The sequence below is a fragment of the Leifsonia sp. NPDC080035 genome, assembly GCF_040050925.1.
GTDB lineage: Bacteria > Actinomycetota > Actinomycetes > Actinomycetales > Microbacteriaceae > Leifsonia.
Genome location: NZ_CP157390.1, coordinates 3,763,329 through 3,989,014, shown reverse-complemented (window position 1 = coordinate 3,989,014; position 225,686 = coordinate 3,763,329). Strand labels below are relative to the sequence as shown.

Annotated in this window: 214 protein-coding genes, 4 tRNA genes and 1 other RNA gene (2 of these 219 cut by a window edge); 141 read left to right on the top strand and 78 right to left on the bottom strand. The window is 70.7% G+C overall.

What is annotated here, in order from left to right; all coding sequences use genetic code 11:
• A protein-coding gene (locus AAME72_RS19330; RefSeq protein ID WP_348788146.1) for a methyltransferase crosses the window boundary here: on the bottom strand, window positions 1-249 show its 5' end (the start). 363 nt of this gene lie to the left of the window's left edge; only the first 249 of its 612 coding nucleotides appear in the window; it begins with the start codon at window positions 247-249; the stop codon falls past the left edge of the window.
• Window positions 250-313: 64 nt separating this feature from the next.
• Between AAME72_RS19330 and hflX the strand changes: the two genes are divergently transcribed.
• From hflX to AAME72_RS19310, 4 genes are all read left to right on the top strand, one after another.
• Window positions 314-1,840: a GTPase HflX gene (gene hflX, locus AAME72_RS19325; RefSeq protein WP_348788145.1), complete on the top strand. Its 1,527-nt coding sequence runs from the start codon at window positions 314-316 to the stop codon at window positions 1,838-1,840.
• Window positions 1,841-2,059: 219 nt separating this feature from the next.
• On the top strand, window positions 2,060-3,025 hold the full coding sequence (locus AAME72_RS19320) for a methylenetetrahydrofolate reductase (protein WP_348788144.1): 966 nt from the start codon (window positions 2,060-2,062) through the stop codon (window positions 3,023-3,025).
• Window positions 3,022-5,373, top strand: coding sequence for a 5-methyltetrahydropteroyltriglutamate--homocysteine S-methyltransferase (metE, locus tag AAME72_RS19315; protein ID WP_348788143.1), 2,352 nt, complete (start codon window positions 3,022-3,024; stop codon window positions 5,371-5,373). Before AAME72_RS19320 ends, metE begins: the two co-directional genes overlap by 4 nt.
• Before the next feature lie 53 nt (window positions 5,374-5,426).
• Window positions 5,427-5,777: a metallopeptidase family protein gene (locus AAME72_RS19310; protein ID WP_348788142.1), complete on the top strand. Its 351-nt coding sequence runs from the start codon at window positions 5,427-5,429 to the stop codon at window positions 5,775-5,777.
• Between the two features lie 75 nt (window positions 5,778-5,852).
• On the opposite strand, the gene lexA is transcribed toward AAME72_RS19310, so the two are convergent.
• On the bottom strand, window positions 5,853-6,527 hold the full coding sequence (gene lexA / locus AAME72_RS19305) for a transcriptional repressor LexA (RefSeq protein WP_348788141.1): 675 nt from the start codon (window positions 6,525-6,527) through the stop codon (window positions 5,853-5,855).
• Window positions 6,528-6,762: 235 nt separating this feature from the next.
• Here lexA and AAME72_RS19300 point away from each other — a divergent pair, with 235 nt between their 5' ends.
• The 6 genes from AAME72_RS19300 (at window position 6,763) to AAME72_RS19275 (ending at window position 11,248) form a co-directional block, all read left to right on the top strand.
• The gene (locus tag AAME72_RS19300; protein ID WP_348788140.1) at window positions 6,763-7,104 is read left to right on the top strand and encodes a LysM peptidoglycan-binding domain-containing protein; all 342 of its coding nucleotides are present in this window, start codon (window positions 6,763-6,765) and stop codon (window positions 7,102-7,104) included.
• 79 nt (window positions 7,105-7,183) lie between these two features.
• Window positions 7,184-8,326, top strand: a complete 1,143-nt coding sequence (locus AAME72_RS19295) for a histidinol-phosphate transaminase (RefSeq protein WP_348788139.1) — start codon at window positions 7,184-7,186, stop codon at window positions 8,324-8,326.
• Window positions 8,323-8,925, top strand: a complete 603-nt coding sequence (gene hisB / locus AAME72_RS19290) for an imidazoleglycerol-phosphate dehydratase HisB (protein WP_348788138.1) — start codon at window positions 8,323-8,325, stop codon at window positions 8,923-8,925. The genes AAME72_RS19295 and hisB overlap by 4 nt, the downstream gene beginning before the upstream one ends.
• Window positions 8,922-9,554 (top strand): imidazole glycerol phosphate synthase subunit HisH, encoded by a 633-nt coding sequence (gene hisH / locus AAME72_RS19285; protein ID WP_348788137.1) that lies wholly within the window; start codon window positions 8,922-8,924, stop codon window positions 9,552-9,554. The genes hisB and hisH overlap by 4 nt, the downstream gene beginning before the upstream one ends.
• 49 nt (window positions 9,555-9,603) lie before the next feature.
• Window positions 9,604-10,350: a bifunctional 1-(5-phosphoribosyl)-5-((5-phosphoribosylamino)methylideneamino)imidazole-4-carboxamide isomerase/phosphoribosylanthranilate isomerase PriA gene (gene priA, locus AAME72_RS19280; RefSeq protein WP_348788136.1), complete on the top strand. Its 747-nt coding sequence runs from the start codon at window positions 9,604-9,606 to the stop codon at window positions 10,348-10,350.
• Window positions 10,334-11,248, top strand: a complete 915-nt coding sequence (locus AAME72_RS19275; RefSeq protein WP_348788135.1) for an SseB family protein — start codon at window positions 10,334-10,336, stop codon at window positions 11,246-11,248. Before priA ends, AAME72_RS19275 begins: the two co-directional genes overlap by 17 nt.
• 39 nt (window positions 11,249-11,287) lie before the next feature.
• Here the strand turns inward: AAME72_RS19275 and AAME72_RS19270 are convergent, their stop codons facing one another.
• Window positions 11,288-12,523, bottom strand: coding sequence for an MFS transporter (locus AAME72_RS19270; protein ID WP_348788134.1), 1,236 nt, complete (start codon window positions 12,521-12,523; stop codon window positions 11,288-11,290).
• Window positions 12,524-12,602: 79 nt separating this feature from the next.
• Here AAME72_RS19270 and AAME72_RS19265 point away from each other — a divergent pair, with 79 nt between their 5' ends.
• The 7 genes from AAME72_RS19265 to AAME72_RS19235 all read left to right on the top strand — a co-directional run bounded on the left by AAME72_RS19265 (window position 12,603) and on the right by AAME72_RS19235 (window position 19,906).
• Window positions 12,603-13,502: a LysR family transcriptional regulator gene (locus tag AAME72_RS19265; protein ID WP_348788133.1), complete on the top strand. Its 900-nt coding sequence runs from the start codon at window positions 12,603-12,605 to the stop codon at window positions 13,500-13,502.
• Window positions 13,499-13,714: a hypothetical protein gene (locus AAME72_RS19260; RefSeq protein WP_348788132.1), complete on the top strand. Its 216-nt coding sequence runs from the start codon at window positions 13,499-13,501 to the stop codon at window positions 13,712-13,714. Before AAME72_RS19265 ends, AAME72_RS19260 begins: the two co-directional genes overlap by 4 nt.
• Window positions 13,715-13,735: 21 nt before the next feature.
• The gene (locus AAME72_RS19255) at window positions 13,736-14,299 is read left to right on the top strand and encodes an HhH-GPD-type base excision DNA repair protein (RefSeq protein ID WP_348788131.1); all 564 of its coding nucleotides are present in this window, start codon (window positions 13,736-13,738) and stop codon (window positions 14,297-14,299) included.
• A gap of 156 nt (window positions 14,300-14,455) precedes the next feature.
• Window positions 14,456-17,911 (top strand): TM0106 family RecB-like putative nuclease, encoded by a 3,456-nt coding sequence (locus AAME72_RS19250; RefSeq protein WP_348788130.1) that lies wholly within the window; start codon window positions 14,456-14,458, stop codon window positions 17,909-17,911.
• Between the two features lie 19 nt (window positions 17,912-17,930).
• On the top strand, window positions 17,931-18,344 hold the full coding sequence (locus AAME72_RS19245; protein ID WP_348788129.1) for a helix-turn-helix transcriptional regulator: 414 nt from the start codon (window positions 17,931-17,933) through the stop codon (window positions 18,342-18,344).
• Window positions 18,345-18,418: 74 nt separating this feature from the next.
• Window positions 18,419-18,841: a VOC family protein gene (locus tag AAME72_RS19240; RefSeq protein ID WP_348788128.1), complete on the top strand. Its 423-nt coding sequence runs from the start codon at window positions 18,419-18,421 to the stop codon at window positions 18,839-18,841.
• 114 nt (window positions 18,842-18,955) lie between these two features.
• Window positions 18,956-19,906 carry an endonuclease/exonuclease/phosphatase family protein gene (locus tag AAME72_RS19235; protein ID WP_348788127.1) on the top strand — a complete coding sequence of 317 codons (951 nt, stop codon included), beginning with the start codon at window positions 18,956-18,958 and terminating at the stop codon, window positions 19,904-19,906.
• Window positions 19,907-19,909: 3 nt separating this feature from the next.
• Here the strand turns inward: AAME72_RS19235 and AAME72_RS19230 are convergent, their stop codons facing one another.
• From AAME72_RS19230 to AAME72_RS19220, 3 genes are read right to left on the bottom strand one after another with little or no spacing between them, the layout of a single operon-like run.
• Complete coding sequence (locus tag AAME72_RS19230) at window positions 19,910-20,809, bottom strand: sucrase ferredoxin (RefSeq protein ID WP_348788126.1); 900 nt, start codon at window positions 20,807-20,809, stop codon at window positions 19,910-19,912.
• The gene (locus AAME72_RS19225) at window positions 20,806-22,059 is read right to left on the bottom strand and encodes a cupin domain-containing protein (RefSeq protein WP_348788125.1); all 1,254 of its coding nucleotides are present in this window, start codon (window positions 22,057-22,059) and stop codon (window positions 20,806-20,808) included. Before AAME72_RS19225 ends, AAME72_RS19230 begins: the two co-directional genes overlap by 4 nt.
• Complete coding sequence (locus AAME72_RS19220) at window positions 22,059-22,325, bottom strand: hypothetical protein (protein WP_348788124.1); 267 nt, start codon at window positions 22,323-22,325, stop codon at window positions 22,059-22,061. Before AAME72_RS19220 ends, AAME72_RS19225 begins: the two co-directional genes overlap by 1 nt.
• Before the next feature lie 150 nt (window positions 22,326-22,475).
• Here AAME72_RS19220 and AAME72_RS19215 point away from each other — a divergent pair, with 150 nt between their 5' ends.
• From AAME72_RS19215 to AAME72_RS19205, 3 genes are read left to right on the top strand one after another with little or no spacing between them, the layout of a single operon-like run.
• On the top strand, window positions 22,476-23,429 hold the full coding sequence (locus AAME72_RS19215; protein ID WP_348788123.1) for a MetQ/NlpA family ABC transporter substrate-binding protein: 954 nt from the start codon (window positions 22,476-22,478) through the stop codon (window positions 23,427-23,429).
• A gap of 4 nt (window positions 23,430-23,433) precedes the next feature.
• Window positions 23,434-24,459: a methionine ABC transporter ATP-binding protein gene (locus AAME72_RS19210; protein WP_348788122.1), complete on the top strand. Its 1,026-nt coding sequence runs from the start codon at window positions 23,434-23,436 to the stop codon at window positions 24,457-24,459.
• Window positions 24,456-25,115 carry a methionine ABC transporter permease gene (locus AAME72_RS19205; RefSeq protein ID WP_348788121.1) on the top strand — a complete coding sequence of 220 codons (660 nt, stop codon included), beginning with the start codon at window positions 24,456-24,458 and terminating at the stop codon, window positions 25,113-25,115. The genes AAME72_RS19210 and AAME72_RS19205 overlap by 4 nt, the downstream gene beginning before the upstream one ends.
• Before the next feature lie 99 nt (window positions 25,116-25,214).
• Here AAME72_RS19205 and AAME72_RS19200 read toward each other — a convergent pair whose 3' ends face one another.
• Window positions 25,215-26,426, bottom strand: coding sequence for a citrate synthase (locus AAME72_RS19200; RefSeq protein ID WP_348788120.1), 1,212 nt, complete (start codon window positions 26,424-26,426; stop codon window positions 25,215-25,217).
• A gap of 51 nt (window positions 26,427-26,477) precedes the next feature.
• Here AAME72_RS19200 and AAME72_RS19195 point away from each other — a divergent pair, with 51 nt between their 5' ends.
• Window positions 26,478-27,632 carry a citrate/2-methylcitrate synthase gene (locus AAME72_RS19195; RefSeq protein WP_348788119.1) on the top strand — a complete coding sequence of 385 codons (1,155 nt, stop codon included), beginning with the start codon at window positions 26,478-26,480 and terminating at the stop codon, window positions 27,630-27,632.
• Window position 27,633: 1 nt separating this feature from the next.
• On the opposite strand, the gene AAME72_RS19190 is transcribed toward AAME72_RS19195, so the two are convergent.
• On the bottom strand, window positions 27,634-28,104 hold the full coding sequence (locus AAME72_RS19190) for an anthrone oxygenase family protein (protein ID WP_348788118.1): 471 nt from the start codon (window positions 28,102-28,104) through the stop codon (window positions 27,634-27,636).
• A 44-nt stretch (window positions 28,105-28,148) separates the two neighbouring features.
• Here AAME72_RS19190 and AAME72_RS19185 point away from each other — a divergent pair, with 44 nt between their 5' ends.
• Together AAME72_RS19185 and AAME72_RS19180 are read left to right on the top strand one after the other, a co-directional pair.
• Entirely contained in the window at window positions 28,149-28,661 is a 513-nt protein-coding gene (locus AAME72_RS19185; RefSeq protein WP_348788117.1) for a DUF664 domain-containing protein, read from the top strand.
• A gap of 5 nt (window positions 28,662-28,666) precedes the next feature.
• Window positions 28,667-29,302, top strand: coding sequence for a putative glycolipid-binding domain-containing protein (locus tag AAME72_RS19180; protein WP_348788116.1), 636 nt, complete (start codon window positions 28,667-28,669; stop codon window positions 29,300-29,302).
• Between the two features lie 69 nt (window positions 29,303-29,371).
• Here AAME72_RS19180 and AAME72_RS19175 read toward each other — a convergent pair whose 3' ends face one another.
• Both AAME72_RS19175 and AAME72_RS19170 read right to left on the bottom strand, forming a co-directional pair.
• Window positions 29,372-30,673, bottom strand: a complete 1,302-nt coding sequence (locus tag AAME72_RS19175) for an MFS transporter (RefSeq protein WP_348790177.1) — start codon at window positions 30,671-30,673, stop codon at window positions 29,372-29,374.
• 44 nt (window positions 30,674-30,717) lie between these two features.
• Complete coding sequence (locus tag AAME72_RS19170; RefSeq protein WP_348788115.1) at window positions 30,718-31,161, bottom strand: hypothetical protein; 444 nt, start codon at window positions 31,159-31,161, stop codon at window positions 30,718-30,720.
• An 81-nt stretch (window positions 31,162-31,242) separates the two neighbouring features.
• On the opposite strand from AAME72_RS19170, the gene AAME72_RS19165 reads away from it, so the two are divergent.
• On the top strand, window positions 31,243-32,766 hold the full coding sequence (locus AAME72_RS19165; protein ID WP_348788114.1) for a phosphatase PAP2 family protein: 1,524 nt from the start codon (window positions 31,243-31,245) through the stop codon (window positions 32,764-32,766).
• A 16-nt stretch (window positions 32,767-32,782) separates the two neighbouring features.
• Here AAME72_RS19165 and AAME72_RS19160 read toward each other — a convergent pair whose 3' ends face one another.
• Window positions 32,783-35,272: an ATP-dependent DNA ligase gene (locus AAME72_RS19160; RefSeq protein ID WP_348788113.1), complete on the bottom strand. Its 2,490-nt coding sequence runs from the start codon at window positions 35,270-35,272 to the stop codon at window positions 32,783-32,785.
• Window positions 35,273-35,347: 75 nt separating this feature from the next.
• Here AAME72_RS19160 and AAME72_RS19155 point away from each other — a divergent pair, with 75 nt between their 5' ends.
• Window positions 35,348-36,289 (top strand): Ku protein, encoded by a 942-nt coding sequence (locus AAME72_RS19155; RefSeq protein WP_348788112.1) that lies wholly within the window; start codon window positions 35,348-35,350, stop codon window positions 36,287-36,289.
• On the top strand, window positions 36,286-37,257 hold the full coding sequence (locus tag AAME72_RS19150) for a DNA topoisomerase IB (RefSeq protein ID WP_348788111.1): 972 nt from the start codon (window positions 36,286-36,288) through the stop codon (window positions 37,255-37,257). The genes AAME72_RS19155 and AAME72_RS19150 overlap by 4 nt, the downstream gene beginning before the upstream one ends.
• A gap of 86 nt (window positions 37,258-37,343) precedes the next feature.
• Here AAME72_RS19150 and AAME72_RS19145 read toward each other — a convergent pair whose 3' ends face one another.
• Window positions 37,344-38,747, bottom strand: a complete 1,404-nt coding sequence (locus AAME72_RS19145) for an MFS transporter (RefSeq protein ID WP_348790176.1) — start codon at window positions 38,745-38,747, stop codon at window positions 37,344-37,346.
• Between the two features lie 287 nt (window positions 38,748-39,034).
• On the opposite strand from AAME72_RS19145, the gene AAME72_RS19140 reads away from it, so the two are divergent.
• Complete coding sequence (locus tag AAME72_RS19140; protein WP_314146350.1) at window positions 39,035-39,946, top strand: sigma-70 family RNA polymerase sigma factor; 912 nt, start codon at window positions 39,035-39,037, stop codon at window positions 39,944-39,946.
• Between the two features lie 89 nt (window positions 39,947-40,035).
• Here the strand turns inward: AAME72_RS19140 and AAME72_RS19135 are convergent, their stop codons facing one another.
• Window positions 40,036-40,377 carry an ATP-dependent DNA ligase gene (locus AAME72_RS19135; RefSeq protein ID WP_348788110.1) on the bottom strand — a complete coding sequence of 114 codons (342 nt, stop codon included), beginning with the start codon at window positions 40,375-40,377 and terminating at the stop codon, window positions 40,036-40,038.
• Window positions 40,378-40,451: 74 nt separating this feature from the next.
• On the opposite strand from AAME72_RS19135, the gene AAME72_RS19130 reads away from it, so the two are divergent.
• The gene (locus AAME72_RS19130; RefSeq protein WP_348788109.1) at window positions 40,452-41,957 is read left to right on the top strand and encodes an SDR family oxidoreductase; all 1,506 of its coding nucleotides are present in this window, start codon (window positions 40,452-40,454) and stop codon (window positions 41,955-41,957) included.
• On the opposite strand, the gene AAME72_RS19125 is transcribed toward AAME72_RS19130, so the two are convergent.
• The gene (locus AAME72_RS19125) at window positions 41,935-42,495 is read right to left on the bottom strand and encodes a MarR family transcriptional regulator (RefSeq protein ID WP_348788108.1); all 561 of its coding nucleotides are present in this window, start codon (window positions 42,493-42,495) and stop codon (window positions 41,935-41,937) included. The two genes, AAME72_RS19130 and AAME72_RS19125, sit on opposite strands and share 23 nt — an antisense overlap.
• Window positions 42,496-42,573: 78 nt before the next feature.
• Between AAME72_RS19125 and AAME72_RS19120 the strand changes: the two genes are divergently transcribed.
• The 6 genes from AAME72_RS19120 to AAME72_RS19095 are packed head-to-tail and all read left to right on the top strand — an operon-like array spanning window position 42,574 to window position 47,731.
• Window positions 42,574-43,701 (top strand): polyprenyl synthetase family protein, encoded by a 1,128-nt coding sequence (locus AAME72_RS19120; protein ID WP_348788107.1) that lies wholly within the window; start codon window positions 42,574-42,576, stop codon window positions 43,699-43,701.
• Complete coding sequence (locus AAME72_RS19115; protein ID WP_348788106.1) at window positions 43,698-44,597, top strand: phytoene/squalene synthase family protein; 900 nt, start codon at window positions 43,698-43,700, stop codon at window positions 44,595-44,597. The genes AAME72_RS19120 and AAME72_RS19115 overlap by 4 nt, the downstream gene beginning before the upstream one ends.
• A complete protein-coding gene (crtI, locus tag AAME72_RS19110) occupies window positions 44,594-46,195 on the top strand; it encodes a phytoene desaturase family protein (protein ID WP_348788105.1) in 1,602 nt (533 codons plus the stop codon). Before AAME72_RS19115 ends, crtI begins: the two co-directional genes overlap by 4 nt.
• Complete coding sequence (locus tag AAME72_RS19105) at window positions 46,192-46,515, top strand: lycopene cyclase domain-containing protein (RefSeq protein ID WP_348788104.1); 324 nt, start codon at window positions 46,192-46,194, stop codon at window positions 46,513-46,515. Before crtI ends, AAME72_RS19105 begins: the two co-directional genes overlap by 4 nt.
• Window positions 46,512-46,856, top strand: a complete 345-nt coding sequence (locus AAME72_RS19100) for a lycopene cyclase domain-containing protein (RefSeq protein ID WP_348788103.1) — start codon at window positions 46,512-46,514, stop codon at window positions 46,854-46,856. Before AAME72_RS19105 ends, AAME72_RS19100 begins: the two co-directional genes overlap by 4 nt.
• Window positions 46,853-47,731: a prenyltransferase gene (locus AAME72_RS19095; RefSeq protein WP_348788102.1), complete on the top strand. Its 879-nt coding sequence runs from the start codon at window positions 46,853-46,855 to the stop codon at window positions 47,729-47,731. The genes AAME72_RS19100 and AAME72_RS19095 overlap by 4 nt, the downstream gene beginning before the upstream one ends.
• A gap of 123 nt (window positions 47,732-47,854) precedes the next feature.
• Here AAME72_RS19095 and AAME72_RS19090 read toward each other — a convergent pair whose 3' ends face one another.
• A complete protein-coding gene (locus tag AAME72_RS19090) occupies window positions 47,855-48,241 on the bottom strand; it encodes a glyoxalase superfamily protein (RefSeq protein ID WP_348788101.1) in 387 nt (128 codons plus the stop codon).
• Between the two features lie 126 nt (window positions 48,242-48,367).
• Here AAME72_RS19090 and AAME72_RS19085 point away from each other — a divergent pair, with 126 nt between their 5' ends.
• The 4 genes from AAME72_RS19085 (at window position 48,368) to AAME72_RS19070 (ending at window position 51,041) form a co-directional block, all read left to right on the top strand.
• The gene (locus AAME72_RS19085; protein WP_348788100.1) at window positions 48,368-49,318 is read left to right on the top strand and encodes a DnaJ domain-containing protein; all 951 of its coding nucleotides are present in this window, start codon (window positions 48,368-48,370) and stop codon (window positions 49,316-49,318) included.
• A gap of 85 nt (window positions 49,319-49,403) precedes the next feature.
• The gene (locus AAME72_RS19080; RefSeq protein WP_348788099.1) at window positions 49,404-49,856 is read left to right on the top strand and encodes a hypothetical protein; all 453 of its coding nucleotides are present in this window, start codon (window positions 49,404-49,406) and stop codon (window positions 49,854-49,856) included.
• 1 nt (window position 49,857) lies between these two features.
• The gene (locus tag AAME72_RS19075) at window positions 49,858-50,229 is read left to right on the top strand and encodes a S4 domain-containing protein (RefSeq protein WP_348788098.1); all 372 of its coding nucleotides are present in this window, start codon (window positions 49,858-49,860) and stop codon (window positions 50,227-50,229) included.
• Entirely contained in the window at window positions 50,229-51,041 is an 813-nt protein-coding gene (locus tag AAME72_RS19070) for a DUF72 domain-containing protein (RefSeq protein WP_348788097.1), read from the top strand. The genes AAME72_RS19075 and AAME72_RS19070 overlap by 1 nt, the downstream gene beginning before the upstream one ends.
• Before the next feature lie 19 nt (window positions 51,042-51,060).
• Here AAME72_RS19070 and AAME72_RS19065 read toward each other — a convergent pair whose 3' ends face one another.
• A complete protein-coding gene (locus tag AAME72_RS19065) occupies window positions 51,061-51,450 on the bottom strand; it encodes a VOC family protein (RefSeq protein ID WP_348788096.1) in 390 nt (129 codons plus the stop codon).
• 70 nt (window positions 51,451-51,520) lie between these two features.
• Here AAME72_RS19065 and AAME72_RS19060 point away from each other — a divergent pair, with 70 nt between their 5' ends.
• A complete protein-coding gene (locus AAME72_RS19060) occupies window positions 51,521-52,027 on the top strand; it encodes a hypothetical protein (protein WP_348788095.1) in 507 nt (168 codons plus the stop codon).
• On the opposite strand, the gene AAME72_RS19055 is transcribed toward AAME72_RS19060, so the two are convergent.
• The gene (locus tag AAME72_RS19055; RefSeq protein ID WP_348788094.1) at window positions 51,949-52,788 is read right to left on the bottom strand and encodes a DUF1295 domain-containing protein; all 840 of its coding nucleotides are present in this window, start codon (window positions 52,786-52,788) and stop codon (window positions 51,949-51,951) included. The genes AAME72_RS19060 and AAME72_RS19055 overlap by 79 nt on opposite strands.
• A 54-nt stretch (window positions 52,789-52,842) precedes the next feature.
• Between AAME72_RS19055 and AAME72_RS19050 the strand changes: the two genes are divergently transcribed.
• The 4 genes from AAME72_RS19050 to AAME72_RS19035 all read left to right on the top strand — a co-directional run bounded on the left by AAME72_RS19050 (window position 52,843) and on the right by AAME72_RS19035 (window position 55,371).
• Complete coding sequence (locus AAME72_RS19050) at window positions 52,843-53,472, top strand: CDP-alcohol phosphatidyltransferase family protein (protein ID WP_348788093.1); 630 nt, start codon at window positions 52,843-52,845, stop codon at window positions 53,470-53,472.
• On the top strand, window positions 53,465-53,992 hold the full coding sequence (locus tag AAME72_RS19045; RefSeq protein WP_348788092.1) for an FHA domain-containing protein: 528 nt from the start codon (window positions 53,465-53,467) through the stop codon (window positions 53,990-53,992). Before AAME72_RS19050 ends, AAME72_RS19045 begins: the two co-directional genes overlap by 8 nt.
• Before the next feature lie 3 nt (window positions 53,993-53,995).
• Window positions 53,996-54,688 (top strand): MerR family transcriptional regulator, encoded by a 693-nt coding sequence (locus tag AAME72_RS19040; protein ID WP_348788091.1) that lies wholly within the window; start codon window positions 53,996-53,998, stop codon window positions 54,686-54,688.
• Between the two features lie 131 nt (window positions 54,689-54,819).
• Complete coding sequence (locus tag AAME72_RS19035) at window positions 54,820-55,371, top strand: MerR family transcriptional regulator (protein WP_314146377.1); 552 nt, start codon at window positions 54,820-54,822, stop codon at window positions 55,369-55,371.
• Window positions 55,372-55,464: 93 nt separating this feature from the next.
• Here the strand turns inward: AAME72_RS19035 and AAME72_RS19030 are convergent, their stop codons facing one another.
• A complete protein-coding gene (locus AAME72_RS19030) occupies window positions 55,465-56,283 on the bottom strand; it encodes a ParA family protein (RefSeq protein WP_348788090.1) in 819 nt (272 codons plus the stop codon).
• Between the two features lie 70 nt (window positions 56,284-56,353).
• Between AAME72_RS19030 and AAME72_RS19025 the strand changes: the two genes are divergently transcribed.
• The 5 genes from AAME72_RS19025 (at window position 56,354) to AAME72_RS19005 (ending at window position 63,571) form a co-directional block, all read left to right on the top strand.
• On the top strand, window positions 56,354-59,758 hold the full coding sequence (locus tag AAME72_RS19025; RefSeq protein ID WP_348788089.1) for a pyruvate carboxylase: 3,405 nt from the start codon (window positions 56,354-56,356) through the stop codon (window positions 59,756-59,758).
• Window positions 59,759-59,823: 65 nt separating this feature from the next.
• Window positions 59,824-61,113 (top strand): MinD/ParA family protein, encoded by a 1,290-nt coding sequence (locus AAME72_RS19020; protein ID WP_348788088.1) that lies wholly within the window; start codon window positions 59,824-59,826, stop codon window positions 61,111-61,113.
• Between the two features lie 35 nt (window positions 61,114-61,148).
• Window positions 61,149-61,640: a peptide deformylase gene (def, locus tag AAME72_RS19015; RefSeq protein ID WP_348788087.1), complete on the top strand. Its 492-nt coding sequence runs from the start codon at window positions 61,149-61,151 to the stop codon at window positions 61,638-61,640.
• 17 nt (window positions 61,641-61,657) lie between these two features.
• A complete protein-coding gene (locus AAME72_RS19010) occupies window positions 61,658-62,503 on the top strand; it encodes an NAD(P)-dependent oxidoreductase (protein WP_348788086.1) in 846 nt (281 codons plus the stop codon).
• 231 nt (window positions 62,504-62,734) lie between these two features.
• On the top strand, window positions 62,735-63,571 hold the full coding sequence (locus AAME72_RS19005; RefSeq protein WP_348788085.1) for a hypothetical protein: 837 nt from the start codon (window positions 62,735-62,737) through the stop codon (window positions 63,569-63,571).
• A gap of 24 nt (window positions 63,572-63,595) precedes the next feature.
• Here AAME72_RS19005 and AAME72_RS19000 read toward each other — a convergent pair whose 3' ends face one another.
• Complete coding sequence (locus AAME72_RS19000; protein WP_348788084.1) at window positions 63,596-65,425, bottom strand: AMP-dependent synthetase/ligase; 1,830 nt, start codon at window positions 65,423-65,425, stop codon at window positions 63,596-63,598.
• 159 nt (window positions 65,426-65,584) lie between these two features.
• Here AAME72_RS19000 and AAME72_RS18995 point away from each other — a divergent pair, with 159 nt between their 5' ends.
• The 3 genes from AAME72_RS18995 to AAME72_RS18985 all read left to right on the top strand — a co-directional run bounded on the left by AAME72_RS18995 (window position 65,585) and on the right by AAME72_RS18985 (window position 68,662).
• Complete coding sequence (locus AAME72_RS18995; protein WP_348788083.1) at window positions 65,585-66,535, top strand: ROK family glucokinase; 951 nt, start codon at window positions 65,585-65,587, stop codon at window positions 66,533-66,535.
• A gap of 27 nt (window positions 66,536-66,562) precedes the next feature.
• Complete coding sequence (locus tag AAME72_RS18990) at window positions 66,563-67,252, top strand: lysophospholipid acyltransferase family protein (RefSeq protein WP_348788082.1); 690 nt, start codon at window positions 66,563-66,565, stop codon at window positions 67,250-67,252.
• Between the two features lie 81 nt (window positions 67,253-67,333).
• The gene (locus AAME72_RS18985; RefSeq protein ID WP_348790175.1) at window positions 67,334-68,662 is read left to right on the top strand and encodes a 3-deoxy-7-phosphoheptulonate synthase class II; all 1,329 of its coding nucleotides are present in this window, start codon (window positions 67,334-67,336) and stop codon (window positions 68,660-68,662) included.
• A gap of 60 nt (window positions 68,663-68,722) precedes the next feature.
• Here the strand turns inward: AAME72_RS18985 and pknB are convergent, their stop codons facing one another.
• Window positions 68,723-70,624, bottom strand: coding sequence for a Stk1 family PASTA domain-containing Ser/Thr kinase (gene pknB, locus AAME72_RS18980; protein ID WP_348788081.1), 1,902 nt, complete (start codon window positions 70,622-70,624; stop codon window positions 68,723-68,725).
• A 107-nt stretch (window positions 70,625-70,731) separates the two neighbouring features.
• Window positions 70,732-71,841 (bottom strand): LysM peptidoglycan-binding domain-containing protein, encoded by a 1,110-nt coding sequence (locus AAME72_RS18975; RefSeq protein WP_348788080.1) that lies wholly within the window; start codon window positions 71,839-71,841, stop codon window positions 70,732-70,734.
• A gap of 151 nt (window positions 71,842-71,992) precedes the next feature.
• Here AAME72_RS18975 and AAME72_RS18970 point away from each other — a divergent pair, with 151 nt between their 5' ends.
• A complete protein-coding gene (locus AAME72_RS18970; RefSeq protein ID WP_348788079.1) occupies window positions 71,993-72,334 on the top strand; it encodes an Rv2175c family DNA-binding protein in 342 nt (113 codons plus the stop codon).
• A 37-nt stretch (window positions 72,335-72,371) separates the two neighbouring features.
• Here the strand turns inward: AAME72_RS18970 and AAME72_RS18965 are convergent, their stop codons facing one another.
• On the bottom strand, window positions 72,372-73,490 hold the full coding sequence (locus tag AAME72_RS18965; RefSeq protein WP_348788078.1) for a polyprenyl synthetase family protein: 1,119 nt from the start codon (window positions 73,488-73,490) through the stop codon (window positions 72,372-72,374).
• 78 nt (window positions 73,491-73,568) lie between these two features.
• Between AAME72_RS18965 and AAME72_RS18960 the strand changes: the two genes are divergently transcribed.
• From AAME72_RS18960 to dnaE, 21 genes are all read left to right on the top strand, one after another.
• The gene (locus AAME72_RS18960) at window positions 73,569-73,949 is read left to right on the top strand and encodes a DUF3040 domain-containing protein (protein ID WP_348788077.1); all 381 of its coding nucleotides are present in this window, start codon (window positions 73,569-73,571) and stop codon (window positions 73,947-73,949) included.
• Window positions 73,950-74,197: 248 nt separating this feature from the next.
• Complete coding sequence (gene mraZ, locus AAME72_RS18955; RefSeq protein ID WP_348788076.1) at window positions 74,198-74,629, top strand: division/cell wall cluster transcriptional repressor MraZ; 432 nt, start codon at window positions 74,198-74,200, stop codon at window positions 74,627-74,629.
• Window positions 74,630-74,729: 100 nt separating this feature from the next.
• Window positions 74,730-75,692, top strand: coding sequence for a 16S rRNA (cytosine(1402)-N(4))-methyltransferase RsmH (gene rsmH / locus AAME72_RS18950; protein WP_348788075.1), 963 nt, complete (start codon window positions 74,730-74,732; stop codon window positions 75,690-75,692).
• Window positions 75,689-76,396, top strand: coding sequence for a hypothetical protein (locus AAME72_RS18945; protein WP_348788074.1), 708 nt, complete (start codon window positions 75,689-75,691; stop codon window positions 76,394-76,396). The genes rsmH and AAME72_RS18945 overlap by 4 nt, the downstream gene beginning before the upstream one ends.
• 16 nt (window positions 76,397-76,412) lie before the next feature.
• Window positions 76,413-78,164, top strand: a complete 1,752-nt coding sequence (locus AAME72_RS18940) for a penicillin-binding protein 2 (RefSeq protein ID WP_348788073.1) — start codon at window positions 76,413-76,415, stop codon at window positions 78,162-78,164.
• Window positions 78,165-78,191: 27 nt separating this feature from the next.
• The gene (locus AAME72_RS18935; protein WP_348788072.1) at window positions 78,192-79,736 is read left to right on the top strand and encodes a UDP-N-acetylmuramoyl-L-alanyl-D-glutamate--2,6-diaminopimelate ligase; all 1,545 of its coding nucleotides are present in this window, start codon (window positions 78,192-78,194) and stop codon (window positions 79,734-79,736) included.
• Entirely contained in the window at window positions 79,737-81,149 is a 1,413-nt protein-coding gene (murF, locus tag AAME72_RS18930; RefSeq protein ID WP_348788071.1) for a UDP-N-acetylmuramoyl-tripeptide--D-alanyl-D-alanine ligase, read from the top strand.
• A complete protein-coding gene (mraY, locus tag AAME72_RS18925; RefSeq protein WP_348788070.1) occupies window positions 81,146-82,261 on the top strand; it encodes a phospho-N-acetylmuramoyl-pentapeptide-transferase in 1,116 nt (371 codons plus the stop codon). Before murF ends, mraY begins: the two co-directional genes overlap by 4 nt.
• Window positions 82,246-83,790 carry a UDP-N-acetylmuramoyl-L-alanine--D-glutamate ligase gene (gene murD / locus AAME72_RS18920; protein ID WP_348788069.1) on the top strand — a complete coding sequence of 515 codons (1,545 nt, stop codon included), beginning with the start codon at window positions 82,246-82,248 and terminating at the stop codon, window positions 83,788-83,790. The genes mraY and murD overlap by 16 nt, the downstream gene beginning before the upstream one ends.
• On the top strand, window positions 83,753-84,973 hold the full coding sequence (gene ftsW, locus AAME72_RS18915; RefSeq protein WP_348788068.1) for a putative lipid II flippase FtsW: 1,221 nt from the start codon (window positions 83,753-83,755) through the stop codon (window positions 84,971-84,973). The genes murD and ftsW overlap by 38 nt, the downstream gene beginning before the upstream one ends.
• Window positions 84,970-86,046, top strand: coding sequence for a UDP-N-acetylglucosamine--N-acetylmuramyl-(pentapeptide) pyrophosphoryl-undecaprenol N-acetylglucosamine transferase (locus AAME72_RS18910; RefSeq protein ID WP_348788067.1), 1,077 nt, complete (start codon window positions 84,970-84,972; stop codon window positions 86,044-86,046). Before ftsW ends, AAME72_RS18910 begins: the two co-directional genes overlap by 4 nt.
• A gap of 54 nt (window positions 86,047-86,100) precedes the next feature.
• Window positions 86,101-87,513, top strand: coding sequence for a UDP-N-acetylmuramate--L-alanine ligase (gene murC / locus AAME72_RS18905; RefSeq protein WP_348788066.1), 1,413 nt, complete (start codon window positions 86,101-86,103; stop codon window positions 87,511-87,513).
• Between the two features lie 3 nt (window positions 87,514-87,516).
• Window positions 87,517-88,542, top strand: coding sequence for an FtsQ-type POTRA domain-containing protein (locus AAME72_RS18900; RefSeq protein ID WP_348788065.1), 1,026 nt, complete (start codon window positions 87,517-87,519; stop codon window positions 88,540-88,542).
• Window positions 88,543-88,685: 143 nt separating this feature from the next.
• Window positions 88,686-89,858 carry a cell division protein FtsZ gene (ftsZ, locus tag AAME72_RS18895; protein WP_348788064.1) on the top strand — a complete coding sequence of 391 codons (1,173 nt, stop codon included), beginning with the start codon at window positions 88,686-88,688 and terminating at the stop codon, window positions 89,856-89,858.
• On the top strand, window positions 89,824-90,525 hold the full coding sequence (locus AAME72_RS18890) for a YggS family pyridoxal phosphate-dependent enzyme (RefSeq protein WP_348788063.1): 702 nt from the start codon (window positions 89,824-89,826) through the stop codon (window positions 90,523-90,525). Before ftsZ ends, AAME72_RS18890 begins: the two co-directional genes overlap by 35 nt.
• A 70-nt stretch (window positions 90,526-90,595) precedes the next feature.
• Window positions 90,596-91,114 carry a cell division protein SepF gene (gene sepF / locus AAME72_RS18885; RefSeq protein ID WP_314146409.1) on the top strand — a complete coding sequence of 173 codons (519 nt, stop codon included), beginning with the start codon at window positions 90,596-90,598 and terminating at the stop codon, window positions 91,112-91,114.
• 79 nt (window positions 91,115-91,193) lie between these two features.
• A complete protein-coding gene (locus AAME72_RS18880) occupies window positions 91,194-91,490 on the top strand; it encodes a YggT family protein (protein ID WP_314146410.1) in 297 nt (98 codons plus the stop codon).
• 148 nt (window positions 91,491-91,638) lie between these two features.
• Entirely contained in the window at window positions 91,639-92,484 is an 846-nt protein-coding gene (locus AAME72_RS18875; RefSeq protein ID WP_348788062.1) for a DivIVA domain-containing protein, read from the top strand.
• Window positions 92,485-92,515: 31 nt separating this feature from the next.
• Window positions 92,516-93,067 (top strand): signal peptidase II, encoded by a 552-nt coding sequence (gene lspA / locus AAME72_RS18870; RefSeq protein WP_348788061.1) that lies wholly within the window; start codon window positions 92,516-92,518, stop codon window positions 93,065-93,067.
• Complete coding sequence (locus tag AAME72_RS18865; protein WP_348788060.1) at window positions 93,067-93,987, top strand: RluA family pseudouridine synthase; 921 nt, start codon at window positions 93,067-93,069, stop codon at window positions 93,985-93,987. The genes lspA and AAME72_RS18865 overlap by 1 nt, the downstream gene beginning before the upstream one ends.
• 23 nt (window positions 93,988-94,010) lie before the next feature.
• Window positions 94,011-97,526: a DNA polymerase III subunit alpha gene (dnaE, locus tag AAME72_RS18860; protein WP_348788059.1), complete on the top strand. Its 3,516-nt coding sequence runs from the start codon at window positions 94,011-94,013 to the stop codon at window positions 97,524-97,526.
• A 10-nt stretch (window positions 97,527-97,536) separates the two neighbouring features.
• On the opposite strand, the gene AAME72_RS18855 is transcribed toward dnaE, so the two are convergent.
• Window positions 97,537-98,079: a flavin reductase family protein gene (locus AAME72_RS18855; protein ID WP_348788058.1), complete on the bottom strand. Its 543-nt coding sequence runs from the start codon at window positions 98,077-98,079 to the stop codon at window positions 97,537-97,539.
• 81 nt (window positions 98,080-98,160) lie between these two features.
• On the opposite strand from AAME72_RS18855, the gene hisD reads away from it, so the two are divergent.
• Genes hisD through AAME72_RS18840 form a run of 3 tightly spaced genes read left to right on the top strand, consistent with a single transcriptional unit; the run spans window position 98,161 to window position 101,049 of the window.
• A complete protein-coding gene (gene hisD, locus AAME72_RS18850) occupies window positions 98,161-99,468 on the top strand; it encodes a histidinol dehydrogenase (RefSeq protein ID WP_348788057.1) in 1,308 nt (435 codons plus the stop codon).
• A gap of 20 nt (window positions 99,469-99,488) precedes the next feature.
• The gene (gene nrdR / locus AAME72_RS18845) at window positions 99,489-99,962 is read left to right on the top strand and encodes a transcriptional regulator NrdR (RefSeq protein ID WP_314146417.1); all 474 of its coding nucleotides are present in this window, start codon (window positions 99,489-99,491) and stop codon (window positions 99,960-99,962) included.
• A 40-nt stretch (window positions 99,963-100,002) separates the two neighbouring features.
• Window positions 100,003-101,049: a quinone-dependent dihydroorotate dehydrogenase gene (locus AAME72_RS18840; RefSeq protein ID WP_348788056.1), complete on the top strand. Its 1,047-nt coding sequence runs from the start codon at window positions 100,003-100,005 to the stop codon at window positions 101,047-101,049.
• Here AAME72_RS18840 and AAME72_RS18835 read toward each other — a convergent pair.
• Window positions 101,017-101,946, bottom strand: coding sequence for a ribonuclease HI family protein (locus AAME72_RS18835; protein ID WP_348788055.1), 930 nt, complete (start codon window positions 101,944-101,946; stop codon window positions 101,017-101,019). The genes AAME72_RS18840 and AAME72_RS18835 overlap by 33 nt on opposite strands.
• Before the next feature lies 1 nt (window position 101,947).
• Complete coding sequence (locus tag AAME72_RS18830; RefSeq protein ID WP_348788054.1) at window positions 101,948-102,544, bottom strand: DUF3043 domain-containing protein; 597 nt, start codon at window positions 102,542-102,544, stop codon at window positions 101,948-101,950.
• 42 nt (window positions 102,545-102,586) lie between these two features.
• On the opposite strand from AAME72_RS18830, the gene AAME72_RS18825 reads away from it, so the two are divergent.
• From AAME72_RS18825 to AAME72_RS18805, 5 genes are all read left to right on the top strand, one after another.
• Window positions 102,587-104,008, top strand: a complete 1,422-nt coding sequence (locus AAME72_RS18825) for a dipeptidase (RefSeq protein ID WP_348788053.1) — start codon at window positions 102,587-102,589, stop codon at window positions 104,006-104,008.
• A 69-nt stretch (window positions 104,009-104,077) separates the two neighbouring features.
• The gene (erpA, locus tag AAME72_RS18820) at window positions 104,078-104,434 is read left to right on the top strand and encodes an iron-sulfur cluster insertion protein ErpA (RefSeq protein WP_348788052.1); all 357 of its coding nucleotides are present in this window, start codon (window positions 104,078-104,080) and stop codon (window positions 104,432-104,434) included.
• 146 nt (window positions 104,435-104,580) lie between these two features.
• Window positions 104,581-105,468 carry a cytochrome c oxidase subunit II gene (gene coxB, locus AAME72_RS18815; protein WP_348788051.1) on the top strand — a complete coding sequence of 296 codons (888 nt, stop codon included), beginning with the start codon at window positions 104,581-104,583 and terminating at the stop codon, window positions 105,466-105,468.
• A gap of 9 nt (window positions 105,469-105,477) precedes the next feature.
• Complete coding sequence (gene ctaD / locus AAME72_RS18810) at window positions 105,478-107,226, top strand: cytochrome c oxidase subunit I (protein ID WP_348788050.1); 1,749 nt, start codon at window positions 105,478-105,480, stop codon at window positions 107,224-107,226.
• A 4-nt stretch (window positions 107,227-107,230) separates the two neighbouring features.
• A complete protein-coding gene (locus AAME72_RS18805; protein WP_348788049.1) occupies window positions 107,231-107,653 on the top strand; it encodes a cytochrome c oxidase subunit 4 in 423 nt (140 codons plus the stop codon).
• A 168-nt stretch (window positions 107,654-107,821) separates the two neighbouring features.
• Here AAME72_RS18805 and AAME72_RS18800 read toward each other — a convergent pair whose 3' ends face one another.
• From AAME72_RS18800 to AAME72_RS18780, 5 genes are all read right to left on the bottom strand, one after another.
• On the bottom strand, window positions 107,822-108,670 hold the full coding sequence (locus AAME72_RS18800; protein ID WP_348788048.1) for a methyltransferase domain-containing protein: 849 nt from the start codon (window positions 108,668-108,670) through the stop codon (window positions 107,822-107,824).
• 73 nt (window positions 108,671-108,743) lie between these two features.
• Window positions 108,744-110,363, bottom strand: coding sequence for a ubiquinol-cytochrome c reductase cytochrome b subunit (locus tag AAME72_RS18795; protein ID WP_348788047.1), 1,620 nt, complete (start codon window positions 110,361-110,363; stop codon window positions 108,744-108,746).
• Window positions 110,360-111,433: a Rieske 2Fe-2S domain-containing protein gene (locus AAME72_RS18790; protein ID WP_348788046.1), complete on the bottom strand. Its 1,074-nt coding sequence runs from the start codon at window positions 111,431-111,433 to the stop codon at window positions 110,360-110,362. Before AAME72_RS18790 ends, AAME72_RS18795 begins: the two co-directional genes overlap by 4 nt.
• 59 nt (window positions 111,434-111,492) lie before the next feature.
• Window positions 111,493-112,338 (bottom strand): c-type cytochrome, encoded by an 846-nt coding sequence (locus AAME72_RS18785; protein ID WP_348788045.1) that lies wholly within the window; start codon window positions 112,336-112,338, stop codon window positions 111,493-111,495.
• 22 nt (window positions 112,339-112,360) lie between these two features.
• On the bottom strand, window positions 112,361-113,005 hold the full coding sequence (locus AAME72_RS18780; protein ID WP_348788044.1) for a heme-copper oxidase subunit III: 645 nt from the start codon (window positions 113,003-113,005) through the stop codon (window positions 112,361-112,363).
• 131 nt (window positions 113,006-113,136) lie between these two features.
• Here AAME72_RS18780 and trpD point away from each other — a divergent pair, with 131 nt between their 5' ends.
• Genes trpD through dhaM form a run of 4 tightly spaced genes read left to right on the top strand, consistent with a single transcriptional unit; the run spans window position 113,137 to window position 116,613 of the window.
• The gene (gene trpD / locus AAME72_RS18775) at window positions 113,137-114,186 is read left to right on the top strand and encodes an anthranilate phosphoribosyltransferase (RefSeq protein WP_348788043.1); all 1,050 of its coding nucleotides are present in this window, start codon (window positions 113,137-113,139) and stop codon (window positions 114,184-114,186) included.
• A gap of 23 nt (window positions 114,187-114,209) precedes the next feature.
• Window positions 114,210-115,211 carry a dihydroxyacetone kinase subunit DhaK gene (gene dhaK, locus AAME72_RS18770; protein WP_348788042.1) on the top strand — a complete coding sequence of 334 codons (1,002 nt, stop codon included), beginning with the start codon at window positions 114,210-114,212 and terminating at the stop codon, window positions 115,209-115,211.
• A 16-nt stretch (window positions 115,212-115,227) separates the two neighbouring features.
• Window positions 115,228-115,860 (top strand): dihydroxyacetone kinase subunit DhaL, encoded by a 633-nt coding sequence (gene dhaL, locus AAME72_RS18765; protein ID WP_348788041.1) that lies wholly within the window; start codon window positions 115,228-115,230, stop codon window positions 115,858-115,860.
• Window positions 115,861-115,869: 9 nt separating this feature from the next.
• Window positions 115,870-116,613 (top strand): dihydroxyacetone kinase phosphoryl donor subunit DhaM, encoded by a 744-nt coding sequence (gene dhaM, locus AAME72_RS18760; RefSeq protein ID WP_348788040.1) that lies wholly within the window; start codon window positions 115,870-115,872, stop codon window positions 116,611-116,613.
• A gap of 8 nt (window positions 116,614-116,621) precedes the next feature.
• Here dhaM and AAME72_RS18755 read toward each other — a convergent pair whose 3' ends face one another.
• Both AAME72_RS18755 and AAME72_RS18750 read right to left on the bottom strand, forming a co-directional pair.
• Window positions 116,622-117,122, bottom strand: coding sequence for a GNAT family N-acetyltransferase (locus AAME72_RS18755; protein ID WP_348788039.1), 501 nt, complete (start codon window positions 117,120-117,122; stop codon window positions 116,622-116,624).
• Window position 117,123: 1 nt separating this feature from the next.
• Window positions 117,124-118,413 (bottom strand): aminotransferase class I/II-fold pyridoxal phosphate-dependent enzyme, encoded by a 1,290-nt coding sequence (locus tag AAME72_RS18750; RefSeq protein WP_348788038.1) that lies wholly within the window; start codon window positions 118,411-118,413, stop codon window positions 117,124-117,126.
• Window positions 118,414-118,474: 61 nt separating this feature from the next.
• Between AAME72_RS18750 and AAME72_RS18745 the strand changes: the two genes are divergently transcribed.
• A complete protein-coding gene (locus tag AAME72_RS18745) occupies window positions 118,475-119,119 on the top strand; it encodes a DUF1345 domain-containing protein (protein ID WP_348788037.1) in 645 nt (214 codons plus the stop codon).
• Here the strand turns inward: AAME72_RS18745 and AAME72_RS18740 are convergent.
• On the bottom strand, window positions 119,112-119,591 hold the full coding sequence (locus tag AAME72_RS18740) for a dihydrofolate reductase (RefSeq protein ID WP_348788036.1): 480 nt from the start codon (window positions 119,589-119,591) through the stop codon (window positions 119,112-119,114). The two genes, AAME72_RS18745 and AAME72_RS18740, sit on opposite strands and share 8 nt — an antisense overlap.
• Window positions 119,588-120,397: a thymidylate synthase gene (locus tag AAME72_RS18735; RefSeq protein ID WP_348788035.1), complete on the bottom strand. Its 810-nt coding sequence runs from the start codon at window positions 120,395-120,397 to the stop codon at window positions 119,588-119,590. The genes AAME72_RS18740 and AAME72_RS18735 overlap by 4 nt, the downstream gene beginning before the upstream one ends.
• 74 nt (window positions 120,398-120,471) lie before the next feature.
• On the opposite strand from AAME72_RS18735, the gene AAME72_RS18730 reads away from it, so the two are divergent.
• The 5 genes from AAME72_RS18730 to AAME72_RS18710 all read left to right on the top strand — a co-directional run bounded on the left by AAME72_RS18730 (window position 120,472) and on the right by AAME72_RS18710 (window position 125,291).
• Window positions 120,472-122,727 carry a cytosine permease gene (locus AAME72_RS18730; protein ID WP_348788034.1) on the top strand — a complete coding sequence of 752 codons (2,256 nt, stop codon included), beginning with the start codon at window positions 120,472-120,474 and terminating at the stop codon, window positions 122,725-122,727.
• 125 nt (window positions 122,728-122,852) lie between these two features.
• A complete protein-coding gene (locus AAME72_RS18725) occupies window positions 122,853-123,671 on the top strand; it encodes a Nif3-like dinuclear metal center hexameric protein (protein WP_348788033.1) in 819 nt (272 codons plus the stop codon).
• A gap of 28 nt (window positions 123,672-123,699) precedes the next feature.
• Complete coding sequence (locus AAME72_RS18720) at window positions 123,700-124,434, top strand: hypothetical protein (protein ID WP_348788032.1); 735 nt, start codon at window positions 123,700-123,702, stop codon at window positions 124,432-124,434.
• 61 nt (window positions 124,435-124,495) lie between these two features.
• An RNA gene (gene rnpB / locus AAME72_RS18715) (RNase P RNA component class A) lies at window positions 124,496-124,865 on the top strand.
• A 48-nt stretch (window positions 124,866-124,913) separates the two neighbouring features.
• Window positions 124,914-125,291 carry a hypothetical protein gene (locus AAME72_RS18710; protein WP_348788031.1) on the top strand — a complete coding sequence of 126 codons (378 nt, stop codon included), beginning with the start codon at window positions 124,914-124,916 and terminating at the stop codon, window positions 125,289-125,291.
• Here AAME72_RS18710 and AAME72_RS18705 read toward each other — a convergent pair.
• The 8 genes from AAME72_RS18705 to AAME72_RS18670 all read right to left on the bottom strand — a co-directional run bounded on the left by AAME72_RS18705 (window position 125,228) and on the right by AAME72_RS18670 (window position 134,620).
• Window positions 125,228-125,956, bottom strand: a complete 729-nt coding sequence (locus AAME72_RS18705) for a response regulator (RefSeq protein WP_348788030.1) — start codon at window positions 125,954-125,956, stop codon at window positions 125,228-125,230. The two genes, AAME72_RS18710 and AAME72_RS18705, sit on opposite strands and share 64 nt — an antisense overlap.
• A complete protein-coding gene (locus tag AAME72_RS18700) occupies window positions 125,953-128,469 on the bottom strand; it encodes a DUF4118 domain-containing protein (protein ID WP_348788029.1) in 2,517 nt (838 codons plus the stop codon). Before AAME72_RS18700 ends, AAME72_RS18705 begins: the two co-directional genes overlap by 4 nt.
• A 48-nt stretch (window positions 128,470-128,517) precedes the next feature.
• The gene (gene kdpC, locus AAME72_RS18695; protein WP_348788028.1) at window positions 128,518-129,126 is read right to left on the bottom strand and encodes a potassium-transporting ATPase subunit KdpC; all 609 of its coding nucleotides are present in this window, start codon (window positions 129,124-129,126) and stop codon (window positions 128,518-128,520) included.
• A gap of 20 nt (window positions 129,127-129,146) precedes the next feature.
• A complete protein-coding gene (kdpB, locus tag AAME72_RS18690) occupies window positions 129,147-131,276 on the bottom strand; it encodes a potassium-transporting ATPase subunit KdpB (protein WP_348788027.1) in 2,130 nt (709 codons plus the stop codon).
• 2 nt (window positions 131,277-131,278) lie between these two features.
• Window positions 131,279-132,925, bottom strand: a complete 1,647-nt coding sequence (kdpA, locus tag AAME72_RS18685; protein WP_348788026.1) for a potassium-transporting ATPase subunit KdpA — start codon at window positions 132,923-132,925, stop codon at window positions 131,279-131,281.
• A 1-nt stretch (window position 132,926) separates the two neighbouring features.
• A complete protein-coding gene (locus AAME72_RS18680; RefSeq protein WP_314149026.1) occupies window positions 132,927-133,016 on the bottom strand; it encodes a potassium-transporting ATPase subunit F in 90 nt (29 codons plus the stop codon).
• A 223-nt stretch (window positions 133,017-133,239) separates the two neighbouring features.
• On the bottom strand, window positions 133,240-133,995 hold the full coding sequence (ppgK, locus tag AAME72_RS18675) for a polyphosphate--glucose phosphotransferase (protein ID WP_348788025.1): 756 nt from the start codon (window positions 133,993-133,995) through the stop codon (window positions 133,240-133,242).
• A 10-nt stretch (window positions 133,996-134,005) separates the two neighbouring features.
• Window positions 134,006-134,620, bottom strand: a complete 615-nt coding sequence (locus AAME72_RS18670) for a TetR/AcrR family transcriptional regulator (protein WP_348788024.1) — start codon at window positions 134,618-134,620, stop codon at window positions 134,006-134,008.
• Between the two features lie 70 nt (window positions 134,621-134,690).
• Between AAME72_RS18670 and AAME72_RS18665 the strand changes: the two genes are divergently transcribed.
• Window positions 134,691-136,157 carry an MDR family MFS transporter gene (locus AAME72_RS18665; protein ID WP_348788023.1) on the top strand — a complete coding sequence of 489 codons (1,467 nt, stop codon included), beginning with the start codon at window positions 134,691-134,693 and terminating at the stop codon, window positions 136,155-136,157.
• Here AAME72_RS18665 and map read toward each other — a convergent pair.
• Complete coding sequence (gene map / locus AAME72_RS18660) at window positions 136,120-136,986, bottom strand: type I methionyl aminopeptidase (protein ID WP_348788022.1); 867 nt, start codon at window positions 136,984-136,986, stop codon at window positions 136,120-136,122. The genes AAME72_RS18665 and map overlap by 38 nt on opposite strands.
• A gap of 12 nt (window positions 136,987-136,998) precedes the next feature.
• On the opposite strand from map, the gene AAME72_RS18655 reads away from it, so the two are divergent.
• Window positions 136,999-137,208, top strand: coding sequence for an SPOR domain-containing protein (locus AAME72_RS18655; protein ID WP_348788021.1), 210 nt, complete (start codon window positions 136,999-137,001; stop codon window positions 137,206-137,208).
• A gap of 100 nt (window positions 137,209-137,308) precedes the next feature.
• Here AAME72_RS18655 and panB read toward each other — a convergent pair whose 3' ends face one another.
• Window positions 137,309-138,160 (bottom strand): 3-methyl-2-oxobutanoate hydroxymethyltransferase, encoded by an 852-nt coding sequence (gene panB / locus AAME72_RS18650; protein ID WP_348788020.1) that lies wholly within the window; start codon window positions 138,158-138,160, stop codon window positions 137,309-137,311.
• An 81-nt stretch (window positions 138,161-138,241) separates the two neighbouring features.
• Here panB and glnA (AAME72_RS18645) point away from each other — a divergent pair, with 81 nt between their 5' ends.
• Together glnA (AAME72_RS18645) and AAME72_RS18640 are read left to right on the top strand one after the other, a co-directional pair.
• Complete coding sequence (gene glnA, locus AAME72_RS18645) at window positions 138,242-139,579, top strand: type I glutamate--ammonia ligase (RefSeq protein WP_348788019.1); 1,338 nt, start codon at window positions 138,242-138,244, stop codon at window positions 139,577-139,579.
• A gap of 7 nt (window positions 139,580-139,586) precedes the next feature.
• Complete coding sequence (locus tag AAME72_RS18640; RefSeq protein WP_348788018.1) at window positions 139,587-142,592, top strand: bifunctional [glutamine synthetase] adenylyltransferase/[glutamine synthetase]-adenylyl-L-tyrosine phosphorylase; 3,006 nt, start codon at window positions 139,587-139,589, stop codon at window positions 142,590-142,592.
• Between the two features lie 63 nt (window positions 142,593-142,655).
• On the opposite strand, the gene AAME72_RS18635 is transcribed toward AAME72_RS18640, so the two are convergent.
• The 3 genes from AAME72_RS18635 to AAME72_RS18625 are packed head-to-tail and all read right to left on the bottom strand — an operon-like array spanning window position 142,656 to window position 145,931.
• Window positions 142,656-144,146 (bottom strand): dicarboxylate/amino acid:cation symporter, encoded by a 1,491-nt coding sequence (locus AAME72_RS18635; RefSeq protein ID WP_348788017.1) that lies wholly within the window; start codon window positions 144,144-144,146, stop codon window positions 142,656-142,658.
• Between the two features lie 42 nt (window positions 144,147-144,188).
• Window positions 144,189-145,466, bottom strand: a complete 1,278-nt coding sequence (locus AAME72_RS18630) for an RNA polymerase sigma factor (RefSeq protein WP_348788016.1) — start codon at window positions 145,464-145,466, stop codon at window positions 144,189-144,191.
• 36 nt (window positions 145,467-145,502) lie between these two features.
• Entirely contained in the window at window positions 145,503-145,931 is a 429-nt protein-coding gene (locus AAME72_RS18625) for a YciI family protein (RefSeq protein ID WP_348788015.1), read from the bottom strand.
• Between the two features lie 176 nt (window positions 145,932-146,107).
• Between AAME72_RS18625 and AAME72_RS18620 the strand changes: the two genes are divergently transcribed.
• Together AAME72_RS18620 and AAME72_RS18615 are read left to right on the top strand one after the other, a co-directional pair.
• The gene (locus tag AAME72_RS18620) at window positions 146,108-146,437 is read left to right on the top strand and encodes a hypothetical protein (RefSeq protein ID WP_348788014.1); all 330 of its coding nucleotides are present in this window, start codon (window positions 146,108-146,110) and stop codon (window positions 146,435-146,437) included.
• Between the two features lie 27 nt (window positions 146,438-146,464).
• A complete protein-coding gene (locus AAME72_RS18615) occupies window positions 146,465-146,686 on the top strand; it encodes a hypothetical protein (protein ID WP_348788013.1) in 222 nt (73 codons plus the stop codon).
• Between the two features lie 78 nt (window positions 146,687-146,764).
• Here the strand turns inward: AAME72_RS18615 and glnA (AAME72_RS18610) are convergent, their stop codons facing one another.
• A complete protein-coding gene (glnA, locus tag AAME72_RS18610; protein ID WP_348788012.1) occupies window positions 146,765-148,189 on the bottom strand; it encodes a type I glutamate--ammonia ligase in 1,425 nt (474 codons plus the stop codon).
• A gap of 140 nt (window positions 148,190-148,329) precedes the next feature.
• Here glnA (AAME72_RS18610) and AAME72_RS18605 point away from each other — a divergent pair, with 140 nt between their 5' ends.
• Together AAME72_RS18605 and AAME72_RS18600 are read left to right on the top strand one after the other, a co-directional pair.
• Complete coding sequence (locus tag AAME72_RS18605; protein ID WP_348788011.1) at window positions 148,330-148,752, top strand: RDD family protein; 423 nt, start codon at window positions 148,330-148,332, stop codon at window positions 148,750-148,752.
• Between the two features lies 1 nt (window position 148,753).
• Window positions 148,754-149,206: a GNAT family N-acetyltransferase gene (locus tag AAME72_RS18600; protein WP_348788010.1), complete on the top strand. Its 453-nt coding sequence runs from the start codon at window positions 148,754-148,756 to the stop codon at window positions 149,204-149,206.
• A gap of 36 nt (window positions 149,207-149,242) precedes the next feature.
• Here the strand turns inward: AAME72_RS18600 and AAME72_RS18595 are convergent, their stop codons facing one another.
• Genes AAME72_RS18595 through lipB form a run of 3 tightly spaced genes read right to left on the bottom strand, consistent with a single transcriptional unit; the run spans window position 149,243 to window position 151,680 of the window.
• Window positions 149,243-149,941, bottom strand: coding sequence for a DUF4191 domain-containing protein (locus AAME72_RS18595; RefSeq protein WP_348788009.1), 699 nt, complete (start codon window positions 149,939-149,941; stop codon window positions 149,243-149,245).
• A 60-nt stretch (window positions 149,942-150,001) separates the two neighbouring features.
• Window positions 150,002-150,991 (bottom strand): lipoyl synthase, encoded by a 990-nt coding sequence (gene lipA, locus AAME72_RS18590; RefSeq protein ID WP_348788008.1) that lies wholly within the window; start codon window positions 150,989-150,991, stop codon window positions 150,002-150,004.
• Window positions 150,988-151,680, bottom strand: coding sequence for a lipoyl(octanoyl) transferase LipB (gene lipB, locus AAME72_RS18585; RefSeq protein ID WP_348788007.1), 693 nt, complete (start codon window positions 151,678-151,680; stop codon window positions 150,988-150,990). Before lipB ends, lipA begins: the two co-directional genes overlap by 4 nt.
• Before the next feature lie 128 nt (window positions 151,681-151,808).
• Here lipB and AAME72_RS18580 point away from each other — a divergent pair, with 128 nt between their 5' ends.
• Window positions 151,809-152,813, top strand: a complete 1,005-nt coding sequence (locus tag AAME72_RS18580) for a hypothetical protein (protein WP_348788006.1) — start codon at window positions 151,809-151,811, stop codon at window positions 152,811-152,813.
• Between the two features lie 67 nt (window positions 152,814-152,880).
• Here the strand turns inward: AAME72_RS18580 and sucB are convergent, their stop codons facing one another.
• From sucB to AAME72_RS18565, 3 genes are all read right to left on the bottom strand, one after another.
• Window positions 152,881-154,407, bottom strand: coding sequence for a 2-oxoglutarate dehydrogenase, E2 component, dihydrolipoamide succinyltransferase (gene sucB / locus AAME72_RS18575; RefSeq protein WP_348788005.1), 1,527 nt, complete (start codon window positions 154,405-154,407; stop codon window positions 152,881-152,883).
• Between the two features lie 62 nt (window positions 154,408-154,469).
• Window positions 154,470-155,843, bottom strand: a complete 1,374-nt coding sequence (lpdA, locus tag AAME72_RS18570; RefSeq protein WP_348788004.1) for a dihydrolipoyl dehydrogenase — start codon at window positions 155,841-155,843, stop codon at window positions 154,470-154,472.
• Between the two features lie 104 nt (window positions 155,844-155,947).
• On the bottom strand, window positions 155,948-157,429 hold the full coding sequence (locus AAME72_RS18565; RefSeq protein WP_348788003.1) for a leucyl aminopeptidase: 1,482 nt from the start codon (window positions 157,427-157,429) through the stop codon (window positions 155,948-155,950).
• A 115-nt stretch (window positions 157,430-157,544) separates the two neighbouring features.
• Here AAME72_RS18565 and AAME72_RS18560 point away from each other — a divergent pair, with 115 nt between their 5' ends.
• From AAME72_RS18560 to AAME72_RS18540, 5 genes are all read left to right on the top strand, one after another.
• Complete coding sequence (locus AAME72_RS18560) at window positions 157,545-158,474, top strand: PAC2 family protein (RefSeq protein ID WP_348788002.1); 930 nt, start codon at window positions 157,545-157,547, stop codon at window positions 158,472-158,474.
• A gap of 83 nt (window positions 158,475-158,557) precedes the next feature.
• Window positions 158,558-159,877 (top strand): MFS transporter, encoded by a 1,320-nt coding sequence (locus tag AAME72_RS18555; RefSeq protein ID WP_348788001.1) that lies wholly within the window; start codon window positions 158,558-158,560, stop codon window positions 159,875-159,877.
• Window positions 159,878-160,114: 237 nt separating this feature from the next.
• The gene (locus AAME72_RS18550) at window positions 160,115-161,488 is read left to right on the top strand and encodes an RNA polymerase sigma factor (protein WP_348788000.1); all 1,374 of its coding nucleotides are present in this window, start codon (window positions 160,115-160,117) and stop codon (window positions 161,486-161,488) included.
• 4 nt (window positions 161,489-161,492) lie between these two features.
• Window positions 161,493-162,767 (top strand): MurT ligase domain-containing protein, encoded by a 1,275-nt coding sequence (locus tag AAME72_RS18545; RefSeq protein ID WP_348787999.1) that lies wholly within the window; start codon window positions 161,493-161,495, stop codon window positions 162,765-162,767.
• Window positions 162,764-163,480, top strand: a complete 717-nt coding sequence (locus AAME72_RS18540) for a cobyric acid synthase (RefSeq protein ID WP_348787998.1) — start codon at window positions 162,764-162,766, stop codon at window positions 163,478-163,480. Before AAME72_RS18545 ends, AAME72_RS18540 begins: the two co-directional genes overlap by 4 nt.
• A 17-nt stretch (window positions 163,481-163,497) precedes the next feature.
• Here the strand turns inward: AAME72_RS18540 and alr are convergent, their stop codons facing one another.
• Genes alr through AAME72_RS18525 form a run of 3 tightly spaced genes read right to left on the bottom strand, consistent with a single transcriptional unit; the run spans window position 163,498 to window position 165,565 of the window.
• Window positions 163,498-164,574: an alanine racemase gene (gene alr / locus AAME72_RS18535; protein ID WP_348787997.1), complete on the bottom strand. Its 1,077-nt coding sequence runs from the start codon at window positions 164,572-164,574 to the stop codon at window positions 163,498-163,500.
• The gene (locus tag AAME72_RS18530; RefSeq protein WP_348787996.1) at window positions 164,571-165,269 is read right to left on the bottom strand and encodes an alanine racemase C-terminal domain-containing protein; all 699 of its coding nucleotides are present in this window, start codon (window positions 165,267-165,269) and stop codon (window positions 164,571-164,573) included. The genes alr and AAME72_RS18530 overlap by 4 nt, the downstream gene beginning before the upstream one ends.
• A gap of 59 nt (window positions 165,270-165,328) precedes the next feature.
• On the bottom strand, window positions 165,329-165,565 hold the full coding sequence (locus tag AAME72_RS18525; protein WP_314147916.1) for a hypothetical protein: 237 nt from the start codon (window positions 165,563-165,565) through the stop codon (window positions 165,329-165,331).
• A 212-nt stretch (window positions 165,566-165,777) separates the two neighbouring features.
• Between AAME72_RS18525 and AAME72_RS18520 the strand changes: the two genes are divergently transcribed.
• Window positions 165,778-167,862, top strand: a complete 2,085-nt coding sequence (locus AAME72_RS18520) for a DNA topoisomerase IV subunit B (protein WP_348787995.1) — start codon at window positions 165,778-165,780, stop codon at window positions 167,860-167,862.
• A gap of 273 nt (window positions 167,863-168,135) precedes the next feature.
• Here the strand turns inward: AAME72_RS18520 and AAME72_RS18515 are convergent, their stop codons facing one another.
• The gene (locus AAME72_RS18515; protein ID WP_348787994.1) at window positions 168,136-170,601 is read right to left on the bottom strand and encodes a DNA topoisomerase IV subunit A; all 2,466 of its coding nucleotides are present in this window, start codon (window positions 170,599-170,601) and stop codon (window positions 168,136-168,138) included.
• Window positions 170,602-170,677: 76 nt separating this feature from the next.
• Here AAME72_RS18515 and AAME72_RS18510 point away from each other — a divergent pair, with 76 nt between their 5' ends.
• Window positions 170,678-171,799: an alkaline phosphatase family protein gene (locus AAME72_RS18510; RefSeq protein WP_348790174.1), complete on the top strand. Its 1,122-nt coding sequence runs from the start codon at window positions 170,678-170,680 to the stop codon at window positions 171,797-171,799.
• 78 nt (window positions 171,800-171,877) lie between these two features.
• Here AAME72_RS18510 and sepH read toward each other — a convergent pair whose 3' ends face one another.
• Window positions 171,878-173,044, bottom strand: a complete 1,167-nt coding sequence (gene sepH, locus AAME72_RS18505; protein WP_348787993.1) for a septation protein SepH — start codon at window positions 173,042-173,044, stop codon at window positions 171,878-171,880.
• 207 nt (window positions 173,045-173,251) lie between these two features.
• Between sepH and AAME72_RS18500 the strand changes: the two genes are divergently transcribed.
• Window positions 173,252-173,545 carry a DUF4193 domain-containing protein gene (locus tag AAME72_RS18500; RefSeq protein ID WP_026307201.1) on the top strand — a complete coding sequence of 98 codons (294 nt, stop codon included), beginning with the start codon at window positions 173,252-173,254 and terminating at the stop codon, window positions 173,543-173,545.
• A 14-nt stretch (window positions 173,546-173,559) separates the two neighbouring features.
• Here the strand turns inward: AAME72_RS18500 and AAME72_RS18495 are convergent, their stop codons facing one another.
• Window positions 173,560-174,024 (bottom strand): DUF3093 domain-containing protein, encoded by a 465-nt coding sequence (locus AAME72_RS18495; protein WP_348787992.1) that lies wholly within the window; start codon window positions 174,022-174,024, stop codon window positions 173,560-173,562.
• A gap of 39 nt (window positions 174,025-174,063) precedes the next feature.
• Between AAME72_RS18495 and dut the strand changes: the two genes are divergently transcribed.
• From dut to dxs, 6 genes are all read left to right on the top strand, one after another.
• Entirely contained in the window at window positions 174,064-174,522 is a 459-nt protein-coding gene (gene dut, locus AAME72_RS18490) for a dUTP diphosphatase (RefSeq protein WP_348787991.1), read from the top strand.
• Window positions 174,519-175,163 (top strand): DUF3710 domain-containing protein, encoded by a 645-nt coding sequence (locus tag AAME72_RS18485; protein WP_348787990.1) that lies wholly within the window; start codon window positions 174,519-174,521, stop codon window positions 175,161-175,163. The genes dut and AAME72_RS18485 overlap by 4 nt, the downstream gene beginning before the upstream one ends.
• An 8-nt stretch (window positions 175,164-175,171) precedes the next feature.
• Window positions 175,172-175,918: a DUF3159 domain-containing protein gene (locus tag AAME72_RS18480; RefSeq protein WP_348787989.1), complete on the top strand. Its 747-nt coding sequence runs from the start codon at window positions 175,172-175,174 to the stop codon at window positions 175,916-175,918.
• A gap of 22 nt (window positions 175,919-175,940) precedes the next feature.
• Window positions 175,941-178,316: an HAD-IC family P-type ATPase gene (locus AAME72_RS18475; protein ID WP_348787988.1), complete on the top strand. Its 2,376-nt coding sequence runs from the start codon at window positions 175,941-175,943 to the stop codon at window positions 178,314-178,316.
• 97 nt (window positions 178,317-178,413) lie between these two features.
• Window positions 178,414-181,272 (top strand): aconitate hydratase AcnA, encoded by a 2,859-nt coding sequence (gene acnA / locus AAME72_RS18470; RefSeq protein WP_348787987.1) that lies wholly within the window; start codon window positions 178,414-178,416, stop codon window positions 181,270-181,272.
• Between the two features lie 79 nt (window positions 181,273-181,351).
• Window positions 181,352-183,310, top strand: a complete 1,959-nt coding sequence (dxs, locus tag AAME72_RS18465; RefSeq protein ID WP_348787986.1) for a 1-deoxy-D-xylulose-5-phosphate synthase — start codon at window positions 181,352-181,354, stop codon at window positions 183,308-183,310.
• Between the two features lie 26 nt (window positions 183,311-183,336).
• On the opposite strand, the gene AAME72_RS18460 is transcribed toward dxs, so the two are convergent.
• Window positions 183,337-183,873, bottom strand: coding sequence for a dihydrofolate reductase family protein (locus tag AAME72_RS18460; protein WP_348787985.1), 537 nt, complete (start codon window positions 183,871-183,873; stop codon window positions 183,337-183,339).
• A 70-nt stretch (window positions 183,874-183,943) separates the two neighbouring features.
• On the opposite strand from AAME72_RS18460, the gene AAME72_RS18455 reads away from it, so the two are divergent.
• Window positions 183,944-184,330: a MerR family transcriptional regulator gene (locus tag AAME72_RS18455; protein ID WP_348787984.1), complete on the top strand. Its 387-nt coding sequence runs from the start codon at window positions 183,944-183,946 to the stop codon at window positions 184,328-184,330.
• Window positions 184,327-185,307: an aldo/keto reductase gene (locus AAME72_RS18450; RefSeq protein WP_348787983.1), complete on the top strand. Its 981-nt coding sequence runs from the start codon at window positions 184,327-184,329 to the stop codon at window positions 185,305-185,307. The genes AAME72_RS18455 and AAME72_RS18450 overlap by 4 nt, the downstream gene beginning before the upstream one ends.
• Before the next feature lie 49 nt (window positions 185,308-185,356).
• Here the strand turns inward: AAME72_RS18450 and AAME72_RS18445 are convergent, their stop codons facing one another.
• From AAME72_RS18445 to AAME72_RS18430, 4 genes are read right to left on the bottom strand one after another with little or no spacing between them, the layout of a single operon-like run.
• Complete coding sequence (locus tag AAME72_RS18445; protein ID WP_348787982.1) at window positions 185,357-188,311, bottom strand: glycoside hydrolase family 2 TIM barrel-domain containing protein; 2,955 nt, start codon at window positions 188,309-188,311, stop codon at window positions 185,357-185,359.
• The gene (locus AAME72_RS18440; RefSeq protein ID WP_348787981.1) at window positions 188,311-189,228 is read right to left on the bottom strand and encodes a carbohydrate ABC transporter permease; all 918 of its coding nucleotides are present in this window, start codon (window positions 189,226-189,228) and stop codon (window positions 188,311-188,313) included. Before AAME72_RS18440 ends, AAME72_RS18445 begins: the two co-directional genes overlap by 1 nt.
• Window positions 189,225-190,121 (bottom strand): sugar ABC transporter permease, encoded by an 897-nt coding sequence (locus AAME72_RS18435; RefSeq protein WP_348787980.1) that lies wholly within the window; start codon window positions 190,119-190,121, stop codon window positions 189,225-189,227. The genes AAME72_RS18440 and AAME72_RS18435 overlap by 4 nt, the downstream gene beginning before the upstream one ends.
• Window positions 190,118-191,458, bottom strand: a complete 1,341-nt coding sequence (locus tag AAME72_RS18430) for an extracellular solute-binding protein (protein WP_348787979.1) — start codon at window positions 191,456-191,458, stop codon at window positions 190,118-190,120. Before AAME72_RS18430 ends, AAME72_RS18435 begins: the two co-directional genes overlap by 4 nt.
• A gap of 85 nt (window positions 191,459-191,543) precedes the next feature.
• Between AAME72_RS18430 and AAME72_RS18425 the strand changes: the two genes are divergently transcribed.
• Window positions 191,544-192,164, top strand: a complete 621-nt coding sequence (locus AAME72_RS18425; protein ID WP_348787978.1) for a helix-turn-helix domain-containing protein — start codon at window positions 191,544-191,546, stop codon at window positions 192,162-192,164.
• A gap of 19 nt (window positions 192,165-192,183) precedes the next feature.
• On the top strand, window positions 192,184-193,080 hold the full coding sequence (locus AAME72_RS18420) for a formylglycine-generating enzyme family protein (RefSeq protein WP_348790173.1): 897 nt from the start codon (window positions 192,184-192,186) through the stop codon (window positions 193,078-193,080).
• Window positions 193,081-193,177: 97 nt separating this feature from the next.
• On the opposite strand, the gene AAME72_RS18415 is transcribed toward AAME72_RS18420, so the two are convergent.
• The 4 genes from AAME72_RS18415 to AAME72_RS18400 form a co-directional block, all read right to left on the bottom strand.
• Window positions 193,178-195,316: a 3-hydroxyacyl-CoA dehydrogenase NAD-binding domain-containing protein gene (locus AAME72_RS18415; protein WP_348787977.1), complete on the bottom strand. Its 2,139-nt coding sequence runs from the start codon at window positions 195,314-195,316 to the stop codon at window positions 193,178-193,180.
• A gap of 7 nt (window positions 195,317-195,323) precedes the next feature.
• On the bottom strand, window positions 195,324-196,532 hold the full coding sequence (locus tag AAME72_RS18410) for a thiolase family protein (RefSeq protein WP_348787976.1): 1,209 nt from the start codon (window positions 196,530-196,532) through the stop codon (window positions 195,324-195,326).
• Window positions 196,533-196,603: 71 nt separating this feature from the next.
• Complete coding sequence (locus tag AAME72_RS18405) at window positions 196,604-197,800, bottom strand: HRDC domain-containing protein (RefSeq protein WP_348787975.1); 1,197 nt, start codon at window positions 197,798-197,800, stop codon at window positions 196,604-196,606.
• Window positions 197,793-198,389: a DUF3000 domain-containing protein gene (locus AAME72_RS18400; RefSeq protein ID WP_348787974.1), complete on the bottom strand. Its 597-nt coding sequence runs from the start codon at window positions 198,387-198,389 to the stop codon at window positions 197,793-197,795. The genes AAME72_RS18405 and AAME72_RS18400 overlap by 8 nt, the downstream gene beginning before the upstream one ends.
• Before the next feature lie 101 nt (window positions 198,390-198,490).
• On the opposite strand from AAME72_RS18400, the gene AAME72_RS18395 reads away from it, so the two are divergent.
• Window positions 198,491-199,687 (top strand): alpha/beta fold hydrolase, encoded by a 1,197-nt coding sequence (locus AAME72_RS18395; RefSeq protein WP_348787973.1) that lies wholly within the window; start codon window positions 198,491-198,493, stop codon window positions 199,685-199,687.
• 22 nt (window positions 199,688-199,709) lie between these two features.
• Here AAME72_RS18395 and AAME72_RS18390 read toward each other — a convergent pair whose 3' ends face one another.
• Together AAME72_RS18390 and AAME72_RS18385 are read right to left on the bottom strand one after the other, a co-directional pair.
• Window positions 199,710-200,144, bottom strand: a complete 435-nt coding sequence (locus AAME72_RS18390) for a SufE family protein (RefSeq protein WP_348787972.1) — start codon at window positions 200,142-200,144, stop codon at window positions 199,710-199,712.
• 25 nt (window positions 200,145-200,169) lie between these two features.
• Entirely contained in the window at window positions 200,170-201,096 is a 927-nt protein-coding gene (locus tag AAME72_RS18385) for a sulfurtransferase (protein ID WP_348787971.1), read from the bottom strand.
• Between the two features lie 126 nt (window positions 201,097-201,222).
• Between AAME72_RS18385 and zapE the strand changes: the two genes are divergently transcribed.
• From zapE to AAME72_RS18360, 5 genes are all read left to right on the top strand, one after another.
• The gene (zapE, locus tag AAME72_RS18380) at window positions 201,223-202,278 is read left to right on the top strand and encodes a cell division protein ZapE (protein WP_348787970.1); all 1,056 of its coding nucleotides are present in this window, start codon (window positions 201,223-201,225) and stop codon (window positions 202,276-202,278) included.
• A 215-nt stretch (window positions 202,279-202,493) separates the two neighbouring features.
• On the top strand, window positions 202,494-203,756 hold the full coding sequence (locus tag AAME72_RS18375; protein WP_348787969.1) for an ammonium transporter: 1,263 nt from the start codon (window positions 202,494-202,496) through the stop codon (window positions 203,754-203,756).
• 133 nt (window positions 203,757-203,889) lie between these two features.
• Window positions 203,890-205,095, top strand: coding sequence for an ammonium transporter (locus tag AAME72_RS18370; RefSeq protein WP_348787968.1), 1,206 nt, complete (start codon window positions 203,890-203,892; stop codon window positions 205,093-205,095).
• Window positions 205,025-205,528, top strand: a complete 504-nt coding sequence (locus AAME72_RS18365; protein ID WP_348787967.1) for a type II toxin-antitoxin system PemK/MazF family toxin — start codon at window positions 205,025-205,027, stop codon at window positions 205,526-205,528. The genes AAME72_RS18370 and AAME72_RS18365 overlap by 71 nt, the downstream gene beginning before the upstream one ends.
• A gap of 89 nt (window positions 205,529-205,617) precedes the next feature.
• Window positions 205,618-206,916, top strand: a complete 1,299-nt coding sequence (locus tag AAME72_RS18360) for an aminotransferase class V-fold PLP-dependent enzyme (protein ID WP_348787966.1) — start codon at window positions 205,618-205,620, stop codon at window positions 206,914-206,916.
• 26 nt (window positions 206,917-206,942) lie between these two features.
• Here AAME72_RS18360 and AAME72_RS18355 read toward each other — a convergent pair whose 3' ends face one another.
• Together AAME72_RS18355 and AAME72_RS18350 are read right to left on the bottom strand one after the other, a co-directional pair.
• Complete coding sequence (locus AAME72_RS18355) at window positions 206,943-208,130, bottom strand: aminotransferase class I/II-fold pyridoxal phosphate-dependent enzyme (protein WP_348787965.1); 1,188 nt, start codon at window positions 208,128-208,130, stop codon at window positions 206,943-206,945.
• Window positions 208,131-208,256: 126 nt separating this feature from the next.
• A tRNA-Val gene (locus AAME72_RS18350) sits at window positions 208,257-208,332 on the bottom strand.
• 188 nt (window positions 208,333-208,520) lie between these two features.
• Here AAME72_RS18350 and AAME72_RS18345 point away from each other — a divergent pair.
• The 3 genes from AAME72_RS18345 to AAME72_RS18335 all read left to right on the top strand — a co-directional run bounded on the left by AAME72_RS18345 (window position 208,521) and on the right by AAME72_RS18335 (window position 208,818).
• Window positions 208,521-208,593, top strand: a tRNA-Gly gene (locus AAME72_RS18345).
• A 58-nt stretch (window positions 208,594-208,651) separates the two neighbouring features.
• Window positions 208,652-208,722 (top strand) — tRNA-Cys (locus AAME72_RS18340).
• 21 nt (window positions 208,723-208,743) lie between these two features.
• A tRNA-Val gene (locus AAME72_RS18335) sits at window positions 208,744-208,818 on the top strand.
• Window positions 208,819-209,551: 733 nt separating this feature from the next.
• Here AAME72_RS18335 and AAME72_RS18330 read toward each other — a convergent pair.
• The 3 genes from AAME72_RS18330 to AAME72_RS18320 are packed head-to-tail and all read right to left on the bottom strand — an operon-like array spanning window position 209,552 to window position 211,311.
• A complete protein-coding gene (locus AAME72_RS18330) occupies window positions 209,552-209,917 on the bottom strand; it encodes a hypothetical protein (RefSeq protein ID WP_348787964.1) in 366 nt (121 codons plus the stop codon).
• A 34-nt stretch (window positions 209,918-209,951) separates the two neighbouring features.
• Window positions 209,952-210,851, bottom strand: a complete 900-nt coding sequence (locus AAME72_RS18325; RefSeq protein WP_348787963.1) for a hypothetical protein — start codon at window positions 210,849-210,851, stop codon at window positions 209,952-209,954.
• Window positions 210,852-210,873: 22 nt separating this feature from the next.
• Window positions 210,874-211,311, bottom strand: coding sequence for a hypothetical protein (locus tag AAME72_RS18320; protein ID WP_348787962.1), 438 nt, complete (start codon window positions 211,309-211,311; stop codon window positions 210,874-210,876).
• Window positions 211,312-211,422: 111 nt separating this feature from the next.
• Here AAME72_RS18320 and thrS point away from each other — a divergent pair, with 111 nt between their 5' ends.
• The gene (gene thrS, locus AAME72_RS18315; protein ID WP_348787961.1) at window positions 211,423-213,390 is read left to right on the top strand and encodes a threonine--tRNA ligase; all 1,968 of its coding nucleotides are present in this window, start codon (window positions 211,423-211,425) and stop codon (window positions 213,388-213,390) included.
• On the top strand, window positions 213,378-213,962 hold the full coding sequence (locus AAME72_RS18310) for an HIT domain-containing protein (RefSeq protein ID WP_348787960.1): 585 nt from the start codon (window positions 213,378-213,380) through the stop codon (window positions 213,960-213,962). Before thrS ends, AAME72_RS18310 begins: the two co-directional genes overlap by 13 nt.
• 100 nt (window positions 213,963-214,062) lie before the next feature.
• Here AAME72_RS18310 and pdxY read toward each other — a convergent pair whose 3' ends face one another.
• Window positions 214,063-214,914, bottom strand: coding sequence for a pyridoxal kinase PdxY (pdxY, locus tag AAME72_RS18305; protein WP_348787959.1), 852 nt, complete (start codon window positions 214,912-214,914; stop codon window positions 214,063-214,065).
• The gene (locus tag AAME72_RS18300) at window positions 214,911-216,278 is read right to left on the bottom strand and encodes an aminotransferase class I/II-fold pyridoxal phosphate-dependent enzyme (RefSeq protein ID WP_348787958.1); all 1,368 of its coding nucleotides are present in this window, start codon (window positions 216,276-216,278) and stop codon (window positions 214,911-214,913) included. The genes pdxY and AAME72_RS18300 overlap by 4 nt, the downstream gene beginning before the upstream one ends.
• 93 nt (window positions 216,279-216,371) lie before the next feature.
• Between AAME72_RS18300 and pdxS the strand changes: the two genes are divergently transcribed.
• The 12 genes from pdxS to AAME72_RS18240 all read left to right on the top strand — a co-directional run.
• Complete coding sequence (gene pdxS / locus AAME72_RS18295; RefSeq protein ID WP_348787957.1) at window positions 216,372-217,274, top strand: pyridoxal 5'-phosphate synthase lyase subunit PdxS; 903 nt, start codon at window positions 216,372-216,374, stop codon at window positions 217,272-217,274.
• Between the two features lie 6 nt (window positions 217,275-217,280).
• Window positions 217,281-217,874 carry a pyridoxal 5'-phosphate synthase glutaminase subunit PdxT gene (gene pdxT, locus AAME72_RS18290; RefSeq protein WP_348787956.1) on the top strand — a complete coding sequence of 198 codons (594 nt, stop codon included), beginning with the start codon at window positions 217,281-217,283 and terminating at the stop codon, window positions 217,872-217,874.
• Window positions 217,871-218,491: a hypothetical protein gene (locus AAME72_RS18285; RefSeq protein ID WP_348787955.1), complete on the top strand. Its 621-nt coding sequence runs from the start codon at window positions 217,871-217,873 to the stop codon at window positions 218,489-218,491. The genes pdxT and AAME72_RS18285 overlap by 4 nt, the downstream gene beginning before the upstream one ends.
• Before the next feature lie 126 nt (window positions 218,492-218,617).
• Window positions 218,618-219,382: a YebC/PmpR family DNA-binding transcriptional regulator gene (locus AAME72_RS18280; protein WP_348787954.1), complete on the top strand. Its 765-nt coding sequence runs from the start codon at window positions 218,618-218,620 to the stop codon at window positions 219,380-219,382.
• Window positions 219,383-219,391: 9 nt separating this feature from the next.
• Window positions 219,392-219,991 (top strand): crossover junction endodeoxyribonuclease RuvC, encoded by a 600-nt coding sequence (gene ruvC, locus AAME72_RS18275; RefSeq protein WP_348787953.1) that lies wholly within the window; start codon window positions 219,392-219,394, stop codon window positions 219,989-219,991.
• Entirely contained in the window at window positions 219,988-220,611 is a 624-nt protein-coding gene (gene ruvA / locus AAME72_RS18270; protein ID WP_348787952.1) for a Holliday junction branch migration protein RuvA, read from the top strand. Before ruvC ends, ruvA begins: the two co-directional genes overlap by 4 nt.
• Complete coding sequence (gene ruvB, locus AAME72_RS18265) at window positions 220,608-221,645, top strand: Holliday junction branch migration DNA helicase RuvB (protein WP_348787951.1); 1,038 nt, start codon at window positions 220,608-220,610, stop codon at window positions 221,643-221,645. Before ruvA ends, ruvB begins: the two co-directional genes overlap by 4 nt.
• Before the next feature lie 56 nt (window positions 221,646-221,701).
• Entirely contained in the window at window positions 221,702-222,118 is a 417-nt protein-coding gene (gene yajC / locus AAME72_RS18260; protein WP_348787950.1) for a preprotein translocase subunit YajC, read from the top strand.
• 68 nt (window positions 222,119-222,186) lie between these two features.
• On the top strand, window positions 222,187-223,923 hold the full coding sequence (secD, locus tag AAME72_RS18255) for a protein translocase subunit SecD (protein WP_348787949.1): 1,737 nt from the start codon (window positions 222,187-222,189) through the stop codon (window positions 223,921-223,923).
• The gene (gene secF, locus AAME72_RS18250; protein WP_348787948.1) at window positions 223,923-224,939 is read left to right on the top strand and encodes a protein translocase subunit SecF; all 1,017 of its coding nucleotides are present in this window, start codon (window positions 223,923-223,925) and stop codon (window positions 224,937-224,939) included. Before secD ends, secF begins: the two co-directional genes overlap by 1 nt.
• A gap of 57 nt (window positions 224,940-224,996) precedes the next feature.
• Window positions 224,997-225,320: a rhodanese-like domain-containing protein gene (locus AAME72_RS18245; protein WP_348787947.1), complete on the top strand. Its 324-nt coding sequence runs from the start codon at window positions 224,997-224,999 to the stop codon at window positions 225,318-225,320.
• Window positions 225,321-225,392: 72 nt separating this feature from the next.
• A protein-coding gene (locus AAME72_RS18240) for a bifunctional (p)ppGpp synthetase/guanosine-3',5'-bis(diphosphate) 3'-pyrophosphohydrolase (protein WP_348787946.1) crosses the window boundary here: on the top strand, window positions 225,393-225,686 show its start. It continues 1,956 nt past the right edge of the window; 294 of the gene's 2,250 nt are visible here — the first part of the coding sequence; the start codon lies at window positions 225,393-225,395; its stop codon lies beyond the right edge, outside the window.

Genomic DNA, 225,686 nt, shown 5'->3' with positions numbered 1-225,686 from the left:
AGGGGATTCGAGAGCCAGTGTGAGAGCCAGAGGCCCCCAGCCGCAGCCGATGTCGAGGAACTGACCACCGGGCGGCGGGGAGGGCACATGGTCGAGGAGCACTCGCGTACCCGTATCGATGCGCTCGGGGCTGAAGATCCCGCTGGCCGTCACCAACTCGTACGTCTGGCCCGCCAGGCGCGCGGTGAAGGGCCGCAGATTCAGTTCGCTTCCGGGCGCGGGGGAAAAGTAGTGATCTCCCGAAGCCATAAGAGGACCGTACAGGACAGACACGAACAGGCAAACTAGGGTTGACCCGGATCGGGGACGATATATGACCGAACGAACGAACATCGAAGAACACACCGCGGACGACGTCGTCGCGCGAGTTCTCGCGACCGACGACAGCCGGGCGGCGGTGACGCTGTTCGGCGCAGACACGCAGGGCAGGAGGGCTCAGGCGCTGCAGGCGCAGGAGACCGACGGCGGCCTCCACGACGGCGACCAGTTCGACAGGGAGGAGCGCGCGGCGCTCCGCCGTGTCTCCGGTCTCTCGACCGAGCTCGAGGACGTCACCGAGGTCGAGTACCGGCAGCTGCGGCTGGAGAACGTCGTGCTCATCGGCGTCTACTCGCAGGGCTCGCTGCAGGACGCGGAGAACTCGCTCCGCGAACTCGCGGCGCTCGCCGAGACGGCGGGCGCGGCGGTGCTCGACGGCCTGCTGCAGCGCCGACCGCATCCCGACCCGAGCACCTACCTCGGCCGGGGCAAGGCGCAGGAGCTGGCCGGGATCGTGGCGTCGCTCGGCGCCGACACCGTGATCGCCGACACCGAGCTCGCCCCCAGCCAGCGCCGTGCGCTGGAGGACGTGGTGCGGGTGAAGGTCATCGACCGCACCGCCGTGATCCTGGACATCTTCAGCCAGCACGCGAAGAGCCGCGAGGGCAAGGCGCAGGTCGAGCTCGCGCAGCTGGAGTACCTGCTCCCTCGCCTGCGCGGCTGGGGCGAGTCGATGTCCCGGCAGGCCGGTGGCCAGGTCGGCGGCGCGGGAGCCGGAATGGGCTCGCGCGGTCCCGGTGAGACGAAGATCGAGCTGGATCGTCGCCGCATCCACTCGCGGATGGCGAAGCTGCGCAAGCAGATCGCCGGGTTCAAGCCCGCCCGCGAGGCCAAGCGTGCGAACCGTAACCGCAACTCGGTGCCCTCGGTGGCCATCGCCGGCTACACCAACGCCGGCAAGTCCAGCCTGCTGAACCGCGTGACGAAGGCCGGCGTGCTGGTCGAGAACGCGCTGTTCGCGACGCTGGACGCCACCGTGCGCCGCTCGGTGACCGCCGACGGCAGGCTCTACACGCTCGCCGACACGGTCGGCTTCGTGCGGAACCTGCCGCACCAGCTGGTGGAGGCGTTCCGCTCGACGCTGGAGGAGGTGGCCGACAGCGATGTGATCCTGCACGTCGTCGACGGCTCGCATCCCGACCCGGCGTCGCAGCTGGCGACCGTGCGCGATGTGATCGGAGAGGTGGGGGCGCGGGACATCCCGGAGATCGTCGTCTTCAACAAGGCGGACCTGATCCCCGAGGACGACCGCCTCGTGCTCCGCGGGCTCGAGCCGGGGGCGATCTTCGCCTCGGCGCGCACCGGCGAGGGCATCGACGAGGTGCTCGCGGCGATCGCGCGGCTGCTGCCGGACCCGTCGGTCGAGGTGGAGCTCGTGGTGCCGTACGACCGCGGCGACCTCATCTCCGCGCTGCACGAGCGCGGGCGGGTGCTGGAGACGGCGTACGTCGAGGAGGGGACGCGCGTGAAGGCGCGCATCCTGCCCGAGTACCAGGCGGCGTTCGAGCCGTTCGCCGTGTAGCAGAGCGTCGAGCTCGGGCCGGGTGGACCCAACGTGTCGGAACATGACACGAGGGGTTTCCGCCCGGCCTTTCGCGTTGCTAGGGTGCCGTATCAACGTCAAGCGGGCGACCGCCGACGTGGTGCGACAGCCGAGCCCGGCACCCGCCCGTGAACCCCTCACCGTCCGATCGGACGCCCGGGGGAGTCCGTGCCGCTGATCGACCACCCTGAGGACGCCATGAGCTCTACCGCCGCGCGGTTCTCGTTCGAGCTCTACCCGCCGCGCTCGGAGCGCGCCGCCGCCGCGCTGCCAGCGACGATCGACAGGCTCGCCGCCGCCGGTCCCGACTTCATCTCGGTGACGTACGGCGCGAACGGCTCGTCGCGCGGCTCCTCGCTCGACGTGCTCCGCTACATCCTCGACCACACCGACGTGAGCCCGATGGCGCACCTCACCTGCGTCGGCTCCTCGCACGAGGAGACCAACCGGCTGATCCGGGAGTTCCTGGATGCGGGCATCCGCCGATTCCTCGCGGTCCGCGGCGACCCGCCCGCCGACGTCGAGCCCGGCGGGGACGGCCTGGGTGACATCCGCAGCTCCGCGGAGCTGGTGCAGCTGATCCACCGCGTGCAGGCCGAGCGCGTCCCGTACGGCGAGCTCCCGGTTCCCGGGCTGCCGGCACGGACGGTGCTCGAGCACCGTGAGCACGTGCAGATCGCCGTCGCGGCGTTCCCGAACGGGCACCCGTCATCGCACTCCGTGTCCCAGGACATCGACGCGCTGCTCGCGAAGCAGGCCGCAGGCGCGAACCTCGGCATCACCCAGCTCTTCTTCCACGCCGAGGACTACCTGCACTTCGCGCAGCGGGCGAAGGAGGCGGGCGTGAGGTTCCCGATCCTGCCCGGCATCATGCCGGTGACCTCGCCCGCGCGCCTGAAGAGGATGCTCGAGCTGAGCGGCGAGGACCTGCCGAGCGACCTCGCCATCCAACTCGAGGTCGAACCGACCGACGAGGGGCGGCATGAGATCGGCATCGCCTGGGCGGCCGGTCTGGCGCAGCGGCTGCTCGACGGCGGCGCTCCGGGCATCCACCTCTACACGTTCAACCAGCACGCCGCCGTGCTGTCCGTCCTGGAGCGCGTCGGCCTCGGGCCCGTCGCGTCCGCCACATCCACCCTCCCAACCGAAAGCGAACCAGCATGACCGACACCTCCACCCGCACCGCGTTCCCGGTCGGGACGATCATCGGATACCCGCGCATCGGCCGCCGCCGCGAGCTCAAGAAGGCCGTCGAGAGCTTCTGGGCGGGGAGCATCGACGCGGACCAGCTCGAGGCGACCGCGGCGTCCCTGCGCGCGGAGACCCGCGAGCGGCTCGCGGCACTCGGCCTCGGCCGGGACGACGCCGCTATCCCGGAGACCTTCAGCTACTACGACCAGGTGCTCGACGCGGCCGTGACGGTCGGCGCGGTGCCGAGCCGGTTCGCGGGGCTCGTCGGCCCGAACGGCGCCGTCGACTTGGCCGGCTACTTCACGATCGCCCGCGGCGAGGGGGACAACCCGCCGCTGGAGATGACCAAGTGGTTCGACTCCAACTACCACTACCTCGTGCCGGAGATCGGCCCGGAGACCCGCTTCCGGCTCGCGTCCGACCGCATCGTGCGACAGTTCGAGGAGGCGCGCGACGCCGGCTTCGTCACCCGCCCGGTGATCGTCGGCCCCGTGACGTTCCTGCTGCTGAGCAAGGCCTCCGACGAAGCGCCGGATGGATTCCGTCCGCTCTCGCGGCTTGCCGACCTGCTCCCGGTGTACCGCGAGCTGCTGGCCCGCCTTGCCGCGGCCGGTGCGCCGTGGGTGCAGCTGGATGAGCCGGCGCTGGTCAGCGAGAGCATCGAGGACGAGCGCGCGGACGTGCTGGAGGCGACGCGGCGCGCGTACGCGGAACTCGGCTCGGCCGCCGAGCGGCCCGCGCTGTTCGTCGCGGCGCCGTACGGGAGCCTGGACGATGCGCTCCCGGTGCTCGCCGCGTCACGCATCGAGGCGATCGCGCTCGACCTGGTGCGCGGAAGCATCCCGACCGGCCTGGACGCGGCGACCGCCGAGGCGCTCGCGACCAGAACCCTGGTCGGCGGCGTGATCGATGGGCACAACATCTGGCGCGGCGACCTGGAGCGGGCGTTCGGCGCGCTGACCGAGCTGCTGTCCCTGAGCCCGGACGTCGCGGTGTCCACCTCCACGTCGCTGCTGCACGTCCCGCACGACGTGGACGACGAGCCGGACCTCGACCCGCGCCTGAAGAGCTGGCTCGCGTTCGCCGATCAGAAGGTGGCCCAGGTCGCGACGCTCGCGCGCGGGCTCGTCGACGGGCACGAAGCCATCCAGGCGGAGCTGAGCGCCGCGACCGCGGCACTCGCCGACCGCGCGGGCGCCCCCGGCGTGCGGGTGCCGGCGGTCCGCGAACGGGAGGCGGCGCTCACCCGCGCGGACTTCCGTCGCGGACACTACGAAGACCGGCTGGCGGCCCAGGAGGCGGCCCTCGGCCTGCCGTTCCTGCCGACGACGACCATCGGCTCGTTCCCGCAGACCTCCGACATCCGCCGTGCCAGGGCGCAGCTCGCGGCAGGCGCCCTGACCGAGGCCGAGTACCTCGCGCGGATGCAGGCCGAGATCAAGCGCGTCGTCGACCTCCAGGAGGAGATCGGGATCGACGTCATCGTGCACGGCGAGCCGGAACGCAACGACATGGTGCAGTACTTCGCGGAGAATCTCGACGGCTTCGCGGTGACGAAGAACGGCTGGGTGCAGTCGTACGGGTCGCGCTGTACGCGGCCGTCGATCCTGTGGGGGGACGTCTCACGGCCGAAGCCGATCACGGTCGACTGGTCGACGTACACGCAGTCGCTCACGTCCAAGCCGGTCAAGGGGATGCTGACCGGGCCGGTGACGATCCTCGCCTGGTCGTTCGTGCGCGACGACCAGCCGCTCGGCGAGACCGCGCGGCAGGTCGCGCTCGCGCTGCGCGACGAGATCGCGGACCTGGAGGCGGCGGGCATCCGCGTCGTGCAGGTGGACGAGCCGGCACTGCGAGAGCTGCTGCCGCTGAAGCGCGCGGCCCAGGCGGACTACCTGGAGTGGTCGGTCGGCTCGTTCCGGCTGGCGACCTCCGGTGTGGCGGACGCCACGCAGATCCACACCCACCTCTGTTACTCGGAGTTCGGCGTCGTCATCGACGCGATCCGGAACCTGGACGCGGACGTGACCAGCATCGAGGCGGCGCGCAGCCGCATGGAGGTGGTGCACGACATCCAGCGCTCCGGCTTCGAGCACGGGATCGGCCCTGGCGTCTACGACATCCACTCGCCGCGGGTGCCGTCTGTCGCGGAGGTGACCGAGCTGCTGCAGACGGCGCTCGGCGCGATCCCGGGACGCCAGCTCTGGGTCAACCCGGACTGCGGGCTGAAGACGCGCGGCTACGACGAGACGGTCGCGTCGCTGCGGAACATCGTGGAGGCAACGCGCGGCGTCCGGGCGTCGGCGGCAGCGCGGCTCTGATCGCTGTGCGCTGAATCGGCGCCGTGATCCGCGCCGTGCGACAGGATGGTCGCATGGTGCGGATCACGGACGCGGAGTTCGAGGCGCTGGTGGGCGAGGTGTTCGACGCGCTGCCGGAGGACATGGTCCGGCCGCTCGAGAACGTCGCCATCCTCATCCAGGACCAGCCGCCCGGCGCGCGGCCGAGGCTGTTCGGGCTGTACAGCGGGCACCCGCTGACGCGGCGCGGCGTCTACGGGTTCGGCGAGCTGCCGGACCGCATCACGCTGTTCCGCAACAACCTCGAGGCGAGCTGCTCGAGTATCGAAGAGCTGCGCGCGCGGGTGCGCGTGACCGTCGTCCACGAGATCGGCCACTACTTCGGACTGACGGACGACCGCCTCCGCGAGCTCGGCTGGGCGTAGCCCCGCTCGCGATTTGCCCCAAATCGTGGGAAAGATCGCGCCGAAGCCACGATTTGGGGCAAATGTGCGGGCGGGTCAGACGGCGCGGAGCACCGCCACGACCTTGCCGAGCACCTGTGAGTAGTCGCCGAGGATCGGCTCGAAATTCGAGTTGCGCGGCAGCAGCCAGGTGTGGCCGTCGCGCTGGCGGAAGACCTTGACCGTTGCCTCCTCGTCGAGCATGGCCGCGACGATGTCGCCGTTCTCCGCCGTGTTCTGCGCGCGGACGACGACCCAGTCGCCGTCGCAGATGGCCGCGTCGATCATCGACTCGCCGACCACCTTGAGCATGAACAGCTCACCGTTGCCGACGAGCTGACGGGGGAGCGGGAAGACCTCGTCCACCTGCTGCTCAGCGGTGATCGGGACGCCGGCGGCGATCCGGCCGACGAGCGGGACCATGGCGGCGTCGCCCACCGGGGTCTGGTTCTCGAAGTCGGGGGCGGCGGCGGACGGCAGGTCGATCAGGATCTCGAGGGCGCGGGGACGGTTCGGGTCGCGCCGGAGGTAGCCGCTCAGCTCGAGCTGGTTCAGCTGGTGGGTGACGGAGGAGAGCGAGGAGAGGCCGACGGCGTCGCCGATCTCGCGCATGCTCGGCGGATAGCCGCGCTGGCTGACGGAGCGCTGGATCACGTCGAGGATGGCGAGCTGCTTCTCGCTGAGGTTCTTACGCCTCCTGGTGCCCCTCGGAGCCGGATTCTCGTTCGACACGCTCGTCCCTTCGTGACCGTCGCCGCACCCGGCGGACCCGAATGTCGGTGGTGCCTGGTTACCTGATCTCCAGACAATCGAAACTGTATCCACGATGCAGCGGCAGAACAAACATGTGTTCGAGCGTGTCTCGGATTTCATGCGGAATTCGTCCCCGGCGTCGCTCTTGCGGTTTCGAACATTCGAAGATACATTCGGAACACAGCTTCGCAAGAGGCCTGAGGAGGTCACGACCATGAGCACCACTGCACTGCCTACCGGCGTTCGGGTGCGGCTGCGTCTCACCCGCCGCGGTCGCGCCGTCGTCACCGCGCTCGTCGCGCTGCCGATCGTCGTCGGCGCCTTCGTCTTCGCCCTCAACGGTGGTGGCGCCGCCGCCTCCGGCGAGCAGACCCACGTCTCCTTCCAGCACGTCACGGTCGACTCGGGGGAGTCGCTGTGGAGCATCGCCGAGCGCATCGCGCCGAATGCCGACCCGCGCGACGTGATCGCCCAGCTGGTCACCCTGAACGGACTCGACTCGGCCGTCGTGTCTCCGGGCCAGGACCTCGCCATCCCGGTGCAGTACGCGCGCTGAGCGTGCTGCAGCTGCGCTGCGGGCTTTCAGGCGGCGTCGCCGTGCGGCGTAACGTCCGGGCGGCGCTGACTACCATGGAATGGTGACTTCCCTCGACGATCTCCCGATTCGTGACGACCTGCGCGGCCGCACCCCATACGGTGCACCGCAGAAGGTCGTGCCCGTCGCGCTGAACGTGAACGAGAACACGCATCCGGTGCCCGAGGACGTGGCGGCCGACATCGTCGCGCGGGTCGCCGCCGCGGTCGGCGGCGTCAACCGCTACCCGGACCGGGAGTTCACCGAGCTGCGGGAGGCGTTCGCCGGCTACCTCGGTCACGGCCTCACCGCCGAGAACATCTGGGCGGCCAACGGTTCGAACGAGGTGCTGCAGCACATCCTGCAGGCCTTCGGAGGTCCCGGGCGCAGCCTGCTGGGGTTCGCCCCGACCTACTCGATGTACCCGCTGCTCGCCTCCGGCACCGGCACCGGCTGGATCCCCGCCCATCGTGACGCCGAGTTCGAGCTGTCCCCGGAGACGGCGGCGGAGGAGATCGCCCGCCACGACCCGGACATCGTCATCCTCTGCTCGCCGAACAATCCGACGGGCACGCCGCTCTCCCTCGCCACGATCGAGGCGGCCTACGATGCCTCTCGCGGCATCGTGATCGTGGACGAGGCGTACGCCGAGTTCATGCCGCAGGGCGAGCCGTCCGCGCTCACCCTGCTGTCCGGCCGTCCGCGGCTGCTGATCTCCCGGACCATGAGCAAGGCGTTCGCGTTCGCCGGGGCCCGCGTCGGCTACCTCGCTGCGGACCCCGCCGTCGTCGACGCGCTGCGGCTCGTGCGGCTGCCGTACCACCTCTCGGCCATCACGCAGGCGGCCGCCCTCGGTGCGCTCGCGCACGCGGACGAGATGCTGGCGATGGTCGGCGAGATCCGCTCCCAGCGCGACCGCCTGGTCTCCGAGCTCGCGCGGCTCGGCTACACGCCGCACCGCAGCGGGAGCAACTTCGTGCTGTTCGGGAACGTCGCCGACCCGCACGCGGTGTTCGAGGCGCTCCTGGAGCGCGGCATCCTCATCCGGGACGTCGGCATCCCGAACCACCTGCGCGTGACCGCGGGCACCGAGGCCGAGACCACGGCGTTCCTCGAGGGCCTCGCCGCGCTCGGTCGCCCCGAGCCCGTGCCCGTGAACGCGGAGCGGACGCCCGACCCGGCCCCAGTAAACTCGCAGTCATGACGAATCGCACCGCCACGCTGCAGCGGGAGACCAGCGAGTCGAGCATCGAGCTGAGCCTCGACCTCGACGGGACCGGCTCCTCCGACATCTCCACGTCGGTGCCGTTCTACGACCACCTGCTCACGGCGTTCGCGAAGCACTCGCTCACCGACCTGCGTGTGCGTGCGCACGGGGACACCGACATCGACGTGCACCACACGGTCGAGGACGTCGGCATCGTGCTCGGTCAGGCGATCCGGCAGGCGCTCGGCGACAAGGCAGGGATCTCCCGCTACGGGGATGCGCTGGTCCCGCTCGACGAAGCGCTCGTGCAGGCCGTCGTCGACATCTCCGGCCGTCCCTACCTGGTGCACAGCGGCGAGCCCGCCGGGTTCGAGCTGCACCTGATCGGTGGGCACTTCACGGGGTCGATGGTCCGCCACGTCTTCGAGGCGATCTCCTTCAACGCCGCCATCACCACGCACGTCACCGTCGTCGGCGGGCGCGACCCGCACCACATCGCCGAGGCGGAGTTCAAGGCGTTCGCCCGCGCGTTCCGGCAGGCGAAGGCGCTGGACCCGCTGGTCTCGGGCATCCCCTCGACGAAGGGCGCGCTGTGAGCGCCCCCGACGTCGTCGTCTTCGACTACGGCACCGGCAACGTCCACTCGGCCGTCAAGGCGCTGGAGGAGGCCGGAGCGAACGTCGAGCTGACCGGCAACCGGCGTCGCGCCCAGGAGGCCGACGGCCTGCTGGTGCCGGGCGTCGGCGCGTTCACCGCGGTGATCGACGCGCTCCGTGCCTCCCATGGCGACGAGGTCATCGACCGCCGGCTCGCGGGCGGTCGCCCGGTGCTCGGCATCTGCGTCGGGATGCAGGTGCTCTTCGAGCGCGGCGTCGAGCACGGCATCGAGACCGAAGGTCTGGGGGAGTGGCCGGGCACGGTCGACCTGCTGAAGGCGGACGTCGTGCCGCACATGGGCTGGAACACGGTCGAAGCCCCGGAGGACTCGGTGCTGTTCGAGGGCATCCGCGACGAGCGCTTCTACTTCGTGCACTCCTACGCGGCGCAGGACTGGACGCTGGAGGCGACCGGTCCCTTCCCGAAGCCTCGCGTGACGTGGGCCGAGCACGGCTCGCGCTTCGTGGCGGCGGTGGAGAACGGCCCGCTGACCGCGACCCAGTTCCACCCGGAGAAGTCCGGCCAGGCGGGTCTCCGCCTGCTGCGCAACTGGATCGGCTCCCTGTAGCCGTCTCACGCCCCACCCGTCCGCCCCGCGGACACGAGCGAGGAAACACATGAGCGAATTCAACAACACGCCCCGGCTCGTCCTGCTGCCGGCGGTCGATGTCGCCGACGGGAAGGCCGTGCGCCTGACCCAGGGCGAGGCCGGCAGCGAGACCAGCTACGGCGACCCCGTCGACGCGGCCGCCGAGTGGGCGGACGCCGGAGCGGAGTGGATCCACCTGGTCGACCTGGACGCGGCGTTCGGTCGCGGAAGCAACCGGGCGCTGCTGAAGAAGGTCATCCGCCAGACCAAGGGCGTGAACATCGAGCTCTCCGGGGGGATCCGCGACGACGAGTCGCTGGAGCAGGCGCTCGAGATCGGCGCGACGCGCGTGAACCTCGGCACCGCCGCGCTGGAGAACCCGGAGTGGGCGGCCAACGCGATCGGCCGCTACGGCGAGGCGATCGCCGTCGGCCTGGATGTGCGCGGCACGACGCTCGCCGCCCGCGGCTGGACCCGTGAGGGCGGTGACCTGTGGGAGGTGCTCGAGCGTCTTGAGGAGGCCGGCTGCGCCCGCTACGTGGTGACCGACGTCACGAAGGACGGCACCCTGAAGGGCCCGAACATCGACCTGCTGCGCCAGGTGATGGACCGCACCGAGCGTCCGGTCGTCGCCTCCGGCGGCATCTCGAGCCTGGACGACATCGCCGCGCTGCGCGAGCTGGTCCCGCTGGGCCTCGAGGGTGCGATCGTCGGCAAGGCGCTGTACTCCGGCGCGTTCACCCTGCCCGAGGCGCTGGATGTCGCCGGCGACTGATCCTGCCGATCCGTCGGGTCCGGACGGTTCGGCGGGCGGCCGCGGTCCGAACGAACGGCCGGGGCACACGGGTGGTGCGTCCCCCGCGTCCGGTCACGGCGTCCCCACCGAGACCGGAGCGGGCCGCCTCGCCGGTTTCGCGGCGTCGCTCGCCGACTCCGCCGGGCAGCCCTGGGATGGCCGCGAGTTCGACGACAACCCGTTCGGCGACGACGACGGGTCGGCACCGCTGCCGCTGCTCGGCGCGCTGGCCGCGTTCCGCGCCGGCGAGACCGGTCCTGAGGCCGTCGTCGACGCCATCCGCGGTTCGCGCCTCCTGATCCCTCTGGTCGCCGAGCTGGGCGACGAGGGCGTCAGCGACACCGGACTGACCGTCGACAAGACCCAGGAACTCTCGATCGTGACAGTCGCGGCCCCCGACGGCCGCACCGTGCTCCCGGTGTTCTCCTCCGTCACGGCGATGCAGACCTGGAACCCGCAGGCGCGTCCGGTGCCCGCCGCCGGGCCGCGGGCCGCGCTCGCCGCGGCGTCGGAGGGCACGGAGCTGCTGGTGCTCGACCCGACCTCCGAGACGGAGTTCGTGCTGCGAAGGCCGGCCGTCTGGGCGCTCGCCCAGGGCCTCCCGTGGCTGCCGAGCGACCGCGACCCGGAGGTGCTGGCGGCGTTCCGCGCGTCGCTCGGGTCCGAGCTCGGCGTGCTGGACGTGGAGCTGGCCGCCGGGGATCCCGCGAGCAGGCTCAGGGGCGAGGAGCTCGTCGTGCGCCTGGTGCTGTCGAGCGGGCTGACCCGGGACGAGCTGGACGCCATCCTGTCGCGGCTCGCGCAGCGCTGGGCGGCGGACGACGTCATCGCCACGCGCGTCGACTCGCTGCGCGTGCAGCTCGTGGCCGCCGAGTAGCGGGGCACCGCTCCAGCCCGCGGCGCCCGACGACGGGTGTCAGGCGGCCGAGCGCAGCATCCGGAGCCCCGCCAGCAGCGAGAGCACCGCGATCACCGCGACGAACACCACCAGCACCGGCACCAGCGGCCAGAGGATGAGCGCGACACCGAGGAGCAGCACCGGCAACGCGAGGCCGACGTAGGCGACGAGGAAGATCGCCGCGAGGACCTCGCCGCGGCGCTCCGGCTCCGCGAGGGATGCAGCGACGCCGACGGCCGACCGGAACAACAGCCCGACGGCCGCACCGGCCAGCACGCCGCTGACGATGAAGACCGCGAGAGAACCGCCCAGCACCCCGGCGGCCAGGCCGCCCAGCCCGACGACGACAAGCACCAGCGCGAGGACGAGCTGCGCGCGCATCCCCAGCCGGGCGAAGACGATCTGCGAGACGGCGGAGGCGGCGAACACCGCGAACGGCACGACGCCGGCGACCAGGTGCGACTGCACGTGGTACGTGCCGGCGAGGACGCTCGGCGCGAGGGAGGTGAACAGGCCGAAGACGGCGAACCCGGCGAAGGCGGCGACGGCGGCGGCCGAGAACGCGCCGCGCGCCGACGCGGGGAGCGACACCCGCTGCGGGCGGTATGCGGGGCGCTCCTCCGCGCGTTCCACGGTCTCCGGCACGAGCGCGACGGCGAGGGCGGCGACCGCGAGCAGCACCAGGAACACGGCGTACGGCAGCAGCAGCGGCAGCGGGAGGAACTGGGCGAACAGGCCGCCGATCAGCGGGCCGAGCGCGAGGCCGCCGGTGTTCACGACGGTGGAGACGGTTCCGGCCAGCCGCGGGCCCTCCCCGGGGCGAGCGATGGCGCGGAGCTCGCTGAGGTGGGCGGTCGCGCTCGCGGTCAGCGCGCCGACGCCGACGCCGGAGATCAGCCGCGCGACGATGAGACCGCTGACGTCGTTCCAGACCAGGAACAGGGCCGCCGCGACGATCTCGAGCAGGATGGCGACGAGCACCATCCTGCGCCGCCCCGCCCAGTCGCTGAGGTGTCCGATCAGGAACAGGCTGGCGATGACGCCGACCGCGTAGGCGGCGAAGATGACCGTGACCACCCAGGTCGGGAAACCGTCCCGCGCCTGGTACAGCGCGTAGAGCGGGGTCGGGATCGTGGAGAACGCCATCACCGCAAGGAACGCGGCGGCGATCACCCAGAACCCTCCGCCGTGGCGCAGCTCCCAGGGGCGTCGTGCGGTGGGGGAGGCCAGGTCGCGGTCCAGTGTGCTCGTCATGGTCATCATCATGAACGCGTGCGGTGATCGAGTCCAACGGATACTCTCGATGCCGACAATCGATGGATACGATCGTCACGTGGACACCAGACAGCTCGAGTACTTCGTCGCGGTCGCCGACGAGCGCAACTTCACCCGTGCCGCCGAGCGGGTCTTCGCCGCGCAGTCGACCGTCTCGGCGGGCATCGGCGCCCTGGAGCGCGAGCTCGGCGTCCGGCTGTTCGAGCGCGATCCGCACGGCGTGCGCCTCACCGACGCGGGTCGTGCCGCAGTGGAGGAGGCGCGCGCGAGCCTGCAGGCGATCGAGCGGATGCGGGATGCCGCGGCCGGCGACGGCGCGCTGCGCGGGACCGTCAGGGTCGGCATCTTCACCAACCTGACGACGATCGACCTCCCGGGGATCATGGGCGAGTTCCACCGCAGGCACCCCCTGGTCGACCTCCGCCTCGGGCCGTCGCCCAGCGGGTCCACCGGGCTCGCGGAAGACGTGCGCCAGGGCAGGGTGGACGTCGCGTTCCTCGGCCTGCCCGACCGCGTGCCCGGCGTGCTGACGCTGCCGCTCGCGGACTCCCCGTTCGTCGCGATCCTGCCGGTCGGGCATCCGCTCGCAGGCGCGGGCTCGGTGTCGCTCGCGCAGCTGGCGGGGGAGCCGTGGGTGGATGCGCGCGAGGGCTTCGGCAACCGGGTCCGGCTCGACCGCGCGTTCGCGGCGGAGGGGCTCGTCCGGCAGGTGCCGACGGAGCTGGCCGACCTCGGCGAGATCCCGCGCTTCGTCGCGGCGGGCCTCGGCGTCGCGGCGCTGCCCGAGCTGACGGTGCTGCCGGCGGAGGGCGCCGTGAGCGTGCCCCTCGCGCCCGAGGTGCTGTGGCCGCTCAGCGTGATCGCGCGGCCGCGCCCCAGCGCCGCCGCGCAGGCGCTGCTCGACCTGCTGGCCGAGCGGTTCGGCATCCCGCCGTCGCCTACGCTGGAAGGACCATGAGCATCTTCGCCGCGATCGTCCTGTTCCTCAACGCGCTGTTCAACGTCTTCGCGTGGCCGCGGTTCTTCGCCAGGGTCAGGAACGACGCCCGTGCGCGGGATGCGGCGGGCAAGGCGACGCCGTTCCTCGTCGTGCACGGCGTGCTGCTCGGCGTCGCGCTGCTGCTCGCCGCGCTGTCTGCGGTCGCCGGAGTGCTGTTGCTCGTCGTCTGACACCGATGGCAGCATGAGGGCATGGCTCTGAACATCACCGGCGATCCCGAGGCGGACGCCCTGCTCGACCAGTCCCCGTTCGCCCTGCTCGTCGGCATGCTGCTCGATCAGCAGGTGGCGATGGAGACCGCCTTCGCCGGACCGGCGAAGCTGCGCGACAGGCTCGGCTCGCTCGACCCGGCGGGGGTGGCCGCGATCGATCCGGACCGGCTCGCCGAGGTGATGAAGCAGTCTCCCGCCGTGCACCGCTTCCCCGGGTCGATGGCGGGCCGCGTGCAGGCGCTCGCCGCGGCGATCGTGACCGACTGGGACGGCGATACGTCGGCGATCTGGACGCGCGGGGAGCCGGACGGCGCGGAGGTGCTGAAGCGGCTCAAGGCGCTCCCCGGCTTCGGCGAGCAGAAGGCGAAGATCTTCCTCGCGCTGCTGGGCAAGCAGAGGGGCCTCGCGGCGCCGGGCTGGCGCGAGGCGGCGGGCGACTACGGTGCGGAGGGCTACCGATCGGTCGCCGACATCGTCGACGCGGACTCCCTCGCGAAGGTGCGCGAGCACAAGCGCGCGGTCAAGGCGGCCGCGAAGGGCTGAGCGCGGTGACTGCCCCTTCCTGGAACGATTGCCGGTGCTCGCGCAGGGGCAATCGTTCCAGGAAGGGGCAGTCGCGCGGGCGGCTGATCGCCGTGTCGGTGGTGGCCGGTAGCGTTGCAGGAGCGCCCGGCCGGTGGCGCGGGAAGGGAGCGCCGCGTGTTCCTGCTGGACGGTGTCATCGTCACGAGCGCGAGCGACCTGACCGAGGCCTCGAAGTGCGAGTTCGCGTTCCTGCGCACGCTCGACGTCAAGCTCGGGAGGCTCGAGAAGACCGACGAGGTCGAGGACCCGATGTACGTGCGGTCCTCGCGGCTCGGCGACGAGCACGAGCACCACATCCTGGAGCGCTACCGTGAGCGGTTCGGCTCGGGCGTGGCTGAGATCCCGCGCCCGGAGCAGTTGACGGCGGACGGCCTGGCCGGCGCCGTGCGGCAGACCGCGGACGCGTTCGAGCGCGCGGCGGAGGTCGTCTTCCAGGCGACGTTCTTCGATGGCGCGTTCGTCGGCTTCGCCGACTTCGTGGTGCGGCTGCCGGACGGCCGCTACCGCGTGCAGGACTCCAAGCTCGCGCGCAGCGCCAGGGTCACCGCCCTGCTGCAGCTGGCGGCATACGCCGAGCAGCTCCGCCGGGTCGGGGTCGAGGTCGACGACACCGTCGAACTGCTCCTCGGCGACGGGTCGGTGAGCGAGCACCGGCTCCGCGACATCGAGCCGGTCTACCGGAAGCGGCGGGCGCGCCTGCTGGACATCATCGACGAGCACGTCGCCGATGAGGGCCCGGTCGCGTGGGGCGATCCGCGCTTCACGGTCTGCGGCCGCTGCGACACCTGCGACGCCGAGATCCAGGCCGCGCGCGACGTGCTGCTGGTCGCCGGGATGCGCGTCACGCAGCGCGAGCACCTGTTCGCGGCGGGCATCGCCACCATCGACGCGCTCGCCGCCTCCACCGGCCCGGTCGACGGCATCCCCGAGGGGACGCTCGACGGCCTCCGCGAGCAGGCGCGGCTGCAGCTGCAGGCGCAGCCCGGGTCGCCGCCGCCGGTGCGGGTGTTCAACGCGCCCGTGCTCGCCGTACTGCCGGAGCCCGACGCCGGCGACATCTTCTTCGACTTCGAGGGCGACCCGCTGTACACCGAGGGCGCGGGGGAGCGCTGGGGGCTCGACTACCTGTTCGGGATCGTCGACCGGGATGCGCGGTTCACCGCGTTCTGGGCGCACGACTTCGCGGCCGAGCGCGTTGCGCTGGAGGAGTTCCTCGCCTGGGTGCGCGAGCGCCGAGCCCGTTTCCCGCGCATGCACATCTACCACTACGCCGCCTACGAGCAGACGCACCTGCTGGCGCTCGCCGCCCGGCACGGCGTCGGCGAGGAGGAGGTGGACGGGCTGCTGCGCGACAACGTGATGGTCGACCTCTACCCGCTCGTGCGCAAGTCGGTGCGGGTGGGCTCGCGCTCGTACTCGATCAAGAAGCTCGAACCGCTGTACATGGGCGACGAACTGCGCGAGAGCTCGGTGACCAACGGGGCGGACTCGATCACGGAGTACGCGAACGCCCGCGACCTGCTGGCCCTGGGCCGTCCGGAGGAGGCGCAGCCGATCCTCGACGCGATCGGCGACTACAACCGCTACGACTGCGTCTCGACGCTGCGGCTGCGGGACTGGCTGCTCGCGAGCGCGGCCGAGAACGGCATCCCGATCGGCGCGGCGCCCGCGGAGGAGCCGGAGGTCGCCCCGGAGGAGTCGCCGCTTCGTGCCGGCCTGCTCGGCTTCGCGGGCGACCCCCTCGACCCGCACCGCACCCCCGACCGCGAGGCGATGGCGCTCGCCGCCGCCGCGATCGACTTCCACCGTCGCGAGCAGAAGAGCTTCTGGCAGTCGCACTTCGCCCGGCTCATCCAGCCGATCGAGGAGTGGGCGGACACCAGGGACGTGCTGGTCGTGGAGACGGCGACCGTCGTCCGCGACTGGTACCTCGACGAGGGCCAGCGCGTCGAGCGGCGGGAACTGCTGCTCACCGGACAATGGGGCGCGGGCAGCGCCGTGCGGGTGAGCGAGAGCTCCGGCCCGTTCCTGCTCTACGAGTACCCGGGACCGTTCCGGATGCTGCGCTCGCAGCCCGGCTCGCGCACGGTGCGCTCGGTCGCGGTCGTCGCGGTCACCGACGACGGGTCCGTGCTTGTGCGGGAGACGCTGCCGGAGGACGTGCCCGCCTACCGGCACCTGCCCACAGCGCTCACGCCGGCGCCGCCGCCGAACACCCGGCCGCTCGCCGAGGCCATCCGGGAATGGGGCTCGACGCTGCTCGACGCACGCCGCGGCGGGGGATGGCCGACGAACGCCACCGTCGACCTGCTGCGCCGCACGCCGCCGCGCACGCGGTCCGGCCGTCTCGCGCCGGAGGGCGCGGAAGACGGCAGCGGCCGGATCGCGGCCGTGACGGCCAGCCTGCTCGATCTTGACTCCTCGTACCTCGCGGTGCAGGGCCCGCCCGGCACGGGCAAGTCCTACCTCGGCGCGCACGTCATCGCGCAGCTGGTCGCCGAGCACGGCTGGCGCGTCGGCGTCGTGGCTCAGTCGCACGCCGTGGTCGAGAACCTGCTCGACCGCGTGGTGAACACCGGCCTGGATGCGGCGCTGGTCGGCAAGGTGCCGAGCGGCGCCGCCGACGGTGTGCGGTTCACCGCGCTGCGCAGGAACGGCCATCTCGAGTTCGCCGGCGAGCGCGAGGCGAGCGGCTACGTCCTCGGCGGGACGGCCTGGGACTTCGCGAACCCGGCGAGGGTGCCGCGGGAGAGCCTCGACCTGCTGGTGATCGACGAGGCCGGCCAGTTCTCCCTCGCCTCCACGATCGCGGTCGGGGTCGCGGCGCGCAACCTGCTCCTGCTCGGCGATCCGCAGCAGTTGCCGCAGGTGAGCCAGGGCCGGCATCCCGAGCCGGTGGACGGTTCCGCCCTCGGCTGGGTCAGCGACGGCCACGACGTGCTGCCACCGGAGCTCGGTTACTTCCTCGCCGAGACCAGGCGGATGCATCCCGCGCTCGCGGCCGCGGTCTCGACGCTCTCCTATGAGGGCCGGCTGCGCGCGCACGCGTGCGCCGCGGAGCGGGAGCTCGGCGGCGTGCAGCCGGGGCTGCATCCCGTGCCCGTCGCGCACGCGGGCAACGCGACCGCCTCCCCGGAGGAGGCGGCGGTCGTCGTCGAGCTCGTGCGCGGGCTGATCGGCCGCTCCTGGACGGACACCGAAGCGGGCCGCGACGACGATCCGCTGCGCGGCGAGGACGTGATCGTCGTGACGCCGTATAACGCGCAGCTCGCCGAGGTGCGCGCGGCGCTGGACGAGGCCGGGTTCGGGGACGTGCGCGTCGGCACGGTGGACAAGTTCCAGGGGCAGGAGGCCGCGGTCGCCATCGTCAGCCTGGCCGCGTCCTCCTCCGCGGACGTGCCGCGTGGGATGTCGTTCCTGCTGATGAAGAACCGGCTCAACGTTGCGGTGTCCCGGGCGAAGTGGGCGGCGTACCTCGTCCACTCGCCGTTGCTCACGGAGTTCCTGCCCACCACCCCGGACGGGGTCGGCGAGCTCAGCGCCTTCATCCGTCTGGTCGAGCCCGCCTGAACCGGGATACGGTGGAGGCGTGTCACCGGAGGAGATCGCGGAGCTGACGACGCTGCGCCGCGCGCGGGACTTCATGGACCGCGAGTACGCGCAGCCGCTCGACGTGCCGACGCTCGCCGCGGGCGCCTTCATGTCGCCCTCGCACTTCTCCCGCCGGTTCCGCGCCGCCTACGGCGAGACGCCGTACAGCTACCTGATGACGCGCCGGATCGAGCGCGCGATGGCCCTGCTGCGCGAGGGGATGAGCGTGACCGACGCGTGCATGGCGGTCGGCTGTACCTCGCTCGGCTCGTTCAGCTCCAAGTTCGCCGAGGTGGTCGGCGAGAGCCCGACCAGCTATCGGGCGCGCGAGCATCGGGCGGAGGAGGCGATGCCGAACTGCATCGCGAAGCAGCGCACGCGGCCGGTGCGCTCCCGTCCCGTCGCGCCGTGAAGCGGGCCGCGAGCGCCGCGAACTCGAGCAGTTTTGGAGAAGCGCGCACGGCGTCCGCTTCCTAGGCTGAGGCCATGACCCTTTCGCTTCAGTACTCGCACATCACGGTGACCGACCCCGAGGCGGCGCTCGCGTTCTACCGCGACGCGCTCGGCCTGGACGTCCTCAACGACGTCGCGTCCGGCGGCCACCACTGGATCACCCTCGGCGGTGCCGACGGCGGCACGCAGATCGTGCTCTCCGACCCGTACGCCGGCCGGTCCCAGTCGGACGGCGACGCCATCCAGGAGCTCGTCACCAAGGGCGTGCTCACCAACGTCGTCTTCAACACCGAGGACGACCTGGACGAGGTGTTCGAGCGCGTGCGCTCGACCGGCGCCGAGGTCCTCCAGGAGCCGAAGGATCAGCCGTGGGGTCCCCGCGACTGCGCCTTCCGCGACCCGTCCGGGAACATGGTCCGCATCCTGCAGTCGGCGGACCAGCCGCAGAACGCCTGAGGCCGACGCCCGTGCCGGTGCGAATCCGTGCCGGCACGGATGCCGCCCTCGCGAGCGCGGCGCACACTGTCGCCGTCGGCGCCGGCCGGGCGCCGCGAAGCGAGGAGGCGCATCGTGCTCACTGTCGCAACCTGGAATCTCGAGAACTTCTTTCCGGCAGGCACCCCGTTCGGACCGGGCTCCCAGGCGGTCTTCGACCACAAGGTCCAGCTGCTGGCGGCCACCATCCACGGGTCGGGCGCGGATGTGGTCGCGACCCAGGAGGTCGGCGACCCGGCGGCCTTCGACGCGCTGCTGACGGCGCTCGGCCCCGACTGGACCGGTGAGCTGTCGACGCACTTCGAGGCCTCGCATCCGATCCGGGTCGGCTTCGCCACCCGGCTGCCGGTGGTCGAGACGCAGCAGTACTTCGACATCCCCGCGCAGCTGCACGGCGTCCCCACCAGTGACGACGGCGCCCCGCTCGCCTCGATGGGGCGCGGCGCGCTGCGGCTGCGGGTGACCACCGGCGCGGGCGAGGCGGACCTGGTGTCCGTCCACCTCAAGTCGAAGCTGCTCAGCTTCCCCGGCGGCGGCTTCCAGCCGCACGACGAGGACGAGCGCGCCCGGTACGCGGCCTACGCGCTGTTGCGCAGGGCCGCGGAGGCGGCGGCCGTCCGCACGTTCGCGGACGCGCTGCTCGCCGGTAAGGGCACGGAACGTCGGCTGTTCGTGATGGGGGACTTCAACGACGGCGTCGAGGCCGCGACGACGCAGATCGTGAATGGCCCTCCTGGGAGCGAGATCGGCACGGCCGGGGAAAAGCAGCCGGACAGCGGCGACGGCTGGCGGCTGCTCAACCTCGCCCCGCTCATCCCGCCCGAGAAGCGGTTCAGCCGGATCTACCGGGGCACGGGCGAGCTGATCGACCACCTCTTCGTCTCGACGGCGCTGCGGAAGGCCGTGCAGTCGGTGACGACGATCCCCGGCGCGGCAAGCCTGCCCTCCATCACGGAGAACGCGACCGCGCGGAAGGACGCACCCGTGTCCGACCACGCGATGGTGGCAGCCGTGCTCGACCTCTGAGGACTAGCGCACAGCGACGGGGACGAACTCCCGGACCGGGTGCGCGAGCGTTGCAGCGCACGTGCTGAGCAACGGCTCGGAGAGCCGCTCGCCCACCTCCACCACGACCCGGCGACCGCAATGCTCCAGCACGACCGTCCAGCCGTGGGGATGCGGGTGCTCGGCGAGCACCCGGTAGGCGTCGATCCCGGTGTCTCCGGAGGCGTCGCGCGCGAATGCCTCCGCGGCCTGGGCGACAGTGCTGAGCGAGGTGCGGCCGCGCAGGTAGCGCGGGTCGACGCGCCCGTCGGCGTAGTCCGCGACGATGGCGTCCGCCTCCGCCGCGGGCACCGCGCCGTACAGCAGCCCGTGCGGGAACAGGATCATGGTGGCCGCGAACCGGTCGCCGCCGAGGTGCGAGCACTCCCAGGTCTCCTCGGGATGGCTGCGCGCCAGCGCCTCCACCACCGGCCGGCCGCGCACCGCGCAGCACTGGTCGTGCCTGGCGTGGGCGCAGACCGCGAACGCCGGCCGGTCGGACGGCGTGCCCGCGCTGCCGTCCAGCGGGAGGCCGAGGAGGTCCGCGGGATCGGACACGACGCCCCAGCGGATCGCGGCGCGGCCGGGACGCGCATCCACGAGGGCCCAGCGCCAGCGGGTCTGCGCCCGGCGCTCGTCGGCGCGCAACCGCGTGCGCCGGATCGCGAGCGGCCGGATGCCTGCCGATTCGGCGCGCGCCACGATGGCCGCACCGAGCGCCGGATCGAGGGCCGAGTCGAAGAACGCGTGCCGGCCCCACGCGCTCTCCAGCTCTACGAGCAGCCAGCGGTCGCCGCGCCCCGCGGTCCCGGGGAGCGGGTCGCCGCGCTCGCGGGCGCGGTCGCTGCACGGGAGCCAGGCAGTGCCGGGAGGGACGGTGGTCACGGCGTCGCGACCACCACGATCCCCTCGCGCAGCAGCCGCCGGGCGACGACGATGGCCGAGGACGCGTCCAGCTCCGGGAGGTCGGCGATGCGCACCGGGCTGCCGTCGAGCAGCCGGTCGACCGCGGCCGCCGCGGCGACGGGCAGGGTCGCGGTCTTCGCGGGCAGCCGGACGGCGACCGTGTCGGCGTCCACCTCCTGCACGGGGCGGAGACCCTCCCGCAGCACCAGGGCGGTGTCCGCGGTGAGATCGCCCGCCTGGGCGATCGTCGCCAGCGGGCGAACCGGCTCCGGCCGGATGTCGGAGGCCCTGCGGCGGGCGAGGCCCGCCGCCACGGTCTCCAGCACGCTCGCGCGGGTCGCCGGGTCGTCGAGGGCGGCGCGCAGTGTGGCGAGGGCGTCGTCGACGATCGGGGCCAGCGCAGCCGTGTCGTCCGGGTCGAAGCCGAGAGGGAGGGAGGCGCGCAGCGCCGCCGTGTCCGCCGCCCGCGCGACCGCAGCCCGCACGACCTCGTCGCGGGTGTACGCGGCGACGCCGATGGTCAGGTGCACCGAGACGCCGCCGAGCGCCTCCGCCGAGTGGATCCAGCCGCGCGGCAGGTAGAGCGCGTCGCCGGGCCGGAACACCTCGTCGATGGCCGGCGTCTCCTGCGCGCGGGCGGCGACCGCCGCGCGGTGGTCGCTCCACGGCTGGTCACGCAGCGGGTCCGGATGCACGGGCTCGTGGATGCGCCAGTGCTTCTCACCGGCGATCTGCAGCACGAAGACATCGTGTACGTCGTAGTGCGGATCGAAGCCGCGCGACGACGCCGGGGTGATGTAGGCGTTCACCTGGCAGGGATGCCCGAGCTCCTCGGCAAGCCGGCGCGAGAACTCCGCGATCGGCGGCCAGGTGCGGTGCAGGCCCTGCAGCACGAGGGTCGCGCCGGCACCGAACTCCGCGAGCACCTTGTCGGCGTCCAGCTGGTCGGCGATCTCCGCTCCGAATCCGCCCGGGCCGGTGAAGCGGCCGGGGGAGAGGACGTCGCCCTCCTTCGCCATGCGCACGAACGGGGTGCGCAGCGCGCGCGAGGCGACCAGTTCATCCACATCGGCGGTACTGAACAGGTCCGAGAAGTCCTGGTCGAGGGCGGCCGCGGGAGTGAAGAGCGGGCGGCGTCCCCAGTGCTCGCGGGCGAACGTCCCGGCATCGAGCGTCGTGCAGCGCGAAAGCGCGGGCCGGTCGCCCGGCCCGCGCTCGTCCGTCGCCATCAAGCGGACCCGTCGGCTCCGCCGTCGTGGCCGCCGGGGTTGGCTCCGCCGTCGGCCGGGCCCTCGCCGCCGCCTCCGGCCGAGCCGTCGGCTCCGCCGTCGTGGCCACCGGGGTTGGCTCCGCCGTCGGCCGGGCCCTCGCCGCCGCCTCCGGCCGAGCCGTCGGCTCCGCCGTCGTGGCCACCCGGATTCGCTCCGCCATCGGCGGGGCCTTCGCCACCGCCGGGCATGCTCGTGCTGATGTCGTCGTCGTCGATCGCGCCCATCTCATCTCCCTTTCGCTGCCGGATGCGCCTCACAGTACGCGCGAGCGTCACATTTCGGAACGCACTTTGACGGGCGGCGGCGCGCTTGCGAGGCTCGAATGGCCGCCAACCGTCCGCCGGCATCTCCCACCCTTCACGAGAGGCACAGCCATGTCCGACGCCACCCCACCCGTCCCCTCGCTCCCCGAGAAGCCGAAGAAGTCGAAGACCGGCTGGATCGTCGGCGTCGCCGTCGCGCTGGTCGTCGTGATCGTCGCCGTGGTGCTGGTGGCCGTGAACCTGAACGGCGCCGGTTCGTCCGAGGCTGCGGGCAAGCGCGTCACCGTCACGATCGGCACCACCGAGCAGGCGGCCCCGTACTGGCCGATCCTGAAGCAGGAGGCCGCGAAGGAGGGCATCGACATCCAGGTGGTCGGCTTCCGCGACTACACGCAGGCCAACCCCGCGCTCGCCGACGGCCAGCTCGACCTGAACTTGTTCCAGCACCTGCAGTTCCTCGCGAACTACGACGTTCAGGCCAAGCAGGATCTCGTCCCGATCGCCTCCACGCTGGTCGTCCCGCTGCCGCTGTACTCGAAGAAGTACACCTCGCTCGAGTCGATCCCGAAGGGCGCGCAGGTCGCGATCCCGAACGACCCCACCAACCAGGCGCGTGCCCTTCTCGTTCTGCAGAAGGCCGGTCTCCTGACACTGAAGGACGGCGGCAACACGCTCGCCACGCCCGCCGACATCGACGCGTCCGCATCGAAGGTCACCGTCATCGCGGTCGACGCCGCGCAGACCGCGCCCGCCCTGGACTCGGCCGCCGCCGCGATCGTGAACAACAACTTCGCGCTGACCGCCGGGCTCGACCCGAAGTCGGCCCTCTTCCAGGACGACCCGAAGTCGGCCACCGCCGAGCCGTACATCAACGCGTTCGTCGCCCGCGAGAAGGACAAGGACGACAAGACCTACCTGAAGATCGCGGAGCTGTACCACACCAAGGCGGTCGAGGACGCGGTCCTTGCCGACTCCAAGAACACCGCGGTGATCGTCGAGAAGTCGCAGTCCGACCTGATCGGCATCCTCGACGGCCTCAAGAAGACGATCGAGGCGGCGAAGTAGGCGCGTGGCACCGCACATCGAGTTCCGCGGCGTCACCAAGAGCTTCCGCTCCGGTGACGCCGCGGTCGCGGCCGTCGAGGGCGTGGACCTCAGCATCGAACGCGGCGAGATCTTCGGGATCATCGGCTACTCCGGCGCCGGCAAGAGCACGCTGCTGCGGCTGATCAACGCGCTGGAGCATCCCACCTCGGGCGCCGTCGTGGTGGACGGTCGCGACCTCACCCGGATGCGCGAGCGCGAGCTGCGAGGCGTCCGCGCCGGCATCGGCATGATCTTCCAGCAGTTCAACCTGTTCCGCTCGCGCACGGTGTTCGGCAACATCGCCTATCCGCTGAAGGTGGCCGGCTGGCCGGCGGAGAAGCGCAAGCAGCGGGTGGCGGAGCTGCTCGCGTTCGTCGGGCTGACGGACAAGGCCTGGGCGTACCCCGACCAGCTCTCCGGCGGCCAGAAGCAGCGCGTCGGCATCGCCAGGGCGCTCGCGACGAACCCGTCCATCCTGCTGGCGGACGAGGCGACCAGCGCGCTCGACCCCGAGACGACGGCCGACGTGCTCTCCCTGCTGAAGCGCGTGAACGCCGAGCTCGGCGTGACGATCGTCGTCATCACGCACGAGATGGAGGTCGTCCGCTCGATCGCCGACCGGGTCGCCGTGCTCGACGCGGGACGGGTGATCGAGACCGGCTCCGTGTTCGAGGTGTTCTCCAACCCGCAGACCCCGACCGCTCGGCGCTTCGTCGGCACCGTGCTCCGCAACCAGCCGGGCGCGGCCGACATCGAGCGGCTGCGCGGGAAGCACGCGGGCCGGATCGTGTCCGCGCGCATCCACGACGACGGCAGGCTCGGCTCCGTGCTGTCGGACGCCGTCGGCCGTCACGACGTCCGGTTCGAGATCGTCTACGGCGGCATCTCGGCGCTCCAAGGGCGGTCGTTCGGCAGCCTCACGCTGGAGCTCGTCGGCGAGCCCGCCAACGTGGATGCCCTGATCGCCGAGCTCCGCGCCGTCACCGAGGTCGAGGAGGTGGCCGCGTGACCGACTGGTCGACACTGTGGCCGGTGTACTGGACGTCCATCGGGCAGACGCTGTGGATGGTGCTGGCGACGCTGGTGCTCGGCGGCATCCTTGGCCTCGCGCTCGGCGTCCTGCTGTACACGACGCGCTCGGGCGGCCTGCTCGAGAACCGCCCGCTCTCGGCGGTGCTGAACGTGATCGTGAACTTCATCCGCCCGATCCCGTTCATCATCTTCATGACGGCGGTCGCGCCGCTCACGCAGTTCGTGCTGGGGACGTTCCTCGGCACGCCGGCGGCGATCTTCCCGATGACGATCGCGGCGACGTTCGGGCTGTCCCGGATCGTGGAGCAGAACCTCGTCACGATCGATCCCGGCGTGATCGAGGCGGCGCGGGCGATGGGGTCGAGCCCCTGGCGCATCATCGTCACGCTGCTCATCCCGGAGGCGCTCGGGCCGCTGATCCTCGGCTACACCTTCGTGTTCGTCGCGATCGTGGACCTGTCGGCCGTTGCCGGCAGCCTCGGCGGCGGAGGCCTCGGCGACTTCGCGATCTCGTACGGCTACCAGCGCTACAACTGGGTGGTGACCTGGGTCGCGGTGCTCACGATCGTGGTCCTCGTGCAGGCGGCCCAGTTCCTCGGCAACTTCCTGGCCCGCAAGGCCCTCCGCCGCTAGGGTTCACTCAGGCTGCCGAGCACAGGGAAAAGGCTGCGAATCCGCACGATTCGCGACCTTTTCCCTGTGCTCGGCGGCCTCGTGGGTCGGCGCGGCGGGTCAGGCGGAGGGACCGGCGTAGCGGCCGACCGGGCGGAGGCGCAGCGGGCGCTCCGCGTACTCGGCGATGGCGTGCACGATCCAGCCGACGGAGCGCGCGGTCGCGAAGACGACCTCCCCGGCGTCGTCGCGCATCCCGCCCGCCAGCGACAGGGCGGCCAGTGCGAGGTCGACGTTCGGCTCGGCGCCGGTGCGATCGCGCAGCACCGCAGACACCCGCTCCACGGCGTCGACCACGGGCGCGGCATCGGGATCCTCGGAGAGCATCCCGAGCAGGATGCGCGCCCGAGGATCGCCGGACGGGTACAGCGGCTGGCCGAAGCCGGGCAGCGGTCCGCGGCCGTCGACGACCGCGTCGGCGACCGCCCGCGCGGGTTCGTCCCCGCCGATGACGCGGGACAGCAGACGGTGCGCCGCTCGGCTGGCGTTGCCGTGCAGCGGCGAGTCGAGCGCGCCGAGCCCGGTGACCACGACCGCGTACGGTGTCGCCCGTGCCGACGCCGCCGCGCGCGCCGCGAGGGTGGACACGGCGAGGTCGTGATCGAGCAGCAGCACCAGCGCCGCGTTGAGCGTGCGGACGCTGCCCGCACGCGCGGGCTGCGGCGAGAGCCGCGACCACAGGGCGCTCGCGAGAGACGTCCCGGCCGGGTCCGCCGCTCCGGACGGGAGCACGGCGACCATCCCGGCGACCAGCCGTTCGGCGGCTCCGGCCACGTCGGCCGGGTCGAGGGAGGTGCGCAGCGGATCCGCAGCGGCCAGCGCCGTGACCGCGACGAGCTGGCGGTCGCGGTCCCCGGCGCCCGGCGGGAGCGCGGCCGCCGCCGCGCGGGCCGCATCCAGCCCGGCGCCGGGGGAGAACCGTGCGTCCGCCTCCCAGCGTCCGGTGAGCGCCCAGCGCGCGACCGTCTCGAACGGTTCGTCGGCGAGCTCGGTGGCGGCACGGCCGCGGTAGTAGAGCTCGCCGTCCTCGATGAGCGCGAAGTCCGTTTCGATCACCATGAGCGGCCGGCCCTCGCCATGGCGCGCGCCGGGGGCGGGGCTGCGCCGGCGTGAGGACGCGAAGCGCTCCACCTCCAGGGCGTCGAAGGTGGAGCCGTCCGCCGTCCGCTCCCGAGACAGCCGACCGCGCGCGACGTAGGCGTACAGCGTCTCGAGCTTGACACCGAGGCGCTCGGCGGTCTGCTCGGCGGTCAGCCGGGGGAGGGATTGCATATTGATCCAATCAACGTTGACGCAGGCTCGATCCACGTTGAGACTACCGTCATGGACCGCATGAACGACACCCTGATCGACGTCCCGCGCGGACTGACGAACGTCGTCGCCGCCAGCACCCGGCTCGGCGACGTGCGCGGGCACGAGGGCTTCTACCATTACCGCCAGTACTCGGCGATCGACCTCGCGACCGGGCGCACGTTCGAGGAGGCGTGGTACCTGCTGCTGTTCGGCGAGCTGCCGGACGCGGTGCAGCTGACCGCGTTCCGCGAGCGGGTCGCCGCCGCGCGCCGGATCCCGGACGCGGTGCGCGACCTGCTCCCCGCCATCGCCGGACTGGCCGGGGACGACGCCCTCGCGGGACTTCGGATGGCCCTCGCCGCCGTGTCGGCAGCGGACGGCGCCCGGCCCGTCTACGACGAGGACGAGGCGGCCCGCCTGGAGGACGCCGTGCGCGTCGCAGCCGTCTCGCCCGTGCTGCTGGCGGCGCTGCACGCGCTCGCGAACGGCGCGGACCCACGGGAACCGCGCGACGACCTCGGCCATGTCGCGAACTACCTCTACCAGCTCACCGGCGCGGTGCCGGACGCGGCGCACGAGCACGCGCTGAGCGCTTACATGACCGCGGCGATCGACCACGGCTTCAACGCCTCCACCTTCACGGCGCGGGTCATCGCCTCCACCGGCGCCGACGTCGCCTCCGCGGTCGGCGGCGCGCTCGGCGCGCTCGCGGGCCCGCTCCACGGAGGCGCGCCCAGCCGGGCGCTCGAGACGCTGGACGCGATCGGGACGCCCGAGCGCATCGACGCATGGGTGACGCGCGCCGTCACCTCCGGCGGCCGCGTCATGGGCTTCGGCCACGCCGTGTATCGCACGGAGGACCCGCGCTCACGCATGCTGCGCGAGGTCGCCGAGGGCTTCGGCGGGGAGCGCGTGGACTTCGCGGTCACCGTCGAGCGCCGGGTGCAGGAGTTGCTCGCGGAGCTGAAACCCGGCCGCGAGCTGCACACCAACGTCGAGTTCTACGCGGGTGTGGTGATGGAGCTGTGCGGGGTCGACCGCTCGATGTTCACGGCCACCTTCGCCGCGGCCCGGGTGGTCGGCTGGAGCGCGCACATCCTGGAGCAGGCCGCGGACGGCAAGATCGTGCGGCCGTCCGCGCGTTACGTTGGACCGGCGGCGCCCGTGCCGCTTCCGGCCGCCTGACTCAGACGGCGATGGCGGCGACGAGCGAGGCGGCGCCGAGAAGTGAGGCCGCGCCGCGCGCCGCGTTCGCCCGGCGCCACGGCCCCTCGAACGCGGCGAACGCCGCCGCGTCGTCTCCGGCGGCGGCGAGCCGGTTGTTCAGCGGGACGTTCACGCCGGCCGTGATCAGGAAGCCGGCGACGCCGAGCAGCGCCCCGGCGAGGGCGAGGACCGCGTCGAGGGCGGGCAGTCGGCCCAGCACGAGCACGCCGGAGGCGAGGCAGGCGAGCGCCGAGCCGAGGAAGGCGAGCATGAACGAGGAGCGCGGCGCACGCACGTTGATGCGGTTCATCGTCGCGGCCGACGCGGCGGACGCGTCGCGCGAACGGGCGAGTGCCGGCATCACCATGGCACTGAATCCGAGGTAGACGCCGCCGGCCGCGGCGGTCGTCAGGGCGGCGATGGCGATCACGATGGTCGTCGCTGTCTGCATGGCGTGAGCGTATCGTTTCGGGCAGAAGACCGCAGGGAGGACTCGTGACCGCTGCCACCGATCTGCTGACGGACGCCTTCGGGCGCATCGCCGCGACCGTCCGGCACACCGTGCGCGGGCTGGGCGCCGAGACGCTCGCCGCCCGACTGGACCCGGACGCCAACTCCATCGCCTGGCTCGTCTGGCACCTGACCCGTATCCAGGACGACCACGTCTCCGACGTCGCCGGCCGCGAGCAGGCGTGGACCGAGGAGGGCTGGGCGGACCGCTTCGGCCTGCCGTTCGACACCGCCGACACGGGCTACGGGCACGACTCCTCCGACGTGGCCGCGCTCGCCGCGGTGAGCGCCGGCGATCTGGCCGGATACCACGCCGCGGTGCACGCGCGAACCGCGGAGTTCCTCGCCGGCCTGACCGACGACGGCCTCGCTCGCGTCGTCGACCGGTCCTGGGACCCGCCCGTGACCCTCGCGGTGCGGCTGGTCAGCGTGATCTCGGACGACCTGCAGCACATCGGGCAGGCCGCATACGTGCGCGGCGTGCTGGAGCGGAGGTGAGCGGGATGCGCGGAGCGGTGCGGCACGTCGAGTGGCGCGGCGACGAAGACCCCGAACGGCTGGAGGCGGCCGTCGTCACGCTCGCGCCCGACCGGCTCGACGCGCTCGGGACGTCGCGGACCACCGACTACGTCACGAGCTGGGCGCTCGAGACGGGGGCGGACTGGGTGACGTCGCGTCTCTCCGTATCGGTCGCCGGCCGCGGCTTCACCCGCTGGCTCGTGCTCGAGCGGGACGGCCACGGCCGCTGGACGACCGAGACGTACGCGCACGGGGAGGCCGACTACCACGGCGAGCGGATGCCGGATCCGGGAGCCGCGCATCCCGCGTCGCTGGACGACGCGCTCGACTGCGACCTCGCCCTCTGCCCGGTGACCAACACGATGCCGATCCTGCGGCTGGACGCCCGCAGCGGGCTGCCGGAGACCGAGCTGACGATGGCGTGGGTGGACCTGCCGTCGCTCGCGGTCACCGCCAGCAGGCAGGCCTACAGCGCAGCCGATCCGTTCGATCCCGCCTCCGGACGCAGCGTCGTGCGCTACCGGAGCGTCGGGTCCGGCTTCGCCGCCGACCTGACGGTGGACGAGGACGGCCTGGTCGTCGACTACCCGCGACTCGCCCGCCGCATCCACCCGCGCTGAGGCGTCCGCCTGCCGCCGCCCAGGCTCACGGGGCGGTGCGCCCCGGACGCGCGGAATACGGCGCGCGGACTACGGCGTGGGGGCGAGGGCGTCGTAGCGACGGAAGGCGCCCTGCACGCGCACGATCGTCGCGACGAGCACCACGATCACGAGGCCGCCGAGCAGCGGCGGGAACCAGAGCGCGCCGGTGAGGGCGAGCAGACCCACGTAGAGGTCGCCGAGCCGCGGACCGCCGGTGACGACCACGGTGAAGACGCCCTGCAACCGTCCGCGCATCACGTCGGGGGCGGAGGCCTGCAGGATCGTCATCCGGAAGATCGAGCTGACGTTGTCCGCCGCTCCGGACGCCGCGAGCAGCAGCGTGGCGAGGATGAGCGCGGGCAGGTTCGCCTGGGCGATGGAGGTGCCGCCGCCGGTCGTGCCGGTGGACGCGACGACGGCGAGCACGATCCCGAAGCCGAGGATCGCGGCGCCGTAGACGATGATCGCCCGCTCGACGGCGCGGCCCTGCCAGCGCACGTGGCCGAGGCGCCCGGAGAAGACGCTGGAGAGCAGCGTCCCGACGGCGCCGGCCGCGGTCAGGATGCCGACGGTGACCGGGCCGCCGCCGATCAGCAGCGCGCCGACCGCGGGGAACAGCGCGCGCGGCTGACCGAAGGTCATGGCGATCACGTCGAGCACGAAGGTCATGCTGAGGTTCGGCGCCGTGCGCAGGAAGCGCAGACCCTCCAGCACCGAGGAGAGCCCGGCGCTCTGCCGCTCGCCCTCCGGCACGATCGAGGGCAGCGTGAAGATGCCGAGGAAAGCGGCGGTGAAGAGCAGGACGTCGATCGTGTACGTCCACGGGATACCGACGCTGGCGACCAGGAGGCCGGCGAGCGCGGGCCCGACGGTGACCATCACGCCCATCCCGATGCCGCCGAGCGCGCTCGCCGCCGGCAGCAGGCGGGCCGGGAGCAGCCGCGGGGTGATCGCCTGTCGGGTGCCGCCGATCATCACGGTGGCGACCGCGTTGATCGTCGTCAGCACGTAGAGCGGCCAGACCACCTGCACGTCGAACCAGGCGAACAGCGCGATCCCTGCGGTGGAGACCCAGGCGACGATCGCCGTGACGAGCGCGACCGTCCTGCGGTCGAACGCGTCGGCGAGCACACCGCCGTACAGGCCGAACACGATCATCGGCGCGAGCGCGAACAGCGCGACGAAGGAGACGGCGAGCGTGGAGTGCGTCAGGTCGTAGATGTGCAGCCCGACCGCGACCACGGTCATCTGGCCGCCGATGCCGGAGATCGCGCCGCCGAGCCAGAGCCGCGCGAACGCGGGGGACTCCCTCAGCGGGCTGAGGTCGACGAAGTGGCGCCGGCGCGCCAGCGTCGTATCGTCGGGCTCCTTGGTGTCCGGCGTCTGCTCGGGACTCAGAAGCGGGGCTTCTTGCTGAGCGCGACCGCGGCGGTGGAGAACACGACGCCGGCGAGCATGAGCGTGACGGTCAGCGACTGCAGCAGCACCTGCCAGAACGGCTGGAACGGGGTGACGGACACCCAGAGCCAGAGGATGGCGCCGATCAGCGTGATCACGTAGCTGAAGGTGCGGCGCGCGTAGATCGCGTTGAGGCTCACGACCGTGCCGGCGACGACCATCTGGAAGAACGGCAGCGCGGAGCCGGGGTTGCCGCTCCACGTGGCGACGAGGCTCCAGATGCCGAGCACGATCGTGACCAGCACCACGACGGTGGCGATCAGGTTGCCGAGCGCCGTCGGAAGGGTGGCGCTGAGGCTGCGGACGAGGCCGCCGTTCTCGTCGTCGACGACGGTCTGATCGGCTGCGGTCGTGTTCTCTGCGGTCAGGTGCGTGCTCACGACGACGATCCTACCGCCGCCGCGCCCGCTCCCGCGAACCTCCAACGGCGGCCGCGAACGGGGCGGGGCTACGGTGGGGGCATGCCCGCATCCCGCCGCCGCCCGCCGCTCCCGCGCCGCATCGCCCGCATCGACGAGGCCGTCGCCCGTCGCATCAACGCCCGCCGTACCGGCCCGGCAGCGGACGCGTTCTGGCGGCTGTTCACCGGCGCCGCGGACCACGGCAAGCTCTGGTTCGCCGCCGCCGGGGTCCTGGTCGCCCTCGGCAAGCCGAAGGCCGCGGCCCGCGGGCTCGCCTCGCTTGGCCTCGCCAGCCTGGTCGCGAACGTCGTCGGGAAGCGGCTGCTGGGCGGTCAGCGCCCTGCGCTCACCTCCATCCCTGTCTCGCGCCGGCTGGATCGCTCGCCGACCTCGCCGTCGTTCCCCTCCGGCCACACGGCCAGCGCGGTCGCCTTCACCACCGGCGTCGCGCTCGGCTCCCCGGCCGCGGGGGCAGCGCTCGCGCCGCTCGCGGCGGGCGTCGGCTACTCGCGGCTGCACACCGGTGCGCACTGGTTCTCCGACGTCGTCGGCGGCGCCGCGATCGGCGCGGGGGCGGCGCTCGCGATCAAGGCGGTCACCTCCGCACGGCCGCTCGTGCCGACCCCGGCGCCGACGGCGGGGACGGTCGACCTGCCCGTGCTCGCCGACGGCGCCGGGCTGTTCATCCTGGTGAACCCCGGGTCGGGCAAGGGCCTCGGTCGGCCGGACCCGGCGCCGCTGCTCGCGAAGCGGCTCCCGGCGGCCGACGTCCACGTGCTCCAGGACGGCGACGACATCGCGGCGCTCATCCGCGACCGCCTCGCCGCAGCCACCCCGCCCGCCGCGCTCGGCATCGTGGGAGGCGACGGATCGGTCGGCGCCGTCGCGCACGAGGCGCGCCTCGCCGACCTCCCGCTCCTCGTGCTGCCCGGCGGCACCTTCAACCACTTCGCGAAGGCCGCCGGGCTGGAGACGTTCGACACCGCCCTCGATGCCTTCGCCGCCGGGACGGGCCGCGCGGTGGACGCCGCCGAGCTGGCCTTCCCGACGGGCGAGCGGCGGACGGTGCTGAACACCGCATCCATCGGCGTCTATCCCGCGTTCGTCGCCGAGCGCGAGCGCCACGAGGGCCGCTGGGGCAAGCCGCTCGCCGCGCTGATCGCCGCGGTGCGGGTGCTGCGGCGCAGCGAGCCGTTCGAGGTGGAGGTGGACGGCCGGGCGCGCACGATCTGGTCGGTGTTCGTCGGCGTCGACCGGTACTACCCGGTCACCGTCGCGCCCATCGAGCGCCGCAGGCTCGACGACGGCCTGCTGGATGTGCGCATCCTGGAGGCGGGCGGAAAGCCGAAGACGCGCGGTGCCGTTGCGCTCGCGTTCGGCGGACGCGCCGACACGCTCGTCGCTCGGCTGCCGTTCCTGCAGGGGCCGCCCGTCATCGACGGCTTCACCGCGCAGGAGCTGACCATCGCCTCCCGCGGAGAGGACCCCGGCTACGCCCACGACGGCGAGGCGGCCACCGACACCCCGGGCGAACGGCTCCGGCTCACACTGCTCCCCGGCGCCCTCCGCGTCTACGCCCCATAGCGCGGCAGCGGCCGGCTCAGCCCTCGCGCACCACCTGGTCGACGCGCTTGTCCGGGCGCAGGCCGCGCCACGACGGCTGCCGGAGGCGGTCGGTCCCGGTCCACTCGGCGAACTCGACCTCGCCGACGTACTCGGGCCGCACCCAGTGCGCGCCGCGCGCGTCGGCGGAGGGCACGCCATCGAGGGGGGACGTCTTCCGCTCGTGCGCGCCGAGCTTCGCGGTCAGGTCGTCCAACATTGTGTCCGTGAAGCCCGTGCCCACCTTGCCGACGTAGCGCAGGCCGTCGCCGTCCGGGATGCCGAGCAGCAGCGCGCCGATCGTGTTCGCCCTGCGCCCGTTGCCCGGCGTCCAGCCGCCGATCACGACCTCCTGGGTGCGGTGGTGCTTGATCTTGATCCAGCTGCGCGAGCGCCGCCCGGTCGAGTATGTGCTGTCCCGCAGCTTCGCGACGACGCCCTCGAGCCCCAGCTCCTTGCTCGAGGCGACGGCGTGCGCCAGGTCGCCGTCGAACGCCGGCGGCACCTGCACCGGATCGCTCTTCGGCGGCCGGACCGCCTCCCGCAGCGCCATGCGCCTGTCGTCGTACGGCTGCTTCCGTAGGTCGTCGCCGTCGCGCTCCAGGATGTCGAAGACCATGTAGTGCGCGGGCGCGCGCTTCGCGGCGGCCTCCACCTCGGCGGGCCTGGTGAGGCCCATCCTGGTCTGCAGCAGCCCGAAGTCGGGTCGGCCCTGCCGGGTCAACGTGACGATCTCGCCGTCGAGCACGAGGTCGTGGCCGTCGGCGATGTCGACCAGCCCGCCGAGGTCCGGGTAGGTGCGGGTCACGTCGTTGCCGTTGCGCGTCGTCAGCCGCAGCACGCCGCCGCGGATCTCGGCGATCGCGCGGATCCCGTCCCACTTCATCTCGAACGCCCAGTCGTCCTCATCGTGGATCTCGCCCGGCGAGCCGAGGGTGGCGAGCATGGGGGAGACCGGCTTGCCGGTGATGGGCTCTCCGGCCGGCGTGCCGCCGGTGGCCGCGGTCTTCCGGCCGGCCGGTGCCGCGTCCTTCTTCCTGCCCCGGGACCCGGTGTTCGCCGGCGGGGTCGCCGCATCCTTCATCAGGTGGATCAGCCAGTTCTTCTCGTCGCCGCCCTGCTTCGTCGCGATCAGCGCGAACTTCCGCGGCTCGCCGCCGAGGCCGCCGTCGGGCTGGCCGTGCAGCGTCGCGATCACCTCGTCGTCCCGCCACTTCTCCAGCTCGTACTCGCCGTGGTCCCAGATGTCGACGTGACCGGCGCCGTACTCGCCGTGCGGGATGTCGCCCGCGAACGTCCCGTACTCCAGCGGGTGGTCCTCCACATGCACGGCGAGGTGGTTCTGCTTCGGGTCGGTCGGCGGTCCCTTCGGCAGCGCCCAGCTCACCAGCACGCCGTCGTGCTGCAGCCGGAAGTCCCAGTGCAGGCGCCGGGCGTGGTGCTCCTGGATGACGAACGAGCGTCCGTCCGCCGCGTCCGGGCTCACCTCGAGCGGCACCGGCTCCGGCGTCTTCTCCGCGTCGCGCATCGACCGGTAGGTGGTCAGCCGGTCGCCGCCGGCCGCCGCTCCCACGGAACCCGCGGCGCTCGCGGACCCCGCCGACAGGTCCGCGAGCGGGTCACCCCGCCGCTTCACCCGCTGCAGCACCTCGGTGTAGTCGAGGTGGCGCAGGTCCTTCGAGGCGAGCTCACGCCAGGTCCGCGGCGCGGCGACGGTCGGGTGGAAGCGACCGCGCAGCGAGTAGGGGGCGATCGTGGTCTTCGCTCCGTTGTTCTGGCTCCAGTCGACGAGCACCTTGCCCACGCGCAGCGTCTTCTTCATGTCGCTGACCACGAGGTCGGGGTGGTCGGCCTCCAGCGCCCGCGCCAGCTCGTGCGCGACGGCGGACACCTGGTCGCTGGTCTGCGAGCCGTCGAGCGCGGCGTACAGGTGGATGCCCTTCGACCCGCTCGTGACCGGCATCGGGTCGAGCCCCATGTCGTCCAGGATGGCCTTCGCCCAGCGGGCGACCTCGGCGCAGTCGGCGAGCGTCACCCCATCGCCGGGGTCGAGGTCCAGCACCAGCCGGTCCGGGTTGCGGCGCTCGCCGCCCTTCCCGACGCGCCACTGCGGCACGTGGATCTCCAGCGACGCGATCTGCGCCAGCCAGATCAGGGTCGCCTCGTCGTTGACGAGCGGGTAGCTGTTGGTGCTCGTCTTGTGCGTGACCGTGCTCTGGACGACCCAGTCCGGGGTGGACGCAGGGTCGAGGTTCTTCTGGAAGAACACCTGCCCGGGATGTTCGGGGGTGCCGACGCCGTGCACCCACCGTTTGCGGGTCGCGATCCGGTCGCGCACGTGCGGGATCATCACGTCGGCGATCGCGCTGTAGTAGGCGATCACGTCCGCCTTCGTCGTGCCGGTCTCCGGATACAGCACCTTGTCGAGGTTGGTCAGCCTCAGCCGGTGCCCCCCGATCGAGACCGTCTCGGTGTCCTCAGCAGCCATGCGAGTACCGTACGCCAGGGACCTCGTGCACGATCACCTGTTGATAAACATGCATTCCGCGGACACGATGGTGCCATGAGGGCCATTTGGACGGGTGCGATCACCTTCGGTCTGGTCAACGTGCCGGTGAAGGTCTACAGCGCCACGGAGGACCACGACGTCGCGCTGCACCAGGTGCACGACGCGGACGGCGGGCGGATCCGCTACAAGCGCGTGTGCGAGATCGACGGCAAGACCATCCCGTACGAGCACATCGCGAAGGCGTACGACGACGGCGAGCGGACGGTCATCCTGACCCCGGAGGATCTGGAGTCGCTGCCGGCCGAGCGCAGCCGGGAGATCGACGTGGTGGAGTTCGTGCCGAACGACCAGCTCGACCCGCTGATGTTCGACCGCAGCTACTACCTGGAGCCGGACTCCAAGTCGCTGAAGGCGTACGCGCTGCTGCGCAAGACGCTGGAGGACGAGGACCGCACCGCCATCGTGAACTTCGCCCTGCGCCAGAAGACACGCCTCGGCGCGCTCCGGGTGCGCGGCAACGTGCTGGTGCTGCAGACGATGCTCTGGCACGACGAGATCCGCGAGGCCGACTTCCCATCGCTCGAGTCCAGCCCGCGCATCACCGACCGCGAATTGTCGCTCTCCGCCGCGCTCATGGAGAGCTTCGCCGGCGACTTCGAGCCGGAGAAGTTCTCCGACGAGTACCAGGAGGAGCTGCGCAAGCTGATCGACGCCAAGCTCGAGCAGGGCGAGAGCGTGGACACGGCGGCGACCTTCGGCGAGGAGGAGACCGAGAAGAAGGGCGGCGGCGAGGTCATCGACCTGATGGAGGCGCTGCAGCGCAGCGTGGAGCGCAGCCGCTCGGGCAAGGAGAGCGGCACGGGCGGCGCCACGAAGGCGAGTGCCTCGAAGACCGGCGCCGCGAAGAGCACTGCGAAGAAGTCCACCGCCAGGAAGGCCACGGCCAAGACGACCGCCGAGAAGGCGCCCGCGAAGAAGGCCAAGAAGCCCGCGTGACCCGGCTGCGACGAAGCGACCCCTCCGGTCCGGGATACGCGCGCCGGTCGACGGCGAAGGGGCCCGTGTACGAGGACGAGGCCGGTAACCCGATCGTCGACGAGCGCGAGCTGGAGCGCATCCGCTCGCTGGTCATCCCGCCGGCCTGGCAGGACGTGTGGATCTCGCCGGACGCGCGCGGTCACATCCAGGCGGTCGGCACGGACGGCGCGGGAAGGCGGCAGTACCTCTACCACGAGTCCTGGCGCATCCATCAGGACCGCATCAAGTTCGAGCGCGCGTCCCAGCTGGCGGAGACGCTCCCTGCGGCCCGGCGCAAGGTGACGATGGACTTGCGCTCGGAGGGGTTCGGGCGCGACCGCATCCTGGCCGCCGCCTTCCGGGTGATCGACCTGGGATCGCTGCGGATCGGCAGCGAGGAGTACCTGCACGCCAACGGCAGCCGCGGGCTGACCACGCTGCTGTGCCGGCACGCCCAGATCGACGGGGACGCGGTCACGCTCACCTTCCCGGCGAAGTCCGCGCAGAAGTGGGCGAGCACCATCGAGGACGAGGACCTGGCGGCGCTGCTCGGCGAGATCGTCGCGCTGCGCGGCGCGCGGTCGCGGCTGTTCTCCTGGAAGGAGGGCACCTGGCACTCCATCCGGCCCGCGTCGCTCAACGAGTACATCCGCCGGCAGAGCGGCGGCGAGTTCACGGCGAAGGACTTCCGGACGCTGCACGGCACCATCGTGGCCGCGAAGGCGCTGGCCGAGCTCGGCACGGCGGACACCGAGGCCAAGCGCAAGAAGCGGGTGAGCGCCGCAGTCGACGAGGCGGCTCAGGCCCTCGGGAACACGCCGGCGATCGCGCGCAACAGCTACATCGACCCGCGCGTCTTCGACCGCTACCGCCAGGGCGAGGTCATCGACACCAGCGGCGGCCGCGCCCCCGAGCCCGCCCTCCTCGAGCTCCTCGCCACCTCCTGACGCCGCCGAGCACAGGGAAAAGGTCGCGAATCGAGCGGATCCGCGACCTTTTCCCTGTGCTCGGCGGCCGGCCGGCGCGGGGCCGGTCAGCCCTTGGCGGACGAGGAGAGCGGGGCGGCGATGTCCTCGAGCGACTTGCGTTCGGCGTCCACTCCGAGGAACAGCTCCACCAGGCCCGCCGCGATCATCAGCCCCGCCCCGATGTAGTAGCCGATGGCGACCGCCTGGATGCCGCCGCCGATCAGCTGGCCGAACAGGATCGGCCCGATGATGCCACCGAGGCCGGTGCCCACCGCGTAGAAGAACGCGATCGCCATCGCCCTGGTCTCCATCGGGAAGATCTCGCTCACCGTCAGGTACGCGCTGCTCGCGCCGGCCGACGCGAGGAAGAACACGACCATCCAGCACGCGGTCAGCCAGAACGCGTCGAGCGCTCCCGAACCGAACAGGATGGCCGTTCCGACCAGCAGCACGCCGGAGCCCACGTAGGACAGCGTGATCATGAACCGGCGACCGATGGCGTCGAAGAGGTGACCGAGCACGAGCGGCCCGAGGAAGTTGCCGATCGCGATGGGTACAAGCGACCAGGGGGCGACGTCGTCAGGCACGCCGAGCAGCTTCGTCAGCACGAGGGCGTAGGTGAAGAACACAGCGTTGTAGAGGAACGCCTGGCCGATGAACAGCGACAGGCCGAGCACGAACCGCTTCGGATACTGCGTGACGGCCACCCGCACGATCTCGCCGAAGCCGGTCGTGCGGCGCTGGTGGATCTCGATGGCGCGGTCGTCGCCGACCGTCTCCAGCGGCGCGCCCTTCTCCTCCTCGATGCCGTGCTCGATCTCGTCGACCACCTTCTCGGCATCCTCGTCGCGACCGTGGATGAACATCCAGCGCGGCGACTCCGGCACGTTCTTGCGCACCAGCAGGATGACGAGCCCGAGCACGGCGCCCAGGCCGAAGGCGATGCGCCAGCCGATGTCGGCCGGGAAGATCGCCGTGTTGAGCAGGAAGACGGTGAGCACCGCGCCGAACGCCGTGCCCAGCCAGTAGGAGCCGTTGATCGCGAGGTCGACGACGCCGCGGCGCCGGGCAGGGATGAGCTCGTCGATCGCCGAATTGATCGCGGCGTATTCGCCGCCGATCCCGGCGCCGGTGAAGAAGCGGAACACGAAGAACATCCACGGCGCGACCGAGAACGCGGTGAGCACCGTCGCGAGCAGGTAGAGGCCGAGCGTGATGATGAACAGCTTCTTCCGCCCGAACCGGTCGGTCAGGTAGCCGAACACCAGCGACCCCGTGCACGCTCCGGCGACGTAGATCGCCGCGGCGAGCCCGACCTCGCCGGTGGTCAGCCCGAGCCCCGAGTCCGGCTCGGTCAGCCGGCTGCCGATCGCGCCGACGATGGTCACCTCGAGCCCGTCGAGGATCCACACCGTGCCGAGCCCGATCACGACGAGCCAGTGGAAGCGCGACCACGGCAGTCGGTCCATTCGCGCCGGGATGCGGGTCTTGATCGTCTTGAGTTCCCTGGGCGCTCCGGTCTTGTTGGACATCGCCCGGGAATCGGATGCATGTGTGCTCACGGTTGGAACGGTACGAGATGTGCTCCTGACCAGGCAGGGCCTTGACAGCGCGGAGGCCGGGGAGGTAGGCGCCGACACGCTTAGCGAGCCCTCCGGCGGCTGTCAACCCCTTGTTGGGGGAGAGTGCAATCTGCCTACTCTGAGATCGGAATCGAGGCAGAAGTACTGCTGTACCAGACGCAAGGGATGACACGATGACAGTGCTCGAAGTGACGAATGATCCGGTGCGCGACTACCTCAATTCGATCGGGCGGACGCGGCTGCTGACCGCCGATGAAGAGGTCGCGCTCGCGAAGCGGATCGAAGTGGGTGTGCTGGCCGGGGAGCGTCTGGCGACGCGTCCGGGGCTGACCCCGATGGAGAAGCGGGAGCTCCGCTACCTGGAGGAGGACGGCAAGCGCGCGTTCGAGCGCTTCATCGAGGCGAACCTGCGCCTCGTCGTCAGCATCGCCAAGCGCTACGCCGGACGCGGACTCGCGGTGATGGACCTGATCCAGGAGGGCAACCTCGGCCTGGTGCGCGCCGTCGAGAAGTTCGACTACCGCACCGGCAACAAGTTCTCCACGTACGCCACCTGGTGGATCCGCCAGTCCATCCTGCGCGGCATCGCGGACACCGCCCGCCTGATCCGCATCCCGGTGCACACCGTGGAGAAGATCGACAAGTTGGACCGCATCCGCCGCGACCTGGGCGGAGAGCTGGGCCGCACGCCCACCCTGGAGGAGATGGCGGAGGCCGCCAACCTCACCCCGGCCGAGGTGCACAAGCTGCAGATGAGCGACTCGGAGACGGTGTCGCTGGCCGTGCCCGTCGGCGAGAACGAGGGCGCCGAGCTCGGCGACCTGATCGAGGACGGCGACGCCCCCGGTCCGTCGGAGTCCGTCGAGGTGGAGTTCCGCCACCGCGACCTGGAGGAGCGCCTGCGCGAGCTGCCGCCCCGCGACGCCAAGGTGGTCAGGATGCGCTTCGGCCTGGACGGTCAGAAGCCGATGACGCTCGACGAGGTCGGCGAGGTCTACGGCATCACGCGCGAGCGCGTCCGCCAGCTGGAGACCCGCAGCCTCAAGCGCCTGCGCTCGCCGGAACTCCTCGAGTACTTGCGCTGAGCGCGCCTGAGAACATGGAGAACGTCGTCGGTCCGCGCGGATCGACGACGTTCTTCGTGTGCGCGGCGGCCGCGAGGCGGCCCGCCCGGTCAGCGCCCGGGAGGGGCGTCCGCGTCGACCTCGTCGGCGCCGAGCGCGCCGATCTCCTCGGTCAGCTGCAGGCCCTGCGCGCTGTTCGAGGAGAGCGTCAGCTGCTCCAGCCAGCTCTTGTTGATCTTCGGCATCCGGCCGCCGCTGTAGCGGAACAGCAGCGGGATCGCGGGATCGATCCAGATCGCGCTGCGGCCGTCGCCGACGCCCTGCTCGTCGCGCCAGGAGAAGAAGAAGCCCTCCTTGCGCCGCAGCTTCAAGCCGACCACGATCTGCAGGTGCGCGAGAACGCGATCCTCGAATCCGATCTCGGTCGTCCCGCCGTACACAAGCTTGCCCATGTCGAAACCGTACCCGACGCGATCCAAAAACTTGTATTCCCGACCTGCGCGACGCGCGGGTGGATGGTCGCGCCGTGAACGCGCAGCACATCCTGGTCACCGGGGCGACCGGTTACATCGGGGGCCGGCTGGTCCCGCGGCTGCTGGAGCGCGGCCACCGGGTGCGTGTGCTGGTGCGCTCGCCGCAGAAGCTCACCGACGTGCCCTGGGCGGGCGCGGTGGAGGTGGTGCAGGGCGACCTGGGTGACCGGGAGGCGGTGGCAGCGGCGGTGGACGGCGTCGACACCGTGTACTACCTGGTGCACGCGATGCGAGCCAAGGGCGACTTCGAGGAGGAGGAGTCGGCCGCCGCGCGCTCGGTCGCCGATGCCTCGCGCGACGCCGGTGTGCGCAGGATCGTCTACCTCGGCGCCCTGCACCCGGACGGCGCGCTCTCCCGGCACCTGCGCTCGCGGGTGGCGGTCGGCCGCATCCTGCTCGACTCGGGGGTGCCGACCGTCGTGCTCCAGGCCGGCGTCGTGATCGGGTCCGGGTCGGCCTCGTTCGAGATGATCCGGCACCTCACCGAGGTGCTGCCGTACATGCCGGCGCCGCGCTGGGTGCGCAACCGCATCCAGCCGATCGCCGTCCGCGACGTGCTTCACTACCTGATCGAGGCCGCGGGGCTGCCGCCGGAGGTGTCCCGCGCGTTCGACATCGGCGGGCCGGACATCCTGCGCTACGGCCAGATGATGAACGGCTACGCGGTGGAGGCGGGGCTGCCGCAGCGGCCGATCGCGTCCCTGCCGGTCTTCACACCGTGGCTCGCGTCCCAGTGGGTCAACCTGGTCACCCCGATCCCGCGCGGGCTCGCCGTGCCGATCATCGAGTCGCTGCAGTACGACTGCGTGATGCGGGAGCACGACATCGATGACGTGATCCCGGCTCCGCCCGGTGGCCTCACCGGCTACCGCGCAGCGGTCAGGCTCGCGCTCGCCCGGATGCGCGCGGGCAGCGTCGAGACGAGCTGGCAGGACGCGTCGGTCGCGGGAGCGGCGAGCGATCCGCTGCCGAGCGACCCGGACTGGTCCGGCCATACCGTGTACACGGACGTGCGCGAGCGCGACAGCCGGGCGGCTCCCGAGGAGGTCTGGCGGGTCATCGAGGGCATCGGAGGGGAGCGCGGCTGGTACTCCTTCCCGCTGGCCTGGGCGCTGCGCGGCTGGGCGGACAAGGTGGTCGGAGGGGTGGGGCTGCGGCGCGGGCGACGGGACGCGGACCGGCTGCAGACCGGGGACGCGCTGGACTGGTGGCGGGTGGAGCACCTCGAACGCGGCTCCCGGCTGCGGCTGCGCGCCGAGATGCGCGTGCCGGGCCGGGCGTGGCTGGAGCTCGGGGTCGAGCCGCGCGCCGGCGGCTCCCGCTACCGGCAGCGCGCGGTGTTCTTCCCGCGCGGGCTGTCCGGGCGGCTCTACTGGTTCGCGATCCTGCCGTTCCACGGCGTGATCTTCAACGGGATGGCGAACCGCATCGTGCTGGAGGCGGAGGGCGGTCGCCAGCCGCTCGCGACGCAGCCGCTCACGAGTCGAGAGGAGCGGTGATCAGCGTGGTCGCGCTGAGGTCGTCGAGGAAGCGGGTGACCGTCTCCCGCTCGGCGGGGGTCAGCGCTTTGGCCACCTCGAAGCGCCGGGCATGCTGGAGGCCCATCGTCCTGCGCACCTCCCGGTGCGTCTCCGGCGTGATCTCGACGGTCACGGCCCGGCGGTCGGTGGGGTGCGGCCTGCGCACGACGTGCCCGGCCTTCTCCAGCCGGTCGAGCAGTTTGGTCACCGACGCGGTCGAGACGTGCAGGTGGTCGGAGAGGGCCCCGGCGGTCACCGGGACGCCGGCGTTCATGGACGCGATGATGTACCGCAGCGCCTTCATGTCCGTCTCGTTCAGCTTCATGTGGCTGCGGGAGACGAAGCTGAGCCGCTGCTCGGCCTCGCGCCACCCGCGGATGGCGCCGAGGAGCCGGACGATCTGGTCGAGCTCATCGTCGTCGAGGTCGTCGTGGCGGACGAGTTCCTGCCGGGGGTCGATCACGCGGGGGTCGATGAGGGACGCCGAGATGCGCTGCGCGTCGTCCTTGGAACTCATGCGCACATCCTATTCCCACCTGTAAGAAGCGTGCTAAGTTATTTACTAACTTGGCTAGACAAGGGAGGGCCGGAGACCATGACCCAGCTCCACCCGATGGCGCCGCCGGAGGCGCACGACAGCCACGTGGTCGCGCTGGCCGCGTCGGCGCTCGCCGAGGTCGATGAGCGCCTGAACGCCTTCTTCGCCGCGCGAGCGCCCGAGGCCGCCGCGCACGGCGACGCCTACCGCCGGTTGTGGGAGTCCGCGTGGGATGCGACACGAGGAGGCAAGCGGCTGCGGCCGCGCTTCACCCTCACCGCCTTCCACGGTCTCGGCGGAGCGCAGCGTGCGTCGGCCGCGCGGGAGTCCGCGGTCCGCGTCGCGGTCGCATTCGAGCTCCTGCACACCGCCTTCCTGCTCCATGACGACGTGATCGACGGCGACACCGTGCGCCGCGGCCGCCCGAACGTCGCCGGCGAGTTCACCGCGGACGCGCTCTTCCGCGGAGCCGGGCTTCCCCGGGCCCGGCTCTGGGGGGAGTCCGCCGCGATCCTCGCCGGCGACCTGCTGCTGCACGCCGCGACCGCCGAAGTGGCTCGGATCGACGCGCCCGCCTCGGTCAGGGATCGCCTGATGGACGTGCTGGAACGCGCCGTCTCCGTCACCGCGGCCGGCGAGCTCGCCGATGTCGGCCTCTCCACCGGCATGTCCGGAGCCGGGATCGCCGAGGTGCTGGCCATGACCGAGCGCAAGACCGCCGAGTACTCGGTCTCAGGCCCGCTCGTCGCGGGGGTGCTGCTGGCGGGCGCCGCCGATCGCGAGGGCGACCTGCTGGACGTGCTCGCCGAGTACGGCAGGCTCGTCGGCGTCGCATTCCAGCTCGGCGACGACCTGCTCGGCGTCTTCGGCAGCGAGGCAGTCACCGGCAAGAGCGTGGTGAGCGACCTGCGGCAGGGCAAGCAGACCACGCTCGTCGCCTTCGCGCGCGGCACCGCATCCTGGCCGGTCATCGCGGACGGCTTCGGCCGGCCCGACCTCGGCCGCGCGGAGGCCGCCGGGATCGCGTCCGCGCTGGAGGAGTGCGGAGCCCGCGGCTTCGTCGAGCGCCTTCTCCACGAGCACGTGGATGCGGCGATCCACGCCCTCGACTCGCCCGCGGTGCCCGCCGCCCTCGCCGCCGAGCTCACCGTCGTCGCCCGCTCCTGCGTCGGGAGGATCGCATGACCCGCACCGCCCCCGCCGCACCGGTGCAGGCGCCGCCGAGCGATCTCACCCTCTATACGAAGGCCGCGCGGCGCAGCGCCGCCACGATCATCCACGAGTACTCGACCTCGTTCAGCATGGCGACGCGGCTGCTCGGGCCGGAGGTCCGGCCCTGCGTCGAGGACGTCTACTCGCTGGTCAGGGTCGCCGACGAGATCGTCGACGGCGCGGCGGCGGAGGCCGGACTCGGCGTCGACGACCAGCGCGAGCTGCTTGACGCGCTGGAGGCCGACACCGAGCGCGCGATGCGCACCGGCTACAGCGCGAACGTCGTCGTGCACGCGTTCGCGGCGACGGCGCGCTCCTGCGGCATCGGCGTGGAGCTGACCCGCCCGTTCTTCGCCTCCATGCGCCGCGATCTGAGCCCTGTCGACTTCAGCGCGGAGGAGCTGCGCGAGTACGTCTACGGGTCCGCAGAGGTGGTCGGGCTGATGTGCCTGGCGGTGTTCCTGCACGACTCCCCGGTGCCGGAGGCGACGCGCCGCCGCCTCGAGAACGGCGCCAGACGTCTCGGCTCCGCCTTCCAGAAGATCAACTTCTTGCGCGACCTCGCCGTCGACTACACCGAGCTCGGCCGCAGCTACTTCCCGGGGATCGACCCCGCACGGCTCACCGAGCGGCAGAAGCTCGCGCTCGTGGTCGACATCGACTGCGACCTGGGGGCCGCCGCCGACGCGATCCCGGAGCTGCCGGACAACTGCCGGCGCGCCATCCTCGCCGCCCACGGCCTCTTCGCCGAGCTGAGTGACCGCATCCGCGCCACCCCGGCGCCCGACCTGCTCGAGCAGCGCGTCAGCGTCCCCGCCCGGGTCAAGCTCGCCGTCCTCCTGCGCGCGACCGCGGGAACCCTGCGATGACCGGCCGCCGCCGCGTCGTCGTCATCGGCGGCGGGATCGCCGGCCTCGCCACGGCCGCGCTGCTGGCTCGAGAGGGTCACGCCGTCACCCTGCTGGAGCAGCGCAGGGAGCTCGGCGGACGGGCGGGACGCTGGGAGGCGGACGGCTTCCGCTTCGACACCGGGCCCTCCTGGTACCTGATGCCGGAGGTGTTCGACCACTTCTTCCGCCTCCTCGGCACCAGCACCGCCGAGCAGCTGCGCCTCGTCACGCTCGACCCCGGCTACCGCGTGTTCGGGGAGGACGGGGACCCGCCGCTCGACGTCCGCGCGGACGGCGCCGCCAACCGCGCCCTGTTCGAGAGCGTCGAGCCGGGGGCCGGCGCGGCGCTCGACCGCTACCTGGCGAGCGCGCGAGAGACCTATCGGCTCGCCGTCGACCGATTCCTGTACGCGACGTTCGCCTCCTACCGCCCGCTGCTGTCCAGGGAGGTGCTCGCCCGCAGCGGCAGGCTCCTGCGCCTGCTGCTCGAGTCGCTCGACCGGCGCGCGGCGGCGACGGTGCACGACACCCGGCTCCGCCAGATCCTCGGCTACCCCGCGGTGTTCCTCGGCACCTCGCCGAAGCGCGCGCCGAGCATGTACCACCTGATGAGCCACCTCGACCTCGACGACGGCGTCCGCTATCCGCTCGGCGGCTTCTCCGCCCTCATCGACGCTGTCGTCGATCTCGCGGAGAAAGCGGGTGCGGAGCTCGTCACGGGCGCGCGGGTGACCGGCATCCGGACGGAGCAGGCCGGACGGCGCCGCGCCCGTGTCACCGGCGTGACCTATGAGGATGCGACCGGTGCCGAGCACGCCGTTGACGCCGACGTCGTGGTCTCCGCCGCCGACCTCCACCACACCGAGACGGCCCTGCTGCCGGAGGAGCTGCGAAGCCACCCCGAGGAGAGCTGGGACCGACGCGATCCGGGCCCGGGCGCGGTGCTCGTGATGCTCGGCGTGCGCGGCGCGCTTCCGCAGCTCGCCCACCACAGCCTGTTCTTCACCAGGGACTGGGACGAGAACTTCGAGCGGATCTTCGGCACCGACCCCGGCATCCCTGATCCCGCATCGCTGTACGTCTGCCGCCCGAGTGCGACCGATCCCGGCGTCGCGCCGAAGGGCTGCGAGAACCTGTTCGTGCTCGTGCCCGTTCCTGCCGACGTCTCCATCGGCGTCGGCGGACGCGACGGGGACGGCGACCGTCTCGTGGAGCGCACCGCCGACGCGGCGATCGCACAGGTCTCCGCCTGGGCGGGCATCCCGGACCTCGCCGACCGCGTCATCCTGCGTCGCACGGTCGGCCCCGGCGACTTCGCCGCCGACGTCAACGCCTGGAGCGGGGGAGCACTCGGGCCCGCGCACACCCTCCGCCAGAGCGCGTTCTTCCGCCCGGGCAACGTGTCGCGCCGCGTCGACGGCCTGCTCTACGCTGGCTGCTCGACCATCCCGGGCATCGGGCTGCCGATGTGCCTGATCAGCGCGGAGCTCGTCGTCAAGCGGCTGCGCGGGGACGTCGGGGCGGGTCCGCTCGCCGAGCCGCTGCGTCTCGTGCCGGCCGGAGAGCGGGTGCCGTGAACCTGCTCTACCTGGCGGCGCTGGTGCTCGCCCTCGGCGCGATGGTGCTGCTCGATCGCCGGTTCCGCCTGGTGTTCTGGCGGGACGCGCGGCGCGCGACGCTGGTGCTGGTGATCGGCCTGCTGTTCTTCCTGGCGTGGGACGCGGTCGGCATCGCGTCCGGCGTGTTCGCGCGCGGCGCGTCCCCGTTCCTCAGCGGTGTGGATGTGGCCCCCGAGCTGCCGGTGGAGGAGCTCTTCTTCCTGACCTTTCTCTGCTATCTCACCCTCGTCCTGCTCTCCGGGACACGCGCGCTGCTCGATCGGGGGAGACGGTCGTGACCTACGCGCTGATCAGCCTCGCCTTCCTCGCCGTCGCCCTCGTGGTCTTGGCGATCGCGCTGGCCACGCGCCGTGACCGGGTGGACCTCATGCGCCGCTGGTGGCTGCCCGCGCTCGTCTCCGGCGCGCTTCTGGCGGTCCTCACCGCTGTCTTCGACAACGTGATGATCGGCGTCGGGCTGATGACCTACTCCGGCGCGACGACCTCCGGGTTGCGGGTGGGCCTCGTGCCCGTCGAGGACTTCGCCTACCCGCTGGCGGCGCTCGTCCTGCTGCCCGCGCTCTGGCTGCTGACGGGGCGCCGTCGCAGGCGCCGTCGCCGGGATGGAGGCGCGGGATGACCGCCACCACCGCGGTGCGCCCCGCACGGCAGCTCCTGCTCGCGTCACGCCCGCTCAGCTGGATCAACACCGCGTTCCCGTTCGCGGCCGCGTACCTGCTGACGACCGGGCACGTCGACCTCACGCTCGTGATCGGGACGCTGTACTTCCTCGTCCCGTACAACCTCGCGATGTACGGCGTGAACGACGTGTTCGACTACGAGTCCGACCTGCGCAACCCGCGCAAGGGCGGAGCGGAGGGTGCGCTGCTCGACCCGGGGATGCACAGGAGGACGCTGGTCGCGGCGGCCGCGACGAACGTCCCGTTCCTGGTCTACCTCGTCGCGGTCGGCTCGCCGCTGTCCTGGCTCGTGCTCGCGGGCAGCGTGTTCGCCGTCCTCGCCTACTCGGTGCGCGGGCTGCGCTTCAAGGAGGTGCCGGTGCTCGACTCGGTGACCTCCAGCATCCACTTCGCGAGCCCCGCGCTGTACGGTCTCGTGCTCGCAGGTGCGACGTTCACGCCCGCGCTCTGGCTGATCCTGGCCGCATTCTTCCTGTGGGGGATGGGCAGCCACGCGTTCGGGGCCGTGCAGGATGTGGTGCCGGACCGCGAGGCCGGCATCGCCTCCATCGCGACGGCGTTCGGCGCGGCCGGCACCACGCGCTTCGCGATCGCGGCGTGGGCGGTCGCCGGGATGGCGATGCTGGGAACGCCGTGGCCGGGCCCGCTGGCCGCGGCGCTCGCGCTGCCGTACATCGCGACCGCCATGCCGTACTGGAACCTTCCCGATGCGCGCGCGAGCGCCGCCAACCGGGGCTGGTGGCGCTTCCTCTGGATCAACTACGCGTGCGGGTTCGTGGTGACGCTGCTGCTGATCCTCTCCGCGCTCGGCTGATCCGGCCGCGCCACCCGCTGTCGGCGACTCCGGAGAATGCGGGCCGGAACCCGCGGAATGACCGGAGTTCCGGAGACTGGGGCGGCGCGTCGGGGAGGATCTCCGGAATTGTCGACGTCCGGGTCAGCCCGCCTCCGGCCGGACCAGCTGCTGGAGGCTCCAGCCGTTGCCGTCCGGGTCGGTGAAGGTCACGAACCGGCCCCAGGCCAGGTCCGCGACACCCTCGGCCTCGATGCCGTTCGCGGTCAGGTGCTCGAGCGCGGCATCCGCATCCGGGATCACGATCTGCAGCCCCTTCATGGTCCCGGGCTCCATGTCCGTCAGCCCTTCGCCGAACGAGATCGAGCATGCGGAGCCGGGAGGCGTCACCTGCACGAAGCGCAGGGTGGGGGAGACGCGGTGGTCGTGGTCGGCGTTCCAGCCGAGCCTGTCGACGTAGAACTCCTTCGCCCGGTCGACGTCGGTCACGGGAACGATGATGAGCTCGATGCGCCAGTCGCTGATCGTCATGGTCTGTGCCTTCCTTCGGTGTCGGTTTCTCGTGCTGCACCTCGAGGCTATGCGGCATAGCGGTCAGTTTCCGGCCGCAATGAGAATCCGGCGAATCCTCGGCGGCGCACGCTAGTCTCGACAGCCATGAGCGACAGTCCGGCCGCGCCGACCCCGTACGAGATCCTCGGCGTCAGCTCGACCGTCAGCCAGGAGGAGCTGCGCCGTGCCTACCGGCGGCTCGCGCGCGAGACGCACCCCGACACCGGGGGCACCGCCGCCGCGTTCCAGGCCGTGCAGGCGGCGTGGGAGCTCGTCGGCGATCCGCAGGACCGCGCCCGCTACGACAGCGGCGAGTCCCTGGTGATGGACGCGGTCTCGGGCGAGTCCGGTTCCGGCGGCTTCAGCGCGACGGTGCACCCGACGCGGTCCTCGTCCCGCGGCGGCGCGACCGTCCGTCCGCGCAGCTACGGCCATCCCGGCGGTCAGGCCAGGGAGCGCTTCCTGACACTCATGCGCGAGTGGATGGGCCGGGGCGCCGAGCCCGCCGACCCGTACGATCCCGCACTCGTGCGCTCCGCCCCGCGCGAGATCCGGCAGCTGCTGGCCGTCGCACTCGCCGAGGAGGCCACCGCGCGTGCCGTCTCCTCGCTCGGCATCGGCTTCACGATCTGGAACGACGTCGCCGTGCACCCGGCGAGCGATGCCAAGCTCGACCACATCGTGCTCGGCCCGGCCGGGCTGTTCGCGATCCGCTCGGCCGACTGGGGCGGCGAGGTGAAGCTCGCCAAGGGCGAGGTCGTCGGCCCCGGTATCCCGCGCGACGAGGAGCCGCTGCGCGACCTCTACCACTCCGCGAAGAGCTTCGGCCGCCAGGCCGGCGTCCGCTTCACGGGCCACATCGTCGTCGTACCCGACGACGCCCTCGCGGTGCCGTTCGACGTCGTGCAGCGCGGACGGCTCGCGGGCTCCCTGCTCGTGCGCCGCTCGCTGCTGCCGAAGATCCTCCGGGATGGCGCCAACGCGGCCGGCCGCGAGAGCGTCGACCGCGCCTTCGAGCTGCGCCCACGGCTGCAGGAGGCCGTCCGCTTCGTGTGACGTCCCTTTCCCCGATTCACCTCGAATCGTGATTCAGCGGCGTCAGAGCCACGATTTGGAGCACATCCGGGAATACGGTGGAGACATGTCCTGCATCCGGTTCAACACCCCCGCCCAGCGTCAGGCCATGCGCGAGCACCGTCCCGCCATGCTCACCGCCGAGGAGGCCGCCGCGCTGCACCCGGCGCCCGAGGTGACCGAGAGCAAGATCCGCCGGCTGCGGCTGCTCGCCACCGACGCCAACCCCAAGATCCGCGAGGCGGTCGCCTCCAGCTACAACACGCCCGAGGACCTGTTCGTCGCCCTCGCGAAGGACCCCGACGACGGTGTGCGCGGCTGCGTCGCCAAGAACGAGGCGACGCCGTGCGACATCCTGCGCATGCTCGCCGACGACCCGTCGGAGACCGTGCGCGGCTGGGTCGCCGTCAACTACTTCGTCCCCGCCGATGTCATGGAGAAGCTCGCGGCCGACCGCAGCCGCACCGTGCGCAGCCTGGTGAAGTGGAAGGCGGAGCTCGCCGAGGAGGCGGCGGTCTGACGTGCGGGATCCCTCGAGCGTCCGCGTCGACTCCTGGGCATGGGCCGTGCGGCTCTTCAAGACGCGGTCCGCGGCCTCCGACGCCTGCAAGGCAGGCCATCTGAAGGTGAACGGCGACCGCGCCAAGCCGTCCCAGCCCGTCAAGGTGGGGGATGAGGTGCGCGCGTTCGTCGCCGGATCCGAGAAGATCTACATCGCCAAGCGCCTCATCGTGAAGCGGGTCGGAGCCGCCGTCGCCGCCGACTGCTTCGAGGACCGCACGCCCCCACCGCCGCCGAAGACGGAGGCGCCGGCGACCGTCGTGCGCGAGCGCGGTGCCGGCCGGCCGACCAAGCGCGACCGTCGGCTGATCGAGCGCCTCCGGGGTCACTGATGGCGCGGGCGCTCGTCGGCATCTCGGGATGGACGTACGCGCCCTGGCGCGGCGTCTTCTACCCGAAGGGCCTGCCGCACCGCGCGGAGCTGGAGTACGCGGCCGAGCGGATGGACTCCATCGAGATCAACGGCAGCTTCTACTCCCTGCAGCGCCCGACGAGCTACCGCACCTGGGCGCGGAACACTCCGGAGGACTTCGTCTTCGCAGTGAAGGGGGGCCGCTACATCACGCACATCCTGCGGCTGCGGAACTGCCGCGGGGCGCTCGCGAACTTCTTCGCGTCCGGCGTGCTGACACTCGGCCCGAAGCTCGGGCCGCTGCTCTGGCAGCTGCCGCCGACCCTCCAGCTGGACGCGGAGGCACTGGGCGACTTCCTCGCCCTGCTCCCGAAGACGGTGGCGGAGGCGCGCGCCCTCGCCCGAGAGACCTCGCTCGAGGAGGACAGGACGGACTTCGCCGCCGATGTCGCCGACCTCCCGCTCCGGCACGCGGTCGAGGCCAGGCACCCGAGCTTCACCGATCCGGCGTTCGCGGCGGTCGCACGCGAGCACGGCGTCGCCGTTGTCGTGGCGGACACCGCTGGACGCTATCCCGTGCTGCGCGATGTGACGGCCGACTTCGTCTACGTGCGCCTGCACGGCGACGAGGAGCTGTACGTCTCCGGCTACACGCCCGAGGCGCTCGACCGCTGGGCCGGCGACATCCGGGAGTGGCTGGGGGCCGGCCTCGACGTCTATGCGTACTTCGACAACGACGTCAAGGTGCGCTCGCCCGTCGACGCGATGGCGCTCCGGGAACGGCTGGCCTGAGTCGCGCGGACGGCCGCGGTCAGTCCTGCAGCACCGACATCACGTTCCCCGCGGGGTCGCGGAACCACGCGATGTCCGGTCCCTGACCGACCGACTTCCCGCGCGCGATGCCCTTCGCATCCGTCGGGAAGGCGTCGTCGTCGTAGATCTTCGTCACGACGCCCTTGCCGTTCAGCTCGTCCACGGCCGCATCGATGTCGTCGACCACGAGGTTCAGGATGGTGAAGCTCGCCGGCTCGTGGTTCGGCTTCGGGTAGACGAACACGTGCGCGCCGCTCGGCAGGGCGATGTCGAGATTGCCCATCGGGCCGTCGGTGACGTCGAGCCCGAGCGTGGCGCGGTAGAAGTCGCGGGCGGCGTCGATGTCGTCGACGCTGAAGCCGCTGAAGATGTCTCGTGCGGTGACCATGCGGCCCACTCTGCCCCAGTCCATCGAAAGGCGGAAGCACCGATATGGTCGCCCGGGTTACCGTGAGTACATGGACTCCCTGCTCAGACGGCTCGATCGGATCGCGGGTGGCCGGCACGCCGGCTACACCGTTCCCGAGGAGGGGACGACGCACCCGCGCACCCGGCGCGCGTTCGTCGTCATCGGCTGGCTGCTCGTCGCCGAGCTGCTGATCGGCGTCGCCGCGGTCGCCGTCGCCACGGTGCTCACGCTCGACGGCACGCGCGTCCCGTTCGCCGTGTGGATGCGCTCGGTCGTCGTGCTCGGCATGACCGTCACCTTGTTCTACTTCGCGTGGCGCGCACAGAAGGGCTACTACTGGGCGTACTCGCGGCTACGGCTGTTCTCGAAGATCTTCCCGGTGGTGACGCTGGTCATCGCGGCCATCCCCGGCCTGTACCCGCTCTGGATGGTGAGTGAGCAGATCCTGTTCAGCCTGATCCTGATCGGCGTGGCCGACTACCTCGACTCCGACCACATGCGCGCCGCGTTCCCGCGCCCGGGGAACCAGGGCACGATCGGCGACGTGCGCGCCTGATACTCGGCGTACTCGGGGTAGCGCGACTTCGAGATGCTCTCCGTGAAGACGGTGGAGCCGATGAACAGCCCCGTCAGCAGCAGCGGCCCGATCACGGTCCACTGCAGCAGCGAGCCCGCGGCGACGCAGCCGAACAGGAAGACGACCCACCACTGCGCCTGCTCGAAGAAGAAGTTCGGGTGCCGCGAGAGGCGGAACAGCCCGGTCTGCAGGAAGCGCGGGCTCGGCTCGCGGCCGGCGGCCTTCTCCGCCTTCTTCCACTGGTGGAAGTTCCACTGCTGCTGATCGGCGACCGTCTCGCCGACCAGGAACGCCAGGAACAGCACCGCGCAGACCACGTCGAGTGCGCCGAGCGGCGTGCGGTGCTCGAACGCCGTCCAGGCCGGAAGCGTGATGAGCAGCAGCAGCACGTTCTGGTAGATCACGATGAAGAACAGGTTGAACGCCGCGAACGCGCCCCGGCTCATCCGGCCGCGGAGCACCTCCCAGCGGTAGTCCTCGCCGCCGGGGGCGTAGCCGCCCTTCCTGGCGAAGTTGAAGGTGAGCCGGATGCCCCACAGCGTGACGAGCGCCGCCATCAGGTTCAGGCGCGCATCCTGGAGGCCGGCGGCGCCGGCGAAGATCCAGACGTAGACGAGCGGCACGACGGACCAGATGCGGTCGACCCACGAGTGCTCGCCCGTGATGAGCGAGAGCACCCAGGTCAGCGCGCAGACGGCGGCGAGCACCCAGAGACAGATCAGAAACGGCTCCACCCGCACATCCTAGGGCGGGACCGGCGTGGGATGGGTCGGCGGCGTCGATAGACTCGACACGTGGATTCAGTCGGCGCGGTCAGTTCGCGCGTGTGGACGATCCCGAACGCCCTCAGCTTCTTCCGGCTCGCCCTGGTGCCGGTGTTCCTCGGGTTCGTGATCGTGGGGGAGGATGCGCTCGCGCTCCTCGTCCTCGTCGTGTCCAGCATCACCGACTTCCTCGACGGCTGGCTCGCCCGCCGTCTGAACCAGGTGTCGCGACTCGGTCAGCTCCTCGACCCCGCAGCCGACCGGCTCTACATCTTCGCCGCGCTGATCGGGCTCGCGTGGCGCGAGGTCATCCCCTGGTGGCTGGTCGCGGTCATCGTCGCACGAGATGTCATGCTCGCGGTGCTCGGCGTCATCCTCGCGAACCACGGCTTCGGACCGCTCCCCGTGCACCACCTCGGCAAGGTGGCGACGTTCTGCCTGTTCTGGGCGCTCCCGCTGCTCATGCTGGGCGAGGCGTTCGGCGCCCTCGCGCCCTTCTCCCTGCCGCTCGGGTGGGCGTTCGCGCTCTGGGGCGCATTCCTCTACTGGTGGGCCGGCATCGTCTACATCCGCGAGACGGCCAGGGTGATCAGACTTCCGGCCGATGACAGCGGCCCACGATCCGATACGCTGGACCATGAGGAGGTTGACGGTGCCTGACGAGACATTCAACAACGGTCCGGCTGACGCCGGGGACGACGCGCGGAATCGCGACGCCGCGAACAACCCCCTGCGTGATGCCGCGGTGGGGAACGAGGATACGACGGCGCGCTTCGGCGAGGAGTTCGTGTCCAAGATGTTCCCGGTCGACGGCGAGATCTCGCCGGAGGAGCAGGAGGCGATCGCCGCCCTGCCGTCGGGATCGGCGCTGCTGATCGTGCGCCGCGGCCCGAACACGGGAGCCCGGTTCCTGCTCGACGCGGACGTGACGAGCGCCGGCCGGCACCCGAACGCCGACATCTTCCTGGACGACGTGACGGTATCCCGCCGGCACGCCGAGTTCACCCGGCGCGGCACCGCGTTCGAGGTCCGCGACCTCGGCTCGCTGAACGGCACGTACTACGACGGCGTCCGCATCGAGAGCGCGCTGCTGTCCGACTCGGCCGAGGTGCAGATCGGCAAGTTCCGCCTCACCTTCTACGCGTCCCGCCAAGACCTCGCCGCCGCGGCGAACGGCTAGTCAGTGGCTCGGCAAGCGGCGCGCACCCAGGCCGCCTCGCCCGCCCTGCTCTCGATCGGCCAGGTGCTCGCGCGCCTGACCCCGGAGTTCCCGGACCTGTCGTCGTCGAAGCTGCGCTTCCTGGAGGAGCGCGGCCTCGTCTCGCCCGCGCGCACCGCGTCCGGCTACCGCAAGTTCTCGCCGGCCGACGTCGAGCGGCTGCGCACCGTGCTCGGGATGCAGCGCGACCACTACCTGCCGCTGAAGGTCATCAAGACCTACCTGGCCGACCTGGACGCGGGCAGGAACCCCCAGCTGCCGGGAACGGCGACGAACGCCTCCATGCTCCCGGCCGGCCGGCGGTTCTCCCGCGACGAGCTGCTGCGCGAGGCGGGGGCGAGCGCGGAACTGCTGCAGCAGGCGATCAGTGCCTCCCTCATCGCTCCGGCCGATCGCTTCGGCGAGGAGGCGCTGACCGTGCTGCGCGCGCTCGCGGAGCTCGCGGGCAGCGGGATCGAGCCGCGCCACCTGCGCGGCTTCCGCGCCGCCGCCGAGCGCGAGATCGGCCTGATCGAGACCGCGCTGGTGCCGATCGCGCGGCGGAACGACGTGACGTCGAAGGCGCAGACCGCCGAGCTGGCGCGGGAGATCGCGGCGCACCTCGACGTGGTCCGCGGCAGCATCATCCGCTCGTCGCTCGCGCGCATCCGCCCGTGATCGCGACCAGGGCTCGACACGCCGACGCCGAATGGGCCGATGTCGTTGCCCGACGCGCGGGCGATGGGTACCGTGGTTGAAGCGCCACTTTCGAGGCGCGTCAACGCGCGAACCGGGCGAGAGGCAGACACATGAGCGAACTGAGTCGTGACAGCGACGCTGCCCGGTACGATCTCGGGCTGCTGTTCACGGACGGCCTGCCCGAGATGGACGACGCGAACGGCTACCGCGGTGCGGTCGCCGCGCGGGCGGCGGGGATCTCGTACCGCCAGCTCGACTATTGGGCCCGCACCGGACTGGTCGAGCCGACCGTTCGCGGAGCGGCCGGCTCCGGCTCGCAGCGCCTGTACGGCTTCCGCGACATCCTCGTCCTGAAGCTCGTGAAGCGGCTGCTGGACACCGGCATCTCGCTCCAGCAGATCCGCACGGCCGTCAACCAGCTCCGCGAGGCGGGCGTCAACGACCTGGCGCAGACCACGCTGATGAGCGACGGTGCGAGCGTCTACCTCTGCACGTCCAACGACGAGGTGATCGACCTCGTCAGCCGCGGCCAGGGCGTCTTCGGCATCGCCGTCGGCAAGGTGCTCCGCGAGGTCGAGTCTTCGCTCGTCGAACTGGACACCCAGGCCGACTCGCTCGACGAGCTCGCCGCGCGCCGGGCCGCCAAGTCGAAGGCCTCCTGACCCTCCCTCTTCGCGATCGAGTGGTGACATGACATCGCCACTCACGCCGGATAGGCGCAGAGACTCACCGCTCGAGGCGTGAGCGCGACGGGCTCAGGAGCCGGCGGTCGCGTACTCGCCGATTCTCGCCGTGCGCAGGACCCGCTCCAGCAGCATGTCGAAGTTGTGCGCCATCTCCTGCGCGCTCTCGCCCGGCCAGACGTGCAGCGGCTTCGCCGCGCCCTGGGCCTGCTGCAGCGACGTGCGCTCCGGCAGCTGCGGGGAGAGGACGAGCGGCCCGAACATGTCGCGCAGCTCCTTGATCCGGAACTGGTGCTCCAGCGACTGCACCCGGGCGCGGTTCACGATGATGCCGAGCGGCTGGAGGCGAGGCGACAGTCCGCGGCGGATCTCCTCGATCGCGCGCAGGGCACGGTCGGCGGCCGCCACCGAGAACAGGCCGGGCTCCGTCACGACGGCGACGCGATCGCTCGCGGCCCACGCGGTGCGGGTGAGCGCGTTCAGGGACGGCGCGCAGTCGATGAGCACGAGCTCGTAGTCGTGCTCGACGTTCGCGAGCGCCTCCTCGAGCTTCCAGATGTCGCGGATGCTCGGGTGCGGTCCGTCGAAGTTGATGGCAGACGGGCTGCCGATCATCACGTCGATCTTGCCGCTGCGGCCCTTGGTCCAGCCGGAGGGCGCGATCGCCGCGCGCACGATCTTCTCCTTGGGGGAGGCGAGCACGTCCGCGACGTTCAGATGGCCGGCGACCTGGATGTCCATGCCGGTGGAGACGTCGGACTGCGGATCGAGATCGACCACCAGGGTGCGGAGCCCTTTCGCGAACGCCGCCGAGGCAAGCCCAAGCGTCACCGTGGTCTTTCCGACACCGCCCTTGAGGGAACTAACGCTGAGTACGTGCACGAGAGCCACGTTACCTTCACTAGTCTTAGAGAACCTAACCGTTTGCTGTGTGGTGTCGACCCCTGCTCGAAAGGTCCGCATGTTCCGTAAGATCCTCGTTGCCAACCGCGGTGAAATCGCCATCCGTGCCTTCCGGGCCGCCTATGAGCTGGGCGCGGAGACCGTCGCCGTCTTCCCGTACGAAGACCGCAACTCGATGCACCGTCTGAAGGCGGACGAGGCGTACCAGATCGGCGAGCCCGGTCACCCGGTGCGCGCCTACCTGGATGTGCAGGAGATCATCCGCGTCGCCAAGGAGTCCGGCGCCGACGCGATCTACCCCGGCTACGGCTTCCTCTCCGAGAACCCGGAGCTCGCCGACGCGGCGCGCGCCGCCGGCATCGCCTTCATCGGCCCGCGCGCCGAGGTGCTGGAGATGGCGGGCAACAAGGTCACAGCGAAGGAGCACGCGATCGCCGCGGGCGTCCCTGTGCTGAAGTCCACGCCGCCCTCGCGCGACATCGACGAGCTGCTCGCGGGCGCCGACGACATCGGCTTCCCGATCTTCGCCAAGGCGGTCGCCGGTGGCGGCGGCCGCGGAATGCGCCGGGTGAACACGAAGGAGGAGCTGCGTCCCGCGCTCGAGGAGGCCATGCGCGAGGCCGACAGCGCGTTCGGCGACCCGACCATGTTCCTGGAGCAGGCCGTGCTGCGCCCGCGGCACATCGAGGTCCAGGTCCTCGCGGACGGCAACGGCGAGACCATGCACCTCTTCGAGCGCGACTGCTCGGTGCAGCGCCGCCACCAGAAAGTGGTCGAGATCGCGCCGGCCCCGAACCTCTCCGACGACATCCGCCAGGCGCTCTACCGCGACGCGGTCGCCTTCGCCAAGTCGATCAACTACGAGAACGCCGGCACCGTCGAGTTCCTGCTCGACACCGCGGGCGAGCGCGCCGGCCAGCACGTGTTCATCGAGATGAACCCGCGCATCCAGGTCGAGCACACGGTCACCGAGGAGATCACCGACGTGGACCTCGTCCAGTCGCAGATCCGCATCGCGGCGGGGGAGAGCCTCGCCGACCTCGGCCTCAGCCAGGACACCGTGCACATGCGCGGCGCCGCCCTGCAATGCCGCATCACCACCGAGGACCCGACCGCCGGCTTCCGGCCGGACACCGGCAAGATCACCACCTACCGCTCGCCGGGCGGCGCCGGCATCCGACTGGACGGCGGCACGATCAACCCCGGCGCGCAGATCAGCCCGCACTTCGACTCGATGCTCGCGAAGCTCATCTGCCGCGGCCGCGACTTCCCGGCCGCGGTGCTCCGCGCCCGCCGCGCGCTCGCGGAGTTCCGCGTGCGCGGCGTCGCCACGAACATCCCGTTCCTGCAGGCGGTCATGGAGGACCCGGACTTCATCGCCGGCCACGTCTCCACCTCCTTCATCGAGGAGCGTCCGGAGCTGTTCAAGGGCCGCGCGTCCAAGGACCGCGGCACCAAGGTCCTGAACTGGCTCGCCGATGTCACCGTCAACCAGCCGAACGGCGCCCGCCCGGAGACGGCGGAGCCGCTGGAGAAGCTGCCGCGCATCGACCTGAGCGTCCCGGCTCCGGCCGGCTCGCGCCAGCGCCTCCTCGAGCTGGGTCCCGCGGGCTTCGCCAAGGCGCTCCGCGAGCAGAACGCGCTGGCGGTCACGGAGACCACGTTCCGCGATGCGCACCAGTCGCTGCTCGCGACCCGCGTCCGCACCAAGGACCTGCTCGCCGTTGCGCCGTACGTCGCCCGGATGACGCCGGAGCTGCTCTCGGTGGAGGCGTGGGGAGGCGCGACCTACGACGTCGCGCTGCGCTTCCTCGGCGAGGACCCCTGGCAGCGTCTCGCGGCGCTCCGCGAGGCACTGCCGAACATCAACATCCAGATGCTGCTGCGCGGCCGCAACACCGTCGGCTACACACCGTACCCGACGCAGGTGACCGATGCGTTCGTGCGCGAGGCCGCGGCGACCGGCGTCGACATCTTCCGCATCTTCGACGCGCTCAACGACGTGTCGCAGATGCGTCCGGCCATCGAGTCGGTGCTGGCCACCGGCACGGCCGTCGCCGAGGTCGCCGTCTGCTACACCGGCGACCTGCTCGACCCGACCGAGGACCTCTACACCCTCGACTACTACCTGGGGCTCGCCGAGCAGATCGTCGCCTCCGGCGCGCACATCCTCGCGATCAAGGACATGGCGGGCCTGCTCCGCCCGGCCGCGGCCGAGAAGCTCGTCGCCGCGTTCCGTGAGCGCTTCGACCTCCCGGTCCACGTGCACACGCACGACACCCCTGGCGGCCAGCTCGCGACCTTGCTCGCGGCCTCGCGCGCCGGAGCGGACGCGGTGGACGTCGCGAGCGCGCCGATGGCCGGCACCACCAGCCAGCCCAGCGCTTCGGCGCTCGTCGCCGCCCTCGCGCACACCGAGCGCGACACCGGCATCTCGCTGTCCGCCGTCGAGGACCTGGAGCCGTACTGGGAGGCCGTGCGCCACGTGTACGCGCCGTTCGAGTCCGGCCTTCCCGGCCCGACCGGCCGGGTCTATAAGCACGAGATCCCCGGCGGCCAGCTCTCCAACCTGCGCCAGCAGGCGAAGGCGCTCGGCCTCGCGGAGGACTTCGAGCTCGTCGAGGACATGTACGCCGCGGCCAACCGCATCCTCGGTCGCATCCCGAAGGTGACGCCGTCGTCGAAGGTGGTCGGCGACCTCGCCCTGCACCTCGCCGCTGTGCACGCCGACCCGGACGACTTCGCCGAGAACCCGCAGAACTACGACATCCCCGACTCGGTCGTCGGCTTCATGGCCGGCGAGCTGGGCGAGCTGCCGGGGGGATGGCCGGAGCCGTTCCGCACCAAGGTGCTCGCGGGGAAGACGGTGAAGGTCGGCGTCGAGGACCTGTCCGCCGCGGACGCCGAGGCGCTGGAGGGGTCGAGCGAGGAGCGCAGGGCGACCCTCAACCGGCTGCTGTTCCCGGCCCCGACCCGCATCTACGAACAGATGCGCGAGCTCTTCGGCGACCTGTCCGTCGTCGACTCCCTCGACTACCTGTACGGCCTGAAGCAGGGCTCGGAGCACGTCATCGAGTTCAGCAAGGGCGTGCGGCTCTACATCGGCCTGGAGGCGATCGGCGAGGCGGACGAGAAGGGCATGCGCACCGTCATGACCACGCTCAACGGCCAGCTGCGCCCGGTCTTCGTCCGCGACCGCAGCATCGTCGTGGAGACCAAGGCCGCCGAGAAGGCGGACACCGCCAAGCCCGGGCAGATCGCCGCACCGTTCTCCGGTGTGGTCACGCTGCAGGTCAACCCGGGTGACGCGGTCGCCGCGGGCCAGGCCGTCGCCTCCATCGAGGCGATGAAGATGGAGGCGGCGATCACCGCGCCCATCGCCGGCACGGTCGAGCGGCTCGCCATCCCGAAGACCCAGCAGGTGGACGCCGGCGACCTGCTGGTCGTCATCACGCCCGCGTAGCGAACACGCTAGGGCCGTACAATGTCGCCGTCGCCCACCCGCGGCGGCAGAAGGAGACCGTACCCGTGGCAGAAAAGCCCGAGGAGCCGGAGCGCGGCGACCTCGCGTCTCAGGACGACGAGCTGACGCTCACGCCCGCCGAGACGCTGAGGATCGCCGTGGACCTGCCGCCGGCTGCCCCCAAGGAGATCCCGGAGGACGAGGCCGCCGTCGCGATCGACGACGTCCCCGTGGACCCCGGCTTCGTGCAGTCGGTGATCGAGCCGACCACGACCTCCGTGGCGATCATGGCGTCGCGGCTCGGCACCGGTTCGACCCCGATCCAGCAGGACGGGCGTGATGCGGCGGACATCCCACCGCTGCCGGGCGGGCAGTCCCGCCGGGATCGGCTGCGGGGCGAGCACGCGTCGCAGCCGGAGCCCGCGGCGATGCTGACCGCCGACCGGCTCCTGGAGGTCAACCGCAAGACGCGTCCAGGCCCGGAGGGCACGTGGCAGCGGTTCGTGTACAACGTCACCTTCCGGACGGTGAACCTCGGCGACTCGGCCAAGGTGCGGGCGCGCAAGGAGCTCGACCACCGCATCCAGAAGCAGTTCGAGGGCGGCACCCGCTTCGTCCCGGTGCTCACCCGCAAGGGCGGCGTCGGCAAGACCACGGTGACCACCTTGCTCGGGATGGCGCTGGCCGACGCCCGGGAGGATCGCATCGTCGCGATCGACGCGAACCCGGACCGGGGGACGCTGTCCGAGCGCGTCCCGAAGCAGACCCGCGCAACGGTGCGGGACGTCGTGCACAAGGCGGCGAGCATCAACGGCTTCACCGACTTCTCCGCCCTCGTCTCGCGCGACGAGACCCGCCTCGACATTCTCGCCTCCGACACCGACCCGCTGCTCTCCGAGGCGTTCGACGAGAACGACTACAACGTGGTCGCCGACCTCACCGCGCGGTTCTACTCGATCGTCCTGACCGACTGCGGAACCGGTATCGTGCACTCGGTGATGCGCGCCACCCTGCAGCGCGCCGATTCGCTGGTGATCGTCTCCGGTGGCAGCGTCGACGAGGCCCGGCTGGCGTCGGAGACGCTCACGTGGCTCGAGGCGAACGGCTACGGCGACCTCGTCCGGAACGCCATCGTCGCGCTGAACACCGCCACCCAGGGCACCAACCTGGTCAAGCTGGAGGAGATCGAGTCGCATTTCCGGTCGCGTGTGCGCGAGATCGTGCGCATCCCGTACGACCCGCAGCTCGCCGCCGGCTCGGTCGTGTCCTGGAAGGACCTCAAGCCGCTGACCAAGCTGTCCGCCCGCACGCTCGCCGCGCTCGTCGTCGAGGGCCTGCCCGCCGAGCGCGACTGAGCCCTCATCCACCGCACCATCCCGAGGAGACCCCTGTGACCGAACGCCAGATCCGCCTGTTCGGCGACCCCGTGCTGAAGACCCCGTCCGAGCCGATCGGCGAGATCGACGAGGGTGTCCGCGGTCTCGTCGAGGACCTGGTCGACAGCGTGCTGCCGCCGGGTCGCGCGGGCGTGGCGGCGCCGCAGATCGGCGTGAACCTGCGGGCGTTCAGTTACAACGTGGATGGCGACGTCGGCTACATCATCAACCCGGAGCTGATCGAGGTGTCCGGTGAGCCGGAGCTGGTGGACGAGGGCTGCCTCTCGGTGCCCGGGCTCTGGTTCAAGACCGCGCGGTATCCGTTCGCGCGGGTGCGCGGCCTGAACCTCGACGGCGAGACCATCGAGCTTTCCGGAACCGGAGTGATGGCGCAGGCGCTGCAGCACGAGACGGACCACCTCGACGGGAAGCTCTACCTCGACCGGCTCGACAAGGACAGCCGCCGCGAGGCGATGAAGCAGGTGCGCGAGAGCGACTGGTTCTGACGTCTAGACTCTCCCGCATGGACATTGCGGTCACCGGAGGATCAGGAAAGCTCGGACGCACGGTCGTGCGCGAACTGCGCGCGGCGGGGCACACCGTCGTCAGTCTCGACGCGACGGGGGAGCGCGGGCCCGGCTTCGTGCGCGTCGACCTGACCGACTACGGTCAGACGATCGACGCGATTCTCGGTGTGAACGACCTGCACGATGGCTTCGACGCGATCGTGCACCTGGCGGCCATCCCTGCGCCCGCGATCCTCAGCGATGTCGCGACGTTCCACAACAACATCCGGGTCACCTACAACGTGTTCCAGGCCGCGCGGCGCGCGGGCATCCGCAACATCGTCTACGCGTCGAGCGAGACCGTGCTCGGCCTGCCGTTCGACGTGCCGCCGCCGTACATCCCCGTCGACGAGGAGTACCCGGCCCGGCCGGAGTCGACGTACTCGCTGGTGAAGCACCTCGAGGAGCAGATGGCCATCGAGCTGGTGCGCTGGGATCCCGCGCTGAAGATCGTCGCGCTGCGCTTCTCCAACGTGATGGAGCCCGCCGACTACGCGGAGTTCCCGTCGTTCGACGCGGACGCTCGCGCGCGCAAGTGGAACCTCTGGGGTTATATCGACGCCAGGGACGGCGCCCAGGCGATCCAGAAGGCGCTGGAGTGGGACACCACCGGCTTCGACCGCTTCATCATCGCCGCGGCCGACACGGTGATGAGCCGCCCCAACGCCGAGCTGGTCGCGGAGGTGTTCCCCGGCGTGCCGCTGAAGGGCGAGCTCGGCGTCAACGACACCCTCCTCTCCATCGACAAGGCCCGTCGCGTCCTCGGTTACGCCCCCACCCACTCCTGGCGCGACCACGTCTGACCCCCGGCCACATTTGTGCCGAATGTGGCTTTCGCCCACGCCGTAACCGACATTTGGCGCAAATGTGCGCGGCAGTCGGCCTGTGGAGAGAGCATTGCTTTCCACAGATTCGCGACGATGACGTCGCGAAGCCGGTGACGGGGCCACGATACGGGGATGCGGAACGCGCGCCCTCTCCCGCCCGAACTCGTCGGTGGCCCCTTCACCCCACGCGACGCTCGCCGATACGGAGTGGACGCGCTGCGCTTGCGAGCACGCGACATCCGCCATCCGTTCCACGGGGTCAGTTCGTCGGGGATCCCGAACGGGATCAGGGAGCTGTGCGCGGCGTACCTCCCGGTCATGCCCGACGGTGCCTATTTCAGCCATGAGACGGCGGCTGCCCTCCTCGGTGTGCCGTTACCGCCTGACGTGCAGCCGTACCCGCTCCACGTGGCGGTGGCGAGGCCAAGGACAGCCCCGCGCGGGCGCGGCATCGTCGGCCACAGCCTGGGGAATCTGACTGGTGCCGTCGTCGACGGGATACCGGTCAGCGTGCCGGCGCACGCATGGTGCCAGCTTTCCGGGCGGGTCGGTCGGGGTGACCTTGTGGCGGCCGGCGATCATTTCGTGGGGGCGCGCTCGCGACCGTCGCTCGTGACGGTGGACGAATTGGCTGCGGTGTCGGCCCGAAGCGCCCGAACGAAGGGGGCGTCGACCCGCGCCTGGGCGCTGCCCCGCATCCGATTCGGAGCGGACTCGCGACCGGAGACGCTGCTGCGGCTCTACTTGGAAGCGCAGGGCTGGGATGAGCTCGACGTGAATCCGCCGCTACTGGTGGATAGCGGCCTCGTGACGATTCATCCCGACCTCGCCTCAGTCCGCGGACGGGTGGTCTTCGAGTACGAAGGCGATGGTCACCGCGTGGACCGGTGGCAATGGCACCACGACATCGAACGGCGGGAGCTGCTCGAGGAAGCCGGCTGGCGTGTGATCCGTGTCACGTCACTGGATCTCTTCCAGGACAACGCCGCATTCGCGCGGCGTCTTCAACGATTTGCGCCAAATGTCGGTAAGCGCGATGACTGAACCGACATTTGGCGCAAATCTCCACTAGTACGCGAGCGAGATGCCCTGCGTCTTGGGGTTGCCGCTGTAGATGCCGTCGATCACGTCGGCGAAGTCAGACAGGATGACGTTGCGCTTGATGCTGAGCTTCGGCGTCAGGTGCCCGCTCGACTCGGTCAGCTCGGTGGCGAGGATCACGAACTTCCGGATGCTCTCCGCGCGGGAGACGCCCTGGTTGGCGGCGTCGATCGCGCGCTGGATCTCCTCGTTGACCGCAGGGTTGACGCTCGCCTCGGCGAGGGTCATGTCCTTGTCCTCGCCGTTGTTGGCGAGCCAGGTCGGCAGCATCTCGGTGTCCAGCGTGATGAGCGCGGAGATGAACGGCTTCTGGTCGCCGACGACAACCACCTGGCCGACCAGCGGGTTGGCGCGGATCGGGTCCTCCAGGGCGGCGGGGGAGACGTTCTTGCCGCCGGCGGTGACGATGATCTCCTTCTTGCGCCCGGTGATCGAGAGGAAGCCGTCGGAATCGAAGGCCCCGAGGTCTCCGGTGCGGAACCAGCCGTCGTCGAACGCTGCGGCGGTGGCCTCCGGGTTCTTCCAGTACTCCTTGAAGACGTTGATGCCCTTGACCTCGATCTCGCCGTCGTCGGCGAGGCGCAGCGAGACACCGGGGAGAGCCGGTCCGACGGTGCCGATCTTGAACGTGTCCGGGAGGTTCACGGTCGCGGGAGCGGTGGTCTCGGTCAGCCCGTAGCCCTCCAGCACCTTGATGCCGAGGCTGTGGAAGAAGTGGCCGAGGTGAGAGCCGAGCGGCGCCGAACCGGACACCGCGTACTTCACACGGCCGCCCATCGCGGCGCGCAGCTTGGCGAACACCAGCCGGTTGTAGAGCGCGAACTTGAGTTTCAGCCCGAACGGGACCGACCCGGCCTCGAGCGCCTTCGAGTACTCGACGGCCACGTCGGCAGCCGCGCGGAAGATCTTGCCCTTGCCGCCGGCCTCCGCCTTCTGCTCCGCCGAGTTGTAGACCTTCTCGAACACGCGCGGTACCGCTAGGAGGAACGTCGGCTTGAAGCTCGCGAGCGCGGGGAGCAGTTGCTTGGTGTCGGCCTGGTGGCCCACCTTCACGCCGGCGGTGACGCACAGCACGGCGATGAACCGGGCGAAGACGTGCGCGGTCGTGATGAAGAGCAGAGTGGATGCGCCGCCCGGCTGCATCACGACCTCCTTGAGCGCCTCCGCCGAGTTGCGGGAGAGCTCGACGAAGTTGGCGTGGGTGAGCACGCAGCCCTTCGGGCGTCCGGTCGAGCCGGAAGTGTAGATCAGGGTGCCGATGTCCTCGCCGCGGGCGAGATTACGGCGCCGCTCGATCTCCTCGTCGGCCACGTCGCCGCCGGACGCGGCCAGCTTGTCCAGGTCGCCCAGATGCAGCTGCCAGACGTTGTCGATCAGCGGGAGGTCGGGGTGCACCTCGTCGAAGCGCGAGAACATCTCGGCCGTCTCCAGGATCACCGCGGTCGCGCCGGAGTCGGACATGTTCCACTGGATCTGGGCGGGGGAGGAGGTCTCGTAGATCGGCACGAGCACCGCGCCGGCGAACCACACCGCGAAGTCGATCAGCGACCACTCGTAGCGCGTCTTGCACATCAGGCCGATCTTGTCGCCGGGCTGGATGCCCGCGGCGACGAGTCCCTTCGACAGCGCGATCACCTGGCGGTGGAACTCGGCGGCCGTCACATCCTGCCAGCCGTCACCGTCCGGGAGGCTGAACAGCGCCGCGTCCGGGGTGGCGGCGACCCGCTGCACGAGCAGGTCCGTCGCGTTGGCCTCCGGGTCGGCGGGGACGAGTGCGGATGTTTCGAACTGGTTCACGGTAGCTCCCTCGATACCGGGCGGCGGACGTCCCCGGCCGAATGGCTTCGGCCGGGGTGGGTAACTACACTCTAGATGGTGCGGCAGGGAGTCTCCCGTGTCGGGTCCCGCGCACCGGATCACCCGCTTCCCCAAGCCCAACCCAGGAAGGCTCTGCCTGTGCACGCGATCGGAATCGACATCGGCGGGACCAAGATCGCGGGGGCCGTCGTCGACGAGCTCGGAGCCATCGTCCGCGAGGACCGCGTGCCGACCGACGCCACCCGGCCCGAGGAGATCGAGAACGCCGTCGTCGAGATGATCACGCGGCTCTCGGACGGCCCGGAGCAGATCGCGGGCGCCGGGGTCGCCGCGGCAGGGTTCATCGACGCCGCCCAGTCGACCGTGTACTACGCGCCGAACATCAACTGGCGGCACGAGCCCTTCCGCGAGAAGCTCGAGAAGCGCATCGACCTGCCCGTGCTCATCGAGAACGACGCCAACGCCGCCGGCTGGGCCGAGTTCCGCTACGGCGCGGGGCGCCTGGTCAGCGACATGGTCATCCTGACCATCGGCACGGGTGTCGGCGGCGCGATCGTCAGCAACGACCGCCTGTTCCGCGGCGGCTTCGGCGCGGGCGCGGAGGTGGGGCACATGCGTGTCGTCCCCGGCGGCCTGCCCTGCGGCTGCGGCGCGCACGGCTGCATCGAGCAGTACGGCTCCGGCCGCGCCCTGCAGCGGATGGCGAACGAGCTGGCCGACGCCGGCGGCATCGGCCAGGAGCTCGCCGACGTGCGGCACCGCAAGGGCGCCCTGAGCGGCACGGACATCTCCGAACTGATCATGGCGGGCGACCCCGGTGCCCTTGCCGCGCTGCGCCAGCTCGGCGACTGGCTCGGCCAGGCCTGCGCGAGCCTCGGTGCCGTGCTCGACCCGCAGCTGTTCGTCTTCGGCGGCGGCGTGGCACAGGCGGGGGAGCTGCTGCTGGAGCCGATCCGGCTGGCCTACCTCGAGAACCTGCCGGCGCGCGGCTACCACCCGGAGCCCGAGTTCAAGATCGCCGAGCTCGTCAACGATGCCGGCGTCGTGGGAGCGGCGGACCTCGCCCGGTTGCACGCCTCCTCCCTCTGAGCGCACCTCGGGACTAGGCTTTACGCGATGTTCTACTGGCTGATGAAGTACGTGATCGCGGGGCCGCTGCTGCGCGGCATCTTCCGCCCGTGGGTCGTCGGCCTGGAGAACGTCCCGAAGGACGGCGCGGTCATCCTCGCGAGCAACCATCTGTCGTTCATCGACTCGATCTTCCTGCCCATCGTCGTGGACCGGCACGTCTCGTTCCTCGCCAAGAGCGACTACTTCACCGCCAGGGGCCTGAAGGGATGGGCGACCAAGGCGTTCATGAACGCGACCGGCCAGCTCCCCATCGACCGCTCGGGCGGCAAGGCCTCGGAGGCGTCGCTGAACACCGGCCTCGGCGTGCTCGCGCGCGGCGAGATCCTCGGCATCTACCCGGAGGGCACCCGCAGCCCGGACGGCAAGCTGTACCGCGGCCGCACCGGCGTCGCGCGGATGATCCTGGAGGCGGGGGTGCCCGTCGTCCCCGTCGTCATGGTGGACACCGCGAAGATCATGCCCATCGGAAAGCGGCTGCCGAAGATCGGCCGGATCGGCATCGTCATCGGCGAGCCGCTCGACTTCACCCGCTTCGACGGGATGGAGGGCGACCGCTTCATCCTGCGGTCGGTGACCGACGAGATCATGTACCAGCTGCACGCGCTCGGCGACCAGGAGTACATGGATGTCTACGCCAGCACCGTGAAGGAGAAGAGGGCCTCGCTCTCGCGGTAGGCTGGAGAATCCCATCTCCTTCGACCGAGCGGAAGAACAGTGCTGCAGACCACAGAGCCCGTCGTGAAACCTGACGAGTCCGTGATCGAGGGCCTGGACTATTGGCGCACGCTGCCGATCAAGCAGCAGCCGGAGTGGCCGGACCGGGAGGCCGCCGCCGCCGCGTCCGCGGAGATCGCGACGCTTCCCCCGCTGGTGTTCGCCGGCGAGGTGGACCAGCTGAAGAACCGCCTGGCGCGCGCCGCCCAGGGCGAGGCGTTCCTGCTGCAGGGCGGCGACTGCGCCGAGACGTTCGCGGGTGCGACCGCCGACCAGATCCGCAACCGGGTCAAGACCATCCTCCAGATGGCCGTGGTGCTCACCTACGGCGCGTCCGTCCCCGTCATCAAAATGGGGCGCATGGCGGGCCAGTTCGCCAAGCCGCGCTCCAGCGACACCGAAACCCGCGGCGACGTCACGCTGCCCGCCTACCGGGGCGACATCGTCAACGGCTACGACTTCACGCCGGAGTCCCGCCGGGCCGACCCGCGCCGGCTGGTGCAGGGCTACCACACGGCCGCCTCCACGCTGAACCTCATCCGCGCGTTCACCCAGGGTGGCTTCGCCGACCTGCGCGAGGTGCACAGCTGGAACAGGGGCTTCGCCGCGAACCCGGCCAACCAGCGCTACGAGGGCCTCGCCCGCGACATCGACAAGGCGATCAAGTTCATGGAGGCGGCCGGCGCCGACTTCGACGAGCTCAAGCGGGTGGAGTTCTACTCCAGCCACGAGGGCCTGCTCATGGACTACGAGCGGCCGATGACGCGCATCGACTCGCGCACAGGAACGCCGTACAACACCTCCGCGCACTTCGTGTGGATCGGAGAGCGCACCCGCGACCTCGACGGCGCCCACGTCGACTTCCTGTCCCGGGTCCGCAACCCGATCGGCGTCAAGCTCGGCCCGACCACGTCGACCGTCGACATGCTCCGCCTGATCGACAAGCTGGACCCGGAGCGCGAGCCCGGCCGCCTGACGTTCATCACGCGGATGGGCGCCGGCAAGATCCGGGATGCGCTGCCGCCGCTGCTGGAGGCCATCAAGCGCTCCGACGCCACGCCGCTCTGGGTCACCGACCCGATGCACGGCAACGGCCTGACAACGCCGACCGGCTACAAGACGCGCCGGTTCGACGACGTCGTGGACGAGGTCAAGGGCTTCTTCGAGGCGCACCGCGCGGCCGGGACGAACCCGGGCGGCATCCACGTCGAGCTCACCGGCGACGACGTCACCGAGTGCCTGGGCGGCTCCGAGCAGATCGACGAGGCGACCCTGGCGACCCGCTACGAGTCGCTGTGCGACCCGCGCCTGAACCACATGCAGTCCCTCGAACTGGCCTTCCTGGTCGCCGAGGAGCTCGGCAACAACTGACGAGACGAGCAACGAGGAACGCCCCGCCGGAGGACCGGCGGGGCGTTCCTCGTACTCGGCTCACAGGCCGGCGAAGTTGACCGTGATCGTGGAGCCCTTTGGCTGCTCGGTGCCCTGATCCGGGCTCACCTTGGAGACGACGAGCACTCCGGGCAGCAGGTCGGCGGCGGCGTTGTACTTCAGCTGGAAGCCCGCGTCCTGCAGCGCCTTCTTCGCCTTGTCCCAGGTCTGTCCGACGACTTCGGGCACGGCGACCGGCTCCGGCCCCTTGGACGTCTCGAGCAGCAGCGTGTCGTTCGGGCGCACGATGTCGTGCTGGGCCTGGGCGGAGATCACGAGGCCCTTGTCGACCGTGTCGCTGTAGCTCTCCGGCCCGGCCGCCACCTGGAGGCCCGCATCGTGGAGGATGGCCGTGGCGTCGTCGACCGACTTGCCGGCGACGTCCGGGATCGGCCCGAGGGAGACGACGAGGTTGACCGTCGCCGCCTCGAGGTAGCTGCCGCCCTTGGAGATGTCGGACCCGTCGCTCGCCCGCGTCGCGGACATCACCGTGTTGGCGGGGACGTCCGAGTTGAACTGCTTGTCGAGGGTGCCCACCTTGGCGCCCGCCGTCGTGATGGTGTTCTGCGCGGCGTCGAGCGAGGCGCCGGCGAGGGCGCCGATGGTGATCGGCTTCGGCCCCTGTGAGACGCGCAGGGTGACGGTGCTGCCCTTGCCCGCGGCGGTCCCCGCTTTCGGGTCGGTGCTCGACACCTGCCCGGTGGGCACGGTGAGGCTGTACTCCTGCGCCTGCCGGGTCTGGAAGCCGAGCTCCTTCAGCTGCGCCGCCGCAGCGGACGGCGCCTTGGAGACGACGTTCGGCACGGTGACCATGGATCCGGGCCCGGAGCCGAAGTACCAGCCGGTGCCCGCCGCCACGCCCGCCAGCAGGATGACCAGCGCGAACAGCCACCAGCCCTTCGACCGGCGGCGCTTGGAGGCCGCGGTGAGCGTGTCCGTGGCGGTCGGCGTGCTGGAGGCGACCTGCTGGCGGATCGCCGGGTTGATGATCTGCGTGTCGCCGTCCGCGACGTCGAACGCCGGTGGCAGCACCATGGTCGGCTGCAGCACCGCCTCGCCGCGGATGGACTTCTCCGCCTCGATGAGCCGGTCCAGCATCTCCCGCGCGTCCTTCGGGCGGCGGTCAGGGTCCTTCTCGGTCGCCCACAGCACGAGCTCGTCGAGCTCCGGAGGGACGGCGGGGTTCTTGGAGCTCGGCGCAGGCACGGCGTCGTTCGCGTGCTGGTAGGCGATCTGCATCGGCTGCTCGCCCTGGAACGGCTGTTCGCCGGTGAGCATCTCGTACATCATGATGCCGAGCGCGTAGATGTCGCTGCGCGCATCCGCGATGCCGCGGGTGACCAGCTCGGGGGAGAGGTACGCGATGGTGCCGAGCAGCGCCTGGCCCGTCGCCGTGTTGGCGCTGGCGGCGCGGGCGAGACCGAAGTCGCCGATCTTGATGCGGCCGTCGTCGGCGAGCAGCACGTTCTCGGGCTTCAGGTCGCGGTGCACGATGCCCGCCTTGTGCGCGGCGGCGAGGCCGCTCAGCACCGCCTCCATGATGTCGATGGTCTGCTCCGGCGTGAGCTTGCCGTAGTCCTTCAGCAGATCGCGCAGGGTGATGCCGGGCAGGTACTCCATGACGAGATACGCCATGTCGGAGTCCTGGCCCTGGTCGAAGACGTTGACGACGTTGGGATGCGCGAGCCGGGCGGCCGAACGGGCCTCCTGCACGAAGCGGCTCTTGAAGGTGTTGTCGTCGGCGAGGTGGCCGTGCATGATCTTGATCGCGACCCGGCGCTCCAGGCGCAGATCGGTGGCGAGGTAGACGGTGGCCATGCCGCCTCGGGCGATCCGCGAGCGCACCTGATAGCGGCCGTCGATGAGACGGCCGATCATGGGGTCGGTCTGGCTCGTGGTCACGGATCGAGTCTAGGGAACGGCAGGTGCGGGAACCCTGCAAAACACCGGTGTGGAGCGTCGCCGTGACCGGGCTGTGACCTTTGCGCGGTCACGGACGGGTCGCCGGCTCAGCCGAGCTGCGCGAGCCACGCGCGCGCCGAGGACTCCCACTTGGCATACGCGCCGGGGAATGCGGAGATCTGGACGGCCTGGGCGGCCTGGGTGACGCTCATCCGCGTCCACCCCGGGATGTCGAGCAGCCCGCGGGTGCGGCCCTTGTTGGGGTTGCCGGCCCCGCCGTAGAAGGCCTTGGTGGCGCGGACGGGGTCGAGCACCTGGGCCGCTGTGCCCCAACCGGTGCTCGGGCGCTGCTGGAAGAGGCCGAGGGAGTCGCGGTCGCCGTAGCGGACGTTCCGCAGCCCCGACTCCTGGGCCGCGGCCGCGAGGGCGACGACGATGCCCTGATCGGGCACCCCCTGCTCGCGGCCGACGCGCACGATGAGTGCGGCGTTCGCCCGCATCTCGTCGGTGAGCGCGACGACCCTGCCCGGCTGCACGGTGAGCGAGGGACCGGGGGCGGAGACGGACGCGTGCGGTGCGATCGGCGTGCTGACGGCCGCGGTCACCATCCCGGGGATGGTGACGAGCTGGCCGGGGAAGATCAGGCTGGACGAGCTGAGGCCGTTCGCGCTGAGCACGGACTTCGTCGACACGCCGAACCGCGCGGCGATGCCGGAGATCGTGTCGCCGGAGACGACCTTGTACTTCGTTCCCACGGCGGGAGCGGGCGCGGTGGGCGTGCGCGGAGCCGCGTGCGCGGCCGAGCCGCCTCCGAGTGCGAGCACCTGGCCGGGGAAGATGAGGCTCTTCCAGCTGAGCCCGTTCCGGGCGAGCACGCTGGCGGTCGACAGCCCGAAGCGCGCCGCGATCGCCGAGACGGTGTCGCCCGTACGCACGGTGTAGGTCGACGGTGCCGCGGCGACGGAGGTCTGCGCCTCCGACGTCTGCCGGCCGGTCGGGATGCTGGAGGTGATCGTGTCCTGGGGCCCGGTCGGCTGCTGCGGCTTCTCCTTCGCGCGCTCGGCGTCGGCCGGTGCCGCTGCCTGCGCGGGGGAGACGAGGCCGAGCGTCACGGCGATCGAACCCGCGACCGCGATCGGGACGGTGCCGAGGATGCCGACCCGCCGCTTCCTGGCGCGGTCGTCCGCGCTGCCTGCTGCGCTCTCGATCAGAGCCATTCTGACCCCCAGTTGAGTGACAAAGCCGTTGACCACGCTGACACAGGATGAGAGAAGAGTCAACCAGTGTGACAGATGTGAAACGAGTTTACATGACTGTAACAATCGCCCTCGCTCGTGCTGGCGCCGTGGTCGTGGCACCCTTGATGCTGTGAGTGAGCACGTCCTGGCCACCGAGTGGCTGACCATTCCCGACCTCGTCGACCAGCTCGGACTCGGCGTCAGCCGCGTCCGCCGTCTGATCGAGGACAAGCACCTCGGCGCCAAGCGTGTCGACGGCGTTCTCAAAGTCCCCGCTGCGTTCCTGCGCGACGGGGAGCCGCTCGGCGAGCTGCACGGCACGCTGATCGTCCTGGCGGACGCCGGCTTCGACGACGAAGAGGCAGTGGACTGGATGCTCACCGAGGAGGAGAGCCTGGGCGCCACTCCGATCGACGCTCTGCGCGCCGGCCGGAAGGCCGAGGTGCGCCGAGTCGCCCAGGCGCTGGCCTGAGATTCGCAGGCACCCGCCCCGGTCGCTGCGCCGCGGGTCAGGCGCTCCGGCGCGTGACCGTGACGGCCAGGTCGCGCAGCTGAGCCTTCGCGCTCTCGCCGATCGGCGCGGCGTCCAGCGCCGCGATGGCCCGCTCGACGTTGTCGGCGATCATCCGCTCGACCTTGTCCACGGCTCCCGACTCGCGGATGGTCATCTGCAGCGTCTGGATCTGCTGCGCCGTCAGTTCCGGGTCGCCGAGCAGTTCGTCGAGCGTCGCCCGCGCGCCCGCCGGCACCGCCTCCCTGGTGAGGGCGATGAGGACCGTTCGCTTGCCCTCGCGCAGGTCGTCTCCGCTCGGCTTGCCGGTGACCTCAGCGTCGCCGAACACCCCGAGCAGGTCGTCCCGCAGCTGGTAGGCGATGCCGAGGGGCAGGCCGAAGCCCCGCAAGGCGTCGAGCTGGCCGACGGTGGCGCCGGCGAGGCTGGCGCCGATCAGCAGCGGGGATTCGATGGAGTACTTGGCCGACTTGTAGACGATCACGCGCTCGGCGCGCGCGAGCTGGTCGGCGTCCGGGCGGCCCTGCCAGCCGATCTCCTCGAAGATGTCGAGGTACTGGCCGGCGGTGACGTCCAGGCGCATCCGGTTGAACTCCGCGCGTGCGGCGCGGCGGGCGGCCGGGCTCACGGTCTGGGTGAGGCCCTCGTCGAAGAGCTCGTCGCTCAGGATGAGCAGGAAGTCCCCGAGGAGGGTCGCGGAGCCGGTGCCGAAACTCGCGCCGGAACCCTGCCAGCCCTGCTCGTCGTGGAGGCGCTCGAAGCGCCGGTGCGCGGAGGGCGCCCCGCGCCGGGTGTCGGAGTTGTCGATGAGGTCGTCGTGCACGAGTGCGGCGGCGTGGAAGAGCTCGAGGGCGCTGGCCACGGAGACCACCGCATCCAGCGGGCCGCCCGCCGTGACGGGTCCGTCGGCGGCGTCGTCGCCCGCACTGCGGACCGCCTGCCAGCCCCAGAAGCAGAACAGGGCACGGAACCGCTTGCCTCCGCTGAGAAAATCCCTCGAAAACGCCGCGATCGGCGCGAGTTCATCGGCGATGGAGACGAGAATGGATGCACGTGCATCGAGGAATCCATCGATTCTGGACTGGATGAGGTCGACGAATCGGATGCTTTCTGACACACGCCTAGCCTAGTCAAGGGCGTGCGGCTACAATCGGCCACACAACGCCAAGAACCCGCAGGAAAGAGGGGGATCCGGATGCCGCTTTCGGAACACGAGCAGCGCCTCCTCGAAGAGATGGAACGCAGTCTCTATCAGAACGATGCAGACTTCGTCGCCAAGGTGGGAGGCAAGCGGGCGCGCCCCGCGTACCGCTCCATCGTGCTCGGCGTGCTGATCGCCGTCGTCGGCGTCGCGGTGCTCATCGTCGGTGTCTTCTTCCAGCTGCCGATCGTCGGCATCCTGGGCTTCGTCGTGATGTTCGCCGGCGTGCTGCTGGCCATCGCCCCGGGCAAGAGGGTCGCCGTCGACCCGGACGCGCCCGCCGCCAAGGGCGCGGGCGGGTCGTCCCGCACCCAGCCCGGCTTCATGGACAGGATGAACGACCGCTGGGACAAGAGGCAGGACGGTCAGGGCTAGCCCTCCACTCTCCTCCCCACCCGCAGAACGCAGGGCCGATCGATTCGATCGGCCCTTTTTTGTGTCCCTGCGCGCTCCACTTCGCCCGATTTCCCTCCACTTCCCTCCACGCCAGATTTCCGCGTGTTCACGGGGTGAATTGACCCCACTTCGAGGCGATTTGGGCGCAGTTGCTGATTTTGTGGATGGAAGTGGAGTAAAGTGGAGCCAGCACCGCGACCGTGGCCGGGAGATGGGGGTGGGATCCGATGTTCCTCGGTACCTATGCCCCGAAACTGGACGAGAAGGGGCGCATCATCCTGCCGGCCAAATTCCGGGATGAACTCGCGTCCGGCCTCGTCCTCACCCGCGGCCAGGAGCACTGCGTCTACGTCTTCTCGCAGCGCGAGTTCGAATCGCTCCACGAGAAGATCCGGCAGGCGCCGGTGACGAGCAAGCAGGCCCGCGACTACCTGCGCGTGTTCCTCTCGGGAGCGAGCGCGGAGGTCCCGGACAAGCAGAACCGGGTGACCATCCCGACCACGCTGCGCTCGTACGCGGGGCTCGATCGCGACCTGGTCGTGATCGGAGCGGGAAGCCGCGCGGAGATCTGGGACGCCGAGGCGTGGGAGACCTACCTCGCGGAGCAGGAAGCGACGTTCGCGAACACGGAGGAGGAGGTGATCCCGGGACTGTTCTAGCGCCTGGCGCCGGACTCCCAGCCATACGCCCTGACACCACTTCCCCGGTGTCAGGTCGGGATGGATGGGGATCCGGAACCAGGGGTGGGTCCTTCAAACCATGAGCGACGAGCCGAACTCCGACATCCACACCCCGGTGCTCCTCGAGCGCTGCATCGAACTGCTCGCGCCCGCCCTCCAGGAGCCGGGCGCCGTCTTCGTGGACGCGACCCTCGGGATGGGCGGCCACTCCGCCGGCGTGCTCGAGCGGTTCCCCGATGTCACCCTGGTCGGCCTCGACCGCGACCCCGAGGCGCTCGCGATCGCGGGGGAGCGGCTCGCCCGCTTCGGCGACCGGGTGCACCTCGTGCACACCGTCTACGACGGAATCCGCGACGCGCTCGACGGCCTCGGCATCCCCGCGGTGCAGGGCATCCTGTTCGACCTCGGGGTCTCCTCGTTGCAGCTCGACCGCGTCGAGCGCGGCTTCTCCTACTCCAAGGACGCGCCGCTGGACATGCGGATGGACGGCACGAGCGAACTGACCGCGGAGGTCGTCCTCGCCGAGTACTCCGAGGCGGACCTCCGCCGGATCTTCCGCGACTACGGCGAGGAGAAGCTCGCCGCCCGTTACGCGAAGCGCATCGTCGACAGCCGACAGACCGCGCCCCTGGTGCGCTCCGGGCAGCTGGTCGACCTCATCCAGAAGGCGACGCCGGCCGCCGTGCAGCGGCAGGGGCATCCCGCCAAGCGCGTCTTCCAGGCGCTGCGCATCGAGGTCAACCAGGAGCTGTCGGTGCTCGAGCGCGCCATCCCGGCCGCCATCGACGCCCTGGCCGTCGGCGGTCGCATCGTCGTCGAGGCGTACCAGTCGCTGGAGGACCGGATCGTCAAGCGCGAACTGCAGACGCGGTCCCGCTCGAGCGCGCCCGCCGGTCTGCCGGTTGAGCTGCCGGAGCACCGACCGGAACTGAAGCTGCTCATCCGCGGGGCCGAACTCGCGGACGAGGAAGAGAAGGCCGCCAACCCGAGGGCCACCCCGGTGCGCCTGCGCGCGGCCGAACGAGTGAGGAGGGACTCGTGAGCACGAACCTGGCAGGCGCCGCCGCACGCAGGCGGCCGGCCATCCACTGGGCCCCTTCGACGGGAGGCGCGGCGACCGCCGCCGTCCTGGCCCCGGAGCCGATCGAGACCGATCGGCAGCGGGCGCGCCCCACCCACCTCGAGGTCGTCTCCACACGCAGTCAGCGCCGCGCGCGCCCCCGCACCCTCTACGCGGTCGTCGCGATCTCCGCCCTGTTGGTGATCGTCGTGGCGCAGCTGCTGCTGAGCATCGCGGTCTCCCAGGGCGCGTACCAGCTGAGCTCGCTGCAGTCCAAGCAGACGGAGCTGCAGCGCTCGTACCAGGCGGCCTCCGAAGACCTGAACCGGCTGACGTCCCCGCAGAACCTCGCCGCGAACGCGAACGCGCTCGGGATGGTCAGCAACAGCAACCCCGCGTATCTGCGGCTCTCCGACGGCGCCGTGCTCGGCGCGCCGATCGCGGCGAGCGGCGCGGCCGGGACGGTGACGGGCGGGCAGGGCAACCTCGTCCCGAATTCGCAGCTCGCCGGGGTGCCGCTCGTGACAAAGGCCGGTGCAGCCGCGACCGGCGGCCAGAAGGCGGCCGACGCTCACAAGGCGGCGGGCCAAGCTGGGAATTCCGCAAGCGCGGGTGCGGCGTCCGGGACGCAGCAGAAGCCGTCCGTACCGTTGCAGGGAGCGTTGCCGACACCGGTGACGCACTGACGGGACGGGCGCGCGCATGGTCACCAAGAAGATGCTCCGGCGGCGCACCGCGCTGACGGTCGCCGCTGTCGCCGCGACGGTCTGCATCCTCGGCGTCAAGCTGGTGGACATCCAGGTCGTGAACGCCGACGCGCTGCAGCGGAAGTCGATCAACACCAAGGAGGCGTCGACGACGCTGTACGGCAACCGCGGAGACATCGTCGCTGCGGACGGCACGGTGCTCGCGACCACGGTCTACACCTACAGCGCCCAGGCGTCGCCGCGGGATGCGGTGGGCAAGGGCGCGTCGGGACGCGCCAAGATGGTCGAGGCCGCGAAGAAGATCGGCGCGATCACCGGGCAGGGCGGCGACGCGGTGCTCAAGCTCTTCGACGACGCACTCAAGGCGGACCCGGAGTCGCAGTACGTCCTCATCAAGTCGGGCATGGATGTGAGCATGTTCGACAAGCTCGACAAGCTCCCGTACGGCTGGCTGACGTTCGACAAGACGCAGTCGCGCAGCTACCCGAACGGCGCCGTCGCGGGGAACCTGCTCGGCTACGTCTCGCAGGCGGGCAACGGCGGGCTCGAGCAGAGCGAGAACAGCTGCCTCGCCGGCCAGAACGGCGAGGAGACCTATCAGCGGGGCGCGGACGGCGTCGCCATCCCCGGGAGCACCGTCGTCCAGAAGAAGGCGAAGGACGGCGGGACCGTCAAGCTCACCGTCGACAGCGACATGCAGTGGTTCGCCGAGCAGACCCTCGCGCAGCAGGTGGCGGCCACCGGTTCGAAGTTCGGCTTCGTGACCGTGGCGGAGGCGAAGACCGGCAAGATCAAGGCGATCGCGCAGTGGCCCTCGCTCGACCCGAACAACATCGACGCGACCGACCCCTCGTACTGGCGGCTGCAGTCCCTGACCGACCCGCGCGAGCCGGGATCGACCTTCAAGGCGCTCACGGCGGCGATGCTGGTGGACCAGGGCAAGGCCGGTCCGGAGACCCAGGTGCTCGCCCCGTACTCGTGGCAGTCGGGCAACGGCGCCGACCTGCACGACTCCGGATACCACGACCCGCTGCAGCTCACGCTCACCGGCGTGCTGATGATGTCGTCCAACACCGGCATGTCCCAGCTCGGCAAGCGGCTCACCGACCAGACCCGCTACGACTACATGAAGAAGTTCGGGATCGGCGACGACACCGGCCTGCCGTACCCCGGGGAGTCCTCCGGACAGCTGAACCCGGTCAAGGACTGGGACGACCAGACCAAGTACGCCACCATGTTCGGCCAGGGCGTCTCGGCGACCCAGCTGCAGATGGTCGGTGCCTACCAGGCGCTCGCCAACGGCGGCACCCGCATCCCGCTCACGATGGTCGAGGGCTGCGAGCAGGCGGACGGCACGCTGACGGACGTCCCGAAGACCACACCGGTGAAGGTCGTCTCGCCCCAGGCGGCGGCGACGACACTCGGGATGATGGAGTCGGTGACCACCAAGGGCGAGCTCGCCAAGCAGCTCCAGATCCCGGGCTACCGGGTCGCCGCGAAGACCGGTACGGCCCAGCAGGCGGACGGCCACGGCGGCTACCTGCCGTCCTACTACGTGTCGGTCATGGGCGTCGCTCCGGTGGACGATCCACAGTACGTCGTTTCGGTCAACCTCGGCTTCCCGACTACCATTACTTCGTCGGCAGCCGCCGCTCCGCTGTTCCACACGATCATGAGTCAGGTGCTGAAGACCTACCGGGTGAAGCCCTCCACGTCGAGCCCGGCGGACTATCCGCCCTACTACTAGAAACACCGTCTACTGAAAGTGAGCCCCGTGACAGGACCGGCGCCCTCATCCCTGCGCCCCGAGCATCCCGTCGCCCGCCCGCTCGCCCAGCTGGTAGCGGAGTTCGGGCTGGACTGCCGGGGCGACCTCGACGCCGTCGAGGTCACCGGTGCGGCCCTTGCCAGCTCCGCCGTCGAGCCGGGCGACCTCTACGTCGGGGTCCCCGGACGCAACGCGCACGGAGCGACCTACGCGGCCGCCGCCGCCGAGGCGGGCGCTGTCGCCATCCTGACCGACGAGGAGGGCGCGGAGATCGCCGCCGAGTCCGGCCTGCCGATCATCGTCACGCCCGACCCGCGCGCCGCGCTCGGCGCCGTCGCCGCCTGGATCTACCGCACCGACGAGAACTCCGCGACCCTGTTCGGGGTCACCGGCACCAACGGCAAGACCAGCGTCGTGTACCTGCTGTACGCGATCCTCGGCCAGCTCGGCGTCGTGGCCGGCCTCACCTCCACCGCGGAGCGCCGCATCGGCGAGCAGGCGATCACCAGCAAGCTCACCACGCCCGAGGCGACCGAGCTGCACGCGCTGCTCGCCCGGATGCGCGAGGAGGGCGTCCGCGCGGTCGCCATCGAGGTCTCCGCGCAGGCGCTCAGCCGCCACCGCGTCGACGGCATCGAGTTCGACGTCGTCGGCTTCACGAATCTCAGCCACGACCACCTCGACGACTACGCGGCGATGGACGACTACTTCGAGGCGAAGCTCGAGCTGTTCCAGCCGGACCGCGCCCGCCGCGGTGTCGTCACGGTCGACTCCGACTGGGGCCGGGCGCTCGTCGAGCAGTCCCGCATCCCGGTCACCACGCTGTCCTCGTCGCCCGGCTCCGACGCCGAGTGGCGGCTCACCGTCGACGAGGAGGCGCTGACGCACACCGCGTTCACGCTGGAGGGCCCGGAGGGGCGCGTCCTGCGCACGAGCGTGCCGCTGCTCGGCGCGTACAACGCGGCCAACGCGGCGCTCGCGATCGTGATGCTGGTGGAGTCCGGCTACGACCTGGAGGCGATCGGCGCGGCACTGGAGCGCGATGGCGGCATCGACGCGTACGTGCCCGGCCGCACCGAGCGGCTCTCCGGGGACCGCGGCCCCGTCGTCTTCATCGACTACGGCCACACCCCGGACGCGTTCCTCTCCACGCTGAACGCGCTCCGCAAGGTCACCGAGGGACGCATCGTCATGGTGTTCGGCGCCGACGGCGACCGTGACACCACGAAGCGCGCCGACATGGGCGCGATCGCCGCGCGGGGATCGGACGCGGTCGTCATCACCGACTTCCACCCGCGCTGGGAGGACCCGGCGGCCATCCGCGCCGCGCTGCTCGACGGCGCGCGCGCCGCCGTCCCCGACCTGGAGCTGTACGAGGTGCCGGACCCGCGTGCCGCCTTCCGCACGGCGCTCTCGCTCGCGGGCGACGGCGACGTCGTGCTCTACGCCGGCCCGGGGCACGAGGACTATCAGGAGGTCGCGGGGGAGCGCATCCCGTACTCCGCCCGCGACGACGCGCGGCTCGCGCTGCGAGAGGCAGGCTGGCTCTAGATGATCGCCCTCACCCTCGCCGAGATCGCCGCGGCGACCCGCGGCACCCTCTTGCTCGACGGAACCGGCGCGACGCCGGAGACCGCCATCACCGGGCTCTCCACCACCGACTCCCGTGAGGTCGTCCCCGGCACCGTCTTCTTCGCCAAGCCGGGCGAGGTCACCGACGGCCACCTGTTCGCGCCGCAGGCCGCCGAGGCGGGCGCCGCGCTGATCGTGGTCGACCACGCGCTCGACCTCGCGGTCCCGCAGCTCCTCGTCGAGGACACCGTCGTGGCGCTCGGCGACCTCGCCACCGAGGTCATCGCCCGCGTCCGCGCGCTCGGGAACCTGAAGATCGTGGGTGTCACCGGCTCGAACGGCAAGACGACGACCAAGAACCTCCTGCGCGAGATCCTCGAGCCGGTCGGCCCGACCATCGCGCCGCGCGCCTCGTTCAACAACGAGGTGGGCGCCCCGGTCACGATGATCGAGGTGACCGAGGAGACGCAGTTCCTCGTCGCCGAGATGGGCGCGAGCGGCATCGGCGAGATCGCCAGGCTGGTGCGCATGGCGCGCCCCGACATCGGCATCGTGCTCAAGGTCGGACTCGCCCATGCCGGCGAGTTCGGCGGCATCGAGAAGACCCTGGCCGCGAAGACCGAGATGGTCAGCGACCTGCTGGAGTCGGACGTCGCCATTCTGAACATCGACGACCCGCGCGTCGCGTCGATGCAGGACAAGACGGTCGCCCGGGTGCTCTGGTTCGGCCTCGACGAGCGCGCCGCCGTGCGCGCCACGGACATCGTCTCGGGTTCCCGCGGCACGTCCTTCACCCTGCACCTGCCGGACGGGCAGTCCCGTCCCGTGCGTTTCGGGGTGCTCGGCGAGCACCACGTGATGAACGCGCTTGCCGCCGCGGCGGCAGCGCACACGCTCGATGTCGGCATCGACCTCATCGTCGACGGCCTGCAGCGCGTCCAGCGCGCCGAGCGCTGGCGGATGGAGGTGATGGGCGGCGCCGGCGGCGTCACCATCATCAACGACGCGTACAACGCGAGCCCGGACTCGATGGCCGCCGCCATCAAGACGCTCGCGCAGATCACGAGCCCGGACGAGCGCACGATCGCCGTCCTCGGCGAGATGAGCGAGCTGGGCGAGTTCTCCGGGGAGGAGCACGACCGCATCGGCCTGCTCGCCGTGCGGCTCGGGATCGACCAGCTGATCGTCGTCGGCCCCTCGGCCCGGCGGATGCACATCTCCGCGATCAACGAGGGGTCGTGGGACGGCGAGTCCCTCTACTTCGACACGCAGGACGCCGCGTACGACCACCTGAAGGGCGCCCTGCGCTCCGGTGACACCGTGCTGGTGAAGTCCTCGAACTCCGCGGGGCTGCGCTTCCTCGGCGACCGACTGGGAGAATTGTTCTCGTGAGAGCCCTGCTGACCTCCGGTGCGCTGTCGATGGCGTTCTCGCTCTTCCTGACGCCGCTGTTCATCCGGCTGTTCCACCGCCTGCAGTGGGGCCAGTTCATCCGCGACGACGGCCCGCAGAGCCACCACGCCAAGCGCGGGACGGCGACCATGGGCGGCATCGTCGTCATCCTCGGCACGCTGTTCGGCTACTTCGTCGCGCTGCTGCTGACCGGGGACGAGACGAGCGTGTCGGCGCTCCTCGTGCTGTTCCTCATGGTCGGGCTCGGCGTCGTCGGCTTCATCGACGACTTCCTGAAGACCCGGCGCGAGCGCAGTCTCGGCCTGACGGGATGGGCGAAGGTCGGCGGTCAGGTCGTCGTCGCGACGGTCTGGGCGTTGCTGGCGATCATGTTCCCGAACGGCCGGGGGGAGACGCCCGCCACGATGAGCGTGTCGTTCATCCGGGATCTCTCCGGGCTCGACTTCGGCGCGATCACGCGGTTCGGCGCGATCGGCGTCATCGTCGGCTACGGGCTCTACCTGATCTGGATCAACTTCATCGTCGCCGCCACCTCCAACGGCGTGAACGTGACGGACGGCCTGGACGGCCTCGCCTCCGGCGCCAGCATCCTCGCCATCGGCGCGTACATCATCATCGGCTTCTGGCAGTCGATCCAGTCGTGCGCGAGCCCGAACCTCAATCCGGAGAACATCCCGAAGTGCTACGAGGTGCGCGACCCGTTCGACCTGGCGATCGTGGCCACCGCGATCGTCGGAGCCGTGGTCGGCTTCCTCTGGTGGAACACCTCGCCCGCGCAGATCTTCCTCGGCGACACCGGCTCGCTCGCCCTCGGCGGCGCTGTCGCCGCCCTCGCCATCCTCAGCCACACCGAGCTGCTGCTGGTGCTGATCGGCGGCCTCTTCGTCATCGAGGCCGGCTCGGTCATCGTCCAGCGGGCGTACTTCAAGCTGACCCACGGCAGACGCATCTTCCTGATGAGTCCGATCCACCATCACTTCGAGTTGAAGGGATGGGCGGAGGTGACCGTCGTCGTGCGGTTCTGGATCGTCGGCGGCCTGCTCGTCGCCGCCGGTGTCGGCACCTTCTACCTCGAATGGCTCGCGACGTGACCGCCCTGCAGGAGCGCCTGGCCGCGCTCACCAGCTGGCACCACGACTGGTCCGGCCTCCGGGTCGCGGTCTACGGCCTCGGCGTCACCGGCTTCTCGGTGGCGGACACCCTCGCCGAGCTGGGCGCGGAGGTCCTCGTCGTCGCTTCGAAGGCGGACGAGGAGCGTGCGATGCTGCTCGAGGTGATCGGCGCGGAGCTGCTCGAGGAGCCGGACCTGAGCGCCGCACCCGAGCGGCTTGTCGAGTTCGACCCCGAGCTGATCGTCGTCTCACCCGGCTTCCACTGGGATCACCCGCTGCTGCTCTGGGCCGCCGAGCGCGGCATCCAGGTCTGGGGCGACATCGAGCTGGCGTGGCGGCTGCGCGACAAGGTCGGCGACCCGGCCGACTGGATCTGCGTCACGGGCACCAACGGCAAGACGACGACCGTGCAGCTGACCGCGACGATGCTGCTCGCCGGCGGCTCCCGGGTCGCGCCGTGCGGCAACATCGGGGTGCCGGTGCTCGACGCGATCCGCGACCCGCAGGGCTTCGACGTCCTCGTGGTCGAGCTCTCCAGCTACCAGCTGCACTGGGTGAACCGGAACGCCGGAGGGGAGCTGCAGCCGTACTCGGCCGCCTGCCTCAACATCGCCGACGACCACCTCGACTGGCACGGGTCGCTGGAGGCGTACATCGCCGCGAAGGCCAAGGTCTACCAGAACACCGAGGTCGCCTGCGTCTACAACCGCGCCGACGCGAACACGCTGCGGATGGTCGAGCAGGCCGACGTCATCGACGGCGCGCGCGCGATCGGCTTCGGCCTGGACGTGCCCGGCCCGAGCGACTTCGGGATCGTCGACGGCATCCTCTGCGACCGCGCGTTCCTCGACGACAGGATGCACAGCGCCATCGAGCTCACGACCCTCGACGAGCTGCGCGAGGCCGGCCTCGCGGCGCCGCACGTGGTGGCGAACATTCTCGCCGCCAGCGCCCTCGCGCGCTCCTACGGCGTCCCCCCGCAGGTGATCCGTGACGTCCTCACGGCCTTCCGGCTCGACGCCCACCGGATCGAGCTGGTCCGGGTGGAGGCGGGCATCAGCTGGGTGGACGACTCCAAGGCGACGAACCCGCACGCGGCCGACGCCTCGCTGAAGGCGTACCCGTCGGTCGTCTGGGTGGTCGGTGGCCTGCTCAAGGGTGTGGACATCGACGAGCTCGTGCGCTCGCACGTCTCCCGGCTGCGCGGCGCCGTGCTGATCGGCGTCGACCGCGCCGCGCTCCGCGCCGCATTCGAGCGACACGCCCCGGGGCTTCCGGTGGTGGAGGCGGAGGCCGACGAGACTGAAGGGGTCATGCCGACGGCGGTCAGACTGGCCAGCGGTATCGCCCGCGAGGGAGACACCGTCCTGCTGGCGCCCGCGGCGGCGTCGATGGACCAGTTCGCCGACTATGCGGAGCGGGGCCGCCTGTTCCAGGAGGCCGTCAACGAGTTTTTGGGAGGTGAGGCGGATGACGACCAGTCCGCCTCGCGTCCAGGCTCCGACTGAGCACTCGTCACGGCTGTCCGGGCTCACCGCCCGCATCTCGCTCGGCAAGGCCGTCGCGAGCGAGTCGGCCGACTACTTCCTCCTGCTCGGCATCACGCTGTTCCTCGTCGTCTTCGGCCTGGTCATGGTGCTCTCCTCCTCGTCGGTGGAGTCGCACAACGACAGCGACAACTTCTTCGCCCGGTTCTGGCAGCAGGGCGTGTTCGCCGTCATCGGCGTCCCGCTGATGCTGCTCGTGTCGCGGTTCCCGCTGCGGTTCTGGAAGAAGTCGATCTGGTTCCTACTGGCCGGGGCCTGCTTCCTGCAGGTGCTCGTGCTGCTGACCCCGCTCGGCATGGAGATCGGCGGCAACCGCAACTGGCTGAAGATCGGCTCGCTGACGCTCCAGCCGTCGGAGGCGATCAAGCTCGGCCTGGTGATCTGGCTCGGCGTCGTGCTCGCCCGCAAGAAGGACATGCTCGGCGACTGGAGGCACGTCGCGGTGCCGGTCGTGCCCGTCGCCGGCATCGCGATCGGCGTCGTCGTGCTCGGCGGCGACCTGGGCACGACCATGATCATGGCCGCGCTCGTGCTCGGCGCGCTCTACTTCGCCGGCGTCAAGCTCCGCTACCTGCTGACGGGGGTGGCGGGCGTCGCGGTCCTCGCGTTCTTCGTCGCGATCTCCAGCCAGAGCCGGCTCGGCCGCATCGCCGCGATGTTCGGCGGCTCCAGCGCCGTGAACCCGGACGTGACCTGGCAGATCGACAACGGCTACTACGCCCTCGCCTCGGGCGGCGTCTTCGGGGTCGGGCTCGGCAACTCGCACTCCAAGTGGTCGTGGCTGCCCGCCGCGGACACCGACTTCATCTTCGCGATCATCGGCGAGGAGCTGGGGCTGATCGGTGCGGTCGTCGTGCTGCTGCTCTTCGTGATGCTCGCGATCGTGTTCCTGCGCATCATCCACGCCTCCACGGACCCGTTCCCGCGGATCACGACGGCCGCCATCATGGTGTGGCTGATCGGTCAGGCCTTCGTGAACATCGCGGTCGTGCTCGGGGTGATACCGGTGCTCGGCGTCCCGCTCCCACTGATCTCTGCGGGAGGTACTGCGATGATCTTCTCCATGATCGCAATCGGCATCGTCCTCTCCTTCGCCCGGCAGAACGCCAAGGACGCGCGTCGCGCCAAGGGGCTCGACGCGTGACCCGCTACCTCCTGGCCGGCGGCGGAACCGCCGGCCACGTGAACCCCCTGCTCGCCGTCGCCGACCGGCTGCGCCGTGACGACCCGTCCGCCGAGGTCATCGTCCTCGGCACCAAGGAGGGGCTGGAGGCGCGGCTGGTGCCCGCGCGCGGCTACGAGCTGGCGACGATCCCGAAGCTGCCGTTCCCGCGCCGTCCGAACGCGGCAGCGCTGCGCTTTCCCGGGGAGTACCGCCGGGCGATCCGCACGGTCGGCGCGCTGATCCGCGAGCGCGGCGTCGACGCGGTCGTCGGCTTCGGCGGCTACGCGGCCGCGCCCGCCTACTCCGCGGCGCGCAAGGCCGGCGTCCCGCTCGTGCTGCACGAGGCCAACGCCCGCCCCGGTCTCGCGAACCGCCTCGGCGCCCGCTACACCCCGTTCGTCGGCGTCGCGTTCGAGGGCACCTCCCTCCCGCACGCCCGCTTCGTCGGGATGCCGCTGCGCATCGAGATCGAGGAGCTCGACAGGGCGGCCTCGCGCGACGCCGCCCTCGCCGAGTTCGGCCTCTCCGCCGACCGACCGACGCTCCTGGTCACCGGCGGCTCGCTTGGCGCGCGCCGGCTGAACACGACGATCGCCGAGCGCGCGAGGGAGCTGACCGCCGCCGGCTGGCAGGTGCTGCACATCCAGGGCGGACGCGGCGAGCTGACCGACCCCGGCATCGAGCACTACCGCCTGCTCGACTACTGCGACCGGATGGACCTCGCCTTCGCGCTCACCGACTTCGCGGTCGCGCGCGCGGGCGCCGCCACGGTGTGCGAGTTCGCCGCCCTCGGAATCCCCGCGGTGTACGTGCCGTTCCCGATCGGCAACGGCGAGCAGCGCTACAACGCGGCCGGCGTCGTCGGCGCGGGCGGCGGCATCCTCGTGGACGACGCCGCGTTCCTGCCCTCGTGGGTGGATGCCCGGCTGCTCCCGCTGCTCGCCGATCGCGGGCGGGTGGCCGACATGTCCGCGCGTGCCGCCGGGGCGGGCGTCCGCGACGGATCCGACCGGATGGTGTCGCTCATCCGGAGCGGACTCTCACCGGCGTAGCGTCATACTTAACGCCGTACCGCCAGCACCATCGCCGAAGACGAAAGCAGCAACGTGACGATCAAACCCGACCTGTCCATCAGCATCCCCGACGAACTGGGTGCACTGCACTTCGTCGGGATCGGCGGCTCGGGCATGAGCGGGATCGCGCGGCTGTTTCTCGAGTCGGGATACACGGTGACCGGCTCGGATGTGCGGCACTCGGCCAACATCGACGCGCTGCGCGCCCTCGGCGCGACGATCGCGATCGGCCACGACGCGGCGAACGTCGGCGACGCCGACACCCTCGTCGTCACCGGCGCGCTCTGGCAGGACAACCCGGAGTACCAGCTCGCGCTGCAGAAGGGCCTCCCGGTCCTGCACCGCTCGCAGGCGCTCGCCTGGCTCATCAACCGCAAGCGCCTGGTCGCCGTCGCCGGCGCGCACGGCAAGACCACCTCGACCGGCATGATCATCACCGGTCTGCTCGGCCTCGGCGAGGACCCGAGCTTCGTCAACGGCGGCGTGATCGCCTCCCTCGGCAAGAGCTCGCAGACGGGCTCGGGGGAGCTGTTCGTCGTCGAGGCGGACGAGTCGGACGGCTCGTTCCTGCTCTACGACACGGCGGTCGCCCTGATCACCAACGTGGACCCGGACCACCTCGACCACTACGGCTCGCTGGAGGCGTTCGAGGACGCCTTCGTGACGTTCGCGAGGGACGCCGACGAGTTCGTGGTCGTCTCCTCCGACGACCCGGGCGCTGTGCACGTCACGAACCGGCTGCGAGAGGCCGCGCCGGACAAGCGCATCGTGACCTTCGGCGAGGCGGAGGGCGCGGACGTGCGCGTGCACTCCATCGTCACGGACGGCCCGGTCGCCTTCTCGGTGAGCTTCGCCGGCGCCGAGTACTCCGCGCAGCTGCGGGTGCCCGGCCGCCACAATGCCATCAACGCCGCCGGCGCGTTCGCCGTGCTCACCGGGCTCGGCTTCGACCCGGCCGCGGCGCTGCAGGCGATCGCCGAGTTCGGCGGCACCGAGCGCCGCTTCGAGCTGCACGGCACCGTGGGCGGCGTGAGCGTCTACGACGACTACGCGCACCACCCGACCGAGGTCGCGGCGGCGCTGTCCGCCGCGCGCACGGTCGTCGGCGACGGACGCATCATCGCTGTCCACCAGCCGCACCTGTACAGCCGCACGCGACTGTTCGCGAAGGAGTTCGCGGAGACGCTGGAGACCTACGCGGACGAGACGGTCGTGCTCGACGTGTACGGCGCCCGGGAGGATCCCGAGCCCGGGGTCACCGGCGCCCTGGTCGCCGACCGCTTCGCGCATCCCGAGCACGTCGCGTTCATCGCCGACTGGCAGCAGGCGGCGGACCACACCGCGCAGATCGCCAGGGAGGGCGACTTCGTGATCACGCTCGGCTGCGGGGACGTGTACCGCATCGTCCCGCAACTGCTGGACTCGCTGCGGCGCACCCGTGGGTAGCCGGTGAAGCGTCCCCAGGGTTTCGACCGGTCGTCAGCCCCGGCGGAGCCGCCCGCGACGCCCGCGGCTCCGCGGGAGTCCGCGCCGTCCGGTCCGTCCTCCGGGCGGCAGCGCGAGCGGGCGCGGGATCGGCGGAGCGACGCCCCGCGCGAGGACGCCCCCCGCGAGGAGACGCCGCGCGCCGTCTCGACGATGACGGAGCCCATCCCGCTCGTGCGCCGGCAGGAGGACTCTCCGTACGCGTCGCTGCCGTCGAACCGGGAGATCACGAAGGCTCTCCGCGAGGCGCGCAAGGAGCGCAAGCGGGTCGAGCGCGGCGAGGTCAGGCGGTTCACGAAGCGCTCGCGCCGGCGCAGGCTGGCGTGGATCGGCGCGGCCGGTGTCGTCGTGCTGCTCGTCCTCGGCGTGGTCGCCGTCGCCTTCTCCCCACTGCTGGCGCTCCGGCACGTCCAGGTCGTCGGCGCCTCGCGGCTGGACCCGAAGACGATCGCGACGAAGCTCGACGACCAGGTCGGCACGCCGCTCCCGCTGCTGGACCAGGCCGCGATCTCGGCGGACCTCGCGGCGTTCCCGCTCATCCGCAGCTACACGCTGGAGAGCCACCCGCCGGACACGCTGGTGGTGCGCATCGTGGAGCGACAGCCGATCGGCGTGATCCGCCAGGGCGCGGCGTTCACGCTGGTGGACGCCGCCAAGGTGCCGATCTCCTCGAGCGCGACCCGGCCGGCCGGCTTCCCGCTGATCGCCGCCAGCGGCGCCTCGGAGGAGACGAACGCGGATTCCGGCTTCGCCGCCGCGGCGAGCGTGCTCTCGGCGCTTCCTGCGTCCTTGCTGGGCCAGGTGGACACCATCACCGCGAAGACGAAGGACGACGTGTCGTTCACCCTGCGCGGCAACCGCGCGACCGTCGTCTGGGGGAGCGCGGAGGACTCCGCGCTGAAGGCGGCGGATCTGGCGGCGCTCCTCAAGAGTGCCGGAGGCAGCACGCGGTACGACGTGTCGTCGCCCCACAGCGTGACGACGGGATGACCGGGTTGGGCACGGAGTTTCCCGACACGCGCCCCGGCTGCGGCACTGGGGACCCGTGCGCATCTACCGTCGAATCGAGAATTGCATACTCAGCATAACTTTAAGCCTCGACTTGAGGTTGAAGGTTCCCGTGGAGGCCGGACGTGACAGCTAATCAGAACTACCTCGCCGTGATCAAGGTCGTCGGCATCGGCGGCGGCGGCGTCAACGCCGTCAACCGAATGATCGAGCTCGGCCTGCGCGGCGTCGAGTTCATCGCCATCAACACGGACGCGCAGGCGCTGCTGATGAGCGACGCCGACGTGAAGCTCGACGTCGGCAGGGAGATCACCCGCGGCCTCGGCGCGGGCGCCGACCCCGAGGTCGGCCGTCGTGCCGCCGAGGACCACGCGGAGGAGATCGAGGAGGCGCTCGCCGGCGCCGACATGGTCTTCGTCACCGCGGGCGAGGGCGGCGGCACCGGCACCGGCGGCGCGCCGGTCGTCGCACGGATCGCCAAGTCCATCGGCGCCCTGACCATCGGCGTCGTGACCAAGCCCTTCTCGTTCGAGGGCAAGCGCCGCGCGCAGCAGGCCGAGTCGGGCGTTCAGCGGCTCAAGGAAGAGGTCGACACCCTCATCGTCGTGCCGAACGACCGCCTGCTGGAGATCAGCGACCGCGGCATCAGCATGCTCGAGGCGTTCTCCACGGCCGACCAGGTGCTCCTCGCCGGTGTCCAGGGCATCACCGACCTGATCACCACCCCCGGCCTCATCAACCTCGACTTCGCGGACGTGAAGTCGGTGATGCAGGGCGCGGGCTCCGCCCTCATGGGCATCGGCTCGTCCCGCGGCGCGGACCGCGCCATCAAGGCGGCCGAGCTGGCGGTGGCGTCGCCGCTGCTGGAGGCATCCATCGACGGCGCGCACGGCGTCCTGCTCTCCATCCAGGGCGGATCGAACCTCGGCATCTTCGAGATCAACGACGCCGCCCGCCTGGTCCAGGAGGCGGTGCACCCGGAGGCCAACATCATCTTCGGTGCGGTCATCGACGACACCCTCGGTGACGAGGTGCGCGTTACCGTCATCGCTGCCGGCTTCGACGGCGGGGAGCCGAACGGCAAGCCCGTGATCGACACCCGCCGCTCGACGTTCGTGGAGGCGGGCTCCGAGGAGGCCGCAGCGCCGGCGGTCGAGGCCGCGCCCGAGAGCGAGGCCGCGCCGGCCGCCGACGCCTGGCACGCGACCGGCGAGACCCCCGTGACCGAGGCGGCCCAGAAGGACCCGGCGTTCGATGACGAGAATGACGACCTCGACATCCCCGACTTCCTCAAGTAGCCCGCTCGCCGAGCGCCTGGCAGCGGTCCGGGACGGCATCGCCGATGCCGCCCGGGCCGCCGGCCGCGCGCCGGAGGAGCTCACGACGATCGTGGTGACCAAGTTCCACCCGGCGTCGCTGGTGCGCGAACTGGCATCCCTCGGCGTCCGCGACGTGGGGGAGAATCGGCACCAGGAGGCGCAGGAGAAGGCGGCGGAGCTCGCCGACCTCGACCTTCGCTGGCACTTCGTCGGCCAGCTGCAGAGCAAGAAGGCACGGCAGGCGCGCCGCTACGCGTCGGCAATCCACTCGGTCGACCGGCTCTCGCTCGTGGATGCGCTGCGCAGCGACGACGGCGACATCGACGCGTTCGTGCAACTGAACCTGACGGACGACCCCGGCCGCGGCGGCGTCGCGGACAGGGACCTGGAGCCGCTGGTCGAGCACGTCCTCGACACGCCCGGTCTCCGGCTTGTCGGCGTCATGGCCGTCGCGCCCCTCGACGAGGAGCCCGCGCGCGCGTTCGAGCGCGTCCGCGCCGCCAGTGAGCGCGTCCAGGCACTGGCTCCTGAGGCGATCTCGATCTCGGCCGGGATGTCCCAGGACTACCGGGAAGCGATCGCCGCCGGCGCGACACACCTGAGGATCGGCACCGCCATTACCGGGAATCGGCCGCCGCTTCGTTAATCTCGAAGAGAAGAAGGAACAGGCAAGTGCGTGGCGTGGTGTCGTCGCACAGGTCGAGACGGAGGAAGCCATGGCCAACCCGCTGAAGAAGACGATGGTCTACCTGGGCCTCGCCGACGAGGAGCTGGAGTACGACGAGCAGCCGCAGGAGCAGCAGGCGCAGCACCAGCCGCGTCGTGAAGCCCCTGCGCCGTCGCCCGTCCAGCCGGTCCCGCACCCCGCACCGGTCGCGCCCGCGGCCGGCCGCGCTCCGGTCACGCCGCTGCGCAAGTCATCCACCGCACGGAATGCTTCGGTACAGGAAATGAACGAGATCCTCACGGTCCACCCCCGCCAGTACCGCGACGCGCAGGCGATCGCCGAGTCGTTCCGCGAGGGCATCCCGGTGATCATCAACCTCTCGCAGATGAGCGAGGGGGATGCGCGCCGCCTGATCGACTTCGCCAGCGGCCTCTCGCAGGGCCTCTACGGCAAGATCGAGCGGGTCACGCCCAAGGTGTTCCTGTTGTCCCCGTCGCACGTCGTCGTCTCCGGCGAGCACGGCGGTGCGGACGCCGAGGTCGACGCCTCCTTCTTCGCGCAGGCCTGAGCCGCGAGCTCGCTGAAAGCGCACCGCCCCGCCCGGGACGGTGCGCTTTCGTGCATGCTCGTTCCTCCATACTGGAGGGGTGCTTGCCGTCTCGATCGTCGCGAACGTCGTCTACTACGCCCTGTTGATCTACTTCTTCGTCATGTGGGCGCGTTTCGTGATCGACCTCGTCCGCACCTTCTCCCGTCAGTGGCGGCCGAAGGGGTTCGGGCTGGTGCTGGCCGAATCCACCTACGTCGTGACCGATCCGCCCATCCGGTTCTTCCGGCGGATCATCCCGCCGCTGTCGATGGGACCCGTTGCGATCGACTTCGGATGGAGCCTCACGATGCTGGTCGTGATCATCGGCCTGTACGTGGTCGGCAACTTCACCTGAGCGTCGCTCGGCTCCGTGCGCCGGGCGCACGATAGGGTTGTCAGGCCGACGCGCCCGGGTGCGGCGGAGTGCGCATCGCCCGCGCATTTTGCTAGCGTTGGCTGAACGCACTTTTTGTTCGTCTTATCAAGATCTAAGGTGGCTTGCCATGGCGCTGACTCCGGAAGATGTAGTCAACAAGCGGTTCCAACCGACGAAGTTCCGTGAGGGCTACGACCAGGATGAGGTCGACGACTTCCTCGACGAGGTCGTCGTCGAACTGCGACGACTGGGTCAGGAGAACGAGGAGCTGAAGCAGCGCCTCGTGGCGGCCGACTCCCGCATCGCCGAGCTCCAGCGCTCCGGCGGTTCCGCTCCGGCCGCAGCTCCGACTCCGGCGCCCGCCGACGTCCAGCGCCTGCAGCGCGAGAACGCCGAGCTCAAGCAGCGCCTCGCCACCGCCGAGCGCGAGGCCGAGACCGCCAAGCAGCAGGCCTCCGCCGCTCCCGCGGCCGCCGCCGGTGCCGCAGGCGGCGCCGCTGCAGGCTTCGCCGCCGGCTCGACCGACGCCAACGACCCCAACGCGACCAACAACCTCCTGCAGCTGGCCCGCCGCCTGCACGAGGAGCACGTCCGCGAGGGCGTGGAGAAGCGCGACGCCCTGATCGCGGAGGGGCACGCCACCGCCGCCCGCATCGTCGCCGAGGCCGAGTCCAAGCAGCGCGCACAGATCAGCGCCCTCGACCAGGAGCGTTCCACCCTCGAGCGTCGCATCGACGAGCTCCGCGGGTTCGAGCGCGACTACCGCCAGGGCCTCAAGAGCTACATCGAGGGTCAGCTCCGCGACCTCGACAGCCAGCAGGTCGGCGGTTCGCAGGGCTTCGGCCAGAACCGTCCCGCTTCGGTGAACGCCGGAGGCGGCGTCCCCGCGCCGGTCCCCGCCGGTTCGGCGGACGGCTCGAACAGCCAGGACCAGGGCAACCAGCCCCCGGTCTTCCCCGGCTTTGGAGGCTAGTACCTCCCGGTCCAAGGTCAGCGTCCGGGCCTTGGCGATCCTGGCGGCCGTCGCGCTCTGCGTGTACCTGGTCGACCAGATCGCCAAGGTCCTGGTCGTTTCGAACCTGTATGAGGGCCAACAGATCGAGGTCCTCGGGCAGCTCCTGCAGTTCCACTTCGTGAAGAACGCGGGGGCTGCGTTCTCCATCGGCAGCGGTTCGACGTGGATCTTCTCGATCGTCGGCGTCGGCGTGCTCGGCTTCGTGATCTGGTACGCGCCGAGGATCCGCTCCGTCGCCTGGGCCGTGCTGTTCGGGCTGCTCCTCGGCGGGCTGCTCGGGAACCTGACGGACCGGCTGTTCCGGGAGCCCGGCTTCGGTGTCGGCCATGTCGTCGACTTCCTGCAGATCCCGCTTCTCCCGGCGATCTTCAACCTCGCCGATGTCGCCATCGTCTCCAGCATGGCGCTGTTCCTCATCCTCACGATCCGGGGTATCGGCCTCGACGGTCGTCGTGCGCAGGACGAGGAGGCCGTCGGCGACGAGGAGGCCGTCGAGACGGACACCCGGGCGACGGACGACCCGCGGAGCCCGCAGGCCTGATGGAATCCCGCAGCCTCCCCATCCCGGACGGCCTGGAGGGCGCCCGCGTCGACGCCGGAATCGCCAAGCTCCTCGGCTTCTCGCGCAGCTTCGCCGCCGAGATCGCCGAGGCCGGTGGTGTGACGGTGGACGGCCGCGAGGCCGGCAAGTCCGACCGGCTGAGCGCCGGCTCCTGGCTCGAGGTGAGCTGGACGCCGCGCGAGGAGGCGCGGATCGTGCCCATCGCCGTCCCCGAACTGACGATCGTCCACGACGACGACGACATCGTCGTGATCGACAAGCCGGTCGGGGTCGCGGCGCATCCCTCGGTGGGCTGGGAGGGCCCGACGGTGCTCGGTGCACTCGCCGCCGCCGGATTCCGGATCTCCACCTCGGGCGCGGCCGAGCGCGCGGGCATCGTGCACCGGCTCGACGCGGGCACGAGCGGTCTGATGGTCGTCGCGAAGTCCGAGCACGCGTACACCGTGCTGAAGCGGGCGTTCCACGACCGGACGGTCGAGAAGATCTATCACGCCGTCGTCCAGGGCCACCCGGACCCGCTGACCGGGACGGTGGACGCGCCGATCGGGCGGCACCCGCGCAGCGACTGGAAGTTCGCGGTCGTCGCCGGGGGCAAGCCGTCGGTCACGCACTACGAGACCATCGAGGCGTTCCCCGCGGCGAGCCTGCTGGAGATCCACCTCGAGACCGGGCGCACCCACCAGATCCGCGTGCACATGGCCGCTCAGCGGCACCCGTGCGTCGGCGACGCGATGTACGGCGCCGACCCGACGCTCTCCGCGAAGCTGGGCCTCACCCGCCAGTGGCTGCACGCCGTGCAGCTCGCCTTCGCGCATCCGGCGACGGGGGAGTGGACGACGTTCACGACGGGCTATCCGGACGATCTCCAACACGCCCTCGACGTGCTCCGCGCGTCGTAGGTCCGACGTAGGCTGGTACCCAAATGGCCGACTCCTTCGTTCACCTCCACGTCCACAGCGAGTACTCGATGCTGGACGGCGCAGCGCGGGTGAAACCGCTGATCGACGCGGCCGTCGGGCAGGGGATGCCCGCCGTCGCGGTCACCGACCACGGCAACATGTTCGGTGCCTTCGACTTCTGGCGCACGGCAACGGACGCCGGCATCAAGCCGATCATCGGCACCGAGGCCTACCTCACGCCCGGCACGCATCGCACCGACAAGACCCGCATCCGCTGGGGCGACGGCGGCGGCGACGACGTCTCCGGCTCCGGCGCGTACACGCACATGACGATGCTGGCGGCGACCACCGAGGGGATGCACAACCTCTTCCGGCTGTCGTCCTACGCGTCCATGGAGGGCTACTACTTCAAGCCGCGCATGGACCGCGAGCTGCTCAGCCGCTACTCGAAGGGCATCATCGCCACGACGGGCTGCCCGTCCGGCGAGGTGCAGACCCGGCTGCGGCTCGGCCAGTACGAGGAGGCGAAGAAGGCAGCGGCCGAGTTCCGCGACATCTTCGGGCCCGAGAACTTCTTCGCCGAGATCATGGACCACGGGCTCGGCATCGAGCGCCGGATCATGTCCGACCTCATCCGGCTGGCCAAGGAGCTGCGGATCCCGCTCGTCGCCACCAACGACCTGCACTACACGCACGCGGAGGACGCGAAGAGCCACGCCGCGCTGCTCTGCGTGCAGTCCGGCTCGACGCTGGACGACCCGAACCGGTTCAAGTTCGACGCCGACGAGTTCTACCTCAAGACGCCCGAGCAGATGCGCGACCTGTTCCGCGACCACCCGGACGCCTGCGACAACACCCTCGCCATCGCCGAGCGCTGCGACGTCAAGTTCGACACCGCAGCCAACTACATGCCGCGCTTCCCCGTCCCCGAGGACGAGACAGAGCAGACCTGGTTCGTCAAGGAGGTCGAGAAGGGTCTCGCCGAGCGCTACCCGGACGGCATCACGCCGGAGGTCCGCAAGCAGGCGGACTACGAGATCGGCGTCATCTCGCAGATGGGCTTCCCCGGCTACTTCCTCGTCGTCGCGGACTTCATCAACTGGTCGAAGCGCAACGGCATCCGCGTCGGCCCCGGCCGCGGCTCCGGCGCCGGCTCGATGGCGGCGTACGCGATGCGGATCACCGACCTCGACCCGCTGCAGCACGGCCTCATCTTCGAGCGCTTCCTGAACCCGGACCGCGTCTCCATGCCCGACTTCGACGTCGACTTCGACGACCGCCGCCGCGGCGAGGTCATCAAGTACGTGACCGAGAAGTACGGCTCCGAGCGCGTCGCACAGATCGTCACCTACGGGACCATCAAGGCCAAGCAGGCGCTGAAGGACTCGGGACGCGTACTCGGCTTCCCGTTCTCGATGGGGGAGAAGCTCACCAAGGCGATGCCGCCGCCCGTGATGGGCAAGGACATCCCGCTCACCGGGATCTTCGACAAGAATCACCCGCGCTACAAGGAGGCCGTCGACATCCGCGCCGTCGTGGAGTCGGACCCCGAGGCGAAGACGGTCTTCGACACCGCGCTGGGACTGGAGAACCTGAAGCGCCAGTGGGGCGTGCACGCCGCGGGCGTGATCATGTCGTCCGATCCCCTGATCGACGTCATCCCGATCATGAAGCGCGAGCAGGACGGCCAGATCGTCACGCAGTTCGACTACCCGGCGTGCGAGTCGCTCGGCCTGATCAAGATGGACTTCCTGGGGCTGCGCAACCTCACCATCATCAACGACGCCCTGGATAACATCCGCGACAACCGCGGGGAGAACCTGGTCCTCGAGGACCTCGCGCTGGACGACCGGCCGGCGTACGAACTGCTCTCCCGCGGTGACACGCTCGGCGTGTTCCAGCTCGACGGCGGCCCGATGCGGTCCCTGCTGCGCCTGATGAAGCCGGACAACTTCGAGGACATCTCTGCACTCATCGCCCTGTACCGGCCGGGCCCGATGGGCGCGAACTCGCACACGAACTACGCGCTGCGCAAGAACGGGCTGCAGGAGATCACGCCGATCCACCCCGAGCTCGCCGAGCCGCTCGCCGACATCCTCTCCACCAGCTACGGCCTGATCATCTATCAGGAGCAGGTCATGGCGATCGCTCAGAAGGTCGCCGGCTTCTCGCTCGGTCAAGCAGACATCCTGCGCCGCGCGATGGGCAAGAAGAAGAAGTCCGAGCTGGACAAGCAGTTCGAGGGCTTCTCACAGGGCATGCAGTCCAACGGCTATTCGATGGATGCGGTCAACAAGCTGTGGGAGATCCTGCTGCCGTTCTCCGACTACGCGTTCAACAAAGCGCACTCGGCGGCGTACGGCGTCATCTCGTACTGGACCGCGTACCTGAAGGCGCACTATCCCGCCGAGTACATGGCGGCGCTGCTCACCAGCGTCGGCGACTCCAAGGACAAGATGGCGCTCTACCTCAACGAATGCCGCCGTATGGGCATCAAGGTGCTCCCGCCGGACGTGAACGAGTCGAACCTGTACTTCGCGGCCGTCGGCGAGGACATCCGCTTCGGGATGGGCGCAGTGCGCAACGTCGGTGCGAACGTCGTCGAGGGCGTCCGGGAGGCGCGCGAGTCGAAGGGCCGCTTCGAGTCCTTCCACGACTTCCTTAACAAGGTCCCGATCCACGCGACGAACAAGCGCACCGTCGAGTCGCTGATCAAGGCTGGCGCGTTCGACTCGCTCGGTCACACCCGCCGGGCCCTGGTCGAGGTGCACGAGGACGCGGTCGAGTCCGCGGTGAAGATCAAGCGCAGCGAGGCGAACGGCGACGTCGGCTTCGACTTCGACAGCCTGTGGGGCGACGACGAGCCGAACCAGTCGCAGCACCACATCCCGGAGCGGCCGGAATGGGTCAAGCGGGACAAGCTCGCCTTCGAGCGCGAGATGCTCGGGCTCTACGTCTCCGACCATCCGCTCGCGGGTCTCGAGCTGCAGCTCGCGAAGCTCGCCAGCACGGGCATCGCGGACCTCGTCGGCTCCGACAACATCCAGGACGGCGAGACCGTGACGATCGCGGGCCTTGTGACGAGCGTCCAGCACCGGGTGGCCAAGGCCTCGGGCAACCAGTACGGCATGATCCAGGTCGAGGACTTCGGCGGCGAGATGACCGTGATGTTCATGGGCAAGGCGTACCAGGAGTTCGCGCCGATGCTGCAGGGCGACGCCATCGTCGTCGTGCGCGGCCGCGTGAGCCTGCGCGACGACGGGATGAACCTGCACGCGTTCAGCCTGATGATCCCCGACCTCGGTCAGGCGGACGACGTCGGACTGTTGACGATCACGATGCCGGACCAGCGCGCGACGACCGACACCGTCAGCTCGCTCGCGGAGGTGCTGGCGCGCCACCCGGGCGAGAGCGAGGTGCGGTTGCGGCTGGTGAAGGGTCAGGTGGCCCGGGTCTTCGAGGTGCCGAAGCCCGTGAAGGTGTCGCCTGACCTGTACGGAGAGCTGAAGGGGCTGCTCGGACCGAACTGCCTGGTCTGAACGCGGACACTCAGTCGAGTTCGCTCGGCCGGTGGTAGCGGCGCTGGTGATAGAGCAGTGGCTCGTCGTCCGCGCCGAAGCCGCCTTCCTCGATCTGCACGACGACGACGGCGCTGTTGTGGACCGGGAAGCGCTCGACGATCCGTCCGACCATCCAGGCGGTGACCTCCCTGATCACCGGGAGCCCGTGCGGGCCGCGGTACCAGTGGTCGCCGAGGAACCGGCTCGAGTTGTCGGCCGAGAGGATCTCGGCGACGGCCTTGTTGCGCACCCCGAGCATGTGGATGGCGACCAGGTCCGTCTCAGCGATCGCCGGCCAGCTCGAGGCCGACAGCGCCATGTTGAAGGTCGCGAGCGGGGGGACCGCAGCCAGCGAGGCCAGCGAGGTGGCGGTGAACCCGACCGGGTTGCCGTCCGCGTCCTGCGCGGTCACGATCGCGACGCCCGCGGCATGGCGGCGGAAGGCCTGGCGGAAGGCGGCGAGGTCAGGGGTGGGATCGAGGGGTCGGGCGGTCGCCTGGTCGGCGGCGGGCTCGGAGGCTGAGCTGTTCATACAGAAGGGACAAACACCGTTCGGCAGTGGGGAATTTCCGCGAGGGAGGGACCGGCGGGATACGGATAGGCTGGATCGGTCATGATGAAGACCATCGATCTCCGCGGAATCCAGCCTACTCGCGCCTCCTTCGAGCGCCTCGTCCCGCGTCCCGTCGTGGATGTGCAGGTCGCCATGCATGCGGCGGCCGAGTTGATCGAGGATGTGCGCGCACGCGGAGCGGCCGCCCTGGCCGACCAGGCCGAGCGGTTCGACGGCGGCGCCCCGGCCTCGATCCGGGTCCCCGCGTCGGAGATCGCCGCGGCGGTCGCGGCCCTGCCCGCCGACGTGCGCGCCGCCCTCGAGGAGGCGATCGCGCGGGTGCGGGAGGCGACGGCGGCCCAGGTGCCGCCGCGTGCGGAGACGGTCATCCGGCCGGGCGCGACGATCATCCAGCGCTGGCAGCCGGTCGAGCGCGCCGGACTGTACGTGCCGGGCGGCAAGGCGGTGTATCCGTCGAGCGTCGTGATGAGCGCGGTACCCGCCCAGGTCGCCGGCGTGTCGTCCGTGGCGCTGGTGAGCCCGCCGCAGCGCGAGTTCGGCGGAGCGGTGCACCCGGCCATCCTCGGGGCCGCAGGGCTTCTCGGCATCGACGAGGTGTACGCGATGGGCGGCGCCGGCGCCATCGGCGCGCTCGCCTGGGGCGTCGAGGACATCGGGCTCGAGCCCGTCCAGGTGATCACGGGGCCGGGCAACATCTACGTCGCCGCCGCGAAGCGCCTCGTCCGCGGCCAGACCGGGATCGATGCGGAGGCCGGCACCACCGAGATCCTGGTGATCGCCGACGACAGCGCCGACCCGCGCCTCGTCGCCGCCGACCTGATCAGCCAGGCCGAGCACGACGAGGCAGCCGCCTCGCTGCTTGTCACCGACAGCCCCGCCTTCGCCGAGCGCGTCGCCGCGGAACTGGAGGGACTGGCCGGCGCGACCCGGCACTCGGAGCGCGTGCGCACCGCCCTCGGCGGCCAGCAGTCCGCGCTCGTGCTCGTCGACGACCTCCCCGCGGCGGCGGCGTTCAGCAACGCCTACGGCCCCGAGCACCTGGAGATCCAGACCGCCGACGACGACGCGGTGCTGGCGCACATCCAGAACGCGGGCGCGATCTTCCTCGGTCCGAACTCGCCCGTCAGCCTCGGCGACTACCTCGCCGGCTCCAACCACGTGCTGCCGACCGGTGGCCAGGCCCGATTCTCGCCGGGCCTCGGCGCGTACTCGTTCCTGCGCCCGCAGCAGGTCATCCGCTACGAGCAGGATGCCCTGCGCGAGGTCGCGGACCGCATCGTCGCGTTGTCCGGCGCCGAAGACCTCCCGGCGCACGGCGAGGCGGTCACCATCCGCTTCACAGACTGAACACCGGTAGAATATTCGTCATGTTCTGCCCTTTCTGCCGCCACCCGGACTCCCGCGTCATCGACTCGCGCACGAGCGATGACGGCCTGTCGATCCGGCGCCGTCGGCAGTGCCCGGAGTGCGGCAGGCGGTTCTCCACCACCGAGACCGCGAGCCTCAGCGTGATCAAGCGCAGCGGGGTGGTGGAGCCGTTCAGCCGCGAGAAGATCGTGCTCGGCGTCCGGAAGGCCTGCCAGGGCCGGCCGGTGACCGATTCCGACCTTGCTGTGCTGGCGCAGAAGGTCGAGGAGACCATCCGCTCGACGGGCGCATCCCAGATCGAGGCGAACGACATCGGGCTGGCGATCCTTCCGGAGCTGCGCGAGCTCGATGAGGTCGCCTACCTGCGGTTCGCGAGCGTCTACCAGGCGTTCGACTCGCTCGAGGACTTCGAGGACGCCATCCAGCAGCTCCGGGTCGCCCACCACGGCGAGCCGGCCGACGTCCAGGCCTGAGCGGGGACCGCGGCCGCGCCCGCGGTATTCTCGTACCGGCATGTATCGCACACTCTTCTCCCTCGTCCTGTCCAAGCTCGACCCCGAGCGGGCCCACCACCTCGCCTTCCTGGTGATCCGCGCGCTGCCCGCGGTGGGGCTCGGCGGCCTGGTGCGCCGGTTCACGGCGCCGGATCCGTCGCTCGCGGTCGAGGCGCTCGGCCTCCGCTTCGACTCGCCGTTCGGTGTCGCGGCGGGCTTCGACAAGGACGGCGAGGCCGTCCTCGGCCTCGGCGACCTGGGCTTCGGGCACGTCGAGGTCGGCACGATCACCGCGATCGCGCAGCCGGGCAACGAGAAGCCCCGACTGTTCCGGCTCATCCCCGACCGTGCCGTCATCAACCGGATGGGCTTCAACAACCGTGGCGCAGGCGTCGCCGCGAACCGCCTCCTGAGGGTGGTGCGCGGGCGTCGTCGACGCCCCGTGCTCGGCGTCAACATCGGCAAGAGCCGGGTCGTCGCGGTGGAGGATGCCACCGCGGACTACCTGACCAGCGCCAGGGCGCTCGCGCCCGTCGCCGACTACCTCGTCGTCAACGTCAGCTCCCCGAACACCCCCGGCCTGCGCGGGCTGCAGGAGCTGGAGCTGCTGGCCCCGCTGCTGCGCGCGGTCAAGGAGGTTGCGGGGGAGAAGCCGCTGCTGGTGAAGATCGCGCCCGACCTCACCGATGAGCAGGTCGAGAGGATCGCCGGCCTCGTGGTCGAGCTCGGCCTCGCCGGGATCATCGCCACGAACACCACCATCGCCCGCGACGGTCTCTCGACCGATCCCGCGGTCGTCGAGGCGGCCGGAGCGGGAGGCCTCTCCGGCGCACCGCTCGCCGAGCGCTCTCTCGCGGTCCTCCGGCTGATCCGGGCGAGCGTGCCCGCCGAGCTGTGCGTGATCTCCGTCGGCGGCGTCGAGACGGCCGAGGATGTGCAGGAGCGGCTGGACGCGGGAGCCACGCTCGTGCAGGGCTACACCGCGTTCCTCTACCGCGGACCGCTGTGGGCCCGGCAGATCAACCGCGGGCTGCTACGCCTCCGGCGTCCCCTGGTGGAAGCGTAGGCGCCAGCGGCCGCCGCTGCGCAGCCACAGCGAGCTGCGCAGACTGCCGCCGCGCGCATCCACCGTCCGTGCGGTGAGCAGGATCGTGTCGGAGCCGATGCGCTCGGTACCGAGCACGGCGAGTTCGGCCGCGGGCTCGTCCTCGTCGGCGAGGGCCTGCAGGATGGCGTCGCGGCCCCAGAGCCGGCCGGAGCGGCCGATCTCCTCGAAGTCGGGATGCAGCAGCTCGGCGACCCGCGCGGAGTCGCTGCGGACCGCGGGCTCGATGAGCTCGCGCTCCAGGCGGGCGACGACCTCCTCGTCCGTCTCCTCGGCGGGCAGGCCGTCGAAGAGGTCGAACTCGACCGTCGCGTTCTCGCGCGCGGTCGCAGACGCGGCCGCCTCGGCTTCCGCGGTCGGCGTGACGGCGCGCTCGGGTGCCGCGGCCACCGAACCGCCGGGCCAGCCGGGACCGATCGGGATGGCGTCGCCGTCGCGGTACGCGGTCGCCACAGCCCTGGCGCGCACGTCGGCGGCCTCGTTGAGCTCGTGGCCCGCGTGCCCCTTCACCCACTCGAAGGTGTAGCGGCGGCCCTGCAGCGCGCGGTCCAGTCGCTCCAGCAACTCGCGGTTGAGCACGGGGGAGCCGTCGGCCTTGCGCCAGCCCTTCCGCTTCCAGCCCGGCATCCACTTCGTCACCGAGTTGATGACGTACTGGCTGTCGCACAGGATGCGCAGGTCGTCGTCAACGTGCGCCGTCGACTCCAGCAGGTCGATGACGGCCATGAGCTCGCCCATGTTGTTCGTGCCGTGCGGCCATCCGCCCGCCGACCAGCGGTCGTCGTCGACGTACCAGGCCCAGCCGGCCGGTCCGGGGTTGCTGAGGGCGGAGCCGTCCGCCGCTGCGACGATCGTCACGTCAGCTGGGGTACTGGCCGCGTTTGACCTGCGGCTTCGGCAGGCGCATCACGCGCAGCTGGAGGGCGCGCATGGCGGCGTACCACTTGAGCCCGCGCTCGACCTTGGTCTTGCCGAACTTGTCGCCGATCTTCTTCGTCACCCGGAAGCCGAGGAACACGCAGTCGAGCACGGCGATCAGGAAGAACGCCCAGAGCGCGACGAGACCCCAGAGCTGCATGAAGGCCCACGGCAGGAAGCTCAGCACGATCACCAGCAGCATCACCGGGATGAGGAACTCGCCGATGCTGAATCGCGCATCCACGTAGTCGCGCACGTAGCGGCGCTGCGGCCCGCGGTCGCGAGCGGTCAGGTAGCGCTCGTCGCCTGCCGCCATGCCGACACGCGCCTTCTCGCGCGCCTCGGCCTGCTTCGCCCGCGCGTTCCTGGCCGCCTCCTTGCGGTCGTTCGGCACGAGCGGGCGCTTGCGCGCCGCCTCCTGCTCGCGGCGGGAGGGCGTGGGCACGCCCTTGCCCTGCTTGAGACGGTCGGCCGTCTCTTCGGGGGTCTCGACGACGGGCGTCTCCGCCTCTGTCGCCTGGTTCTGTCGTTTCGCCAACGCTCAGCCTTCGGTTCGTAGGGTCCGTTTAAGATTACCCGCATGACAGACACCCTTGAGACTCCGAACGCCGAATCCCCGAGCGCGGAGGAGCGCGTCCGCGCCGCCGTCGAGGCGGGACTGCCGGCGACGATCGCCGAGCTCTCCCGGCTGGTGCGCATCCCCTCGGTCTCGTGGGCGGCATACGACCCGGCGAACGTGCGCGCCAGCGCCGACGCGGTGGCGGCCATGCTCACCGAGACCGGTGTGTTCGAGCGCGTCGAGGTGAAGCAGGCGCCGATCCAGGGCGAGACGCTCGGCCAGCCGGCCGTGCTCGCCACCCGGGCGGCGAGGAACGGTCGCCCGACCGTGCTTCTGTACGCCCACCACGACGTCCAGCCGCAAGGGGACGCCGCGCACTGGGACACGCCGCCGTTCGAGCCGACGGTCCGCGGCGACCGGCTCTACGGCCGCGGGGCGGCGGACGACAAGGCCGGTGTGATGTCGCACGTCGCGAGCGTCCGCGCGCTCACCGAGGCCCTGGGTCCCGACTTCGACCTCGGCCTCGCCGTCTTCATCGAGGGCGAGGAGGAGTTCGGCTCCCGCTCGTTCGCGAACTTCCTCGAGCAGAACAAGGACGCACTGGCGGCCGACGCGATCGTCGTGGCCGACTCCGACAACGTCGACGTGAACACGCCCGCGCTCACCGTCTCGCTGCGCGGCAACGTCACCTTCCGGCTCACGGTCTCCACCCTCGAGCACGCCTCGCACTCCGGAATGTACGGGGGAGCGGCGCCGGACGCGATGCTCGCGATGGTGAAGCTGCTCGCGACGCTGCACGACGACGCGGGCGAGGTGGCCGTCGACGGCTTCCTCTCCCACGACACCGCGGCCGAGCCACCGCACCTGAGCGAGGAGCAGTTCCGCGAGGAGGCGGCGCTCCTGCCCGGCGTCACGCCGATCGGGAGCGGCCCCATCCTGTCGCGGATGTGGTCGAAGCCGACCATCACGGTCACCGGCATCGACGCTCCGAGTGTCGCCGACGCCTCCAACACGCTGCTGCCGACGGTCGCGGTGCGGGTGAGCGCCCGCGTGGCGCCCGGCCAGTCCGCCGCCGATGCCTACGCGGCGCTGGAGCGCCACCTGCGCGCGCACGCGCCGTTCGGGGCGCACATCGAGATCGACGACGTCGACACCGGCGACCCGTTCCTCGTCGACACGGCCGGCTGGGCGGCGACGGAGGCCAAGCGCGCCATGACCGACGCGTGGGGCGCCGACGCGGTCGAGACCGGCATCGGCGGCTCCATCCCGTTCATCGCCGACCTGGTGCGTGAGTTCCCCGAGGCGCAGATCCTGGTGACCGGCGTCGAGGACCCGGACACGCGGGCGCACAGCCCGAACGAGTCGCTGCACCTCGGCGTGTTCAAGCGGGCGATCCTCGCCGAGGCACTGCTTCTGGCGCGCCTCGACGCCCGTCAGGGCTGACTCGACCTCTTTGCAGCAATCCGACGTAGAATCGACCCAGATCTCGCATCGCAACCCGTGAGGAGTCCCATGACCGACACAATTCTGACCGAGGCCAAGGCACACGGCGTCGGCCTCACCGACACCGCCGCCGCCAAGGTCAGGAGCCTGCTCGAGCAGGAAGGCCGCGACGACCTGCGTCTGCGCGTCGCCGTCCAGCCCGGCGGATGCTCCGGTCTGATCTACCAGCTGTACTTTGACGAGCGCATGCTCGACGGGGATGCGACGGTCGACTTCGACGGCGTCGAGGTCATCGTCGACAAGATGAGCGTGCCCTATCTGGACGGCGCCTCGATCGACTTCGAGGACACCATCCAGAAGCAGGGTTTCACCATCGACAACCCCAACGCGACCGGTTCCTGCGCCTGCGGAGACTCGTTCCACTGAGCCGTCCATAGCACACGCGAACGCACTGGGCCGCCCCTTCCGGGGCGGCCCTTTGTGTTCGAATCAGGGTGTCCGGCGGAGTAGGGTAGGTACAGCCACATACATTTGGATGTGAACTGTCCCAGAAGTCACTCGAAAGGTCACCGGTGCGTCACAATCGCCGTCTCCGATGGGCTGCCATCCCGATTGCAGCGACACTCGTCGTTGTACTCGCGGGATGCACGCAAGCACAGCTGCACGGATTCCTCCCGGGATTCGTCGAGGGCGAGTCGCCCGTCACCAACCACACCGAGCGGATCAGCGGCCTCTGGGTCACCAGCTGGATCGTGCTGCTCATCGTCGGCATCGTGGTCTGGGGCCTCATCCTCTGGGCGGTCATCGTCTACCGCCGCCGGAAGGGCCAGAGCGGCCTCCCGGTCCAGCTGCGGTACAACATGCCGATCGAGATCTTCTACACGATCGTCCCGCTGATCCTGGTGCTCGGCTTCTTCGCCTTCACGGCGCGTGACCAGAACGCCATCGAGCAGCCGTACAAGAACCCGGACCTGAAGATCCAGGTGTACGCGAAGCAGTGGGCGTGGGACTTCAACTACCTCACCGACAACGTCTACGACCCGGGAATCCAGGTCCAGCCGGACGACAACAGCGCGACCCCCGGCTCGGTCCAGGAGGGTGAGATCCCGACCCTGTACCTCCCCGAGAACAAGAAGATCACCATCCAGCTCGACTCGCGCGATGTGATCCACTCGTTCTGGGTTCCGGCGATGCTCTACAAGAAGGACGTCATCCCCGGCAAGACCAACTACATGTACTTCGAGACGACGGACCGTACCGGCACCTTCGTCGGCAAGTGCGCCGAGCTCTGCGGCGAGTACCACTCCGCGATGCTCTTCAACGTGAAGATCGTGTCGCAGTCGGAGTACGACGCCCACATCCAGTCGCTGCGCGACAAGGGCTTCGAGGGCTCGCTCGGCTCCGAGTACGACCGCAACACGAACCTGCCCGGCACGGGTGCACCCAAGGGTAACGAGTAGGACACAACGATGACGACGACAGCACCGGCGCCAGGAGCGACCACCGCGCCCGCTCCCCGGCCGACCATCCTCAGCGCCAACGGGGTGGAGCGCAAGGGCAACATCCTTGTGAACTACATCACGTCGACGGACCACAAGACGATCGGGTACATGTACCTCATCTCCTCGTTCGTCTACTTCCTCATCGGCGGTGTGATGGCCCTCATCATCCGCGCCCAGCTCTTCGAGCCGGGCCTGCAGGTGGTGCAGACCAAGGAGCAGTACAACCAGCTCTTCACCATGCACGGCACGATCATGCTGCTCATGTTCGCGACGCCGCTCTTCGCGGGCTTCGCCAACGTGCTCATGCCGCTGCAGATCGGCGCCCCCGACGTCGCGTTCCCGCGACTGAACGCGCTGGCCTACTGGTTCTACTCGTTCGGCTCGCTGATCGCGGTCGCCGGCTTCCTCACCCCGCAGGGCGCCGCGTCGTTCGGCTGGTTCGCCTACGCACCGCTCTCGAGTACGACGTTCTCACCGGGAGTCGGCGGGAACCTCTGGGTCGTCGGTCTCGGCCTCTCCGGCTTCGGAACCATCCTCGGCGCCGTGAACTTCATCACGACGATCATCACGATGCGCGCTCCGGGCATGACGATGTTCCGCATGCCGATCTTCACCTGGAACACCCTGGTGACCTCGATCCTCGTGCTGATGGCCTTCCCGGTCCTCGCCGCCGCCATGTTCGCCCTCGCGGCGGACCGGGTGTTCGACGCGCACATCTACGACGCCGCGAACGGGGGAGCGCTGCTCTGGCAGCACCTGTTCTGGTTCTTCGGCCATCCCGAGGTGTACATCATCGCGCTGCCGTTCTTCGGCATCGTCTCGGAGATCTTCCCGGTGTTCAGCCGCAAGCCGATCTTCGGGTACAAGACCCTGATCTACGCGACGATCGCGATCGCGGCCCTGTCCGTCACCGTGTGGGCGCACCACATGTACGTGACCGGCTCGGTCCTGCTGCCGTGGTTCTCGCTGATGACCATGCTCATCGCGGTCCCGACCGGTGTGAAGATCTTCAACTGGGTCGGCACGATGTGGCGCGGTTCGCTCACGTTCGAGTCGCCGATGCTCTGGTCGATCGGCTTCCTGATCACCTTCACGTTCGGTGGTCTGACGGGTGTCATCCTCGCGTCGCCGCCGCTGGATTTCCACGTGTCCGACACGTACTTCGTCGTCGCGCACTTCCACTACGTGGTGTTCGGAACCGTCGTGTTCGCCATGTTCGCCGGCTTCTACTTCTGGTGGCCGAAGTGGACGGGCAAGATGCTGAACGACCGTCTCGGCAAGTGGCACTTCTGGCTGCTGTTCATCGGCTTCCACACGACGTTCCTCATCCAGCACTGGCTGGGCGTCGTCGGAATGCCGCGACGGTACGCGACCTACCTGCCGAGCGACGGCTTCACCTGGATGAACCAGGTGTCCTCGATCGGTGCGGGCATCCTGGCGATCTCGATGATCCCGTTCTTCGTGAACGTCTACCTCACGGCGCGCAACGCGCCGAAGGTCATGGTCAACGACCCGTGGGGTTACGGCCGCTCGCTCGAGTGGGCGACTTCCTGCCCGCCGCCGCGTCACAACTTCACGTCGATCCCGCGCATCCGTTCGGAGTCGCCGGCGTTCGACCTGAACCACCCCGAGGCCGGCATCCCGATCGGTGTCGGTGGCGGCAAGGACGCCCCGGACGCCCCCGTGCTCGACGTCGCAGACAACAAGGTGAAGTGAACCAATGAGAGCTAACGCAATCCTCTTCTGGATCCTCGCGGTCTTCTTCCTCCTGTCGGCGGTCGTCTACACCCTGTGGAGCCTGCTCGACCCGATGCACCAGAAGGTCGAGTGGGTCGGCACCGTTGCGCTGCTGCTGAGCGCCATCCTGGCGGCGTTCATCGCCTTCTACGTCGGCCGCTCGCACGCCTCGCAGGGCGGGGAGCTGCCGGAGGACCGTCTCGACGCCAACATCGACGACGGCGACCCGGAGCTCGGTCACTTCTCCCCGTGGAGCTGGTGGCCGGTGGCCCTCGCCTTCGGAGCCGGACTGGTGATCCTCGGTCTCGCCGTCGGCTTCTGGATCTGCTTCATCGGTGTCGCGTTCGCCCTGGTCTGCATCGTCGGCTGGGTCTACGAGTACTACCGCGGCTACTTCGCCCGGTAACCCGATTCCGCACGCGAAAGGCCGCTTCCCTCGGGAGGCGGCCTTTCGCGTTGTCGCGGGCCCGGCGCCCGGGGCGGCCGAGACGACTGATGCCGTTCGGTACGACTGCCCGTGCTCGCGCACGAGCAGTCGCACCGCGGAAGGACAGTCGCAGGGCGTGGCGGGCGCTCAGGCTCGCTCGGGCGCCCGGACGAGGGTGAGGACGTCGACGGAGACGCGGGTTGCGGCCGGGGCGGTGGCGGCCGCGAAGTCGGATGCGGCGCCGGCGTCGGACGCGTGGCGGGCGGAGGGGCCCATGCCGCGCAGAGCGCCCACGAGCTCCGGAGTCACCGGGAGGTCATAGGCGACGTGTTCGCGCGTGAGCGGGGCGTACAGCGCCGCTGAGGCGGCCAGGACGTCGTCCGCCTTGTCCGCGGGGATGTCCAGCATCGCGCCGTCCGCACGGAGGGAGCCGAGGTGGTCGGCGCGGGGCACCACGACGACCAGACGACCCGCGGGCCGCAGCACGCGGTGGAACTCGGGCAGGTTGCGCGGCGCGAACACGTCCAGGACGACGTCCGCCGTGCCGGAGCGGACCGGGAGCGGGCGCCAGGTGTCTGCGACCAGGCCGTCGATGCGGTCGCTCGAGCGTGCGGCCCTGCCCACGGCGGCGGGGGAGAGGTCCATGGCGAGCCCGACGGCGTCCGGGGCGGCGGCGAGGACGGCGCGGAGATAGTGGCCCGTGCCGGCACCCGCGTCCAGGATGCGCGCGGGCGCGGCGCCGGACGCGGCAGTGGCGACGGCATGGGCGATCGGGTCGTAGGCGCCGGAGGAGAGCACGCGGTCCCGATCGTCGAGCATCTCGGCGGTGTCACTGAGGTGACGGCTTCCGCCGCCGAGAAGGGACGCGTACCCGCGCTTGTTCACGTCGTGCCGGTGACCGTTGCCGCAGCCGAGCACCAGCCGGTCGACCGGCACGAGGTCGTCGCCGCAGACGGGGCAGCGCAGCCAGCCGGCCAGCCGCTCGATGTCGCTCATCGAATCCTCCGGGGTGTACGCGAAAGCGCCGGCGCAACGAGTGCGACCGGCGCTTTCAGCGTGATGGATCGGATCAGTGGTGACCGTGTCCCGACTCGAGCTCGCCACGGGTGGGCGGCACGATGCGGTCCTCGAAGAACCACCGGGACAGGCTGGAGCGCATCCGCTCGCCCGCCGTGATCTTGCCGCGCTTGTTCGGGCGGAGCATCAGCGGCTCGTAGGCCTCGAAGCTCACCAGACGCCAGCGCTCGTAGTCGCTGAGCTGCTCGTGCACCTCGATGAACTCGCCACCGGGCAGCTTGACGATGCGGCCGGTCTCGTAGCCGTGCAGCGCGATCGACCGGTCCTTCTTCTGCAGCGCGAGGCAGACGCGCTTGGTGAGGAAGTAGGCGATGATCGGGCCGAGGATGAGCAGCGCCTGCAGGGAGTGGATCACGCCCTCCATCGTCAGCTTGAAGTGCGTCGCGATGAGGTCGGAGCTCGCCGCCGCCCAGAACACGGCGTAGAAGGTCACGCCGGCGGCGCCGATGGCCGTGCGGGTGGCCGCGTTGCGCGGACGGTCGAGGATGTGGTGCTCACGCTTGTCGCCGGTGATCCACGCCTCGAGGAACGGGTAGATCATGACGGTCACGATGAACAGACCGAGGATGGCGACCGGGACGATGATGTTGAACGACCAGGTGCGGTCCAGCCAGACGAACTCCCAGCCCGGCGGGACGAGACGCAGCGCGCCGTCCGCGAAGCCGATGTACCAGTCCGGCTGGGTGCCCGCCGAGACGGGGGAGGGGTCGTACGGGCCGTAGTTCCAGATCGGGTTGATGGTGAAGAACGACGCCATGAGCGCGATGACACCGAACACGATGAAGAAGAAGCCGCCGGCCTTCGCCGCGTACACCGGGAGCACCGGGTAGCCGACCACATTGCCCTGCGTGCGGCCGGGGGCCGCGTACTGCGTGTGCTTGTGGATGACCACGAACATCAGGTGCAGGGCGATGAACGCGAGCACCAGTGCGGGCAGCAGCAGGATGTGCAGCGTGTACAGGCGTCCGACGATCGCGGTGCCGGGGAACTCGCCGCCGAAGAGCAAGAACGAGATCCAGGTGCCGACCACCGGCAGGCCCTTGATGAGGCCGTCGATGATGCGGAGGCCGTTGCCCGAGAGCAGGTCGTCCGGGAGCGAGTAGCCGGTGAAGCCCTCGGCCATCGCGAGGATGAAGAGGACGAAGCCGATCACCCAGTTGAGCTCGCGCGGCTTGCGGAACGCACCCGTGAAGAAGATGCGGAGCATGTGCAGGCCGATCGCGGCGACGAACAGCAGGGCGGCCCAGTGGTGGATCTGACGGACCAGCAGACCGCCGCGCACCTCGAACGAGATGTCCAGCGTCGACTGCATCGCCGCGGACATGTGGATGCCCTTCAGCGGCACGTACGAGCCGTTGTAGACGACCTCTGCCATCGACGCCTGGAAGAAGAACGTCAGGAACGTTCCCGTGAGCAGGATGACGATGAAGCTGTAGAGGGCGACCTCACCGAGCAGGAACGACCAGTGGTCGGGGAAGATCTTGCGGCCGAACTCCTTGACGGCGCCCGAGATGCTGGTGCGGTCCTCGATGTAGTTCGCGGCCGCCGCCGTGAAGCCACCCTTTTTGACCGTGATGGGTGCCGCGGGTGCCGCGGCGGTCGTGGTGCTCAATGGCGCTCCCAGAAGCTCGGGCCGACGGGCTCGTGGAAGTCGCTGCGGGCGACCAGGTAACCGTCGGCGTCAACGGTGATCGGCAGCTGCGGCAGTGGCCGCTTCGCCGGTCCGAAGATGACCTCGGCCTCGTGCGTGATGTCGAACTGCGACTGGTGGCACGGGCAGAGCAGGTGGTGGGTCTGCTGCTCGTAGAGCGCCACGGGGCACCCGACGTGCGTGCAGATCTTGGAGTAGGCGACGATCCCGTCGTAGTTCCAGTTCTCGCGGCCCTTCGACACGTGAAGGTCCTCGGGCTTGAGGCGCATGAGCAGGACGGCGGCCTTGGCCTTCTGCTCGAGCATGTCCTCGGCGTCGTTCAGGCCCTCGGGGATGACGTGGAACACGCTGCCGAGGGTGACGTCCGACGCCTTGATGGGCGTTCCGGAGGGGTCGCGGGTGAGCTTGACACCCTTGGCCCACATGGTCTGGGAGAGCGCCTCGACCGGGTCGACGTTCTGCGGCGCGAGACCGCGGAACAGGACGACGGCGGGAAGCGGGAAGGCGATCAGTGCGCCGATCAGGCTGTTGCGCACCAGGGTGCGGCGGTTGAAGCCGGACTCCTCGTCGGCCTGGCGGAAGATCTCGGCGGCACGCTCGGTGGTCGCCTCCTTGCCGCGGACGGGGTGGCGGAGGTCGACGCCCTCCTTCTCGTGCATGAGGGCCTTGCCCCAGTGCACGGCGCCGATGCCGATGGCGAGCAGCGCGAGCGCGATGCCGATGCCGATGAACAGGTTGTTCAGACGGACCGATCCCGGGTCGCTGTCATCGATCGGGAACGCCATGTAGGCGGCGACCGCCCAGACGCTGCCGACGATCGACAGGTAGAACAGGGTGTAGACCGTGCGCTCTGCCCGACGCTCCTTCTTGGGGTCGAGGTCGGTGACCCGCGGGCGGTGCGGCGGGAAGCCGGGGTTCTCGACGGCGTCGTGAACGATCACCGCCGTCCCGGGGTCGCCGGTCCGGTGCACGTCGACGGCTGACGAACTGGCTGGCGTCAGCTCGTGACCGCCGTTCTCGTCCTGTGCCATTGTTCTCCTTCTTACGCTGTGCTTCTCGACAAGTACGACCGGCTAGTTTGCCGACTTGCCTAATTAGATTTCGCCGTGATCCACACGGTCAGCGCGACGATGGCGCCGAGACCGAAGATCCACAGGAACAGACCCTCGGCCACCGGGCCGAGCGAACCGAGCTCGAAGCCGCCCGGCGACGGGTTGTTCTGGATGTACTTGAGGTACGTGATGATGTCGGCCTTGCCCTGCGGGTCGATGTTCAGGTCGTTGAACACCGGCATGTTCTGCGGGCCGGTGACCATGGCCTCGTAGATGTGCTTGGCGGTGACACCGGTGAGGGCCGGGGCGTACTTGCCCTCGGTGAGCGCGCCACCGGCGCCGGCGACGTTGTGGCACATGGCGCAGTTGACGCGGAAGAGCTCGGCGCCGCGGGCGGCGTCGCCCTTGCCCGCCAGGTACTTCTGCTCCGGGATGGACGGGCCGGGGGCCAGGGAGGCGACGTAGTCGGCGAGGGCCGTGACCTGCTCGTCGGTGAACTGGACCGGCTTCTCCGGCGCCTGCGGGCCCTGCATCTGCATGGGCATGCGGCCGGTGCCGACCTGGAAGTCGACCGCGGCAGCCCCGACGCCGATGAGGCTCGGAGCGTTGGTGGTGCCCTCGGCGTTCATGCCGTGACAGGTGGCGCAGTTGGCCTGGAAGAGCTTCTGGCCCTCGTCGACGGACGACTTGGTCGCCGACTGGACCTGCGGCTGCTCGGCCGACGCGGTCGTGGTGGTGAAGGCGGCGTAGGCGCCGCCGGTGAGGCCGAGGCCGATGGCGAGCAGCGCGACGGTGGCGAGCGGGTGACGACGGCCGCCCTTGCGCGCTGCGGTGCTGGTGCGAGCGGTGCCGCGCTTGGCTGTTCCGGAGAGTCGGGGACGCATGAGGTGTAGAACGCTCCTGTTGTTATCTGATGATGTAGATGACCGCGAACAGGCCGATCCACACGACGTCGACGAAGTGCCAGTAGTACGACACGACGATGGCGCTCGTCGCCTCCTTGTGGCCGAACACCTTGACGGCGAACGCACGGCCGATGACGAGGAGGAAGGCGATGAGGCCGCCGGTGACGTGCAGGGCGTGGAAGCCGGTGGTGAGGTAGAAGGCGGAGCCGTACGCGTTGGAGCTGAGCGAGATGCCCTCGGAGACGAGCGTCGCGTACTCGAGCACCTGGCCGGAGACGAAGATCGCACCCATGATGTACGTGAGCGTGAACCACTCGACCATTCCCCACCTCCAGAACTGGAGGATGCCCCCGGCGCGGCGCGGCTGCATGCGCTCCGCGGCGAAGACGCCGAACTGGCAGGTGACCGAGCTCAGCACCAGGATGAGCGTGTTGGTCGCCGCGTACGGGATGTTCAAGTGCTGCGTCTCGGCTGCCCACAGATCGGGGGAGGTCGACTTGAGCGTGAAGTAGATCGCGAAGAGTCCCGCGAAGAACATCACCTCGGAGCCGAGCCACACGATCGTGCCGACGGCCACGACATTGGGCCGGTTGATGGCCGGCGCACTCGTAGTAGGGGTAATGGAAGTGCTCGTCACGTAACCCATTATGGCTGAAAAGAAGCCGTGGTTTTCTCACCTGATCGATCCGAATCCGCCCCGATTCCGGTAAGGGCAGCCTTAGTCGGGGCCGGAAGCCGTGGCTCCCCGTGGCGTGTCGTCCCCAATAGGATCGCTTTATGACGGAAAAGCAGTCCTGGTCGTCCGTGCTCACCTCTCTCCTCGCACGCGAGGACCTGAGTGTCGCGGACGCGGCGTGGGCCATGGACCAGGTCATGACGGGTGAGGCGACGGAGGCCCAGCTCGCCGCATTCCTCGTCGCGCTGCGCGCCAAGGGCGAGACCGTCGACGAGATCGTCGGCTTCCGCGACGCCATCCTCGACCACGCCGTCCCGCTGCCCGTCGACCCGATGGCGCTGGACATCGTCGGAACGGGCGGCGACCGGTTCGGCACGGTGAACGTGTCGACGACGGCGTCGATCGTCGCCGCGGCCGCAGGCGTCCCCGTCATCAAGCACGGCAACCGCGCGGCCAGCTCGTCCTCCGGCTCCTCCGACGTCCTCGCGGCGCTCGGCATCGACCTGACGCTGCCTCCGGAGCGGGTCGCCCAGGTGCTGCAGGAGACCGGGATCACGTTCGCGTTCGCGAGCGCGTTCCACCCCGGCTTCGCCAACGCCGGCCCGGTGCGCTCCCAGCTCGGCGTCCCGACGGTCTTCAACTTCCTCGGCCCGCTGTGCAACCCGGCGCGGCCGGAGGCGTCCGCGGTCGGCGTCGCGTCGCTGGACCGCATCCCGCTCATCGTCGGCGTGTTCCAGACCCGCGGCGCGACCGCGCTGGTCTTCCGTGGCGACGACGGGCTCGACGAGCTGTCGACCACCGGTCACAGCCACGTCTGGGAGGTCTCGCGAGGCCTCGTCACCGAGCACGACATCGACCCACGCGACCTGGGCCTGCCCCGCGCGCGGATCGACGACCTGCTGGGAAAGGACGCCGCGTACAACGCGGCGGTCGTGCGTGCCGTGCTCGCGGGCGAAGAAGGCCCCGTGCGCGACATCGTCCTGCTCAACGCGGCGGCCGGGCTCGTGTCCTACGAGCTCGCGTCCGACCCGTCGAGGGTCCAGGTGTCCATCCTGGATCGGTTCCGTTCGCAAATGGCGGTCGCCGCCCAGGCGGTCGACTCCGGGGCCGCGGCCTCGAAGCTCGACGAATGGGTCGCGGCGACGCACTGACAGCAGTGGAAGGAAGGGTTTCGATGAAGAAGCTCATCAACGACGTACCCGACGTCGTGGCGGAGTCCCTCGCGGGCTTCGGCCGAGCTCACGCGGACATCGTCCGGGTGTCCCAGGACCCCCGCTTCGTCTCCAGGGCCGACGGCCCGGTGCGCGGCAAGGTCGGTCTCGTCAGCGGCGGTGGCAGCGGCCACGAGCCTCTCCACGCCGGCTTCGTCGGGAAGGGGATGCTGGATGCTGCAGTGCCGGGCGAGGTGTTCACATCGCCGACGCCGATGCCGATCGTCGAGGCCACCAAGGCCGCCGACGGCGGAGCGGGCGTGCTGCACATCGTCAAGAACTACACGGGCGACGTGCTGAACTTCGAGACCGCGGCCGACCTGGTCGGGGCGGAGGGCATCACGGTCAAGGCGGTCGTCACCAACGACGACGTCGCCGTGCAGGACTCGTTGTACACCGCGGGCAGGCGTGGCGTCGCAGGCACCGTGCTCGTCGAGAAGATCGCAGGCGCGGCGGCCGAGCGCGGTGACGACCTCGACGCGGTGACGGCGGTGGCGGAGAAGGTGAACGCCAACGTCCGCTCGATCGGGCTGGCGCTGACCGACGGCACCGTGCCGCACGCCGGCGAGCCCGGGTTCGTGCTGCCGGAGGACGAGATCGAGTTCGGCGTCGGCATCCACGGCGAGCCCGGCCGCGAGCGGATCAAGCTGGAGCCGGCTGACCGGCTCGTCGACCGGATGATGGACGCGATCCTCTCCGACCTGCCGTTCTCCTCCGGCGACACCGTGCTGCTGTTCGTGAACGGGATGGGCGGGACGCCGTTGTCGGAGCTGTACATCCTGTTCCGCCGCGCCGCCGAGATCCTCGACGAGCGGGGCATCACGCTCGGCCGCTCCCTCGTCGGCGACTACGTCACGTCGCTCGAGATGCAGGGCGCCTCCATCTCCGTGCTGAAGCTGGACGACGAGCTGACCGCGCTCTGGGATGCTCCCGTGCACACCGCCGCCCTCCGCTGGGGCCTGTAGAAGGAAGGATGCGTCGATGACGCTGGACACGAACTGGGTCACGTCCTGGATCTCGGCCGCCGCGGCCGCGGTGGGCGATCACAAGCAGGAGCTGAACACCCTGGACAGGGAGATCGGCGACGGCGACCACGGCGAGAACATGGACCGCGGGATGCGCGCCTCCGTGGACGCCCTGGCGAAACTGCCGGACGACGCGACGCCGAACGCGGCACTGCGCTCGGTGGCGATGACCCTCATCTCGACGGTCGGCGGTGCATCCGGGCCGCTCTACGGCACGGCCTTCCTGAAGGCCGCGGAACCGGTCGGCGACCGTACCGATATCGACGGCGACGCGCTCGTGGCGATGCTCACCGCAGCGCGCGACGGCATCGTGTCCCGCGGCAAGGCGGAACCGGGCGACAAGACGATGGTCGACGCCTGGACCCCCGCGGTGGAGGCGGCCTCGGCCGCCCTCGCCGCGGGGGACGCCCCTGCGGCCATCCTCTCCGCCGCTGCGGACGCGGCGGAGCAGGGTGCCGCGGCGACGGAGCCGCTCGTGGCCAGGAAGGGCCGCGCCAGCTACCTTGGCGAGCGCTCCGCCGGTCACCGCGACCCCGGTGCCCAGTCGACCGCGCTGCTGCTGCGCGCCGCCGCCGGCGCTGCGGAGTGAGGGACGCGGATGGCTGACAAGGTCGGGATCGTCTTCGTCTCGCACAGCGTGCAGATGGCCGAGGGCGCCGTGGCGCTCGCCGGTCAGATGGCTCCGTCCGTCCGCCTGGTCGCGGCCGGCGGTACGGACGACGACGGCATCGGAACGAGTTTCGCGAAGGTGATGACGGCGGTCGGCGAGGCCGACGGCGGCGCGGGGGTGGTGGTCGTCAGCGACCTCGGCTCCGCCCTCCTGACGGCGGAGACCGTGCTCGACATGCTGCCGGACGAGGAGCGCGAGCGTGTCCGGGTCGTCGACGGGCCGTACGTCGAGGGCGGGATCGCCGCGGCCGTCGCCGCGGAGACCGGTGCCGACCTCGCCGGGGTCGCCGCGGCGGTGGAGGGGGCACGGTCGACGTGGGCGGGAGCGGAGACGGCGACCGAGCCGGCCGCCGCGCCCGAGCCCGCTGCTGCATCAGCCCCCGGCGCACCGACCCCCGGCGCACCGACACCCGGCGCTGGATACACGCGCGAGGTGCTCGTCCGCAACCCGCAGGGGCTGCACGCGCGTCCCGCGGCCGAGTTCGTGAAGCTCGCGAACACGTTCCCGGTGAAGGTGACCGTGAACGGCAAGGACGCGAAGAGCCTCCTCGGCGTGATGTCGCTCGGCCTCGTCGCAGGGTCCACCGCATCCATCGCCTCCGCCGACGACGGGGGAGCGGAGGCCGTCGACGCGCTCGCCGACCTCGTCGAGACCGGGTTCGGCGAGGCCTGACCCGGCGGCTACAGGTCGATGGCCATCTCGCGTTCGAGGGTGCTGCGATCGAGCGGATACGGCTGCGTGCGGCCGGTGAAGGCGAAGCCGTGCCGCTCGTAGTAGCGGATGGCCGTGGCGTTGTGCTCGTGCACCTCCAGCAGCAGCCGGCCCGAGCGCGGGCGCGCCCAGGCGACGACCGCGTCCAGGAGCGCGTCAGCCATCCCGTGCTCGCGGCCGCGGAACGCCGGCGTCACGTACACGCCGACCAGGTGCGGGTCGCGCGATCCTGAGGCGTGGAAGCCGCCCATCGTGCCGAGCCAACGGCCGTCGTCGTCCACGGCGGCGAAGAGCCGGCTGGACGGCGACGTGTTGGCGGCGCGCCGCCTCCAGTGCTCCTCGGGGTGCCGGCGGGCGGTCTCCAGCGTCTCGAGGAACGCCAGCGGCGTGTCCTCCAGCATCTCCAGCCGGAGCGCGCGGTAGGCCACCCAGTCCGACTCGATGCTCGGCCGGACGACCCAGCCGGTCACGTCAGTTCCGCTCGGCCAGCAGCGCCTCTGCCTCCGCCAGGAGGATGGCCGTGCACAGCCCGTCGAGCGCCGTCTTCAGTTCGCCGAGAGGGGGGAAGGTCGGCGCTATGCGGATGTTCGCATCCCGCGGGTCCTCCCCGTACGGGAACGTCGCGCCGGCGGGAGTGACGGCGATGCCGGCCTCCTTCGCCAGCTGGACGGCGCGCTTGGCACAGCCGTCGAGCACATCGAGGCTCACGAAGTAGCCGCCCTTCGGTGCGTTCCACGCTCCGGCGCCCCACGGCGCGAGCCGGGCGCGAAAGGCCTCGTCGACGGCGTCGAACTTCGGCTCGATGATCGCGCGGTGCTTCTCCATGTGGGCGCTGAGCCCGGCCTCGTCCTTCAGGAACTGCGCGTGGCGCAGCTGGTTGATCTTGTCAGGGCCGATGCTCTGCGCGGCGGAGTTGCGCTGGAACCAGGCGATGTTCGCCTCCGAGCCGCCGACGAACGCGACACCCGCCCCCGGGAAGGTGACCTTCGAGGTGGAGGCGAAGATGAGCGGACGGTCCGGGTTGCCCGCCTCGGCCGCGAGCGCAAGCACGTCGATCGGCTCCGGCCGCTCGTCGCTCAGGTGGTGCACGACGTAGGCGTTGTCCCAGAACAGGCGGAAGTCGTCCGCCGCGGGGAGCGAGACGAGCGCGCGCACGACCTCCTCGCTGTAGACCGCGCCGGTCGGGTTCGAGTAGACGGGCACGCACCACATGCCCTTGATGCTGTCGTCGGTCGCGAGCAGTGTCTTCACCGTCTCGATGTCCGGCCCGTCGTCGTTCATCGGGACGGGGATCATCCGGATGCCGAAGCGCTCGCAGATCGTGAAGTGGCGGTCGTATCCCGGCACCGGCGCCAGGAAGCTGATCGACTGGTTCGCCCACGGCAGCTCGCCGCCCGGCACGCCGTGCAGCAGCGCCTGCGCGAGCGTGTCGTGCATGATCGTCAGGCTCGAGTTGCCAAGCGCGAGGAGCTGCGGCACGGGAACGCGCAGCGCGTCCGCGAAGATCGCGCGGAGCTCCGGGAGCCCGTTCGGGCCGCCGTAGTTGCGGAGGTCGGTCCCCGCGGCGTCGCGGTAGTCGCCGTCCGGCAGGTGCAGGAGGTCGTTCGAGAGGTCCAGCTGCTCGGCGGACGGCTTGCCGCGCGTGATGTCGAGGGCGAGGCCGGCGGCCTTCAGGTCGTCGTACGCGCGTGCGAAGTCGGCGTGCGCGGCGCGGAGCGCTTCGGTGTCGAGGTCGGTGAGGGGTGCGGCGGGGGAGGTCACGTTCCGATCGTACCGGCGCGCTGGGCGTGGCGCTCGGCCGCCCTGTGCGAACATCCCGAATGTGACCGACGAAGTGGTGAAGGGCCGGGGCAGGTCCCAGGTGAGGATGTATGTCGCGCTGGCGGTCGGCGTCGTCGTCGGGCTGGGCGTCGGCCTGGCCGACGCCTGGCACTACGCCGCGATCGCCGGCTGGGCGGCGGCGTGCGTCGTATATGTCGTGTGGGTGTGGGTGAAGGTCTGGGGCCTGGACGCGGAGATGACGCGCAGCCACGCGACGCTGGAGGATCCCGGACGCCGGACCGCCGACTTCGTGCTGCTGCTCGCCGCGCTCGCCGGCGTGCTGGCCGTCGTCTACAACCTGGTGGACGCCCGTCAGCTGAAGGGCGGCGCCCAGCTCGGCGTCGCGCTGCTCGGGATCGTGAGCGTCGCGCTGTCGTGGGTGCTCGTCCACACGCTCTACATGCTGCGCTACGCCCGCATGTACTACCGCAGCGACGGTGGGGTCGACTTCAACCAGGACGAGCCGCCGCAGTACAGCGACTTCGCCTACCTGGCGTTCACGCTCGGGATGACGTTCCAGGTCTCGGACACGAACATCACCAGCTCGTACATCCGCAGGGCGATCCTGCGGCACACGCTGCTGTCGTACCTGTTCGGCACGGTGATCATCGCCGCGACCGTGAACCTGGTGGCCGGGCTCACCTGAGGTAGCGGACGAAGCGGTAGCGCATCCCGTTCGCGGCGTCCTGCCAGGGGCCGGGATGCGGGGTCCACTCGTCGCCGAGTTCCGGCGCCGCCGTGTCGCCGTCGACGTCGAGGTCGATCTCGGTGACCTCGACGCGGTCCGCGACGGGGAGGGTCTGCCGGTACAGCTCGGCGCCGCCGATCACCCAGACGGTGCCGTCGCCGACGCCGGTCAGCGCGTCGTCGAGGGAGTGGACGACCCTCGCGCCGGGTGCGACGAAGTCGGGCCGGCGGCTGACGACGACATTCTCCCGCCCCGGCAGCGGGCGGAAGCGCTCGGGGAGCGACTCCCAGGTGCGGCGTCCCATCACGACGGGGTCGCCGTCCGTGAGCTCGCGGAAGTGCCGCAAGTCCTCCGGCAGGTGCCAGGGCATGACGCCGCCCGCGCCGATGACGCGGTCGTGGGCCTCGGCCCAGATCAGCGCGATCGTCATACCGCGACGGCCGCGCGGATCGCCGGGTGGTGCTGGTAGCCCTCGACGATGAAGTCCTCGAAGCGGTAGTCGAAGATGCTCTCCGGCTTCCGCGCGAAGCGCAGCGTCGGTGCGGGATACGGGTCGCGGGTGAGCTGCTCGGTCACCTGCTCCACGTGGTTGTCGTAGATGTGGCAGTCGCCGCCGGTCCAGACGAACTCGCCGGGCTCCAGGCCCACCTGCTGCGCCACCATGAGCGTCAGCAGCGCGTAGCTGGCGATGTTGAACGGGACGCCGAGGAACATGTCGGCGCTGCGCTGGTAGAGCTGGCAGGAGAGCTTGCCGTCGGCGACGTAGAACTGGAAGAAGGCGTGGCAGGGCGCGAGCGCCATGTCCGGGATGTCCGCGACGTTCCATGCCGAGACGATGATGCGCCGGGAGTCCGGGTTCGTCCGCAGGGTCTCGATCACCTGCTGGATCTGGTCGATGTGCGTGCCGTCCGGCGCGGGCCACGACCGCCACTGGACGCCGTAGACGGGGCCGAGCTCGCCACGCTCGTCCGCCCACTCGTCCCAGATGGTGACGCCGTTCTCGCGCAGCCAGTTCACGTTGCTCTCGCCGCGCAGGAACCAGAGCAGCTCGTACGCGATCGACTTGAAGTGCACCCGCTTGGTGGTGATCAGCGGGAAGCCGTCGGCGAGGTCGAACCGCAGCTGCCGGCCGAACACGCTGCGGGTGCCCGTGCCGGTGCGGTCGGACTTGTGGCTGCCGGTGGCGAGGACGTCGCGCAGCAGGTCTTCGTACGGAGTCGGGATCGGCGTGCTCATCCCTGCGATCGTACTTCGCCGGGGACCGGATTGCCCCCCTGACCCGCGGGTGCGGCCGGTCGTAGAGTCGGGGTATGGAGCGGCCTGACGACGGCGAACGGCACGACGACGACGAACTCGCCAGTGCGCTGGAGGAGCAGGTCGCCGCCATCACGTCGGCGATCCCGATCATGGCCGGTCCCGTGGTCGTGCGGCCCGACGCCGCGGCGCTCACGGACGACGAGGTGACCGCGCTGGTCGGCGCGGACCTCGACTCGCACGACACGCTCGCGGCGATCGACCACCTGCAGACGGTGCTGGATGCGCGGGCGGCGACCTCGGCGATCCCTGTCGTCGGCGGTGCCGCGGAGGGGACGGCCGAGCCGGGCGAGACGGCCGAGCCGGACGATACGGCCGAGCCGGGCGAGGAGGACGACGGGGCCGGGGCGCCGACGCAGCTGATCAGCTTCGACGACCTGCCGGTGCCGCGCGACCCGGCGGGACCGCTTCCGACGTTCAGCGCGTGGGTCGGAGCGGCGGCGCCCGCGCGGACGGTTCAGGAGCGCGAGCCCGCGCCGGTCACGCCGTCCCGCGCCGAGCCGCTCGGCCTGGTGCCCGAAGAGTTCGCACCGCGCGACTCCGAGCCGGTGCCGTTGGTCGTCGAGCTGCCGGAGTCGTCCGAACCACCGGGGTCGGCGGAACCGCCGGAACCGCCCGAGCCGCCGATCGTGCCCGTGCTCGCCATCGCCGAGCCCGTCGTGAGCCACCACCTCGGCCCCGCCGACCGCACCCCCGATCACATCGACACGGATGTCGCCGACGACGCCGACGACGTCGTCGTCTCCGCGGACTCGCGGCCGATCGCCACGCCGCGCGTGCCGGAGGGAGCCGCCGTCGTCGCGGGCGGACCGGCGGGACCGCGCCCGTTCGTCCCGGAGCCGGTCGACCTCGAACCGACACCGCTGGAGCGCAGGGTGGGCCGCGCATCCCGGCTGTTCTGGCTGTGGTTCGCCGGCACGTCATCGCTCATCAGCGTCGGGGTGGGGGCCACCCTGTTCGAGCTCGGGCTGAGCCTGCGTCAGCTCCTCGTCGCGACGCTCGTCGGCGTCGCCCTGTCCTTCCTCCCGCTCGGCCTCGGAACGCTCGCAGGCAAGTGGAGCGGCCAGCCGACGATGGTGGTCTCCCGCGCCGTGTTCGGCCTCCGGGGAAACGTCATCCCCACCGTCCTCGCCCTCGTCACAAAGCTGTTCTGGGGCGCCGTCCTGCTCTGGCTCGCCGGGTCGGCGGCGGGGTCGCTGTCCACGGCGGAGGGCTGGTCGAGCGGACCGGCGGCGCCGACGATGCTGGCGCTGACCGTGACCATCCTGGCGGCGGGGGCGGTCGCCTACTTCGGGTACGGGCTGGTCGCCCGCGTTCAGCTCGTACTGACGATCGCGTCCGCCGTGCTCATCGTCGTGATGGTGATGGCGACCTGGCGGCACGTCGACCTCGGGCTGGCGCTCGCCGTGCCCGACGCCCTGTGGACGCACGTCGTCACCGGAGCGGTGCTGGTCTTCAGCTACCTGGGTCTCGCCTGGGCGATGAGCAGCTCCGAGGTCGCCCGCTACCAGCGGCCGACCTCGTCGGGCGCGACAGGGATGCTGTGGGCGACGTTCGGCGCCGGTGTCCCGCCGTTCGTCCTCGTGTCCTACGGCGGGCTGCTCGCCGCATCCAACCCGGGCGCGTCCGACGATCTCGCGGGGGACCCGGTCGGGGCGCTGGAGCGGCTCGGGCTCCCCGCCTGGTACTCGGTGCCGCTGCTGCTCGCCGTCGGCCTCAGCCTGATCTCGGCGCTCGTGCTCACCATCTACTCGGCGGGGTTCACCCTGGATGCGCTGGGCGTGCGGCTGGGCAGGCGGTGGAGCACCCTCGTCGTCGGCGGGGTCGTCGCCGTCTCCGGCTTCGTGCTCGCGGCGACGGTGGACGAGCTGGACTCGGTGATCCGCGGCGTGCCGACCGCACTGTCGGTGCCGGTGGCCGCCTGGGCGGGGCTGTTCGCGGGCGAGACGATGCTGCGCACACGGCGCTTCCACCAGCCGTCGCTGCTGCGCCGTGGCGGGGTGTACCCGGACTGGCGCTGGCCCAACGTGGTGATGCTCGTCGTCGCGACGGTCGTCGGGCTCGGGCTCGTCAGCTCCCCGCTGCCGTGGCTGGCGTGGGAGGGGTACCTGTTCCGGCTGGCCGGGGTCGACCCGCACGCCGGGATCGGGGCGAGCAACATCGGCGTGGCCCTCGCGCTCGTGCTCGGCCTGGTGACGCCGATGCTCACGGGCATCCGCGAGGTGCGCCGCCAGGAGCGTCTGGAGGCGTGAGGCCGGATCCGCGACCCGGCTCCAGGGACGCGACACGCCGCGTCGACGGCGGTGACGCGGCGTGTCGCGACCCCTGGAGGGGAACGGCAGCGCGCAAAGCGGCGTCCCTCAATTAGGCTCGTTGCGTGCCGCACACCCTCCACTCCGTCCGTGAGACCGTCGAGACGCTCTGGCCGCTCGCCGGCGCCGAGGGCTGGGATGCGCCCGGGCTGCTCTCCGGCGACCCGGCGGCCCCCGTGGAGCGCATCCTGCTCGCCGTCGACGCGGTCGCCGCGACCGTGGACGAGGCGGTCGAGACGAACGCGGACCTCCTGATCGCCCACCATCCGCTGCTGATGCGCGGAGTGACCACCGTCGCCGAGGACCGGTACAAGGGCTCCCTGCTCGCGAAGCTCATCCGCAACGACTGCGCCCTGATCGCCGCCCACACCAACGCGGACGTGGTGGCCGAGGGCACGAGCGCCGTGCTCGCCGCCAAGCTCGGCCTCACCGACACCGCGCCGATCGCGCCGGCGGCCGACGGCGTCACGGGCATCGGCCGCGTCGGGACGCTCACCGAACCGACAACGCTCGGCGCACTCGCCCGTGTGCTCGCCGACCTGCTCCCGCCCACCGCCGGAGGGGTGCGCGCGGCCGGTGACTACCACCAGCCGGTCTCCCGGGTCGCCGTGTGCGGCGGAGCGGGCGACTCGCTGCTCGGCGCGGACGCCGTGCGCGGCGCCGACGTCTACATCACGGCCGACCTCCGCCACCACCCGGCGTCCGAGGCGCGCGAGCAGGCCGTGCTGGGCGGCGGCCCGGCGCTCCTCGACGTCTCGCACTGGGCCAGCGAGTGGCTGTGGCTCGAGACCGCTGCCCGGCAGCTGAGGGATGCCCTCCCCGGCGTCGAGGTCGAGATCAGCGAGCTGCGCACCGACCCGTGGGACTTCGCCATCCTGCAATGACCGACACGCACGAAGAGAGCAGAGCACTGTGAAAGCCAGTCCGACCGACCAGAACGAGCTCCTGCGACTGCAGGCAGCGGACACGCGCCTCGGCCAGCTCGACCACGCCGTCCGCACCCTCCCGCAGGCGGCGGAGCTCGCGGCGCTGCAGCCGCAGGTTGACGCCCTCCGCGCACGCTGGATCTCCGCCACGGGCGAGCTGGAGGACGCGCGCGCCGAGCTCGGCCGCGTCGAGTCCGACGTCGCGCTCGTCGAGGCGCGCATGAAGCGCGACAACGACCGCGTGCAGCAGACCGCCTCCATGAAGGACGTGCAGGCGCTCGAGGCCGAGCTCGCCTCGCTCGCCAAGCGCCGCGACGACCTCGAGGAGATCGAGTTGACCGTCATGGAGCGCGTCGAGGGGCTCGAGGCGGCGCTCGCCGCCGTCGAGGCCGAACGCACGGAGCTCGACGCGAAGGTCGAGGCGCTGGAGTCGGCGCGCGCCGAGGAGGCGGCGAGGATCGCGGGCCAGCGCGAGTCCCTCGCCCGCGACCGCGCCACGATCGCAGGCTCCCTGCCGGCCGACCTCGTCGAGCTGTACGAGCGGCAGCGCTCCCGCTACGGACTGGGCGCGGCCAAGCTGCAGTACGGCGTGTCCCTCGGCTCGAACGTCAAGCTGACCGAGTCGGACCTCGCAGAGATCCGCCGTGCGGCTCCGGACGACGTTGTGCTGTGCCCCGACAGCAGCGCCATCCTGGTCCGCGGCGAGGACTCCGGGCTCTGACCGAACCCCCGGTCGGCTCCCAGGGGCGCCGCGGCGCGCTGCGCTAGGGTTGCCTACGGAATGGGTCGGCAAGACGGTCGCGTCGGTCCGCGAGAGCGGGCCGCCGAGGAACGTCCGGGCTCCACAGAGCAGGGCGGTGGGTAACACCCACCCGGGGCAACCCGCGAGACAGTGCAACAGAAAGCAGACCGCCGCAGGCTTCGGCCCGCGGTAAGGGTGAAACGGTGGTGTAAGAGACCACCAGCGGCCGGGGTGACCCGGTCGGCTCGGTAAACCTCGCCCGGAGCAAGGTCAGACAGGGGACAGTGAGGCGGCTCGCCGAGTCCCCGGGTAGACCGCTAGAGGGCGGCGGCAACGTCGTCCCGAGAGAGATGGCCGTCCGCGGCGCGCGAGCGTCGTGACAGAACCCGGCGTAGCAGCCGGCCCATTCCCCGCACGGCAGCCAGCACGGCACCCGCACGGCAGAGGGGGGACAACGCGTGACCGAGGAGCGCACGGCAGCGATCGCGACGAGAGCGTCGCTGCTCGCGGCGTGCGTGCTCACGCTCGTGGCACTCGGCTACGCGCTGTGCTTCGGCGTGCTCTGGGTCTGCCCGGTGATCGTGCCGTCGCCGGAGGTCTGGATGACCGTCGCCAGCACCGACGAGGTGTTCCGGCTCTCCATCGCGAACCTCCTCTACTGGATGGTCGCGCTGTGCGTCGCGATCGCGCTCGCCGTGCTGATCACCCTGCTCGGCGCGCGGACCCTGCGCGCCCTCGGCGAGCTGGGGACGGACGGGTCCTCCGAGGCCGGTCAGGCATCGCCGGCATCCGCATCCGCATCCGCGTCGGCGTCCGTGTCGGGCGAGAAGCGGTAGCCCATCCCCGGCTCCGTCAGCAGGTAGCGCGGGCGCGACGGCACCGGCTCCAGCTTCTTGCGCAGCTGCGCGAGGTAGAGCCGGAGGTAGCCGGTGTCGCTCGTGTACTGCGGACCCCACACCTGCGTGAGCAGCGCCTGCCGCGTCACCAGCCGTCGCGGGTGCCGCACGAGGACCTCGAGGATCGCCCACTCCGTCGGCGTCAGCCGCACCGGGGCGTCACCGCCCGGCGCGTGCCTGGTCACCTGCCGGGCGGAGAGGTCGACGCTCACGTCACCGAAGCGGACCACCGGCTCGTCCGCCGACCCGGTCTGCCGCCGGGTGAGCGCGCGAATGCGGGCGAGCAGCTCGTCGGCGGCGAACGGCTTGGTGACGTAGTCGTCGGCGCCGGCGTCCAGCGCATCCACTTTGTCCGCCGAACCGGTGCGTCCCGACACCACCAGGATCGGCACGGACGACCAGCCGCGCAGGCCCTCGATCACCTCGATGCCGTTCAGCTCGGGCATCCCGAGGTCGAGCATGACGAGGTCGGGATGGTGCTCCACCGCCTCCGAGAGCGCCTCGGCGCCGGTTCGGGCCGTCAGCACCTCGTAGCCGCGGGCCGCGAGCAGGATGCGCAGGGCGCGCAGGATCTGCTGGTCGTCGTCGGCGATCAGGATCCTCATACGCTCGGTCCGTCCTCGGGGGTCGTGGTGATCTGGGTCGCGGTCGCCGCCGGCAGGGCGACCACCATCGTCAGCCCGCCTCCCGGGGTGTCCTCGGCCTCCAGCGTCCCGCCCATCCCCTCGACGAACCCCTTCGACAGGGCGAGGCCGAGGCCGATCCCGGTGTCGTTGTCGGTGTCGCCGAGACGCTGGAACGGCACGAACACCGCCTCGCGGCGCTCGCCGGGGATGCCGGGACCGTGATCGATCACGCGCAGCTGGACCGTGCCGCCGAACTCGCTCGCGGCGATCACGGGACGCCGGCCGGCGGGGGAGTAGCGCAGCGCGTTCCCCAGGAGGTTCACCAGGACGCGCTGCAGCAGCACGCCGTCGGCGAGGATCGGCGGCAGTCCATCGGCGATGTCCAGTTCCACGTCCGCCGGGCCGAGGCCGAGCTCGTCGAGAGCCGGAGGCACGACGTCGTCCAGCTCGGTCGGGGCCAGCGAGACCGCGAGCACGCCCGCCTCCACCCTGCTGACGTCGAGGAGGTTCGTGACGAGCGAGGCGAGACCGGCCAGGCTGTCCTCCGCCGTCTCCAGCAGCGACTCCCTGTCGTCCTCGCTCAGGGCGAGATCGCGCTGCCGCAGCGTCGTCACCGATGCCGTCGCCGCGGCGAGCGGCCGGCGCAGGTCGTGGCCGACGGCGGCGAGCAGGGCGCTGCGCACCCGGTCGGCCTCGGCGAGCGGGCCGAGCTCGCTGGCGGTCGCGGTCAGATCGCGGTGCTCCAGCGCGGCGTCGAGCTGCGCGACGATGGCGGCGAGAAGCCGCCGGTCGCCCGCCTCCAGGTCGCGCCCGGAGAGCTCCAGCGAGCCACGCGTGCCGACCGGGATGCGCTGGGTGTGCGCCTCGTCCGCCGGCTCGCCGTCGGTGGAGACGATCTCGTCGCCGTCGATCAGGCGCACGCCGCTCAGTCCGAACGCCTCCCTGGTGCGGGTCACCAGCGCCTGCAGGGCGTCCTCGCCGCGGATCACGCCCCCGGCCACCGTCGCGAGCAGTTCCGCCTCCGCGGCGGCGCGCTGTGCGGCACGAGTGCGGCGTGCGGCCTGGTCGACCACGACGCTCACCAGCGCAGCGATCACGAGATAGAGCAGCAGGGCGATCAGATGCAGCGGCTGCGAGATCGTGATCGTGTAGAGCGGCTCCACGAAGAAGAAGTCCAGCGTGACCCCGGAGAGCAGGGCCGCGAAGAGTGCTGGCCAGATGCCGCCGACGAGCGCGACGACGACCACGAGCAGCTGGTAGCTGAGCACGTCCGCCGTCATCGACTCCGGGGAGCGGAGGTTCACCAGCAGCAGGGTGAGCAGCGGACCGCCGATCAGGGCCAGCGCGAAGCCGTACACGCGGCGGCGGACCGTGAGCCCGCCCTTCGGCCGCGGCAGTGAGAAGCGGCCGCCCGCGCGGGCGTGCGAGACGATGTGCACGTCGATGTCGCCGGACTCGCGGATGACCGTGGAGCCGATGCCGGGGCCGGTGAGGAAGGCGGCGAGCCTGCTGCGGCGGGAGACGCCGATGACGAGCTGCGTCGCGTTCTCCCCGCGCGCGAACTCGACCAGTGCGCGCGGGATGTCGCTGCCGACGACCTGGTGGTAGCTGCCGCCGAGTTGCTCCACGAGCGCGCGCTGGGCGGCGAGGGCGCCGGGCGTCGCCTCGCGCAGGCCGTCCTGGCTCGTGACGTGCACGGCGAGCAGCTCTCCGCCCGCCGAGCGCGCGGCGATCCGCGCTCCACGCCGCAGCAGCGTCTCGCCCTCCGAGCCGCCGGTGAGCGCGACGACCACGCGTTCGCGCGCCTCCCATTTGCCGGCGATGCCGTGCTCGGCACGGTAGCGCTGCAGCGCGCTGTCCACCTCGTCGGCCAGCCAGAGCAGGGCAAGCTCGCGCAGCGCCGTCAGGTTCCCGAGGCGGAAGTAGTTGGAGAGCGCCGCATCCACCCGGGCCGCGGGATAGACGACGCCCTCCGCGAGCCGGTCGCGCAGCGCCTGCGGCGCCAGGTCGACGACCTCGATCTGGTCGGCGCGACGGAGCACGGCGTCCGGGATGGTCTCCCGCTGTTGCACGCCGGTGATCTGCTCGACCACGTCGTTCAGCGACTCGATGTGCTGGATGTTGACGGTGGACATCACGTCGATGCCCGCCGCGAGCATCGCCTCCACATCCTCCCAGCGCTTCCCGTGCTCGAGGCCGGGAGCGTTCGTGTGCGCGAGCTCGTCGACGAGCGCCAGCTGCGGGGCGCGCGCCAGCACGGCGTCGAGGTCGAGCTCGCTGAGCTCGACCCCGCGGTGCTCGACCGTGCGCCGCGGTACCACCTCCAGGCCCTCGAGCATGGCGGCGGTGGCGGCGCGGCCGTGGGTCTCCACGACCGCGACCACCACGTCCTTGCCGAGCGAGGCCAGCCGCTTGCCCTCCTCGAGCATCGCGTAGGTCTTGCCGACGCCGGGAGCGGCGCCGAGCATCACCCGGAGGCGGCCACGGGCCATCGTCTACTCGTCCCTCTGTGTCATCGGTTCCGTGTCAGCTCTCCCGCGTCAGCGATCCAGCTGCGCCAGCGCCAGGTTCAGTTGCAGAACGTTCACGGTCGGGTCCCCGAGGTAGCCGAGGTCCCGCCCCTGAATCCTAGACTCGACGAGTTTCCGGACCGTGTCCTCCGGCAGGCCGCGCGCGTCGGCGACGCGCTTCACCTGCAGCAGAGCGTAGGCGGGGGAGATGTGCGGGTCGAGGCCGGAGCCGGAGGCGGTGACGGCGTCGGAGGGGATCTGCGCTGCCGTCACGCCGTCCCGTTCCTCGATGGCGGCGGTGCGCTCCTTCACCGCCTTCACCTGGACGGGGTTGCCGGCGGCGAGGTTGCTTCCGGAGGACGCTTCCGCGTCGTACCCGTCGCCCGCCGCCGAGGGACGCGACTGGAACCACTGCGCCAGGGGCTTCCCCTTCCCGTCGGTGAAGCTCTGACCGATGAGGGCCGAGCCGACGACGCGGCCATCGGAGCTGATCAGCGAGCCGTTCGCCTGCGCGGGAAGGGCGAGCTGGCCGATCCCGGTGACGACGGCGGTGTAGCCGACGCCGAGCACGACGGTGAGGACGAGCAGGGCGCGCAGTGCTACCCAGTAGTGGCGCCAAGCGCCGCGGAGTCGATTCATGGTGTGTGACTCGCTTTCGGTCAGAATCCGGGGATGAGGGCGACGACGAGGTCGATCAGCTTGATGCCGATGAACGGGGCGATGATCCCGCCGAGGCCGTAGATCAGGAGGTTGCGGCTGAGCAGTGCGGACGCGGCGACCGGCCGGTAGCGCACACCGCGCAGCGCGAGCGGGATGAGCAGCACGATCACGATCGCGTTGAAGATCACCGCCGAGAGGATCGCCGAGGCAGGGGAGTGCAGTCCCATCACGTTCAGCGCCGCCAGGCCAGGGAAGGCCCCGACGAACATCGCGGGGATGATCGCGAAGTACTTCGCCACGTCGTTCGCGATGGAGAACGTGGTGAGCGCGCCGCGGGTGATCAGCAGCTGCTTGCCGATGCGCACGATGTCGATCAGCTTGGTCGGGTCCGAGTCGAGGTCGACCATGTTGCCGGCCTCCTTGGCGGCCGATGTGCCGGTGTTCATTGCGACCCCGACGTCGGCCTGCGCGAGCGCCGGAGCGTCGTTCGTCCCGTCGCCGGTCATGGCGACCAGCGCGCCGCCCTGTTGCTCGCGGCGGATCAGCTCCAGCTTGTCCTCGGGCTTCGCCTCGGCGAGGAAGTCGTCGACGCCGGCCTCCGCCGCGATCGCCTTCGCGGTGAGCGGGTTGTCGCCGGTGACCATCACGGTGCGGATGCCCATCCTGCGCAGGTCGGCGAACCGCTCGGCCAGTCCCTCCTTGACGATGTCCTTCAGGTAGACGACGCCGAGCAGCTCGGCGCGCCCGTCGGCCGTGCGCGTCGCGACGGCGAGCGGGGTGCCGCCGACCTGCGAGATGCGCTCCACCTGCTCGTCGAGTTCGCGGAGCACCTGCGCAGACGGCGGCGTCGACTCGCGGACCCAGGAGACGACGGCGCTCGCGGCGCCCTTGCGGACCTGGGAGCCGTCAGGAAGGTCCAGGCCGCTCATCCTGGTCTGCGCGGTGAACGGCACGATGTCGCCGTCCACCTGCTCCGGCCGGCGGTAGCCCAGCGTCTCGGCGAGCTCGACCACCGAGACGCCCTCCGGCGTCGGGTCGCTGAGCGAGGAGAGCGCGGCCGCGCGGACCAGCGCGTCCGGCTCGGCTCCGCCGACGGCGGTGAACTCGCTGGCGCGGCGATTGCCGTAGGTGATGGTGCCGGTCTTGTCGAGCAGGAGCGTCGTGACGTCGCCCGCCGCCTCCACCGCGCGGCCGGACATGGCGAGGACGTTGTGCTGCACCAGCCGGTCCATTCCGGCGATGCCGATGGCCGAGATGAGCGCGCCGATCGTGGTCGGGATGAGGCAGACCAGCAGGGCGACCAGCACCGGGACCGTCGGAGACGCGTCCGAATAGCCGGCGACCGGCTGCAGCACGAGCACCACGATCACGAAGATGATCGAGAGGCTCGCGAGCAGGATGTTCAGCGCGATCTCGTTCGGCGTCTTCTGGCGTGCCGCGCCCTCCACGAGCCGGATCATCCTGTCGACGAAGGTCTCGCCCGGCCTGCTGGTGATCCGGACCACGATGCGATCGGAGAGCACCCGCGTACCGCCGGTCACCGCGCTGCGGTCGCCGCCGGACTCGCGGACGACGGGCGCGGACTCGCCGGTGATCGCCGACTCGTCGACGGTCGCGATGCCGTGGATGACGTCGCCGTCGCCGGGGATGAGCTCCCCGGCGGTGACGACGACCACGTCGTCGAGCCGCAGCTCGCTGGAGGCGATCTGCTCCACTCCGGCGCGGAGGGCGTCCGGATCCGCGGCGCCGTCGTAGCCGGTCACCCGGTTCGCGACCGTGGTCGAGCGCGTCGCGCGCAGCGTCGCGGCCTGGGCCTTGCCCCTGCCCTCGGCGACCGACTCCGCCAGGTTGGCGAAGACCACGGTCAGCCAGAGCCAGACCGCGATGCTCCAGGTGAAGGCGAGCGTCGCGGGACCGGTGCCGCCGGCGCCGAGGAACGGCTGGGCCAGCGCGACGACGGTGGTGAGCGCTGCTCCCACCTCGACGATGAACATCACGGGGTTGCGCCACATCTGGCGCGGGTCGAGCTTGCGCAGCGCCCCGGGGAGCGCGGCGAGCAGCTGTCGTCCGGAGAACGCTCCGGCGGGGGTGGACGGGTGACTGGTGCGGGTGGTGGTTGCGGTGGTCATGGTCAGTTCAGTCCTTCCGCCAGGGGGCCCAGCGCGAGAACGGGGAAGTAGGTGAGTGCGGACACCAGGACGATCGTCCCGGTGAGGAGCCCGACGAACTGCGGGCGGTGGGTGGGCAGCGTCCCCGCGGTGGCGGGCACGGAGCCCTGCTGGGCGAGGGAGCCGGCGAGGGCGAGCACGAACACGATCGGCACGAACCGGCCGAGGAACATCGCCACGCCGAGCGCCGTGTTGAACCACGGCGTGCTCGCGGTGAGCCCGGCGAACGCGGAGCCGTTGTTGTTCGCGGCCGACGTGAACGCGTAGAGCACCTCGCTGAAGCCGTGCAGCCCGGGGTTCAGGATGGAGGTCTTCTCGACGTCCGCCCGGATCGCCGGGACGGCGAAGCTCAGCCCGGTGCCGATCAGCACCAGCGTCGGGGTGGTGAGGATGTACAGGCTCGCGAGCTTGATCTCGCGCGGCCCGAGCTTCTTGCCGAGGTACTCCGGGGTCCTGCCCACCATCAGCCCGGCGATGAACACGGCGATCACGGCGATCACCAGGATGCCGTACAGGCCGGAGCCGACGCCGCCGGGGACGATCTCGCCGAGCATCATGTTGATCATCGCCATCATCCCGCCGAGCGGGCTGTAGCTGTCGAGCATGGAGTTCACGGCGCCGGTGGAGGTGGTGGTGCTGGTCGTGTTGAACAGCGTCGAGCCGAGGACGCCGAACGCCGTCTCCTTGCCCTCCAGCGAGCCGGAGGCCGACTCGAAGGCGGTCATGGCGATCAGCGAGACCACGAACAGCAGCCCCATCGTGCCGAGGATCGCGTAGCCCTGCCGCTTGTCGCCGACCATCGTGCCGAACGTGCGCGGCAGCGAGAACGGGATGAGCAGCATCAGCAGCACCTCGACGATGTTCGTCCAGGCGGTCGGGTTCTCGAACGGGTGCGCCGAGTTGGCGTTGAAGAAGCCGCCGCCGTTGGTGCCGAGCAGCTTGATCGCCTCTTGGGACGCCACGGGGCCGCCGGGGATGGACTGCGTCGCGCCCGCGATCGTCGACACGTGCTCGGCGCCGGCCAGGTTCTGGATGGCGCCCCCGGCGATCAGGACGACCGCCGCGATCAGCGAGAGCGGCAGAAGGATGCGCACGGTGGCCCGAAGGAGGTCCACCCAGAAGTTGCCGATGGTGCCGGTGGAGCGCGAGGCGAAGCCGCGGACGAGCGCGATCGCCACGGCGATGCCGACGGCGGCGGAGACGAAGTTCTGCACGGCGAGGCCCGCGGCCTGCACCGTGTAGCCGACCGTCTGCTCCGGCGAGTACGACTGCCAGTTGGTGTTGGTCACGAACGAGATGGCGGTGTTGAACGCCGTCCCCTCCGGCACCGCCGGAAGGCCGAGGGCGTAGGGCAGGAACTGCTGGAGCCGCTGCAGCGCGTAGACGAGCAGGACGCCGAGGACCGAGAACGCGAGCACCCCGCGCAGGTACGCGGGCCAGGACTGCTCGGAACGCGGGTCGACGCCGATCAGGCGGTAGACGCCCCGCTCGACACCGAGGTCCGTGCGCGAGGTGAACACGCGGGCCATGTAGTCGCCGAGCGGGCGATAGGCGATCGCGAGCAGCAGCACGAGCGTCGCCAGCTGGGCGACGAACAGCCAGATCGCCATCTCAGAACCGCTCCGGCTTCACGAGGGCGACCACCAGGTAGGCGATCGCGGCGACGCCGAGGGCGGCGGCGATCACGGTGACGACGATCACAGCTTCTCGACCCCCCGGCCGACGAGCGCGACGAGGAACGCCAGCGCTGCGACGGCGAGAAGGTAGACGAGGTCAAGCACGACTCTCTCCATCTTTCGATACACCGCGGCCGGGTGGCCGCAGCAGGAGAGAGTCCACACCCGCGCGCGCCGCGAGGGAGCGGTCCTAACGCATCCCTAACGCGTGCGCTGTCATCCCTAACGGGATGCTGACGACGCCGGTTTCAGCCCTTGGTCGCGAGGGCCGCCGCGCCCAGGATCCCCGCGTTGTTGCGGTGCACGGCGGGCACGATCTCGGTCTTCAGATCGAGCAGCGGGAGGAACTCCTGGTAGTTCTTGGACACGCCGCCGCCGACGATGAAGAGGTCGGGCGTGAACAGGAACTCCAGGGTCGAGTAGTACTTCTGCAGGCGCTTGGCCCACTTCTCCCACGACATGTCCTCGCGCTCCTTCGCGGAGTAGGCGGCGCGGGACTCGGCGTCGTGGCCGTCGATCTCCAGGTGCCCGAGCTCGGCGTTCGGGATGAGGACGCCGTCGTAGATGAGGGCGGAGCCGATCCCGGTGCCCAGGGTGGTCATGATGACGAGGCCGTCGCGGTCCTTCGCGGCGCCGAAGCGGGTCTCGGCGTAGCCGGCGGCGTCGGCGTCGTTGACGAAGTGGATGTCGCGGCCGAGGCCCTTCTCGAACAGGTCCTCCGCGCGCAAGTCGATCCACTTCTTGGAGACGTTCGCCGCCGAGAGGGTGACCCCGTGGCTGACGATCGCGGGGAAGCAGACGCCGACCGGCGCATCCGGCTCCTCGGCCGCAAGCTGGTCGACGATCTTCTTGGTGGTCTCGACGATATCGTCGGGCTTGCCGCCCTCGGGCGTCGGCAGCTTGACCCGGTCGCTGACCAGCTCGCCGCTGTCCAGATCCACCAGCGCGCCCTTGATGCCGGTTCCTCCGATGTCGATGCCGATTGCGTGCTTCTGACCGCTCATGCCCACGAATCTACCCTGCGGCGGCCCCGCGGGTAGCGAGCGGCATGAACACCTCGTCGACGATCGCGACCAGGGTGTCGTCCTCGGCCGGCGCCATCCGCATGAGCAGCTCGTGACGCAGAAGCTTGAACGGCAGGTCGACGATCATCGGCGTCAGCGCCGCCCGATCGATCTCGCCGCGCTCCTCCGCGCGCGCCAGGATCGTGTCCATCGACGTGGGGCGGGAGTCGATGAGCTGGTCGCGCAGCGCCGCGAGACCGCCGGCGCTGCCGTCGACGAGGCCGGAGAAGCGGAGCATGAGCGGGCTGATCAGCTGGCTGCGGCGCACGTTCGCCTGGCGCAGCAGGTCGAGGGTGTCGTCGCGCAGGCTGCCGATGTCGGCGAGCTGGATGGGGTCCGCGTCGAAGCGCTGGCGGATGGCCGCGAGGGCGAGCTCGCTGCGCGTCGGCCAGCGCCGGGCGAGCACGGGACGGCTGGTGCCGGCTCGCGCGGCGACCGCCTCCATCGTGAGCCCGGCGTAGCCGTTCTCGTCCAGTTCCGCCCAGGCCGCATCGAGGATGGCCGCCTCCAGTTCCGCGCCGCGCCGACGGCGGGCGGGGGAGTCGTCGCCCTTTGGAAGATCCATTTGCGCATCTTATCGAACGAGAGCTATTCTCGTCATTAGATGCATTAGCGCATCTTAAAGGGAGACTGAGATGGCTGCGGAGAAGCTCGATCGGACCGTCGTGAGGACGGCGACGGCGCTGATGGTCGGGGCGCTGGCGGTGGTGTTCGACACGACCATCCTGAGCATCGCGCTGCACACGCTCGCCACCGACCTGCACGCCACCGTGGCCGAGATCCAGTGGGTCACGACGGGGTACCTGCTCGCGCTCGCCGCGACGGTGCCGCTGTCGGCGTGGTGTCTCGCGCGGTTCGGCGGAAAGCGCGTGTGGATGGTCGCGCTCGGCATCTTCCTGCTCGGCTCCATCCTTTCCGGCCTCTCCTGGGACGCGGGCAGCCTGATCGTGTTCCGGATCGTGCAGGGCATCGGCGGCGGCCTGATGCTCCCCGTGATGACCACGATGGTGATGGAGGTCGCGGGCGGCAGGAACCTGGGCCGGGTCTCGGCCGTCGTGGGGCTCCCCGCCATGGTCGGACCCGTCCTCGGCCCGGTGCTCGGCGGCCTCATCCTCGCCATCGGGGACTGGCGGTGGATCTTCTGGGTCAACGTGCCGTTCTGCGTCGCCGGGCTCGTGCTCGCGATCCGGATGCTTCCCGCCGACCGTCCGCGCGATCCGCGCCGCCGCCTCGACATCGTCGGCGTCCTCCTGCTCGTGCCCGGGCTCGTCGGCGTCCTGCTGGGGCTCAGCGACTCGGCGCAGCCCGGCGGCTTCGGCAGGACGGACGCCTGGTTGCCGCTCACGCTCGGGGTCGCTCTGGTCGCGGCGTTCACGGCGTGGGCGCTGCGGCGCGGCGGCCGGGCGCTCGTCGACATCGGACTGCTGCGCATCCGGTCCGTGTGGTCGGCGTCGACTCTGCTGTTCCTCTCGGGTGTCGCGCTCTACGGTGCGATGCTGCTGCTCCCGCTGTTCTGGCAGCAGGAACGGGGGATGGATGCGCTCGGCGCCGGCCTCCTGCTCGTGCCGCAGGGATTGGGCACGCTGGCGTGCCGTCCACTCGCCGGGCGGCTGACGGACCGGATCGGCCCGCGCTGGATCGTCGTCGCGGGCTTCGCGATCGTCGCCGTCGCCACCTTCCCGTTCGCGCTCGGCCTGCCCGCCGCTGCGGACCCGCTGCTGATGGTGGTGCTCTTCGTGCGCGGCTTCGGCCTGGGCGCGGTGACGATGCCGCTCATGGTCGCCTCGTACCAGCAGCTGGAGGGCGAGCAGATCGCGCACTCCAGCATCCTCACCCGCACGGCGCAGCAGCTGGGCGGCTCGTTCGGGACGGCGCTCTTCGCGGTGGTGCTGCAGACCGCCGTGACGCAGGGGGCGAGCGTGCCGGACGCGTTCACGCTGGCGTTCTGGGGAGCGACGGCGCTCACCGCCGTGGCGGCGCTGATCGGCCTGGTGCTGCCCGGCTCGCGGTCCGGACGGGCGGCAGCGCGTCCCGCGACGGAGCCGACAGCCGGGCCGGCGCCGGTCACGGCAGGGTCAGGATCTCCGCGCCGCGCTCGGTGACGACGATCGTGTGCTCGAACTGGGCCGTGATGCTGCGGTCGCGCGTCACAACCGTCCAGTCGTCCGCCCACATGTCCCACTCGTGCGTGCCGAGCGTGAGCATCGGCTCGATGGTGAACACCATCCCGACCTCCATCACGTCGTCGTACTGCGGCGCCGCGTCGTAGTGCGGGATGATCAGCCCGGAGTGGAACGCACGGCCGACGCCGTGCCCGGTGAAGTCGCGGACGACGCCGTAGCCGAACCGCTTGGCGTACGACTCGATGGCGCGGCCGATCACGTTGACCTGACGGCCGGGGGCGACCGCCTTGATGCCGCGGTTCAGGGACTCGCGGGTGCGGTCGACGAGCAGCTCGACCTCCTCGCTCGCCTTCCCGACGACGAAGGTCTGGTTGCTGTCGCCGTGGTAGCCGTTCTTGTACGCGGTGATGTCGATGTTGACGATGTCGCCGTCCTCGAGCACCGTGTCGTCGGGGATGCCGTGGCAGACCACCTCGTTGACGGAGCTGCAGATCGACTTGGGGTAGCCGCGGTAGCCGAGCGTCGAGGGGTAGGCGTCGTGCTCGATCAGGAATTCGTGCCCGATCGCGTCCAGCTCCTCGGTCGTGACGCCGGGGCGCACGGCCTCGCCGACGCGCTCGATGGCCCGCGCGGCGATCCGGCCGGACTCGCGGATGAGCGCGATCTCCTCCGGTGTGTAGAGGTCGCCCGCCGTGTACGGCGCGGGTCCCGGCTTGCCAACATACTCGGGCCTCCGGATGCGGGAAGGGACGGGACGCATCGCGCTGACGCGGCCGGGAACCAGGTGACCGGCGGAATCCTTGGGCATAGGATCAAGCTTATGACCGGCGACAACTACGGCATCGAGCAGAACGCCGAACACAAGTACTGGTACAACATGAAGACCGGCCAGGTCGAGCAGGGCTTCGTCTCGCCCGCTCCGGACCGCGTCGGCCCGTTCGACACCCGCGTCGAGGCCGAGCACGCGCTGGAGAAGCTGCGCGAGAACAGCGCCAAGTGGGCGGAAGAGGACGCCGAAGAGGGCCGCTAGCCGCCTCGATCCTCGCGCCCGCGCCGCCACCCGTTCCGGAGTTCTTCACGCGACACGCCGCTGCTGAGCGTGAACAACTCCGGAAGCGATGGCGAGGGGCTTAGAAGCTGTGCTCGGAGGTGGGGAAGGTGCCGCCCTGGACGTCGGCCTTGTATGCGCGCGCCGCGTCGGCGAGCACGCCCTTCAGGTCGGCGTACTGCTTCACGAAGCGGGGGATGCGTCCGGTGCTCAACCCCGCCCAGTCGGTCCAGACCAGCAGCTGGCCGTCGGTGTGCGGGCCAGCGCCGACGCCGATCGTGGGGATGCGCAGCTCCTCGGTGACGCGCTTGGCCACGTCCGCCGGCACCATCTCCATCACGACCGCGAACGCGCCGGCGTCCTCGACCGCGTGCGCGTCCGCGAGGATCTGCTCCGCGCCAGCGCCGCGGCCCTGCACCAGGTGGCCGCCCAGGCCGTGCTCGCTCTGCGGGGTGAAGCCGATGTGCGCCATCACCGGGATGCCCGCATCCACGATCCGGCGGATCTGCTTGGCGCTGCGCTCACCGCCCTCCAGCTTGACCGCGTGCGCGCCGGTCTCCTTCATGAACCGCACCGCCGTGTGCAGCGCCTCCTGGGCTCCGGTCTCGTACGAGCCGAACGGCATGTCCGCCACCACGAACGCCCGCTTGACCGCCTTCGCGACCGCGCGGGTGAGCGGGATCAGCTCATCCACCGTCACCGGCAGCGTGGTGTCGTAGCCGAGCACGTTGTTTCCGGCCGAGTCGCCGACCAGCAGGAAGTCGATGCCCGCCTCGTCGAAGATCTGGGCGGTCAGCATGTCGTAGCTGGTCAGCCCGGTGAACGGAGCGCCCTCCTCCTTCGCGGCCTGGAAGTGACGGGTCCGCACCCGCTTCAGAGACTGCATCGACGAGGTTTCGGGGTGGACGGAGGGCACAGGGGACTGCTCGCTCATGCGCCTCAGTCTAGTGACGCGCCCAGCGGGTCTCCCTGCCCGGCGAACCACTAGTCTGGAGGGGCTGACGAAAGGGGCAGGATGGACAAGCAGCGCGACTTCGTTCTTCGCACGATCGAGGAACGCGGCGTCAAGTTCGTGAGGCTGTGGTTCACCGACGTCGTCGGCACGCTGAAGTCCGTCGCGATCGCACCCGCGGAGGTCGAGGGCGCCTTCGCCGAGGGCCTCGGCTTCGACGGCTCCGCGATCGAGGGGCTGACCCGCGCGTACGAGTCCGACCTGCTCGCGCATCCCGACCCCACCACGTTCCAGATCCTGCCGTGGCGCGGCGAGGTCGACCCGACGGCGCGGATGTTCTGCGACATCACCACGCCGGACGGCCAGCCCTCCGTGTCCGACCCGCGCAACGTCCTCAAGCGCACGCTGGAGAAGGCGGCCGACCGCGGCTTCACCTTCTACACGCACCCCGAGATCGAGTTCTACCTGCTGAAGTCCTCGCGCTTCGGCGAGGAGGGGCCGGAGCCCGTCGACTCGGCCGGTTACTTCGACAACGTCCCGGGCGGCACGGCTCACGACTTCCGCCGCCGCTCGGTGCGGATGCTCGAGGACCTCGGCATCTCGGTCGAGTTCAGCCACCACGAGGCGGGTCCCGGCCAGAACGAGATCGACCTGCGCTACGCGGACGCGCTCACCACCGCCGACAACATCATGACCTTCCGCACGGTGGTCAAGGAGGTGGCGATCGAGCAGGGCGTCTACGCGACCTTCATGCCGAAGCCGCTCTCCGGCCACCCCGGCTCCGGCATGCACACCCACATGTCGCTGTTCGAGGGCGACACCAACGCGTTCTTCGAGGCGGGCGCCCAGTACCAGCTCTCGAAAGTGGGCCGCCAGTTCATCGCCGGTCTGTTGCGGCACGCACCGGAGATCACGGCGGTCACCAACCAGTTCGTCAACTCCTACAAGCGACTGTGGGGCGGGGACGAGGCACCGAGCTTCGTGTGCTGGGGCCACAACAACAGGTCCGCGCTCGTGCGCGTGCCGCTCTACAAGCCGAACAAGGGCCAGAGCTCGCGCGTCGAGTACCGGGCGATCGACTCGGCGGCCAACCCCTACCTCGCGTTCTCGCTGATGCTCGCCGCCGGGCTCAAGGGCATCGAGCAGCAGTACGAGCTGCCCCCGGAGGCGGAGAACAACGTCTGGGCACTCTCGGACGCCGAGCGCCGCGCCCTCGGCTACAACCAGCTCCCGGCGAGCCTCGACCACGCCATCTCGCTGATGGAGGACTCCGAGCTGGTGGCGGAGACGCTGGGGGAGCAGGTGTTCAACTACGCGCTGCTGAACAAGCGCAAGGAGTGGGCGGAGTACCGGGCGCAGGTCACCCCGTACGAGCTCCGGACGAACCTCGAGATCCTCTGACCAGAACGTGACGCGCGAGCAGCTCTCTCTCACGGCCTTGGCACGCGCCGGCTTCGTGGGGTTGAGCTCGGTGCGCACCGAGCTGGTCGAGCTGTCCGAGCTGACCGGGTTCCCGATCGACGACCTGCTGCCCGCCTTCTCGGCGGCGGCCGACCCGGACAATGCGCTGCAGCTCGCACTGCGCCTGCTGCGTCACGCCCCGGTTCAGACCGCGCGCTACGTGCCGTCGCGTAACGACGCTCGCCGGCTGCTGCGGGTCGTCGGCGCGTCGGAGGGCGTTGCGGAGTTCTTCCTCCGTCAGCCCGCGGAACTCGCCGCCCTTGACTTCCCGGTCACCGCGCTCCCCGGCGCCGGCGAGCTGCGCGCCGACCTGCTCGACGCGGTCGGCGCGGTCGACGGCTTCGCGGAGCTCGTCGAGGAGGAGGCGTGGACGGCCCTGCGCGTCCGCTACCGCCGCCGCCTCGTCCAGATCGCGAGCTTCGACCTGGAGCAGGAGGACCCCGTCGCCGGATTCGACGCCGTGGCGGCGACGCTCTCCGACCTCGCCGCGGCAGCCCTCGAGGCCTCGCTCGCCGTCGCGCGCCGGCAGACCAGCGGAACCGGGCCCGGCCGTTTCCCGGAGGAGGAGGTGCGGGCGACGCCGTTCGCGATCATCGGGATGGGCAAGGCAGGCGCCCGCGAGCTCAACTATGTCAGCGACGTGGACGTCATCTACGTGACGGAGGGCGCGGAGGAGACAGGACTCTCCTCCGGCCGCGCTGTCGACATCGCGACCCGGCTGGCCGTGCTGACGCAGCGCGGCATCCACGACCCCGCGATCGAGCCGGGACTCTGGGAGGTCGACCCGAACCTGCGGCCGGAGGGCAAGGACGGGGCGCTGGTGCGCACACTCGAGTCGCACATCGCGTACTACGACCGCTGGGCGAAGGGATGGGAGTTCCAGGCGCTGCTGAAGGCGCGTCCGCTCGCGGGCGACGCCGACCTCGGCCGCCGCTACGCGGACGCTCTCGCGCCGAAGGTGTGGAGCAGCGCGTCCCGGGAGAACTTCGTGGAGTCGGTGCAGAGGATGCGCGAGCGCGTCACCGACAACATCCCGGACGACGAGGTGCACTACCAGCTGAAGCTCGGGCCGGGCGGCCTGCGCGACGTCGAGTTCACCGTCCAGCTGCTGCAGCTCGTCCACGGCCAGACCGACGACAGGGTGCGCCAGCGCGACACGCTCTCCGCCCTGGCGGCACTCGCCGAGCAGGGCTACATCGGCCGGGAGGAGGCGGCGGCGTTCGCGCAGGACTACCGGACGCTGCGGCTCATGGAGCACCGCCTCCAGTTGCGGCACCTGCAGCGCACCCACATCATGCCGCGCGACGAGGGGGATGTGCGCATCCTCGCGCGCGCGACCGGGCTGGCCACCAGCGCCCCGCAGCTGATGACGCGGTGGAACGAGATCAAGCACCGGGTGCGCGGGCTGCACGAGCGGCTGTTCTACCGGCCACTGCTCAGCGCCGTCGCCGCGACCCCGACCGAGGACTTCGCCCTCACCAGCGAGCAGGCCGAGGCGCGCCTCGCGGCGATCGGCTTCCGCGATCCGCGCGGTGCGCTCACGCACATCGGCGCGCTGACCTCCGGCGTCTCGCGGAGGGCCGCCATCCAGCGGCACCTGCTGCCCGTGATGCTGCAGTGGTTCGCGGACGGCGCCGACCCCGACTACGGTCTGCTCACCTTCCGCCGGCTCAGCGAGGACCTCGGCTCGACGCACTGGTACCTGCGGATGTTGCGCGACTCCACCGGCGCCGCCGAGAAACTGACCCGGGTGCTCTCCGGCTCACGGTTCGCGGGCGAGCTGCTCGGGCGCATCCCCGAGTCGGTGGCGTGGCTGGAGTCGGAGGACGAGCTGCGGCCGCGGTCGCCCGAGCTGTTGCGCGAGGAGACGGCGGCCATCCTCGCCAGGCACGAGTCGGTGGACACGGCCGCCGCGGCACTGCGGACGGTGCGCCGCCGCGAGGTGCTGCGCCTGGCGTTCTGCGGCATCCTCGGCCTGTGCTCCATCGAGGAGCTCGCCCACGGCCTGACCGCGGTGACCGAGAACGTGCTGACCGGCGTGCTCGCTGCCATCCGCACCGCACGCGGCGACGCCGCCGACCTGGAGTTCGCGATCATCGGCATGGGCCGGTTCGGCGGCCGCGAGCTCGGCTTCGGCTCCGACGCCGACGTCATGTACGTCTTCCGGCCGCTCGCCGCCGAGCCGGACGCCGCCCACACGGCGGCCCTCGCGATCGTCGCCGAGCTGAACCGCCTGACCGAGGACAACCGGCTGCCCCTCGACCTCGACATCGGCCTCCGGCCGGAGGGGAAGAACGGCACGCCCGTCCGGTCGCTCGAGTCGTATCGCGCCTACTACCGCCGCTGGTCGCTCACCTGGGAGGCGCAGGCGCTGCTGCGGGCGCGCGGTGTCGCGGGGGACGCGGCGCTGCTGGCCGACTTCGAGGCGCTGGCTGACGAGGTGCGCTACCCGGCCGCGATCGCCGAGCAGGAGGTGCGCGAGGTCAAGCGCATCAAGGCCCGGGTGGAGAACGAGCGGCTGCCGCAGGGGGCCGACCCGTCACGGCACCTGAAGCTGGGCCGCGGGTCGCTCAGCGACGTGGAGTGGTTCGTCCAGCTCATCCAGCTGCAGCACGCCGCCGCGATCCCCGCCCTGCGCACGACGTCGACGCTGGATGCGCTCGCGGTCGCGGCCGAGCGGGGGCTCGTCTCCGAGGAGGACGCGGCCAAACTGCACGACGCGTGGGTGTTCGCCTCCCGCGCCCGCTCGGCGATGACGCTCTGGACGGACAAGACCGCCGACGTTCTGCCATCCGACCGGGTGGCCCTTGACGGCGTCGCCCGGCTGATGGAGTACCCGCCCGGCTCGGCGAGCCGGCTGGAGGAGGACTACCTCGCGGTCACCCGGCGCGCTCGCGCTGTGTTCGAGCGTGAGTTCTACGGCATGCCGTCGCGTCCCGCGCCCACCGCGTAGCGCGCGGTTCGTGCCGAACGGTGCGGGTCGCACGACCCGCCCATTCGGCACGAACCTTCGCGGTCAGCCGCGGGCGCCGACGGGTTCGCGGCCGGATTCCTGCGCGGCGGCCGATGGCTCGCCCGTCTCGTCCGTCTCGTCCGTCTCGTCGTCGTCCCGGAACGCGTCGCCGGTGCGCGGCGCGTTGTAGAGGTCGAGGTCGAGGATGCCCTCGCGCTTGGCGACGATCGTCGGCACGAGCGCCTGCCCGGCCACGTTGACCGCGGTGCGGCCCATGTCGAGGATCGCGTCCACCGCCAGCAGCAGGCCGACGCCGTCGAGCGGCAGGCCGAGCGTCGAGAGCGTGAGCGTCAGCATGACGATCGCTCCGGTGGTCCCCGCCGTCGCGGCCGAGCCGACTACCGAGACGACGATGATCAGCACGTACTGCCAGATGTCCAGGTGGATGCCGTAGAACTGCGCGACGAAGATCGCGGCGATGGCGGGGTAGATCGCGGCGCAGCCGTCCATCTTCGTGGTGGCGCCGAGCGGCGCGGCGAACGACGCGTACGACTGCGGAACACCCAGGTTGCGCTCGACCACCCGCTGGGTGAGTGGCAGTGTCCCGATGGAGGAGCGGCTCACGAAGCCGAGCTGGACCGCCGGCCAGACACCGGAGAAGTACTGGCGGATCGAGAGGCCGTTGGAGCGGATCAGGATGGGGTAGACGACGAACAGCACCAGCGCGAGGCCGATGTAGATCGCGGCGACGAACCAGGCGAGCGAGCCGATCGTGGTCCAGCCGTAGGTGGCGACGGCGTTCGCGATCAGCGCGAACGTGCCGAGCGGCGCCAGCCGGATGATCCACCAGAGCACCCGCTGCACGATCTTGAGCGCCGAGTCCGTGAAGGTCAGGAACGGCTCCGCCTTCCTGCCCACCTTGAGCGCGGCGATGCCGATCGCGGCCGCGACGACGATCACCTGCAGCACGTTGAAGCTGACCGCCGACGTCGCGGTCGCCGCGCCGTCGACCAGCGTGACCTTGGTGCTGACCTGTGCGCCCGCGAAGTTCCCCGGGACGAGGCCGATCAGGAAGTTCCACCAGGTCGCGGTGACGCCCGGGTCCGCGGCGGCGAGCTCGCCGTGGCTAGCGCGGCTGCCCGGCTGGATGACGAGGCCGAGCACGATGCCGATGCTGACGGCGATCAGCGCGGTGACCGCGAACCAGAACAGGGTGCGTCCGGCCAGGCGGGCGGCGTTGGACACGCGGCGCAGGTTGCCGATGCTGGAGACGATCGCGAGGAAGACCAGCGGGACCACCGCGGCCTTCAGCAGCGACACGTAGGCGCCGCCGATCGTGTCGAGCGTCGCGGTGAGGCCGTTGGGGGCGGCGTCCGGCCCGCTGGTGCCGAGCTGGCGCGCGATCACGCCGACGACGACGCCGAGGACCAGGGCCGCGGTGACCTGGACACCGAAGGAGCGCCACCACGGCTTCTTCGGGCGAGCCGCAGCGGGTGTGCTCCGCGCGGTGGTGGATGACGACGGTGATGGTGAGGATGTCGGGGAAGAGCTCATCCCTCGACCGTAGAACGGCGGGTCTGCCGTCGGCGCGCCGTGCTACGAAACATGACGGGCGTCGTCTCCGGGCGCCGGGTCCGCTCTCCCGTCCCGCAGCCGCGCGGCTTTCCCGAGGAGCACATCGCGCTCCCGGTCGTTGCCCGCGAGGGCCGCCGCCGCGCTGAGCTCGGAGACCGCCTCCTGTGTGCGTCCCAGCTGGGCCAGCAGTTCGCCGCGCACGCTCGGCAGAAGATGCGAGCCTCGGAGCGCGCCCTGCGCAACCAGCTCGTCGACGATCCGCAGCGCGCTCGCCGGCCCGGTGGCCATCGACACCGCGGCGGCGCGGTTCAGCTCGACGACCGGATTGGGCGCCAGCGTCCCGAGCGCCTCGTAGAGCAGCACGATGCGCGCCCAGTCGGTCTCCTCCGCGCTGGGTGCGACTGCGTGGCATTCGGCGATGGCCGCCTGCAGGGCGTACGGCCCGCGCCCGCGGCCGAGCTCGTCCGAACGGTGGAGCGCCGCCCTGCCGCGCCCGATCTGGCCGCGGTCCCAGCGGGTGCGGTCCTGGTCGGCGAGCAGGACGGGCGTCCCGTCTCCGCGCGTGCGGGCCGCGAACCGCGCGGCCTGCAGCTCCATCAGGGCGACGAGCCCGTGCACCTCCGGCTCGCGGGGGAGCAGCGCCGCGAGCATCCTGCCCAGCCGGAGCGCCTCGTTGGCGAGCTCGGGACGCATCCACTCGCGCCCGGTCGTCGCTGCGTAGCCCTCGGTGAACACCAGGTAGACGACGCCGAGCACTCCGGCGAGCCGACCCTTCCACTCGGACGGCTCCGGCGTCGCGAACGGCACCTTTGCGGCCTGGATGGTCTTCTTGGCCCGCACGATCCGCTGCTGCACCGTGGCGACCGGCACGAAGTACATCCGCGCGATCTCCTCGGTGCTGAGGCCGGCGACGATCCGCAGCGTGAGCGCAACCTGCGCCTCCCGGGACAGCACCGGATGGCACGCGGTGAAGACCAGCCGGAGCACGTCGTCGTCGATCGGCTCCCACGCCGCCTCGGCCGACTCCTCCAGCGTCTGCGCGATCGCGCGGTAACGGTCGTCCAGCCCCTCGCGTCGCCGCCAGTGGTCGATCGCGCGCCGCTTGGCGACCGCGGTGAGCCAGCCGCCCGGGTTCTCCGGCACGCCGTCGCGCGGCCACTGCCGGAGAGCCTCGACGACCGCCTCCTGGGCGAGATCCTCGGCGAGGCCGACGTCGCCGGTCAGCTTCGCGAGCGTCGCGACGACGCGTGCGCCGTCGATGCGCCAGACGGCGTCGACCCGCGCCGGGATCCCGTTCATCCTGCTGCTCCGCTTCCGCCTCTCCGCGTCAGCGGCTCAGGCCTTGTCGGCGGCCGCGCGCCACTCGGCCTCCTTCTGGAGGTACTCGTTGTCGGCGAACGCCGCGAAGTCGCTCTCGTCGGTAACCCGGCGCACCTCCAGCTTGGATCCGGGGCCGAGCGGGCAGCGCGCCGCCCACTCCGCGGCCTCCTCCTTCGAGCTGACCTCGATGATCCAGAAACCGTTGAACAGCTCGTGGGTCTCACCGTAGGGGCCGTCCGTCACCGCAGGGGGCGTGCTGGAGAAGTCGACGACGAACCCGGTGGTCGCGACGTCGTCCGACAGTCCTTCGCCGGCCAGCAGCACGCCGGCCGAGATGAGCTGCTCGTTGTACTGGCCCATCTTCGTGATGACCTCGTTGAAGTCCATCTCCTCGTAAGCGGCCTTGGCGGCGTCGGTGCCTCGCATGATCAGCATGTACTTCATGGGTTTCTCCCTGAGCGTCTGCGGGTGCCCTTTCGCACCCTCCTACTATCGTGTCGAACGGCACGCGGAAAGGTCGACACCGGGCGCCAAGAATTCTTCGCCGGCTCCGGCGCACGCCTTCGAGGCGATCGGCAAGGCCCTGGACGCCCGCGTGTGCCCGTGGTTCTGTGCATCGCATGCGAAGGATCGTTTATGCAGGGGGCACGCTCTACACGGGGGACGCGATCGCCGAGGCACTGCTCGCGTACGCGCGGGCGCTCGCCCGCAACGGGACGGCCGACACCGTCTTCGTGCCCGCGCACACCGCGGAGGGGGACGACGGCACCATCGAACTCCTGGTCGGCCCGGCGAGCCAGCTGGTCAGCGAGCCGGTCGAGCTCGCGGGCCCGGAGCTGGCCGATGACGATCTGGTGGAGCGGCTGCGCACCCTGACCGCGGAACTGGAGCCGCGCCGTCCCGAGGCGCAGTCCGCAGCCGACGTCGACCTCACGGACGACATCGGCTGACCCGCCCCCGCTGGTAGCGTACGGAGGATGCAGATCGACGCATCCATCACGCCCGCCATCTCAGCACTCTGGCTGACCGTGGCGATCCTCGCCGGCGGCTACGCCCGCACCCGCAACCGGTCGGCCTGGTGGTGGTTCCTGCTGACGCTCTTCCTCGGCCCGATCGCCGCCTTCCTCCTGGTGACGTGGCCGCCGCGAGAGCCGGCGATGACCAGGCCTGGCGCGGGGTCGACAGCGGACGCGGACTGACGTCGAGCCCTCTCCCGAAGCCGATAACGGCGAAGCGCCCGCCGACGCGATGTCGGCGGGCGCTTCGTCTCGGCGGGATCAGACCCCGTAGTACAGCTCGTACTCGAAGGGGTGCGGACGCTGCGCGAGCGGCTTGATCTCCTTCTCGCGCTTGTACTCGATCCAGGTCTCGATCAGCTCGGGGGTGAACACGCCGCCCGCGGTGAGGAAGTCGTGGTCCGCCTCGAGCGCGTCGAGGGCCTCGCCGAGCGACGCCGGCACCTGGGGGATGTTCTTGGCCTCCTCGGGCGGCAGCTCGTAGAGGTCCTTGTCGACAGGCTCGTGCGGCTCGATGCGGTTCTTGATGCCGTCGAGGCCCGCCATCAGCTGGGCGGCGAACGCGAGGTACGGGTTGCCCGAGGCGTCAGGAGCGCGGAACTCGATGCGCTTGGCCTTCGGGTTGGTGCCCGTGATCGGGATGCGGATCGACGCCGAGCGGTTACCGGCCGAGTAGACCAGGTTGACCGGGGCCTCGAAGCCCGGGACTAGGCGGTGGAACGAGTTCACCGTCGGGTTCGTGAAGGCCAGCACGGCGGGGGCGTGCTTGAGCAGTCCGCCGATGTACCAGCGGGCGATGTCGGAGAGGCCGCCGTAGCCGGACTCGTCGTAGAACAGCGGCTTGCCGTCGTTCCACAGCGACTGGTGGGTGTGCATGCCGGAGCCGTTGTCGCCGAAGAGCGGCTTCGGCATGAACGTGGCGGTCTTGCCCCACTGCTCGGCCGTGTTCTTGACGATGTACTTGAACTTGAGGAGGTCGTCCGCCGCGTGGACCATGGTGTCGAAGCGGTAGTTGATCTCCGCCTGGCCGCCGGTGCCCACCTCGTGGTGCGCGCGCTCCAGGACGAGGCCGGCGTCGATCAGCTTCAGCGAGATGTCGTCGCGCAGGTCGGCCTGCTTGTCGACCGGGCTGACCGGGAAGTAGCCGCCCTTGTACGGCGTCTTGTTGCCCAGATTGCCGCCCTCTTCCGTGCGGCCGGTGTTCCAGGCGCCCTCCTCGGAGTCCACCGCGTAGAAGCTCGAGTGCTGGTTCACCTCGTAGCGGACGTCGTCGAAGATGTAGAACTCGGCCTCGGGGGCGAAGAACGCGGTGTCCGCGATGCCGGTGGAGGCGAGGTACTTCTCCGCCTTCTTGGCGACCTGACGCGGGTCCTTCGCGTAGATCTCGCCGTTGCGCGGGTTGTAGATGTCGAACACCATGATCAGCGTCCGCTCGACGCGGAACGGGTCGATGTACGCGGTCGACACATCGGGGATGAGCTGCATGTCCGACTCGTGGATCGACGCGAAGCCGCGGATCGAGGAGCCGTCGAAGAGCTGACCGACGGAGAAGAACTCCTCGTCGACGGTCGAGGCGGGGATGTTGAAGTGCTGCTGCACACCGGGCAGGTCGGTGAAGCGGATATCAAGGAACTTGACGTCCGTGTCCTTGATGAACTTGAGCACCTCGGAAGAATCGCGGAACATACGTTAGGACTCCCAATGGCTGTGCGATGACCGGACTGCGCGTGCAGCCCGACACCCACCGTACGGGGAGGCCGTTTCCCTCCCGTGACGCAAATGTTTCCGGCGTGTTACGCATACGTGCCCCGGGTAAACTCGATCGGGTGCCCCAGAACCCCTCTCAGCGCCCCCGCGACATCGCGCCCAGCCGCTATCCCGGGGAGCGTCTCGGGCTCCCGGAGGCAGGCCCGCGGTCGGTGGGACGAGCTGGTCGCCGCATCGGCGCGATCGTCGTCGACTGGGCGATCGCGTCCCTGATCTCGTTCGCGTTCTTCCACTACGACCCGTGGGCGAACATCGGGATCTTCGCGCTGATGCAGGTCGTGTTCATCCCGACCATCGGCGGCAGCATCGGGCACCGGATCTTCGGGATGCGGGTCGTCGCCATCCGCGGCGGCTGGGTCGGCGTGTGGCGGCCGATCGTCCGCACGGTGCTGCTGTGCGTCGTGATCCCGGCTCTCGTCTGGGACTCCGACCAGCGCGGCTTCCACGACAAGGTGGCCGGCACCGTCCTCATCCGCGGCTGACATGCGGGCGCTCCTGCTGCGTCCCGCGTCCGCGGCGGACGCCGACGCCGTCGCCGACGTCTTCCTCGCCGCCCGGGCGGGGATGACGTATCTGCCCGCGCTGCACACCGAGGAGGAGACGCGATCCTGGATCGCGGGCGTCGTGCTGCCCGGGTGCTCGGTGACGGTGGCGATCGAGGGGACCGCGGTGCTGGGGTTCTCCGCGCTGGACGGCGATTGGCTCGAGCACCTGTACGTGCGCCCCGACGCGCACGGCCGGGGGATCGGGACGCGTCTGCTGGCGGAGGCGAAGGCGACGGGCCCGGGGGAGCTGAACCTGCACACGTTCCAGCGGAACGCGCGGGCGCGGCGGTTCTACGAGCGCAACGGCTTCGCGATCGTGGCGCTCAGCGACGGCACGGCCAACGAGGAACGCGAGCCGGACATCCACTACCGGTGGACGCGCGACGCGTGACCTGCCGCCGAGCGGCGGGACGGCGGGGAGCCGGACTCAGCGGGCGCGCTGCGCGCGCACCTTCATGGGGTCGATGCCCTTCGGGATCGGCATGGAGTTCTCCAGCGACTGGAGGCGGTTGCTGATCGCGAGCACCTCGGCCTTGGTCAGCGTCGGCTTGATCTTGGCGAGCGTGCGGGGGACCTTGTGCAGCGGCACCGAGTCGGAGTCCGGACCGACCGAGATGGTGGTCACGGGCACGTTCGGGAGCACGCGCGTCACCTTGCGGCGCTCCTCGTCGATCATGCGCTGGGTGCGGGTCTTCGGACCCTCGCTGATGAGCACGACGCCGCCGCGGCCGGTGGCACGGTAGACCGCGTCCTGCGTCTTGCCGTTGACGGCGACGGGCATCTCGGAGCCGCGCCAGCTGCGCTTCAGCGAGCTGCGCAGCACGGCGCCGACGGCGCCCGGCTGCCCCTCGATCTGCGAGTACGCGGCACGCTCGGCCCGGCGACCCAGGATGATCAGTGCCAGCAGCACGCCGGCGAACACGCCGGCGACGATCCAGAGCACCATCGTGAAGACGTTGCCGCCGGAGAGGAACACCGCCAGCAGGATGCCGACCACGATCGGAAGGGCGAGTCCGAGGACGATGTAGAGGACCGCGCGGTCGTCGTAGCGACGGGTCATCTGGAAGACCTGCCACATCTGCTTCAGACGGCCGGGCTCCTTGGTGGACTTGTCCTTACGTGCCATAGACATAGGATACCGGCTCGGCCGCCCGCGAGACGACGTGTTCGCGGGCGGCAGAGCAGGTCACGAGACGGCCTGTGCGAAGCCGAGCGAGGCGTCGACCAGCGGCCGCAGCTCGGCCGGGATCTCGCGGCCCTTGGCGCGCATCGACTGCGCCCACAGGCGCCCGGCGCGGTACGACGAGCGCACCAGGGGACCGGCCAGCACGCCGAGGAAGCCGATCTCCTCCGCCTCGGCCTTCAGCTCGACGAACTCGTCCGGATGCACCCAGCGTGCGACCGGGAGGTGGCGAGGGCTCGGCCGCAGGTACTGGGTGATCGTGATGATGTCGGTCCCGGCGTCGTGCAGGTCGCGCAGGGCCTGGCTGACCTCGGCGCGCTCCTCGCCCATCCCGAGGATGAGGTTCGACTTCGTGATCAGGCCGGCGGCGCGTCCCTGGGTGAGCACATCCAGCGAGCGGTCGTAGCGGAAGGCCGGGCGGATGCGCTTGAAGATGCGCGGGACGGTCTCGACGTTGTGGGCGAACACCTCCGGGCGCGCGGAGAAGACCTCGCCGAGGTGGTCCGGGTTGCCGGAGAAGTCGGGCACCAGGATCTCGACGCCGGTGCCGGGGCTCTGCCGATGGATTTCGCGGATGGTTTCGGCGTACAGCCACGAGCCCTCGTCGGGGAGGTCGTCGCGGGCGACGCCGGTGACGGTGGAGTAGCGCAGCCCCATCCGCGCCACCGACTCGGCGACCCTGCGCGGTTCGTCCCTGTCGAACTCGGCGGGCTTGCCGGTGTCGATCTGGCAGAAGTCGCAGCGCCTGGTGCACTGCGAGCCCCCGATGAGGAACGTGGCCTCCCTGTCCTCCCAGCACTCGTAGATGTTCGGGCAGCCGGCCTCCTGGCAGACGGTGTGCAGCTCCTCGGACTTCACCAGGCCGTGCAGCTGCCGGTATTCGGGGCCCATCTTCGCGCGCGTCTTGATCCACTCGGGTTTGCGCTCGATCGGCGTCTGGGCGTTGCGGACCTCGAGGCGCAGCATCCGGCGCCCCTCGGGTGCGGCGCTCACGCGGCGGTCTCCGTGCGCTCGGCGGCGGACGCCCGCACGGCGGCGACGTCGGGTTCGCGGTCGAACTCACGATCGAAGGCCGCCTGCACCAGCGGCGCGACCTCGCTCGGCGTCACCGTGCGCCCGAGGACGCGCGAGATCGTCGTGACACCCGCGTCGCGGATGCCGCACGCGACGATGTGCTCATAGGGGTCGAGCGCGTTCGAGCAGTTCAGGGCGAAGCCGTGCATGGTCACGCCCTCGGCGACGCGGATCCCGATCGCGGCGATCTTCTCGTCCGGAGCGCCGGTGTGGCCGCGCAGCCAGACCCCCGAGCGGCCGTCGACGCGTTCGCCGGGCACGCCGAGCTCGGCGAGCACCGCGATGAGCACGGACTCCAGCCGGCGCACGTAGCCGACGACGTCGATCGGCTCCTCCAGGCGCAGGAGCGGATAGCCGACGAGCTGGCCCGGGCCGTGCCAGGTGATCTTGCCGCCGCGGTCCACGTCGATCACGGGCGTGCCGTCGGTCGGTCGTTCGTCGTCGTCGGTGCGCTTGCCTGCGGTGTAGACGGAGTCGTGTTCGAGGAGGAGGACGGTGTCCGTCGCGCGGCCGGCGACGACATCCGCGTGGATCGCACGCTGCTGTCGGAGAGCCACGTCGTACGGAACGGTGGAGGGACCGAGCCCCGTCACGTCGTAGGTGATCATATCCGCATCCTATGTGGACTCAGTCTAGAAAGTCGAATGGCTCCTGCACAGCCGACGATCTGCGCCAGGGCATCCACATCTTTCGGGCGTGCGCGGTGGCTCACGCTTCCGCGCGCTTCGATGGATACATGAGCACTGGACGCCGATCCCGGACCCCGCCGCCGGACTGGACGAAGCAGGCCCGCGCCGCGGCCGGAGCGCGGCGCCTGAGGGTCCTGCCGGAGCCGACCGGTGCGTTGCCACGGGCCGGGCCGAGGGAGCACAGCGTGCTCGTTGCGGGTGACGACCTGGCGGAGCCCGCGCTGCTCCGGCTCCGGGACGAGGCGGCGGGCGGGCAGCCGCTCGCGGAGGAGTGCCGGGCACGCCGCGCGGCTGGATCGGAGTATGTGCCCACCCCGCTCGACGAGCCGAGCGCGCGGGTGGAGCGGGGCCGGACGATCTCGTCGGTGCTGCTGCCGCACGCCCGGGGAGGGACGCTGAACGCGCTGCTCGCCGCGCGTGTCGGGATCGGGTCGGGCGAGGCGGCGACGATCCTGCTCGCCATGGCCCGGGCGCTGGCTCACCTGCATGCGGCCGGATGGGCGGGCGCGGTGCCGAGCACGGAGGCGGTCGCCTTCCGGGCGGACGGCTGCCCACTGCTGGTCAGGATGGACACCGTGCGACCGTGGACGGCCGAGATCGCGCGCGATGACCGGCGCGAGTACCGGGCGTTCGTCCGGGCCGTGTGCGGCGCGGTCGGCGACGGCGGAGGCCAGGCCCTGTACCTGACCGTCGACGCCGCTCTCGACGGCGGGGAATGGGACGCGGTGGTCGTCGCCATCCTGAACACCGCAGCCCCGGCCGCGGTGATGCTGCCCGAGGGCGGCGGAGCAGGTGCGGGGACACCGGTTCCCCGGCCGGGAGATCGGTCGAGCGTGCAGCGGTCGGGCAACCAGGGGCGTGGTGTCGGAGCGCTCGTGGAGGCCGCGATGGCCGCGCTGGACGGCCGTCCACTCGCTGGCCTGCTCGCGGCGGTCACCGGCTGGCTGCGCGCCCGGCCGATGCTCGTCCTGATCGGATCGGCCCCGATCGTGGTCGCCGTGGTCGTGCTCGTGCTGATGCCTGCGGAGGCCGGTCCCGGGTCCGCGGGATGACGCGGAACGGCCCCGCTCCGGTGGGGAGCGGGGCCGTTCCGTCGGCTGCGTCGATCGACGCCGGGCGTCAGATGCCGAGGCTGCCCTCGAAGTCGCCGCCCTCGAGGCGGTTCTTGACCGCGACGAGGAAGCGCGCCGCGTCCGCGCCGTCGACGATCCGGTGGTCGTACGACAGGGCGAGGTAGACGGTCGAGCGGATGGCGATCGAGTCGCTGCCGTCGGCCGAGACGACGACCGGCTTCTTCGTCACGATGCCGGTGCCGAGGATGGCGACCTGCGGGAGGAAGACCAGGGGAGTGTCGAACAGCGCGCCGCGCGAACCGGTGTTGGTCAGCGTGAACGTGCCGCCGGCGAGCTCGTCCGGCTTCAGGCGGTTGTCGCGCGTGCGGCCGGCGAGGTCCGCGATCTCTGCCGCGAGCTGGGCGATGTCGAGGTCGGACGCGTTGCGGATGACCGGCGTCAGCAGGCCGCGCTCGGTGTCGACCGCGATCGAGATGTTCTCGTGGTCCGGGTACACGATGCTGTCGCCGTCGACGGTGGCGTTGATGACGGGGTAGGTCTTCAGCGCCTCGGCCGCGGCCAGGGCGAAGAACGGCAGGAAGGAGAGCTTGACGCCGGTCTTGGCCTGGAAGTCGCCCCTCACGCGGTCGCGGAGCGCCGCGACCTTGGTGACGTCCACCTCGACGACCGAGGTGAGCTGGGCGGTCGACTGCATCGACACGACCGCGCGCTCGGCGACGACCTTGCGCAGACGCGACATCGGCTGGGTCGTGCCACGCAGCGGCGAGACCTCGGCGGCCGGGGCGGCGGCGGGGGCGGCAGCCGGAGCGGCGGCGGGGGCCGCTGCGCTGAGGATGTCCTCCTTGCGGATGCGTCCGCCGACACCGGTGCCGGTGACCGTGGACAGGTCGACGCCCTGCTCGTTGGCGAGCTTGCGGACGATCGGGGTCACGTAGCCGGCGTTGCCGGCGTGCGCGCCACCGGCGGCCGGGGCCGGGGCAGCAGCCGCGGGGGCCGGAGTGGCGGCGGGGGCCGGAGCAGCAGCCGCAGGGGCCGGAGCAGCCGCGGGGGCCGGAGCGGCAGCGGCCGGAGCGGCGGGTGCCTCCTGAGCCGGGGCCGGAGCAGCGGCCGGAGCCTCCTGAGCTGGGGCCGGAGCAGCAGCCGGAGCCTCCTGAGCGGGGGCGGGAGCAGCCGGAGCCTCCTGGGCCGGGGCAGCGGGAGCGGGAGCGGGAGCAGCCGGCGCCTCCTGAGCGGGAGCCGCCTCCTGAGCGGGAGCCGCCTCCTGAGCCGGAGCAGCAGCCTCAGCCGGAGCCGCAGCCTCGGGAGCGGCCGCCTCGGGCGCAGCGCCCGAGCCGGAGCCGTCGCCGATGGTCACGAGCGGGGTGCCCACCTCGACCGTCTCGTCCTCCTGCACCAGGATCGCCTCGACGACGCCCGCGACGGGCGACGGGATCTCGGTGTCGACCTTGTCGGTCGAGACTTCGAGCAGGGGCTCGTCCACCTCGACACGGTCGCCAACGTTCTTCAGCCAGCGGGTGACCGTGCCTTCCGTGACACTCTCACCGAGTGCCGGGAGGCTGACGGATTCGCTCATGAGCTTCTCTCCTTCAAAACCTGATCGTTCAGTAGCTTATTGCCGCTTCCGCGGCGGACGGACTAGAGGGTGTGCAGCGGCTTGCCCGCGAGGTACAGGAAGGCCTCACCCAGCGACTCGTTCTGCGTGGGGTGCGCGTGGATGAACGGCGCGATGTCCTCCGGGTACGCCTCCCAGTTCACCGCGAGCTGCGCCTCGCCGATGAGCTCGCCCACGCGCGCGCCGATCATGTGCACGCCGACGACGGGGCCGTCGTTGACGCGGACCACCTTGACGGTGCCGCTGGTGCCGATGATCTCGCTCTTGCCGTTGCCGGCGAGGCTGTAGTCGTAGCTGCTGACCTTGTCCGCGCCGTACTGGTCGACGGCCTTGGCCTCGGTGAGGCCGATGGAGGCGACCTCCGGATCGCAGTAGGTGACCTTCGGGATGTTGACGTCGGGGACGACGACGGGGTTCAGCCCCGCGATCTCCTCGGCCACGAAGATGCCCTGCTGGAAGCCGCGGTGCGCGAGCTGCAGGCCGGGGACGATGTCGCCGACGGCGTAGACGCCCGGGATGTTGGTCGCGAGACGCTCGTTCGTGATGACGAAGCCGCGGTCGAGCGTGATGCCGACCTCCTCGTAGCCGAGACCGGCGGTGAGCGGGCCACGGCCGACGGCGACGAGCAGCAGCTCGGCCTCGACGGTCTCGCCGTTCTCGAGCGAGACGACGACGCCGTTCTCGTTCTGGGTGACGCCGGAGAAGCGCACGCCGAGCTTGTAGTCGATGCCGCGGCGGCGGAACGCGCGCTCGAGCGACTTGCTGATCGACTCGTCCTCGTTCGGGACCAGGTGCGGAAGGGCCTCGATGATGGTCACCTCGGCGCCGAACGACTTCCAGACGCTGGCGAACTCGACGCCGATCACACCGCCGCCGAGCACGGCGACCTTCTTCGGCACGAAGTCCAGCTCGAGCGCCTGCTCGCTGGTGATCACACGGCCGCCGATCTCGAGGCCGGGAAGCGACCGCGAGTAGGAGCCGGTTGCCAGGATGACGTTCTTGCCGACGATCGTGTCCTCGCCGACCTGCACGGTGGTGGGGGAGACGAGACGTCCCTCGCCCTCGATCACCGTGATGCCCCGGGCCTTCACCAGGCCCTGCAGGCCCTTGTACTTCTTGGCGATGATGCTCTGGCGGTACTCGGTGACACCGTTGATGTCGATGCCCTGGAGCTGGGTGATGATTCCGTACTTGGCGGACTCCCGCGAATAGTCCGCGACTTCGGCCGCGTGCAGCAGCGCCTTGGTCGGGATGCAGCCGCGGTGCAGGCAGGTGCCGCCGACCTTGTCCTTCTCGATCATGCCGACGGTGAAACCGAGCTCGGCCGCACGCAGCGCCGCTGCGTAGCCTCCACTCCCACCGCCGAGCACCACAATGTCAAAGTTCTGCTCAGACACCCAGCTACTCCCTCGCGCATCAGGATTCGTGACACGATCCTGCCCCGAGGGGTGGCTCCGGGCAGGGGTTACATGGGCAGGATTTTCCCGCCTATACGACCCTACTACTTCCCGGAAATGGTCTCGGCCAAACGGACGAGCGCCCGTACGCTGACGGCGGACGGCCCCTTGCCGGTGAAGCCGTACGGCGACGCGGGGCCCTTCGCCGGTCCGGCGATGTCGAGGTGGGCCCACGGGATGCGCGGCGCGTCGTCCGCCTCGGAGGTGCGGCCGATGAACTCCTGCAGGAACACGCCGGCGAGCAGCATCCCGCCCGCGGTGTTGCCCGGGTTCGCGTTCGCGATGTCGGCGACCTCGGAGTTGATGGTCGCGCGCAGCTCCGCGGCCAGGGGCATCGGCCAGAGCAGCTCCCCGCTCGCCTTCGCCGCGCCGATGACGTCCCCGACGAGATCGTCGGACCCCATCACGGCGGCGTACCGGGTGCCGAGCGCGACCATCGCCGCGCCGGTCAGCGTCGCGACGTCGACGATCGCGTCCGGGTGCTCCTCGCTCGCGGCGACGAGGCCGTCGGCGAGCACAAGTCGGCCCTCGGCGTCGGTGTTCAGCACCTCGACCGTGCGTCCGCCGCGCATCCGCAGCACGTCGTTCGGGCGGATCGCCGAGCCGGACGGCATGTTCTCGGCAAGACACAGCCACGCTGTCACCCGCACCGGCAGCTCCAGCCGGGCGGCGGCGAGCGCGACGGCGAGGACGGTCGCTGCGCCGGTCATGTCGTACTTCATGCCGACCATGCCCGACGGCGGCTTGAGCGAGAGGCCGCCGGAGTCGAAGGTGATGCCCTTGCCGACGAGCGCCAGGTGCTTCTCGGCGCCGGCGGGCGAATAGTCCACTTTCACCAGCCGCGGCGGACGGGTCGAGCCCTGGCCGACGCCGAGGATGCCGCCGAAGCCGTCGTCGGCGAGCCGCTGCTCGTCCCAGACGGTGAGCTCGACCGGCAGGCCGTCCGCCGCATCACGGGCGCGCTCGGCGAAGGTGGCGGGGTAGAGGTCGATCGGCGGCATGTTGACGAGGTCCTTGACCAGCGAGACCGCCTCGGCGACGGCGACGGCGTGCGCCACGAGCTCGTCTGCGCGGCCGGAGGTCCCGATGACCTCTACAGCGGCGACGGGCGGCTTGGCCCCCGCGCGGCTCTTCTCGCGGTAGTCCGTGAAGGAATAGGAGCCGAGGGCGGCGCCCTCCAGGACGGCGCCGAGCTGCTCGTCGCTCTCGGTCGGGAGGTCGACGGCCACCGAGTCGACGCCCGCGAGCTGGCGGATCGCCGTGCCCGCCGCGTAGCGGAGCGCGTCCTCGTCCAGCTCGTCCGGCAGTCCGACGACGGCGAGCGGGTTCCCGTCCGCGGAGCCGGGCAGGCGAACCAGCTCGTCCTTGCCGCCGGAGAAGCCGACGGCGGCGAGCTGGCCGGAGAGGCCGTCGGGCGCGCCGGCCGTGAGGACGACGATGCCGTCGCGGCCGGAGCGCGCGCCGATGACGCGGACGGCGGCGGACGAGGAGGAAGCGGAGGAGAGCGAGAGCGCGGGAACCGTCATGCTCTCGACCCTATCCGCTGCGCAGCGCGCGGGGCGGTCGGCTGTTCGCTGTGGGCGTGCTGGGACAGGGCCGGAGCGCGGCACCACGGCGTGGACCGCGGCCTAGAGTTGAAACATGCGAGACCCCGGCGAACTGTTCGAGCTGAATCCGGCCGTGGAGGTCCCGGACGGGCTTCCGCTCGTGGCCGGGCTCACCGGCTTCGCGGACGCAGGCTCCGGTGTGAGCCAGCTCGGCACCTACCTGCTCGGCACGCTGGACAGCGAGGTCGTGGCGACCTTCGACGCGGACATCCTGCTCGACTACCGCGCCCGCCGTCCCATCATCTACTTCGACCAGGACCACCTGGCCGACTACCAGCCCGCGACGCTGAAGCTGTACCTGATGTACGACGAGCTCCGCCAGCCGTTCCTGCTGCTGTCCGGGTTCGAGCCCGACTTCCGCTGGGAGGCGTTCTCCGAGGCCGTGCTCGGCCTGATCGAGCGGTTCGGCGTGAAGAGCGTGACGTGGGTGCACTCCATCCCGATGCCGGTTCCGCACACGCGTCCCATCGGCGTCACCGTCAGCGGAAACCGCCGCGAGCTGATCGAGACGATGTCGATCTGGAAGCCGCAGACCCAGGTGCCTGCGAACGCGCTGCACCTTCTGGAGTACCGCCTCCAGCAGCTGTCGTACCCGATCGCGGGCTTCGTGCTGCTCGTCCCGCACTACCTCGCGGACACCGAGTACCCCGCGGCCGCGATCGCCGGCCTCGACAGCATCAGCGCCGCGACCGGTCTCATCTTCCCGACCGACCGGCTCCGCGAGGAGGACCGCGAGTTCGTCGCCAACATCGACGAGCAGGTGGCGGGCAACGCGGAGCTCGGCAAGCTGGTCGGCACCCTGGAGGAGCGGCACGACTCCTATATGGAGGACAACCAGCTGCGCTCCCCGCTGACCGACAGCGAGGGCGCTCTGCCCAGCGCAGACGAGATCGCGGCCGAGCTGGAGAACTTCCTCGCGTTCCGCCGGCACGGCGACGAGGACAACCCGCGCACCGACCGCTGACGGCGCGGGCACGCGCCGGGCCACGTCCGGCCATCCCGATGCGCCCCCGGGGACGCCTCCGTACGCGGAGGTAGGATCGTGCGGTGAATTCGCGTCGATCCTGGGTCATCTTCGGGATCGGCGTCTTCGCCTATCTGATCGCGGTCATGCAGCGCACCAGCATCGGCGTTGCCGGCGTCGCCGCCACCGAGCGCTTCCACGTGTCGGCGGCGGTGCTCTCGTCGATGGCCGTCGTGCAGCTGATCGTGTACGCCGCCATGCAGATCCCGGTCGGGGTCCTCATCGACAGGGTCGGCTCCCGCACCCTCATGCTCGTCGGCACCGTGCTGATGGTGATCGGCCAGGTGACCGTGGCGTTCGCGCCGACGATCGCCGTCGCCATCCTCGGCCGTGTGCTCGTCGGAGCGGGGGACGCCACCGTCTTCACCTCGCTGATGCGGCTGATCAACTCGTGGTTCCGCGGCAGGCTCGTCCCGCAGCTCTCCCAGTGGATCGGCAACATCGGTCAGCTCGGACAGGTGCTCTCGGCCGTTCCGTTCGCGCTGCTGCTGCACCAGGCGGGATGGACGACCGCGTTCTTGACCGCCGCCTCGCTCTCCGTCATCGCCGTCATCGGCATCGTCGTCGCGATCAGCGATCGGCCGGTGGGATCGACGGAGGGACCACGGCCCGCCACGTGGGGCGAGTCCCTCCGGCAGCTGCGGATCAGCCTGGCGCGTCCCGGCACCCAGCTCGGCTTCTGGTCGCACTTCGTCACGCAGTCCTCCGGGACGGTGTTCAACCTGATGTGGGGACTGCCGTTCATGGTGTTCGCCCTCGGCCTGCCGCCGGCGGAGGCGTCCGGTCTGATCATCGTCTCCGTCGTCGCCGGCCTCATCGCCGGCCCCATCCTGGGACTCCTGACTGCGCGCTTCCCGCTGCGCCGCAGCAACCTGGTGCTCGCGATCGTCGCGATGATGGGTGCCGTCTGGGCGCTGCTACTGCTCTGGCCCGGCGTCCCGCCGACCTGGTTGCTGGTCCTGGTGCTGGTGGCGATCGGGATCGGCGGCCCCGGGTCGCTCATCGGCTTCGACTTCGCCCGCACCTCCAACCCGCTGCACAGCCTCGGGTCGGCGAACGGGATCGTGAACGTCGGCGGGTTCCTCGCGAGCTTCGTGATGATGTTCCTCATCGGTCTCGCCCTCGATGCGCAGAACACGGCGCACACCACCGCTGGTCTCTATGCGCTCGACTCGTTCCGCTGGGCGTTCGCGATCCAGTACGTCATCATCGGGATCGGCGTCGCCTTCCTCGTGCACGCCCGGCGCCGCACGCGGCGTCGGATGCAGGAGGAGGAGGGAATAGAAGTGGCCCCTCTGTGGGTTGCACTTGTCGACGTCTGGCGGAGGGGGCGCCGAGCCTAGGGAGATGATCCCGGCATCCGGTGCGATCCGATCGGTTCTCCTGGTCGGGACGCGGCGCAGAACGTGCAATAATTGGAATCTGGACCCGTTCATTTCCTGTGGGTCGGAGCACTCGATGGTGCCCGGCGCGACAACCCAGGACTTGACATGGGTCTTAGTAATGTCCGCACGCGACCTCAGCCAGGCCCGCGGCCGGTGCAGCCCGGTCCCGCAAGCCTCGGTATGAAAGGTGTTCACATGGCAACCCGTGCAGCTACGAAGGCGCCGGCGGCGACGTCCGCCGACGCCGAAGCGGTCGAGGAGACCGTGGCCGGCGCCACGGCAGCCGCCCCGGCCAAGAAGGCCGCTCCCAAGAAGCCCGCTGCCAAGAAGGCGGGCACGAAGACGGCCGCCGCCAAGAAGGGCGCGAGCAAGCCCAAGGGCGGCGACGAGGACGACGACGTCGACGAGGACGCCGAGATCGAGATCGACGCGGACGACGAGACGGCAGAGGTCGCCGACGACACCGCAGCCGACGACGCGGACGACAGCGACGAGGCCGACGAGACGGACGAGTCCGGTGAGGCTGGCGCGCCCGGCCCGAAGGGCGAGGCCGCCGCCGTGCAGGCCGCGGCAGACGCTCCGCTCCCGACCGACGCGCTCGTGCTGCGCGCCGTGGACGAGGACGACGACATCCCTGTCTACTCGACCACGATCACCGGCGCGACCGCCGACCCCGTCAAGGACTACCTCAAGCAGATCGGCAAGGTTCCGCTGCTGAACGCGGCGGAGGAGGTCGAGCTCGCGATGCGCATCGAGGCCGGCCTGTTCGCGGAGGACAAGCTCGCCAACTCGCAGGGGATGACCAAGGAGCTCGAGCGCGAGCTCAAGTGGGTGGCCCGCGACGGCCAGCGCGCGAAGAGCCACCTGCTCGGCGCCAACCTCCGCCTCGTGGTCTCGCTCGCCAAGCGCTACACGGGTCGCGGCATGCAGTTCCTCGACCTCATCCAGGAGGGCAACCTGGGTCTGATCCGCGCGGTCGAGAAGTTCGACTACACCAAGGGCTTCAAGTTCTCGACCTACGCGACGTGGTGGATCCGCCAGGCGATCACCCGCGCGATGGCCGACCAGGCCCGCACCATCCGCATCCCGGTGCACATGGTCGAGGTCATCAACAAGCTCGCCCGCGTCCAGCGCCAGATGCTGCAGGACCTCGGCCGCGAGCCCACTCCGGAAGAGCTGTCGAAGGAACTCGACATGACCCCGGAGAAGGTCATCGAGGTGCAGAAGTACGGTCGCGAGCCCATCTCGCTGCACACGCCGCTCGGCGAGGACGGCGACAGCGAGTTCGGCGACCTCATCGAGGACACCGAGGCGGTCGTCCCGGCCGACGCGGTCGGCTTCACCATGCTGCAGAAGCAGCTGGAGAGCCTGCTCGACTCCCTGTCCGAGCGCGAGGCGGGCGTGATCCGCATGCGCTTCGGCCTGGGCGACGGGATGCCGAAGACGCTCGACCAGATCGGCGACACCTTCGGCGTGACGCGTGAGCGGATCCGTCAGATCGAGTCGAAGACGATGGCGAAGCTGCGTCACCCGTCCCGCTCGCAGTCGCTGCGCGACTACCTCGAGTAAACCTGTGCGGTATCGACTGGCGGTCATCGCCGGCCGCCTCGCCCGCTGGCTTCTGCGCCTGCGGGGAGGCGGCTCCGCGGTGCCGGGGAGGGTCGCGCTCGCGATCGCCCCGAAGTTCCTCGAGCGCGCGGTCTCGAGGCTCCCGCTCGGCGTCGTGTTCGTCTCCGGCTCCAACGGCAAGTCCACGACGACGAACATGCTCACGGCCATCCTGCGCGAGCACGGCCTGAACGTCTTCACGAACCCGTCGGGGGGCAACCTCCCGCAGGGCATCGCCTCGGCGCTGCTCGCCGACGTGCCGCTCGACGGCTACGTGCGCGGCGACGTCGGTGTGATCGAGGTGGACGAGGCGTACGGCGTCGACCTCGCCACGGTGCTGAAGCCGCGCGGGTCGCTGTTGCTGAACGTGCAGATCGACCAGCTCAACCGGTTCTTCGAGCCGACCAGGGTGATCGGGATGCTGCGGACGATCGCGGAGCGCTCCTCGGAGTTCGTCGTCGTGAACGCGGACGACGACTCCCTCGCCCGCGTCGGCGCCGCCCTCGCCGGCGAGGGCAGGGATGTCTCGACGTTCGCTGTCGCGCCGTCCATCATCGAGTCGTCGCCGAACGGCCTGGCCAACGTGAAGGACCTCTCCGGGATCGCCGCGGGCGCGCTGCCCGTTCCCGCCGTGTTCGTCTCCAAGCTGGAGACCCAGAGCGCGGAGCTGACCATCGGCGGCGAGCCGGTGCGCATCGGCCTCCCGGCTCGCGGCCTGCACTACGCGGTGGACGCGGCGGGTGCGACCGCGATGGCCCGTCGCCTGCTCGGCGACCGGTTCCGGCCGAACGCCGTCGTCGCCGCGATGGGTGCGCTGCGCACGGTCTACGGCCGCGGCGAGACGCTCCGGGTGGGCGACGAGGACATCGAGATCATCATGATGAAGAACCCGCCGAGCCTGCAGCTGAACCTCGACTACCTGAGCGAGGCGCCGGAGCAGGTGTTCGTCGCGGTGGACGAGGGGACGCCCGACCCGTCCTGGGTCTACGACATCGACCTCTCCAAGCTCGAGCACGTCGACATCGTCTCCGGAACGAAGGCGTGGCAGTTCGCCACCCGCTTCGCGTACGCCGGCATCGACGTGGACCAGGTGGTGCCGGAGCTGAAGCCGGCGCTGCAGGGCTTCCTCGCGCTGCCGAAGCCGTCGCGCGGCACCAAGACCATGATCGTCAACTACGAGCAGATGATGCTGATCCGCAAGCAGCTCGGCTTCCTGGATCTGGAGGGTGGCGAGCGATGAGCGTGCTGCGCATCCTGCACCTGTACCCGCGCGAGCTCGGGATCAACGGCGACGCCGGCAACGTCCTCGCGCTCTGCGAGCGTGCCCGGTGGCGCGGCATCGAGTCCGAGGTCGTCGCGCACGCGCCGGGCGGTGACCTGCCCGCGAGCGTGGACATCGTCCACATCGGGTCGGGCCCGCTGTCGGGTCAGCGCGCCGTCCACGACGACGTCCTGCGGATCGCACCGCGCCTGCACGAGTGGGCGGAGGCGGGCGTGCCCCTCCTCGCGATCGCCGGCGGCTGGCAGCTGCTCGGCGCCGAGCTGACGACCCCGGAGGGCGAGCGGCTCGCGGGTGCGCGCGTCTTCCCGACCCGCGCGACGCTCGGAGCGAAGCGGCACGTGGACGAGGTCGTCGTGCGCATGCCGGACGGGACGGCGCTGGCGGGGTTCGAGAACCACTCCGCGTCGACCTCCCTGGAGGGAGCGGAGCCGCTCGGCCGCATCCAGCACGGCTTCGGCAACGGGGACGGCACCGAGGGCGTCGTCATCGGCTCCGCCATCGGCACCCACCTGCACGGGCCGGTGCTGCCGATGAACCCGGTGCTCGCCGACCGGATCCTGAACCAGGCGCTCCGCTCGGAGCTGCCCCCCGTCAGCCAGACGGAACGCGTGGACCGGTACGCGACCAACGCGCGCCGCGCGATCGCCGACCGGGTCGGCGTCGGGCTCTAGCCGCTAGGCGCTAGCCGCTAGCTGACGTAGACGCGGGGGACCCTGGCGCTCACGCCGGTGACCATCTCGTCGGCGATCGTCTCGGCCCAGTCGGCGTACTTCTCCGCCGTGACCTCGCCGGAGTCGCCGGGGCCGAACAGCACGGCGGTGTCGCCGACCGCCACGCGGCCCGCTCCGGCGTCGATCAGCATGTGGTCGACCTCGACGGCGATTACCGGGCAGTGGCGGCCGTTCAGCAGCACGGTGGTCTTGGCGATCCCGAGCGTCGGGACGCCGTCGCCGTAGCCGATCGCGATGCGCGCGTGAGTCGTGCCGCCGACGTGGACCTCCGTCACCGGAGCCTCCAGCCGCATGACGGGGACCAGCCCGAGCTCGGCGCCGGTGCTGTCGTCGAACGGGGAGAAGCCGTACGCGGCGATGCCGAGCCGCACGAAATCGAACCGCGCCTCCGGCATCCGGATGCCCGCGGAGCTGGCCGCCAGGTGCAGCACCTCGAAGCGGGCGCCGTGGCGCTCCGCCTCCGCGACCGCGTCGCGGAACTCGGCGAGGGCAGCCTCGTCGTCGGCGATGGAGGCGTCGGCGAGGTGCGACCAGGCGGCGCGCACGCGCACGATGCCGCGTTCCTGCAGCGCGAGCGCCGCATCCACCAGTCCCGGCCAGTCGGCGCGGGTCGCGCCGTTGCGGCTGAGACCGGTGTCCACCTTCAGGTGCACCACGGCGGGTCGGTCGGCGCCGGCCGCGGCGATGGCCTCCAACTGCCAGACCGCGGAGACGCCGAGCTCGATGTCCGCCTCGATCGCGGCGCGCCAGTCCGTGTCCGCCCCGTGCAGCCACGCGAGGATCGGCACGCCGATCCCTGCGCGCCGCAGCACGAGCCCGGCGGGCACCTCGAGCACGGCGAGCGAGGTCGCGCCGGCCTCGAGCCCTGCCTCCGCGATGGGGAGGAGCCCGTGGCCGTACGCGTCCGCCTTCACGGCCAGCATGGTCTCCGCCGGTGCGAACCGGGCGCTCAGGTGCGCGACGTTGCGGCGCAGCGCCGCCAGGTCGATGACGGCGCGGGGGAGCGGCTCGGCAACGGCGTCCACGATGGTCATACGTCCGGCCTCTCGTACACGCGCTCGATGCGGCGACCGAGCCTGCTGGTGATGACGGGAGCGGCGACGCCGATCGCGTCCGCCCACTCCAGGACGGTCGGCTCGCCGCGGCCCTCGTCGCCGAAGACGACGACCGGATCGCCGAGGCGCGCCTGGGCATCGCCGATGTCGACGACGAACTGGTCCATCGCGATCCGGCCCGTGATCCGGCCGCGGGTGCCGCCGACCAGCACCGGCGCGCGGTTGGAGGCGACACGCAGAATGCCGTCGGCGTAGCCGAGCGAGACCAGCACGAGAGTGGTCGGCCGCTCGGTGTGGTAGGTGTAGCCGTAGGAGACGCCGCGGCCGGCGGCGATCCGCTTGACCGCGACGATCTCGGCCTCCAGCCGCATGGCGGCGGGGTGGCGGTGCGTCGGGTCGAGCCCGAACAGCTCCGGGCCGAGCAGCGGACCGGACGCGGGGTCGCCGACGATGACGCGGGTCGGGATGCCGTCGTCCGCGATGGCCGCGGCGTCCTCGATCCGGGAGACGAGAAAACCGCCGACCCCCGCGTCGGTCAACGTGCGTGCCACGGGGATGAGCCCGTGTCCGTACGCGTCCGCGCGGAGATCGGCGGTGCAGTCGGGGAGCGAGGTGGTGGAGGCGAGGGCGGTCTGGCGGATCGCGTCGAGGTCGACGAAGGCGCGCCTGTGCACGCCCCTGCTCGGTCTCATCCCGTCGTCAGCCGGTCCGTCTGTTCGCCGTCCGTCAGCCGCTAGGCGCGCTGCTCTTCGAAGAGACGAGCGGTCTCGTCGTGCCAGCTGTGCGCGATCTGCGACAGCTTCTCCTGGTGCTTCTTGCCGTGGTGGGCGCAGAACAGCAGCTCGCCGTTGTTCACGACGACCCGGATGTATGCCTGGGCTCCACAGCTGTCGCAACGGTCCGCAGCCGTCAGTTGCGGCCCCGATGCGAGCTCGTCAACAGCACCGTTCTCCGAGGTGATGGTCGACATGTGATGCTCCTTTCCGTCGCAACCGAAGGTCTTCGGTACGTCTATAGAACCACGTAATCCCGTCCGCGAGGCGCGGATTGCCTGCTATTTCGCTCAACGCGTAGGAACCGGAGGGCTGGGTGTCGGTGACGTAGGCTGCCGCGCCCGCCACGTACGCTGGAGTCTGCGACGTGTCCCGGATGCGCGTCGCGCAAGGAAGGTGAGGACCGCTCGTGGCGAGCTCTGACTACTCCGCCAGACACCTCTCGGTGCTGGAGGGACTGGAGGCGGTGCGCAAGCGCCCCGGCATGTACATCGGCTCGACCGACTCCCGCGGCCTCATGCACTGCCTGTGGGAGATCATCGACAACTCCGTCGACGAGGCCCTCGCCGGCCACGGCACCGAGATCGAGGTCATCCTGCACCCCGACGACAGCGTCGAGGTGCGCGACAGCGCCCGCGGCATCCCCGTCGACGTCGAGCCGAAGACCGGCCTCACCGGCGTGGAGGTCGTCTTCACCAAGCTGCACGCCGGCGGCAAGTTCGGCACCGGGTCCTACGCCGCCTCTGGTGGCCTGCACGGCGTCGGCGCCTCCGTCGTGAACGCGCTTTCGGAGCGGCTCGACGTCGAGGTCGACCGCGACGGGAAGACCTACGCCATGTCGTTCCACCGCGGTGAGCCGGGCGTCTTCGAGGACGGCTCCGCCACCCCGAGCCCGGACGCGACGTTCTCGCCGTTCGTCAGCGGCAGCGAGCTGCGGGTCGTCGGCAAGGTGAAGCGCGGCGTCACCGGGACGCGCATCCGCTATTGGGCCGACCGCCAGATCTTCACCAAGGGCGCCGCCTTCTCGGTGGACGACCTGATCGGGCGGGCCAGGCAGACCGCGTTCCTCGTTCCCGGTCTCGGCATCACCATCGACGACAAGCGCAGCCCCGAGGGCGAGAGGACAACCTTCCGCTACGAGGGCGGCATCTCGGAGTTCGTCGACTTCCTCGCCCCGGACAGCCCGCTCACCGAGACGTGGCGGTTGACCGGAGAGGGCCACTTCACCGAGACGGTGCCGGTGCTCTCCGACAGCGGCGCCATGCTGCCGACGGAGCTGCGGCGGGACTGCCAGGTCGACATCGCGCTGCGCTGGGGCACCGGCTACGAGACCGTCATGCGCTCGTTCGTGAACATCATCGCCACGCCGAAGGGCGGCAGCCACCAGACCGGCTTCGACCAGGGTCTGCTGAAGTTCCTGCGCCAGCAGGTGGAGCTGAATGCGCGGCGCCTGAAGGTCGGCAACGACAAGCTCGAGAAGGACGACGTGATGGCCGGGCTGACGGCCGTGCTCACGGTCCGCCTCCCGGAGCCGCAGTTCGAGGGCCAGACCAAGGAGGTGCTCGGCACCCCCGCGGTTCGCGCCATCGTCGCGAACGTCGTCCAGAAGGCGATGTCCGAGCGCTTCGGCTCGTCCAAGCGCGACGACAAGGCGCAGTCCGCGCTGCTGCTGGACAAGGTCGTCGCCGAGATGAAGTCCCGCATCTCCGCCCGCGCGCACAAGGAGACCCAGCGCAGGAAGAACGCGCTGGAGTCGTCGTCGCTGCCGGCGAAGCTCGTCGACTGCCGCTCGAGCGACGTCGCCAACAGCGAGCTGTTCATCGTCGAGGGCGACTCGGCCCTCGGCACCGCCCGGCGCGCCCGCGACAGCGAGTACCAGGCGCTGCTGCCCATCCGCGGCAAGATCCTCAACGTGCAGAAGGCGTCCGTCTCGGACATGCTCTCGAACGCGGAGTGCGCGGCGATCATCCAGGTGATCGGGGCCGGCTCGGGACGGTCGTTCGACCTGTCGTCGGCCCGCTACGGCAAGGTCATCATCATGTCGGACGCGGATGTGGACGGTGCGCACATCCGCACGCTGCTGCTGACGCTGTTCTTCCGGTACATGCGCCCGATGATCGAGGAGGGCCGGGTGTTCGCGGCGGTGCCGCCGCTGCACCGCGTCATCGTGGTGAACCCGGGCTCGAAGCCGAACGAGACCATCTACACATACTCGGAGGCGGAGCTGCAGGCGGTTCTCGCCGACCTGAAGAAGCGCGGTAAGAAGTACCAGGAGCCGATCCAGCGCTACAAGGGTCTCGGCGAGATGGACGCGGACCAGCTGGCGACCACGACCATGGACCGCAAGCACCGGACGCTGCGCCGGGTGCGCGTTCCGGACGCGGAGGCGGCGAGCCGCGTGTTCGAGCTGCTGATGGGCAACGAGGTCGCGCCGCGCAAGGAGTTCATCATCGCGGGCGCCGACGACCTGAGCCGCGCGCGCATCGACGCGTAGGCGACGGACGGCCGTTCGTTCATCCGGAGGAACCGGGCCTTTCGCCCGGGATGTCCGGAGTTCCGGACGTCTCGTCGGCGTGTCGAGTGGAGATTCCGGAGTTGCGCCCATGACTCGGGGTGGTCGGAAAGGGAGGAGTCGTGGGCCCAGATGGGCTCGAACCTCCTCCCTTCTCCTCCGATTCGGGAGGACGCGGTGCAATCTCCTCCGTTTGCAGCACCTCCGGAAAGGGAGGAGCGCTGCGCCGAATCCGAGGCGGCTCGTGCGGGACGATCAGCCGATGCGGCGGCCGACCGAGCCGACGATCATGTCGAGTGGGGTGCCGGAGCCGTCGCGACGGGCGCCGCCCTCCGGAAGCACGCGCGCGGCGCCGTCCGGGCCGACGGCCAGTGCGGGCGCGGGACCTGCCCACGCGAGCGCCAGCTCGGTCTCGCCCTTGAGGAAGCGCTGCGAGCGGACGCCTCCGGTCGCCCGGCCCTTGGCGGGGAACTCCGCGTAGTCGCTGACCTTGCCGCTGCCGGGATCGGCACCCGGCAGCGTCTGGTCGCTCACGGCGACGGTGACGACGACGGCGTCCTCCCGTTCCGCGGCCGAGACGGCGCCGAAGAAGACCACCCGGGCGTCCGCGCCCAGGTTGATGCCCGCCATGCCGCCGGCCGCCCGGCCCTGCGGGCGGACGGAGGCGGCGGGGAAGCGCAGCAGCTGGCTGTCGCTCGAAACGAAGACCAGGTCGTCGGTGTCCTCGCCCTGCACCGCGCCGACGACCTCGTCGCCGGCCTTCAGCGCGATGATCTCGAACTCCGGCTTGTTCGCCCAGTCGCCGGGGGTGACCCGCTTGACGACGCCCTGCCGTGTGCCGAGCGCGATCGCGCGGGGCGCGTCGAGGGAGACGATCGCGATGATCCGCTCCTTCTTGTCCGCCAGTGCCAGGTAGTCGCCCACCTTGACGCCCGCGCCCAGCTGGATGGAGTTCACCGGCGCCGCGGGAAGGTCGACGGGGGAGAAGCGGAGCAGCCGGCCCCGGTTCGTCACAGCGCCGATCTCGCTGCGGCTGGTGGTGTCCAGCTGCGAGAGGATCGCGTCGTGCTTGCTGCGGCGCGCGGGCGCCTGGATGCGGTCGAGGCCCTGGTCCTCGCCGGCCCCGGCGTCCACGCGGAGGATGCGGCCGGTGGTGGAGAGGAAGACGCGGCAGGGCACGTCCGCCACCTCCAGCTGCACGGTCATCGCCTTGCCGCGCGACGCTCCCGCGATCGACGGCTTCGCCTCGGTGAGCAGCGTGCGGCGCGGGGTGCCGAACTTCGCGGCGACCTGCTCCAGCTCGTCCGACACCAGCTCCTCGATGCGCTTGCGGCTGGCGAGCAGCGCCTCCAGCTCCTCGATCTCGGCGCGCAGCTGGTCGCGCTCGGTCTCGAGCTCGATGCGCGAGAACTTGGTCAGGCGGCGCAGACGCAGCTCGAGGATGTAATCGGCCTGCAGTGTGCTGAGGTCGAAGACCTGCTGCAGGCGCGTGCGCGCCTGGTCGGTGTCGTCGGAGGTGCGGATGACCTGGATGACCTCGTCGATGTCGAGGATCGCGACGAGCAGGCCCTCGACGAGGTGCAGGCGCTCCTTGCGCCGGGCGAGCCGGAACTCGGAACGTCGGGTGACGACCCGCACCCGGTGATCGAGGTAGACGCGGAGCAGCTCCCGCAGGCCCAGCGTCTGCGGTCCGCCCTCGACGAGGGCGACGTTGTTGATCGCGAAGCCCTCCTCCAGTGGGGTGTGCCGGTAGAGCTGCTCCAGGACGGCGTCCGGGCTGAAGCCGGTCTTGATGCCGATGACGAGGCGCAGGCCGTGCTGACGGTCGGAGAGGTCGGTGACGTCGGAGATGCCGTTCAGCTTCTTCGCGTTGACGCCGTCCTTGATCTTCTCGATCACCTTCTCCGGGCCGACCATGTAGGGCAGCTCGGTGACGATCAGACCGCTCTTGCGGGCGGTGATCGACTCGACGGCGACCTTGGCACGCATCCGGAAGCTGCCGCGGCCGGTCGCGTACGCGTCCCGCACGCCCGAGAGGCCGGCGATGGTGCCGCCGCTCGGCAGGTCGGGGCCGGGGACGTAGGCCATCAGGTCGTCGAGGGTGGCGTCCGGGTTCTCCAGCAGGTGCCGCGCGGCGCCCACCACCTCGATGAGGTTGTGCGGCGCCATGTTCGTGGCCATGCCGACCGCGATGCCGCTCGCGCCGTTGACGAGCAGGTTCGGGAAGGCGGCCGGCAGCACGTCCGGCTGCAGCAGCTGGTTGTCGTAGTTCGGGACGAAGTCGACGACGTCCTCGTCGAGGTCCTCCGTCATCGCGAGCGCGGCGGCCGCGAGGCGCGCCTCCGTGTAGCGGGCGGCGGCGGGGCCGTCGTCGAGGGAGCCGAAGTTGCCGTGACCGTCCACGAGCGGGACGCGCAGGGTGAAGTCCTGCGCCATGCGCACCAGGGCGTCGTAGATCGCGCTGTCGCCGTGCGGGTGCAGCTTTCCCATCACCTCGCCGGTGACGCGCGCGGACTTCACGTGACCGCGGTCCGGGCGCAGGCCCATCTCGGTCATCATGTAGAGGATGCGCCGTTGCACGGGCTTCAGGCCGTCGCGGGCGTCGGGAAGGGCCCGGGAGTAGATCACGGAGTACGCGTACTCGAGGAACGATCCCTGCATCTCGGTCGTGACGTCGACGTCTTCGATGCGTTCGGCGGCCTGGTCGTCTGGTGGTGTCATTCGTGCATTCGTCTCGGCGTGCGGGACGGACCGGTCCGTCCCGTCCGGCTGTGTCAGACTGGGCCGGATGTCCCCCATGCTACCGGCCGCGTTCACGACGAGGGCGAGCCTCGCCACGGTTCTGCCGAGTTCCCTGGCGGCCCTGTGCGGCGCGGAGAACGCGCTCGGGCTGCCGCGGTTGGAGCACGTGCTCGTCGTGGTGGTCGACGGCCTCGGCGCCGCGGCCCTCCGGGCACGCGCGGGGCACGCGCGCACGCTCGCGCCGGCGCTCACCAAGGCCACGACCATCGACTCCGGCTTCCCGACGACGACGGCGGCCGCGCTCACCACGCTGACGACGGGGACGACGCCGGGCGAGCACGGGATGGTCGGCTACCGGGTCCGCGACGGCGCCGGCCGGCTCACCAACCAACTGAGCGGCTGGGACGAGCTCATGGACCCGGCGACCTGGCAGCGGTCCCGCACCGTCTTCGAGCGTGCCGCGGAGGCGGGGGTGACCTCCACTGCGATCGGGCTGCCGAAGTACGCGGGGTCCGGGTTCACCGCCGCCGCGCTGCGCGGCGCAGGGTTCATCGGCGGCCGGACGCCCGCGGAGCGCTTCGAGGCGGCGGAGCAGGTGCTCGCCGCGTCCGGTCCCGGCCTCACCTACTTGTATGTGGCCGAGCTCGACCAGGTCGCGCACGCGCGCGGCTGGGAGTCGCCGGAGTGGACCACCGCCCTGGAGACGCTGGACGGCCTCGTCGCCGGGCTCGTCCGCCGGCTCGGCCCGCGCCGTGCGGTGCTGCTGACGGCGGACCACGGCATCATCGACGTCCCCGAGACCGGGCACGTGCTCTACGACGGGGCGCCGGAGCTGCTGGAGGGCATCCTGGACGTCGCGGGGGAGCCGCGGATGCTGCACCTCTACACCGAGCGCGGCGAGCCCGACGCGGCCGCGGTCGCCTCGCGCTGGCGGGACAGCGAGGGCGACCGGGCGTGGGTGGCGACGCGGGCGGAGGCGATCGAGGCCGGGTGGTTCGGCCCGGCCGTGCATCCCGAGGTGGCGCCGCGGATCGGGGATGTGCTCGTCGCGGCGCGCAAGCGCATCGCCTACTACGACGGGCGGGACCCGCAGCGCACCGGCCGCAACATGATCGGCCAGCACGGCTCGCTCACCGCCGAGGAGACCCGCGTCCCCCTGCTCCGCTTCGGCGCCTAGGCGCAGAGACGCCGAAGGGCACGTCGTTGTCGCTTTTCGCGCGCGAAAGCGACAACGACGTGCCCTTCGACGACGCGGTCAGGCCAGGTCGTCGTCCGTGCGGGCGCCGAAGACGATCTCGTCCCAGCTCGGCATCGCCGCGCGGCCCTTCCTGCGGCCGGACGGCGCGGTGGACTCGGCAGGGCCGGGAGAGGGCGACGACGATGGAGTCGACGCGGGCGGCGTCTGGGCGGCCGGCGCGGGCGCGGGCTCCACATCGATCAGCGTGATCGACTCCTCGACGATCCGGAACGGGGCAGGCGTCGGCGGCGTCGGCGGCGTCGGGTCGAGCAGCGTCGGCTGCTCGTCGAACGCGCTGGTCTGCAGCGGCGGCTCCGCCGGCGGACGCTCCTCGTAGCCGGCCTGCTCGCGCTCGCCCCGGCGGCGGCGCAGGGCCTCCAGCAGGTCGGCGGTCTGGTGCAGGTCGCGCGGGGTGTCGTCGTCCGCGCGCTTGATGGCGGACACTGCGATGGAGTTGCTGGCGCGGCCCGGGACGAGCGGCTCGATCGGCTGCGTGATCTCCGGGCCCAGCAGGTCGGTCGGGGGAGCGGGGAACGTGAACGCCCCGCTGTCGAAGCGGGAGGTGTCCGGCTCGCCCTCGTGCGGCAGCACCGCGCGCAGCCGCGGGATGAGCGCGCCACCGCGCAGCTCGCCCGCCTGGGAGAGCGTGGTCGCCTCGGAGTTCAGCGGCGCGAGCGAGTGCTTGCGGGCGTCGTACGTCCAGCGCGCGTCGTGGTCGATCTCGTCGGCGGTGAACTCGAGCTTCACGATCCAGCCGGTCTCGCTGTCCTTCCAGCTCGCCCAGCGCTCCCCGGAGACGCCGAGGGAGGCGAGCCGCTCGCGGATGACCGATCCGAACGTGTCGCCCTCGCCCATCGGGTCGACCTCGACCGTGGTGTGGACGGGGACGCTGAGAGCGCTCGCGACGATGTGCTCGCGCTCGGCGACAATGGGTCCCTCGAACCGCTGGACGTACTCCAGGGGCGCTCCGGTGACGGCGGCGACGTCTTCGGCGGACATGCCAGAGCGGATGTGCGCCTGCACCTCGCGCGGCGAGAACTTGGGCGCCTCGGCGGACGCGTTCTGGCGCGCCTGACGGATCCGTGACTGCAGCGTGTCGTCGACGGCGATGCGGAACCGCTCACCGTCGTCGCCGACGGCGACGATCGCACCGTTCTCGACCCCGATGACCTTCAAATCCTGCATGTGGATGCCTTCCGAGCTCGCGTTCGTTCTGGGCCAGGATGCCACGGGAATGGGGGGTTTCCAGGGAATACCTCTGGCGTGCCGGAAGTTGACAACCGAGCAATCGCTGAGAGGCTCCTGCGTGGTTTTGCTATTCCTTGGCGATTGATGCAAACTATGGCCGCCGATTGCGAGAATCGGCCGTTACGCAACGAGAAGTGGATGGGCATGGCAACGGATTACGACGCACCGCGGAAGACCGAGGACGACTCCGAGTCGATCGAGGCCCTCAAGGAGCGAGTTCCGGACAAGATGTCCGGTGTTGTCGACGTTGAGGACGCGGACAACCCGGGCGGCTACGAGCTGCCGGGCGCGGACCTGTCGGACCTCGACCTGGACGTCGTCGTGCTGCCTCCCCAGGCGGACGAGTTCACCTGCGTGAACTGCTTCCTGGTGAAGCACCGTTCGCAGATCGACCACGAGACCAAGCTCGGGCCGATCTGCGTGGAGTGCGCCGCCTGAGCGACGCACGCACGCTACGACGCGAGTCGAGCCTCATCGAGAACCCGGACCAGTCGGTCCGGGTTTCTTGTTGAGATCAGCCAGTAGGGGGCCGGGTCGTCCACATCCAGCACCGGCACCTTCACGACCGGCTTGATCCAGCCGCGGATGAGCAGCCAGGCGCGGGCGTCGAGCCGCTGGCCGCGCTCGAGGGTCGCCGCGTCGCCGGTGAAGGCCTTCGGTTCCCCGATGAACTCGAGCGGGATGCGCGCGTTGCCCGCCTGGAACTCCGTCGCGGTGACCCGGACGGTCGGCGCGGACACGAGCAGCGCGACGACGATCGCGGCATAGAACACGATCGCGAGCACCACTCCGACGGTGAAGTTGATGGGCGCGAAGACGAGCATCACGGCGGGGATGACGAGCAGGGTGGAGATGAAGAGCCAGGGCGTCGCCCAGAGGCGCTCGCGGTACAGCTCGCCGGTCAGGTTGTTGTTCACACCCCCTATTCGATCAGACTTCTGCACTACCCTCGACACGTGACCGATACCGTCGACGTCCCGATCATCGCCGAGCTCGTCCCCGCGTATGCGCACCCGGGCGACGCCGGCGCCGACCTCTGCGCCGCCGAGGCCGTCACGCTCGGCCCCGGCGAGCGGCACACCGTGCCGACCGGCGTCTCGATCGCGCTGCCGGAGGGCTATGCGGCGTTCGTCGTCCCCCGCAGCGGCCTGGCGATGCGGCACGGCATCACGATCGTGAACGCGCCAGGCACCGTGGATGCCGGCTACCGCGGGGAGATCCGGGTGACCGTCCTGAACACCGACAGGTCGATGCCGTACGATATCGCCGTCGGCGACCGGATCGCCCAGCTGATCGTCATGCCGATCGCGCGCGCGCAGTTCATCCCCGTCGACACCCTGCCGGACAGCCACCGCGGCACAGCGGGCTTCGGCTCGTCCGGATACACCGTGACCCAGGCAGGAGAACACGCTTGACCGACAGCAGCGACACCCCCGGCGAGCTCGAGCAGCCGCTCGACGCGGAGAAGTCCGCCCCGGAGGACCGCGCGACCGAAGGTCCGCTCGACGAGAGCGAGGCGAATCCGGTCCGCCCCTACGTCGACCTCGGCGGGGTCAAGATCCTTCCGCGCGAGGGACTGCACCTGCGCCTGGAGGTGGAGGAGGAGTCGCAGCGCGTCGTCGCCGTCGGGCTCGACTATGCCAACTCCACCCTGCAGGTGCAGCCGTTCGCGGCCCCGCGCTCCACGGGTCTCTGGCACGAGATCCGCGGCCAGATCGCGGAGCAGGTGCAGCGTCAGGGCGGACGGGTGAGCGAGCGCGACGGCGTGTTCGGACCCGAGCTCGTCGCCGAGATCCCCGTCGCCGCCCCGCAGGGCGCGCCGGGGGAGACCCGCGTCGCTCGCTTCGTCGGCGTCGACGGCCCGCGCTGGTTCCTGCGCGGCGTGATCGCGGGCGATGCGGCGGTCAAGCCGGACGCGGCAGCGCTCGTCGAGGACCTGTTCCGCAGCATCGTCGTGGTGCGCGGCTCCGTTCCGATGCCGCCGCGCGACCTCATCCCGCTGCGGATGCCGGCCGCGCCGAGCACGGGCCCGGACGCCGGTTACTCCTCTCTTTAGGGCGAACCGTGACCGAGAACCACCAGCCGGCCGAGCCGGAGAAGGACGAGCAGCTCGCGGCGACCCTCGGCGAGTCCATCGCGCGGGCGGCCCGCAAGTCCGGCATCGGCCAGCTGCCCGAGGGTGACGAGTCGACGGGTCACGCGCTGCTTGCGGCGCTCGGCGGCGTCCGCGGGCTGCTGGAGACGATCCTGCCCGGCCTCGTCTTCCTCATCCTCTACACGTTCACGCAGAACGTCCCGCTCTCGATCGGTCTCTCCGTCGCGGTCGCTGTGATCTTCACCGTCGTGCGCATCGTCGGCAAGACGCCGGTGACGCAGGCGATGGCCGGCCTGATCGGCGTGGGCGTCTCGGCGATCCTCGCGCTGATCACCGGCCGCGGCGAGGACAACTTCCTGCTCGGCATCTGGACGAACGCGGCCTACGGCGCCGCGCTCCTCCTCTCCATCCTGGTGCGCTGGCCGCTGATCGGCCTGGCCGCCGGCTACCTGATGGGCGACGGTCTGGCCTGGCGCAGCGTGAAGTCGAAGTTCCGGGTGATGCAGGCGCTCACCTTCCTCTGGTTCCTGCTGTTCGCGGCACGGCTCCTGGTGCAGGTCCCGCTCTATCTCGCGCACTCCCCGGAGGCCACCAGCGCACTCGCGTTCACCAAGCTGCTGATGGGCGTTCCGCTGTACGCCCCGCTCCTGCTGGTCACGTGGTTCGTCGTGAAGCGGCAGTTCCCGCAGAAACCACCGGCGAAGTCCGCAGCGTAACGGGTACCGGAAGGGGGAGGGGATGCTCGACGCGCGGAGGCGGGAGGGGTTGACCGCGTCGCAGGTCGCCGAGCGCATGGCGGACGGCAGGGCGAACAGTCAGCGCCAGCCGACCTCCCGGTCGGTGCGCGACATCCTGCGGGAGAACATCTTCACGCTGTTCAACGGCATCCTGACGGCGTGCTTCGTCGTCGTCGTGCTGCTCGGCGACCTGCGCGACGGCTTCTTCTTCGGCGTCGTCGTCGTCAACGCCCTGATCGGCATCGTCCAGGAGCTGCGGGCCAAGCGCGTGCTCGACAAGGCGGCCCTGCTCGCGGCACCGGAGAGCAGGGTGCGGCGCGACGGCGTCGTCGTGACCGTGCCGCTGGAGCAGGTGGTGATGGACGATCTGCTCGTGCTTCGGCCGGGCGACCAGATCCCCGCCGACGCCGAGGTCGTCGAGAGCACGGGCCTCTCCCTCGACGAGTCTCTTCTGACGGGGGAGTCGGAGCCCGTCTTCAAGGACGAGGGCGCCCAGCTGCTCTCCGGCTCGCACGTGGCGACGGGGACCGGGTACGCGGTCGTCACCGCTGTCGGCGCCGACTCTTACGCCAGCAAGCTGACCAGCGAGATCCGCCGGCACTCGCTCGTGCACTCGGAGCTGCGGGACGCGACCAACCGCATCCTCGTCTACCTCTCCTGGATCCTCGGGCCGGTCATCCTGATCACCCTGATCGGGCGCGTGCTCGCCTACGGCGGCTGGAGCGAGCTCTTCGTCGACGAGCGGTGGCGCCGGGCCCTGCGCGACGCCGTCGCCGCGGTGGTCGGGATGATCCCGGAAGGGCTGGTGCTTCTGACGAGTCTCGCGTTCGGCGTCGCCGCCATCCAGCTCGCCGCGCGCAAGGTGCTGGTGCAGGAGTTGGCGGCCGTCGAGGTGCTCGCTCGCGTGGACGTGCTGTGCCTGGACAAGACCGGGACGCTGACGACCGGTGAGCTGACCCTGGAGCGCACGGAGCCCCTCGGCTCCGGGGTGCCGCAGGAGCTCGCCGAGGTCGCGCTCGCCGCGTTCGGCGCGGACGACACCGGCAACGCCACCTCCGGCATCCTGTCCACGCGGTTCCGCAGCGACCGGTTCCGGGTGCAGAGGCGCATCCCGTTCAGCTCGGCGACCAAGTACAGCGGGCTGACGATGCGCGTCGACGACCAGGAGACCTCGTGGGTGCTCGGCGCGCCGGAGCGCGTGCTGGGCGATCACGCGGAGGAGCTCGCCCGGGCGACCGAGATCGCGGCGACCGGTCGCCGCACGCTCGCGCTCGCCCGCGCGCTCGACCCGCTCCCGAACGGTACGCACGTCCCGCTGACGGGTGTCGCCGTGGTCCCGGCTCTGCTCGTGGTGCTGGGGGAGACGCTGCGCCCGGAGGCGGCGGAGACGCTCGGCTACTTCGGGGAGCAGGCCGTGCGCGTCGTCGTCATGTCGGGGGACAACCCGGTCACGGTCGAGGCGATCGCGCGCGCGCTGAACCTGGAGGGCGAGGCGATCGATGCCTCCACCCTCCGCTCGGACGAGGAGCTCGCGGACGCGCTGGCGACTGCGAGCATCTTCGGCCGGGTGAGCCCGGAGCAGAAGCGCGCGGCGGTCGGCCTGCTCAAGGACGCCGGGCGCACGGTCGCGATGACCGGCGACGGCGTGAACGACGCGATGGCGATCAAGGACGCGAACCTCGGCATCGCGATGGGATCGGCGACGGCGGCCACGAAGGCGGTCTCGCGCCTGGTGCTGCTCGACAACCGGTTCGACCGGCTCCCGAACGTGCTCGCCTCCGGACGGCGCGTGATCGCGAACGTGGAGCGGGTGTCCAACATCTTCCTGGCGAAGACCGTCTACGGCATCCTGCTCGCGCTGGTGAGCGCCGCGGTGCTGTGGCCGTTCCCGTTCCTGCCCCGCCAGCTCACGCTGGTCTCGACGCTGGCGATCGGCATCCCCTCCTTCTTCCTCGCGCTCGCGCCCAACAAACGCATTTACACGCCGGGCGTGCTGCCGCGCATCCTGAAGTACTCCATCCCGACCGGGGTCATCGCGGGACTCACGGCGGTCGTCGCGTACGCGCCGCTGCACCGCGCGATCCCGCTGCACGAAGCCCGCAGCGTGACGACCGTCGCGCTGTTCTGCGTCTCGCTCTGGATCCTGTGCGTGCTGACCCGGCCGCTCACGCCGTGGCGCTGGGGGCTGCTCGGCGGCGTCGCGGCGGCGTTCGTGCTGGTCTGCGTGCTGCCCTTCACCTCGACGTTCTTCGAGATGCACCTCACGCTCGACCTGCCGCTCCTGTGGGGCGTCGTCGTCGGCGCCCTCGGCTCGGCCGGGATCGAGCTCTTCTACCGGTTCGCCCGGCGGCGCGCCCTGGTGTTCGACCGGCTCTAGCCGTGCTAGATTTATCTCGACGTCAAGATATATTTCCCGAGCTGATTTGACGACTGAGGCTTACCTTGGTGGAAACACGCTTCGACGCACGACAAAGATGGACACGGCTTGCGGGACATCCCCTGCCGACGAAGGAGAGGGCACAGTGTCAGCTGTAAACAGTTTCGGTGCGAAGAGCACGCTGACCGTCGGATCGAAGGATTACGGGATCTTCCGGATCGACACGGTCGACGGTTACAAGAAGCTCCCGTTCAGTCTCAAGGTGCTGCTGGAGAACCTGCTGCGCACCGAGGACGGCGCCAACATCACCGCGGACCACATCCGCGCGCTCGGCGGCTGGGACCCGAAGGCCGAGCCGAACACCGAGATCCAGTTCACGCCGGCCCGCGTGATCATGCAGGACTTCACCGGCGTCCCCTGCATCGTCGACCTCGCCACCATGCGCGAGGCCGTCTCCTCGCTCGGCGGCGACCCGAACAAGATCAACCCGCTCGCCCCGGCCGAGATGGTCATCGACCACTCCGTCATCGCCGACCTGTTCGGCCAGCCGGACGCACTCGAGCGCAACACCGACATCGAGTACGAGCGCAACGGCGAGCGCTACCAGTTCCTGCGCTGGGGCCAGACGGCGTTCGACGACTTCAAGGTCGTCCCGCCGGGCACCGGCATCGTGCACCAGGTCAACATCGAGTACCTGGCGCGCGTCACCATGACCCGCGAGGTCGACGGGGAGCTGCTCGCCTACCCCGACACCTGCGTCGGCACCGACTCGCACACCACGATGGTCAACGGCCTCGGCGTGCTCGGCTGGGGCGTCGGCGGCATCGAGGCGGAGGCGGCCATGCTGGGCCAGCCGGTCTCCATGCTCATCCCGAAGGTCGTCGGCTTCAAGCTGACCGGCGCCATCCCCACCGGCGTGACCGCGACGGACGTCGTGCTCACGATCACCCAGATGCTGCGCAAGCACGGCGTCGTCGGCAAGTTCGTCGAGTTCTACGGGGCCGGCGTCGCCGAGGTGCCGCTGGCCAACCGCGCCACCATCGGCAACATGAGCCCGGAGTTCGGCTCCACCGCCGCCATGTTCCCGATCGACGACGTGACCCTCGACTACCTGCGCCTCACCGGACGCAGCGAGGAGCAGGTGAAGCTGGTCGAGGAGTACTCGAAGGCGCAGAGCCTGTGGCACGACCCGGCCAGCGAGCCGGTGTACTCGGAGTACCTCGAGCTCGACCTCTCGACGGTCGTCCCGTCGATCGCCGGCCCGAAGCGCCCGCAGGACCGCATCGAGCTCTCGGTCGCGAAGGAGCAGTTCGAGAAGGACCTGACCGACTACGCCGACATCTCCCACGACCTGGTCGACCTGACCATCTCGGAGTCGTTCCCCGCGTCCGACCCGGGTGAGCTGCAGCCGGAGGACGACCACAGCACGCACGTCCACACGCACCACAGCCACGCTCCGAAGACGGCGTCGAACCCGACCCCGGTGACCCTCGCGAACGGGGCAGACTTCGTCCTCGACCACGGCGCCGTCGCGATCGCCGCCATCACCTCGTGCACCAACACGTCGAACCCGTCGGTCATGCTGGCCGCCGGCCTCCTCGCCCGCAACGCGGCGAAGAAGGGCCTCAAGGCCAAGCCGTGGGTGAAGACCACGCTGGCGCCGGGATCCAAGGTCGTCACCGACTACTACGAGAAGGCCGGTCTCACCCAGGACCTGGAGGCGCTCGGCTTCTACACGGTCGGCTACGGCTGCACCACCTGCATCGGCAACTCGGGCCCGCTGCTCGACGAGATCTCGCAGGCGGTCAACGACAGCGACCTCGCCGTCACCGCGGTGCTCTCCGGCAACCGCAACTTCGAGGGCCGGATCAACCCGGACGTCAAGATGAACTACCTGGCGAGCCCGCCGCTTGTCATCGCGTACGCGCTGGCCGGGTCGATGAACTTCGACTTCGAGGTCGACGCGCTCGGCACGGACCAGGACGGCAACGACGTGTTCCTCAAGGACATCTGGCCGGACGCCGCCGAGGTGCAGCAGACGATCGACTCCTCCATCAACGAGGGCATGTTCGTCCACCAGTACGCCTCGGTGTTCGAGGGCGACGAGCGCTGGAAGTCGCTCGACACCCCGACCGGCTCCGTGTTCGAGTGGGACGAGAAGTCGACGTACGTGCGCAAGCCCCCGTACTTCGACGGCATGACGCTGGAGACCACCCCGATCACCGACATCCACGGCGCGCGCGCCCTGGCGAAGCTCGGCGACTCGGTCACCACCGACCACATCTCGCCCGCCGGCTCCATCAAGGCGGACAGCCCGGCCGGCCGTTACCTCACCGAGCACGGCATCGACCGCAAGGACTTCAACTCCTACGGCTCGCGCCGCGGTAACCACGAGGTGATGATCCGCGGCACGTTCGCGAACATCCGCCTGAAGAACCAGCTGCTGGATGGCGTGGAGGGCGGCTACACCCGCGACTTCACGCAGGCGGACGCCCCGCAGGCGTTCATCTACGACGCGTCGCAGAACTACCAGGCGCAGGGCATCCCGCTCGTCGTCCTGGGAGGCAAGGAGTACGGCTCCGGCTCGTCCCGCGACTGGGCGGCGAAGGGCACCAGCCTCCTCGGCGTCCGCGCGGTCATCACCGAGAGCTTCGAGCGCATCCACCGCTCGAACCTCATCGGCATGGGCGTCGTCCCGCTGCAGTTCCCGGCGGGGGAGAGCGCGGACTCGCTCGGCCTCGACGGCACCGAGGTGTTCTCGATCACCGGGCTCGAGGAGCTGAACCAGGGCACGACGCCGAAGACGGTGCACGTCGTCGCCGAGCCGAGCGAGCACTCGCCGGAGGGCAAGCAGACCGTCGAGTTCGACGCCGTGGTCCGCATCGACACCCCGGGTGAGGCCGACTACTACCGCAACGGCGGCATCCTGCAGTACGTGCTGCGGAGCCTGGTGTAACCAGACCGTTGTCAAGGGGGAGGCTCGGAACTGATGGTTCCGAGCCTCTTCCGATTCCCGCGGTTCTACACTCGAAACCATGAGCATTCTCGAAACCATCCACGGGCCGCGCGATCTCGACCGGCTCACGGAGCGGGAGCTCGACCAGCTGGCGGGCGAGGTGCGCGCCTTCCTCGTGGCGAACGTCGCCAAGACCGGCGGTCACCTCGGCCCCAACCTCGGCGTCGTCGAGACGACGATCGCGATCCACCGCGTCTTCGACTCCCCGCACGACGCCGTCGTGTTCGACACCGGGCACCAGTCCTACGTGCACAAGCTGCTGACGGGCCGCCAGGACTTCTCGCAGCTGCGTCAGCGCGGCGGCCTTGCAGGCTACCCGCAGCGCTCCGAGTCCGAGCACGACATCGTGGAGAGCTCGCACGCCTCGTCGTCGCTCAGCTGGGCGGACGGCATCTCCCGTGCGTTCGAGATGACCGGTCAGAACGACCGGCACGTCGTCGCCGTCGTCGGCGACGGCGCGCTCACCGGCGGGATGACGTGGGAGGCGCTCAACAACATCTCCGACGACAACAACCGCCGTCTCATCATCGTCGTCAACGACAACGGCCGCTCCTATGCGCCGACGATCGGCGGCATGGCGCGCTTCCTCAACACGGTGCGCACCCGCCGCACGTACCGCAACCTGTACCTCACCAGCCGCAAGGCCTTCGACAAGCTGGGCGCGCCTGGTCAGTCGTTCTACCGGGGGATGCGCGGCGGCCTGCACGGCTTCCTCAGCCGCTTCTCCAACAACGAGGCGCTCTACTCGAACCTCGACATCAAGTACATCGGGCCGGTGCACGGCCACGACATCGGGGCGATGGAGGAGGCGCTGCGCCAGGCGAAGAACTACGGCGCCCCGGTCATCGTCCACGCCATCACGCAGAAGGGCCGCGGCTACGAGCCGGCCCTGCGCGACGCGGCCGACCAGTTCCACGCGGTCGGGCAGATCGATCCGGAGACCGGCGAGCCGGTGGACAGCTCGTCCAAGCCGAGCTGGACGGGTGTGTTCGCCGACGAGGTGGTGCGACTGGCGGAGAAGAACCCGAAGATCGTCGGCATCACCGCGGCGATGCTGCGGCCGACCGGACTGCACAAATTCGCCGAGCGCTTCCCGGACCGGGTGCACGACGTCGGCATCGCCGAGCAGCACGCGGCGGCCAGCGCGGCCGGCCTTGCCTACGGCGGGCTGCATCCCGTCGTCGCCATCTACGCGACCTTCATCAACCGGGCCTTCGACCAGGTGCTGATGGATGTCGCCCTGCACAAGGCGGGCGTCACGTTCGTGCTCGACCGTGCCGGCGTCACCGGCCCGGACGGCCCGAGCCACCACGGCATCTGGGACCTCGCGATCCTGCAGGTGGTCCCGAACATCCGGCTCGCGGCCCCCCGCGACGGCACGCGCTTCCGCGAGGAGCTGGCGGAGGCGGTCGCCGTGGACGACGCCCCGACCGTGCTGCGCTTCCCGAAGGGGAATGTCCAGCCGGACATCGACGCGGTCCGCCGCTTGGACGACGGCGTGGACGTGCTGCGCGAGAGCGACCGCCGGGATGTGCTGCTCGTCACGGTCGGGCCGATGGCCGACCTCGGCCTCAAGGTCGCCGACCGGCTCGCCGCCCAGGGCATCGGTGCGACCGTGGTCGACCCGCGCTGGGTGGTGCCGGTGCCGAAGAGCATCCTGAGCCTCGCGGCGGAGCACCGGATCGTGGTGACGATCGAGGACGGCATCCGGGTCGGCGGCATCGGCACGCGCGTCCGGCAGGACCTGCGCGAGGCCGGCATCGACACGGCGGTGGACGAGCTGGGTCTGCCCGACGAGTTCATCGACCACGCCACCCGCGACCAGATCCTCGAGGACGCCGGGCTCACCCCGCAGAAGATCGCCCGCGACCTCGTGGCGCAGGTGCTCGGCAGCCGTGTCCCGATCGCCCGGCCGCTCCCGGCAGACGACCTGGCCGACCGCACCGTGGACGAGAACGCCAAGAACCGCCGCGCGTAACGGGCGGCGCCGCCGCGGGCCGCGGGTCACGCGAAGCGGTAGACGTGCTCCACCGAACCGGACGGGAACGTCTTCGTGCCGGCGAGCACCAGCGGACGGCTGGCCTCGGCGACCGGCAGCAGGGGCTTTCCGGAGCCGACGAGCACCGGCACGTAGGTGACATGCAGCTCGTCCACCAGCCCGAGCGCGGCGAACTGCGCCGCCAGCGCTCCGCCGCCGACCAGCCACACGTCGCGGTCGCCCGCCGCGTCCCGCAGCTCCGTGTCGAGCTGCGCGATGTCGCCGGAGAAGAAGGTGACGTCCGCGCCGTCCGGCACGGCGAGCTGCCGGTGCGTCACCACCCAGGCGGGGATGCCCGCGTACGGCCACTCGGCCGCCGGCTCGCCGAGGATGAACTCGTACGTCGTCGCACCCATCACCAGCGCGCCGATGCCGGAGAGGAACGCCTGGTAGTGCTCGTCGAACTCCTCGAACCCGAACTGGAGCAGCCAGTCGATGCGGTCGTGGGGGTCGGCGATGAAACCGTCGATCGAGGACGCGACGTAGTACTTCATGAGAGACATGCCGCGACGGTAGCAGCGGCCACCGACGCGCAGTTGACTTCGAGTGCGCTCGAAGTCTTATCGTGACGGTATGACCGAGACCAGCACGGCGCTCTCCATCTCCGACGTGGCCGAGCGCACCGGGCTCTCCGCCCACACGCTGCGCTACTACGAGCGCGAGGGACTCATGCTGACGCCGGTCGGCCGCGCATCCTCCCGGCATCGGCGCTACACAGAGGCGGACGTGACCTGGGTGACCTTCCTCACCCGGCTGCGCTCCACCGCCATGCCGATCGCCAGGATGCGCGACTACGTCGAGCTGGCACGCAGGGGCGAGGACACCAGCGGCGAGCGGCTGGAACTGCTGCTCATCCACCGGATGGCCGTCGTCCGGCAGCTCGAGGAGATGACGGCGAGCCTCGCCGCCATCGACGTGAAGATCGGTCTCTACCGACAGAAAGCAGAAGAGAACGCATGAAGAAGATCACTCTCGGAACGAAAGCGCTCGAGGTCTCGCGACTGGGGCTCGGCTGCATGGGGATGTCCGCGTTCTACACCGGCGCGGGGCAGGACGACGCCGGCTCGATCCGCACCATCCACCGGGCCATGGACCTGGGCGTCACGTTCTTCGACACCGCCGAGATCTATGGGCCGTACACGAACGAGGAGCTGCTGGCCCGCGCGTTCGCGGACGGCCGCAGGGACCGGGTCGTGATCGCCACCAAGTTCGGCACCATCCTGCACCGGCAGAAGGACGAGCGCGGGCTCGACGGGTCGCCGGAGAACGTCCGCCTCTCGGTGGAGGGGTCGCTGCGGCGCCTGAACACCGACTACATCGACCTGTACTACCAGCACCGGATGGACCCGGGCACGCCCATCGAGGACACCGTCGGCGCACTCGCCGAGCTGATCGAGGAGGGCAAGATCCGGCACTACGGGCTGTCGGAGGCGGCACCGGAGACGATCCGTCGCGCGAACGCCGTGCACCCGGTGACGGCCATCCAGACGGAGTACTCGCTCTGGACCCGCGACCCCGAGGCGGAGGTGCTGCCGACGGTGCGCGAGCTCGGGATCGGCTTCGTCCCGTATTCGCCGCTCGGCCGCGGATTCCTGACCGGCACGATCCGCAGCCTCGACGAGCTCTCCGAGGACGACTTCCGCCGCTTCAACCCGCGGTTCGAGGGCGACAACCTGGAGGCGAACATCCGCATCGTCGAGCAGGTCGACCAGGTCGCGAAGGAGGCGGGCGCGAAGCCCGGCCAGGTCGCGCTCGCGTGGCTGCTGGCCAAGGGCGACGACATCGCGCCCATCCCCGGCACCCGCCGTGTCGAGAACCTGGAGCAGAACGTGGCGGCCGACGAGCTCGTGCTGTCTCCGGAGCAGATCGAGCGCCTGGATGCGGTCGCGGCTCCCGTGGGAGACCGCTACGCGGACATGAGCCCGCTGAACCGCTGACGCACCATGACCGAGGGGCACGTCGTCGCGACGTGCCCCTCGGTCGCGTTCAGGCGCGGATGCGGACGCGCAGCGTGCGCGCTTCCGGCCGCAGCGCGTGCGTCGGCCAGACGTCCGGCCCGCACGCCCGCGAGCCGAGGCCGTGCTGCGCGGCGTCCAGGATGAGCACCGTCGACTCCGTCTCGGGCAGCTCGTGCGGGTGGCCGGCCGCCGCGATCTGCTGCGGCGTGTGCCGCCCGAGCGAGAACCCCGCGCGGCGCCCGCGCGCATCCGGGAGCACCTCGAGTGCGAACGGGCCGATGTCGAGCGTGCGCACCGCCGAGCGGTGCCCGGTCTCCTGGGGCCGGGCGTACTCGACGGAGAGGTCGGCGACGGACGCGGAGTACCGCCCGACCTGCGCCGCGCGCATGCTGTCCGGGTACGACTCCAGAGGCCCGGTGCCGAACCACTCCGCCCCCGCGATCGGGTCGCCGGCGTCCGGGATGTCGAAGCGGACGCCGATGCGCGGCCAGACGCTCGGCCACCCGGCGGACGGCTCGATCTCGACTCGCAGCTCCAGCGCATCCCCGGCGATGGCCCACACCGTCTCGACGGTCACGGTGCGTGCCGCGTTCGCGGCCGAGACCCGCTCGATCGTGCGGAGCGCGCCCGGCGCCTCCTCGACGCTCACGAGCCGGCGGGTGAGCCGGTCGAGGCCCTGCTGGCGCCACAGGCTCGCGCTGGAGACCCCCGGCACGCTGGCATCGCTGCCGGTCGGGTCGCTGAACGCGGCGCCCTCGTCGTTGTCGGTCGGGGCGCGGAACAGCTCGAGCCGCGGGCCGGAGACCGCGCGTCCGCCGAGCCGCACCAGTCGGCCCCCCTCGAACTCCGCGGGGCCGAGCGTCAACGTGCCGTCGCCGGTGCGCCAGCCAGAGGGCAGAACGGTGGCGGGCAGGGGAAGCGCGGCGGACAGGTCGTGCTGGGCGGTGGCGACGACGTGCCCCGCCGGGGCCCAGGCGGTGTCGGCGGCGAGCACCGCATCCACCGTCAGCCACGTCTCGGCATCGGCTGCGACCTCGACGGCCGGCAGCGGAATGCGGGCCCCGGAACCGGCGGCGACGACCGGTGCGTCGAGCACACCGGAGGCGACGGTGCGCCCATCGTGCTCCACCCGCCAGCGCAGCGCGAGGTCGGCGGTGTCCGCGGTGTGCCGGTCGTTCTCGACGATCAGGTCGCCCCCGTCGAACGCGAACCGGAGCGGCTGCACGACGGCCGCGAACTCGTGCAGGCCCGGCGTCGGCTCGTCGTTCGAGAGCACCATTCCGTCCATCACGAAGTTGCCGTCGTGCACCACCTCGCCGAAGTCGCCGCCATAGGCGTAGAAGGGGGTGCCGTCCGCGGTCTCGGTGAGGATGCCGTGGTCGCGCCACTCCCAGACGAAGCCGCCGTGCAGGCGCGGGAAGCGGCGGGTGAGCTCGTCGTACTGATCGAGTGCGCCCGGACCGTTTCCCATGGCGTGCGCGTACTCGCACAGGATGAACGGCTTGGTCCGCTGACGGGCGCCCTGCGCGGGCGTGCAGCCGAGCAGCGGGGCGAGCGAGCCGTCCGTGCCGATCTGCTCCGTCTCCGGGATGGTCGAGTACATCCGCGAATACACGTCGGTGTACTCGCCGGTGTAGTCGCCCTCGTAGTGCACGGGACGCTCGGGGTCGCGGGCGTGCACCCACGCCGACATCGCCGCGAGGTTCGTGCCGGTGCCGGACTCGTTGCCGAGCGACCAGATCACGATGCTGGGGTGGTTCTTGTCGCGCTCCACCGTGCGCCGGATGCGGTCGAGGTACGCCTCCCGCCAGGCCGGGTCGTCGCTGGGGTTGCGCGCCCAGCCTGCCGTCTCGAAGCCGTGCGTCTCCAGGTCGCACTCCAGGATCACCCAGAAGCCGAGCTCGTCCGCGAGGTCGAGCAGGCGCGGGTGCGGCGGGTAGTGGCTGGTGCGGATCGCGTTGACGTTGAACCGCTTCATCCGCGCCAGATCCTCGCGCGCGTGCTGCTCGTCGAAGACGCGGCCGCGCTCGGGATGCGTCTCGTGCCGGTTCATCCCGTGGAAGACCACGCGGCGTCCGTTGACGAGGAACCGGTCCCCGCGGATCTCCACGGTTCGGAAGCCCAGCCGGAGGGTCGCGGTCTCGCCCTGCGCCTCCACCGTCGCCTCGTAGAGCCGCGGCGTCTCGGCGGTCCACGGCTCGACGCCGCCGACGGCGACCGGCGCCACCGCGGCGGGGCTGGCCCACACCGTCTCGACGCCGAGCTCGGGGATGCGCAGCGTCACGGGGAACGCCGCCTCCTCCGCGACCAGCTCGGGGAGGACCGTGCCGTCGCCGTTCTCGAAGCCGGTCCGCAGCCAGAGGTCCTCGATCCCGTCCGCCGGTCGCGCCACCAGTGTCACGTCGCGGAAGATGCCGGGCAGCCACCACTGGTCCTGGTCCTCCAGGTAGCTGGCGGGCGACCACTGGTGGACCCGGACCGAGAGCAGGTTCGCGCCGTCCCGGATGAGACCGGTCACGTCGAACTCCTGCGCCAGCCGGCTGCCGGTGGCGATGCCGACCTCCTCGCCGTTCAGCCAGACCCGGTAGAGCGACTCCACCCCGTCGAAGCGCAGCGCGACCCGCGCGTCGGCCGGCCAGTCCGCCGGCATCGTGAAGCCGCGCCGGTAGTCGCCGGTCGGGTTCTCGTCCGGCACGTGCGGCGGGTCGATCGGGAACGGGAACTGCACGTTCGTGTACGCCGGCCGGCCGTACGCCCCGTCGCCCTCGAGCACCCAGTGCGCGGGGACGGGGATGCTGTCCCAGCCGCTGTCGTCAAGCTCCGGCGACGCCACGTCCTCCGGCAGCGCGGCGTGCGGCGAGAGCCGGAACCGCCACGGCCCGTTCAGAGAGAGCGACGGCGCGTCGGTGTGCAACCACGACCGCGGTTCGACGCGCGCGCCGCGGCCCGGCGCGGTGTCGGCGAGGTAGGAGGGGGTCAGCACTATTTCACGGCTCCTTCGGTGAGGCCGCCGCGCCAGAACCGCTGGAGCACGATCATGGCGACGGCGAGGGGGATGATCGACAGCAGCACGCCGCCGGTGGTGAGCTCGTAGAACTCGGGCAGCCGGTCCGTCTGGGCGCGCCAGGCGTTCAGGCCGAGGGTGATCGGGTACAGCTTGGTGTCGGAGAGCATCACGAGCGGGAGGAAGTAGTTGTTCCAGATCCCGACGAGCTGGAACAGGAAGACCGTCACGAGCGCGGGCGTGAGGATGCGCAGGCCAACGGTGTGGAAGATCCGCAGCTCTCCGGCGCCGTCGAGTCGCGCCGCCTCCAGCAGGGCCGTGTCCACCGTCGCGTCGGCGTAGATCCGGCAGAGGAACAGGCCGAACGGCGAGACCAGCGAGGGCAGCAGCACCGCCCCGTACGTGTTCGCGAGACCGAGGTCGCTGAACAGCAGGAACAGTGGCAGCGCGGTCGCGGTGCCCGGCACGAGCACGCCGCCGAGCACCATCCCGAACACGAACCCGCGGCCGCGGAACGTGTAGCGCGAGAGGGCGTATCCGCCCGCCGCGGCGAAGTACGTCGCCAGCAGCGCGCCGATGCCCGCGTAGATCACCGAGTTGAGCAGCCAGCGCAGGAAGATGCCGTCGTCGTAGCCGAGCACCTCGGAGAGGTTGTGCCAGAGCGCGAAATTCCCCGCGAACCAGAAGCCGTTGCTGGCGAAGAGGTCCTGCGTGGTCTTGGTCGCGGCCACGACCACCCAGTACACGGGCACCAGGAAGTAGATCGCGACGACCACGAGGATGCCGGTCACGAGGATGCGCATCCCCGGGCGCTTGCCCGCCGAGCGGTCGTGCGCCGAACGCGGCGCCTGGGCGCGGGTGGGGATGGTGGCGGGCTTCTCGAGCGTGGCGCTCATCGGGACCTCCGGTTCGTCAGGCGCAGGAACGCGAACGAGAGCAGGAAGGCGACCAGGGCGATCAGCACCGCCTGGGCCGCGGCGACGTTGTAGTCGTTGTAGGCGAACGCCGTCGTGTACGCGCTGAGGTTGGGCGTGTACTCGCTGTCGATCGCGGGGGAGGAGGTCTGCAGCACCTGGGGCTCCGCGAACAGCTGCAGCGTGCCGATGATCGAGAAGACGACGGTCAGCGTCAGCGCGGGCCGGATGAGCGGCAGCTGGATGCTGCGGGCCACCCGCCACGGGCCGGCGCCGTCGACCTTCGCGGCCTCGTAGACCTCGGTCGGGATGGACTTCAGCTGGGCGATGATGATCATCATGTTGTAGCCGGTGTATGTCCAAGTCACGATGTTCGCGATCGACCACAGCACGGTGTCCGGCCCGAGGAAGTCCAGGTGCAGACCGAAGGCGCTTCCGAGGTCCACCAGCGGGCTGAGCCCCGGGATGTACAGGAACGACCAGAGGATGGTCGCGATCACGCCGGGGATGCCGTACGGCAGGAAGTACACCGCGCGGAACAGGCCCGGCCAGCGGGCGGACGCCGACTCCAGCAGCAGGGCGAGCAGCGTGCAGAGCGCGATCATCAGCGTCACCTGCACGATCCCGAACAGCAACACCCGGCCGATGGAGGCGATGAAGTTGGGGTTGCCGAGCGCCTGCGCGTAGTTGGCGAACCAGGCGAACTCGGTGGTCACGCCCTTCTCGCCGAAGAGCCCGTGCCGGGTGACGCGGGTGAAGCTGCTCACCACGGCGACCGCGATCGGCAGGATGAAGGTCAGCAGGAACAGCGCGAGGAACGGCGCGAGCAGCGCCCAGGGCGCCCAGGTGGTGCGCACGCCCGTGCCGCGGGTCACGAGCGGGCCTTCTCGATGCTGAGGCCCTTGGCGCGGAATGCCTGGATGATCGCCTTCTCACTCTGCGCGACCGCATCCACCAGCGTGAGGCCGGCGGGCTTCTTGCGGAACCCGTCCGCGAGGATGTTGAACGACTGCTGCGTGATCGGCCACCACGACCAGTCCGGGTTCTGCTGGGTCGAGGCGGGCAGGAAGACGTCCTCGTTGTAGTTCTGGCCGCCGAACCACTTCGATGGCTTCTCGCGCGACGAGCCGATCTCGCCGCGCGCGGGCGACCAGCCGATGCCGGAGTGCTCGATCATCGCGTCGATCCCCTCGGGGCTGGTGGTCATCCAGACGGCGAACTCCAGCGCCTCCTTCGGGTGCCTGCTGTTGGCGAGGACGGCCGCGGTGGATCCGCCAAGGGCGCTCGAGCCGTAGCCGCCGGAACCCCAGCGCGGCAGGGGCGCCACCCGCCACTTGCCCTCGCCTCCCGCGACACCCTCCAGGAGGGCGTCGCCCCAGCTGGCGGTCGCGCACGCGGCGATCCCGTCCTTGGCCGCGGAGGCGAACCAGCCGCTGGAGAAGTCGCCGTAACCGGTCTGCAGGATCCCGGCGTCGATCGCACGGTCGAAGAAGCGGGCGACCTGCATCGTGGCGTCGTCGGTCATGTCGATCACCCAGCGGTCGCCGTCCACCTTCAGCCAGGACGCGCCCGCCTGCCCGGCGATCGCCGCGAACCAGGACGGGTCGCTGTAGTTGAACGCGTCGATGAAGACCCCGCCCTTCTTCAGCTCCGCTCCCGCCGCGGCCCAGTCGTCCCAGGTGGACGGCACGGGCGCGCCGACCTTCTCGAACAGGTCGGGCCGGTGGTACAGGGCCATCGGGCCGGAGTCCTGCGGGATGGCGTAGACGCCGTCCACGTAGCTCACCTGACTCCACAGCGTCGGGTCGTAGCGGTCCGCGTAGTCGTTCGCGCCGTAGCGGGACAGGTCGACCAGTCCGCCGACGAGCATGAACTCCGGGACGCTGCGCAGCTCCACCTGGGCGATGTCCGGTCCGCCGCCCGCGGCCAGCGCGGAGTAGAGCTTCTGATAGCCGCCCTGGTTGCCGCCCGGGATCCACACCGCCTCCACCTGCACGTCCGGGTGCGACGCGTTCCAGACGTCGGCGACCTTCTGCAGGTCCTTGAGCCAGGCCCAGTAAGTGAGCGTGATCTTCTCGCCGCTCGCCGCGGGCCGGATGAGGGGAGCGCTGTTCGCCGTGCCGGTGCCGGGCGTCGAGCATCCCGCCAGGAGGGCCGTCGCGCCGGCGGCCATGCCGAGGCTGAGCAGGGATCGTCGGGTCAGGTGCGTCATGTCCTTCACTTCGTCGTGGGGAGGATGGGCTACGCTCGACCGTAACCGAAAACCATGCGAGTGACCTAATTTGGGGGTTCGAGGCGTGTCAGAGCAGACCGTCCGCCGCCGCGGACCGTACGCGAAGTCCGCGGAGCGGCGCGAGCAGATCGTCGACGTCGCCTACCGGGAGTTCGCCACCCGCGGCTACCACGGCTCCTCGCTGCGCGAGATCGCGGCCGCCGCGGGCATCAGCCTCGGCGCCCTGCAACACCACTTCACGGGCAAGGAGGAGCTCCTGGTCGCGGTGCTGAGCCGCAGGGACGAGCTCGGCGGCGGGACGATGCCGGTACCCGGGGGACTGCCGTTCGACCGCCACATCGTGGCGCAGGCGGAGCGCAACGAGCGCATCCCCGGACTGATCGCCCTCTACAGCGTGCTCTCGGCGGAGGCGACGACGGAGGGGCATCCCGGCCGGGACTACTTCCTCGGCCGGTACGCGCAGCTCCGCGACGAGTACGCGGCCGAGTTCGCCGCGCTGCGCCGGGACGGCCGGCTGCGCGACGGGGTGGACCCGGCCCTCGCCGCGGCGACGGTGGTGGCGCTCTGGGAGGGCATCCAACTGCAGTGGCTCTACACGCCGGAGCTCATCGACGCGGGGGCCGCGCTGCGCGCCTACCTGGATCTCGTGATCCTGCCCCCACCGGATGCGGCCGGCGACCGGTAGCGTGGCCTTCGTGGACGACATGGTGCGCATCGACGGCGGAACGTTCCGGATGGGGAGCGACGAGTTCTACCCCGACGAGCGCCCCGTGCACGAACGCACGGTCGCCGCGTTCCGCATCGACCGCCACGCGGTCACCAACGAGGACTACGCGCGCTTCGTTGACACGACCGGCTACGTGACCGTCGCCGAGCGGCCGATGGACCCGGCGGACTACCCCGGAGTCGCCCCCGAGGACCTGGTGCCGGGTGCGATGGTCTTCACGCCGGCCCCCGGGCCGGTCGACCTGCGCGACTGGCGGCAGTGGTGGCGCTGGGAGCCCGGAGCGCAGTGGCGGCACCCCGAGGGGCCGGGCAGCACCATCGACGACCGGATGCGGCATCCCGTCGTCCAGGTCGCCTACGAGGACGCCGCCGCCTACGCGGAGTGGGCGGGCAAGCGGCTGCCGACGGAGGCCGAGCACGAGTACGCGGCGCGCGGCGGTGTCGACGGCGCCCGGTTCGCCTGGGGCGAGGACGCGTATCCCGGCGGCGAGCCGCAGGCCAACTCGTGGATCGGGCGCTTCCCGTACGACAACCGCGGCCGGTTCGGAGCCGGAACCGCCCCGGTGGGCTCGTACCCGGCGAACGGCTACGGCCTGTACGACCTGATCGGCAACGTGTGGGAGTGGACGAGCGACTTCTACGCCCCGCGGCACGTGGTGCCGGGGGAGGAGGCGGTGGATGCGGGGCGGCGCGTCAATCTGCTGTCCTCCGCGAGTGCCGAACCCGGCTCGCGCATCCCGCGCCGGGTGCTGAAGGGCGGCTCGTACCTCTGCTCTCCCGACTACTGCTTCCGGTTCCGCCCCGCCGCTCGCTCGCCCCAAGCCGACGACACCGCGACCACCCACATCGGCTTCCGCTGCGCCGCCGACGCCTGACCGCCCCACCCCCTCCCCGCACGCAGAAACCGCCGAGTACGCGGATTCTCTGCGTACTCGGCGGTTTCGGGCCGATCTTCTGCGTACTCGCGGTTGGTTAGGCGACGCCCCTGATGGGGGGCTCGTGGAACGTGGCGCCGAAGACGCGGGTGGAGGCGCCCACCCGGTCGAGGTACGGCGTGATGCCGCCCATCTGGAACGGGAAGCCGGCGCCGAGGATCATGCACAGGTCGATGTCCTCGGGCGCCTCGACGACGTGGTCGTCGACCAGCATGCGGTGGATCTCGTCGGCCAGGCCGTCCTCGAGCCGGCGCAGGATCTCCTCCTCGCTCCACGGGTTCTTCCCGCCGGAGAGGATCTTCGCCGCGCCCTTGTCGAGCCCCTTCACCTTGCCCTTGGAGTCCTTCTCCAGCAGCGTCCCGTGCTCCGCCAGGCGGTGCAGGTTCTCGCTGCGGTAGAAGCGCTCGGGGAAGGCAGCGTGGTGCGTGTCCAGCACGTGCGCGCCGACCTTCAGCCCGACCAGGTCGAGCAGCGCCGAGGGCGCCATCGGCAGGCCGAGCGGCGCGAAGGCCTTGTCGACGGTCTCGAACGACGTGCCGTCGTCCACCGCGTGCATCGCCTCGCCGAGCACCTTGGCGAGCACACGGTTCACCACGAAGCCGGGGGTGTCGGCCGTGATGACCGCGTTCTTCTTGAGGGCGGCGGCGGTGACCATCGCGGTCGACAGCGTCGCCTCGTCGGTGCGCGGCGTCTTCACGACCTCGATCAGCGGCATCACCGCGACCGGGGTGAAGAAGTGGAAGCCGACCAGGCGCTCGGGGTGCTTCAGCTTCGCGCCGATCTGCTCGACCGAGAGCGAGGAGGTGTTGGTGGCGAGCACCGCCTCGTCCGAGAGGTACTGCTCCACCTCCTCGAACACGTTCTGCTTCACCGACAGCTCCTCGAAGACGGCCTCGATGACCCAGTCGCAGTCGGCGAAGTCGGCCTTGTTCGTCGTGCCGGTCACCAGCGCGCGCAGGCGGTTCGCCTCGTCGGGGGAGATGCGGCCCTTCTCGTGCAGCTTCCCGATCTCCGCGTGGATGGACGCGACGCCCTTGTCCACGTGCGCCTGATCCAGGTCGGTGATCACCACCGGCACCCGCAGCCGGCGCACGAACAGCAGCGCGAACTGGGTGGCCATGTAGCCGGCGCCGATCACGCCGATCTTGGTGACCTTCTTCGCGAGCTTCTTGTCCGGGGCGCCGGCGGGACGCTTTGCACGTTTCTGGACGAGGTTGAACGCGTAGATGCTGGCCTGGAACTGGTCACCCGAGATGAGCTCGGCGAGCGCCTCGTCCTCCAGCTCGAACCCGGCGACGCGGTCGTTCGACTTGGCGGCCTGCAGCAGGTCGAGCGCCTTGTACGGCGACTTCGGGACGGTGCCGATCCGGCTCTCGAGCATCTTGCGGGCGATGCCGATGGCGGCGTCCCACTTGACCATCCGCTCGACCTTGCCCGGCACGTTCGGACGCTTGACCTCGACGGCGCCGGTGAGCACCTTGTCGGCCCACTTCAGCGAGTCCTCGAGGAAGTTCGCCGAGTCGAAGATCGCGTCCGCGATCCCGAGGTCGAACACCTCCTGCGGCTTCAGCATCCGATTCTGCTTCAGGGGGTTCTCGACGACCACCTTGAGCGCGTTCTCGATGCCGATCAGGTTCGGCAGGATGGTCGCGCCGCCCCAGCCAGGGATCAGGCCGAGGAACACCTCGGGCAGCGCGAACGCGGCGGCGTTGCGGTCAATGGTGCGGTAGTCGGCGTTCAGGCCGATCTCGACGCCGCCGCCCAGGGCGAGCCCGTTCGTGAACACGAACGAAGGGACGCCGAAGGTCGCCTGCTTGCCGAGGACGTAGTGGCCCAGCTGCGGGAGCAGCTTCGCGACCTCGACGCTCGGGATGTCGCTGACGCGGCTGAGGTCGGCGCCGGCCGCGAGGATGAACGGCTTGCCGGTGACCGCGACCGCGTCGATCTCGCCGCGCTTCGCGCGCTCGGTCAGCTCGTCGAAGGTCTTCCCCAGCTCCAGGAGCGTCGCGGGGCCCATCGTGTTCGGCCGGGTGTGGTCGCGGCCGTTGTCGAGCGTGACCAGCGCGAGCGTCTTACCACTGGGGAGCGGGATGTCCTTGACGAAGGAGTGGGTGACGACCTCGTCGGTCGTCAGCTCGACGAGGGGGGAGAAGTCGATGGTGCTGTAGTCCGTCACGGGTGTCTCAGCCCTTCCGCGCCGCGCGCTTGTCGTAGTTGGGGTTCTCCCAGATCACGGTGCCGCCCTGGCCGAGGCCGACGCACATCGCGGTGATGCCGTACCGCACCTCCGGGTGCTCCTCGAACTGGCGGGCCAGCTGGATCATCAGGCGGACACCGCTGGCGGCAAGCGGGTGGCCGATCGCGATCGCGCCGCCCCACTTGTTCACGCGCGGGTCGTCGTCCTCGATCCCGAAGTGGTCGAGGAAGGAGATGACCTGGATGGCGAACGCCTCGTTCAGCTCGAACAGGCCGATGTCCTCGATCTTCAGGCCGGCCTTGCGCAGCGCCTTCTCCGTCGAGGGGACCGGGCCGAGGCCCATGATCTCCGGCTCGACACCGGCGAACGCGAAGCTCACCATCCGCATCTTCGGGGTGAGGCCGAACTCCTTGACCGCGTCGGAGGAGGCCAGCAGGCTGGCGGTCGCTCCGTCGGTCAGCGGGGACGCGTTCCCCGCGGTGACGCGGCCGTGCGGGCGGAACGACGGACGCAGGCCGGCGAGGCCCTCCAGCGTGGTCTCCGGGCGCATGCCCTGGTCGGTGGTGGCGAGTCCCCAGCCGTTCTCGGAGCGGATCGCGACCGGCACCAGGTCCGGCTGCAGCTTGCCTGCGGCGTAGGCGGCGGCCGTCTTCTGCTGGCTGGCCATCGCGTACCGGTCGGAGCGCTCCTTGGTGAGCGCAGGGAACCGGTCGTGGATGCGCTCGGCGGTCATCCCCATGTTGAGCGCGTCCTCGGCGACCATGCGCTCGGAGAGGAAGCGCGGGTTCGGGTCGGCGCCGAAGCCCATCGGGTGACGGCCCATGTGCTCGACGCCGCCGGCGATGACGAGGTCGTACGCGCCGAAGGCGATGCCGGAGCCGAGCGTCGTGACGCTGGTCATGGCGCCGGCGCACATCCGGTCGATCGCGAAGCCCGGCACCGACTTCGGCAGCCCGGCGAGCAGCGCCGCGGTGCGGCCGAGGGTCAGGCCCTGGTCGCCCTGCTGCGTGGTGGCGGCGATCGCCACATCGTCGATGCGCTCCTTCGGGACGTTCGGGTTCCGCTCGAGCAGTCCGATCATCGCCTTCACGACGAGATCGTCCGCCCGGGTGTTCCAGTACTGTCCTTTTTCGCCCGCTCGTCCAAACGGAGTGCGGACTCCGTCGACGAACACGACTTCCGTTCTCTCGGCCACAGTGCCTCCCAAATCAGGTCGTGAACGATCCTAGGGAGCCGAAAGGTACGGAAATAATCGTTTGACTGTTTCTACGAAACGGCTTCGGAGCCCTCGCCCGGGCTTTGCACGCTTTCCACAAACGCGCGGGCGATCACCTGTGAGGTTGTCTCAATCTGCCAGGGACGCGCACCGTGCTCGCGGAGGGCGCCGGCGACCGTCTCCGGGGTCACCGGCTGCGGCGGGCTCCAGGCGACGCGGCGCAGCGTCTCGGGGGTGAGCAGGTTCTCGAGCGGCAGCGAGAGCTCATCGGCCACGACGGTCAGCCCGGTGCGCGCGGCCTTCAGCCGGGCGTCCGCCTCGGGGTTCCTGTCCGCCCACGCGCGCGGCGGCGGGAGGCTGTCGCCGGTGCCGCGGAGGACGGGCAGGTCGTCGGTGCTGCGACCGGCCTCGATCGCCGCCCACCAGCGGTCGAGCTCGGTGCGGCTCGCACGCCCGGTGAACTCGCGCAGAGAGGCGAGTGCGCGCTTGCTGTCCGGCATCGCCTTGGCCGCCGCGGTCAGCGCGGCGTCCGGAACCAGCCGGCCCGGCGCCGTGTCCAGCTCGCGCGCGAGCGCGTCCCTGCTCAGCCACAGCTCCCGCGCGACGGCGAGGTTGCGGATGCCGCGGATCGAGTGGATGCCCGACAGCCGGCGCCACGGCTCGTTGCGCACGGTGATGAGCTCCCTGGTCAGCTCGTCGGCGAACTCCTGGTGGGCGATGTCCTCTTTGCCCGCCTTCACGAGCAGGTCGTCGATCGCGTCCCGCAGGTCGGGGAGCAGCTCCACGTCGAGCGCTGCATAGTTCAGCCAGGGCTCGGGGAGCGGGCGGGTCGACCAGTCGGCCGCGCTGTGCTCCTTGGCGAGGTGGATGCCGAGCAGCTCCTCCACCACGGTCCCGAGGCCGACGCGCGGCATCCCGAGCAGCCGGGCGGCCAGCTCGGTGTCGAAGATCCGCGCCGGGTCGAGGCCCACCTCGCGCAGGCAGGTGAGGTCCTGGGTCGCCGCGTGCAGCACCCACTCGTCGTCGTGGATGGCCGTGTTCAGCTCGTCGAAGCGGCCGATCGCCGGGGGATCGAAGAGGAAGGTGCCGGAACCCCTCCGGTACATCTGGATGAGGTAGGCGCGCTGAGAGTACCGGAAGCCGCTGGCGCGCTCCGCGTCGACGGCCACCGGGCCGGAGCCGGCGACGATGGTCTCGACCGCCGCGAGGTAGCCAGAGCGCGAGTCGATGACGATGTGATCAGCCACGCGGTGTCCGTCTCGTCGTGAGCAGGCTCACCCCTTCGCCGGCCGGCGGCAGACCCGCGAGCATGCAGAGCAGCTCTCCCCAGCCCTCGACGTGCGCGGCGATGTCGGTCTCCAGCGGGCTCCAGGATGCGCGGAGCTCGATCTGTGCGCCGTCGCCCTGCTTGGCGAGCTCGCCGAATCCCGTCGAGATGATCTTGGTCGCCGTGCCGCTGGCCGCCGTGTACCGGGCGCCGCGGGCGTCGAGCGCGTCGACCAGCCAGGACCACGCCACGTCGGCGAGGAACGGGTCGAGGCCGATGTCGGTCTCCAGCGGCGCCTGGGCGAAGCAGACGATGCGGAACGGGCCGCCCCATGCCTCCGGCTCGTCGGGGTCGTAGAGCAGGATGAAGCGTCCGGTGCCGAGATCGGAGTCGTCCCCGTGCCGCGCGGGATGAACGTCCGCGGCGAGGGCGACGGCGTACGGCGCGAGCTGCCCCGGTGCGGGGATCTCGGTGATCACGAGCTCGCTGCGGGACTTCGCTGTGCGGATCGACTGCAGCGCCGCGGCGAACGCCACCGGCACGGGCGGGGTCGAAGTTGGTGTCGGCACGGTACGAACACTAGAAGCCTTTGCGGGCGCGTGACGGTAAGGCACGCCGCCTGAGGAAGTCCTGAGGATACGCGCCGGCCGCCGAGGCTACGCTTTCGAGCATGGCGACGACCAGCACGGGATCGGGCAGGGGCAGGGGACTCGGACGGGCGATCGGTGTCACCGCCGCGATCGCGGCAGGGCTCGCGCTCGCCACGGCGGCCGGTGCCGCACTGGTGATGAGCCGGGTCGCGCTGACGGTGATCACCCCCGTGCGCCGTCGCCCGCAGAACCAGCTGATCCGCCGCGCGGACGAGGACCTCGGCACCGTGACGCTGAAGGACACACCGGACGCCGCGATGCCCGGCCGCTTCGGACTGTGGTTCGGTGCGGAGACCGGCTACGCGAAGGTCGGCGGGCTGCTGGTGCGCGCGGACGGCAGCGTCACCCGCGAGCTGGAGCGTGTCGAGTTCGGCGACCTGCGGCCGGGGCGGGCACGGATCAGCGGCTACTACTACCTCGATCCGGAGGAGCTCGGCCTTCCCGTCTCCAGCGTCCGGGTGCAGACCGAACTGGGCGAGGCGCCGGCGTGGCTGTTCCCCGCGCCGGAGGGTGCGGACGGCGACCGCTGGGTGATCCAGGTGCACGGCTGGGGCGCCACCCGGCAGGAGGCGCTGCGCGCGGTGCCGACCTTCCACGCGGCCGGGTACACAAGCCTGCTCGCCTCCTACCGCAACGACGGCGACGCCCCCGAGAGCGCGGACCGCCGCTACGGGCTCGGCGGGACGGAGTGGCGGGACATCGACGCGGCCATCCGCTTCGCCGCGGACAGCGGCGCCCGCTCGATCGTGCTGATGGGCTGGTCGATGGGCGGCGCGGTCGTGCTGCAGACCGTCACCCGCTCGGCGAACCTCGACCTGGTGACCGGCATGGTGCTGGAGTCGCCGGTGATCGACTGGGTGGACACGCTGCAGTACCAGGCGAACCTGCTGCGCCTCCCCGAGCCGATCGCCCAGGGCGCGATGCGGCTCATGGAGGCCACCTGGGGAGGGCCGATCACCGGACTCGGCGCCCCGATCGACCTCGCGAGCATGGACTTCGTCGCGCGGGCGGCCGACCTGCGCCTGCCCGTGCTCCTGCTGCACAGCTCGGACGACGGCTTCGTACCCGACAACGGGTCGCGGGCGCTGGCGCAGGCGCGCAGCGACATCGTCACCTTCGTCCCGTTCACCGGAGCGCTGCACACCAAGCTCTGGAACTACGACGAGGAGAAGTGGACGACCGCCGTCCGCACCTGGCTGGAGTCGCAGGTCGCGTAGCCCCTCCCGACCTCGGCGGGGGTCAGGCGGCGAGCTTCGCGCGGACCTGGCGCTTGGCGCGGCCGAGCAGGGCCGACATGCCGCGGAGGCGGAGCGGCGAGACCGCCTGGGCGAGCCCCAGGGTCTGCGGGAAGTCGTCCGGGACGGCGAGCACCTGGTCCGCGGTCAGGCCGGCGAGGCCCTGGACCAGGATGGACGCGAAGCCGCGCGTCGTCGGCGCCTCCTTCGGGGCCGTCGCGTACAGGTGCACGATGCCCGCCGCATCCACTTCGACGAAGATGAACACCGGCGCCTGGCACTCCTCCACCCGCTCCAGCAGGTCCGGGTGGTCGCGGTAGCGCTCCGGCAGCTCGGGCAGCTCGTCCGAGAACTCCAGCAGCAGCTGAAGGCGGTCGTTCTGCTCCAGGGCCTGGAAGTCGTCGCGGATCTCCGCGAGCGTGCCGGTGAGGTCGGTCATCCTTCCAGGGTACTTCGCGCCGCGGTCACTTCGCCGCGCCCGCGGGGATCTCGCCCGGCTCGGAACCGGTCACGATCGGGACGCGCACGGCGGAGCCCCACTCCGTCCACGAGCCGTCGTAGTTGCGGACGTTCTCGAAGCCGAGCAGGTGCGTGAGCACGAACCAGGTGTGGCTGGAGCGCTCGCCGATGCGGCAGTACGCGATGACCTCGTCGCCCGGCTTCAGGCCGGCCCCGCCGAGGTAGACCTCCTCGAGCTCCTGGCGGCGCTTGAAGGTCGCGTCCGGGGCCGCGGCGCGCGCCCACGGAACGGACTGCGCCGACGGGATGTGCCCCGCCCGCAGCGCGCCCTCGGTCGGGTAGCCGGGGATCTCGGTGCGCTCGCCGCTGTACTCCTCGGGGGAGCGGACGTCGATCAGGGCCCCTCGTCCGGAGCGGACGAGCCCGAGGTGCGTGAGCACATCCTCCTTGAACGCGCGCACGACCGTGTCGTCGCGCTCGACCACCGGGTATTCGACGGGAGCGGGGGAGGGGACCTCCCTGGTGAGCTCCCTGCCTTCGGCGATCCACTTGTCGCGGCCGCCGTCGAGCAGGCGGACGTCCTCGTGGCCGAACAGCGTGAACACCCAGAGCGCGTATGCGGCCCACCAGTTGTTCTTGTCGCCGTAGATGACCACCGTCGTGTCCCTGGCGATGCCCTTCGAGCCGAGCAGCTCGGCGAACCGTTCCGCGCTCACGTAGTCGCGCACGACCGGGTCGTTGAGGTCGGTGTGCCAGTCGATCTTCACGGACCCGGGAATGTGGCCGGTGTCGTACAGCAGCACGTCCTCGTCCGATTCCACGACGACCAGTCCTTCTTCCCCGAGGTGCTCCGCGAGCCACTCGGTGCTGACCAGGCGCTCCGGGTGGGCGTAGCCGGTGAAGGCGGGAGACGGGTCGTGCGCGATGGCCATGCGAGTGATCCTCCGGGTTAGGCTTGAGCCCTGCGACATCGCAGGATGCGTCTGTCCAGGCTACGCGGCTCGGCGGGCGGACGGACGGTCCCCTTAAGACTTCGACACAAAGGTGCACATCCCCCCATGACGCTCGAGAAGACCGGAGCCCTTCCGCGCCTCGCGGACCGTTCGCCGCAGATCACCGGATCCGAGATCGCCGCGAGCCTGGTGCCCCCGTCGCAGTTCGAGCACGCCAGCTTCGACTCGTACCGCCCCGACCACGACTACCCGTCGCAGTCCGAGGCCGTCTCGACCCTCAAGCTGTTCGCCAAGTCGTGGGAGCCGCAGCGTCCCGCCGGCCTGTTCAGCCGCAGCCGCAAGAAGGTGGAGGCGATGAAGCCGGGCGTCTACCTCGACGGCGGCTTCGGCGTCGGCAAGACGCACCTCCTCGCCGCGCTCTGGCACGAGGCGCCGGGTCCCAAGTACTTCGGCACGTTCATCGAGTACACCGCCCTGGTCGGCGCCCTCGGCTACGCAGGCGCGGTCGACCTGCTGCGCGGGTCCACCCTGATCTGCATCGACGAGTTCGAGCTCGACGACCCGGGCGACACGATGATGATGACAAGGATGCTCGGCGAGCTCGTCGCCTCCGGCACCCGCATCGCCGCCACCAGCAACACCCCGCCGAACGCGCTCGGCGAGGGCCGGTTCGCCGCGAGCGACTTCCTGCGCGAGATCCAGTCGCTGTCCTCGAACTTCCAGACGCTGCGCATCGACGGCCTCGACTACCGCCGCCGCGACACCTCCGGCGCCGCAGTGACGGTGGACGACGCCGAGTACGACCGGGTGCTGTCCGCCCTCTCCGCCCGCGGTGAGACCGCGACCAGCGACGGGTTCGCCGACCTGATCGCGCACCTGGCGACCGTGCATCCCTCCCGCTACATCAAGATGCTCGACGGCGTGGACGTCATCGGCCTGTCCGGAGTCACCGTGCTGCACGACCAGATGGCGGCGTTGCGACTCGTGGCGTTCATCGATCGCGTTTACGACGCCGAGATCCCGATCGTGCAGACCGGCGTCGCGCTCAGCGAGGTGTTCGACGAGGAGATGCTCGGCGGCGGCTACCGCAAGAAGTACCTGCGCTCGGTCTCGCGCATGATCGCGCTCACTGCGGGAGAGCTGCCTCCGCACGACGCGTAGCGTCCACCTGCCCCTCGGCGTTCCGGCAGGGGATTGGCGGTGCCCGGAAACCTGCTGTTTACACGCGGGGTGGATGTGTAACACGAGCGAAACACGGTGCTCGCGCGGCCGAAACCTCCCGCGATCAGACTGACTCCACCCCGAAGCGCCCCTGCCCGGCGAAGGCTCGCCGGGCGCCCCACGAGGGGCGTCGCACAGAGAGGTAGAGATCTCCCATGGTGTTCCACACAGCAGCGGACTACGCAGAGGCAGGGACCGTCAACTCCCTGTGGCTGCTCGTCGCCGCAGCCCTCGTCCTGTTGATGACCCCCGGTGTCGCCTTCTTCTACGGCGGCATGGTCCGCGCGAAGAGCGTCATCTCCATGATGATGATGAGCTTCGGCGCCATGGCCATCGTCGGCGTCCTCTGGGTCTTCTACGGTTACGGGCTGGCGTTCGGCACGCCGCTCATCCCGCATGTCCTCGGTACGCCCGACTGGTTCCTGTCCAGCCTGATGGGCAAGGACGGCATGACCCCCGACCTCAGCGGACTCGCCTTCGCCGGTTTCCAGGCCACGTTCGCGATCATCACCGTCGCCCTGATCTCCGGCGCCATCGCCGACCGCGCCAAGTTCGGCTCCTGGATGGTGTTCGCCGCCGTCTGGGTGACGGTCGTCTACTTCCCGGTCGCGTTCTGGGTGTTCAACCTCTCGGAGGGCTGGATCGCCTCCGTCCTGCACGTCAACGACTTCGCAGGCGGCACCGCGGTGCACATCAACGCCGGCGCCGCGGGCCTCGCGCTCGCCCTGGTGCTCGGCAAGCGCGTCGGCTTCCAGAAGGGGATGAGCAAGCCGCACAACGTGCCGCTCACGCTCCTCGGCGCCGCACTGCTGTGGTTCGGCTGGTTCGGCTTCAACGCCGGGTCGGAGGCCGCGGTGGACGGCGTCGCCGCGATCGCCTGGGTGAACACCCTCGCCGCGCCGGCGGCCGCGACGATCGGCTGGCTGGTGATCGAGAAGATCAGGGACGGCAAGCCCACCTCCATCGGCGCCGCGTCCGGAGCCGTCGCCGGCCTCGTCGCGATCACCCCGGCCTGTAACATCCTGACCCCGTTCTGGGCCATCGTCCTCGGCCTCGTCGCCGGCGCGGTGTGCGCGCTCGCGGTCGACCTGAAGTTCCGGCTCGGCTTCGACGACTCGCTCGACGTGGTCGGCATCCACCTGGTCGGCGGCCTGATCGGAACGCTGTGGATCGGCTTCTTCGGCTTCACCAAGGTGGACGGCAAGTTCACCAGCCTGCTCTACGGCGGAAGCTGGAGCCAGCTCGGCGCCCAGGCCATCGGCGCATTCAGCGTTCTGATCTACTCGTTCGTGCTTGCCTACGCCATCGGCTGGGTCATCCAGAAGACGATGGGCTTCCGGATCACGAACGAGGACGAGCTCGCGGGCGTCGACACCATCGTCCACGGCGAGGAGGGGTACTCGCTCGAGACAGTCTGACGCGTCGCCGATGACCCGGCGCGTCGGGCGCGCGGGGCGCCACCTTCGGGTGGCGCCCCGTCGTCGTGTGCGGCGCGTGGTGCGCCACGAGGGGTCGCTAAGGTGATGGGGGCGTCGAGAGCGAGGGAGCGGGATGGCGACGAGCCAGCAGGTGGATGCGCTTCTCCTGTTCGTCTGCAGCGCGCTCACCCTGCTGATCGTGCCGGGGCTCGCCTTCTTCGTCGGCGGCCTCGCCGGCAGCGCCGGAGCGGCGCGCGCCGTGCGGTTCGCGGCCACCGGCACGGCGATCGTCGTCGTGATAGGGGTGCTCGGCGGTTACGGGATGCTGGCCGGCGATCCGCTCGTCGCGCACCTGATCGGCCGCCCGGACCCCGGCCTCGGCTCGGTGACCGGTCTCTACCCGCTCGCGCACGCCGGCTACCTGCTCGCGGCGTGCGCGGTCTCCGTGACGATCGTCGGCGTGGCCGTCGCCTCGCGCATCACCCTGCGCGCCTGGATCGTGTTCTGCGTGCTGTGGTGCCCGCTCGTGCTCTTCCCTGCCGGGTACGCCGTGTTCGCGCTCGACGACGGCTGGGCGGTGTCCGGGCTCGGCGTCATCGACTTCGGGGGAGCGCTGCCCGTCGGGATCGCCGCCGGCGCGGCGGCGGCCGGGGTGATCATGGCGTGCGGGAGGGCGGAGCATCCCGTCACCGGCTCGCGCAACCTGCCCCTGGTGTCGATCGGCGGCGCGCTGGTGTGGGTCGGCTGGCTGGGTCTGACGACCGGGTCGGAGGGGGCGCTCGACCGGTTCACGCCGCTGATCGCGCTCAACTCGTTCCTGGCGTCGGCCGCGGGCTGCCTGATGTGGATGCTCGTCGACCGGGTGCTGCTGCGCCGCCCGACGCTGGTGAGCGCCTTCTGCGGCGCCTTCGCCGGCCTTGTGGCGGTGACTCCGGCGTCCGGCGTGCTGACGATCGGCTGGGCCCTGCTGCTCGGTGCTCTGGCCGCCCTGGCCTGTGCGACGATGGTGGACGTCGCCGCGCGCGCCCGGTTCGGCGCCTCCATGACGCTGACCGTCATCACGATCGCGGCGAGCCTGGTCGGCCTGCTCTTCATCGGGCTGTTCGCGGGCGGCGGCGGGATGGTCTACAGCGGCAACTTCGACCTCTTCACCGCGCAGGGGATCGCCGGGTTCGCGGTGCTGATCTGCTCGTTCCTCGTCTCCGCGCTGCTCGCGTTCGGTCTGCGGCTGACGATCGGTCTCACCAGGGTCCGCTATCGTGCCAGGCGTGGCATCCCGGATCCTGAGCGCCCTGACGAGGCTGTTCCGTCCGACGGCCCGGCCGCCGGTAGACGCTGAGCGCGAGGCCGAACCCGGGCGCAGCGGCGCGGCGGCGACCGTGCTGGTGGACCCGCGCCGGCTGGGGCGCATCCGCACCTCATACAACCCGAGCACGGACGGCGACGCCGACCCGGGCGAGATCGTCTGGACCTGGGTGCCGTACGAGGAGGCGGACGGCCGCGGCAAGGACCGTCCCGTGCTCGTCGTCGCCGCCGAGCCGTCCGGCTCGGTGCTCGCCGTCGCTCTCACCAGCCAGGCGCATCCCGCACGCCCCGAGTACCTGGCGATCGGATCCGGCGACTGGGACGGGCAGCACCGGCCGAGCTTCGTGCGCATCGACCGCGTCTTCCGGGTGCAGCAGGCGGGGATGCGCAGGGAGGCCGCGGCTCTGGACGAGCGCCGGTTCCGGGTCGTCCGTGATGCTCTGAGCGACCGCTACGGCTGGCGCTGAGCCTCCGCTTCGTCCGGCCCGGACCGTCAGCATGACGAAGGATGAACGCGCCCGCGCGCTCCGACCGTCACGTCACTACAGTTGCCCGCATGGCTGACGACTGTTCGCGCCCCCTCGACTTCGAGACCCGCCAGATCCACGCCGGCGCGGTCGTGGACGCGGAGACCAGCGCGCGCGTCACCCCGATCTACCAGACGGCCGGGTACGTCTTCGACGACTTCGACGACGGCGAGGACCGCTTCGCCGGCCGGGCCAGGAACCGTGCGTACTCCCGCAACGAGAACCCCACCAACGCCGTCGCCGGACGCCGGATCGCCGACCTGGAGGGCGGTGTCGACGGCATCGTTGTCGCGAGCGGCCAGGCCGCCATCGCGGCGGCGGTCACCGCGCTCGCCGGAGCCGGTGACCACATCCTCGTCACCCGCTCGCTCTACGAGGGCACTCGCGAGATGTTCCGCGGCGTGCTGAAGAGGCAGGGCATCGCGTTCGAGGAGGTGCCGGACGATGCGACGGACGCGGAGTGGGCGGCGCGCATCCGGCCGTCGACCCGCGCGGTCTACACCGAGACGCTGCCGAATCCGCTCGGCCAGGTGGTCGACATCGAGCGCATCGCCCGGCTGGCGCACGCGGGCGGGGTGCCGCTGGTCGTCGACAACACCGTGCCGACGCCGTACCTGGAGCGTCCGATCGAGTGGGGAGCGGACGTCGTCATCCACTCGACGTCCAAGTGGCTGTCCGGCCACGGCTCGGTGATCGGGGGCGCCGTCGTCGACGCCGGGCGGTTCGACTGGGCCGCCTCCGGGCGCTTCCCGCAGCTGACCGAGCCGCCGCGTCCCGGCGTCGCGTCGTTCGCCGACCGATTCGGCGCCGCCGCCTACCTCGCGTACCTGCGCAGCGTGATCGTGCTGGAGTACGGGCCGACGGTGCCGCCGACCTCCACGTTCCTGCTGCTGCACGGCATCGAGACGCTGTCGGTGCGGATGGACAGGCATGTGGCGAGCGCGCAGGCGGTCGCAGAACGGCTGGTGCAGCATCCCGCGGTCGCCCGCGTGCACTACCCGGGCCTCGCCTCCGACCCGTACAACGCGCTCGCCGCGAAGTACCTGCCGCGCGGCGCCGGCTCGATCGTCACGCTCGACCTCGCGGGCGGACGGGAGGCGGCGCGGCGCTTCATCGACGCGCTGCGGCTGGTCTCGCCCATGACCCACATCGGGGACGTGCGGACCCTCGCGATCCACCTCGGCAGCACCATCCACGCGAAGCTGACGGAGCCGGAGCGGGAGGCGGCGGGCATCACGCCCGGGCTCGTGCGGCTCTCCATCGGGCTGGAGAGCGTGCGTGACATCCTGGAGGACCTGGAGCGGGCGCTCGACGCGGCGTCGGCCTGAGCGCGCGCCGCGACACACCCTCCGGATTAGCCGACGACGGCGCCCGCGAGCGGTTCGGCGCCGACGGCGTCCACGGTCCGCGCGATGCGGCGCACCGCCTCCACGACCGTGGACGGGTCGCAGGCCAGGTTGATGCGCGCGAAGCCGCGTCCCGGTTCCCCGAAGGCTAGGCCGGAGTTGAGTGCGACCCTGCCGACGTCGATGAGCACGCGCGCCGGGTCGTCGCCGAGGCCCGTGGCCCGGAAGTCCAGCCAGACCAGGTAGCCCGCGTCCGCGCGGACGGCCGTGACGCTCGGCGCCCTGGCGGCGAGCTCGGCCTCGAGCAGCCGCTGGTTGGCGACGATGCGCTCAAGGAGGGCGTCGCGCCAGCCGAGGCAGGACAGCGCGGCGACGTTGGCATGTAGGCCGAGGATGCTGGTGCGCGCCGCGAGCTCCTCCGGCAGCCGTGTCAGCAGGGCCGCGCTCTCCGGCCCCGCGGCGACGACGACCGCGCACTTGAGGCCGGCGAGGTTCCAGGCCTTGCTCGCAGAGGTCGCGGTGACGGCGCGCGCACCGGCCGCGCGGGCGACGGGCGCGAACGGGGTGAAGCGGGCTCCGGGATGCGTCAGCGGCGCGTGCACCTCGTCGCTGACGACGAACACCCCGTAGCGGGCGGCGAGACGCGCGAGCGTCTCCAGGCTCTGGCGGCTGTGACATCGGCCGGTCGGGTTCTGCGGGTTGCAGAGCAGCAGGGCGTCGGCGCCCGCGGCGAACGCGGCTTCGATCCCGGCCAGGTCGAGACTCCAGCCGGCATCCTCGCGGAGCGGCACCGTCACCGCGACCGCGTCCGCCTCCTCGATCATCTCGAAGAACGGCGGGTAGACAGGGGGAGTGAGCACGACGCGCCCGCCGCTCGGCGGCAGCACGAGCCGCAGCGTCTCCACCACGCCGACGGTGACGTCGGTGGCCAGGTGCACCCACTCCGGGTCCACGCCCCAGCGCCAGGCGCTCCACGCGAAGTCGGCGAACGCCGGCGCAAGCGGTCCCGCGGAGTCGAGGTAGCCGGTGTCCGAGTTGCGCAGGGTGTCGGCGACGCGGTCGAGGATGGCGGGCTCGACGTCGAAGTCCATCTCCGCGACGAACACCGGCAGCACATCGGCGGGATAACGGCGCCACTTGATGCTCGACCGGGAGGCGAACAGCTGCTCCAGGGGTCGTGCCGGTGCGAAACTCATTGCGACACTGTGCCGCAGCCGGAGCCCGCGCGCGAGCGCTCGCGTCACGCGGCGTAAGGAACGGTCGCGGTGCGGCGCATCGGGCCGCAGAAGCACGAAACCCCCGGACACTGCCGGGGGTTTCTCTGGTGGGCGATACCAGACTCGAACTGATGACCTCTTCCGTGTGAAGGAAGCGCGCTACCAACTGCGCCAATCGCCCGTGGGGACCGCATCCGGTCGCCCGGCTGCGAGATTCGATACTAGCCGACGCAGGGGGCCGAATGCACATCGAGCGGAGGGTCGGCGGGTCGGGATGCGCGACACACCCGGACGGCGCGTCCGGTTTTGTCATCGGGGTCGGGATCGGCTAAAGTCATTCAAGTGCCGCGGGAAACCGCGGAACGAAATGCGGATGTAGCGCAGTTGGTAGCGCATCACCTTGCCAAGGTGAGGGTCGCGAGTTCGAGTCTCGTCATCCGCTCGAGCCGGCCCGGTTTCTCAGGATTCCGGGCCTCTCGAATACGGTGAACAACCCGTTCGGTGGATTGGCCGAGAGGCGAGGCAGCGGCCTGCAAAGCCGTATACACGGGTTCGAATCCCGTATCCACCTCGAACCTGATTCGTCAGGCTCGGGCGATTGGCGCAGCGGTAGCGCGCTTCCCTGACACGGAAGAGGTCACTGGTTCGATCCCAGTATCGCCCACCAGAGAGAAGCCCCCGGGAGACCGGGGGTTTTTGTTGCGCTCGTGCGCCGTGCAACTCGCCGACACGTCATCACCCGGCCGCGTCCCGAGGACGGCCTCACCGGTGTACGGGCCGACCGGGCCTTCCGCGAAACGGAGCACGTCGCGGCCCCCGCGGGAGACGATGTCGTATTGGCCGGCCGAGAAGGCGTTGTACGCGTCCACCGGGAGGGGGTCGCCGCAGAGCGCCACCGGATGGAACAGCATCCCGTCCCGCTCGAGGAGGTCGAGGCTGGTGTGGTGCCAGGTGAAGGAGCGGACGACGACGGTGTGGCCGGGGACGGTCAGCGGGCGGTACCCGTGCGAGCCGGCGAACGCGGCCGCGATCAGGAGCAGGTAGCCGACGGGGACGGCGGCCGCGAGCAGTACCCCGGCGATGAGCCGCACGAGGACCCGAACGGGCACCCAGTTCAGTCGGCCCACCAGCACGATCGCCTGGAGGAGGGCGATCGTGCCGCTCGCCGTGGCGATCAGGAGCAGCAGCAGGCCGAGTTGCATGCCATCGAGGGTTCCCACCAGGAGCACATCCTGGTTCCCGGTCTCGACCGAGTCGAGCCACACACCGGAGACGGTCAGCGCCGCGAACAGCCCGAGGGGCATCCACCCGAGCATCCTTCGCCACCGCACGGCTCCAGCCTGTCGCCGCCGACCTCGCCGCGCATCCGCCGGACGACGGAGGCGGCTCCTCCGCGCGGACTATCCGCGCCGGGGCCAGGAGATCTGCGGGTTCGTGTCCACCGCTTCCGGCAGGAACCAGACGAGCGCCAGCGTTGCCAGGACTGCGGCCCCGACGACACCCAGGAGGATGAAGGTCGGCCAGTGCGGCCGCAGGCAGACGGCGACGATGGCCAGGGCGACCGGGATCCAGCCCACCACGAGGAGGCCACCGAGCACGAAGAGCCGGCCCACGACGTTCCACTGGGTGAGGAAGAACGCGTCGTAGGCCGCCATGAGCAGCAGCACCAGCACGGCGCACGCGACGAGGATGTTCGCCGCGATCGTGCGGCGGCGGGAGCGGATCCGATCCCGGGCGGCGACACTCTCGCGTTCTGCTATCGACATCCGTTACCCCCGACCGTCGATGCTCCGGATCCGGTCAGCCGATCGCCTCCTCGAGTGCGCTCTGCAGACGCTCGTCGACGGCGATCGAGACCATCCCCTCGTCGTCGATCGAGGACACCCGGCTGACCTCGCCGTCACGGGAGAACAGGATGTCGGCCGAGACGACGCCCCCGGGCGGAGGCCCGCTGCGGAGGACCTGCATCGTGATCTCGAGCAACTGCTCGACCGCGGGGAGCGTCTCGGCTCCGGTGACGGGCAGCGCGATGAGCACGTGCCGGTGCGGGATCGTGATGAGCGCGCCCAGCGGTGCTTCGCCGATCACTGCGGGGAGGTTGGCGGCCTTGGACGCCGTGAACATCGAGTCGCCGACGATCACCTGGATGCCGGGAGCAGGCTCGAAGCGGCGGTCGACGGGCTCGCCGTCCGTGTTGCGCTGACCGTAGGCGTACAGCTCGTCCAGGCCCAATGCGAGCCGGTCGACGTCGGCGTCGGAGACGAACTGCACGGTCGTCGGGAAGTCGACGCAGAGCGCGAGGATGAGCTCGTCGGTGAACCGCCGCGCGTAGCGGAACGTCGGCTCGCCCGGTGCGCCCTCGCCGCCGGGGAGGATGCGGGTGCGCACCTGGCCGCGGAGCTCGTCGGCCGACAGCCGATCGACGGCCGGGGTGCTCCGGGCGTCGATCAGGTTGCCGATGTGCTCGGCCACGATCTGCGCCGCCTGGTCGGCGGTCGCTCCGTGCGTCTTCGCGAACGCATTGAAGAGCGGGTACCGCTGTCCATCGGCGGCCACGAGAGTGACGTCCTCCGGCTCTCCGGCGTGCTCGATCGTCGTCTCGATGCCCCGTTCGACCAGGTTCTGCCGCGCGATCGACGTCACCCACTCGATGCGGTCCTCGGGCTGCGGCTCCTGTGCGCGGCGTCGGAAGAGTCCCATCGTCATTCCCCTCTGTTCGTGTTCACGAGTCGTTCTCGTCGTCTCTCGACTCCGGCCGTGCGTCCACCTGCCGCAGCCAGCGGGAGATCTCGTGTTCCCCGGCGCGTGGCGTCTCCGGGAAGCCGGTCAGCCGGACCTCGAACGCGGCCCCGTCGTCGAGGGTGACGCGCAGCCAGTCCCCGCCGCTGCAGGAGGAGCCGGAACCCTCCGCGGTGCCGTCCGAGAAGGCGAGGCAGATCTGGTACGAGCCCGTGCCGCGCACGAGGTACAGCGACCGTCCTGCGGCCTCGCCCTGATACCGCGACGTCGACGGGTCCGCGTCCGTGATGGACGCGGCCACGGCGGACGGCAGCTCGTCCCGTGCGTGCCGCTCGCCGTCGAACGGCGTCGGCGGCGCGACGCATCCCGTGACCGTCGTCGCGACCAGCACCGCGACCAGCGCGGCGATGTACCCCCTCATATCGACCCCCCGGCGCGAGCGTAGCAGCGAGCGGGTGGATGTCTCCGAGCCCGCTCCCGCGCGCACTAGGCTTGACCCATCCCTTTTTCCTACGACTCAAGGAGTGGACAGGTGGCCGACGGCTTCGAGCTCTTCACCGACCGTTCCGTTGTCGCGATGCGCGTCAACGGTGAGCTGAAGGATCTCGCGACGACCGTCACGACCACCGACACCGTCGAGCCGGTGACCATCGACTCGCCGGACGGGCTGAACATCCTGCGCCACTCCACCGCCCACGTCCTCGCGCAGGCCGTGCAGGCGATCAACCCGGAGGCGAAGCTCGGGATCGGCCCGCCCATCGCCGACGGCTTCTACTACGACTTCGACGTCGCGGACGCGTTCACTCCGGAGGACCTGAAGGCCCTCGACAAGGAGATGGCGCGCATCGTCCGCGCGGGCCAGCGGTTCGTGCGCCGTGTCGTCACCGACGAGGAGGCGCGCGCCGAGCTCGCTCACGAGCCGTTCAAGCTCGAGTTGATCGGGCTCAAGGGGCACGCCTCCGACGGCGGCGACAACGAGTCCGTGGAGGTCGGCTCCGGTGAGCTGACGATCTACGACAACGTCGACCCGAAGACCGGCGAGACGGTCTGGCGTGACCTCTGCCGGGGTCCGCACCTCCCGAACACCCGCATGATCGGCAACGGCTGGGCGCTCACCCGCGTCGCAGCCGCGTACTGGCGCGGGTCGGAGAAGAACCCGCAGCTGCAGCGCATCTACGGCACCGCGTGGCCGACCAAGGACGAGCTGCGCGCGTACCAGACCCGGATGGAGGAGGCCGCCAAGCGCGACCACCGGAAGCTCGGCGCCGAGATGGACCTGTTCTCCTTCCCCGACGAGATCGGCTCCGGCCTCGCGGTCTTCCACCCCAAGGGCGGGATCATCCGCAAGGAGATCGAGGACTACATGCGCGATCGGCTGATCGCGAACGGCTACGAGGTCGTGAACACGCCGCACATCACCAAGGCGCACCTCTTCGAGACCAGCCAGCACCTCAACTGGTACAAGGACGGGATGTTCCCGCCCATGCACCTGGACGAGGAGCGCGACGCCGAGGGCAACATCACCCGGCAGGGGCAGGACTACTACCTGAAGCCCATGAACTGCCCGATGCACAACCTGATCTTCCGGGCCCGTGGCCGCAGCTACCGCGAGCTGCCGCTGCGGCTGGCCGAGTTCGGAACCGTCTACCGGTACGAGAAGTCGGGCACGCTCTCCGGCCTCACCCGCGTGCGCGGCCTCACCCAGGACGACGCGCACATCTACGTGACCGAGGAGCAGATCAAGGACGAGGTCGCCCGCCAGCTGGAGTTCGTGCTGGAGACCCTGCGCGGCTACGGGCTCACCGACTTCTACCTCGAGCTGTCCACCAAGGACCCCGAGAAGTATGTCGGCAGCGACGAGAGCTGGGAGACCGCGACAGAGACGCTGCGCCAGGTGGCCGTCGAGTCCGGGCTGGAGCTCGTAGCAGACCCGGGCGGTGCGGCGTTCTACGGCCCGAAGATCTCGGTCCAGGCGCGCGACGCGATCGGCCGCACCTGGCAGCTGTCGACGGTCCAGCTGGACTTCAACCAGCCGGAACTGTTCGAGCTGGAGTACAACGCGGCGGACGGGACGCGCAAGCAGCCGGCGATGATCCACCGGGCGCTGCTCGGGTCGATCGAGCGGTTCTTCGCGATCCTTCTGGAGCACTACGCTGGCGCGTTCCCGGTGTGGCTGTCGCCGGTGCAGGTGGTCGGCATCCCGGTCGCGGACGCGTACGCGCCGTTCCTCGACGACGTGATCGCACGGCTGAGGGCCCGCGGCGTGCGTGCCGAGGTGGACCACTCCGACGACCGGATGCAGAAGAAGATCCGCACGCACACCAAGGCCAAGGTCCCCTTCCAGCTCATCGTGGGCGAGGAGGACGCGTCGGCCGGCACGGTCAGCTTCCGCTTCCGCGACGGCACGCAGCTCAACGGTGTCGCCGTGGATGAGGCGATCGACCGGATCGTCGCCAGCATCGAGACCCACGAGCTGGTCGACACGGCATGGCCGGCCTGAGCGAGGGCACCGACGGGGTCGGCGCGAACGGGGCCGACGGTCCGGTCCGCGTCGACGACCCGTCGTACCTGGTCGGGGTTCCGGACGAGTTCCAGCGGCTGTGGACCCCGCACCGGATGGTCTACATCCAGCAGGCGGACCCCGGTCACGAGGGCTGCCCGTTCTGCGTCGCGCCGAGCATGAGCGACGAGGATGCGCTGATCGTCGCCCGCGGGACGCACGCGTACGCGCTGCTCAACCTGTTCCCGTACAACAGCGGCCACCTGCTCGTCTGCCCGTACCGCCACATCGCCACCTACGACGAGGCGACGCCGGAGGAGGTCGCCGAGATCGGCAGCATGACGCAGACCGCGATGCGCGTCATCCGCGAGGTGTCGAACAACGACGGGTTCAACATCGGCATGAACCAGGGTGCGGTCGCCGGAGCGGGAATCTCCGCTCACCTGCACCAGCACATCGTGCCGCGCTGGGCCCAGGATGCGAACTTCTTCCCGATCATCGCGCGGACGAAGGCGCTGCCGCAGCTGCTCGGCGAGGTCCGCGCGTCCATCGCGAACGCCTGGCCGCGCTAGGCGCCACCAGAGCCGCCGAGCACAGGAAAAGTGTCGCGTTTCCGCCGGAAACGCGACACTTTCTCTGTGCTCGGCGGCCTGCAAGCCGGCGTGCCCCGGGTCAGCGGACCTGGCGCACCTCGAACTGCTCGCGCGGGTGCGCGTAGGACTCCTGCGACTCCACCAGCTGCAGCTCGCGCTCGCCCGACTCCAGCGTGCGGGTCAGCAGGTCGAAGACGCTGGACACGGTCTTGCGGAGCGCGAGCGCCGCGTCGCCGGTCCGGACGTAGTGGGCCGTGAACAGGGCGGCGGTGACGTCACCGGACCCGTTCGCCTTCATCGGCAGGTGCGGGGTCTGCACGATCCACGCGCCCGCGTCGTCCACGGCGAGCATCTCGATCGTGCCCTCCGGGCGGTCTGGACGCTCCACGCTCGTGACGAGGACGGTGCGCGGCCCCATCGCGCGGGCCGCATCCACCGAATCCAGGGTGGTCTCGAGGGTGTCCGGCTCGGTCTCGGTGAGGAAGCCGAGCTCGAACTGGTTCGGCGTGATGATGTCGGCGACCGGCACGACGCGCTCGCGCAGCAGCACGGGGATGGCCGGGGCGACGAAGCAGCCGGACTTGGCGTTGCCCATCACCGGATCGCACGCGTAGACCGCGTCCGGGTTGGCCGCCTTCACGCGGGCGACGGCGTCGATGATGACGTCGCCGATGCCCTCGCTGCCCTGGTAGCCGGAGAGGACCGCGTCCACCTGGCCGAGCACTCCGCGCTCCTCGATGCCCGTGATCACGTCGCGCACGTCGTCGGGGGCGATCAGCGGCCCGCGCCACGCGCCGTAGCCGGTGTGATTCGAGAAGTTCACCGTGTAGACGGGCAGCACCTCGACGCCGATGCGCTGCAGCGGGAAGACGGCGGCGGAGTTGCCGACGTGACCGTAGGCGACCGCGGACTGGATCGAGAGGATCTTCATCCGTACATCCTTTCATCTCGCGGGACCGCCGCCTGCCGCGGGTCCGCCGGCACGGTGCCGGACGCCTCGGCGAGGTCGTCCACCAGTCGCGTCGTCTCCTCGTCGGTGAGGTCGTGGACCGTCAGCCGGAGGTGGTGCGATGGCGCGGCGTGCTCGCCCAGGAGGAACTCGTCGCCGGTGCGGGCGAGCCAGCCCCGCCGCATCAGCCGCTCGGCGACGACGCGCGCCTCCACCGGCAGCGCAACCCAGAGGTTGAGTCCGTCGGCGGCCTCCGCCGGGAGCCCCCGGTCCGCCAGCAGCGCGGCGAACGCGGCGTTCCGTTCGGCGTAGTGCCGGCCGGCGGCGGCGACCTGATCCAGCACCGTCTCGTCCGTGAGCTGCGCAAGCACGAGTCGCTGCAGCACGTGGCTCACCCACGTCGTGCCGGGGCTCAGCCGGAACGCCAGCCGCTCCGCGGTCTCCGGATCGGTCGCGGCGACCGCGAGGCACATGTCCGGCCCGAGGAACTTCGAGACCGACCGCACGAGCGCGAACCGGCGGTGGCCGGGTCCGATCAGGGACTCGTACGGGCGCTGCGACAGCATCGAGAAGTGGTCGTCCTCGATCACAAGCACGTAGGGATGGCCGGCGAGCACCGCACGGAGCTCGGCCGCACGGGTCGGTGTCAGCGTCGCGCCGGTGGGGTTCTGCGCGCGCGGCGTGCAGATGATCGCCCTGACGCCGGCGTCGAGGGCCGAGCGCAGGCCGTCGACCGTCATGCCCTCGGCGTCCACCGGCACCGGGACCGCCCGGTAACCGCCGAGGCGGACCGTGTGGATGCTCGCCAGGAAGCACGGATCCTCGAGCGCGACCGCGTCGTCGCGCAGCAGGGCCTGGGCGAGCAGCCGCTCCACCGCATCCACCGCGCCGTTGGTCACGGTGATGCGGACGTCCCGGTCGGGCAGGTCGGCGCTGACCCAGTCGAGCGCGCGCTGCTGAAGCGCGGGGTCGATCACCGGCTCGCCGTAGAGCACCGGCCGGCCGACGGCCGCCGCGAGGGCACCGGAGAGGTCGGGGATGCGCTGCGGGTCCGGGTTGCCCGTGCCGATGTCGCGCAGCACGCTGTCGGCCGCGTAGCCCTCCTGTGCGACCGCGTCGAGACCGGCGATCACGGTCCCGGCGCGCCCGCGCGCGACGACGACGCCCGCCTGCGCCAGCAACCGGTACGCCGCCACCGCGGTGTTGCGGTTGACGCCGAGCCTCGCCGCCAGCTCACGCACCGGCGGCAGCGCGTCGCCGCGGCTCAACACGCCGCGCTCGTGCAGAGCGCGCACGCTCGCGGCGATCTCCGACGCGGTCGAGCCGGTGATGATCTGTTCGTCCACATCCCCTCCGCCAGCGAGTCTACTGAGTCGGGCCGGGGGTGCTATCGTTCGGCATAGGCCAAAACAATCTTTGTTCCACACGAGAGGGCGATGATGACAGAGACGGAACAGGGCACCGCGACCGGATCGAGCCGCGTCAAGCGCGGGCTCGCCGAGATGCTGAAGGGCGGCGTCATCATGGACGTCGTCACCCCTGAGCAGGCGCGCATCGCGGAGGACGCGGGGGCCGTCGCGGTCATGGCGCTGGAGCGCGTCCCCGCGGACATCCGCGCTCAGGGAGGCGTCGCCCGGATGAGCGACCCGGACCTGATCGAGGCGATCATCGCCGAGGTGTCCATCCCGGTCATGGCGAAGGCGCGCATCGGCCACTTCGTCGAGGCTCAGGTGCTGGAGGCGCTGGACGTCGACTACATCGACGAGTCCGAGGTGCTCTCGCCCGCCGACTACGTGAACCACATCGACAAGTGGAAGTTCACCGTGCCGTTCGTCTGCGGTGCGACGAACCTGGGCGAGGCGCTGCGCCGTATCAACGAGGGCGCGGCGATGATCCGCTCGAAGGGCGAGGCAGGCACGGGCGACGTGTCGGAGGCGACCAAGCACATCCGCAAGATCACCTCGGAGATCAACGCGCTGAAGTCGATGACCCGGGACGAGCTGTACGTCGCGGCGAAGGACCTCCAGGCGCCGTACGAGCTGGTCGCCGAGATCGCCGAGACGGGCAAGCTCCCCGTCGTCCTGTTCACTGCTGGCGGTGTGGCCACTCCTGCCGATGCCGCGATGATGATGCAGCTCGGCGCGGACGGCGTGTTCGTCGGCTCCGGCATCTTCAAGTCGGGCAACCCGGAGCAGCGTGCCGCCGCGATCGTCAAGGCGACCACGTTCTACGACGACCCGCAGGTGATCGCCGAGGTCTCGCGCGGTCTCGGCGAGGCGATGGTCGGCATCAACGTCTCCGACCTCGCCGCACCGCACCGCCTCGCCGAGCGCGGCTGGTAACACGGAGTGCAGAAGCCGACCGTCGGCGTCCTCGCCCTGCAGGGCGACTTCCGCGAACACCTCGCGGTCCTGCGCGGCCTGGGCGCCGACGCCGTGCCTGTCCGCCGCCCCGAGGAGCTCTCGGCGGTGGCGGGCCTCGTCATCCCCGGCGGCGAGTCCAGCGTCATGGACAAGCTCTCGCGGGCGTTCGGGCTCGCCGAACCATTGAAGGAAGCGATCGCCGACGGGCTGCCGGTCTACGGCACCTGCGCCGGGCTGATCATGCTCGCGGACCGGATCGTGGACGGCATTGCCGGCCAGCAGAGCCTCGGCGGGCTGGACGTGGCGGTGCGTCGCAACGCGTTCGGGTCGCAGGTGGACTCGTTCGAGACCGACCTGGACATCCCGGCGGTGGGCGAGACGCCGATGCACGCCGTGTTCATCCGGGCACCGATCGTCGAGACGGTGGGGGAGAAGGCGACCGCGCTCGCCCGCGTCGATGGCGGCCGGGTGGTCGCGGTGGAGCAGGGCAACCTGCTCGGCACCTCGTTCCACCCGGAGATCACCGGCGACACGCGCTTCCACGAGTACTTCCTGGCGAAGGTACGCTCGCGGGTGTGAGTCAGCGCGCCCCCCGGTTCCCGTACGAGTCCCAGTGGGGCGACGAGCGCTGCAACGCGGCCGTCGTGCTGCGGAGCGAGCCGCCGGGGCGGTTCCACGACTGGTCGCTGGACGGCTACGCGTCGGAGGCGGAGTACGAGTACTGGGCGTCGCACGTGTGCGGCCTCGCCTGCCTCCGCTCCGTGCTGCGCGCGTGGCGGCCGGAGCGGAGGATCGTCCCGATGGCCGAGCTCATCCGCGGCGCGGTCGCCGCCGGCGCACTTGTGCCACGCCCGGACACGGTGGACGGCCTCTACTACCGGCCGTTCCTCGCCTGGATCGCGGCCGACTACGGCATCCAGGGCGAGGTGTTCGAGGGGGCGGACGTCGCAGGCTGGCTGCCGCGGGTGGGGGAGGACGCGGTGGTGATGGCCTCGGTCTCGCCGGAGGTCCGCTGGCCGGAGCGCCCGAACGAGCGCCGCGGCGGTCACCTGGTGCTGGTACACGAGGTGGATGCGGACGGTCGCGCCGTGTTCCACAACCCGTCCGGGATCGGGTCGACGGCGGCGTCCGCCGCGCTTCCGCCCGACGTGTTCGAGCGGTTCCACCCTGGTCGCGGGATGCTGTTGCACCGCTGACCCCGAGGGTCCGGCCGGCGTCCGCCGCCGTGTCGTCGCCCCCGCGCCGGGGTCGCCCGCTGCCGGGCCGACGGGTGCCGAGGCATTACTATGGACAGGTTCAAGACGTAACTCGAGGGAGCACCAGTGTCCGGGCATTCCAAGTGGGCCACGACCAAGCACAAGAAGGCGGTGATCGACGCCCGCCGCGCGAAGTCGTTCGCCAAGCTCATCAAGAACATCGAGGTGGCCGCGAAGATCGGTGGCGCCGACCTGTCGGGCAACCCGACCCTGGTCGATGCCGTTCAGAAGGCGAAGAAGACTTCTGTCCCGAACGACAACATCGACCGCGCCATCAAGCGTGGAGCCGGCCTCACCGGTGAGTCCATCGACTACACGACGATCATGTACGAGGGCTACGGCCCGGGCGGCGTCGCCCTGCTGATCGAGTGCCTCACCGAGAACAAGAACCGCGCCGCCGCCGAGGTCCGCACCGCGATGACCCGCAACGGCGGCACCATGGCCGACCCCGGCAGCGTCGCGTACAACTTCCACCGCAAGGGCGTCATCGTGGTCCCGCACGCCGACGGCGTCGACGAGGACACCGTCCTCGCCGCCGTGCTCGACGCGGGCGCCGAGGACGTGACCGACCGTGGTGAGAGCTTCGAGGTCGTCACCGAGGCGACCGACCTCGTCGCCGCCCGCACGGCGCTCCAGGACGCCGGGATCGACTACGACTCGGCCGACGCGGAGTTCGTCGCGACGGTGAACGTCGAGGCGGACGCCGAGGTCGCTCGCAAGGTGTTCCGGCTGATCGACGCGCTCGAGGACTCGGATGACGTCCAGAACGTGTACACGAACCTCGACCTGAGCGCCGAGGTGCAGGCTCAGCTCGCGGACGACGACGACTAGAAGGTCGCGATGACGGTCCGGGTGCTCGGTATCGACCCGGGTCTCACGCGCTGCGGCGTCGGGATCGTCGACGTGCGCTCCGACCGCCGCGCGGCGTTGGTCGCGGTCACGGTGATCCGCACCCCGCCGGACATGCCGCTCGAGCAGCGGCTGCTGACGGTGGGGACCGGCATCGACGAGCTGATCGACGCCCACGGCCCCGCGGTCGTGGCGATCGAGCGCGTGTTCGCCCAGCACAACCTCCGGACCGTGATGGGCACCGCGCAGGTCAGTGGCGTCGCGCTGCACGCGGCCGCCCGGCGCGGCCTGCCCGTGGCGCTGCACACGCCGAGCGAGGTGAAGGCGGCCATCACCGGCTACGGCTCGGCGGACAAGAAGCAGGTGCAGGCGATGGTCGCGCGCATCCTGGGCCTCGCCGAAGCGCCGAAACCCGCGGACGCGGCGGATGCGCTGGCGATCGCGATCTGCCACGCGTGGCGCGGCGGCCCCGTCGCCGCGCCGGCGCAGGCCGGTTCTGCGGACACCTCGCTCACGCCGGCGCAGGCGGCGTGGCGCGCCGCGGAACGCTCCAGCCGGACGTCGGCGGCGACACGTAGGCTTGCCAGGTGATCTCCTCCCTCCGCGGCACCGTCCTCTCCGCGAGCGGCGGCACCGCCGTGATCGAGGTGGGCGGCGTCGGCTTCGCCGTGCAGCTCACCCCCGATCACGTGCTGTCCCTCCGCGTCGGCGACGAAGCGTTCGTGCACACCTCCCTCATCGTCCGCGAGGACGCCCTGCAGCTCTTCGGCTTCGCCGACCTCGAGCAGCTGCAGGTCTTCGAGCTCCTGAACGGCGTGTCCGGCGTCGGCCCGAAGTCCGCCATCGGCGTGCTGTCTGTGCTCAGCCCCGACCAGATCGCCTCGGCGGTCGCCGCCGACGACGACGCGCCGTTCCGCAAGGTCTCCGGCATCGGGCCGAAGACCGCGAAGCTGATCGTGGTCTCGCTGACCGGCAAACTGGTCGCCGCGCGCACCGCACCCGCCCGTGCGACGAAGGCGAGCGGCCGTGGATCGTCGGTGACCGACAGCGTGCTCGTCGCGCTCGTCGGCCTCGGCTGGCCCGAGAAGATCGCCGCGGAGGCCGTCGCCGAGGTCGTCGCGGACACCGATGAGACGGCCCGGGACAGCGTCCAGGCGCTGCTGCGGCTGACGCTCGCCCACCTCGGTCCGGCTAAGCAGGGTGCGCGATGAGCGAGGACCTCACCGCCCCCGAGCTGGAGTCGGAGTCCGAGCTCGCGTTCGAGGGAGCGCTGCGACCGCGGACTCTCGCCGAGTTCGTCGGCCAGGCCAAGGTCCGTGGGCAGCTTCAGCTGCTCCTGACCGCGGCGAAGATGCAGGACCGCACGGCGGACCACATCCTGCTCGCCGGCCCTCCCGGCCTCGGCAAGACCACCCTCGCCATGATCGTCGCGCAGGAGAGCGGCCGTCCGCTCCGGCTCTCCAGCGGCCCCGCCATCCAGCACGCCGGCGACCTCGCCGCCCTGCTCTCCTCCTTGACGCCGGGGGAGGTGCTCTTCATCGACGAGATCCACCGGATGGCCCGTTCTGCCGAGGAGATGCTCTACCTCGCCATGGAGGACTTCCGCATCGACATCATGGTCGGCAAGGGCGCGGGCGCCACCTCCATCCCTCTCGATCTCGCACCCTTCACCCTCGTCGGCGCGACCACCCGCTCCGGCCTGCTCCCGAACCCGCTCCGCGATCGCTTCGGCTTCACCGCGCACCTGGAGTTCTACGACGAGTCCGAGCTCACCCAGGTCCTCGCCCGTGCCGCGACGATGCTCGAGTTCGAGATCGACAAGGCGGCCCTGGCCGAGATCGCCGGCCGCTGCCGCGGCACCCCGCGCATCGCCAACCGCCTGCTGCGGCGGGTGCGCGACTATGCCCTCGTGCACGGCGGCGGCGCCGACATCGCGGCGGTGCGCGCGGCGCTGGAGCTGTACGACGTCGACGCTCTCGGCCTCGACCGGCTCGACCGAGCGGTGCTGCACGCCATCCTCGAACGTTTCGAGGGCGGCCCGGTCGGTCTGAACACCCTGGCCGTGTCCGTCGGCGAGGAGGCGGAGACCATCGAGTCGGTGGTCGAGCCGTTCCTGGTTCGCATCGGTCTGCTGTCCCGGACTCCGCGCGGGCGGGTGGCGACACCGTCGGCGTGGCGGCACTTCGGGCTCTCCGGCCCCCAGCAGGCGGTCTCACAGCAACCATCACTGATGGATGACCTATAATTTCACGAAGCCATTCGGCTTGTTCCCACACTTCACCGGAAGGTTCGGCAGACTTCATGCCCATTGACCCGTTGACCATTGTGATGGTCGTCATCCTGGCGGCCCTCGTGTTCTTCATGTTCCGCAACAGCCGCAAGCGGCAGAGGGAGCAGGCGGAGACCCGCTCGAAGATGCAGCCCGGCGCTGAGGTCATGACGAACTTCGGTCTGTACGGAACTCTCGTCTCCGTCGACGAGGACGACAACACCGCGCTCATCGAGACCGCTCCCGGCCACGTCGTGAAGGTGCACCGCCAGGTGCTCGCCCGCGTCGTCGAGCCGAAGACCCCGGAGGTCGTCGAGGACGACGCCGCCTCCGCGACGGCTGCTGCCCCGCAGCTCAACGAGGACACCGCGATCCACCACGACCAGCCCGAATTCGGCGAGCGACTCGACGACGCGTCGAAGAAGCCCGGCGCCAAGAGCGACGACTGATAGCATCCTCCTCTGTGCTCCGCGCGCCGCTGTGGCGCGTGGACGCTCGTAGAAAGCTGAGTTCCTAGGTGGCAAAGTCGACCCCGGTCAAAAAGGCCTGGCGTTCTCTGACGTGGCTCGGCGTCATCGTGGTTGTCCTTCTGGGCACACTGACGGCCGGGGTCCTCTTCAGTAACGCCACGTGGCTGCCCAAGCTGGCCCTCGACCTCGAGGGCGGCACCCAGATCATCCTGGCGCCGCAGGTGCAGAACGGTCAGTCGATCGAGCAGCAGCAGCTCGACCAGGCCGTGTCGATCATCCGCCAGCGGATCGACGCCTCGGGGGTGTCCGAGGCCCAGATCTCGACCGAGGGCTCGCGCAACATCGTCGTGTCGCTGCCCGGCAAGCCGGACGAGGCGACGCTGAACCGCGTCAAGTCGAGCGCACGCCTCGACTTCCGTCCCGTGCTGGTCTCCGGCAGCCCGAGCAACGAGGTGGTGGGAGCGGACGGCAAGTCGACCCCGGCGCCGACGCCGGCCCCCGGCCTGCAGTCGACGCCGTCCACGAGCCCGACCAACGGAAGCGACCTCGCCTGGGTGACGCCCAAGCTGCAGGCCGAGTTCGAGGCGTTCTCGTGCTCGGAGGCGAAGAACCAGGATCTCTCCTCGGCCCCGACGGACCAGCCGCTCATCACCTGTGACGACCAGAACCAGGCCAAGTACCTGCTCGGGCCGGTCGAGGTGAAGGGTCAGGACATCAAGGACGCCAGCGCGGGTCTTGTGCAGACCTCGCAGGGCGTCACGACCGGCCAGTGGGCGGTCAACATCGTCTTCAACGGCACGGGCACGAAGCTGTTCTCGGACGTGACCACCCGTCTGGTCGCTCTGCAGGGCGCTCAGAACCAGTTCGCCATCGTGCTCGACGGCAAGGTCATCTCGGCACCGACCACGCAGGCGGCGATCACCGACGGCCGCCCGCAGATCACCGGCAACTTCACCGAGTCGAGCGCCAAGGCCCTCGCCGACCAGCTCAAGTTCGGCGCCCTGCCGTTCAGCTTCAAGGTGCAGAGCCAGGACACGATCTCGGCGACGCTCGGTACGTCCCAGCTGCTCAGCGGTCTCATCGCCGGTCTGATCGGTCTGATCCTCGTCGCGATCTACACGTTCTTCCAGTACCGCCTGCTCGGCTTCGTGACGATCGTCTCGCTCGTGGTGGCCGGTGTGCTCACCTGGCTGACGATCTCCCTGCTGTCGTGGCACTACGACTACCGGCTCTCCCTCGCCGGCGTCGCGGGCCTCATCGTCGCGATCGGATTCACGGCGGACTCGTTCATCGTGTACTTCGAACGAATACGAGACGAGTTGCGCGACGGCAGATCCCTGGAAGGCGCGGTCGAGGCGGGCTGGGGTCGCGCGCGGCGCACGATCTACGCGTCGAAGGCGACCAACCTCCTCGCGGCGATCGTCCTCTACGTGCTCGCCGCCGCGAACGTCCGCGGCTTCGCGTTCACGCTGGGCCTGACGACCATCATCGACGTGGTCGTTGTGCTGCTGTTCACTCATCCGACGCTCCAGCTGTTGGCACGCACGCGGTTCTTCTCCAGCGGGCACCCGCTCTCCGGTCTCGACCCGCAGGCGCTCGGCGCCGTGTACCGCGGCGCCGCGCAGTTCCGCAGCCCGTCCTCGTCGACGAGCGTCAGCGCAGGCAAGGCCGCCCGCAGCGGCAAGGAGGCGGCACGCCGCCAGACGATCGCCGAGCGCAAAGCGGCGGAGCTCGCCGCAGCGTCGACGTCCTCGGATCGCTCGACCGAGGGGAAGGACTCCTGATGGCCAGCCGTCTCACCAGGTTCGGCAACGACCTCTACACCGGCGCCCGCTCGTTCGACTTCGTCGGCAAGCGGAAGATCTGGTACACGATCGCGATCATCCTCGTGGTGCTCTCGATCCTCGTGCCGATCGTCAAGGGCGGGTTCAACTTCTCCATCGAGTTCCGCGGCGGTTCGCAGTTCCAGATCACGAACGTCGAGAACACGAACACGACCAAGGCGCAGAACGCGGTGGCGAGCGTCGTGCCCGACGCCGTCTCGCACGTGAGCGTCGTCGGCCGCAATGCCGTGCAGGTGCAGACCGACCAGCTCTCCGAGTCGCAGACCAAGGAGGTCGCGGACGCCCTGGCGAAGACGTACGGTGTCGACGCCAGCGACGTCTCCTCGACGTTCATCGGCCCGTCCTGGGGTGCGGACGTGACCCAGCAGTCGATCCAGGGTCTCGTGGTCTTCCTGCTGCTCGCGTTCATCGCGATGGCGCTGTACTTCCGGACCTGGAAGATGTCGGCGGCGGCGATCATCTCGCTGTTCCACGACCTGATCATCACTGCCGGGATATACGCCCTGGTGGGCTTCGAGGTCTCGCCCGCGACGATGATCGGCTTCCTGACGATCCTCGGCTACTCGCTGTACGACACCGTCGTGGTGTTCGACAAGATCCGAGAGAACACCCGGGAGGAGATGGATCTGACCCGGCGCACGTTCGCCGAGTCGGTGAACCTCGCGGTGAACCAGACGCTCGTGCGTTCGATCAACACAGCGGTGGTCGCCGTCCTGCCGGTCGCTTCCATCCTGTTCATCGGTGCCTACGCACTGGGAGCGGCGACGCTGCGTGACATCTCGCTCGCTCTGCTCATCGGCATCATCGTCGGTACCTACTCGACGATCTTCCTTGCCGCGCCGATGTACTCGCAGTTCCGCGAGGGCGAGGCCGCGATCAGGAAGCACGACCAGAAGGTCCGCTCGATCCGGCCGAAGGCCGCCAAGCCGCCCGTCGCGGCGGTCGGCGCCGAGTAGCCGGCCACGGCGGAATAGCGAGGGCGCGTGGGCGGTTCTTATCTGTCGGAAGACGAGGTGAGCGCCGCCCGTGCGCATGAGCTCGTCGAGTCGGGTTCGGCCTGGCTGCTCGATGTCCGCGAGGGCTACGAGTGGGAGGCCGGGCACGCCCCGGCCGCCCATCACATCCCGCTCTCGGAGATCGAGGCGCGGCAGCACGAGTTGCCAGAAGCGGAGCAGATCCTGGTGATCTGCCACACCGGCGCTCGCTCGCGGATGGTCACCGGCGCCCTGAACCGCGCCGATTACCCCGCGGCGAACGTGGCCGGCGGTATGGACGCCTGGGAGGCGTCCGGCGCCCCGGTCGCGCGTTCCGACGGATCGCCGGGGGCGGTCGTCTGACGGGTCCCGCCGTCCCCTGTGTGCAGGCGGCGGCATCCGGACCGGCGATAATGGACGACAGGAGGCGCGCAGATGGTTGATACTTCGACACCGCAGTCCGCTTCGCTGCGCCGCCTCGTGCCCCGGATCTTCTCTCGCGCTCAGCCGGCCGGCGCGGTCGACACCCTGATCCGTACGGTCCGCATGCACCATCCCAAGGCGGACCTGTCCCTCATCGAGCGCGCGTACGCGGTGGCCGAGCGCGCTCACAACGGCCAGAAGCGCCGCTCCGGCGAACCGTACATCACGCATCCTGTCGCCGTCGCTCAGATCATCGCGGATCTGGGCATCGGGGCGAAGACCATCGCGGCCGCCCTGCTCCACGAC

What these genes read in the sequence shown, in the direction of transcription:
- hflX (WP_348788145.1), top strand. Translation starts at nt 314, where the DNA reads ATGACCGAACGAACGAACATCGAAGAACACACCGCGGACGACGTCGTC.
- AAME72_RS19320 (WP_348788144.1), top strand. Translation starts at nt 2,060, where the DNA reads ATGAGCTCTACCGCCGCGCGGTTCTCGTTCGAGCTCTACCCGCCGCGC.
- metE (WP_348788143.1), top strand. Translation starts at nt 3,022, where the DNA reads ATGACCGACACCTCCACCCGCACCGCGTTCCCGGTCGGGACGATCATC.
- AAME72_RS19310 (WP_348788142.1), top strand. Translation starts at nt 5,427, where the DNA reads ATGGTGCGGATCACGGACGCGGAGTTCGAGGCGCTGGTGGGCGAGGTG.
- AAME72_RS19300 (WP_348788140.1), top strand. Translation starts at nt 6,763, where the DNA reads ATGAGCACCACTGCACTGCCTACCGGCGTTCGGGTGCGGCTGCGTCTC.
- AAME72_RS19295 (WP_348788139.1), top strand. Translation starts at nt 7,184, where the DNA reads ATGGTGACTTCCCTCGACGATCTCCCGATTCGTGACGACCTGCGCGGC.
- hisB (WP_348788138.1), top strand. Translation starts at nt 8,323, where the DNA reads ATGACGAATCGCACCGCCACGCTGCAGCGGGAGACCAGCGAGTCGAGC.
- priA (WP_348788136.1), top strand. Translation starts at nt 9,604, where the DNA reads ATGAGCGAATTCAACAACACGCCCCGGCTCGTCCTGCTGCCGGCGGTC.
- AAME72_RS19275 (WP_348788135.1), top strand. Translation starts at nt 10,334, where the DNA reads ATGTCGCCGGCGACTGATCCTGCCGATCCGTCGGGTCCGGACGGTTCG.
- AAME72_RS19270 (WP_348788134.1), bottom strand. Translation starts at nt 12,523, where the DNA reads ATGACGAGCACACTGGACCGCGACCTGGCCTCCCCCACCGCACGACGC.
- AAME72_RS19260 (WP_348788132.1), top strand. Translation starts at nt 13,499, where the DNA reads ATGAGCATCTTCGCCGCGATCGTCCTGTTCCTCAACGCGCTGTTCAAC.
- AAME72_RS19255 (WP_348788131.1), top strand. Translation starts at nt 13,736, where the DNA reads ATGGCTCTGAACATCACCGGCGATCCCGAGGCGGACGCCCTGCTCGAC.
- AAME72_RS19240 (WP_348788128.1), top strand. Translation starts at nt 18,419, where the DNA reads ATGACCCTTTCGCTTCAGTACTCGCACATCACGGTGACCGACCCCGAG.
- AAME72_RS19225 (WP_348788125.1), bottom strand. Translation starts at nt 22,059, where the DNA reads ATGGCGACGGACGAGCGCGGGCCGGGCGACCGGCCCGCGCTTTCGCGC.
- AAME72_RS19220 (WP_348788124.1), bottom strand. Translation starts at nt 22,325, where the DNA reads ATGGGCGCGATCGACGACGACGACATCAGCACGAGCATGCCCGGCGGT.
- AAME72_RS19215 (WP_348788123.1), top strand. Translation starts at nt 22,476, where the DNA reads ATGTCCGACGCCACCCCACCCGTCCCCTCGCTCCCCGAGAAGCCGAAG.
- AAME72_RS19200 (WP_348788120.1), bottom strand. Translation starts at nt 26,426, where the DNA reads ATGCAATCCCTCCCCCGGCTGACCGCCGAGCAGACCGCCGAGCGCCTC.
- AAME72_RS19195 (WP_348788119.1), top strand. Translation starts at nt 26,478, where the DNA reads ATGGACCGCATGAACGACACCCTGATCGACGTCCCGCGCGGACTGACG.
- AAME72_RS19190 (WP_348788118.1), bottom strand. Translation starts at nt 28,104, where the DNA reads ATGCAGACAGCGACGACCATCGTGATCGCCATCGCCGCCCTGACGACC.
- AAME72_RS19180 (WP_348788116.1), top strand. Translation starts at nt 28,667, where the DNA reads ATGCGCGGAGCGGTGCGGCACGTCGAGTGGCGCGGCGACGAAGACCCC.
- AAME72_RS19165 (WP_348788114.1), top strand. Translation starts at nt 31,243, where the DNA reads ATGCCCGCATCCCGCCGCCGCCCGCCGCTCCCGCGCCGCATCGCCCGC.
- AAME72_RS19160 (WP_348788113.1), bottom strand. Translation starts at nt 35,272, where the DNA reads ATGGCTGCTGAGGACACCGAGACGGTCTCGATCGGGGGGCACCGGCTG.
- AAME72_RS19155 (WP_348788112.1), top strand. Translation starts at nt 35,348, where the DNA reads ATGAGGGCCATTTGGACGGGTGCGATCACCTTCGGTCTGGTCAACGTG.
- AAME72_RS19145 (WP_348790176.1), bottom strand. Translation starts at nt 38,747, where the DNA reads ATGGACCGACTGCCGTGGTCGCGCTTCCACTGGCTCGTCGTGATCGGG.
- AAME72_RS19140 (WP_314146350.1), top strand. Translation starts at nt 39,035, where the DNA reads ATGACAGTGCTCGAAGTGACGAATGATCCGGTGCGCGACTACCTCAAT.
- AAME72_RS19135 (WP_348788110.1), bottom strand. Translation starts at nt 40,377, where the DNA reads ATGGGCAAGCTTGTGTACGGCGGGACGACCGAGATCGGATTCGAGGAT.
- AAME72_RS19125 (WP_348788108.1), bottom strand. Translation starts at nt 42,495, where the DNA reads ATGAGTTCCAAGGACGACGCGCAGCGCATCTCGGCGTCCCTCATCGAC.
- AAME72_RS19120 (WP_348788107.1), top strand. Translation starts at nt 42,574, where the DNA reads ATGACCCAGCTCCACCCGATGGCGCCGCCGGAGGCGCACGACAGCCAC.
- AAME72_RS19115 (WP_348788106.1), top strand. Translation starts at nt 43,698, where the DNA reads ATGACCCGCACCGCCCCCGCCGCACCGGTGCAGGCGCCGCCGAGCGAT.
- crtI (WP_348788105.1), top strand. Translation starts at nt 44,594, where the DNA reads ATGACCGGCCGCCGCCGCGTCGTCGTCATCGGCGGCGGGATCGCCGGC.
- AAME72_RS19095 (WP_348788102.1), top strand. Translation starts at nt 46,853, where the DNA reads ATGACCGCCACCACCGCGGTGCGCCCCGCACGGCAGCTCCTGCTCGCG.
- AAME72_RS19090 (WP_348788101.1), bottom strand. Translation starts at nt 48,241, where the DNA reads ATGACGATCAGCGACTGGCGCATCGAGCTCATCATCGTTCCCGTGACC.
- AAME72_RS19085 (WP_348788100.1), top strand. Translation starts at nt 48,368, where the DNA reads ATGAGCGACAGTCCGGCCGCGCCGACCCCGTACGAGATCCTCGGCGTC.
- AAME72_RS19080 (WP_348788099.1), top strand. Translation starts at nt 49,404, where the DNA reads ATGTCCTGCATCCGGTTCAACACCCCCGCCCAGCGTCAGGCCATGCGC.
- AAME72_RS19070 (WP_348788097.1), top strand. Translation starts at nt 50,229, where the DNA reads ATGGCGCGGGCGCTCGTCGGCATCTCGGGATGGACGTACGCGCCCTGG.
- AAME72_RS19065 (WP_348788096.1), bottom strand. Translation starts at nt 51,450, where the DNA reads ATGGTCACCGCACGAGACATCTTCAGCGGCTTCAGCGTCGACGACATC.
- AAME72_RS19060 (WP_348788095.1), top strand. Translation starts at nt 51,521, where the DNA reads ATGGACTCCCTGCTCAGACGGCTCGATCGGATCGCGGGTGGCCGGCAC.
- AAME72_RS19035 (WP_314146377.1), top strand. Translation starts at nt 54,820, where the DNA reads ATGAGCGAACTGAGTCGTGACAGCGACGCTGCCCGGTACGATCTCGGG.
- AAME72_RS19025 (WP_348788089.1), top strand. Translation starts at nt 56,354, where the DNA reads ATGTTCCGTAAGATCCTCGTTGCCAACCGCGGTGAAATCGCCATCCGT.
- AAME72_RS19010 (WP_348788086.1), top strand. Translation starts at nt 61,658, where the DNA reads ATGGACATTGCGGTCACCGGAGGATCAGGAAAGCTCGGACGCACGGTC.
- AAME72_RS18990 (WP_348788082.1), top strand. Translation starts at nt 66,563, where the DNA reads ATGTTCTACTGGCTGATGAAGTACGTGATCGCGGGGCCGCTGCTGCGC.
- AAME72_RS18975 (WP_348788080.1), bottom strand. Translation starts at nt 71,841, where the DNA reads ATGGCTCTGATCGAGAGCGCAGCAGGCAGCGCGGACGACCGCGCCAGG.
- AAME72_RS18960 (WP_348788077.1), top strand. Translation starts at nt 73,569, where the DNA reads ATGCCGCTTTCGGAACACGAGCAGCGCCTCCTCGAAGAGATGGAACGC.
- mraZ (WP_348788076.1), top strand. Translation starts at nt 74,198, where the DNA reads ATGTTCCTCGGTACCTATGCCCCGAAACTGGACGAGAAGGGGCGCATC.
- rsmH (WP_348788075.1), top strand. Translation starts at nt 74,730, where the DNA reads ATGAGCGACGAGCCGAACTCCGACATCCACACCCCGGTGCTCCTCGAG.
- AAME72_RS18940 (WP_348788073.1), top strand. Translation starts at nt 76,413, where the DNA reads ATGGTCACCAAGAAGATGCTCCGGCGGCGCACCGCGCTGACGGTCGCC.
- murF (WP_348788071.1), top strand. Translation starts at nt 79,737, where the DNA reads ATGATCGCCCTCACCCTCGCCGAGATCGCCGCGGCGACCCGCGGCACC.
- murD (WP_348788069.1), top strand. Translation starts at nt 82,246, where the DNA reads ATGGCTCGCGACGTGACCGCCCTGCAGGAGCGCCTGGCCGCGCTCACC.
- ftsW (WP_348788068.1), top strand. Translation starts at nt 83,753, where the DNA reads ATGACGACCAGTCCGCCTCGCGTCCAGGCTCCGACTGAGCACTCGTCA.
- AAME72_RS18890 (WP_348788063.1), top strand. Translation starts at nt 89,824, where the DNA reads ATGACGACCTCGACATCCCCGACTTCCTCAAGTAGCCCGCTCGCCGAG.
- sepF (WP_314146409.1), top strand. Translation starts at nt 90,596, where the DNA reads ATGGCCAACCCGCTGAAGAAGACGATGGTCTACCTGGGCCTCGCCGAC.
- AAME72_RS18875 (WP_348788062.1), top strand. Translation starts at nt 91,639, where the DNA reads ATGGCGCTGACTCCGGAAGATGTAGTCAACAAGCGGTTCCAACCGACG.
- AAME72_RS18865 (WP_348788060.1), top strand. Translation starts at nt 93,067, where the DNA reads ATGGAATCCCGCAGCCTCCCCATCCCGGACGGCCTGGAGGGCGCCCGC.
- dnaE (WP_348788059.1), top strand. Translation starts at nt 94,011, where the DNA reads ATGGCCGACTCCTTCGTTCACCTCCACGTCCACAGCGAGTACTCGATG.
- AAME72_RS18855 (WP_348788058.1), bottom strand. Translation starts at nt 98,079, where the DNA reads ATGAACAGCTCAGCCTCCGAGCCCGCCGCCGACCAGGCGACCGCCCGA.
- hisD (WP_348788057.1), top strand. Translation starts at nt 98,161, where the DNA reads ATGATGAAGACCATCGATCTCCGCGGAATCCAGCCTACTCGCGCCTCC.
- nrdR (WP_314146417.1), top strand. Translation starts at nt 99,489, where the DNA reads ATGTTCTGCCCTTTCTGCCGCCACCCGGACTCCCGCGTCATCGACTCG.
- AAME72_RS18840 (WP_348788056.1), top strand. Translation starts at nt 100,003, where the DNA reads ATGTATCGCACACTCTTCTCCCTCGTCCTGTCCAAGCTCGACCCCGAG.
- AAME72_RS18825 (WP_348788053.1), top strand. Translation starts at nt 102,587, where the DNA reads ATGACAGACACCCTTGAGACTCCGAACGCCGAATCCCCGAGCGCGGAG.
- erpA (WP_348788052.1), top strand. Translation starts at nt 104,078, where the DNA reads ATGACCGACACAATTCTGACCGAGGCCAAGGCACACGGCGTCGGCCTC.
- ctaD (WP_348788050.1), top strand. Translation starts at nt 105,478, where the DNA reads ATGACGACGACAGCACCGGCGCCAGGAGCGACCACCGCGCCCGCTCCC.
- AAME72_RS18805 (WP_348788049.1), top strand. Translation starts at nt 107,231, where the DNA reads ATGAGAGCTAACGCAATCCTCTTCTGGATCCTCGCGGTCTTCTTCCTC.
- AAME72_RS18800 (WP_348788048.1), bottom strand. Translation starts at nt 108,670, where the DNA reads ATGAGCGACATCGAGCGGCTGGCCGGCTGGCTGCGCTGCCCCGTCTGC.
- AAME72_RS18790 (WP_348788046.1), bottom strand. Translation starts at nt 111,433, where the DNA reads ATGGCACAGGACGAGAACGGCGGTCACGAGCTGACGCCAGCCAGTTCG.
- AAME72_RS18785 (WP_348788045.1), bottom strand. Translation starts at nt 112,338, where the DNA reads ATGCGTCCCCGACTCTCCGGAACAGCCAAGCGCGGCACCGCTCGCACC.
- AAME72_RS18780 (WP_348788044.1), bottom strand. Translation starts at nt 113,005, where the DNA reads ATGGGTTACGTGACGAGCACTTCCATTACCCCTACTACGAGTGCGCCG.
- trpD (WP_348788043.1), top strand. Translation starts at nt 113,137, where the DNA reads ATGACGGAAAAGCAGTCCTGGTCGTCCGTGCTCACCTCTCTCCTCGCA.
- dhaK (WP_348788042.1), top strand. Translation starts at nt 114,210, where the DNA reads ATGAAGAAGCTCATCAACGACGTACCCGACGTCGTGGCGGAGTCCCTC.
- dhaL (WP_348788041.1), top strand. Translation starts at nt 115,228, where the DNA reads ATGACGCTGGACACGAACTGGGTCACGTCCTGGATCTCGGCCGCCGCG.
- dhaM (WP_348788040.1), top strand. Translation starts at nt 115,870, where the DNA reads ATGGCTGACAAGGTCGGGATCGTCTTCGTCTCGCACAGCGTGCAGATG.
- AAME72_RS18740 (WP_348788036.1), bottom strand. Translation starts at nt 119,591, where the DNA reads ATGACGATCGCGCTGATCTGGGCCGAGGCCCACGACCGCGTCATCGGC.
- AAME72_RS18735 (WP_348788035.1), bottom strand. Translation starts at nt 120,397, where the DNA reads ATGAGCACGCCGATCCCGACTCCGTACGAAGACCTGCTGCGCGACGTC.
- AAME72_RS18730 (WP_348788034.1), top strand. Translation starts at nt 120,472, where the DNA reads ATGGAGCGGCCTGACGACGGCGAACGGCACGACGACGACGAACTCGCC.
- AAME72_RS18705 (WP_348788030.1), bottom strand. Translation starts at nt 125,956, where the DNA reads ATGAGGATCCTGATCGCCGACGACGACCAGCAGATCCTGCGCGCCCTG.
- AAME72_RS18700 (WP_348788029.1), bottom strand. Translation starts at nt 128,469, where the DNA reads ATGGCCCGTGGCCGCCTCCGGGTGATGCTCGGCGCCGCTCCCGGCGTC.
- kdpC (WP_348788028.1), bottom strand. Translation starts at nt 129,126, where the DNA reads ATGAATCGACTCCGCGGCGCTTGGCGCCACTACTGGGTAGCACTGCGC.
- kdpB (WP_348788027.1), bottom strand. Translation starts at nt 131,276, where the DNA reads ATGACCACCGCAACCACCACCCGCACCAGTCACCCGTCCACCCCCGCC.
- kdpA (WP_348788026.1), bottom strand. Translation starts at nt 132,925, where the DNA reads ATGGCGATCTGGCTGTTCGTCGCCCAGCTGGCGACGCTCGTGCTGCTG.
- ppgK (WP_348788025.1), bottom strand. Translation starts at nt 133,995, where the DNA reads ATGAGCGGTCAGAAGCACGCAATCGGCATCGACATCGGAGGAACCGGC.
- AAME72_RS18670 (WP_348788024.1), bottom strand. Translation starts at nt 134,620, where the DNA reads ATGGATCTTCCAAAGGGCGACGACTCCCCCGCCCGCCGTCGGCGCGGC.
- AAME72_RS18665 (WP_348788023.1), top strand. Translation starts at nt 134,691, where the DNA reads ATGGCTGCGGAGAAGCTCGATCGGACCGTCGTGAGGACGGCGACGGCG.
- map (WP_348788022.1), bottom strand. Translation starts at nt 136,986, where the DNA reads ATGCCCAAGGATTCCGCCGGTCACCTGGTTCCCGGCCGCGTCAGCGCG.
- AAME72_RS18655 (WP_348788021.1), top strand. Translation starts at nt 136,999, where the DNA reads ATGACCGGCGACAACTACGGCATCGAGCAGAACGCCGAACACAAGTAC.
- panB (WP_348788020.1), bottom strand. Translation starts at nt 138,160, where the DNA reads ATGAGCGAGCAGTCCCCTGTGCCCTCCGTCCACCCCGAAACCTCGTCG.
- glnA (WP_348788019.1), top strand. Translation starts at nt 138,242, where the DNA reads ATGGACAAGCAGCGCGACTTCGTTCTTCGCACGATCGAGGAACGCGGC.
- AAME72_RS18635 (WP_348788017.1), bottom strand. Translation starts at nt 144,146, where the DNA reads ATGAGCTCTTCCCCGACATCCTCACCATCACCGTCGTCATCCACCACC.
- AAME72_RS18630 (WP_348788016.1), bottom strand. Translation starts at nt 145,466, where the DNA reads ATGAACGGGATCCCGGCGCGGGTCGACGCCGTCTGGCGCATCGACGGC.
- AAME72_RS18625 (WP_348788015.1), bottom strand. Translation starts at nt 145,931, where the DNA reads ATGAAGTACATGCTGATCATGCGAGGCACCGACGCCGCCAAGGCCGCT.
- AAME72_RS18620 (WP_348788014.1), top strand. Translation starts at nt 146,108, where the DNA reads ATGCGAAGGATCGTTTATGCAGGGGGCACGCTCTACACGGGGGACGCG.
- AAME72_RS18615 (WP_348788013.1), top strand. Translation starts at nt 146,465, where the DNA reads ATGCAGATCGACGCATCCATCACGCCCGCCATCTCAGCACTCTGGCTG.
- glnA (WP_348788012.1), bottom strand. Translation starts at nt 148,189, where the DNA reads ATGTTCCGCGATTCTTCCGAGGTGCTCAAGTTCATCAAGGACACGGAC.
- AAME72_RS18600 (WP_348788010.1), top strand. Translation starts at nt 148,754, where the DNA reads ATGCGGGCGCTCCTGCTGCGTCCCGCGTCCGCGGCGGACGCCGACGCC.
- AAME72_RS18595 (WP_348788009.1), bottom strand. Translation starts at nt 149,941, where the DNA reads ATGGCACGTAAGGACAAGTCCACCAAGGAGCCCGGCCGTCTGAAGCAG.
- lipB (WP_348788007.1), bottom strand. Translation starts at nt 151,680, where the DNA reads ATGATCACCTACGACGTGACGGGGCTCGGTCCCTCCACCGTTCCGTAC.
- AAME72_RS18580 (WP_348788006.1), top strand. Translation starts at nt 151,809, where the DNA reads ATGAGCACTGGACGCCGATCCCGGACCCCGCCGCCGGACTGGACGAAG.
- sucB (WP_348788005.1), bottom strand. Translation starts at nt 154,407, where the DNA reads ATGAGCGAATCCGTCAGCCTCCCGGCACTCGGTGAGAGTGTCACGGAA.
- AAME72_RS18565 (WP_348788003.1), bottom strand. Translation starts at nt 157,429, where the DNA reads ATGACGGTTCCCGCGCTCTCGCTCTCCTCCGCTTCCTCCTCGTCCGCC.
- AAME72_RS18560 (WP_348788002.1), top strand. Translation starts at nt 157,545, where the DNA reads ATGCGAGACCCCGGCGAACTGTTCGAGCTGAATCCGGCCGTGGAGGTC.
- AAME72_RS18550 (WP_348788000.1), top strand. Translation starts at nt 160,115, where the DNA reads ATGGCAACCCGTGCAGCTACGAAGGCGCCGGCGGCGACGTCCGCCGAC.
- AAME72_RS18540 (WP_348787998.1), top strand. Translation starts at nt 162,764, where the DNA reads ATGAGCGTGCTGCGCATCCTGCACCTGTACCCGCGCGAGCTCGGGATC.
- alr (WP_348787997.1), bottom strand. Translation starts at nt 164,574, where the DNA reads ATGACCATCGTGGACGCCGTTGCCGAGCCGCTCCCCCGCGCCGTCATC.
- AAME72_RS18525 (WP_314147916.1), bottom strand. Translation starts at nt 165,565, where the DNA reads ATGTCGACCATCACCTCGGAGAACGGTGCTGTTGACGAGCTCGCATCG.
- AAME72_RS18515 (WP_348787994.1), bottom strand. Translation starts at nt 170,601, where the DNA reads ATGACACCACCAGACGACCAGGCCGCCGAACGCATCGAAGACGTCGAC.
- AAME72_RS18510 (WP_348790174.1), top strand. Translation starts at nt 170,678, where the DNA reads ATGCTACCGGCCGCGTTCACGACGAGGGCGAGCCTCGCCACGGTTCTG.
- sepH (WP_348787993.1), bottom strand. Translation starts at nt 173,044, where the DNA reads ATGCAGGATTTGAAGGTCATCGGGGTCGAGAACGGTGCGATCGTCGCC.
- AAME72_RS18500 (WP_026307201.1), top strand. Translation starts at nt 173,252, where the DNA reads ATGGCAACGGATTACGACGCACCGCGGAAGACCGAGGACGACTCCGAG.
- AAME72_RS18475 (WP_348787988.1), top strand. Translation starts at nt 175,941, where the DNA reads ATGCTCGACGCGCGGAGGCGGGAGGGGTTGACCGCGTCGCAGGTCGCC.
- acnA (WP_348787987.1), top strand. Translation starts at nt 178,414, where the DNA reads ATGGACACGGCTTGCGGGACATCCCCTGCCGACGAAGGAGAGGGCACA.
- dxs (WP_348787986.1), top strand. Translation starts at nt 181,352, where the DNA reads ATGAGCATTCTCGAAACCATCCACGGGCCGCGCGATCTCGACCGGCTC.
- AAME72_RS18460 (WP_348787985.1), bottom strand. Translation starts at nt 183,873, where the DNA reads ATGTCTCTCATGAAGTACTACGTCGCGTCCTCGATCGACGGTTTCATC.
- AAME72_RS18455 (WP_348787984.1), top strand. Translation starts at nt 183,944, where the DNA reads ATGACCGAGACCAGCACGGCGCTCTCCATCTCCGACGTGGCCGAGCGC.
- AAME72_RS18450 (WP_348787983.1), top strand. Translation starts at nt 184,327, where the DNA reads ATGAAGAAGATCACTCTCGGAACGAAAGCGCTCGAGGTCTCGCGACTG.
- AAME72_RS18440 (WP_348787981.1), bottom strand. Translation starts at nt 189,228, where the DNA reads ATGAGCGCCACGCTCGAGAAGCCCGCCACCATCCCCACCCGCGCCCAG.
- AAME72_RS18430 (WP_348787979.1), bottom strand. Translation starts at nt 191,458, where the DNA reads ATGACGCACCTGACCCGACGATCCCTGCTCAGCCTCGGCATGGCCGCC.
- AAME72_RS18420 (WP_348790173.1), top strand. Translation starts at nt 192,184, where the DNA reads ATGGTGCGCATCGACGGCGGAACGTTCCGGATGGGGAGCGACGAGTTC.
- AAME72_RS18395 (WP_348787973.1), top strand. Translation starts at nt 198,491, where the DNA reads ATGGCGACGACCAGCACGGGATCGGGCAGGGGCAGGGGACTCGGACGG.
- AAME72_RS18390 (WP_348787972.1), bottom strand. Translation starts at nt 200,144, where the DNA reads ATGACCGACCTCACCGGCACGCTCGCGGAGATCCGCGACGACTTCCAG.
- AAME72_RS18385 (WP_348787971.1), bottom strand. Translation starts at nt 201,096, where the DNA reads ATGGCCATCGCGCACGACCCGTCTCCCGCCTTCACCGGCTACGCCCAC.
- zapE (WP_348787970.1), top strand. Translation starts at nt 201,223, where the DNA reads ATGACGCTCGAGAAGACCGGAGCCCTTCCGCGCCTCGCGGACCGTTCG.
- AAME72_RS18375 (WP_348787969.1), top strand. Translation starts at nt 202,494, where the DNA reads ATGGTGTTCCACACAGCAGCGGACTACGCAGAGGCAGGGACCGTCAAC.
- AAME72_RS18370 (WP_348787968.1), top strand. Translation starts at nt 203,890, where the DNA reads ATGGCGACGAGCCAGCAGGTGGATGCGCTTCTCCTGTTCGTCTGCAGC.
- AAME72_RS18360 (WP_348787966.1), top strand. Translation starts at nt 205,618, where the DNA reads ATGGCTGACGACTGTTCGCGCCCCCTCGACTTCGAGACCCGCCAGATC.
- AAME72_RS18355 (WP_348787965.1), bottom strand. Translation starts at nt 208,130, where the DNA reads ATGAGTTTCGCACCGGCACGACCCCTGGAGCAGCTGTTCGCCTCCCGG.
- AAME72_RS18330 (WP_348787964.1), bottom strand. Translation starts at nt 209,917, where the DNA reads ATGTCGATAGCAGAACGCGAGAGTGTCGCCGCCCGGGATCGGATCCGC.
- AAME72_RS18325 (WP_348787963.1), bottom strand. Translation starts at nt 210,851, where the DNA reads ATGGGACTCTTCCGACGCCGCGCACAGGAGCCGCAGCCCGAGGACCGC.
- AAME72_RS18320 (WP_348787962.1), bottom strand. Translation starts at nt 211,311, where the DNA reads ATGAGGGGGTACATCGCCGCGCTGGTCGCGGTGCTGGTCGCGACGACG.
- AAME72_RS18310 (WP_348787960.1), top strand. Translation starts at nt 213,378, where the DNA reads ATGGCCGGCCTGAGCGAGGGCACCGACGGGGTCGGCGCGAACGGGGCC.
- pdxY (WP_348787959.1), bottom strand. Translation starts at nt 214,914, where the DNA reads ATGAAGATCCTCTCGATCCAGTCCGCGGTCGCCTACGGTCACGTCGGC.
- pdxS (WP_348787957.1), top strand. Translation starts at nt 216,372, where the DNA reads ATGACAGAGACGGAACAGGGCACCGCGACCGGATCGAGCCGCGTCAAG.
- ruvC (WP_348787953.1), top strand. Translation starts at nt 219,392, where the DNA reads ATGACGGTCCGGGTGCTCGGTATCGACCCGGGTCTCACGCGCTGCGGC.
- ruvB (WP_348787951.1), top strand. Translation starts at nt 220,608, where the DNA reads ATGAGCGAGGACCTCACCGCCCCCGAGCTGGAGTCGGAGTCCGAGCTC.
- yajC (WP_348787950.1), top strand. Translation starts at nt 221,702, where the DNA reads ATGCCCATTGACCCGTTGACCATTGTGATGGTCGTCATCCTGGCGGCC.
- secF (WP_348787948.1), top strand. Translation starts at nt 223,923, where the DNA reads ATGGCCAGCCGTCTCACCAGGTTCGGCAACGACCTCTACACCGGCGCC.